219 protein-coding genes, 2 tRNA genes and 1 riboswitch (1 of these 222 only partly in view) are annotated in these 230,686 nt (G+C 40.0%); of the genes, 58 read left to right on the top strand and 163 right to left on the bottom strand.

Going from position 1 to position 230,686, the window contains the following annotated elements; all coding sequences use genetic code 11:
• From ACOB80_RS01765 to ACOB80_RS01455, 63 genes are all read right to left on the bottom strand, one after another.
• Positions 1-565 carry the start of an acyltransferase family protein gene (locus tag ACOB80_RS01765; RefSeq protein ID WP_473164080.1) on the bottom strand. It extends 1,367 nt beyond the left edge of the window, so 565 of the gene's 1,932 nt are visible here — the first part of the coding sequence; the start codon lies at positions 563-565; its stop codon lies beyond the left edge, outside the window.
• Between the two features lie 302 nt (positions 566-867).
• Positions 868-1,386 carry a hypothetical protein gene (locus tag ACOB80_RS01760; RefSeq protein WP_473164079.1) on the bottom strand — a complete coding sequence of 173 codons (519 nt, stop codon included), beginning with the start codon at positions 1,384-1,386 and terminating at the stop codon, positions 868-870.
• 187 nt (positions 1,387-1,573) lie between these two features.
• Positions 1,574-2,464, bottom strand: a complete 891-nt coding sequence (locus ACOB80_RS01755) for a GumC domain-containing protein (protein ID WP_473164078.1) — start codon at positions 2,462-2,464, stop codon at positions 1,574-1,576.
• Positions 2,439-3,782: an O-antigen ligase family protein gene (locus ACOB80_RS01750; protein WP_473164077.1), complete on the bottom strand. Its 1,344-nt coding sequence runs from the start codon at positions 3,780-3,782 to the stop codon at positions 2,439-2,441. The genes ACOB80_RS01755 and ACOB80_RS01750 overlap by 26 nt, the downstream gene beginning before the upstream one ends.
• 185 nt (positions 3,783-3,967) lie before the next feature.
• Positions 3,968-4,843 carry a glycosyltransferase gene (locus tag ACOB80_RS01745; protein ID WP_473164076.1) on the bottom strand — a complete coding sequence of 292 codons (876 nt, stop codon included), beginning with the start codon at positions 4,841-4,843 and terminating at the stop codon, positions 3,968-3,970.
• 11 nt (positions 4,844-4,854) lie between these two features.
• Entirely contained in the window at positions 4,855-5,892 is a 1,038-nt protein-coding gene (locus tag ACOB80_RS01740) for a glycosyltransferase family 4 protein (RefSeq protein ID WP_473164075.1), read from the bottom strand.
• Between the two features lie 9 nt (positions 5,893-5,901).
• Positions 5,902-6,489: a sugar transferase gene (locus ACOB80_RS01735; RefSeq protein WP_473164074.1), complete on the bottom strand. Its 588-nt coding sequence runs from the start codon at positions 6,487-6,489 to the stop codon at positions 5,902-5,904.
• Entirely contained in the window at positions 6,474-7,448 is a 975-nt protein-coding gene (locus tag ACOB80_RS01730; protein WP_473164073.1) for a Gfo/Idh/MocA family protein, read from the bottom strand. Before ACOB80_RS01730 ends, ACOB80_RS01735 begins: the two co-directional genes overlap by 16 nt.
• Before the next feature lie 3 nt (positions 7,449-7,451).
• On the bottom strand, positions 7,452-8,549 hold the full coding sequence (locus tag ACOB80_RS01725; protein ID WP_473164072.1) for a DegT/DnrJ/EryC1/StrS family aminotransferase: 1,098 nt from the start codon (positions 8,547-8,549) through the stop codon (positions 7,452-7,454).
• A gap of 62 nt (positions 8,550-8,611) precedes the next feature.
• Positions 8,612-9,220: an acyltransferase gene (locus ACOB80_RS01720; RefSeq protein ID WP_473164071.1), complete on the bottom strand. Its 609-nt coding sequence runs from the start codon at positions 9,218-9,220 to the stop codon at positions 8,612-8,614.
• A gap of 9 nt (positions 9,221-9,229) precedes the next feature.
• Positions 9,230-10,252, bottom strand: coding sequence for a DUF354 domain-containing protein (locus ACOB80_RS01715; protein ID WP_473164070.1), 1,023 nt, complete (start codon positions 10,250-10,252; stop codon positions 9,230-9,232).
• 138 nt (positions 10,253-10,390) lie between these two features.
• Positions 10,391-11,539, bottom strand: coding sequence for a polysaccharide pyruvyl transferase family protein (locus ACOB80_RS01710; protein ID WP_473164069.1), 1,149 nt, complete (start codon positions 11,537-11,539; stop codon positions 10,391-10,393).
• Positions 11,539-12,516, bottom strand: a complete 978-nt coding sequence (locus ACOB80_RS01705) for a nitroreductase family protein (protein ID WP_473164068.1) — start codon at positions 12,514-12,516, stop codon at positions 11,539-11,541. Before ACOB80_RS01705 ends, ACOB80_RS01710 begins: the two co-directional genes overlap by 1 nt.
• Before the next feature lie 197 nt (positions 12,517-12,713).
• Complete coding sequence (locus ACOB80_RS01700) at positions 12,714-14,309, bottom strand: asparagine synthase-related protein (RefSeq protein ID WP_473164067.1); 1,596 nt, start codon at positions 14,307-14,309, stop codon at positions 12,714-12,716.
• Between the two features lie 7 nt (positions 14,310-14,316).
• Positions 14,317-15,573, bottom strand: a complete 1,257-nt coding sequence (locus ACOB80_RS01695; RefSeq protein WP_473164066.1) for an oligosaccharide flippase family protein — start codon at positions 15,571-15,573, stop codon at positions 14,317-14,319.
• A 172-nt stretch (positions 15,574-15,745) separates the two neighbouring features.
• Positions 15,746-17,461, bottom strand: coding sequence for a Slr4 family S-layer protein (locus ACOB80_RS01690; protein WP_473164065.1), 1,716 nt, complete (start codon positions 17,459-17,461; stop codon positions 15,746-15,748).
• A gap of 472 nt (positions 17,462-17,933) precedes the next feature.
• Positions 17,934-19,988, bottom strand: a complete 2,055-nt coding sequence (locus tag ACOB80_RS01685; RefSeq protein ID WP_473164064.1) for a secretin GspD/PilQ domain-containing protein — start codon at positions 19,986-19,988, stop codon at positions 17,934-17,936.
• Positions 19,989-19,994: 6 nt separating this feature from the next.
• Positions 19,995-20,543, bottom strand: a complete 549-nt coding sequence (locus ACOB80_RS01680) for a hypothetical protein (protein WP_473164063.1) — start codon at positions 20,541-20,543, stop codon at positions 19,995-19,997.
• Between the two features lie 22 nt (positions 20,544-20,565).
• Complete coding sequence (locus ACOB80_RS01675) at positions 20,566-21,129, bottom strand: hypothetical protein (protein ID WP_473164062.1); 564 nt, start codon at positions 21,127-21,129, stop codon at positions 20,566-20,568.
• Positions 21,126-22,340, bottom strand: a complete 1,215-nt coding sequence (locus ACOB80_RS01670; protein WP_473164061.1) for a hypothetical protein — start codon at positions 22,338-22,340, stop codon at positions 21,126-21,128. Before ACOB80_RS01670 ends, ACOB80_RS01675 begins: the two co-directional genes overlap by 4 nt.
• Before the next feature lie 230 nt (positions 22,341-22,570).
• On the bottom strand, positions 22,571-23,479 hold the full coding sequence (locus ACOB80_RS01665) for a hypothetical protein (RefSeq protein WP_473164060.1): 909 nt from the start codon (positions 23,477-23,479) through the stop codon (positions 22,571-22,573).
• A gap of 52 nt (positions 23,480-23,531) precedes the next feature.
• The gene (locus ACOB80_RS01660; protein WP_473164059.1) at positions 23,532-24,218 is read right to left on the bottom strand and encodes a PulJ/GspJ family protein; all 687 of its coding nucleotides are present in this window, start codon (positions 24,216-24,218) and stop codon (positions 23,532-23,534) included.
• Complete coding sequence (locus tag ACOB80_RS01655) at positions 24,215-24,667, bottom strand: type IV pilus modification PilV family protein (protein WP_473164058.1); 453 nt, start codon at positions 24,665-24,667, stop codon at positions 24,215-24,217. Before ACOB80_RS01655 ends, ACOB80_RS01660 begins: the two co-directional genes overlap by 4 nt.
• Complete coding sequence (locus ACOB80_RS01650) at positions 24,668-25,135, bottom strand: pilus assembly FimT family protein (RefSeq protein WP_473164057.1); 468 nt, start codon at positions 25,133-25,135, stop codon at positions 24,668-24,670.
• Complete coding sequence (locus ACOB80_RS01645; protein WP_473164056.1) at positions 25,135-26,337, bottom strand: type II secretion system F family protein; 1,203 nt, start codon at positions 26,335-26,337, stop codon at positions 25,135-25,137. Before ACOB80_RS01645 ends, ACOB80_RS01650 begins: the two co-directional genes overlap by 1 nt.
• A complete protein-coding gene (locus ACOB80_RS01640) occupies positions 26,337-28,001 on the bottom strand; it encodes a GspE/PulE family protein (protein WP_473164055.1) in 1,665 nt (554 codons plus the stop codon). The genes ACOB80_RS01645 and ACOB80_RS01640 overlap by 1 nt, the downstream gene beginning before the upstream one ends.
• Positions 28,001-28,396 carry a type II secretion system major pseudopilin GspG gene (gene gspG / locus ACOB80_RS01635; protein ID WP_473164054.1) on the bottom strand — a complete coding sequence of 132 codons (396 nt, stop codon included), beginning with the start codon at positions 28,394-28,396 and terminating at the stop codon, positions 28,001-28,003. Before gspG ends, ACOB80_RS01640 begins: the two co-directional genes overlap by 1 nt.
• A gap of 136 nt (positions 28,397-28,532) precedes the next feature.
• Positions 28,533-31,280, bottom strand: a complete 2,748-nt coding sequence (locus ACOB80_RS01630) for an SLBB domain-containing protein (protein WP_473164053.1) — start codon at positions 31,278-31,280, stop codon at positions 28,533-28,535.
• Positions 31,281-31,294: 14 nt separating this feature from the next.
• Positions 31,295-32,080 (bottom strand): MlaA family lipoprotein, encoded by a 786-nt coding sequence (locus ACOB80_RS01625; protein WP_473164052.1) that lies wholly within the window; start codon positions 32,078-32,080, stop codon positions 31,295-31,297.
• A 154-nt stretch (positions 32,081-32,234) separates the two neighbouring features.
• Complete coding sequence (locus ACOB80_RS01620; RefSeq protein WP_473164051.1) at positions 32,235-32,621, bottom strand: DUF2802 domain-containing protein; 387 nt, start codon at positions 32,619-32,621, stop codon at positions 32,235-32,237.
• A gap of 131 nt (positions 32,622-32,752) precedes the next feature.
• The gene (locus ACOB80_RS01615; protein ID WP_473164050.1) at positions 32,753-33,247 is read right to left on the bottom strand and encodes a chemotaxis protein CheW; all 495 of its coding nucleotides are present in this window, start codon (positions 33,245-33,247) and stop codon (positions 32,753-32,755) included.
• 82 nt (positions 33,248-33,329) lie between these two features.
• On the bottom strand, positions 33,330-34,133 hold the full coding sequence (locus ACOB80_RS01610) for a chemotaxis protein CheW (protein ID WP_473164049.1): 804 nt from the start codon (positions 34,131-34,133) through the stop codon (positions 33,330-33,332).
• Between the two features lie 3 nt (positions 34,134-34,136).
• A complete protein-coding gene (locus ACOB80_RS01605; RefSeq protein WP_473164048.1) occupies positions 34,137-34,919 on the bottom strand; it encodes a ParA family protein in 783 nt (260 codons plus the stop codon).
• Positions 34,920-34,941: 22 nt separating this feature from the next.
• On the bottom strand, positions 34,942-36,069 hold the full coding sequence (locus ACOB80_RS01600; protein WP_473164047.1) for a protein-glutamate methylesterase/protein-glutamine glutaminase: 1,128 nt from the start codon (positions 36,067-36,069) through the stop codon (positions 34,942-34,944).
• Positions 36,070-36,100: 31 nt separating this feature from the next.
• Positions 36,101-38,224, bottom strand: coding sequence for a chemotaxis protein CheA (locus tag ACOB80_RS01595; protein ID WP_473164046.1), 2,124 nt, complete (start codon positions 38,222-38,224; stop codon positions 36,101-36,103).
• 13 nt (positions 38,225-38,237) lie between these two features.
• Positions 38,238-38,981 carry a protein phosphatase CheZ gene (locus tag ACOB80_RS01590; RefSeq protein WP_473164045.1) on the bottom strand — a complete coding sequence of 248 codons (744 nt, stop codon included), beginning with the start codon at positions 38,979-38,981 and terminating at the stop codon, positions 38,238-38,240.
• 27 nt (positions 38,982-39,008) lie between these two features.
• A complete protein-coding gene (gene cheY, locus ACOB80_RS01585) occupies positions 39,009-39,392 on the bottom strand; it encodes a chemotaxis response regulator CheY (protein ID WP_473164044.1) in 384 nt (127 codons plus the stop codon).
• 46 nt (positions 39,393-39,438) lie between these two features.
• Positions 39,439-40,161 (bottom strand): RNA polymerase sigma factor FliA, encoded by a 723-nt coding sequence (locus ACOB80_RS01580; protein ID WP_473164776.1) that lies wholly within the window; start codon positions 40,159-40,161, stop codon positions 39,439-39,441.
• 16 nt (positions 40,162-40,177) lie between these two features.
• The gene (locus ACOB80_RS01575) at positions 40,178-41,020 is read right to left on the bottom strand and encodes a MinD/ParA family protein (protein WP_473164043.1); all 843 of its coding nucleotides are present in this window, start codon (positions 41,018-41,020) and stop codon (positions 40,178-40,180) included.
• Between the two features lie 27 nt (positions 41,021-41,047).
• The gene (gene flhF, locus ACOB80_RS01570; protein ID WP_473164042.1) at positions 41,048-42,652 is read right to left on the bottom strand and encodes a flagellar biosynthesis GTPase FlhF; all 1,605 of its coding nucleotides are present in this window, start codon (positions 42,650-42,652) and stop codon (positions 41,048-41,050) included.
• Positions 42,653-42,701: 49 nt separating this feature from the next.
• The gene (flhA, locus tag ACOB80_RS01565; protein ID WP_473164041.1) at positions 42,702-44,804 is read right to left on the bottom strand and encodes a flagellar biosynthesis protein FlhA; all 2,103 of its coding nucleotides are present in this window, start codon (positions 44,802-44,804) and stop codon (positions 42,702-42,704) included.
• A gap of 130 nt (positions 44,805-44,934) precedes the next feature.
• Entirely contained in the window at positions 44,935-46,065 is a 1,131-nt protein-coding gene (flhB, locus tag ACOB80_RS01560; RefSeq protein ID WP_473164040.1) for a flagellar biosynthesis protein FlhB, read from the bottom strand.
• Complete coding sequence (gene fliR, locus ACOB80_RS01555; protein ID WP_473164039.1) at positions 46,066-46,848, bottom strand: flagellar biosynthetic protein FliR; 783 nt, start codon at positions 46,846-46,848, stop codon at positions 46,066-46,068. It lies immediately after the preceding gene.
• A gap of 8 nt (positions 46,849-46,856) precedes the next feature.
• The gene (gene fliQ / locus ACOB80_RS01550; RefSeq protein WP_473164038.1) at positions 46,857-47,126 is read right to left on the bottom strand and encodes a flagellar biosynthesis protein FliQ; all 270 of its coding nucleotides are present in this window, start codon (positions 47,124-47,126) and stop codon (positions 46,857-46,859) included.
• Positions 47,126-47,806, bottom strand: coding sequence for a flagellar type III secretion system pore protein FliP (gene fliP / locus ACOB80_RS01545; RefSeq protein WP_473164775.1), 681 nt, complete (start codon positions 47,804-47,806; stop codon positions 47,126-47,128). Before fliP ends, fliQ begins: the two co-directional genes overlap by 1 nt.
• A 119-nt stretch (positions 47,807-47,925) precedes the next feature.
• Positions 47,926-48,363: a flagellar biosynthetic protein FliO gene (gene fliO / locus ACOB80_RS01540; RefSeq protein WP_473164037.1), complete on the bottom strand. Its 438-nt coding sequence runs from the start codon at positions 48,361-48,363 to the stop codon at positions 47,926-47,928.
• A 1-nt stretch (position 48,364) separates the two neighbouring features.
• A complete protein-coding gene (gene fliN, locus ACOB80_RS01535) occupies positions 48,365-48,760 on the bottom strand; it encodes a flagellar motor switch protein FliN (protein WP_473164036.1) in 396 nt (131 codons plus the stop codon).
• A 12-nt stretch (positions 48,761-48,772) separates the two neighbouring features.
• The gene (gene fliM, locus ACOB80_RS01530) at positions 48,773-49,840 is read right to left on the bottom strand and encodes a flagellar motor switch protein FliM (RefSeq protein ID WP_473164035.1); all 1,068 of its coding nucleotides are present in this window, start codon (positions 49,838-49,840) and stop codon (positions 48,773-48,775) included.
• A 25-nt stretch (positions 49,841-49,865) separates the two neighbouring features.
• Entirely contained in the window at positions 49,866-50,414 is a 549-nt protein-coding gene (fliL, locus tag ACOB80_RS01525) for a flagellar basal body-associated protein FliL (protein ID WP_473164034.1), read from the bottom strand.
• A 74-nt stretch (positions 50,415-50,488) separates the two neighbouring features.
• A complete protein-coding gene (locus ACOB80_RS01520; RefSeq protein ID WP_473164033.1) occupies positions 50,489-52,534 on the bottom strand; it encodes a flagellar hook-length control protein FliK in 2,046 nt (681 codons plus the stop codon).
• Between the two features lie 119 nt (positions 52,535-52,653).
• Positions 52,654-53,100 carry a flagellar export protein FliJ gene (gene fliJ, locus ACOB80_RS01515; RefSeq protein WP_473164032.1) on the bottom strand — a complete coding sequence of 149 codons (447 nt, stop codon included), beginning with the start codon at positions 53,098-53,100 and terminating at the stop codon, positions 52,654-52,656.
• A 15-nt stretch (positions 53,101-53,115) separates the two neighbouring features.
• Positions 53,116-54,489, bottom strand: a complete 1,374-nt coding sequence (gene fliI / locus ACOB80_RS01510) for a flagellar protein export ATPase FliI (protein ID WP_473164031.1) — start codon at positions 54,487-54,489, stop codon at positions 53,116-53,118.
• A 27-nt stretch (positions 54,490-54,516) separates the two neighbouring features.
• Positions 54,517-55,314 carry a flagellar assembly protein FliH gene (gene fliH, locus ACOB80_RS01505; protein WP_473164030.1) on the bottom strand — a complete coding sequence of 266 codons (798 nt, stop codon included), beginning with the start codon at positions 55,312-55,314 and terminating at the stop codon, positions 54,517-54,519.
• Between the two features lie 64 nt (positions 55,315-55,378).
• Complete coding sequence (fliG, locus tag ACOB80_RS01500) at positions 55,379-56,428, bottom strand: flagellar motor switch protein FliG (protein WP_473164029.1); 1,050 nt, start codon at positions 56,426-56,428, stop codon at positions 55,379-55,381.
• Positions 56,421-58,145, bottom strand: coding sequence for a flagellar basal-body MS-ring/collar protein FliF (gene fliF, locus ACOB80_RS01495; RefSeq protein ID WP_473164028.1), 1,725 nt, complete (start codon positions 58,143-58,145; stop codon positions 56,421-56,423). Before fliF ends, fliG begins: the two co-directional genes overlap by 8 nt.
• Positions 58,146-58,199: 54 nt before the next feature.
• A complete protein-coding gene (gene fliE, locus ACOB80_RS01490) occupies positions 58,200-58,559 on the bottom strand; it encodes a flagellar hook-basal body complex protein FliE (protein WP_473164027.1) in 360 nt (119 codons plus the stop codon).
• A gap of 247 nt (positions 58,560-58,806) precedes the next feature.
• Positions 58,807-60,147 carry a sigma-54-dependent transcriptional regulator gene (locus ACOB80_RS01485; RefSeq protein ID WP_473164026.1) on the bottom strand — a complete coding sequence of 447 codons (1,341 nt, stop codon included), beginning with the start codon at positions 60,145-60,147 and terminating at the stop codon, positions 58,807-58,809.
• Complete coding sequence (locus tag ACOB80_RS01480) at positions 60,134-61,297, bottom strand: sensor histidine kinase (protein ID WP_473164774.1); 1,164 nt, start codon at positions 61,295-61,297, stop codon at positions 60,134-60,136. The genes ACOB80_RS01485 and ACOB80_RS01480 overlap by 14 nt, the downstream gene beginning before the upstream one ends.
• A 172-nt stretch (positions 61,298-61,469) precedes the next feature.
• Positions 61,470-62,942: a sigma-54 dependent transcriptional regulator gene (locus ACOB80_RS01475; RefSeq protein WP_473164025.1), complete on the bottom strand. Its 1,473-nt coding sequence runs from the start codon at positions 62,940-62,942 to the stop codon at positions 61,470-61,472.
• Positions 62,943-63,071: 129 nt separating this feature from the next.
• Complete coding sequence (locus tag ACOB80_RS01470; protein WP_473164024.1) at positions 63,072-64,067, bottom strand: GHMP family kinase ATP-binding protein; 996 nt, start codon at positions 64,065-64,067, stop codon at positions 63,072-63,074.
• On the bottom strand, positions 64,064-64,798 hold the full coding sequence (locus ACOB80_RS01465; RefSeq protein ID WP_473164023.1) for a sugar phosphate nucleotidyltransferase: 735 nt from the start codon (positions 64,796-64,798) through the stop codon (positions 64,064-64,066). Before ACOB80_RS01465 ends, ACOB80_RS01470 begins: the two co-directional genes overlap by 4 nt.
• Entirely contained in the window at positions 64,795-66,282 is a 1,488-nt protein-coding gene (locus ACOB80_RS01460) for a B12-binding domain-containing radical SAM protein (RefSeq protein WP_473164022.1), read from the bottom strand. Before ACOB80_RS01460 ends, ACOB80_RS01465 begins: the two co-directional genes overlap by 4 nt.
• Positions 66,282-68,324 (bottom strand): alpha-ketoacid dehydrogenase subunit alpha/beta, encoded by a 2,043-nt coding sequence (locus ACOB80_RS01455; RefSeq protein ID WP_473164021.1) that lies wholly within the window; start codon positions 68,322-68,324, stop codon positions 66,282-66,284. The genes ACOB80_RS01460 and ACOB80_RS01455 overlap by 1 nt, the downstream gene beginning before the upstream one ends.
• Positions 68,325-68,544: 220 nt before the next feature.
• Here ACOB80_RS01455 and ACOB80_RS01450 point away from each other — a divergent pair, with 220 nt between their 5' ends.
• Genes ACOB80_RS01450 through ACOB80_RS01425 form a run of 6 tightly spaced genes read left to right on the top strand, consistent with a single transcriptional unit; the run spans position 68,545 to position 73,215 of the window.
• Positions 68,545-69,108 (top strand): SIS domain-containing protein, encoded by a 564-nt coding sequence (locus ACOB80_RS01450; protein ID WP_473164020.1) that lies wholly within the window; start codon positions 68,545-68,547, stop codon positions 69,106-69,108.
• Entirely contained in the window at positions 69,105-70,295 is a 1,191-nt protein-coding gene (locus ACOB80_RS01445) for a sulfotransferase (protein WP_473164019.1), read from the top strand. The genes ACOB80_RS01450 and ACOB80_RS01445 overlap by 4 nt, the downstream gene beginning before the upstream one ends.
• A complete protein-coding gene (locus tag ACOB80_RS01440) occupies positions 70,292-70,582 on the top strand; it encodes a hypothetical protein (protein WP_473164018.1) in 291 nt (96 codons plus the stop codon). The genes ACOB80_RS01445 and ACOB80_RS01440 overlap by 4 nt, the downstream gene beginning before the upstream one ends.
• A gap of 10 nt (positions 70,583-70,592) precedes the next feature.
• Complete coding sequence (locus ACOB80_RS01435) at positions 70,593-71,342, top strand: class I SAM-dependent methyltransferase (RefSeq protein ID WP_473164017.1); 750 nt, start codon at positions 70,593-70,595, stop codon at positions 71,340-71,342.
• 16 nt (positions 71,343-71,358) lie between these two features.
• Positions 71,359-72,141, top strand: coding sequence for a class I SAM-dependent methyltransferase (locus tag ACOB80_RS01430; RefSeq protein WP_473164016.1), 783 nt, complete (start codon positions 71,359-71,361; stop codon positions 72,139-72,141).
• 51 nt (positions 72,142-72,192) lie between these two features.
• Positions 72,193-73,215 (top strand): hypothetical protein, encoded by a 1,023-nt coding sequence (locus ACOB80_RS01425; protein ID WP_473164015.1) that lies wholly within the window; start codon positions 72,193-72,195, stop codon positions 73,213-73,215.
• A gap of 53 nt (positions 73,216-73,268) precedes the next feature.
• Here ACOB80_RS01425 and ACOB80_RS01420 read toward each other — a convergent pair whose 3' ends face one another.
• The 13 genes from ACOB80_RS01420 to ACOB80_RS01360 are packed head-to-tail and all read right to left on the bottom strand — an operon-like array spanning position 73,269 to position 87,790.
• Entirely contained in the window at positions 73,269-74,483 is a 1,215-nt protein-coding gene (locus ACOB80_RS01420; protein ID WP_473164014.1) for a hypothetical protein, read from the bottom strand.
• The gene (locus tag ACOB80_RS01415; protein ID WP_473164013.1) at positions 74,476-76,434 is read right to left on the bottom strand and encodes a carbamoyltransferase C-terminal domain-containing protein; all 1,959 of its coding nucleotides are present in this window, start codon (positions 76,432-76,434) and stop codon (positions 74,476-74,478) included. The genes ACOB80_RS01420 and ACOB80_RS01415 overlap by 8 nt, the downstream gene beginning before the upstream one ends.
• Positions 76,435-76,437: 3 nt before the next feature.
• The gene (locus ACOB80_RS01410; protein WP_473164012.1) at positions 76,438-77,247 is read right to left on the bottom strand and encodes a formyl transferase; all 810 of its coding nucleotides are present in this window, start codon (positions 77,245-77,247) and stop codon (positions 76,438-76,440) included.
• Positions 77,240-77,752 (bottom strand): hypothetical protein, encoded by a 513-nt coding sequence (locus ACOB80_RS01405; protein ID WP_473164011.1) that lies wholly within the window; start codon positions 77,750-77,752, stop codon positions 77,240-77,242. Before ACOB80_RS01405 ends, ACOB80_RS01410 begins: the two co-directional genes overlap by 8 nt.
• A gap of 13 nt (positions 77,753-77,765) precedes the next feature.
• A complete protein-coding gene (locus ACOB80_RS01400) occupies positions 77,766-79,364 on the bottom strand; it encodes a CDP-glycerol glycerophosphotransferase family protein (protein ID WP_473164010.1) in 1,599 nt (532 codons plus the stop codon).
• Between the two features lie 30 nt (positions 79,365-79,394).
• Entirely contained in the window at positions 79,395-80,054 is a 660-nt protein-coding gene (locus ACOB80_RS01395) for a class I SAM-dependent methyltransferase (RefSeq protein ID WP_473164009.1), read from the bottom strand.
• Positions 80,055-80,104: 50 nt separating this feature from the next.
• Positions 80,105-81,094, bottom strand: a complete 990-nt coding sequence (locus ACOB80_RS01390; RefSeq protein ID WP_473164008.1) for a GDP-mannose 4,6-dehydratase — start codon at positions 81,092-81,094, stop codon at positions 80,105-80,107.
• Between the two features lie 20 nt (positions 81,095-81,114).
• Entirely contained in the window at positions 81,115-82,083 is a 969-nt protein-coding gene (locus ACOB80_RS01385) for an NAD-dependent epimerase/dehydratase family protein (RefSeq protein ID WP_473164007.1), read from the bottom strand.
• Positions 82,084-82,099: 16 nt separating this feature from the next.
• Positions 82,100-82,885 (bottom strand): phosphocholine cytidylyltransferase family protein, encoded by a 786-nt coding sequence (locus ACOB80_RS01380; RefSeq protein ID WP_473164006.1) that lies wholly within the window; start codon positions 82,883-82,885, stop codon positions 82,100-82,102.
• Positions 82,882-83,478 (bottom strand): gamma-glutamyl-gamma-aminobutyrate hydrolase family protein, encoded by a 597-nt coding sequence (locus tag ACOB80_RS01375; RefSeq protein WP_473164005.1) that lies wholly within the window; start codon positions 83,476-83,478, stop codon positions 82,882-82,884. The genes ACOB80_RS01380 and ACOB80_RS01375 overlap by 4 nt, the downstream gene beginning before the upstream one ends.
• Positions 83,475-85,808 carry a PEP/pyruvate-binding domain-containing protein gene (locus ACOB80_RS01370; RefSeq protein ID WP_473164004.1) on the bottom strand — a complete coding sequence of 778 codons (2,334 nt, stop codon included), beginning with the start codon at positions 85,806-85,808 and terminating at the stop codon, positions 83,475-83,477. Before ACOB80_RS01370 ends, ACOB80_RS01375 begins: the two co-directional genes overlap by 4 nt.
• Before the next feature lies 1 nt (position 85,809).
• Positions 85,810-86,328, bottom strand: coding sequence for an adenylyl-sulfate kinase (locus tag ACOB80_RS01365; protein WP_473164003.1), 519 nt, complete (start codon positions 86,326-86,328; stop codon positions 85,810-85,812).
• A complete protein-coding gene (locus tag ACOB80_RS01360; RefSeq protein WP_473164002.1) occupies positions 86,321-87,790 on the bottom strand; it encodes a nucleoside-diphosphate sugar epimerase/dehydratase in 1,470 nt (489 codons plus the stop codon). Before ACOB80_RS01360 ends, ACOB80_RS01365 begins: the two co-directional genes overlap by 8 nt.
• 113 nt (positions 87,791-87,903) lie before the next feature.
• On the opposite strand from ACOB80_RS01360, the gene ACOB80_RS01355 reads away from it, so the two are divergent.
• Positions 87,904-88,719, top strand: a complete 816-nt coding sequence (locus ACOB80_RS01355) for a phytanoyl-CoA dioxygenase family protein (protein ID WP_473164001.1) — start codon at positions 87,904-87,906, stop codon at positions 88,717-88,719.
• A complete protein-coding gene (locus ACOB80_RS01350) occupies positions 88,716-89,477 on the top strand; it encodes a TylF/MycF/NovP-related O-methyltransferase (protein WP_473164000.1) in 762 nt (253 codons plus the stop codon). Before ACOB80_RS01355 ends, ACOB80_RS01350 begins: the two co-directional genes overlap by 4 nt.
• A 141-nt stretch (positions 89,478-89,618) precedes the next feature.
• Here the strand turns inward: ACOB80_RS01350 and ACOB80_RS01345 are convergent, their stop codons facing one another.
• Genes ACOB80_RS01345 through ACOB80_RS01305 form a run of 9 tightly spaced genes read right to left on the bottom strand, consistent with a single transcriptional unit; the run spans position 89,619 to position 98,402 of the window.
• Positions 89,619-90,329 (bottom strand): nucleotidyltransferase family protein, encoded by a 711-nt coding sequence (locus ACOB80_RS01345; protein ID WP_473163999.1) that lies wholly within the window; start codon positions 90,327-90,329, stop codon positions 89,619-89,621.
• Positions 90,329-91,816 carry a PfkB family carbohydrate kinase gene (locus ACOB80_RS01340; RefSeq protein ID WP_473163998.1) on the bottom strand — a complete coding sequence of 496 codons (1,488 nt, stop codon included), beginning with the start codon at positions 91,814-91,816 and terminating at the stop codon, positions 90,329-90,331. Before ACOB80_RS01340 ends, ACOB80_RS01345 begins: the two co-directional genes overlap by 1 nt.
• Positions 91,809-92,678, bottom strand: a complete 870-nt coding sequence (locus tag ACOB80_RS01335) for a sugar nucleotide-binding protein (protein WP_473163997.1) — start codon at positions 92,676-92,678, stop codon at positions 91,809-91,811. Before ACOB80_RS01335 ends, ACOB80_RS01340 begins: the two co-directional genes overlap by 8 nt.
• Positions 92,679-92,697: 19 nt before the next feature.
• Positions 92,698-93,777 carry a zinc-binding dehydrogenase gene (locus ACOB80_RS01330; protein WP_473163996.1) on the bottom strand — a complete coding sequence of 360 codons (1,080 nt, stop codon included), beginning with the start codon at positions 93,775-93,777 and terminating at the stop codon, positions 92,698-92,700.
• 1 nt (position 93,778) lies between these two features.
• On the bottom strand, positions 93,779-94,903 hold the full coding sequence (locus tag ACOB80_RS01325; protein ID WP_473163995.1) for a class I SAM-dependent methyltransferase: 1,125 nt from the start codon (positions 94,901-94,903) through the stop codon (positions 93,779-93,781).
• A 1-nt stretch (position 94,904) separates the two neighbouring features.
• Positions 94,905-96,065, bottom strand: coding sequence for a hypothetical protein (locus ACOB80_RS01320; protein WP_473163994.1), 1,161 nt, complete (start codon positions 96,063-96,065; stop codon positions 94,905-94,907).
• Entirely contained in the window at positions 96,056-96,658 is a 603-nt protein-coding gene (locus ACOB80_RS01315; protein ID WP_473163993.1) for an HAD family hydrolase, read from the bottom strand. The genes ACOB80_RS01320 and ACOB80_RS01315 overlap by 10 nt, the downstream gene beginning before the upstream one ends.
• A complete protein-coding gene (locus tag ACOB80_RS01310; protein ID WP_473163992.1) occupies positions 96,643-97,584 on the bottom strand; it encodes a transketolase family protein in 942 nt (313 codons plus the stop codon). The genes ACOB80_RS01315 and ACOB80_RS01310 overlap by 16 nt, the downstream gene beginning before the upstream one ends.
• Entirely contained in the window at positions 97,581-98,402 is an 822-nt protein-coding gene (locus tag ACOB80_RS01305) for a transketolase (RefSeq protein ID WP_473163991.1), read from the bottom strand. The genes ACOB80_RS01310 and ACOB80_RS01305 overlap by 4 nt, the downstream gene beginning before the upstream one ends.
• Positions 98,403-98,623: 221 nt before the next feature.
• Here ACOB80_RS01305 and ACOB80_RS01300 point away from each other — a divergent pair, with 221 nt between their 5' ends.
• Complete coding sequence (locus ACOB80_RS01300; protein ID WP_473163990.1) at positions 98,624-99,940, top strand: putative sugar O-methyltransferase; 1,317 nt, start codon at positions 98,624-98,626, stop codon at positions 99,938-99,940.
• Here ACOB80_RS01300 and ACOB80_RS01295 read toward each other — a convergent pair.
• From ACOB80_RS01295 to ACOB80_RS01225, 15 genes are all read right to left on the bottom strand, one after another.
• Positions 99,926-101,305 carry a glycosyltransferase family protein gene (locus ACOB80_RS01295; protein ID WP_473163989.1) on the bottom strand — a complete coding sequence of 460 codons (1,380 nt, stop codon included), beginning with the start codon at positions 101,303-101,305 and terminating at the stop codon, positions 99,926-99,928. The genes ACOB80_RS01300 and ACOB80_RS01295 overlap by 15 nt on opposite strands.
• On the bottom strand, positions 101,302-102,249 hold the full coding sequence (locus ACOB80_RS01290) for a GDP-L-fucose synthase family protein (RefSeq protein WP_473163988.1): 948 nt from the start codon (positions 102,247-102,249) through the stop codon (positions 101,302-101,304). Before ACOB80_RS01290 ends, ACOB80_RS01295 begins: the two co-directional genes overlap by 4 nt.
• A complete protein-coding gene (locus ACOB80_RS01285; protein WP_473163987.1) occupies positions 102,242-103,180 on the bottom strand; it encodes an NAD-dependent epimerase/dehydratase family protein in 939 nt (312 codons plus the stop codon). The genes ACOB80_RS01290 and ACOB80_RS01285 overlap by 8 nt, the downstream gene beginning before the upstream one ends.
• A gap of 4 nt (positions 103,181-103,184) precedes the next feature.
• Positions 103,185-104,360, bottom strand: a complete 1,176-nt coding sequence (locus tag ACOB80_RS01280) for a DegT/DnrJ/EryC1/StrS family aminotransferase (protein ID WP_473163986.1) — start codon at positions 104,358-104,360, stop codon at positions 103,185-103,187.
• Between the two features lie 26 nt (positions 104,361-104,386).
• The gene (locus ACOB80_RS01275; protein WP_473163985.1) at positions 104,387-105,550 is read right to left on the bottom strand and encodes an acyl-CoA reductase; all 1,164 of its coding nucleotides are present in this window, start codon (positions 105,548-105,550) and stop codon (positions 104,387-104,389) included.
• Positions 105,543-106,619 carry a LuxE/PaaK family acyltransferase gene (locus tag ACOB80_RS01270; RefSeq protein WP_473163984.1) on the bottom strand — a complete coding sequence of 359 codons (1,077 nt, stop codon included), beginning with the start codon at positions 106,617-106,619 and terminating at the stop codon, positions 105,543-105,545. Before ACOB80_RS01270 ends, ACOB80_RS01275 begins: the two co-directional genes overlap by 8 nt.
• Positions 106,616-108,145 (bottom strand): AMP-binding protein, encoded by a 1,530-nt coding sequence (locus ACOB80_RS01265; protein ID WP_473163983.1) that lies wholly within the window; start codon positions 108,143-108,145, stop codon positions 106,616-106,618. Before ACOB80_RS01265 ends, ACOB80_RS01270 begins: the two co-directional genes overlap by 4 nt.
• Complete coding sequence (locus tag ACOB80_RS01260; RefSeq protein WP_473163982.1) at positions 108,142-108,882, bottom strand: SDR family NAD(P)-dependent oxidoreductase; 741 nt, start codon at positions 108,880-108,882, stop codon at positions 108,142-108,144. The genes ACOB80_RS01265 and ACOB80_RS01260 overlap by 4 nt, the downstream gene beginning before the upstream one ends.
• Before the next feature lie 13 nt (positions 108,883-108,895).
• Complete coding sequence (locus ACOB80_RS01255) at positions 108,896-109,153, bottom strand: acyl carrier protein (protein WP_473163981.1); 258 nt, start codon at positions 109,151-109,153, stop codon at positions 108,896-108,898.
• A 47-nt stretch (positions 109,154-109,200) separates the two neighbouring features.
• Positions 109,201-109,779, bottom strand: a complete 579-nt coding sequence (locus ACOB80_RS01250; protein ID WP_473163980.1) for a GNAT family N-acetyltransferase — start codon at positions 109,777-109,779, stop codon at positions 109,201-109,203.
• Positions 109,779-110,840 carry a UDP-2,4-diacetamido-2,4,6-trideoxy-beta-L-altropyranose hydrolase gene (gene pseG / locus ACOB80_RS01245; protein WP_473163979.1) on the bottom strand — a complete coding sequence of 354 codons (1,062 nt, stop codon included), beginning with the start codon at positions 110,838-110,840 and terminating at the stop codon, positions 109,779-109,781. The genes ACOB80_RS01250 and pseG overlap by 1 nt, the downstream gene beginning before the upstream one ends.
• Positions 110,840-111,901 (bottom strand): pseudaminic acid synthase, encoded by a 1,062-nt coding sequence (gene pseI, locus ACOB80_RS01240; RefSeq protein ID WP_473163978.1) that lies wholly within the window; start codon positions 111,899-111,901, stop codon positions 110,840-110,842. Before pseI ends, pseG begins: the two co-directional genes overlap by 1 nt.
• Positions 111,898-112,896 (bottom strand): UDP-N-acetylglucosamine 4,6-dehydratase (inverting), encoded by a 999-nt coding sequence (pseB, locus tag ACOB80_RS01235; protein WP_473163977.1) that lies wholly within the window; start codon positions 112,894-112,896, stop codon positions 111,898-111,900. Before pseB ends, pseI begins: the two co-directional genes overlap by 4 nt.
• Before the next feature lie 101 nt (positions 112,897-112,997).
• On the bottom strand, positions 112,998-113,786 hold the full coding sequence (locus tag ACOB80_RS01230; RefSeq protein WP_473163976.1) for an SDR family NAD(P)-dependent oxidoreductase: 789 nt from the start codon (positions 113,784-113,786) through the stop codon (positions 112,998-113,000).
• Between the two features lies 1 nt (position 113,787).
• Positions 113,788-115,386 (bottom strand): aldo/keto reductase, encoded by a 1,599-nt coding sequence (locus ACOB80_RS01225; protein ID WP_473163975.1) that lies wholly within the window; start codon positions 115,384-115,386, stop codon positions 113,788-113,790.
• Positions 115,387-115,575: 189 nt separating this feature from the next.
• Between ACOB80_RS01225 and pseC the strand changes: the two genes are divergently transcribed.
• The gene (gene pseC, locus ACOB80_RS01220) at positions 115,576-116,715 is read left to right on the top strand and encodes a UDP-4-amino-4,6-dideoxy-N-acetyl-beta-L-altrosamine transaminase (RefSeq protein ID WP_473163974.1); all 1,140 of its coding nucleotides are present in this window, start codon (positions 115,576-115,578) and stop codon (positions 116,713-116,715) included.
• Positions 116,716-116,718: 3 nt separating this feature from the next.
• Here pseC and ACOB80_RS01215 read toward each other — a convergent pair whose 3' ends face one another.
• The gene (locus ACOB80_RS01215) at positions 116,719-118,005 is read right to left on the bottom strand and encodes a motility associated factor glycosyltransferase family protein (RefSeq protein WP_473163973.1); all 1,287 of its coding nucleotides are present in this window, start codon (positions 118,003-118,005) and stop codon (positions 116,719-116,721) included.
• Between ACOB80_RS01215 and ACOB80_RS01210 the strand changes: the two genes are divergently transcribed.
• The 9 genes from ACOB80_RS01210 (at position 117,997) to ACOB80_RS01170 (ending at position 127,771) form a co-directional block, all read left to right on the top strand.
• Entirely contained in the window at positions 117,997-118,359 is a 363-nt protein-coding gene (locus ACOB80_RS01210; RefSeq protein WP_473163972.1) for a hypothetical protein, read from the top strand. The two genes, ACOB80_RS01215 and ACOB80_RS01210, sit on opposite strands and share 9 nt — an antisense overlap.
• A gap of 142 nt (positions 118,360-118,501) precedes the next feature.
• Positions 118,502-120,979, top strand: a complete 2,478-nt coding sequence (locus tag ACOB80_RS01205; RefSeq protein WP_473163971.1) for a 6-hydroxymethylpterin diphosphokinase MptE-like protein — start codon at positions 118,502-118,504, stop codon at positions 120,977-120,979.
• A gap of 60 nt (positions 120,980-121,039) precedes the next feature.
• Positions 121,040-122,359 (top strand): N-acetyl sugar amidotransferase, encoded by a 1,320-nt coding sequence (locus ACOB80_RS01200; protein ID WP_473163970.1) that lies wholly within the window; start codon positions 121,040-121,042, stop codon positions 122,357-122,359.
• Positions 122,360-122,362: 3 nt separating this feature from the next.
• Complete coding sequence (gene hisF / locus ACOB80_RS01195; RefSeq protein WP_473163969.1) at positions 122,363-123,124, top strand: imidazole glycerol phosphate synthase subunit HisF; 762 nt, start codon at positions 122,363-122,365, stop codon at positions 123,122-123,124.
• Between the two features lie 4 nt (positions 123,125-123,128).
• Positions 123,129-123,758, top strand: coding sequence for an imidazole glycerol phosphate synthase subunit HisH (gene hisH / locus ACOB80_RS01190; RefSeq protein ID WP_473163968.1), 630 nt, complete (start codon positions 123,129-123,131; stop codon positions 123,756-123,758).
• Positions 123,759-123,771: 13 nt separating this feature from the next.
• Complete coding sequence (locus ACOB80_RS01185; protein ID WP_473163967.1) at positions 123,772-124,809, top strand: N-acetylneuraminate synthase family protein; 1,038 nt, start codon at positions 123,772-123,774, stop codon at positions 124,807-124,809.
• 13 nt (positions 124,810-124,822) lie between these two features.
• A complete protein-coding gene (locus ACOB80_RS01180; RefSeq protein WP_473163966.1) occupies positions 124,823-125,884 on the top strand; it encodes a phosphotransferase in 1,062 nt (353 codons plus the stop codon).
• Between the two features lie 31 nt (positions 125,885-125,915).
• The gene (locus tag ACOB80_RS01175; RefSeq protein ID WP_473163965.1) at positions 125,916-127,022 is read left to right on the top strand and encodes a hypothetical protein; all 1,107 of its coding nucleotides are present in this window, start codon (positions 125,916-125,918) and stop codon (positions 127,020-127,022) included.
• A 26-nt stretch (positions 127,023-127,048) separates the two neighbouring features.
• Positions 127,049-127,771, top strand: a complete 723-nt coding sequence (locus ACOB80_RS01170; RefSeq protein WP_473163964.1) for a class I SAM-dependent methyltransferase — start codon at positions 127,049-127,051, stop codon at positions 127,769-127,771.
• 21 nt (positions 127,772-127,792) lie between these two features.
• Here ACOB80_RS01170 and ACOB80_RS01165 read toward each other — a convergent pair whose 3' ends face one another.
• The 27 genes from ACOB80_RS01165 to ACOB80_RS01035 all read right to left on the bottom strand — a co-directional run bounded on the left by ACOB80_RS01165 (position 127,793) and on the right by ACOB80_RS01035 (position 152,957).
• Positions 127,793-128,821: a sulfotransferase family protein gene (locus ACOB80_RS01165; protein WP_473163963.1), complete on the bottom strand. Its 1,029-nt coding sequence runs from the start codon at positions 128,819-128,821 to the stop codon at positions 127,793-127,795.
• 10 nt (positions 128,822-128,831) lie between these two features.
• Entirely contained in the window at positions 128,832-129,548 is a 717-nt protein-coding gene (locus ACOB80_RS01160; protein ID WP_473163962.1) for an acylneuraminate cytidylyltransferase family protein, read from the bottom strand.
• On the bottom strand, positions 129,538-130,599 hold the full coding sequence (locus ACOB80_RS01155) for a nucleotidyltransferase family protein (protein ID WP_473163961.1): 1,062 nt from the start codon (positions 130,597-130,599) through the stop codon (positions 129,538-129,540). The genes ACOB80_RS01160 and ACOB80_RS01155 overlap by 11 nt, the downstream gene beginning before the upstream one ends.
• A 63-nt stretch (positions 130,600-130,662) precedes the next feature.
• Positions 130,663-131,739, bottom strand: a complete 1,077-nt coding sequence (neuB, locus tag ACOB80_RS01150) for an N-acetylneuraminate synthase (RefSeq protein ID WP_473163960.1) — start codon at positions 131,737-131,739, stop codon at positions 130,663-130,665.
• On the bottom strand, positions 131,736-132,407 hold the full coding sequence (locus tag ACOB80_RS01145) for a PIG-L deacetylase family protein (protein WP_473163959.1): 672 nt from the start codon (positions 132,405-132,407) through the stop codon (positions 131,736-131,738). The genes neuB and ACOB80_RS01145 overlap by 4 nt, the downstream gene beginning before the upstream one ends.
• Positions 132,404-133,333 (bottom strand): formyltransferase family protein, encoded by a 930-nt coding sequence (locus tag ACOB80_RS01140; RefSeq protein ID WP_473163958.1) that lies wholly within the window; start codon positions 133,331-133,333, stop codon positions 132,404-132,406. The genes ACOB80_RS01145 and ACOB80_RS01140 overlap by 4 nt, the downstream gene beginning before the upstream one ends.
• On the bottom strand, positions 133,311-134,477 hold the full coding sequence (neuC, locus tag ACOB80_RS01135; protein ID WP_473163957.1) for a UDP-N-acetylglucosamine 2-epimerase: 1,167 nt from the start codon (positions 134,475-134,477) through the stop codon (positions 133,311-133,313). Before neuC ends, ACOB80_RS01140 begins: the two co-directional genes overlap by 23 nt.
• Positions 134,478-134,487: 10 nt before the next feature.
• Complete coding sequence (locus ACOB80_RS01130; protein ID WP_473163956.1) at positions 134,488-135,474, bottom strand: NAD-dependent 4,6-dehydratase LegB; 987 nt, start codon at positions 135,472-135,474, stop codon at positions 134,488-134,490.
• A 79-nt stretch (positions 135,475-135,553) separates the two neighbouring features.
• Positions 135,554-135,883, bottom strand: a complete 330-nt coding sequence (locus tag ACOB80_RS01125) for a hypothetical protein (RefSeq protein WP_473163955.1) — start codon at positions 135,881-135,883, stop codon at positions 135,554-135,556.
• A gap of 26 nt (positions 135,884-135,909) precedes the next feature.
• On the bottom strand, positions 135,910-136,353 hold the full coding sequence (gene fliS, locus ACOB80_RS01120; protein WP_473163954.1) for a flagellar export chaperone FliS: 444 nt from the start codon (positions 136,351-136,353) through the stop codon (positions 135,910-135,912).
• Positions 136,354-136,371: 18 nt separating this feature from the next.
• Positions 136,372-137,760 carry a flagellar filament capping protein FliD gene (gene fliD, locus ACOB80_RS01115; RefSeq protein WP_473163953.1) on the bottom strand — a complete coding sequence of 463 codons (1,389 nt, stop codon included), beginning with the start codon at positions 137,758-137,760 and terminating at the stop codon, positions 136,372-136,374.
• A 43-nt stretch (positions 137,761-137,803) separates the two neighbouring features.
• Positions 137,804-138,241: a flagellar protein FlaG gene (locus ACOB80_RS01110; protein ID WP_473163952.1), complete on the bottom strand. Its 438-nt coding sequence runs from the start codon at positions 138,239-138,241 to the stop codon at positions 137,804-137,806.
• Between the two features lie 88 nt (positions 138,242-138,329).
• A complete protein-coding gene (locus tag ACOB80_RS01105) occupies positions 138,330-139,148 on the bottom strand; it encodes a flagellin N-terminal helical domain-containing protein (RefSeq protein ID WP_473163951.1) in 819 nt (272 codons plus the stop codon).
• Between the two features lie 239 nt (positions 139,149-139,387).
• Positions 139,388-140,209, bottom strand: coding sequence for a flagellin N-terminal helical domain-containing protein (locus tag ACOB80_RS01100; protein WP_473163950.1), 822 nt, complete (start codon positions 140,207-140,209; stop codon positions 139,388-139,390).
• Positions 140,210-140,330: 121 nt separating this feature from the next.
• On the bottom strand, positions 140,331-141,536 hold the full coding sequence (gene flgL, locus ACOB80_RS01095; protein ID WP_473163949.1) for a flagellar hook-associated protein FlgL: 1,206 nt from the start codon (positions 141,534-141,536) through the stop codon (positions 140,331-140,333).
• A gap of 11 nt (positions 141,537-141,547) precedes the next feature.
• Positions 141,548-143,554 carry a flagellar hook-associated protein FlgK gene (gene flgK / locus ACOB80_RS01090; RefSeq protein ID WP_473163948.1) on the bottom strand — a complete coding sequence of 669 codons (2,007 nt, stop codon included), beginning with the start codon at positions 143,552-143,554 and terminating at the stop codon, positions 141,548-141,550.
• A 38-nt stretch (positions 143,555-143,592) separates the two neighbouring features.
• Positions 143,593-144,549, bottom strand: a complete 957-nt coding sequence (flgJ, locus tag ACOB80_RS01085; protein WP_473163947.1) for a flagellar assembly peptidoglycan hydrolase FlgJ — start codon at positions 144,547-144,549, stop codon at positions 143,593-143,595.
• A gap of 14 nt (positions 144,550-144,563) precedes the next feature.
• Entirely contained in the window at positions 144,564-145,679 is a 1,116-nt protein-coding gene (locus ACOB80_RS01080) for a flagellar basal body P-ring protein FlgI (RefSeq protein ID WP_473163946.1), read from the bottom strand.
• A gap of 29 nt (positions 145,680-145,708) precedes the next feature.
• Positions 145,709-146,392 (bottom strand): flagellar basal body L-ring protein FlgH, encoded by a 684-nt coding sequence (flgH, locus tag ACOB80_RS01075; protein ID WP_473163945.1) that lies wholly within the window; start codon positions 146,390-146,392, stop codon positions 145,709-145,711.
• A gap of 8 nt (positions 146,393-146,400) precedes the next feature.
• Positions 146,401-147,189, bottom strand: a complete 789-nt coding sequence (gene flgG, locus ACOB80_RS01070) for a flagellar basal-body rod protein FlgG (RefSeq protein ID WP_473163944.1) — start codon at positions 147,187-147,189, stop codon at positions 146,401-146,403.
• A gap of 19 nt (positions 147,190-147,208) precedes the next feature.
• Complete coding sequence (flgF, locus tag ACOB80_RS01065) at positions 147,209-147,952, bottom strand: flagellar basal-body rod protein FlgF (RefSeq protein WP_473163943.1); 744 nt, start codon at positions 147,950-147,952, stop codon at positions 147,209-147,211.
• Between the two features lie 155 nt (positions 147,953-148,107).
• Positions 148,108-149,472, bottom strand: a complete 1,365-nt coding sequence (gene flgE / locus ACOB80_RS01060) for a flagellar hook protein FlgE (protein ID WP_473163942.1) — start codon at positions 149,470-149,472, stop codon at positions 148,108-148,110.
• 84 nt (positions 149,473-149,556) lie between these two features.
• Complete coding sequence (locus ACOB80_RS01055) at positions 149,557-150,246, bottom strand: flagellar hook assembly protein FlgD (protein ID WP_473163941.1); 690 nt, start codon at positions 150,244-150,246, stop codon at positions 149,557-149,559.
• A 19-nt stretch (positions 150,247-150,265) separates the two neighbouring features.
• Positions 150,266-150,685, bottom strand: coding sequence for a flagellar basal body rod protein FlgC (gene flgC, locus ACOB80_RS01050; protein WP_473163940.1), 420 nt, complete (start codon positions 150,683-150,685; stop codon positions 150,266-150,268).
• Positions 150,685-151,083: a flagellar basal body rod protein FlgB gene (gene flgB / locus ACOB80_RS01045; RefSeq protein ID WP_473163939.1), complete on the bottom strand. Its 399-nt coding sequence runs from the start codon at positions 151,081-151,083 to the stop codon at positions 150,685-150,687. The genes flgC and flgB overlap by 1 nt, the downstream gene beginning before the upstream one ends.
• A gap of 68 nt (positions 151,084-151,151) precedes the next feature.
• A complete protein-coding gene (locus ACOB80_RS01040; protein WP_473163938.1) occupies positions 151,152-151,985 on the bottom strand; it encodes a CheR family methyltransferase in 834 nt (277 codons plus the stop codon).
• Positions 151,986-152,021: 36 nt separating this feature from the next.
• The gene (locus tag ACOB80_RS01035; RefSeq protein WP_473163937.1) at positions 152,022-152,957 is read right to left on the bottom strand and encodes a chemotaxis protein; all 936 of its coding nucleotides are present in this window, start codon (positions 152,955-152,957) and stop codon (positions 152,022-152,024) included.
• Between the two features lie 172 nt (positions 152,958-153,129).
• Here ACOB80_RS01035 and flgA point away from each other — a divergent pair, with 172 nt between their 5' ends.
• The 3 genes from flgA to flgN all read left to right on the top strand — a co-directional run bounded on the left by flgA (position 153,130) and on the right by flgN (position 154,671).
• The gene (gene flgA, locus ACOB80_RS01030; protein WP_473163936.1) at positions 153,130-153,822 is read left to right on the top strand and encodes a flagellar basal body P-ring formation chaperone FlgA; all 693 of its coding nucleotides are present in this window, start codon (positions 153,130-153,132) and stop codon (positions 153,820-153,822) included.
• Between the two features lie 76 nt (positions 153,823-153,898).
• Positions 153,899-154,222, top strand: coding sequence for a flagellar biosynthesis anti-sigma factor FlgM (gene flgM / locus ACOB80_RS01025; RefSeq protein WP_473163935.1), 324 nt, complete (start codon positions 153,899-153,901; stop codon positions 154,220-154,222).
• Positions 154,223-154,239: 17 nt separating this feature from the next.
• Positions 154,240-154,671 (top strand): flagellar export chaperone FlgN, encoded by a 432-nt coding sequence (flgN, locus tag ACOB80_RS01020; RefSeq protein WP_473163934.1) that lies wholly within the window; start codon positions 154,240-154,242, stop codon positions 154,669-154,671.
• Between the two features lie 109 nt (positions 154,672-154,780).
• Here the strand turns inward: flgN and ACOB80_RS01015 are convergent, their stop codons facing one another.
• Together ACOB80_RS01015 and ACOB80_RS01010 are read right to left on the bottom strand one after the other, a co-directional pair.
• Positions 154,781-155,242: an LPP20 family lipoprotein gene (locus tag ACOB80_RS01015; protein WP_473163933.1), complete on the bottom strand. Its 462-nt coding sequence runs from the start codon at positions 155,240-155,242 to the stop codon at positions 154,781-154,783.
• Positions 155,243-155,253: 11 nt separating this feature from the next.
• A complete protein-coding gene (locus ACOB80_RS01010; protein ID WP_473163932.1) occupies positions 155,254-155,901 on the bottom strand; it encodes a FlgO family outer membrane protein in 648 nt (215 codons plus the stop codon).
• Positions 155,902-156,129: 228 nt separating this feature from the next.
• On the opposite strand from ACOB80_RS01010, the gene ACOB80_RS01005 reads away from it, so the two are divergent.
• Together ACOB80_RS01005 and ACOB80_RS01000 are read left to right on the top strand one after the other, a co-directional pair.
• Positions 156,130-157,290 carry a flagella assembly protein FlgT gene (locus ACOB80_RS01005; protein WP_473163931.1) on the top strand — a complete coding sequence of 387 codons (1,161 nt, stop codon included), beginning with the start codon at positions 156,130-156,132 and terminating at the stop codon, positions 157,288-157,290.
• A gap of 50 nt (positions 157,291-157,340) precedes the next feature.
• Positions 157,341-157,416, top strand: a tRNA-Arg gene (locus ACOB80_RS01000).
• Positions 157,417-157,489: 73 nt separating this feature from the next.
• On the opposite strand, the gene ACOB80_RS00995 is transcribed toward ACOB80_RS01000, so the two are convergent.
• Positions 157,490-157,627, bottom strand: a complete 138-nt coding sequence (locus ACOB80_RS00995) for a hypothetical protein (RefSeq protein WP_473163930.1) — start codon at positions 157,625-157,627, stop codon at positions 157,490-157,492.
• 316 nt (positions 157,628-157,943) lie between these two features.
• Here ACOB80_RS00995 and tkt point away from each other — a divergent pair, with 316 nt between their 5' ends.
• The 6 genes from tkt to ACOB80_RS00965 all read left to right on the top strand — a co-directional run bounded on the left by tkt (position 157,944) and on the right by ACOB80_RS00965 (position 165,492).
• Positions 157,944-159,926 carry a transketolase gene (gene tkt / locus ACOB80_RS00990; RefSeq protein ID WP_473163929.1) on the top strand — a complete coding sequence of 661 codons (1,983 nt, stop codon included), beginning with the start codon at positions 157,944-157,946 and terminating at the stop codon, positions 159,924-159,926.
• A 59-nt stretch (positions 159,927-159,985) separates the two neighbouring features.
• Positions 159,986-160,999 carry an erythrose-4-phosphate dehydrogenase gene (gene epd / locus ACOB80_RS00985; RefSeq protein WP_473163928.1) on the top strand — a complete coding sequence of 338 codons (1,014 nt, stop codon included), beginning with the start codon at positions 159,986-159,988 and terminating at the stop codon, positions 160,997-160,999.
• A 65-nt stretch (positions 161,000-161,064) separates the two neighbouring features.
• On the top strand, positions 161,065-162,243 hold the full coding sequence (locus ACOB80_RS00980) for a phosphoglycerate kinase (RefSeq protein WP_473163927.1): 1,179 nt from the start codon (positions 161,065-161,067) through the stop codon (positions 162,241-162,243).
• A gap of 357 nt (positions 162,244-162,600) precedes the next feature.
• The gene (fba, locus tag ACOB80_RS00975) at positions 162,601-163,665 is read left to right on the top strand and encodes a class II fructose-bisphosphate aldolase (RefSeq protein ID WP_473163926.1); all 1,065 of its coding nucleotides are present in this window, start codon (positions 162,601-162,603) and stop codon (positions 163,663-163,665) included.
• 239 nt (positions 163,666-163,904) lie between these two features.
• A complete protein-coding gene (locus ACOB80_RS00970) occupies positions 163,905-164,735 on the top strand; it encodes a mechanosensitive ion channel family protein (RefSeq protein ID WP_473163925.1) in 831 nt (276 codons plus the stop codon).
• Positions 164,725-165,492 (top strand): DUF481 domain-containing protein, encoded by a 768-nt coding sequence (locus ACOB80_RS00965; RefSeq protein WP_473163924.1) that lies wholly within the window; start codon positions 164,725-164,727, stop codon positions 165,490-165,492. The genes ACOB80_RS00970 and ACOB80_RS00965 overlap by 11 nt, the downstream gene beginning before the upstream one ends.
• Before the next feature lie 58 nt (positions 165,493-165,550).
• Here the strand turns inward: ACOB80_RS00965 and ACOB80_RS00960 are convergent, their stop codons facing one another.
• Both ACOB80_RS00960 and moeA read right to left on the bottom strand, forming a co-directional pair.
• The gene (locus tag ACOB80_RS00960) at positions 165,551-166,252 is read right to left on the bottom strand and encodes an alpha/beta fold hydrolase (protein ID WP_473163923.1); all 702 of its coding nucleotides are present in this window, start codon (positions 166,250-166,252) and stop codon (positions 165,551-165,553) included.
• A 48-nt stretch (positions 166,253-166,300) separates the two neighbouring features.
• Positions 166,301-167,539: a molybdopterin molybdotransferase MoeA gene (gene moeA, locus ACOB80_RS00955; RefSeq protein ID WP_473163922.1), complete on the bottom strand. Its 1,239-nt coding sequence runs from the start codon at positions 167,537-167,539 to the stop codon at positions 166,301-166,303.
• Positions 167,540-167,766: 227 nt separating this feature from the next.
• A riboswitch (molybdenum cofactor riboswitch) is annotated at positions 167,767-167,909 on the top strand.
• Between moeA and moaA the strand changes: the two genes are divergently transcribed.
• The 7 genes from moaA (at position 167,896) to ACOB80_RS00920 (ending at position 172,200) form a co-directional block, all read left to right on the top strand.
• Entirely contained in the window at positions 167,896-168,867 is a 972-nt protein-coding gene (gene moaA, locus ACOB80_RS00950; protein ID WP_473163921.1) for a GTP 3',8-cyclase MoaA, read from the top strand. (Overlaps the previous riboswitch by 14 nt.)
• Before the next feature lie 25 nt (positions 168,868-168,892).
• On the top strand, positions 168,893-169,576 hold the full coding sequence (gene mobA, locus ACOB80_RS00945) for a molybdenum cofactor guanylyltransferase (RefSeq protein ID WP_473164773.1): 684 nt from the start codon (positions 168,893-168,895) through the stop codon (positions 169,574-169,576).
• Complete coding sequence (gene moaB / locus ACOB80_RS00940) at positions 169,569-170,114, top strand: molybdenum cofactor biosynthesis protein B (protein ID WP_473163920.1); 546 nt, start codon at positions 169,569-169,571, stop codon at positions 170,112-170,114. The genes mobA and moaB overlap by 8 nt, the downstream gene beginning before the upstream one ends.
• Before the next feature lie 48 nt (positions 170,115-170,162).
• Positions 170,163-170,654, top strand: a complete 492-nt coding sequence (gene moaC / locus ACOB80_RS00935; RefSeq protein ID WP_473163919.1) for a cyclic pyranopterin monophosphate synthase MoaC — start codon at positions 170,163-170,165, stop codon at positions 170,652-170,654.
• Positions 170,655-170,669: 15 nt separating this feature from the next.
• Positions 170,670-170,912, top strand: a complete 243-nt coding sequence (gene moaD / locus ACOB80_RS00930; protein ID WP_473163918.1) for a molybdopterin converting factor subunit 1 — start codon at positions 170,670-170,672, stop codon at positions 170,910-170,912.
• 8 nt (positions 170,913-170,920) lie between these two features.
• Entirely contained in the window at positions 170,921-171,379 is a 459-nt protein-coding gene (gene moaE / locus ACOB80_RS00925) for a molybdopterin synthase catalytic subunit MoaE (RefSeq protein WP_473163917.1), read from the top strand.
• Between the two features lie 71 nt (positions 171,380-171,450).
• On the top strand, positions 171,451-172,200 hold the full coding sequence (locus tag ACOB80_RS00920) for a HesA/MoeB/ThiF family protein (RefSeq protein WP_473163916.1): 750 nt from the start codon (positions 171,451-171,453) through the stop codon (positions 172,198-172,200).
• Positions 172,201-172,223: 23 nt separating this feature from the next.
• On the opposite strand, the gene ACOB80_RS00915 is transcribed toward ACOB80_RS00920, so the two are convergent.
• The 3 genes from ACOB80_RS00915 to ACOB80_RS00905 form a co-directional block, all read right to left on the bottom strand.
• Positions 172,224-172,592: a cupin domain-containing protein gene (locus tag ACOB80_RS00915; protein WP_473163915.1), complete on the bottom strand. Its 369-nt coding sequence runs from the start codon at positions 172,590-172,592 to the stop codon at positions 172,224-172,226.
• Positions 172,593-172,831: 239 nt separating this feature from the next.
• A complete protein-coding gene (gene rmf / locus ACOB80_RS00910; protein WP_473163914.1) occupies positions 172,832-173,005 on the bottom strand; it encodes a ribosome modulation factor in 174 nt (57 codons plus the stop codon).
• Between the two features lie 344 nt (positions 173,006-173,349).
• The gene (locus tag ACOB80_RS00905) at positions 173,350-173,583 is read right to left on the bottom strand and encodes a DUF3820 family protein (protein WP_473163913.1); all 234 of its coding nucleotides are present in this window, start codon (positions 173,581-173,583) and stop codon (positions 173,350-173,352) included.
• A 196-nt stretch (positions 173,584-173,779) separates the two neighbouring features.
• Between ACOB80_RS00905 and ACOB80_RS00900 the strand changes: the two genes are divergently transcribed.
• A complete protein-coding gene (locus ACOB80_RS00900; protein WP_473163912.1) occupies positions 173,780-174,892 on the top strand; it encodes a DUF3083 family protein in 1,113 nt (370 codons plus the stop codon).
• 94 nt (positions 174,893-174,986) lie between these two features.
• Positions 174,987-175,520, top strand: coding sequence for a peptide-methionine (S)-S-oxide reductase MsrA (gene msrA / locus ACOB80_RS00895; protein WP_473163911.1), 534 nt, complete (start codon positions 174,987-174,989; stop codon positions 175,518-175,520).
• Positions 175,521-175,603: 83 nt separating this feature from the next.
• Here msrA and ACOB80_RS00890 read toward each other — a convergent pair whose 3' ends face one another.
• A complete protein-coding gene (locus tag ACOB80_RS00890; protein ID WP_473163910.1) occupies positions 175,604-176,443 on the bottom strand; it encodes a tetratricopeptide repeat protein in 840 nt (279 codons plus the stop codon).
• Positions 176,444-176,660: 217 nt separating this feature from the next.
• Between ACOB80_RS00890 and ACOB80_RS00885 the strand changes: the two genes are divergently transcribed.
• Positions 176,661-178,079, top strand: coding sequence for a diguanylate cyclase (locus ACOB80_RS00885; RefSeq protein ID WP_473163909.1), 1,419 nt, complete (start codon positions 176,661-176,663; stop codon positions 178,077-178,079).
• The gene (locus ACOB80_RS00880) at positions 178,076-178,897 is read left to right on the top strand and encodes a DUF3667 domain-containing protein (RefSeq protein WP_473163908.1); all 822 of its coding nucleotides are present in this window, start codon (positions 178,076-178,078) and stop codon (positions 178,895-178,897) included. Before ACOB80_RS00885 ends, ACOB80_RS00880 begins: the two co-directional genes overlap by 4 nt.
• A gap of 42 nt (positions 178,898-178,939) precedes the next feature.
• On the opposite strand, the gene ACOB80_RS00875 is transcribed toward ACOB80_RS00880, so the two are convergent.
• The 4 genes from ACOB80_RS00875 to folB form a co-directional block, all read right to left on the bottom strand.
• The gene (locus ACOB80_RS00875) at positions 178,940-180,097 is read right to left on the bottom strand and encodes an acyl-CoA dehydrogenase family protein (RefSeq protein ID WP_473163907.1); all 1,158 of its coding nucleotides are present in this window, start codon (positions 180,095-180,097) and stop codon (positions 178,940-178,942) included.
• A gap of 166 nt (positions 180,098-180,263) precedes the next feature.
• A complete protein-coding gene (locus ACOB80_RS00870; RefSeq protein ID WP_473163906.1) occupies positions 180,264-181,091 on the bottom strand; it encodes an undecaprenyl-diphosphate phosphatase in 828 nt (275 codons plus the stop codon).
• 11 nt (positions 181,092-181,102) lie between these two features.
• Positions 181,103-181,597: a 2-amino-4-hydroxy-6-hydroxymethyldihydropteridine diphosphokinase gene (gene folK, locus ACOB80_RS00865; protein ID WP_473163905.1), complete on the bottom strand. Its 495-nt coding sequence runs from the start codon at positions 181,595-181,597 to the stop codon at positions 181,103-181,105.
• The gene (gene folB / locus ACOB80_RS00860) at positions 181,597-181,953 is read right to left on the bottom strand and encodes a dihydroneopterin aldolase (protein WP_473163904.1); all 357 of its coding nucleotides are present in this window, start codon (positions 181,951-181,953) and stop codon (positions 181,597-181,599) included. The genes folK and folB overlap by 1 nt, the downstream gene beginning before the upstream one ends.
• A gap of 182 nt (positions 181,954-182,135) precedes the next feature.
• On the opposite strand from folB, the gene plsY reads away from it, so the two are divergent.
• On the top strand, positions 182,136-182,732 hold the full coding sequence (gene plsY / locus ACOB80_RS00855) for a glycerol-3-phosphate 1-O-acyltransferase PlsY (protein WP_473164772.1): 597 nt from the start codon (positions 182,136-182,138) through the stop codon (positions 182,730-182,732).
• 30 nt (positions 182,733-182,762) lie between these two features.
• Here the strand turns inward: plsY and tsaD are convergent, their stop codons facing one another.
• Positions 182,763-183,788, bottom strand: a complete 1,026-nt coding sequence (gene tsaD, locus ACOB80_RS00850; protein ID WP_473163903.1) for a tRNA (adenosine(37)-N6)-threonylcarbamoyltransferase complex transferase subunit TsaD — start codon at positions 183,786-183,788, stop codon at positions 182,763-182,765.
• Between the two features lie 229 nt (positions 183,789-184,017).
• Here tsaD and rpsU point away from each other — a divergent pair, with 229 nt between their 5' ends.
• The 5 genes from rpsU to ACOB80_RS00825 all read left to right on the top strand — a co-directional run bounded on the left by rpsU (position 184,018) and on the right by ACOB80_RS00825 (position 189,352).
• On the top strand, positions 184,018-184,233 hold the full coding sequence (gene rpsU / locus ACOB80_RS00845; RefSeq protein ID WP_074500846.1) for a 30S ribosomal protein S21: 216 nt from the start codon (positions 184,018-184,020) through the stop codon (positions 184,231-184,233).
• Between the two features lie 31 nt (positions 184,234-184,264).
• On the top strand, positions 184,265-184,711 hold the full coding sequence (locus ACOB80_RS00840) for a GatB/YqeY domain-containing protein (RefSeq protein ID WP_473163902.1): 447 nt from the start codon (positions 184,265-184,267) through the stop codon (positions 184,709-184,711).
• A 149-nt stretch (positions 184,712-184,860) separates the two neighbouring features.
• Positions 184,861-186,615: a DNA primase gene (dnaG, locus tag ACOB80_RS00835; protein ID WP_473163901.1), complete on the top strand. Its 1,755-nt coding sequence runs from the start codon at positions 184,861-184,863 to the stop codon at positions 186,613-186,615.
• A 151-nt stretch (positions 186,616-186,766) separates the two neighbouring features.
• Complete coding sequence (gene rpoD / locus ACOB80_RS00830) at positions 186,767-188,626, top strand: RNA polymerase sigma factor RpoD (protein ID WP_473163900.1); 1,860 nt, start codon at positions 186,767-186,769, stop codon at positions 188,624-188,626.
• A gap of 102 nt (positions 188,627-188,728) precedes the next feature.
• A complete protein-coding gene (locus ACOB80_RS00825) occupies positions 188,729-189,352 on the top strand; it encodes an outer membrane beta-barrel protein (protein WP_473163899.1) in 624 nt (207 codons plus the stop codon).
• Positions 189,353-189,392: 40 nt separating this feature from the next.
• Here the strand turns inward: ACOB80_RS00825 and ACOB80_RS00820 are convergent, their stop codons facing one another.
• Both ACOB80_RS00820 and ACOB80_RS00815 read right to left on the bottom strand, forming a co-directional pair.
• A complete protein-coding gene (locus tag ACOB80_RS00820; RefSeq protein WP_473163898.1) occupies positions 189,393-190,526 on the bottom strand; it encodes an MbnH family di-heme enzyme in 1,134 nt (377 codons plus the stop codon).
• A complete protein-coding gene (locus ACOB80_RS00815) occupies positions 190,523-191,305 on the bottom strand; it encodes an MbnP family copper-binding protein (protein WP_473163897.1) in 783 nt (260 codons plus the stop codon). Before ACOB80_RS00815 ends, ACOB80_RS00820 begins: the two co-directional genes overlap by 4 nt.
• Positions 191,306-191,703: 398 nt before the next feature.
• Between ACOB80_RS00815 and ACOB80_RS00810 the strand changes: the two genes are divergently transcribed.
• The 4 genes from ACOB80_RS00810 to ACOB80_RS00795 all read left to right on the top strand — a co-directional run bounded on the left by ACOB80_RS00810 (position 191,704) and on the right by ACOB80_RS00795 (position 196,650).
• On the top strand, positions 191,704-194,460 hold the full coding sequence (locus ACOB80_RS00810; protein WP_473163896.1) for a choice-of-anchor B family protein: 2,757 nt from the start codon (positions 191,704-191,706) through the stop codon (positions 194,458-194,460).
• A gap of 192 nt (positions 194,461-194,652) precedes the next feature.
• Positions 194,653-194,729: transfer RNA gene (locus ACOB80_RS00805), tRNA-Ile, on the top strand.
• Between the two features lie 187 nt (positions 194,730-194,916).
• Complete coding sequence (locus tag ACOB80_RS00800) at positions 194,917-195,795, top strand: HAD family hydrolase (RefSeq protein ID WP_473163895.1); 879 nt, start codon at positions 194,917-194,919, stop codon at positions 195,793-195,795.
• Between the two features lie 24 nt (positions 195,796-195,819).
• Positions 195,820-196,650, top strand: a complete 831-nt coding sequence (locus tag ACOB80_RS00795) for an SH3 domain-containing protein (RefSeq protein WP_473163894.1) — start codon at positions 195,820-195,822, stop codon at positions 196,648-196,650.
• Positions 196,651-196,664: 14 nt separating this feature from the next.
• Here ACOB80_RS00795 and ACOB80_RS00790 read toward each other — a convergent pair whose 3' ends face one another.
• From ACOB80_RS00790 to ACOB80_RS00745, 10 genes are all read right to left on the bottom strand, one after another.
• Complete coding sequence (locus ACOB80_RS00790; protein WP_473163893.1) at positions 196,665-198,365, bottom strand: replication endonuclease; 1,701 nt, start codon at positions 198,363-198,365, stop codon at positions 196,665-196,667.
• Complete coding sequence (locus ACOB80_RS00785; RefSeq protein WP_473163892.1) at positions 198,349-198,627, bottom strand: hypothetical protein; 279 nt, start codon at positions 198,625-198,627, stop codon at positions 198,349-198,351. Before ACOB80_RS00785 ends, ACOB80_RS00790 begins: the two co-directional genes overlap by 17 nt.
• Before the next feature lies 1 nt (position 198,628).
• A complete protein-coding gene (locus ACOB80_RS00780; protein ID WP_473163891.1) occupies positions 198,629-198,853 on the bottom strand; it encodes a helix-turn-helix transcriptional regulator in 225 nt (74 codons plus the stop codon).
• An 807-nt stretch (positions 198,854-199,660) separates the two neighbouring features.
• On the bottom strand, positions 199,661-200,137 hold the full coding sequence (locus ACOB80_RS00775) for a hypothetical protein (RefSeq protein ID WP_473163890.1): 477 nt from the start codon (positions 200,135-200,137) through the stop codon (positions 199,661-199,663).
• A 122-nt stretch (positions 200,138-200,259) separates the two neighbouring features.
• On the bottom strand, positions 200,260-201,069 hold the full coding sequence (locus ACOB80_RS00770) for a hypothetical protein (RefSeq protein ID WP_473163889.1): 810 nt from the start codon (positions 201,067-201,069) through the stop codon (positions 200,260-200,262).
• Between the two features lie 127 nt (positions 201,070-201,196).
• The gene (locus ACOB80_RS00765; RefSeq protein ID WP_473163888.1) at positions 201,197-202,024 is read right to left on the bottom strand and encodes a hypothetical protein; all 828 of its coding nucleotides are present in this window, start codon (positions 202,022-202,024) and stop codon (positions 201,197-201,199) included.
• Positions 202,025-202,732: 708 nt separating this feature from the next.
• Positions 202,733-203,965, bottom strand: a complete 1,233-nt coding sequence (locus tag ACOB80_RS00760) for a site-specific integrase (RefSeq protein ID WP_473163887.1) — start codon at positions 203,963-203,965, stop codon at positions 202,733-202,735.
• A 328-nt stretch (positions 203,966-204,293) separates the two neighbouring features.
• The gene (locus ACOB80_RS00755) at positions 204,294-205,061 is read right to left on the bottom strand and encodes a hypothetical protein (protein WP_473163886.1); all 768 of its coding nucleotides are present in this window, start codon (positions 205,059-205,061) and stop codon (positions 204,294-204,296) included.
• 10 nt (positions 205,062-205,071) lie between these two features.
• Entirely contained in the window at positions 205,072-205,245 is a 174-nt protein-coding gene (locus tag ACOB80_RS00750; RefSeq protein ID WP_473163885.1) for a hypothetical protein, read from the bottom strand.
• A gap of 225 nt (positions 205,246-205,470) precedes the next feature.
• Positions 205,471-207,477, bottom strand: coding sequence for a tetratricopeptide repeat-containing sensor histidine kinase (locus ACOB80_RS00745; RefSeq protein WP_473163884.1), 2,007 nt, complete (start codon positions 207,475-207,477; stop codon positions 205,471-205,473).
• A 479-nt stretch (positions 207,478-207,956) separates the two neighbouring features.
• Here ACOB80_RS00745 and ACOB80_RS00740 point away from each other — a divergent pair, with 479 nt between their 5' ends.
• On the top strand, positions 207,957-210,134 hold the full coding sequence (locus ACOB80_RS00740) for a PQQ-dependent sugar dehydrogenase (protein ID WP_473163883.1): 2,178 nt from the start codon (positions 207,957-207,959) through the stop codon (positions 210,132-210,134).
• Between the two features lie 72 nt (positions 210,135-210,206).
• Here ACOB80_RS00740 and cydB read toward each other — a convergent pair whose 3' ends face one another.
• The 3 genes from cydB to ACOB80_RS00725 form a co-directional block, all read right to left on the bottom strand.
• Positions 210,207-211,205: a cytochrome d ubiquinol oxidase subunit II gene (gene cydB, locus ACOB80_RS00735; RefSeq protein ID WP_473163882.1), complete on the bottom strand. Its 999-nt coding sequence runs from the start codon at positions 211,203-211,205 to the stop codon at positions 210,207-210,209.
• Positions 211,198-212,574 carry a cytochrome ubiquinol oxidase subunit I gene (locus ACOB80_RS00730; RefSeq protein WP_473163881.1) on the bottom strand — a complete coding sequence of 459 codons (1,377 nt, stop codon included), beginning with the start codon at positions 212,572-212,574 and terminating at the stop codon, positions 211,198-211,200. The genes cydB and ACOB80_RS00730 overlap by 8 nt, the downstream gene beginning before the upstream one ends.
• Before the next feature lie 104 nt (positions 212,575-212,678).
• A complete protein-coding gene (locus ACOB80_RS00725; protein ID WP_473163880.1) occupies positions 212,679-213,224 on the bottom strand; it encodes a GbsR/MarR family transcriptional regulator in 546 nt (181 codons plus the stop codon).
• A 175-nt stretch (positions 213,225-213,399) separates the two neighbouring features.
• On the opposite strand from ACOB80_RS00725, the gene ACOB80_RS00720 reads away from it, so the two are divergent.
• Positions 213,400-214,281 (top strand): winged helix-turn-helix domain-containing protein, encoded by an 882-nt coding sequence (locus ACOB80_RS00720; protein ID WP_473163879.1) that lies wholly within the window; start codon positions 213,400-213,402, stop codon positions 214,279-214,281.
• A gap of 203 nt (positions 214,282-214,484) precedes the next feature.
• The gene (locus ACOB80_RS00715; RefSeq protein ID WP_473163878.1) at positions 214,485-215,486 is read left to right on the top strand and encodes an alpha/beta fold hydrolase; all 1,002 of its coding nucleotides are present in this window, start codon (positions 214,485-214,487) and stop codon (positions 215,484-215,486) included.
• A gap of 186 nt (positions 215,487-215,672) precedes the next feature.
• Here ACOB80_RS00715 and ACOB80_RS00710 read toward each other — a convergent pair whose 3' ends face one another.
• Together ACOB80_RS00710 and ACOB80_RS00705 are read right to left on the bottom strand one after the other, a co-directional pair.
• Entirely contained in the window at positions 215,673-216,887 is a 1,215-nt protein-coding gene (locus ACOB80_RS00710) for a sensor histidine kinase (RefSeq protein ID WP_473163877.1), read from the bottom strand.
• Entirely contained in the window at positions 216,874-217,554 is a 681-nt protein-coding gene (locus tag ACOB80_RS00705; RefSeq protein ID WP_473163876.1) for a response regulator transcription factor, read from the bottom strand. The genes ACOB80_RS00710 and ACOB80_RS00705 overlap by 14 nt, the downstream gene beginning before the upstream one ends.
• Before the next feature lie 194 nt (positions 217,555-217,748).
• Between ACOB80_RS00705 and ACOB80_RS00700 the strand changes: the two genes are divergently transcribed.
• From ACOB80_RS00700 to ACOB80_RS00690, 3 genes are read left to right on the top strand one after another with little or no spacing between them, the layout of a single operon-like run.
• Positions 217,749-218,627 (top strand): ABC transporter ATP-binding protein, encoded by an 879-nt coding sequence (locus tag ACOB80_RS00700; protein WP_473163875.1) that lies wholly within the window; start codon positions 217,749-217,751, stop codon positions 218,625-218,627.
• Between the two features lie 9 nt (positions 218,628-218,636).
• A complete protein-coding gene (locus ACOB80_RS00695) occupies positions 218,637-222,218 on the top strand; it encodes a M1 family aminopeptidase (protein ID WP_473163874.1) in 3,582 nt (1,193 codons plus the stop codon).
• Positions 222,219-222,235: 17 nt separating this feature from the next.
• Entirely contained in the window at positions 222,236-222,976 is a 741-nt protein-coding gene (locus ACOB80_RS00690) for a hypothetical protein (protein ID WP_473163873.1), read from the top strand.
• Between the two features lie 123 nt (positions 222,977-223,099).
• On the opposite strand, the gene ACOB80_RS00685 is transcribed toward ACOB80_RS00690, so the two are convergent.
• On the bottom strand, positions 223,100-224,413 hold the full coding sequence (locus ACOB80_RS00685) for an alpha/beta hydrolase (RefSeq protein WP_473163872.1): 1,314 nt from the start codon (positions 224,411-224,413) through the stop codon (positions 223,100-223,102).
• Positions 224,414-224,604: 191 nt separating this feature from the next.
• On the opposite strand from ACOB80_RS00685, the gene ACOB80_RS00680 reads away from it, so the two are divergent.
• On the top strand, positions 224,605-224,898 hold the full coding sequence (locus ACOB80_RS00680) for a PAAR domain-containing protein (protein ID WP_473163871.1): 294 nt from the start codon (positions 224,605-224,607) through the stop codon (positions 224,896-224,898).
• Positions 224,899-224,987: 89 nt separating this feature from the next.
• Here ACOB80_RS00680 and ACOB80_RS00675 read toward each other — a convergent pair whose 3' ends face one another.
• The 3 genes from ACOB80_RS00675 to ACOB80_RS00665 form a co-directional block, all read right to left on the bottom strand.
• The gene (locus ACOB80_RS00675) at positions 224,988-226,508 is read right to left on the bottom strand and encodes an EAL domain-containing protein (RefSeq protein WP_473163870.1); all 1,521 of its coding nucleotides are present in this window, start codon (positions 226,506-226,508) and stop codon (positions 224,988-224,990) included.
• 82 nt (positions 226,509-226,590) lie between these two features.
• A complete protein-coding gene (locus ACOB80_RS00670) occupies positions 226,591-228,717 on the bottom strand; it encodes a PDC sensor domain-containing protein (RefSeq protein WP_473163869.1) in 2,127 nt (708 codons plus the stop codon).
• Between the two features lie 118 nt (positions 228,718-228,835).
• A complete protein-coding gene (locus ACOB80_RS00665) occupies positions 228,836-230,608 on the bottom strand; it encodes a hypothetical protein (RefSeq protein ID WP_473163868.1) in 1,773 nt (590 codons plus the stop codon).
• Between the last annotated feature and the right edge of the window lie 78 nt (positions 230,609-230,686).

Raw genomic sequence — 230,686 nt, 5'->3', positions numbered from 1 at the left:
GGTTCAGTTTAGTTACGTAAACGCTAACGATAAGGCCAATTAAACACAAACCACATAGCGTTAAAAATTTAAATTTTTGAGGAATAAATTTATGCCATAAAACAAGCGCCACGGGCGTGATCAAATAAAATTGTTCTTCAACTGAAAGTGACCATGTGTGCAACAAAATTTGTTCATGAATTGCGCCAGAAAAGTACCCCCCATGAACAACTAAAAAATAAACATTGGACAAAAAAACGCTCGAAGCAAGCGCACCTTCTAACATATCGCTCAATGCTAAAGGCGGTAACAAGATGAAGCTGACAAGAATAGATATACTAACGACTAAGATATAAACAGGTAATATTCTTAGTGCACGCCTAATGTAAAACTCTTTAAATGAAAAGTTTTCACTGTGTAACGAACGTATTAATATCCCAGATATTAGAAATCCAGACAACGTGAAGAATACATCAACACCTGTGTATCCTCCAGATAGGAGTGTAATTTCAACATGAAATAACACAACAAGAAGAACAGCTATAGCACGTATACCATCAATATCTTTTCTATAGTTTTTAGTCATTTTATTTTAGCTATTTAGTGATTCATTTAAATAAGTGCAAAAATCGCTGCTTAATCCAAGCAAAACTTGATTAACTCTTTGACTAACCATCTGCATAAGCGATATTTTCTTAAAAAATAACACATTGATATTAAATAAGTTTCATCAAAAAAGGAGCTACTTAAAATTTAGAGCACCGTATTCTATGTCAGTCACTAACAATATTCCAGAAAGATGATAAACAATAATGGATCGCTAAACTTCAAGATCAAAGGATGTTTGATACAAAAGACCAAATAGAATCTATTGATAACGTTTTTGAGCTAAAGCGACATTTTGGATAACATTATTTTTCTTATAGTCACAATGACTAAACCGAGTACTAATGTAACAATAAAAGAGAAAATTAAACTCCGTTTTAAAGTACCAGCTACTTGATCTCGCTCACCAATAAATAAAAATTCATAAAACTGATAGTCAGGAGAATAGATAGAGATAAAGGTCTGGAGCATGTCTAATTGATTGTGAACAGCAGCTTTGGACTCTAGATCGATATTTTTATTCAATAAGTTTTCAGTCCGTTCGTACTCATTTAACAGCTTATGTCGAGACGAATCCACCAAATACAAATTAAACTTTTTCAATATACAATTACTGTACTCACCGAGCTCCCCATAAAACTTAATGTCGGCAAAGTCATATAACATAAACCGTTTAATCAATACCTTTTTGGATAACTCCTCTCCAGAATAGCCGCAAGAAGAAGCAAGGCTTTTTAGGAAATTTTCATCATTAAGTAAAAAATAATTAGGGTACTCTAAATCCGCTTTCAGCTTCTTCATCAGCATGCTGCTATTGTACCCATATCTGGTTTCAATAAATTGAGCTATCTCTGAGTTAATACCTTTTTTGGGCTGGTAAAATAAGTATTGGGTATAATAAGGCGACGTAAACGCGTTATTTCGTTCTACCAAAAATAACGTGGTAGAAAAAACCACCAAAGATAAAAAAAATAAAAAAAAGCGCTTCTTAATCACTGGTGTGAACTTTTATACGGAATAACAAAAATATTACGCTAAACACACCGTAAAGGAAGGTAAATACTATCAATACCAGTCCCCTTTTTGGCTCACTTTTATTTTCTTCAACTATAGGGCTATCTATCGGCTCAAGTACATAGTGTTCACGCGTTTGCGTCAGTAAAAGCCGTTTAGTCTGTTCTTGAACCAGTTGATATAGAACTTGCTGAAGTTCTGCATTCTCGGTATTTTCAATGGCTTCTTTTAACAAGCTAATACTAGTAGATGCTTCATAAAGCTCTTTTGCTTGTATCCTTTCGTTGATTCGTTCAACTAAAATATCAACAACCTTCTTCGCAAATACCGGAGAAACATGTGTATAACTAATAGTGACGAGTCGCGTTTTTTTATCTAACGCAATTGCCAGATTCTTTTTAAATACCTGATATAGTTCGTAATCTGAAGGCTTTGCTTGCTTAGGAGCCTTAACTTCCCGAACCCACTCTTTAGTCCTAGCATCATACAATGTTGACTTAAAGGTCGTTTCTCTGGTGAGTACATTCCAAGACTCAGCTGCGTAAACTTCAGCAGCAAGCCCGTTATTTTCAATCACTTGATAAATAAATACCTTGGACTTCATTAGCTCCAATGCAATTTGTAGGCTGTCTCGTTGGTTAGAGCCTATATCTATGCCAGCTAAACTAGCAAGACCACCTATTGATCCTGCTGCGCCTCCCATTGAACCGCCTAAAATTTCTTTTGACGGGGCATAAAGGCCTCTACTCTGGTATTTATTTGGTAACGATAACAAATAAAAAACTAATGCGCCTAAGAACACTACGTAGAACAAAATTAGGTATTTTGTTTCTTTTCTTTTAATTAGATCTATGACGATTTTCAAAATTAACTAAACCCTTTTTAGTCGATAATCCCACAAATAGTAGTGCTCCAACCATAATGGAGACTTGGGAGCTCATTAATACGTGTCCAGCTAACGTTGCATGAATCATAAGAAACGAAACCATAGCAAATGTCACTAACTGGGTTTTAAACCTATATTTTATAAAGCTTTTGAGTACTATAAATAAAAACCAAAACCACAAAAATACTATCAAACTAGTAAAAAATATCCCTGTAATACCAAACAAATCATGAAAATCTCTTTCGATTGCTTTAAAGAATGGTACGTTGTAGCCAAGCTTTAATCGCAGATAAAATTCTTCTGCGATATTGGTATAATAAGTGTACCCCTGCCCGAACAATACGTCAGCTAAAGAAAAGTTTTCATTTACTGACTTTGCTGCAATTTCAAGATGTTCGCGAGGACTAACACCTTCAAGTAACTCGGTCAATCGCGTTAAATGATACTGGATCTCGTCAGCAAATTTAAACCCTAACCATGCAACAATCGTAGTTACAGCGATAAAAACACTTAACGTAATAAATTTAAGTGTAGAAATCAGTCGACCTTTGGATTGACTGAAGAAAATAAAGCTTAAAACTCCACAAACAAGTATAAGAGTTCCTACTACCAAGCTTGATCTACTAGCAATAAGTACTAGGCCGATAAATGATACGAATCCAGAAACAAGATCTACCATATTAAACTTAACGACAACACGCAGCCACGCTATCGCTGAAGACACTAATATACACAACCCAATATCATTGCCGGCAATAAATACACCTTTAAAACCAAATGTTCCTTCACCATAGCTGTCGTAGCCAATCCCGAGGACATAACAAATAACTATCGTGCCTGCGGCGATCAGACCATACAAAGAAATACACTGAGTGATGGTATCAACACACTCTAGCTCGTGCCGTTTGCTTGCTAACAAAACATAAACAAGCATGGGGAGAATTAATACGGTTAATGGCTTTATATTCGTCGATATAACTAAATCTGGCTGAGAGTACATCCAATAAGCCAACAAGCTTAAATATAGGCTCATCATCAAAATAGTAATTAGCCCTATTAATGAATTCTTTACAAAGACTAGATACAGACCTATAAATAGCAGCATAGATCGAGCTGCAGCGCTAAAAGGAAGGTAGATTCCGAGGACCAAATCCACAAAGCCAGTGAATATATCCATCAACAATGGGAATAACAGTACCCAAAATGCGGGATATTTAGCCACGTAGCTTTGGAACAGGCTCATAAACAAAGAAACATGCTTAACACTATCTTGTTTTTCTGAAGAAACTAAAGTCAATGTAATGATTTTCTCTATTTTATTTACTCAATAAGCAATCTTTCAAAAATACTAATTATGCTTATAAACCAGTGTTATTATCTTCTATTGTAACGACATTATTTGTTTATTGCTTTAAAAGAGTTACCTGGAAGGCGAATAGTACTCCCGTAAATTTGTCAGGCCAAATATTGGTTAAAAGTTCTCTACTTTTTAGCTTTACCTGACGCTAAGTAATCAAGCCTTTTCTTTGACAGCCCTTTAAATACAGTAGCAATTAAGTGTTTAGTTTTTAATTCCCATAAACCATAACGCAACGAAGAAAAGTAGCCAAAAACAGAAAATTTTTCACCAGAAACTTTCTGTTTGTAAAAAGCTAAGTTTTTCTTATTTCTTTTGCTCATTAACTTTCCGTGCTTTTCTTCGAACATTTTGATTGCGTTCAGTTTGTTATTGAGGGAAGAAATACGCTCCAATACACGATCATCATTCACTACATATGTTGGTTCATTAATACGATATGCATCTCCATATTCCGCTATCAAGCGCACCCACATATCATGGTCTTGCATTGCAGGAATTTTCTCGTCGAACCCACCTAGCGCCAAAACGCGTTCTCTATTCACTAATACCTGATTTGAACATTGATTTCGATCTAACTCTTCTGACAACGAAATAGCACCGCGTTTGTTAAACAAGTGCTTTTTGTAGGAGCCATAATCCCAGTAAAAACTACTACAAACAAACGACCACTTTTCGTCATAAACACTAAGTAAGCTCTCTAATCTATTTGGTAAAATTGCGTCATCATCGTCTAAACCAGTGACGAGTTCTGTATCTAACGCACGAATAGCTTCATTTCGCGAAATACACGCGCCTCTTCCCTTCTCGTGATGAATCGCTTTTATTCTTTCATCATTAAGTGACTCTAGATACTCTCTCGTACCGTCGCTTGAACCATCATTAACTACCACAACAGAAAAGTTTTGATAAGTTTGTGCCAATATTGAATCGATTGCCTTCTTTAACAACTCTACTCTGTTATGTGTTGGCATATAAATGCCTATGGTTTTTGTATACATAGCTATTCTCGTTACGTATTAATCAATAATGCCTTGTAAGTATCGATTAACTTACAAGTTACATTAGATAATTTGTTGACTTCAACTGATTGCTGAACTTCATTTTGAAGTTGGTTATATTCTTCAGTAGGCAAAGATAATAAATTGCTCAATTTATCTTTGATACGGGCTATTAATCTGTCTTCTGTCTCGCCATCTATAATAAAATCAGATTGTAACTGACTAATTGAACCGTCAGTTTTTGTTGCGACACAAGGAACTCCGCAGGCCATTGCTTCAGACATAACTAAACCAAAGGACTCGTTACGGGATAAAGATACTAGAACCTTAGTTTTCCGCAAAGTAATGGCGAGTTTTTCAGGCTGTAAAACACCTTTATATTCCACATTACCAGGCAAGTGCTTAGCGGCAACGCCTGCTTCGTCAGAGCCAACAAGCACAAATGACTTATTTGGAAGTAAATCAGCCAATTTTAAAAAACGATCAATTCCCTTGTTTTGATTTAGTTGTCCGACAAATATAACATCACTGCCTTTCTCAGAGATTTCGTCTTTAGGTAAACTAACAGAGTAAATCTCATCATCAATTCCTGCTGATAAGATCTCAGAGGACGAAACAGCGCAGAAAAATTTTTCTTTCAGCTTCTTAGACGTGAATATCCAATGGTCAACTATCGAAGTAAGCTTTCGATAAACAAAACCAGGTGTCGTAAATTGATAAATATCACCGCCATGACAGGTAACAATGACTTTGACTTTTTTGTTTCTCAAAAGCTTATAAATCAACGCACATATTATTGTTGGGAAATAATAATGAACGTGTATTACGTCAAAAGTTTTTCTATTGAAAACAAAACTAAAGATAAATTTAAGAAAAAATAGGGGATACTTAAACACTTTATGCAATAGAGTATCACCATTCCATTTCATATAGTGATATCCAAGAGCAATGCCTTTCGATTGCAAAGAATTTACTTGGTTGTTGACAAAGCACCCTTGAAGAGGGGCACTAGGTTTTGGCCCCATATTGGATACTACTAGAACGTTCACGCACTTTCCCTAATATACATTCTTCATTTTTAGTGCATACATGCCAGTCTTAAACAAAACTTTAAAATAGTGCTTAATAGACTGTTGTTGAACCCACTCCATATCTTTTTCAACAATTTTGTCCATCGCTAGATCACTTCGCCCACTAATTTGAGCAAACCCTGTAATACCTGGAAGCGCTTCAAGCCTAGAGTGCCACTCTTTAGGGATAACATCGTATTCTTGAGGGACCCAAGGGCGAGGACCAACAAAAGACATGTCACCTTTAAGCACATTTACCAACTGAGGTAGCTCATCAAGACTAGTTTGTCTCAAAAAGCTACCCACAGGCGTTATCCGCGGATCATTTTTTAGTTTTACTGCAAATTCATTCACTTTTTCAAAATTCTCTTCAAGAATCTCTTTTGTTTCCATCGTGCGAAATTTATAAACAGTAAATGTTTTTCCGTTCAGCCCTAATCGCCTTTGAGCAAAGACAACAGGACCTCCCATCGTTACATAGATAGCAATAGCGATTGCTAAAGTAACAGGTACCAATAAAACAAATGCGACTGAAGCAAAAATAAAGTCTAATAAACGGATTAAGACTCTTTGCATTTGTTTTGTACCTCAATTGCTAATTTTAGAGCCTCGATACCATCTTGAGCGGTAACTTTTGGCTCTTTTCCACCTAGAATAGCTTCAGCAAAATCTGTGTGTTCCGCCATAAGTGGCTCAATGTTCGGTACTAGTACTCTTTCTACTAGGTATTCTTGCTTGTACTTAACATCATTATTTTCTGCGATATAAGTACCCTGAGCGTGGCGGTTAACTTCAATATCTTTGTGCAAGAAATCTACCGTCACAAAACAATCTGAACAACTAACTTGAAGTGTTCTTTGTTTAATTTGAGAAGCCTTACTTGCAGTAATGTCACAAACAATACCACTATCAGTTTTGATAATTGACGTAACATAATCAAGATTACGGTTATTAAAGTTTCCACCAATTGCACCAACTACCGTTAACTTTTCTGGTACTAGCTTATTGATGTTGTCTAAATCATGAATCATCAAGTCTAAAACAACATCAACATCGTTTGCGCGATTGGTGTTGTAACCAAGCCTATTAACCTTAATTCCAAGTACTTCTTTATTTTCAAGAATATTTGATAATTCTTGAAATACCGGGTTATATCTCTCGACATGGCCTACACTGATGACAAGTCCTTTCTCATCGGCAATTGCTTTTAAAGACTCAGCTTCTTCTATTTCAACAGTAATTGGCTTTTCGATAAGACAATGCTTTCCGTAATTTAAGGCTTTTTTAGCAATGTCATAGTGAGTAACCGTTGGTGAAGCAATAACAATTGCATCAACAGCGTCTAGAAAACCATCGAAGTCATCAAAATATCGACAGCCATATTCAGCGGCTACGGCCAACCCCATCTTTTCGTTTGGATCAAAAACACCTATACATTCAACAAGAGGGTTACCTATAGCGACACGAGTATGGTTTTTACCCATGGAGCCTACACCAACAACACCTACACGTAGTGACTTAACTGGCTGATTCATTTTTTATTTTCCTATGGTGTTTAAAACACGACAAACTTTTAGCACTTGATCATCTGTTAAGCCAGGATGAACAGGAAGAGAAAGTACTTTTCTAGAAAGTTCTCTTGAAATGCTATCGTCTTTACACTCGCTTTTGTCTTGATAAAACTCTTGCTCCGTCATGCTAAACGGGTACACAACTGCACTACCAATTTCATGTTCTTTTAACAAGGCTTGCACTTGCTCTCTTGGAACTCCATCAATCACAACCGTATATTGATGATAAACGTGCTTATGGCCTTCAGTTTCTAGCGGTGTTTTAATAAACTTGTTACCTGCAAGCTCGCGATTATAAATGCTCGCGAAATGACGTCGCTTATCATTCATGTTAGGTAACTTCTTCAATTGCTCTATACCTATCGCAGCACAAATATTAGTCATTCGGTAGTTAAAACCTAGTACATCATGCTTGTATTGATCAACTCTACCGTGATTTACATATTTTCTTGCTAAATCAGCAACAGATTGCTCTTTAAAAAGTGCGACTCCGCCTTCACTTGTCGTCATGTTCTTCGTCGGGTAAAAGCTAAAACATGCTGCATCACCAAAGCTACCGGCTTTAATTCCACCAACTTCAGCACCATGACTTTGAGCACAATCTTCAATAACTTTTAGGTTATATTTATTGGCTATGTTCATTAGTCTTGGCATATCACAAGCGAGTCCAAACAAATGAACGACTAATATAGCTTTGATAGACGGATCTTCATTTTCCGCTAGGTAAGCTTCTAATTTATCAAGGTCTAATAAAAAGTTGTCTCGATCTATATCAATAAAAACAGGGATTGCTTTATTAAACAAAATAGAATTACTAGAAGCGATAAAAGTAAATGGTGTCGTTAATACGCGATCACCTTCACCTATCTCTAATCCAAGTAAAGCAGCATGAAGGGCGGTAGTTCCATTACTTGTAGCAACACCATAACTCGCGCCAATATAACAACTAAAAGCCTCTTCAAACTCTGTAACTACTTGACCAGAAGCAATCATTCCTGACTTCATCACCTTAGTGACTGCATCGATTTCTTCTTGACCTACTTGAGGCTGCGCCATTGAAATCATTTACAAAACCTTATTTTCAATTTAAAAACTATTCATCATGCGGGTAAAAACCGCAATTCGCCTTATTTGGTAACTGGAATAACATTGATTCCTGTTAAAGGAATTTCCAGCTCCTCAAGGCTGTCCGGCTCGATAAACACAGCCTTACCATCATTCTTTAACACGTCAGACAAATGAGCCATTTGAACCCTTTTGCCATTTTTATATACGAAACCAATAACTTTAGCAGGATTGCCAACGACTAGTGTATGAGGAAGAACAGACTTATTCACTACAGCTCCCGCACCAATCATTGCATGCTCTCCAACGGTAATGCCGCAAACTAATGTTGCACCAGCACCAATTGAAGCACCTTTTTTGACTAGAGTAGGAGTAACTTGCCAGTCAACATTATTAGCGCGAGGCTGAAAATCATTAGTGAATATTGCAGACGGACCAACAAAGACTTCATCTTCGATTGTAACGCCGTTATAAACAGACACATTATTTTGAATCTTTACATTTTTACCTATCGATACGTCAAAATCGACGTACACATTCTTAGATAAAATAGTATTTTCACCAATCGATGCATTTTCTCTTATTTGAACTAGGTTCCAAACTTTAACATTATCACCTAACAATGCTTTATCATTTACATCGGCACTAGGGTGAATAAAAGGCTGACTCATATAATTCCTTTAAATCGTTTCAAAAACATGTTGCATGTAATTATCCAATGCAACAGAGCTCACGTTCTCTTTAGCTATTTTCTTTTTCGTAAAATTTAAACCATTAAGTTTCGAAACTTCGTTTATAACAGTTAACTTTTTCTCTTCTTGTAACAAAGTGTCAACAGCAGGCAATTTTCCTGAATAAAGAGAAATAGCGGGTGTATTTAACACTGCTGCTTCTCTATTCATACTGCCACCGGCACTGGCAACATAATCTGCAAATTTAATTAATGAAAACCCATTTAACGTTTTATCGGAAAAATGAAAACTAGGGAACTTACCCAAAATATCTATCTGTTGTGATTTAACCCTAGGGAGAACCAACACACAAACATCACTGTCTTCTAATTTCTTCAAAAAGCTTTCAAACACGCCTTCTTCATCGTTGTGATAAAGCGCAAGACTCGGTGGCGTTCTAACTAAAACCACGGGTTTAGTAAGCTCGTCCTCACTAATGTTGAAAGCAGTCATTATTTCAGCTTCGTTTACCGCTATTTCCTTATTGTCTCCCAAACAAATATCTTCTTTTAATCCCTGATATCGGTAAATTTTTTTAGCTCCAAACCTAACAGCATCTTCAGCAGGAAACGCCGTAGGTAAAGAGACCGCAGTAGCAAATCGAAAAGCAATATGGTTTGCAGGTTGCCCTTCAAAATCCATACTGGTCAAACAAGGAATGTTCAATAACTTAGCCGCTACAATTTGAAAGTAAGAATTATGACAAAGTGCTAAATCAAACTTTTTATCCTTCGCAAATTGCCTTAATTTCCAAGTTCGCTCTAATAAATTAAAGACTTTTCCAAGCTTCGACTTTCCGCCATGACCGTCAATTAAGGTTGCTGCCAAGCCACTCTGTTTTATCAAATCTTTTGTTTGCGCAAAATCCCTATACGTCAGTTCAACCTCGTAACCCTTCTGTTTAAGCCTATCTATTATAGGGAGGAAGAATGCAACATGGGGCGAATTAACTAAATCTATCCAAACGCGCATATTATCGCTATTAACCTTTAATTTAGCGCAAAATTAGCGCGCTATATTACCAAAAACCCTACTTTTTTGGCAAGTATTGCCTTGCCCATTTTCAAAGCCCTCAGCTGTCGAAAAGCGAGCAACACCCAATATATAGCCTTAGCTAGACGCAATCTTTGCTTCTACTTTTAGCCACATTGCATCTGATTGCTTTTTGTATTCTTTTGTACAATTAGATAATACTTCAGTTATATTCTCGCGCTCAATCAACACGTTATCGATCATGTTTTCGATTTCAGATTCTGAAAAGTCAGCACCCAACAAGGTTTCTTGTTCATATTCTTTAAATAACATTTCATATTTATGACTCCAACTGGTCGCGATACAAGGAACAGCTTGAGATAAAGCACTTACACAACCATGAAATCGAGAACAAACAATCATCTTACATTGACCGATAATTCCTTTTATTTCTTGAGAACAATCAGGTGACACAATTTCAATTGGCTTTGACAAATTTTCATTAAGCTTTTCACAAATAGCTTGATCTTCAACACCCTCGTGATTCAAGAAAAATACTTGCTCTCCCTTGTCTTGCAGCTTGGTAATAACCTTGGTCAAAATAGACAAATAGTTTTTCTGCCAAGAAAGATTTTTATTTTTCTTACTATGCATTTTACTATTAGGAATAATGGCAATATGCCCTTTTAATCGCTCTGACACATCTGAAAAGCGAGGAGTTAACAAGTTTGTGAAATCAGGTGACTGTATTAATCCACTATTTGCTGCAACCTCTTGTACATAACCCAAAGATTGTGAATCTCTAGCAAACACAAGTGAAGCATTACTTAAAGCCTCTTTAGCCCAAGGTTTATTATCTTCTCGTGTAAAAGGACCAAGTGCTTGAGGAAGAAAAACGTAATGTTTTGCTTTCGACTTAAAACGATTAACATCTTGTGAAACTTGTCTTAGTATTAATGAGCTCCATTGATCACCGTAACTAAAACCTGAGGCGTCAAGGATAACGTCTACGTCAGCCTCAGTTACTATCCCATAATTGTTCTTTAACCACCTTCTGAATTTGGCTGGCAAACTATAAGTTAAGCCATTTAAATCAAACTTATTCTTTTTCAAATTTATTCGTTGATAAGCACCAATTTTTGCTCTCTCAACAAACGGAGAATTAGGACCTGCTGACATACAAATTTCAGCATCTGGCCATCTGCGTTCAAGTTGCTCTAACACAGAGCGCAACATTAATTCGGCGCCTTTATTGATAAATTGAACACCGCGAATTTCGATTAGCATTACTTTACTTCCTGAATAAGTTGTGACGAAGTTTTCTTCTGTGAAAACGGAATACCACCTGATGGCTTAGCATAGCCAATTGACATCATCATTATTGGTCTTTGGTACATATTTAGCTTTAATTTAGAGGATAAGTTTCGTTCATAGGCTTCGATATCTGGCCAATTGATTGGGCAGCTGCTTAGCCCAAGAGTCTCTAACGCTAGCATAAACTGCATAGCAACTAGGCCACCATCAACATAGATCACATGACGATCCTGTTCTTTAGGGTAAGACGCTAGATCACCCACTAATACAACTAGAGCAGGTATATTTTCTGCAAAACCCGCAGTACCCATGGCACAAGACGCAACCTCAGTTGCTTTATCAGGATCAGTTACTAAATAGAATTCATAAGGTTGTCTATTGCAAGCGCTAGGTGCTTGAGTGGCCATATCTACGGCTTGTGCGATTAAGTCTTTTGATACAGACGTGTTCTCATACCAGCGAGTTGAACGACGCTTTTTAAATAAAGAATAAAGTTGTTCGCTGTCAATGTTAGAAAGATGTCTTTCTTCACTTGCATACGGAATTGACTTTTCGTCACTTACTGGGTGCGTACAGCGACTAAATAGTTCAAACGACGACTTGATCGTTGGCGTATGCTTAACGCAATTAAAGTATTCATTGAGTACTTGATAGGCCCAAGTTAATTCCGATTGACAAAACTCTTTATTGTTCGAACAGCTAACATACATATCAACTGTCTCACCAATATAGCCTTCTGCGAAAACATCTCTGCGAGGCTCCATAATTAAGCCTTTTTCTAATCTATGAGTATTTCTGCGCAGTAAAATGCTCGACAATTGGTATTCTTCTAGTGATTTTTGGTAGGCTAATTTACCAAGAAGAACGGATTGATGCTCTCGACTAAACTTTCCACTAAATAAAAAGTAATATAATGAACTTGTTATTCGGCTTTTAGAGCAAACTTTCACTAGAAAACCATCTATTTTATTTCGTAACGTGAAAACCTGACGGGGAACAATTTTTTTAATTATTGCCTTTAGCATAAAATAAAATTAACCTGAAAATGAAAGAGATGTACCAGTAGTACCCAAAATTGTGCGCTATCTTAACTTAAATCACGTTTTAAATACACGATCTCGCAAAAAGTAACTTAGATAGAAATGTTTCATCGTTTATTCAAGAAGCGTTTTTCCTGTAATTTGATCATATAAAAGCCCAAATAAGAAAAAACAGACCCATGTGCGTAAGAAAACCTGGCTTTTTTCATGACCCACCGGTGAAAAGGAACGATTGAGTAAAGCGCATTTTCATCAAAGAAATAGTCAAAGAGTTGGCGTACCCTTCTACTTGTATAAGACTGACCAGAGCTAATATTCCCGAGCAGCTCTTTATTGCCAGAAACTTCCTGATACTTAAATTCAACAAATTCCTGCCAAAAGCCAGAGCCTTTTCTAAACTCAATAGAGACGCCCTGCCAAAAATCAATTAGCGAGTTATGCCAGAGAGGCATCCCCCAGTCTAGATTGAAAAAATCGTAATAACGATTCGAATTAACAATAAATTTTGCTTGGCGCTCAAAATATTCCCAACTTTCGAATACAGTCGCCGCTTGAACACTTTCGCCAAGTTCGCTTACTTTTCTATTAACCTCTTGCTCGACTAACTTTATAACTTCAGATTTTTCTGCAAAGTTTGATTTTGCCTTAAAATGATTAATTAAAATCATATCAGTAATTAAAGACTCATTACCTTTGGCTTTAAGGCCCACTAATTTTGCAGGAATATGTCCTCCGGAAATGAAGTCTCCTGTGTGTCCAGGAACAACAATAGCATCTTTGTCTACGACACCATTATCGACTAATTGCTGTATTGCTGGGAAAACTTGTATATTCGGTACGGAAACAAGACTATTAATGAACGTTAAATACCGTTGAAAACTTTCAGATTTAAATAGCGATTTCCACATAGCCTTTGTGTAAGTGACTAAATGCCACTGAAAGCCAAGCGAGTCAGCAACTTTCTTACTGATTTTTACTTCTCGACTGCTCGCTTTACCAAAAGTAAAAGTCACCACATTTTTATAGCCAAGTTCTTTTAAATAGACCGCTATTATCCGAGAGTCATAGCCACCACTTAGAGGAACAACAATTTGTTTACCGTCAGCAATAGCGATAAGCTCCTGCATCGCTTCTTTCATTTTGTCATCGAGCTGCTGAACAAGCACATCTCTTTGTTGTTGCTTAACAGTATTCTCAGGTAAAAAGTCTGCGTACTTAGTCTCAGAAATAGCACCTTCTTTCACTATCAATACTCTAGCAGCTTGTACTTGCTTTATTTCCTGCGCTAAGGTGTTTTCTCCTAACACATAGCCTGTACTATTTAGTTGATATTTAGCCACATCATCGAAACCACTAATAGCCACTTTAGACACAAGCCTATCAATGCAATCAGAAACGTATAAAGTACCCGTTTCGCAACCGACAAAAATCGGTCGGCTACGTAGGCGATCAGTCGCAACAATTAACTCGTTATTTGTTTGAAAAACGATCGAGAAATGGCCCGATAAAGTACTTAAAAAACTCGAAATCGACTTTAGTTTCAACGCGGTCAATAGTTCAGTTTTTAACTGCTCATTTGATAAGCGCTTACCGTCTAACATTACATAGCCAATAAGCGTTAGCTCTGTGTCTTGACAAGTTATTGGACCAAACAAACCAGAAAAGGCAACATTTATATTTAAAATCTGTTTACTACTATCCATAAACAACTTAGTTTCCTACAAGGCGATTTCGACACGAGATAAATGCCAAAGAAATGATAACAATATTGTGTAGTACACTAACGCAAACAAACGCAATTAAGGTTACTTCTACACTTTGAACGATTGCCGCTCCCCAATATAAAGAAAATATTCTTAAAGGTAACGAAATCAAATTAACAAATAGCGCAACGCGTTGCTTCTCTAGTGCCATTATCGCTTTTAAGCTAGGGGCATTAATAAAAATGAAAAATGTCCATAAGCAAAGGTAGCGCGCATACTCACCAGCCGTTTGCCAGTCTTCACCAAATACCAATGAAAACAGCCAAGGGCCAAAGAGAAGAATAACTAAAACAGGGAAAATACCTAAGCCTGCCATGACTAAAGTTGACTTTTTAAGCTGCTGATAGAGGTCTGTAAACTTTTCTTCATTCACGAGATCAGCAAAGGCTTTAAAAGAAACTTCGCCAACAGCTTTACCAAGCAATAAAGTAGGCAGCGATAGTATTGAGCGACTTAGGGTATAAAAGCCCGCTGCCGATGCGCCAAACGCTGCTGCTAAGGTTAGAACGGGAACACTTTGAGAAGCAGCATTTAAAAAGGCTTGAGGCATTTGATATTTAGGAAACTGAACGTTGTCTTGTATCACTTGTTTAATGGAAACATTAGCATTTTTGGCAAGGAACCGTTGTTTTTTATTAAGTGACCAATAAAGGTACGCCGATTGTATTGCCGGAGTTGATACCGTACAAGCCACCAAAGCGCCGCCAGTGGGTGCTACTACCCCCATAATCAACTTGGCAAAGTTAAGAGAAAGTGACTGAATAACAGTAGCGACAGACTTAACTTTAAATTCAGCTAACCTTATAGACCACTGTTCACCAATTTGAACAAATACCGCCAAAATTATCGCTAGCGGTAAAAAGTAAAAAGTACTTTCGACAGAAAGCAACGTAAAAATACTACTCGTGCTATCAAGTGCAAACATCAAAAGAGTAAACATCAGGGTAAAAATAATGCCAATCTTAATGCAAGCGCTTGTAATTGCTTGCGCATCTTGATGCTCCTTTGCTAACACAATCGCTTGTGGCAAGGTTAAAGCACCTATAGGCATAAACACGCTAGCTAGTGCTACAAAGCTACCTAATTGCCCGATAGACGAAGGGTCGTAAAGCCTAGTTATAATGGGTAAAGAAAGGAAAATAGCAACCTGTGCGCCAAGGTTCCCTTTTAAAAGCGTCACAATAGCACTGACATGCTTACTCACGATAATAATCCAAACAATAATTTAACAATACATAAAACAGATAAGTTAACCCAACAAAACCGTTAACTTAACATGAGCAAACCAATAACGCGGCAAATAATACAAGGATTAAAAAATTAACTCAAAAAAAAAGCGACCCTAAGGTCGCTTTTTCTAAACTAAATCGCTTGGATTAGTCACAAGTAACAGTTACGTCAGTAGTCTCTGTAATTGTACCGTCGTTGTTAACAACAGAAGTAGCAGTACAATCAGCAGTCTCGTAAGCGTCGCTTAGAAGTGCCATACGACCGCCAGACTCTAAGTTAGAGTAACCAGTGATCTTGATGTCGTCTTCTGGAGCAGTTGTAGTGAACGTGATGCTTAAAGAAGCAGCTTCAGTTAAACCAAGAGCTGTGTAAACATCTTCTTGACTGATTTTAACTAAAGACTCAGCAGTAGCTGCTTGAGCGATAGTACCAGAGAAAGAAGAACCGTCACGGCCAATAGCAGTTACTAAGATATCACCTTCTTGGTCGCCAGAGTTAGCAAGTTCGAAGTTAGTTGTGATGTGAGTGTAACCAATTGGTGCGTATGGGAACGTGATTTCAGAACCGTTTAAGCCCCAAGTGAATGCGTCAGAGAACATAGATGCACCACCTAATAGGTAGAAATCATCAGTATCTGCTTCTGCAGGAGTTACCATTACAGATAAACCAACAGTACGCGTTTCAAGGTTTGTAGTACCGTCAACAGTTACAGTGATTGTGCTGCTATCGATACCAGTACCTGCTAACATACCGTCATCATCGAATGCACCTGAATCAACGTTACCGCCACCAGAGCTATCTAAGTCGATTAGGTCTACTGAATCAACACCAGCAGTGTTGCCATTAATAGCAAACTCAACTGTAGCTGTTTGAGCGTCGATACCTAAGTCGATAGTCGCATCGTCAGCTACTGTGAAAGAGAAAGTACCAGTAGTTGCTTGTGAAGCTACAGTATCAACGAAGAATAAACGGTCTTGCTCTACGTCAATCGTGTCATTAACTACGTTAGCAGTTACAGTGAACTGGTTAGCAGTAGTTACAAGTGTTTCAGCGCCAGCGCGTGGAGCAAGTAGTTCAACACCTGTGTCATCTTTTGCTTCAGGCATAGAAACTGTTAAGTCACCAGCACCGATAGTTGCTTTAGTGAAGTTAGTTACGATTTCAGCAGTACCGTTACCGTCAGAATCTTCAAATACTAGTACGTCGTCTGCTGTAAGGTCATTTACAGTGATCTTGAATAATGCCCAAGTGTAGTCGCCATTCTCGTCAGCTTCGAAGTCAACTAAGTCAGCAGCAGTAGATACAGCAGCTGGAACAACATTTGACATGATGTTAGTGTTTAAGCCTTTGATGCTTGCAACAGTTGTAGCAAAATCAGTGTCGTAAGTTTCTGCATTGATTGCAGCAATTGCAGCAGTACCGTCAACAGTACCATCTGCAGCTACAGCAGCGTTAATAGCACCAATAGCAGCAGCTTTTAAGTTAGCTAAATCAGCAGCAGTATCAGCTGGCGCTTCTTCAGTTACACCATCAACAGCGTCATCAATCGCAGTTTGAATAGTTGCGTTATCTGCGTGAACAGCAAATGTATCGATAGTGTATAGTTCAAGACCAGTGTTTGCAGAGATTGCGCCACCCGCGAATTGGAACTTTAACGTGTTGTTAATACCTAAAGCGATACCTGGCTTGTAAGCAATACCGATACCAGCAGCATCTAAGTCACCTTGTAACGCAGAACCAGTGTATGCGTTTAAGTATTCGTTACCTACTTTGTAAGCAACACCTGATACTACGATTTCACCGGCTAACGCTGAACCCGTTGCAGCTGCTAGTGCTGCTGCCATCAATGTTTTTTTGAACATTTCAAATCCTTAATTTTTCATGAAAATGAATTTTATTATAAATTTTAGTTATTATTTAGCTAAGTAATAACTAAATAAAAGTCATTATTTAACGTTAAAAGACTTTAACACCATAGTGGATATACCGCTAAAATGCCAAATCTTGGAACAATTTAATCAACTCCGTCAAAGGTGTCAACATCTATTTCAGTAATTAATTCAGTATGTTTAGTTAAAAATTAAGCAGTTAGTCAATTTAGATTAAAGTCGCCTAATCAATTTACGTATCTAAATTACTTCCACCCAGCTCTAAATGCAAACAAAAAACCAACAATTAACTAACAAAAACAAATACTTAAAAAAGCACAAATTAAAAAACAAAAATTATTTTATTACCTGTCTTCACATTAAACATGAACGGCGGTCAACTTGACTGAATTTATTTTTTCACCTTTTTAAGTATCAATTATTATTTCAAATCAACGTTACGATTTTATAACGAGAGATATTTTAAATTTTCTTTAAACGACTCCGTTAAGTCCTGCCATTGCTCAGTGTTATCTATCACTCGAGGCGTCACTAACATGATAAGTTCAGTTCTATTGCTACTATCACCTGTAGATTTGAACAAATTCCCTAAAACAGGGATGTCCGCTGCCCAAGGAGTTTTCTTATCACTGGTATTGACGTTTTCGCTAATTAGACCACCAAGAATAATCGTTTGCCCTGATTGAGCAACAACTTCGGTTTTCAAAGAGCGCTCAAATATATTTGGGTTACCGCCTGCTCCGCTGGTATCTGGCACTTCATTAGATATTTTTTGGTCAATCTCCATAATAACGATACCACGTGCATTTATTGTCGGAGTCACAGAGACATCAACACCTGTTTTTCTATATTCGGCTTTGGTGGTTTGCCTGTCACCATTAATAGGGTCTTCGGTCGTTTGTCCAATAACTGAAATATCAGAACCGACATTAATGTTCGCTGCTACACCATCACGCACCAATAAAGAAGGATTAGACAGCACCTTTATCAGCGAATTGGTTTGGATAAAGTTAGCAGCTAATTCTCCGTCTGCGCCGTCGAGTTTCAAACCGAAGCCGCCAATCCCTGGTACGCCAAAAGCATCCTTAGTACCAAAGGTTACCTCGCCTTGAGTTAACGCCCATTCAACACCGTGTTTAAACTCATCTGTTAGATTAACCTCTGCAATAGTAACCTCAAGCATCACCTGGCGAGGCAGTACATCTAGTTTCTTTATCAACGGTAGAATTGCTTGATACTCATTGCCTGACGTGTAGAAAATGATGGCGTTTGCTCTTTCATCTACAACTAGTTTCATTTGTTCATTCTGAACACCTGCTCTTCTCTTAGCAGAAGGAGCTGCACCAGTCGAATTAGAACCTGCGGCAGAACTACCAGTAAAAGATCCTCCTAAGAGTTCAGATAAGCTCTGGCCTAGATCATTAGCTCTTGCATACTGGGGGTGGTACATAAAATACTGCTTGGTCACGCTTTGCAAAGGCTGGTCTATAACTTTTGCCCAATACCTAACGCGATCTAGTAGCGACTTATCAGCAGCAAATACAGCAACAGCGCCGATTTGCTCTATAGGCACCATAACAATATTTTTAGAACCTGCGGTATTAGTCGCAATTGGTATACCTTCGTTTTCCATTAATTGCGTTATTTGCTCAGTAAATGATTCGCTGTCCATATAAGTGAGATCAATAAGCCCAATATTTTTACCTCTATTTGCAGGAGCATCTAGTAGATGGATGAACTCCAAAGCACGTAAAATATCATCTCTTTTCCCCTGCAAGAATAACGCACTCAATGACGCATCATTAGAAATTTGAACTCCCACAAGCTGTCTTAACGCTTTTTCAATGCTAACTTTTACACCATATTTTAACGGAACTATTTGCAATATATCTTGGCTGGTGGTTGGTACATCCTCTAACTCACGTCCTACAGCGGTAACGACATTTTTTGCGCGCTTATTGTTCTTTTTCGGCTTGTGAATAAAATACAAGCCATCGTTATAATTAATCGTAACCTCTTGTTCTACAAGTAGGTCATTAACCAAAGTCATTAAACGCTTAGGGCTAATTTTTTCTTGGATATTTAATGTAATATTTTCTTTTTCAGGTTCAACACTCTTATCGATAATGTAATTAACCTTTAGTAATTCCCCCATAGCATAGTGGAGAAAATTATTTAATGGCATTTCATTAACAGAAATTTGCAAACTTGGTTCAGAAGAAAACGGTGCCGATAGTAACTCTGATTTCCTTATGTTTACAGATGAATGAGGTAAAGGTACTAAATCGCTCGGATTAGAAATTGCGATATTAGTTAAAGCGCCTTGATCCACATTAATGCTCTCACCCTGAGGGGTCAATTGGCCACCTTTCAAATAAGATGTTTGTATTTTATATGATGGATCAGAGACATCTGTTTTTTTGCTTTCCCCTGTCGAAGCACAGCCACTGACAATGAGTAGTAGACCAATGGCAGGAAAAAATTTAACTGTGTTTTTCATATTTAATTACTTTTCGCTTAAGGCCGATGTGGCATACAAATAGAGGTTTATTACATTACGACCTTTAATAATGACTTTATTATTTAGGACTTGTTCAATGGTATAACCATTTAGCGTTTCGTTTTCTTTCACCTTTACCAACTTCTGCTCGTTGGTATTCAATTCTTTTTCTAACAAAATCGCAAATTTTTCGCTGTGGTCAAACACACCAACTAACTTATAGTGTTTATCTTCGACGAAAAGCTCGACTAAGTCGCCCTTTTGGTTCAGTTGTTCTTCTTTCGACATCCCAATATTTGCCTGCTGCTTATCAGCTTTATCTGTTGAAAAATTAGCTAATCTAGCCAAAATTTTTTCAGCAACCTCTGGCTCCAGGTCCTGTTGTTCCATTTCAGCAACCAGATTTAATTGCCAGTTAGCTTTTCCAGAATCTGCAGGTGGCGTAAGCCTTTGGTTTACGTCAAAAGCAATTAACAATATAGCCAACAACCAAAAAGGCACAAAACGCCTAGAAAAAAACTCTGAAACGTTAACGCTGTCGAAAACTGAACTCATATATTTTTTATCAATCCTATACTTACGAATTATCGGTACTTGATTTACTGTCGCGATTAAAAAATACCAGTGTCAAATTACCAGAGCTAGTTCCTAATGAATCTTCTTTCATTTTGCGAATAACAATAGATAGCTCTGGCAAAGTATAAAATGCTTCTAACTGGCCAAGAGCCACATTAAGCTTTGCAAAATCTACCGTATCTGCACTGTAAGACACTTTTGCTTGATACTGGCTTACGTCTCCAGGGACCTTATTACCCCATCTAAAGTTTTTAATACGTACATCGTGGGCTTCAAAGATAGCCTCTACTTGTTTTTGGATATTTAATTTCAGCTTGTTTTCTGAGGGCTCATTAGTAAACGCGGCAATATTTTGATTTTTCAATTGCTTCAGTTTACTGACCTGCTCTGTCAATACTGGTACACGAGCAACCACAGCTTCGGTTTTTACAATTTGTTTTTTCTTATCGGCAATATCACTGACTAGCTCGTTTTGCCAATCAAAAATAGGCACCACAATAAAGCGTGCCACAAGCAATGTAGCTAGAATACCAATTAGCAACTTTTGATTGTTATCTTTTTTCATTCAGTTTCTCTAATATTTTGAGTACTTGCTACACTTGATGATTTTTCAGCACTTTCTCTAATAGTATGCTCCATAGGCTTATCAGCTAATGAAAATGAGATAGTAAATTGCTCTTTACCTCTACTTTGTCGTACAGGTTTTGAAAAGCTGGGTGATATAACGATTGGATGGTCAGATAATTTCTCGAGGATAAAGGTCGACTTTACGCCATTATTAGCACTTCCTTGAATAGTAACTAACTTATTTTTGAAAGTCACAGATCTTATTGTTGCGCCATAACCAATTACATCAAGTACAACGGGCCAAATATTCCAAACAGGTTTTTTCTCAGTAAAAAAGCGGCTAACATTTTCATAGTCTGTAACTAAGCTTTGGTACTCTTTTTGTAATGAAAGTGCTTGATTCACGTCACCACTTTGACTGGCTAACTGAGCCTCCAATCGATAATCAGTTACCACCAAATATAAACTTGTTAACGACAGATACAAGGTAAAAACACCCGCAGACAGAATAGCAAAAGGCTTCCAAGATATTGCTTTGGTTTTTGATACGTTAGGTTTAACAAAGAATTGCCAATACAAAGGCAATGTGAGTTTTTGAAAGCCAGTAAGGAGTAACTGACAAAACTTGTCTAGTTCATTTACTTGAATAGCGTGTTCAGATAAAGAAGCGGGAGACGCTGTAGAGAGCAGAAAAACATCCAAATTACTTATCTGTGGGCTTCTAATTCCGGAAAACAAACCTTTCGGCGATTTAGCTAAAAACCACTGCTTAATTCCGGTATTTATTTCTGCGCTAAATTCAGCGTTTTCTATGCTAGCCGAAATAAGAATCGACTCAGGTAAAACAAAAAGCGGCTTCTTAGAAAGCTTTTCCAACGCCAACGGAGTTATATACCAAAAAGTAACACGATGCGTTTGCTCGTCTACCCTCTCTATGCGATTAAAACTCAATCCTTGATATGGTGAATTTGCCTGTTCAAATTTAACGGCCTTCTTTACTTCTTGCAAATTCGCAATTGGATAGTCTTTGCTGGTTTCAAAGTAATGCTCTCGCCCTAATATAACAACTTTAATACGTTCACGTTGTTCATCGCTACTTTGTTCAATGGTGATAGAGCCGGCTTCTTCTTTGAAACTATATAAATGGTCAGATAAATAACCACCTAACTTAAGTAGCGAAGATTTAACTAATGAGGAAGAACTAGACATATAATTAATTTAATTCTCTAAAGCCTTTGTATTTTCATACGAGCTTTAATTTCTAATAACTCTCGTTTTATAAGAGATTAATGTTAAGGAGGAAAATTATACACGACCAACAGTCTATTGGAAGCTTAAGCTATTGCATATTCCTTTTATTGGAAATTTGTGCACTAATTTGTAAAAGAAGTTGTCCAAATCGATAAACAAAAGCCAAGGATAATCGGTGGCGTATATAACTAGTAGTGAGCATATATAATTAGCGCGTCAGATTTATATGGTTCAACAATAAACTCCAACGTTTCTTGCATCAAAATGTCTCCACTAGATATCGCTATATCTAGCTTTATTAACCTAGGCGCATAAAATATTAGTAACTCTTCTGGAAACTCACCAGATAACAACTCTAGAACAACTTGTTGATTTAAATTGCCTAATGCACGCATATCTCGAAGTTGGCTATATTTTTCAGGCGTCAGAAGTAACTTCAATAATGAATCTGGCGCATTAGTTATATTAAAGCCAGTGACAGGATACAAGGATGCCATTGATTTTAGTTGCTGCAACCCTTCAAGCTCCTGTGGCCAAAAGTAGTCAACTTCGTGCGTTAGTTGAATAGGCAGATTTCGGTAGACCTGTCCATTATCAAGTTCGCTAGGCTCTAGCTGACCAATTTGCCAAGAATCTTTGTCTTTATCCTGCCAGTCTTTTAACTCGCCTATAAATTGACTCGATTGAAAAGGAGACATACCTAAGTTTTCAAGTACAGGTTTCCAAAAAGGCCAATCAACATATCGCCAGTTCAACAGCCCTGATATATCTTGAATAGCAATACTGACCTTTGTTTCCCCCTCGGACTCCAGAATTATGGGTTCTCCATAATAATTCCATGGTTGCGAATTTGGGAAGAAGGTCTCTTTAATATTTTCATTATTGGTGGTTAATAAAACAAAAAGAACTTTTTGCTGAACGGAATTCAACAGCAATTTGGCTTTTGCCCTGTCTTCAAGCGCTCTAGCAGTTTCAACTTGATAGCGAGCAGTATAGGTAAAAGACAGTGCCAGTAAAGTGATAATGGCACTGATAAGCAACACTTGAATAAGCGCAACACCACTTTGCTTTTTGATCTGTGCGAGTTTCATGCTCATTTTTATACTACTGTTCACTTATATACTGTGGCTGGGCTTGATTCGAATTAATCTACTCTGAACGATTAGACGTTAACATATTAGGATAAGGTTGCAGAAGCTGTATCAACAAAGAATGGTTCTTCTCCTCAATTTGATAACTAAAAGAGACTCTAAGCGGCTGTAAGTTTTTTTCTATACTATTGTAATTGTCATACCATTCAGGCGTCGGTAAAACTAAAGACATACCATCCTTAGCTTCATGATAGTCACTTTTTGAATCCCAACCAAAATAATTAAATTCAGCAGAGGGGAGTTGATTAAATAACTCTAAAGAATATTCAAAGTCTATTGGCTCGCCTAATTTAATGAGTAGCTCTTTAGACAATGATGCTTCTTCATAGATCAAGCGAAACGATAAATCAGGGTTCTGTATAAGTTGAATGCGCATTACCGCTGCATTACCTGGTTCAAATAGAGATTTGGCTGTTACCGCAACAAATCCATTTTGGTTACCTTCAAAGAAATACTTGGGTTCGTTTGATTCATTGATAACAACGTAGGGCTTAATTGTCCTTAGAGATTCCTGTACAAGGATCATTTGTTTAGTGGCTTCTACCGTTTGATTAAAGTGCCCTAAGCGACCATTCCATCGCTGACTAAAGAAAGAATAAGCGGTTGAAGAGATAACTAACACCATAGTCAGTAATGTCATGGACACTAATACTTCAATTAAAGTAAAGCCTTGATTGTTTTTCACCAACTTAACTCGCTATATTCAAACGTTCTTGAAGAAGTGCCTTTTTGCACATCAAGCGTCACTTGCCACAATTTATAAGTATTAGGCCCCGTTTCGATAGTTTTTAATTCGGGATCTAACCTAGGAGTCGCTTGTTGACTATATTGAACAACAGCCGTCCATGTATATTGAACTTCGCCCAACTGACCATTTCCTGTTAATTGACCTTGAGCAACATCTTGTTTGCCGGCATCTTGAATGCCAAGTTTTATGTATTCGCGAATATTGTCGACGTAAGTCGAAAAAATAAGTGCTCGTTCTGCTTTATGGCTTGATACCATTGCACTACGGTAGACCATAGTTACGGTAGTTATAACAAAAAACAAAATAAAGGCTGCGACCAGAACTTCAATTAAGGTAAAGCCTTTTACACTATGAATTGGACGTGTTGGTAAAATTAATCTGTTCATTTAACTTTTTACTAACTCCGCCAACGCTAGTACCTTTTCTTTACCGTTCTGCACTAGCTTGATTTCACTCGCACTAGCAAAGCCACTGGCATTGAACGTTAGCTCTTGTGGCTCGAATTGCAAATATTGGTAGTCGAAAGAGAAGACATTCAAGTTAACATCAGCCCCCATCGCTTTAAAAAGTGCGCCATCATTAGGCAACAAAACTGTCGCAATAGCTTTGTTTTCTTGAAGTTCTACTTTAATACTTGTGCCTGAAGTGAACGACTTTATGCCGGCCTTTCTTAATGCATTACAAAATGCGAGATACTCGGATTGGGCTTGAGCTTTATCAACAGTATTAATAGCGATCGGTGATACTAAAGCAATCATAGTCATCATAATGGTAATGACGACGAGCAACTCTATAAGTGTCACGCCTTTTTGACTAGATATTACCTTAGCTTTTGAGTCGACCGCTTTTTTCATTAGAAGCCAACATCGTTAACCGCTAATATACTTAAAAGCATGGTGACAACAACACTACCAACGATACCGCCCATGGTTAATATCAGCAAAGGTTCTAAAACTGAAGTCATCGCATTAGTCCAGTTCTCAAACTCTTTGCGAGAACGTTTAGTAATCTCTTCAAAAACAGGGGTTAATTTACCACTTTCTTCCCCTACTTCTAAAAGTGAAAGAAAAAAATCAGGGTAAATTGGACTTCTAGACAAGGAGCTAGTTAAGGCTTCCCCTTTTTTTATCCGCTCTTTAGAAGCAACTAGAGAATGTTGAATAGATTTATTTTTCACACTGCCTATTGCCAGTTCAAGTGCCTTATCGATAGAAATCCCGCCTTCTAGCATCATTGATAGAGCCGAATTAAATCTAATTCGTTCAACAATGAGTACCGCATTCTTAGCTGGGGATTTTAAGATAAGCTCGTCAATAGCTCTTCTTAAGTTTGGTTTTTTAAATGCTTGCACAAGCCCAAAGATTAGCGCAGCTATGGCTAACACTAAAAACCATTGATACGATTGCATCCAGTTACTTACACCAAGTAAGATTTCTGTGTATACCGGCAGTTCAGGTAAACCTTCAAATAGGCCGCTCATTTGCGGCACGATGTAATTAAAGATAAACGCAACACAAAGAATACATACAGTAAGAATAACCAGCGGGTAAGTTAATGCTTGTACAACTTTACTTTTCAATTCACTGCGAAATTTCAAATCTTCCGAGAGCTTTTCAAAAACTTCGGGCAAGTTACCACTAGCTTCACCTAGCCTCACTAAATTTATATATAAAGGGTCAAATGTTTCTTCGTGCTCTTGCATAGCATTAGACAAGGTTTCACCACCTTTAACCGCGGAATATAACTTAGCGAGCACTTCAGCAATCACGCCTTGGTTTTTGTTCTTATGCAAGATTTGCAGGCTTTTATCTATCTTGACACCGTTGTTAAGCAAAATAGCGAGCTCAGAAGTAATGAACTCCAACTCTTCTAGCGATACTGTTTTACGTTGAAACAGGGAAATACTTTTTGAAGCATCATTTTGTTGTTTAAGTGATGTAACGATGAGCTTTTGTTGCTGAAGCTCTAGTTTCGCACTCTCTATCGAACTCGCTTCAATCAACCCACTGACTTTACCACCGTGGTTATCGTAAGCTTGATAGATAAAACTAGCCATTAGCCACAAACCCTAATGACTTCGTCAATCGTTGTCAGGCCATTCATCGCTTTTAATAGCCCATCTTCAAGTAATGTTCGTCCACCTTGTTCTAAATTGTGAGCTTTCGCTTTCTGAATGAAGTTTTCATCTTTAGGTAAAGCGCGTATCTGATCATCACTACGCAAATACTCCACCACAGCCATACGCCCTTTATAACCTGTATGACCACATTCGTCACAGCCATTGGCTTTTAGTAGAGAAATTTCTTCGATGCCAAATCTAGTCGCGAGATTATCTAACCCATATTTATCAATTTGTTCAGCTATTGAGTCGTCGGCTATTGCACAGTGACTGCATACTTTCCGAGCGAGGCGCTGTGCGACAATAGAAACTAGGGCGGCATTTAATAAAAACTCTTCAACACCTAAATCTAATAGTCGTGTGTAGGCACTTGGGGCATCATTAGTATGAACGGTGCTAAAAACGAGGTGACCTGTCAGTGCAGATTGCATGGCGATACGAGCAGTTTCCGCATCTCGAATCTCACCGATCATGATCACGTCAGGATCTTGTCGAACGATGCTTCGCAGACCTGCGGCAAAATCAAAGCCAATCTCTGAGTTTACTTGCACTTGATTAACACCATCGAGTTGATATTCAACAGGGTCTTCCAACGTAATTATTTTTACATCATCGCCATTTAATTCATTTAAATAGGTATAAAGCGTAGTTGTTTTACCACTACCCGTTGGCCCCGTAAGTAAGATAACACCTGCTGTGTGTTGCAAATCTTCTTTAACTTTAGATTCTAAGTCGTTTGAAAGACCCAAAACACTCATATCATACTTAACAGAATCTTTACGAAGGAATCGCATTACAACACTTTCACCTTCGTTTAGAGGGAGAGATGATACACGGATATCAAGCTCGATATTTGAAATTTTCATTTCAATCTTGCCGTCTTGAGGACGCCTCTTCTCCGCAATATCCATATTTGAGAGGATTTTTAAGCGAGAGATGATTGCCAATTGCAGACGTGCTGGTACTTTTTCAATTTCTTGTAGGACACCATCTATTCTAAATCTAACTCGATATCGCCCCAATTGCGGCTCGATATGCATATCTGATGCACCAAGCCTAAGTGCTCTACTGATAAGTGAGTTAAGCAGGTTTACAGTAGGCGCCTCACTAGCTAGTTCTCTTAATTTGTCTTCTTCAATATCAGAAAGAAGCGACAAATCTGAAACGTCACTTCCCCCTCGCCTGTGATCAACCTTATTCATTAGCTGATCAAAGTCACTGTCTGTCGCAACAAAGTAACGATAGTTAGGAGTGACTGTTTGAATATATTGAATGACGTCCCAACTAAGCGGAGCACAAGTTACATATGAAAAGCAATCGCCTTCAACCTTGTACGGTAGCCAGCCATGTGATTTAAGAAATTCTGTATTGATTTGCTCGTTAATTGGCAATTCAAATGTATCTTGCTCTTCCGTAATATCAAATTGCTCGACGCCCAAAACGCGACAATATAAAGACGTTAAAGACTCTTCAGGCAAGCTGCCCATATTAACAAGAAGTCGCTCTAATGAGCCACCGTATTTATTTTGGTAGGCTTTAGCTTTAGCGATATCCTCGTTAGGAACCTCTAAATCTAACAGCACCTGCTCTAACTTCTGCATTACTGGTGAACCAAATCTTCGCTATCATCCGAGCCACCAGCTTTGCCATCTTTACCGTAGCTCATTAATACGAAAGGTTCACCGTTCGGACCAGGTGATTGATATATATAGGCGTTGCCCCAAGGATCTTCAGGAATAGCTTTAGGAATATAAGGGCCATCCCAATTCTTTTTCGTTGATTGCAACAACTCTGAAAGGTTTACCGGATAATCGCCAACATCTAATCTGTAGGTATCAAGAGACGTTTGTAGCATTTGCATTTGTGCAGCAGCTGCTTTTCTTTTTGATGAATCGACTTTAGAGAACATTTGAGGTGCCACTAACGACATCAATAACCCTAAAATTACAATTACAATTAATAGCTCTATTAACGTAAAACCTTGCTTTTTCTTCATACTTATATCCACTAAATAAAAACAAACGAAAGTCTAACAACACCAAAATTTCTTGTCGACTATGTTAAATGAGAAAGAATACGCCTTCTTTTAGGAGATTTCGATGTTGGAGTTCTCCTCCAACATCGTTTGTTTACTAAATCCCTGCAATCGCGGCAATAGCCACTGCTGCTTGATAAATAATTTGAGTACCTGTCGCCCAAAGCGTTAAGTTGTTCATGTAATCAGCATCTAATGGAACAACGACTGTGTCGCCTGGCTTTAACTCCATTTGCGTAGATGAGTCAAACCAGCTGCCATTAGAGGGTACGAACACCGCACCATTTGCTCTGATAACATAGATACGGTCTGAATCAGCTTGTTGCTTGACGCCCCCGCTTAAGTTTATGTAGTCGAATGAATCTAAACCACTTTGAAATACATGAGACGTTGCTACCTGAACTTGGCCAATAACGTTAATTGAGTTTTGTTTAGTAGGCACGTGAATAACATCACCGTCTTCAAGCAAAACATCTTCACCACCGTTATTTTCGATATTTGCTATATCAACGACCAGCCGCCCTACAGGCTTCACTTTTGTCAGGTCACTCAACAACATTTTTGCTTGAGAGTAGTCAACTACATTAGCACTATTATTTTGAGCCAACGTTTTCGAAGCAATTTCCATTCGAAGACTATCGGCTACCTTTACTAAGTTTTGCTGTTCTAGTCTCTTCAACTTTTCGCGAGTAAAAATAGAGCCATCTACATAAGCAAACTCAGTAAAGCCGCCAACACGCTCAATAAGTTCCCCTAAAGTTTCTCCGCGTCGAATAATGTACTCACCAGGGAATTTGAACTCTCCTCGCAATGTAACAACATGATTTTCCTGCCATGACGGCAAAGTCAAAATATTCAATCTGTCTTTGCTTTTTAAGGAAAAATTAGCAAACTCAGCACCGGCAAGCGCTTTAGATAAATTAATATCAATTGATTCTTTAAACGCTTGTTCATTACTTTTTTTATTACGAGTAACTTCTGCTTTTTCTAAATAAGCAGACTCTAATAACCCACCTGAAGCGCTCACAAGCTTTTTAATCGACATACTATCGGCTAGAGGGTAAATTCCTGGGTACTTCACTGCGCCAACCACTTCAACGAGATCTATCGGTAAACCCGCTGCTGCTTGTAACTTCAACTTTTCGATAACAGGCATTAGCATGCGCTTTCTTGAATACGGGTGTAAATCTACAAAAGCATTATTTTGCTGCGTCACTTCAGCGGTAATGTCTTGAAGTGATTCATCAGTTAATTCCCCAGAAGATAAGTTATCTGTAGAATTTAGTGGTTTATTCACATTGTAGTATTGCCAAAACTTTTGCTCATGAAAGGCATCTCGCGCACTCTGGCGTTGCTGCTCGTATAACTCTTCCTGTGTATACGCAAGATTTTCAATTCTATCTAAGTCTTGTTCTTTCGTCGTATAAACAGAGAAAAACAGAACTTTATCTTTTGGTTGCAACAAGTAATTATCAGAAGCGCTAGCATCGGTGATGATATCGATAAAATTAAATTGTAATACCTTAATATTTCGAGCTTTGTCTTTCTCTCTAATAATAATTCCGTACGCTAAATCGGCATCAGGCAATAAGTGGCTGTGCACAGAAGGGACAATATCAGATATTCTTATACCTTCATACCATTGGTACATACCTGGTCGAGAAACAGCACCAACCAAAGTAATTGCCTCTGTTACATACTTAGAGGCCTCTCTAATTGTGATCTTGTCGCCTGACTTAATTTTTCGTTTTAAGGTGTCTTTATTATTTAAATTTAAATTTTCAACTGTTTTTAGGTTTTCATCATTGAAGCGTTCAATACTACTTGCTTCAAGGAAAGCTCCTGGTAAAAGACCACCAGCTAGCTTAATAACATCTCCAATTGTCTCTTGATTACTTAACTCATAAATTGCAGGACGCTTAATTAGGCCTTTAATTTCAACTTGATCTCCTACTGGCCCCACTAAAATAACATCGCCAGAGCGCAAAGAGGCATCAGAGGTGGTATCGCCATTAACGAGTAAATCATATAAATCTACTTGTTGAACCAGCTTTCCGCCGCGCTTTAGCTGTATATTCCGTAGCGAGCCTATATCACTAATTCCACCAGCAGCAATAAGTGCATGCGTGACAGTTGATAATGAGTTTAATAAATATTGTCCCGGTCGGTAAGCATCACCTAATACAAATACGCGTATAGAGCGCAAACTTTCCAGTGTAATATAAACCTCAACACCAATGACCTTTTTATTTATTTCATTAGCGATGACTTTTTTGGCTTCCAAAAAAGTCATGCCAGTTAAACTAATAACCCCTAATTTAGGTAAAACTATGTTCCCTTGTCGATTAACTTCGATTGAATGAGTTAAGTTCTCTTTCCCGTACAACCTAACGTTTATTACATCACCTGCACCTAACATATAATCGTCAGGAACTTGGGTATCCATTGAAGGGGCAAATGTATTTGGCTGATTTGCGAAAATATCATAGCCAAATGGTTTGATTGAGTTATCCGTCACCTCTTGATCTAACTCAAGCACAGTGCCTTCAATCACATTGTTATTTTCATCAAACTGAGACCCACGAGGATATAGTTGTTGTAATTCTTGATTTGAAAGTTGTTGCCTTGCTGAAGAACTATTGTTTAGCTGACTAGAAATCAGGTTATAATCAACCCCCATTGAACGCGCGAGCGCTTTTTGTTGACTAGGAGATAAACGCTTAAATTGCTCAAGTTGTTGCGGTGTTATATTGCTAGGAATATTAGCAGCGTTTAGCGTCAACGAAACTGCAGCAATCGCAAGCAATGCCGAAATTCGGCGTATACATTTCACTTTATTAAACATAGTCACTTACTTTATTATTCTTCAATATCTTCTAATTCGTCCATAAACGCTTCCAACTCTTCTTCATCTTCGTCAGAAGTTTCAATTGGCGGGTTTCCGTCATAGACTTTAAAACGCATATTTTGAAAGTACGCATTTTTTACAAATTCATAGCTATCGGTTGAATCGTTAATCAATTGTTCTTGATCGGCTATCTGTGAGCGCGTTTCTAGAGCCATTACACCCACTCGAAACACATTCGGCCAAAAATCAATGACAGCTAACGGCCAATAATACTTGTCTACGTAGTCACCAACCTCTTCTCTAACCGAGGTAGGCCCCATAGCAGGTATAACGAGGTAAGGGCCGTCACCAACACCGTAGCTACCTAATACTTCGCCAAACTCTTCTTGATCGCGTGTCCAGCCAAAGTCGCTTGCAGGGTCGAAAATCCCTAACAAGCCAATCGTAGAGTTAAGAACAAAACGGCCGGTAGATTTTGCTGCATTTGCAAACTTGCCTTGTAAGAGGTGGTTTATAATTGTCGATGGCTCATTTAAGTTCATTGCTGCGTTGTATAGGCCTAAACGAACATCTTCATGGACATAATCTACATACGCTTCTGATGTCGGCTTCAGTACGTATTGGTCGGCATATTCCCATGTAAATGTCCAAAATGGTCGGTTAATTGACTCAAGCGGGTCTTTTGGATCAGACACACTACCTTCGCTACTAGGTGTTGAAGAGCAACCGATGCTCGACACTACGATGAGAGCACAACCAAGTTGTTTAAAAAAAATAGATACTCTTTTTGAGAACAAAGCTATCTTTCCTTGACCAATAAATCAGATAAAATTTTGCCGACAAGTCTAACATGCAAGTATCGACAGGTGTAGCTTAGAAGACCGCAAAGGCCGAGAAAAGTTTATAAAAATTGTAAGATTTAGAAAATTACTTGCGGATTAGAGACAGATATTAGTTTGCTCTCGACTTTTTAGCATGCATCGACAACAAAATTTCAACTTCTGCTAATGGCAATTGGCATTCTCGAACTATTTCGTCTTTATCGGCGCCTAACTGCACCATTTTCTGAGCCCTAGAATACAGCTTATCTTCTGGTTGCATGTTGGCAAGCTTTTCAGCGGACTCAGATAGCGACTTTATCTGTTGCTGCATCTGTTTTGTTCTGTGGATAAGTTGCTCTGTAACCTGCTCTTGTTCGCGCTGCCAATCCTTTAATTGCTGGCTGTCTTCACCACGTAATTGCTCTAAGTGAGCAACTTGGTGTTGAAACTCTTCACTGACAAGATTGGTCGCTTCTGTTTGTGCTGACAGCTGTTTGAGCTTGGAGGACAGCTTCATTACCAACCATAATAGGAACATCACTAGAATAACTAGCAACATCAAAATCACTGATATAATGATGGGATTAATAGCCTGCATAAATAGACGCGAATTTACACCGCTTTATAAATCAAGCGGTGTAATCAACATTAGAACTGTTTTAGTTCATCCCACTCATCGTCGCTGAGTAGCTTGTTCAAATCAACTAAAATAAGTAACTCACCTTCGCGATTAGAAACACCTTGAATAAACTTAGCGCTTTCCTCGTTTCCTACGTTTGGTGCAATGTCAATTTCAGAAGCTCGTAGATAAACAACTTCGGCAACACTGTCTACAAGAATACCAATCACTTGCTTTTCTGCTTCAATAATTACGATACGCGTATTTTCAGTAACCTCAGATGGCACTAAACCAAATCTAGAGCGAGTATCAATTACCGTGACAACATTACCACGCAAGTTGATAATACCTAATACATAAGAAGGAGCGCCAGGTACCGGTGCAATTTCTGTGTAGCGCAATACTTCTTGCACTTGCATTACATTGATACCGTAAGTTTCGCTATCAAGCTTAAACGTTACCCACTGGAGGACTTCATCGTTTGCATCGACATTTTCATTTGCATTGCGTCTTTCGTCAGACATACAGCTAGCCTCTTAGTTAATTTTTCCAAACCCTTTAATAATGATAGGGTTGCATTGTAAAATCATCAATGTTGTAACAACATTAACTTAAATGATTGATGTCAGCACCTTCGTTTAGCATAGCGATTAACGCGTCTACGTCCATCAAGGCACACATTCTATCTTTAACTAAACCCGCCAGCCACGGACGTGATTTAGATTGCGATACCCATTTCACATCATCTTGAGATAAGGTAACAGTATCAATTAAGTTTTCAGCCATCAATCCCCATGAACTGTTATTTAACATAATAACATATTGATATTCTAAAGAAGATAGTAGCTTTTCATTGCACTTGTCAGGCATTACCCACAGAGCAGTATCGACCGTATTAATCTTTTCTTCCCGGTGCAGCATTACCCCTTTGAACCAAGGCGGTTTACCCATCAGTGGCGTTATAGTTTCCACATTATGTATACCACCAAGTTCAATCAATGGCACAGCAATTTGTAGTCCGGCTACGTCAAAAAACATTGCCTGAAAACTGCTGTCGCGATAAGCCTTAGTTTGTTTTGGCTTAGCAGCGTGAAGGCTTTTTGCCGTAGATATTTTTTCGCTAACTTGTTTAACTTGCTGATTTTCTACAGCGACTTTCTTTTCAGGTGGCGCATAAAACGTTTGTTCTTTTTGCGCTTCTGAGCGAGCAGACGTTATGGATTCTTTGACTTCTGTCTGCTGAGTAACGCTGGCTTGTTGTAGAAGCTTATTAAGCTTCTCTTGTTTTTCATCAAGAGCAGGCGGTTGTTCCTGGACGCCAGAATTATCTTCCACGCTTTCTTCAGTGAGAAGCTCAGAGAGATAATTTTGCATTAATTTTTTGCTAGCAGGCAATGAAGTTTTTCCCATCCGTTACAACTCCTTATTCTCAGCTTCTAATTCAAGCAAACGATCAAGTAAGTTGCGATATGCAAATACGCCTCGACTAGAGGTAGCAAAGTCTGAAGGGACTTTCTGAGCTAAACTAGCATTTCTAAAATTAGTATCGATTGGTACAACACCTTGCCACACCTTGTCTCCATATAGCTCTAACAATTTACGATAAGCCAATAAAGACGCTTTGGTCCGTTTATCAAACATGGTGGGAATTATCGTGTAAGTAAAAGGTTTATTTTGCTCGCCTTGCATTATTTCGAGTGTTTTCATCATGCGATCTAAACCTTTTAATGCTAAAAACTCAGTTTGAACTGGAATAACGATTCGGCTAGACGCTGCAAGTGCATTCACCATCAACACACCGAGTACCGGAGGGCAATCCATCAAAACAAAATCATACTCGCCTTCTAATTGGGCAATAGCCTTTTTAAGTACAAGCCCCATTCCCCCTTTAGCGCCTAAAGATCTATCTAAAGTAGCAAGCCCCATAGTCGCAGGTAGAATATCGATATTTGGATATTGTGTAGGGCACAAGCTTTGCATTATCTGTTCTTTGGTCGACACCTGAACAAAAAGATCATAAACACTTAAGTCTAAGTCTTCAGATTCAATACCAAAATAATAGCTTAAAGATGCGTGAGGATCCGTATCTACCAATAAGACGCGATTACCTCGCTCAGCAAGCAAACCTCCAAGCGCAATGGTCGATGTTGTTTTACCTACGCCACCTTTTTGATTTGCAATTGTCCAAACGATCACATGAGCACCTTATTAGTAAGCATTAAGAAGCAATTTCTTTAAGTATGTTTTTTGGAAACTCTAGTAAAGGTACGTCCAAAGTAGATATTCCCGCGTTAGCCACGGCTTGAGGCATACCATAAACAACACATGTCTCTTCATCCTGCGCCCAGATGGTAGCGCCTTTAGCTTTTAGCATTCTGCAGCCTTCACGGCCATCTGAGCCCATCCCCGTCAATATTATACCGAGGACATTTCCAGCATAAACTTTAGCTGCAGTGCCAAACGTCACATCAACACTTGGCTTAAACGCCATTCGCGCAGAGTCATCTTCGATGATCTTAATCTTAGCGTTAGTTTCTTTTCCTTCGATGAGCATTTGCAAGCCACCAGGCGCTAAATAAGCGTGTCCTGGTTTAAGAATATCTCCGTTAGCTGCTTCTTTAACTGAAATTCTGCATAAAGAATCTAGCCTACTGGCAAATGCTGAAGTAAATGCAGCAGGCATATGCTGTACCATAACGATAGGTAATGGAAAGTCTGCTGGTAATTGGGTTAAAATTTTCTGCAATGCAACAGGACCTCCGGTAGAGGTTCCTATAGCAAGCAATTTGTAACCTTTGCCTGACGCCTTAAATGCAGAACTTTTCCTGCTTTTAATTGGTGCTAAACTCGGTGTAATGTTCGAAGTTGGAGCTTCGGTCCTAGGTTTAACAAGTGGCTGAGCCGATGAACGGGTAGTTCGAATTGTAGGACTTGTGCCTTTAGTTCCTTTTTTACGAGCAATTTCTAATACTCGCTCGCGCAGAACACTGCCAGCATCGCCCGTTGTTTTAGCAATTTCATTAAACTTCTTAGGAAGAAAATCTAAAGCTCCTGCTTCTAAAGCATCTAACGTCGCTTTAGCGCCTTGGTGCGTTAGCGAAGAAAACATAAGAATGGCCGTTGGAGAATGAGCCATAATCTGCTTTACAGCATCGATGCCATTAAGTAATGGCATCTCTATATCCATTGTAATAACGTCAGGCTTTAACGACTTAGCTTTTTCTACTGCTTCAACGCCATTAACGGCAACGTCAATAACCGTTAGGTTCTTGTCGCTATTAATAATGTCGCTAACTCTTCTTCTGAAAAAACTTGAGTCATCAACTACCAGAACCTTATAGGTCATGTAAATTCTCTTTCTATTACGCTACTTTATATTATGAACGCAATTTCTTATTCACGATGGATTTTTTGGCATAAAACTTCAACATACTTGGTACGTCAATAATTAATGCCATGCCACCATCACTGGTAATAGTCGCTCCAGCCATGCCAGGCGTACCATGAAGTAATCGATCTAATGGTTTAATAACCACTTCTTCTTGACCAATCAAGCTATCAACAACAAACCCTATTTGCTGTGCTCCTAATTGAACAATGACCACATGGCCTTTATCACGGTCTTTGTCTTCAACGTTTTTAACCAACCATTGATCCAAGTAAAACAATGGAATTGCTTTGTCTCGAACAATAATCGTTAGTTGACCGTCAACCACGTTAGTATTAGTCAAGTCTAAGTGGAATATCTCGTTCACGCCCGCAAGCGGAAGCGCAAATGTTTGTTGTCCAACTTCCACCATCAGAGTCGGTAAAATAGCTAGCGTTAACGGTACCTTAATTTCCAGTACCGTACCGATACCTAATTCAGAATCAATGTTTACTGTACCGTTAAGTTGAGTGATTTTCGTTTTAACAACGTCCATCCCTACGCCACGACCAGATACTTCTGAAATCTCTGTTTTGGTTGAAAAACCTGGCGCAAAAATTAAGTTATAAGCGTCAGCGTCTGACATTCTAGCAGCAGCATCGGCATCTAAAACGCCTCGTTCAATCGCAATAGATTTTAACTTTTCCGCATTCATACCCGCGCCATCGTCGCGGATAGTTAATAGAATATGATCGCCTTCTTGCGAGGCAGACAAAATTACAGTGCCCTCTCGAGGCTTGCCGTTAGCTTCACGCACTGATGGCTCTTCAATGCCGTGATCAACAGAGTTCCTTACTAAGTGAACAAGTGGATCAGCAAGTGCTTCTACTAAGTTTTTATCTAAATCTGTTTCTTCGCCTTCTAAAACAAGCTTAATTTCTTTATTTAGGCTTCGTGCTAGGTCACGAACAACACGAGGGAAACGACCAAATACTTTCTTGATTGGCTGCATGCGGGTTTTCATTACCGCGCCTTGCAAATCAGTGGTAACAGCATCAAGGTTTGAAACTGCTTTTGTTAGTTCTTCGTCTTCCTTGGTCATGCCAAGGCTCGTAAGTCGGTTACGAACTAGTACTAATTCGCCCACCATATTCATTATTTGGTCTAATCGCTGAGTATCTACACGAACTGTTGTTTCACCTTGCGGCGTACTTTGTTGACCTGCTTTCTTCTCTGCCGCTTTCTTAGGGGCAGGCTTTGCTGCTGGTTTTGCTGCTACTGGTTTTGCCGCTGGAGCAGGTGTAGGTTGGCTTGGCTGGCTTGGTGCAACATTAGCCGGCGCAACAGAGTCATCAGATTTTGCTGTTGGCGCTTTGCCTTTGCCGTGCAATTCATCTAAGAGATTCTCAAACTCATCGTCATTAATTTCATCGCTATTGCTCGTACCTGACGCGCCAGATACATTAGGCGAGAACGCACCTTGACCATGAAGCTCATCTAATAAGTTTTCAAATTCATCGTCGGTAATATCGTTGCTATTAGCGCTCGTGCTCGGTGCAGGAGTTGATGCTTCCGGCGCTACTGGTGCAGGTGCACCACCGCCATGTAGTTCATCGAGAAGTCGTTCAAATTCGTCTTCAGTCATTTCGTCGCTATCGCCTTGACTTGGCGTTGCGGCAGGTTCAGGCACTTGTGGAACAGCTACAGCTTCAACTTCAACCGGCGCTGCTGGTGCTTCAGCACCTTCAGGAACAGACAAGCGATGAAGCTCTTCTAACAAAGCAGGATCTGCTGGCGTTAATTGTTCTCTCGCTTGTACCAAGGCGAACATATCATTAATGGTGTCCAATCCTTGTAAAATTACATCCATTAATTCAGGAGTTACAGAGCGCTGACCATTACGCAAGATGTCAAATATGTTCTCTGCGCCATGACACACATCCACAAGTTCAGTTAATGATAGAAAGCCTGCGCCACCTTTAACCGTATGAAATCCACGGAAAATAGCATTGAGCAGATCAGCATTGTCTGGATCATTCTCTAGCTCAACAAGTTGCTCTGATAAGCTCTCGAGTATTTCACCAGCTTCAATTAAAAAGTCCTGAAGAATTTCTTCATCTGCTTCATAAGACATCAAGCAACTCCTATTAAAAACCTAAACTCGACAATAAATCATCGACATCGTCCTGATCGGCGACAACATCATCTCTTTCTTCTGTATTTACAATTGGCCCTTCAACTAGATTTTCTCCTAGTGTCGGAGTACCTTTTTGTCTGACATCATCTTGGTTTACACCAAACGCTGTCAGCATATTAATTAAACTATCTTCAACTTCACGTACAAGATCTATAACTTTGCGAATAACTTGACCGGTTAAATCTTGGAAATCTTGAGCCATGAGCACATCGGTCATTAGACCGTGCATTCGCGTAGTTTCTTCATCAGTTGTTTTGAGCAAGATATCAATGTCTTTACATAACGCTTTAAACTCTCCCACATTGAGATCGTTATGCATTAACTTGGACCAAAGCGGTTTTACGGTACTTATCTGCTCTTGAATTTTATCGACCACGGGAAAGATAGATTCGACCGCATCCATCGTTTTATTAGCCGCATCTTCAGTACGGCTAATAACATAATTCAGGCGCTCCTTTGCATCCGGAATGTCTGCAGTAGCAAGATCATTAAGGCGAGAATCTAACTGAAAGTTCATTAACGAGTCATGTAATTGACGAGTTAACTTACCTATTTCAGCAAACAATTCAGAGTTAATTGGGTTCTGAATCTCAGCAATTAGCTCATCAGCTTTATCTTGCTGGCCAGTCTCCAAATACTCCACCAACATTTTGGCTTGTTCCAACGATACATGGACACCGTTACTTATACTCATCCAAGGTCCTTATACAGACAAAATGGCTTATGCTAAACGTTCGAAAATTTTATCTAACTTAGTTTTCAACGTCGCTGCAGTAAATGGCTTAACGATATAACCGTTAACACCCGCTTGAGCTGCCATAACAATCTGCTCTTTTTTCGCTTCCGCTGTAACCATTAATACTGGTATATGAGAAAGGCTTGCATCTGCACGAATTGCTTTTAACAAATCGATGCCTTGCATACCTGGCATGTTCCAGTCTGTCACAACAAAATCAAAATCGCCTTCCTTAAGCATAGGTAACGCCGTACTACCATCATCGGCTTCTTGAATATTAGTGAAACCTAAATCACGTAATAAGTTTTTTACGATACGTCTCATCGTTGAAAAGTCATCAACAACAAGTACTTTCATATTTTTATCCAAGGCACCCTCCAGGGACTTATTTAAAATGCTTCTATTAATATTGTACTTAACTTTGCCAAGATTGCATACGCGCTTTTAATCGATGTAACGCTTGGCTATGTATTTGACTGACTCTAGACTCGCTAACATCGAGTACTTGGCCAATCTCTCTTAAGTTTAATTCTTCATCGTAATATAGTGACAGTACTAAAGCTTCTCGCTCTGGTAAAGTAGTAATGCACTCTGTTAACGATTTTTTAAAGATTACTTGTTCTATATCTTGATACGGATCATCATTATTTTTATCTTCAAACCCTGCAATAGCATCTTCGCTAATACCTAGGTCATCAATGCCAATAATTTTCCCACAATTTACTTCATTAAGAATATGATGGTATTCACCTAAGGAAATATCAAGTTTTTCAGCCACTTCAGCATCAGAAACATCGCGACCTAACTCTGCTTCAAGGGTACTTATGGCTTCAGTTACCATGCGGCTATTTTTGTGAACTGAGCGTGGAGTCCAGTCTCCACGGCGAATTTCATCTAGCATTGCCCCGCGAATGCGGATGCCGGCAAAGGTTTCAAAACTAGCACCTTTGGTTTGGTCAAAATTATTAGCAGCCTCTAATAAGCCGATCATGCCCGACTGGATCAAATCGTCAACGATAACACTCGCAGGAAGTCGAGCAAGCAGGTGATAAGCGATCCTTTTCACCAAAGCACTATGCTGTTCAAGCAAAGCACCTTTGTCGATATGTGAACTGTACGTAGTTGCTTTAACCAAAATAGGGAATTCTCGTTAACTAACTTTCAATTAGCTGTTCAATGAAAAACTCTAAATGTCCAGACGCTTGGCTAGGGATCGGCCATTTTGCTACTTTACTTGCCAATGCTTTGAATGCACGAGAGGCAGGAGAGTCTGGAAACGCTTCAACAATGGCTTGCTGTTTTCTCACTGATTTTCGAATATTTTCATCAAAGGGAATCACGCCAACTAATTCCAGCGCCACATCGAGGAATCGATCAGACACTTTCGCAAGCTTACCAAATAGCTGTTGCCCTTCTTTTGGGCTTCGCACCATATTGGCGACTACTTTAAATTTAAAAACTTCATGATCGCGACTCAACAACTTCATTAATGCATAACAGTCAGTTATGGATGTTGGTTCGTCACAAACGACTAAAAGTACATCTTGTGCAGCTCTTGCAAAACTCAACACCATATCTGAAATACCCGCCGCTGTATCGACGATAAGCACATCAAATTTTGTTTGCATGTCACTGAATGCTCGAATTAACCCAGCATGCTCAGATGGCGTTAAATCTACCATAGACTGAGTTCCAGAGGTTGCTGGAATAATTTTTATACCTGCCGGCCCTTCGATAATGATGTCGTCTAATTCACATTCACCAGACATAACGTGAGACAAATTCTTTTTAACACGTAGACCTAACATCACATCAACATTTGCCAAACCTAAATCGGCATCTAGCACTAGCACACGTTTACCCATTTGTGCCAAGGCTATTGAGGTGTTTAACGATACATTGGTCTTACCGACACCACCTTTTCCACCTGAAACTGCTATGACTTTAATTTGATTCTGTTGCTGCATTTTTCTTAAGCCACTCGCTTGATCTATCATTCATTCTACTCTAACAAGGGGGAACTGCTACATACCTACTGCATAAGAAGTCGGTGCTTGACGCCAATTGTTTTGGCGGTTGATTCGCGCTGCTAATTTATCTGCAAGGGTAACCAACTTTTCAGCATTTGCAACCTTAATATCTTCAGGAACTCGTTGACCGTCAGTAAGATAACCGATTGGTAACCCATTTTGAACAGCCGTTGCGATTATTTCACCGACACTTAAACTTTCGTCAAGCTTAGTAAATATGCAGCCTGCAAGAGGTATTTTCTTAAAACGTTCTACGTTTTCTTGCATAACAACTTGCTGCGTATTTGCTGCTAGCACTAAATAATTACGAATTCTAACACGGGAGTTACCTACTAGGGTAGTCAACTGCTGTGTTAATCGCATATCTCTTTGTCCCATACCCGCGGTATCAATAAGTACTAGCTTCTTATCAGAAAATTGTTGCAACAATGTATCAAGCTCTGCAGCATCTTTTGCTTGCTTAACTGTACAACCGATAATACGAGCAAAAGTGGTTAATTGTTCGAAGCCAGCGATGCGGTAGTTATCTGTAGAAATTAATACTACTTGGTCTGCACCATGAATTTGAGCGAACCGTGCGGCTAACTTTGCTATTGTCGTTGTTTTACCTACGCCAGTAGGGCCAACTAACGACACCACACCACCGCGATGTATAATTTCATTATTAGTGGTATTTACTTGACTCGCAAGTAATTGTTTTGCTTGCTCCCAAGCTAACTCTTCATTTGAAGTATCTGGGATGCAGCTTGCAATTTGATCGGCAACGTAGTCATTCAAGCCCATTGCTGTTAAGCGATTAACCATCATAGCTTTATGCGGGTCCTTTTGTGCCATATCCTGCCACATAAGACCTGAAACCTGATGTTCTAACAATTGGCGAATAGATGCCATTTCTGCGCGCATACGTTCAATTTCAGCCTGTTGGCCTCCTGTTGGCATATGCATTTCGTTTTGCGTAGCTCTTGCTTGGTCAGTCATTTCACTCACTTGAGAAGCACGAGGTGGCTCAAGTTCAGAGACTGTTGCTGTTGTTGGGTGTGTAGAAGTAGGTTGAGCAACTTCATTTGACTGAGTAGGTTGTTCGTATCCTTGAGCGCCACGCTCTAATCTGTCGGTGAAGTTTTTAAGCTGTTGTTCAAGATCTAAACTGGTTTCGTTTGTGTCTGCTTGCGCCGCAGGTTGTTGGTTTTGGCGCTGTAATAATGCCGCTAAGCTATCTGCAGGTTCAGGTTGTTCACTTTGGTTTTGTAAAGAGTGGTTTTGCACAGAGCGCTTTGACACAGGTGCTGTCAAATTTACGTCACTTGTTGCAGGAGCTTTTGTACCAATGGAAACAACATCACTTGCCATTGCGCGCTCACTGCCTGCATTGTTGTTTCTTTGCATTGGCTCTTGAGCCATTGACTCCTTAGACAAAGGAGCGTTTGTTTGTGGTTGAGAAGCTGGTGCAACTTGCTGACCGTAATCAACCGCGGCCATTAGCTCCACCCCTTCAGGAATTTTCTTGTTAGACATGATAACGGCATCCGCGCCTAGCTCCATCTTGATTTGTTCAAGTGCAGTTCTCATATCTTTTGCTACAAAACGTCTTATCTTCACAACAACCCCTTAATCTTTACAACCTAATTTTGGATGGCGATGTGACGCATTATTGGCCGATAGAGCTTACTATTTTTATTTGCTTATCGTCCGGGACTTCTTGGTAAGAAATCACTCGTAAACCTGGAATCGTGTACTTAACAAACTTAGCTAGTACTGTTCTTAGCATACCTGACGTTAATAAAATTGGTGTTTCACCAGCCATTTCTTGCTGTTGAGCCCCTTCGTTTAACGAGGTTTGCAGTCTTTCTGCTAATCCTGGTTCAATGCCAGCGCCATCGTCACCTGCCATTTGCATAGACTGATGCAACATCTGTTCCAACTCTGGCGCCAATGTTATGACAGGGATTTCTTGTGCTGGTCCTACAAGGTCTTGGATTATAAATTTACGGATTGCAATTCTTACAGCCGCAGTGAGAACTTCTGCATCCTGGCTCTTAGGTCCATACTCTACTAGGGTTTGTACTATGCTACGCATATCGCGTACTGCAACGCCTTCATGCATTAAGTTCTGTAATACTTTTACTACTGTGCCTAATGTAAGTACTTCAGGAATTAAGCCTTCAACAAGTTTAGGGTAACTCTTCGCAAGAATATCCAATAAGTTTTGCACTTCTTCATGGCCTAGTAGTTGTGCGGCATTATTGGTAAGCACTTGACTTAAATGAGTCGCTAAAACGGTAGCAGCATCAACAACGGTATACCCAAGCGCTTGCGCTTGTTCACGTTGCGCTTGAGTAATCCATACCGCATCTAAGCCAAAAGCAGGATCTTTAGTAGCAACACCTTCTATCTGTCCATATACCTGACCTGGGTTTATCGCTAAGTCGTGATCGTGGCGGATTTCAGCTTCACCTATAGTGACGCCCATTAAAGAAATTTGATAGCTGTTAGGGTCAAGATCTAAGTTGTCTCGAATATGAACAGGTGGTACTAAGAAACCAAACTCCTGAGAAAGCTTTTTACGTACACCTTTTATACGATTAAGTAACTCTCCACCTTGCGCTTTATCTACTAATGGAATTAAGCGATAGCCAATTTCTAAGCCGACAATATCAACGTGGTTTACATCATCCCAATCAAGTTCTTTTACTTCTTCTTGTTTTTGTTGGTTTTCTACTTGCTCTACTTGTTGTTTTTCTGCAAGTTCGGCAGCTTTAAGTTTCTTCATTCGAGCGCTAAAAAACGCGCCAGCAGCAATTAGGAAAGCAAACGTTAAAAAAGCAAGGTGTGGCATGCCTGGCACAACACCCATGATAAACATCACAGCAGCGGCAATATAAAGTGATTTTTCTTGGCCTAACTGGTTACTTACCTGTGCGCCCATGTCTTGGCTAGTATTTTGACGAGTAACCACAATCGCCGTAGCAACCGACAGTAATAGTCCAGGAATTTGTGCTACTAAGCCATCACCAATGGTTAGTAACGTATATATTTCAACGGCACGATCAAAGGTTAAGTCGTGCTGAACCATACCTATGACTAACCCGCCAACAATATTGATAAATAGAATCAATATCCCAGCAATAGCGTCACCTTTTACAAACTTACTTGCACCGTCCATAGAACCGTAGAAGTCAGCTTCACTGGTAACTTCAGTACGACGCTCTCGCGCTTCTTCGGCATTAATAAAACCAGCGTTCAAATCAGCGTCAATCGCCATTTGTTTACCTGGCATAGCATCTAGCGTAAATCTTGCGGTTACTTCTGAGATACGGCCTGCACCTTTAGTAACAACCACGAAGTTGATGATAATTAAGATTAAGAAAACAACTAAACCAACGGCGTAATTTCCGCCAATCACAACAGAGCCAAATGCTTCGATGACTTTACCAGCAGCATCAGGCCCTTCATGACCTTCAAGTAATACGACTCGGGTACTGGCGACATTCAAGGCTAACCTTAAAATAGTGGCGATTAACAAAACAGACGGAAATGAGCCAAACTCTAGCGGCTTAAGGGTATAAACAGTAATAAGTAGAACAACGAGTGCTAATGCAATATTAAAGGAAAACAGAATATCCAATAGCATCGCAGGCATAGGTAAAATAACCATACCTAGTGCTGCCATAATCAGTAATGGCGTACCTGCTCCGGCTAATATTTTTACATTTTTTTCTTTTAATTGATTGAAATGTGCTGCTAGTTGCATTTAATCATCACGCTAGTTATTTGACGCTGTGACATGACTCTGCAATAAACAGACCAAAGGTTAAAAATGAAGATTCGAGTGGTCATTTAAGCGCCACTTCATCTTGAACAATTAGGTATTACTTTATCGTTTAATAGCGGAAGTCGTCGGGGATTGGTAATGATTTAGCAAGTGGTACCGGTCTTTTCGCCTTGCCTTTTCTAAACTCGTTCAATTGATAGATAAATGCTAATACCTGTGCAACCGCTGCGAAAAGCTCTTCAGGTATTTCTTCGTTAACTTCTGCGGTGTAATAAAGCGAGCGCGCTAAAGCAGGTGATGCAAGAATTTCAACGCCATGCTCTTTGGCGATAGTACGAATATGTATCGCCATTTCATCAATACCTTTTGCGACTAGCCTTGGTGCGCCACCTAATTCAGCGTCGTATTTTATTGCAACAGAGTAATGCGTTGGGTTGGTAATAACGACATCAGATTCAGGTACATCTTGCATCATTCGTCGTTGCGACATCTCATATTGAGCACGGCGAATACGGCCTTTATTTTCAGGGCTACCTTCTGAGTTCTTTAATTCGTCCTTCACTTCTTGTTTGGTCATTTTCAACTGGCGTGTGTGATCCCACTTTTGATAGGGAGCATCAACTACCACAATAATGATTAACGATAGACTTAACGCTAAGAACATCCATAAAAGCAGATCGGTAGCGTGAGAAAAGTTCCTAGGGATAGATTCAATGCTCAAGAAAAGCACTTCTTCAAACAAAGCAGTCAATAAAAGATAAGCGCAAATGAAAATAACAAAAAACTTAAGTAGCGATTTAAGTAACTCAACCCACGCCTTTGTACCAAACATTCGTTTAAAACCAGCAATCGGTGACATTTTACTTGGCTTTGGCATCATGGCTTCAAAGGAGAAATTCATTCCTCCTAGCAAAGTGTTACCGATAAAAGCCATTACTACCACTATGGCAAACAACCACCCTAATGGCGCAACCAAAGAAGCAAGCGCTTCACCGACAATAGAGAATAGACGGTTAACATCCATAATCTCTTCGCGTTTTAAGCTAAAAAGTCGTGTCATAATACTAGCAACACTATTTGCTAATGTGCTGCCTGTTAACATTAAGCCTACCGTTGTGCCAACAAGTACAAATACAGTACCCAGCTCTTTAGAACGTGCTATTTGCCCTTTCTTTCGAGCCTCCGACAATTTTTTTGCCGTCGGCTCTTCAGTTTTTTCACCACTATCATTTTCAGCCATTTACAGCACCTCACAGTTAATGAGTTGACAGCTAAGATCGAGCGCTCGCTGCCATTGCGCTTCAAAGTGAACCAAGAAATTCCCCATGGTTAGCCACATTATAATTAGGCCAGAACACATGGTAATAGGAAAACCGATAGCAAAAATATTTAGCTGTGGCGCAGCTCTAGTCATGATCCCAAATGAGAAGTTTATCAGTAGCATCGCTGTTAAAGGTGCCATTGCCAGAGATAAAGCGGTAGCAAACATCCAACTACCCCACTCCACTAATTCACGGTATTTAATCGCAGATAAATTTTCAGTCGGTATAGGTAGAGTATCAAAACTTGCAACCACAAATTGAAGGTAAGCTAAGTGGCCATCCATCGTCCAAAACAACAAGGTTGATAAAATAAGAAAGAACTGGCCCACCGCAGGTACGTTCATGCCACTGGCAGGGTCAACCAAAGACGCAAAACCCAAACCCGATTGCATCGCAATAATTTGACCAGCCATGGTAAATGTATTAACCACCATAATGGTCACTGTGCCTAGCATCACGCCGATAATAATTTGCTGGGCTACAACAATAACCATTTCCAATCCAAATAAGGTTCCAACATTTGCAGGAGGGATTGCTGGCATTATGGCTACTGTAATTGCAACTGAAAAAAACAGTTTAATTCGAGTAGGAATCGTCTTTGAACCTAGTGCTATCATGGTCATGATCAGCGCCGAGACACGAGCAAGTGGTAACAATAAATCAGCGATAAATTGATTAACGATTGCCGAGGTATATTCCATCGTAAGACCTAACTGACTACGGACGGAATCGAGCCAACTAACCTAATGGTGTAATCCATTAGCTTTTGAACAAGCCAATGACCGCCAAAAATAAGCGCTAACAAAGTAACAATTAGACGAGGTAAAAAACTTAACGTTTGCTCGTTAATAGAGGTCGCTGCTTGGAAAACCGCAACCATTAAGCCCACTATCAAACTAGGGACTATAATGGCACTCACCAGCACGATAACGAGAAACAAAGCATCTCGAAGAATATCGACAAAGACCTCAGGACTCATCAGCCACTCCCCATACCATAACTGGCTGCAATAGTACCGATAACCAAATTCCAACCATCGACAAGTACAAATAACATCAGTTTAAAAGGCAGTGAAACTATCATGGGTGACAGCATCATCATACCCATGGCCATTAATATACTGGCCACAACGAGGTCAATAATTAAGAAAGGAATAAACAGCATAAAGCCAATCTGGAACGCTGTTTTTAGTTCGCTAATTACAAAAGCAGGAATAATCACCGTCATGGGTAAGTCAGTTGGTTTATCTACTTCAGTTATACCAGCCATTTGCGCAAGCGTGTCTAAGTCTTTTAATCTGGTTTGTTCGAGCATAAAAGCTCTTAACGGCACTTTCGCTGAATCGAGCGCTTGAATCGAGGTTTTTTGATCTGCCAAATAAGGCTGTATAGCCACTTCATCAATCTGATTGTATACAGGCGTCATGATAAACATGGTCATAAACAAGGTAAGTCCTATAACCACTTGATTTGACGGTGTCTGCTGAAGACCAAAAGCTTGACGTAAAATCGCCATAATCACGATAATACGTGTAAACGACGTCATCATAATAACGGCTGCAGGAATAAAGCTCAGTGCCGTCATAAAAATTAAAATTTGTAAAGTTACAGAATATTCTTGGCTGCCGTCAGGGTTCGTGGTCATAGTAACGGCAGGCATTGACAGGTCTTGAGCAAAAGCTAAAGGAGCAGCGATAAAGGCTACACAGGCGATCAACCAAGGAAAATATTTTGATAAGTGACCTGATTTAGCTGCTGGAGTATTCATTGAATCCCTATTTACGATTTCTGTCGAAAGTATTTTTGTAGTGACTTAGCAAAAGGTTGCTCTAAACTCGAAGAAGCTGGTTGACTAGCAGGTAATTTTTCATCTAATACCTTAATCAAATTTACTTGTTGACTGGTCACACCCAGCATTATTTGCTCATTACCCACTTCAACGATGACGAGCTTTTCTTTAGCGCCTAAATTGATACTAGATATAACACGGATTCCTTGCGTTGTTCCATGTTGAACTAGGTTAAAACGCTTAAGCACCCATGCTGCCATTAAAATGATGGCCAGTACAAACATCAACGACAGCAACATAGACAAAGAATCTGTTGGCGTTGTTACATGCTTACCAACCTCAACAGTTTCCTCTGCCCAAGCGATATTAGACGCACTTACTAGCGTTAAAAAAGCAAAGAACCGTTGAGTATTTTGCTTAACAGACATTTTATTTAAGCTTTTTAATGCGTTCAACTTGGCTAATAACATCGGTTAAACGAATACCAAATTTATCGTTTACTACAACTACCTCGCCATGGGCGATTAAAGTGCCATTAACCAAAACATCAAGGGCTTCACCCGCGACACGGTCTAACTCAACAACAGAGCCTTGGTTAAGTTGTAGTAGGTTACGGATACTGATATGACTTCGACCTACTTCCATCGAGATAGTTACAGGAATATCTAAAATCGTATCTAACTTACGTGCTTCTTCTCCCGAAATAGGGGCATCCCCTTCTGTAAGCTCGTCGAGTTCCACCGCTTCAGCTTCTGCAGACTCAGCTTCGGCTTGTTCGTCCATCGCTTCATCCCACATGCTTAGATCTTCATTTTCATCACTCATGGTACGCCTCGGTTAATACTCTAAATCATCTTCTAGTAAATGCAGCTCTGCATCACTGTCTAATCGTTTTCCGCCTTTGGTCAGAATAGTTAATTCATTCTTCACTGACTCAGGGCGTTTAATCTTCTCTTGAATTTGTAGTGCGACATGATCACGACTCTTACCAAGTTTGGCTCGATAAGTCGGTAAATCTTCTACTAATACGGTAATGTGCGGTGGCATTTCGATCGGAATGATATCGCCAGCTTCCAGCTCCATAATTTTCGATAATGGCAAGTCGACTTCTAGGAATTTAGTCGACAACTCAACAGGCACGTCGAGTATTTCATCGCGCAGGGCTTTCGACCAACGCATATCAGTGTCTTCTTTGTCACTTTGCACACCCGCATCCAATAATTCACGAATCGGCTCTAACATTGAGTAAGGCAAAGCTACGTGGAAGTCACCACCACCACCATCAAGTTCAATATGGAATGAACTGATAACCACAACTTCCGTCGGGCTCACAATGTTCGCCATAGAAGGGTTTACTTCTGAATCTAAATATTCAAAAGACACATCCATTACTGGCGACCATGCTTCTTTGTAATCTTCAAATATCAATTTAAGTAACATTTGAATAATTCGACGCTCTGTCGGAGTAAATTCGCGACCTTCAATTTTTGCGTGGTAACGACCATCACCGCCAAAAAAGTTGTCCACTAAAATAAAGACAAGTCGTGCTTCCATGGTAATCAAGCCAGTACCCTTAAGCGGTCTAAAGCGCACCATGTTTAAACTGGTAGGTACGAACAAGGTATGAACGTACTCACCAAACTTGATCATTTGAATACCATTAATCGACACTTCAGCGGTACGACGCATCATATTGAATAAACTGATACGCATATGACGAGCGAAGCGTTCGTTTACCATCTCCAAGGTCGGCATGCGACCACGGACGATACGGTCTTGAGAAGAGAAGTCGTAGTCACTTAAGCCTTCTTGCTCAGTAAACTCCTCGACAACCTCATCTTCTTCGACTTCATCTACGCCATGGAGTAGCGCATCAATTTCGTCTTGGGATAGTAAGTCACTCACAATATTTACTCTACGTCATTTGTGGCTATTGCATTACAAAGCCAGTAAATAATACTTGTTCAACCACTGAAGTACCTTCTAGGTCTTTCATAATTTTTTGAACTTCAGTTAGCGATTGTTGTTTAAGCGAAGTTTTTCCTGCGCTTGTCGCTAAATCATCTGCATTAGACTGTGAAAATACAGCCAACAAGGTACTCTCAATTAAAGGTACATGTTTTTTAGCAAATTCTTCGTTGTCTGAGCCTCGAACCAACAATTGAACGCGGATCTCGACAAAACGATCTCGGTTAGCACCAGGAACATTAAATCTAAATGGGCGTGGCATAGGCACATATAAAGCACTACCAACACTTGCGCCAGTATCAACAACGGCGGCTTCGCCGTCAGCCATCTCTTCGCCACTATCTAATGCCGCATCGATTTCTTCAGCACTAGGCTCACTGCTACTTCCTGACATAAAAAAGTATGCAGCACCACCACCAATCGCCAACACTAGAACGGCAGCTATGATGATAATCATTTTTTTCTTTTTACCAGAGTTATCTAATTCCAACTCTTTATCTTCATCAGCCATGACTCACCTATAGATATATTTTTGCTGTAGCAACTATATCGTTGATTTCATTAAGCTCAAAAGCTTTTCTTTCATTATGCATAGTAATCAATTCCAGTTGATGAAGCTTTATACAATTTCGACTGCGATTCAGCAACGACTTCATCTAAAAATTCTTCTTCGGTTCCGCTGTTAGCATTTTGATTTGACGACTCACCAAACTCATCTTGCGCTTGTGCCTGTTTATCACGCTGCTCGATATTGGCTTCACCAACATCAACGCCAGACTCTGCCAACATATCTCTTAATTTCTGCATGTGTTGTTCAAGGGCGTCTTTTGCTTGAGGATTTTGAACAACAAAGCTTACTGCAGCTTGTTCACCCTGTAAGTTAACCCTTACTTGCATACTTCCTAATTCAGGTGGATCTAATCGAATATCGAGCTGCTTTAATTGTTGATTAATCATCACCATGACTTTGTCTTTTACCGCAACACTAAAGTCTTTTCGATAAATTGACACAGTTTCTTGAGTAATAGCTTCTACCGTTTTAGCACTCTGTACAGAAATAGAGTCACTAGCTTGAGCCAGAATTTGACTCACTTTCGCACTATCTTCTGCAGATGTTGTCGCATTAATCGCTACCCCTGCTGAAGAAGATTGTACACTGGTTGAGCTCATCGGATCGGCAGTGTCGGTTTTATTTACCCCTGAAAGGTTTAATTGATTTGCGCTTTGCTGCTGTTGTCGAGCAAATTGCTCACCAGCTTCTTGCTCGCCGTCTTGTCCCGCCTGCTGTTGATTCTCGCTCTTAGTTAGTTGCTCACTTTGCGCATCTACCACAGCTGAAGTTGCTTGGTTGACGACACGGGACTCTAGCGGAGTTGAATTTACCCGAGCATTAGCTACCGGTACAGGATTTTGCAGAACTTCTGATTGGGTTTGTTCTTTGTTATTTACTGAACTCACCTGAACAACGTCATTATTTGCTTTTGTAGGAGTGACCAAAGCTTTATCGTTTGTATTGCCATTCTGGTGTAATTGGTCTGTGGCACCCTTGTCTTTAGTTTTATTCGCTACAACTATCTCGGGAGGCGTGTCTAAATGTTCAATTTCGACAGTTGAATCTTCAGTCGGTGAACTCTCTACCGCAGGGTTGTTAACGATAATTTGAGGGTTTTTAATAGTTGTTTGCTCAACAACTTTTCCGTCACTATTCGTTACAACAGTTGCCTCTGCCTTCGTTTGTGCTTGAATTTGGGCAACTTCACTGTTTACTTTTACCGCTTTATCGCCTTCTAGTGGCAATGACGATTTACTAAGTTCAGAGGATTCGACCACTTTACCTTGCTGCCCAACTTGATGCTTATTTAGTTGTTCTTCATTTGTAGAGGCATCTGTCTTAGCAAGCGCTTCACCCTTTTCTCCTTGCAGCGCCTTACTATTTTGCACGAAACTTATCGCAGATTTTTCTTGTGTCACTTCACCTTTCAGTCCAAGTTTATCTTGTTCGATAGTCGCCTTTTCACCAGTTGCTTTATTCAACTCACCAGCAACTTGGTCTTTTTGCGATAATTCAGTTAGCACAGCGTCTGCTGATTGAGTTTTCGATTGCTGTATTAATTCTTGCTCACTAATTTTACCATCAAATGATTTCTTGCCTTCAAATAGGATAGATTCTACCGGCTGAGTAAACTTGTCATTCTTTGAAGTTTCTTGATGCTCAACCGAAGTTTCACTTGAAGCAGCGATAAAGGCGAGAAGTTGTTCTGCGTCACTATCAACTCGTTGTGTCTTAGTTTTATCAGTATCGGTTGTAACTGGTTCTTGCGTTTGAATTTGCTCAGTATCGCGTTGTTGACTTGTTTTGGTATCGGCTTCAACAACTTGCTGGGTTTCTGATTTACGCGGATTTTCTTGTGCGTTAACATTGTCTGACGGCAGTGGTTTACCGTGCTGGTCGGTTTCCTGTTTGCCGCCTTTAGCATTTCTACTTTCACTGTTTTCAGCCATCAAAGAAGAAAACTTGTCGCCTTTTTCTTGAAAGGTATTGTCTTGGTAAGTAGATTCTGAATTCGATGTAGCCCCTAAAGTATCAGGGTTTTTAGCGATATCAATTGCAAGCACGCTTATCTTATTCATAGTTCACCTATTCACAGTTTTGGGTAGAAATACTAAAATTAAATGTGAAAATACTACCGAACTCTCACCATTTAACCGCTATCGTTTGTTAACGAAGCAAAAATTGTTCCATTTATGTTCTAGTAATTCATTTGACGACGGACAAATTGCTGAGTCGCAATTTCATCAAACATTTTTTGTTCCATTCGGTCGGCTTTCTTTTTAGCAAGCAATTCTTGCTTTTCAATTAATTTTTCTACCGCCTGAACTTTTTGTCGCTGAACCATCCACATTCCCCGTTTTTGCTCAGCAAGCGCTTTAGCCTGTTTAATCGCTACCTCAACTTGCTCGGCAGCATTATCAAGCTTGCTAACAAAGGCGTGAAAATGTCTGTACGTAGCACTATCAACGCCCTCTAATGCTCTGCCATTGAGCCTTTTCATGTATTCCAATCTAAATTGGCCAACACTCTCTAAGCGCAACAAGTTATCCTGATAATCTTTTTCGGCAAGTTGCAGTTGCTCCACCGCATAGCGTTCTTTATCAGTTTCTACTTTTAACAATGTTTGAAGTTGTTTCGATGCCATTATTAACTAACCCTGCTACTGCTGAGGAGCTTGTGTCGCTGCTTGTTGAGCATGGGCTTGTGCAGCGCCCGTAATTTCCTGAAGTTGTGCCAAGCTTTGATCATAAGGAACAACATCATGCATTTTTTGCTGCAAAAAGAAATTTATTACCGGTAGCAATTGAATCGCTTGGTCTATGCGCGGGTCAGTTCCTTTACTATAAGCACCAATTGAAATCAGGTCTTTATTCTGTTGATAAAGTGAATAAAACTGCTTGAGATTTCTCGCCAAATCTTGATGCTCTTCGCTGGTAACCATTGGCATGACACGAGAAATTGACGATTCGATATCTATGGCCGGAAAATGTCCCGAATCAGCGAGCTCACGCGCCAATACAATGTGGCCATCTAGAATCGCTCTAGCCGCATCAGCGATAGGATCTTGCAAATCGTCACCTTCAGTTAAAACGGTGAAGAACGCAGTAATAGAACCTTGCCCATCACCACCATTACCTGCTCTTTCCACCAATTGAGGAAGCTTAGAAAATACTGAAGGTGGGTAGCCTTTAGTTGCAGGTGGTTCACCAACGGCTAGGGCAATTTCACGTTGTGCCTGGGCGTAACGAGTAATAGAGTCGATAAGTAATAAAACATTTAGCCCTTGGTCACGAAAATATTCGGCAATTTGCACCGCAGTTTCACAACCTTTTAAGCGCATTAGCGGCGAACAGTCGGCAGGTGCTGCGACGACAACAGATCTCGCTCGCCCTTGTTCACCTAAAATCTCGTCAATAAACTCTTTAACTTCTCGACCACGTTCACCTACTAAGCCTACAACAATAACGTCAGCCGTAGTTCCGCGTGTCATCATACCCAATAGCACACTTTTACCGACACCAGAACCAGCAAATAGTCCCATTCGCTGGCCTTGGCCAACGGTAATAAAGCTATTTATTGCACGCACGCCCACATCAAGAGGCTGACTGATTGCGCGCCTAGCAAGAGGGTTTATTGGCTTGGCGTCTCTCACATAACCTTCTGCTGGTTTAATAGGACCTAAACCGTCTAGTGGTTTACCCACGCCATCAACAACTCGACCGAGTAAATCCATCGACAGAGGTAGTCGTGATTTAGTCGATAACGGTAATACGCGGGCACCAGGTAACACACCTTGCAGGCTTTGCTCTGGCATTAAAAAGGTAATGTCTTTAGAGAAGCCAACCACTTCAGCGATAAGATCACCTTGTGCTGTTTCAACTAAACACTGGCTTCCTACTGGGGCTTTGACACCAACCGCTTCTAGCGTTAAACCGACAACGCGAACTAAACGGCCAGCAACCGACAATGAATGAGGGTGCACAAATTGTTGGCTGTTATTAAGTCGTTGAGTTATACGTTGAACGTCTATCATCAAAAAATTGACACTTTGGCTTACTGCTTATTGATGTAAAGCCTGTTGCAAGAAAGATTCCAACACATCGTTAATACGGGATTTTATTGATAGATCTATATTTGAAGTACTGTTTTCTATTTGGCAACTACCACGTGCTAGTTGAGGTGCGGGTAGTAAACGCCAGCCCTGCTCTTGGATATGCTCTTCGCCAAATTGCTGAGAAACCAGTTGAATGTCTTCAGGATGAAGTAAGATTTGTGTTTGCGGCTCTTTACTCGGTAAAGCTTTCATTCCCTCGCTAATGGCAGACAATAATATATCAGGGTTTGTTTTTGCTTCGTGGTGGGTAATTGCCTGTGTAAGTTGCGCTACTAATGTGATTAACTCTTGCTCTACTTGGTTTTCAACCACGTTTAACGGCTGAAACAACTGCTCATTGAGCTGTTGCCACTGACTAGCAAGTTCGGCTATTTGTGTTTGGCCTTCTTCTAGCCCTTGCGCTAGTCCTTGCTCGTGTCCTTTAGTCGTTCCGTCCTCAAATCCGGCTTTTTGACCTTCATCAAAACCTGCGCTAAATCCTTCTTCTTTGCCTTGGTTAAAGCCTTCTTGATATGCCGCTTGACGAATTTCTTCAATCTCTTCTGCCGTAAGCGGTTGAACCTCTTCTTCCACTTCTTCCGGCGCTTCATAGCGCCATGTCGGCTTTTTTCCTAAGGCGTTAGTCTTTTGCTGGTCTTCCGGGATCACTTGTTCAACAGACGGCAGCGACCAAACATCTGTCGATTCAGCTTGTTCGGGCTTGATTACTTTTTTCTGCAAATTTGCATTGGTAAAATTTTTCATCGTCTACTAACTGCTATTAAGTGTGCTGTTGAACTATATTTTGAAAAAGCTCTTAAACTCTAGATTATAAGAACTCATCACCACCGCCTGCGCCACCAAGCATAATTTCACCTGCGTCAGATAAGCGTCGAGCAATTGATAAAATTTCTTTCTGTGCAGCTTCCACTTCACTAATACGGACAGGTCCCATAGCTTCTAGGTCGTCAGCCATCATTTCAGCAGCACGTTTAGACATATTAGACATGATCTTATCTTTGAGCGCATCATCAGCACCTTTAATGGCTTTCATTAATGCGTCTTGTTGCACTTCACGCAAGATTGCCTGTATGCCTCGGTCGTCTACATCAGCTAAGTTTTCAAATACAAACATCAGATCTTGGATTTGTTGGCTCATTTCTTCATCGTGCTCACGAATCGAATCCATCAACATGCCTTCAATGTTGGTATCTAAGTAGTTCATGATGTCAGCTGCCGCTTTCAAGCCGCCCATTTTCGCTGCTTGCGCACCGGCTTGACCCGCGAATTGTTTCTCCATAATTTCATTCAACTCTTGTAATGCCGCCGGTTGAACTTCCTCAAGGTTAGCGATACGCATCATTAAGTCTAGGCGTGTTTTCTCTGCAAACTGACCTAAGATTTCTGCTGATTGTTCAGGCTCTAAGTAAGACAATACAATTGTTTGAATTTGAGGATGCTCGTTTCGAATAATGTTGGCAACTTGCTTTGAGTCCATCCATTTCAACGAATCTAAACCTTTAGCACCGCCACCCATAACGATTTGATCAATCAGGTTGCCCGCTTTATCTTCACCTAAGGCTGCTGTTAACGCTTTACGAACAAACTCTTCACTTTGGAAACCTATGGTACTGAAGTTTTGAATTTCATTGATAAACAGCTTGTGAACGGCGGTGATTTTCTCTTGAGTAAAATCTTCCATTGCCGCCATTACCATGCCCACTTGCTGCACTTGTTTTGGCTCTAAGTGTTTTAGGATTTGCGCTGCATCTTCTTCCGATAAGCTCAGTAACAAAATAGCGGCTTTTTCGGCACCATCTAACTTGTCTACGTCAAACCCTGCTGGGACTGGCGCTAGTTCTTGTGTTTCATCACTCATCTTCGTTCAACCAACTTTTAACTACTTGAGAAGACAGTTCTGGTTCATTAGCAACTAATGCGCGAACTGCCTTAAGAATGTCTTCATCACGGTGTAAATCAGGTAATTGTAAGCTACCGTCAGCAGCAAACCCTACCGCTCCCGCATCAAAGTCTGATGTTAGCATATCCATGGTCTCATCACCTAGATCAACGTGTGAATCTAGAGACTTTTCACCATAATCTTGCGGCTCTTGCTCAGGGTAAATTAAGCGTTTCAGCATTGGACGAACTACAGCTAGTATCAAGATGATAATAACTAAAGCACCCATAGAAAGTTTCAAAATTTTGAAGAACCATGCTTCTTGATAAAAAGGCAATAATTCAGCTTCTTCCATTTCCATGCGTGAAAACGGTAAGGTCACAACTTCTAATGTGTCACCACGTTGAATATTAAAGCCGATACTGCCTTGTAATAATCGGCGGATATTTGCTAATTCTTGCTCAGAGCGAGGATTCGTTGTTGTTTCACCTTCTGCATTAGCAGACGATAAATAGTCTAACGCCACCGAAACACTGATTCTGCGAATAACGCCCGTTTGTTGTTTGGTGTAGCTGATTGACTCATCAAGTTCAAAGTTTTTCGTTGACTCTGAATGCTTGCGACTCGGCATAGATTGCTTTTGGCCTGTGCCAACCGCGTTTTCAGGAATATTAGAATCTAGTGGCGGTTGATTGGTCAATGCACCAGGAATACCGCCGATGCTACCACCAATCGACGTATCTTCAACTTTCATTTCACTACGAAGAGCAGGTAAATCTGGGTTGAAACGACGTTGTGTTTCTTCGGTATTAGTAAAGTCCATCGTAACATCAACCTGGGCAGTATAGTTGCCTAAACCAACCACAGGGATCATGATGCTATCAATTTTTTCCATGTATTCTTGTTCGCGCTTTTGCTCGATTTCAAATTCTTTACGAGAGCGAGAAGAGATAGAGTCTTGAGAGCCCGAATTTAGAAGACGACCATTTTGATCCGTCACTGTAACGCGATTTGGGTCTAAGCTTTGTACGGCAGAAGCAACAATATCAACAATTGAATCAACTTCTTCTTCCGAAAGTAAGCGACCTTTTCTTAGCGTAAGTACCACAGTAGCAGACGGTGACTTTTCACGTTTAGCAAACACGTTGTCGCGAGGAATCGCTAATAATACACGTGCGCGACTTACCGTTTGTAATTCTTCAATCGTGCGAGCAAGCTGCTGTTCACGAGAATGCTTTAAACGCTCTCGCTCTAAACGCTGACTTACACCAAAGCCCATGTCTTGCATGATAATTTCTTCACCAGCTGAAGGCTCGTCAGTTAACCCTTCTCTTGCTAACAATAACTTAATGTCTTGGTATTGATCTGCTGGTACAGAAATAGTGTTATTTTCTTGTTTGTAGTCCTTGATACCATTGGCATCAAGAAAATCCATGGTTTTAATTAACTGATCAGTTGGAAGCTTAGCAAGGTAGCGGTACTCAGGCTGGTTAGCCCACATAATAACGAACACAGCAATTGCCAAACAAATCGCTAACGCCATTATCAAAGTAAGTTGACGAAGTACGTCGACATTGCCCATCGCTGCAGCAAAGCCAGACTTCTGCTCCATAATATCATCTGATTTATTGTCAGATGCGACTAGATCTGAACCACCGTCTGCTGTTGCTAGTGCTGTGTTTGTTGTATCTGCCACTGACGTTTCTCCGCTTTACTACTTGTTATTGCGCTATTCTGGTAACTGTGCCGATTAAACTGGCATGCTCATGATTTCTTTGTACGCTTCGACAAACTTGTTTCTAACTTCTACCGTCGCTTCAAAAGCGATACTGGCTTTAGAAGCCGTAATCATGGTGTCGGCCAACGAAACGCTGCGGTCACCCATTTCAAATCGGGTACGCATTTCGCCAGCTTCAGATTGCACATCATTCACTTTATCAACAGCTTGTTTTAGTAAACTCGCAAAATCTCCAGAAGTAGAGTTAGTTTGAGAAGGCGCAGTAACTTGCTCAAGGCCCTCTAAGTTTGCGATTTTGTTGGTACGATTACCCATAGCCTCAAGTTGCATACTTTGCATTTGGCTATACAGAGAATTGCCTTTGATATCCATGGTTGTCTCACTTGTGTCAATAATTTGAAATCAATTGTTATTAAGTGTTAATGCAACCTTAGTGCCAAAAAGAAAATCCAACTTAAGACACTGATTTAAATTAAAAATAATAGGAATATGGAAGTGATTTCACGTTGTCAATTTATCGACTAGACGTAAAGCAGTATAAAAAGTAGCCGCCAGCTCTGTGTGGAACAAAACAGAGCTGGCAGCACTTAGTGGTAACTATTAAAGCAAATAGTAAAGACTACGCGGGAATTTCGATACCTGAGTCACGCATTTTGGCGATTTTGTAACGTAGGGTTCTTGGGCTTATCCCTAATCGTTCAGCAACATCTTTGCGGCTGCCGTGACAAGCAATTAAGGTATCTAGAATAATTTGATGTTCTTGTAGCTTTAATTCGCTTCCTAATTTGTCTTCGCTGCGCTCTTCTGTAGCGGGTTGCGTAACAATAGCTGTATCAAAGTTTTCAATGAGAAGATCACCCGCGTCAATTTTACCGTCACCATGTAAAATAAGCGCTCGCTGCATAATATTGTCTAACTCACGAACATTACCTGGCCAATCATAAGCGAGCATTTTACTGCGCGCACTCGCGGTAAACTCTGGTACTAACTGCTGTTGCTTAGTGCATACTCTTTCGATTAAATGCTGTGCCAATGGCACAATATCGTCACGTCGTTGTGCTAGTGGTAACCAAGTTAATGGGAATACATTAAGTCGATAATATAAATCTTCACGAAATACGCCGTCAGCTACAGCGTCTTTTAAATCTCTATTACTTGTGGCGATAACACGAACGTCTAACTTAATGGTTTTACGACCAGCAAGGCGTTCAACTTCGCGCTCTTGCAGAACCCGTAAAATTTTAGCCTGCAAGCCTAAATCCATTTCAGTAATTTCATCGAGTAATATGGTGCCGCCTTGGGCTTGCTCAAACTTACCAGGGCATGCTTGGATCGCCCCCGTAAAAGCGCCTTTTTCATAACCAAATAAAGTCGCTTCCAGCATATTTTCAGGAATAGCCGCACAGTTAATCGCAACAAAAGGCTTGTCTGCACGCGCAGATTGGCTATGAATATACTGCGCCAATACTTCTTTACCCGACCCGCTAGGCCCTAAAACCATGACCGACGCTTCTGTTGTGGCGACTTTTTGTGCCAAACGCAATAAGTCTAAACTCTGTGCATCTGCCACCACAGGCTCAAATACATCTTGTTTTTGTACCGGCATGTATTGATTAACCATATTTAATAATACTTCTGGCGCAAAGGGTTTTGCCATATAGTTACTAGCGCCATCTTTCATCGCTTGTACTGCGTCATCAATCGTTCCGTATGCTGTCATCATCAGCACTGGCATTTTCGGGTAACTTGTCTTGATTGATTTAAGTAAATTTAAACCTGACATACCGCCCATTTGCACGTCACTAACAACTAAGTCAACTTTGTGTTCTTTTAGCTGAATTAAAGCCGTTTCTCCAGAATCAGCTTCTATACATTGATGCCCTGCCAGTTGCAAAGTATCAACTAAGGCTTCACGCAATCCGGTATCATCCTCTACCACTAAAATGCTATTTTGTGTCATAGGTATTCTCCTGTGCGTTTAACTGAGTCGCTTGTTCATTTCCATTGCTATTGTTATAGCCATTGAGCAAGGGAAGTGAAAAACAAAAATGAGCGCCTTTAGCTTCAGAGTTATCCGATGCATTTAACAAATGGATTTCCCCTTGATGTGCATTAGCCACTGATTTAACTACCGCTAAACCTAGCCCAGTTCCTTTTGCACGAGAAGTAAAGAAAGGTTCGAATATTTTCTTCGCTGTATCTGTGTCGATACCTGGACCATTATCTTTGACGCTAATAATGGCTTTGTCATTTTGGCAATAACATGAAATATCAATGACTGCTTGCTCAGGTATTACTTCTAAGGCGTTATGAATTAAATTTTGAATAGCACCTGTTAGTGCTGTTTTATTGCCAAGGATCTGACAATCGTCTTGGCATAAATTAAGATTAACCTCGGCACCAGCTTGCTCGATAAGCGCTTCTAAGCCTTGGGTAGAGTCTTCAACAATTTCATTAACCGATAAAGGCGTAACAACTTGCTGCTGACCACTTTTGGCAAACAACAACATATCGTTAACGGTTTGTTCCAAGTCGTGAAGACGAGACATCAACTTGTCTTGGAATGCGTCTCTGGCCTGATTATCTAATTTGTCATTTTTTAAATTGGCGCCGTATAAAATTGCCGCAGATAATGGCGTCCTCACTTGGTGAGCAAGTTTAGAGACCATTTGTCCTAACGAAGATAAACGTTGTAGCTGGCTAAGTTTGTCTTGCAGTAAACGCGTTTCGGTAAGATCGGTGATCATAATGAGCTGACCCGGTTGGTCAACTAGTGCGGTAATTTCTAGCTTAACTCTTCGACCATCTTTTAGTGAGACTTCGTGCCAGTCGTCTGCTCTTGGCTTAAACGAACGGCGAATAACATCAAACCAAGGGTGGCCTAAAATTGGTTCTTCAAGTAGCTTACTGGCAATTTGGTTTATCTTTACCACAATGCCATCGCCATCAAGCATGATCATACCTGTTGGCATCACATCGATGAGCATTTCTAATTGGCTAGATTGTTGGCGAAGTAACTGCAGCTCTCCTTGATAGGATTCTTGAGCTAACTCAGCTTTACCTTGCCCCCCCATCTGTTCAATAAAGGGAAAGACTCCCTGATGAAACATGGATTGAGAGCTTGATTGTTCTGATAACGCAACAGCCATAATGCACCACTTGAATTAAATATTACATTCGAGTTTTGCATTAATTGTGCCAAGTATATTTTTCTTTTATTTTCAGCAACCTAGAAAGGTAAGTCAATTAATTGGCTGCTAGGATCCGATCCTTTTAAAACGATCAGTCAGTTTTTTGAAGTTGGTATTTACGCATCTTTTCTACTAACGTAGTGCGTCGCATACCCAATAGTTCAGCAGCTCTAGCAACGACCCAGTCATGGCGCTCTAATGCTTGAGTGATCAGCGATACTTCAAGATCAGCTAAGAATTCTTTTAAGTTAACACCTTCATCAGGAAGAACATTTGGATCGTCGGTGCTTTCTTCTTCAAAACCCGCAGAGAAGCTGTCATCGTCGTCTTCTTCGTAATCAAAGCCTGCGAAAAGCTCATTAATCGCCTCTCGCTCTTGCAGCTCTTCTGGATATTCAGGGCTGTACGCTTCTACGTCAATATGTTGATACTTCTTAGGTAACTCAGCAACGTCTACAACTTGCTCGCCAAACATAATGATCATACGTTCGATCAAGTTAGACAATTCACGCACATTGCCTGACCACGGGTGTTCTTGTAATGAAGCAATAGCCTGTTCAGTAAAGCGCACCGACTGACCTTGGTCCGCTTCAAAGCGCGAGATCAGCTCTTGAAGTAATAGTGGAATATCTTCCTGGCGCTCTCTTAATGACGGCGTTTCAATAGGAAATACATTTAAGCGATAATACAAATCTTCACGAAAATCGTTAGTTTTGATCATCTCTTCAAGGTTTTGATGAGTCGCGGCAATAACCCGAACATCTGCTTTGATGCTTTTCGCACCACCAACACGCTCAAACGTTCGTTCTTGTAAAACGCGAAGCAACTTTACCTGCATCGGATGAGGCATATCACCGATTTCATCTAGAAATAGCGTACCGCCCTCCGCTAGCTCAAAGCGCCCTTTACGAGTTGAAATCGCGCCAGTAAACGCGCCTTTTTCGTGACCAAAAAGCTCACTTTCTAAAAGATCAGGTGGGATCGCACCACAGTTAACAGGCACAAAAGGCGCTTTAGCGCGAGCACTTAAATCATGAATATTGCGCGCTACTACTTCTTTACCTGTACCGGATTCACCAAGAATAAGGACATTGGCTTGAGTTGAGGCCACTTGTTCAATCAAAAAGCGCACTTGCTGCATAGGTTCACTAATACCTACCAATGAACGAAACAGGGCTTTGTTACCTTGACCACGTGCTTTACCGTGCGGCAGCTTGTTCTGATACTGGTGGCAGTGATGCACCATTTCAGTTAACTGTGCATAATTTAGTGGTGTAGTTAGCTCACCAATAACATTGGCGCAATGGTCTAATGCACTGGCATCAACAACGTCGTGTAATAAGAAGGGACAAGCAGGGTTCTTTTTAACAAAGTCGATAAGCTTTTCTTCAAGCTCACCACATAGCACGATCGTTAATAATGGCGACTCAACTGCCGCTTGATCACCTAGCTCATTTGAGCTGCACAACTGATAGTGCTCGCCAATAAATGACAATACAGTGGCTATCTGTTGCTGGCGTTCATTATTATTATCAACTACAAGAATATGTTTATGATCATGCATAATTCTTTGATAAACCCATGGCTTATATTTATCTGATTACGATTCTAACGAGAGTAAAATTTAATTCAACAAAATTTTGACGGATACCCGTCATTTCTTTGGCAGTCCACAATAATTAATTGAAACTCATTAAAAACCGTTAGGTTCATACATCACAATTTTCGAGCCACAGGCATCAATTTTTACATCAACATGAATTAAGTGACTCAACTTATCTTTGATGGCTTTGTGCTTTTCAGGGGGTGCTAAAAACATTAAAAAGCCACCACCGCCAGCACCTAACAACTTTCCACCATAAGCGCCAGCTTGCATCGCTTGTTGGTAAATATCGTCTACTTCAGGCGTAGTCACATTATCGGCCAATTGCTTTTTCAACAGCCATGCTTCCTGCAACATATCGCCAAGATCTTTCATATCAACATGCTGGCTTTGCAAAATATCTTTGGCTTGGTAAGCCATGCGCTGCATCACCTCTAATTGATGATGTTTTTCCGCAAGGTTCGCTATTTTCTTACCAGCAATATTGCTAGCAATACGGCTTAATCCGGTGAAGAAAAGCATCATATGGCTATCGAGATATTCTCTGGTGTCTTTAGACAACATTAACGGTGTGACATGTATTTTTCCCTGAGGCGTAAACTCAATGAAGTTAGTGCCACCATGAGCTGCCCAACATTGATCTTGCGAGCCTACGTTTTCACGAATTACCTGTTGTTCAATGCGAATAGCCTCGTGGGTGAGCCAATCGGGTGAGCATGTTTGACCGCGGAGCGCTTTAACAGCATTCAGTAAGCCAACGGTAAATGATGAGCTAGAACCCAACCCTGAACGCGCAGGTAAGTCAGCTTGATGTTGAACTTCTACGCCTGTCTCTTGTGCCATTTCGCTTAAAACAGCCCGAACTGAAGGGTGTTCAATCTCACTAAGCTCGTTAGGCAGCTCTACCTTTGAATAGACAATGCGATGTTTGTGCTCAAAAAAAGGCGGTAGATTTCGCACCGTTATATAGCAGTATTTATTAATGGCGGTTCCAATTACCGCACCACCATGCTCTTGATACCAACCGGGGTAGTCAGTACCACCGCCGAACAACGACACGCGAAATGGCGTGCGAGAAATAATCATAATAAATACTCTTTCAAAACTTCGGGTGCTAGTGCGTAACTGTCAGCTGTACCTATATCAATAAAGCCTCTGCCAGAAGAAGGAAAAGACTTTATTTTAAGCAAACCACTAGCGAGAACCCTTTCCTCCAAACTACCGTGTTCAAGAGACTTAACAGTAGCAACTGCGTCTTGGCTAAAGTAATAAACACCAGCGTTAATAATACCCGTGCTATTTTCTTTGAAACTCTCTTGAAAGCTGTCAACACTCGGCTTTTCGCAAAAGCGTTGCACGTAGCCATGTTGGTTTAACTCCAATGCCCCATATCGAGAAACATCTGCCACCTGATGAGACACTAAGCCAATGTCTTCTTGTTTGCTGGCCTGTTCAAAATTTACCAGGTCAACGTCAACCCACGTATCGCCATTTACAACGATTGCCTCGGTTAGGTTAAACCTTGTTAAGGCTAAACTGACGCCACCTAGTGTTCCTATCGGCTTAGGCTCAACGACAAAATCAATCTTCAGCGCATAGTTGTTAGAAATCTCACTTAAATGCTTAATCACTAACTCTGCTTGGTAGCCCAAGGAAAAAACAACCTGCTCAACACCTTGTTTTTCCAACCAAACAAGCAAAACTTCTATAAAAGGTTTGTCGGCAATAGGCGCTAAGACTTTAGGTAAGTCAGGTACGCTAGCACGTAATCTAGTGCCTAATCCGCCAGCTAAAACTATCACAGGCGTTTTGATCATGAGCCTTCTCCATCAGCTAGCTCGACAATATGACGTTTTAATCTGGCCTTACTCATATCCTCTACATGCAAACGAGTTTCTTTATCAAAACGCTTCTCTAGGTACGAAAGGTAATGTTCATTTTCGAAGTAAAGATGAAAAGCTTCATCTCTAAAAGCGAGAACCTGTGCAGAGGTTAAGTGTTCTGTCGATAGTGGTAAGCAATGGTAACTATGCTGAGAGTAGCCATCCCAATCTTCTGGTAATTGCTGCTCGGCAGTTAACGCGTGTTGATAAAGCGGAGAACCAGGGTAAGCCATAGCAGAATAGAAGTTGGCAAATTCACAGTTAAGCTCTAATGCTAGGTCTAAAGTCGCCTGCATACTCGATTGTGAATCTTTCGGTAGGCCAAAGATAAAGTTACCAATAACGTTTATATCTGCCGATTGGATATCACGTACAATATCTATAATGGCTTGTTGTTTAAGTGACTTTTTCGCGCCGTCTCGCACGCTATCGTCTGCAGATTCAATGCCTAGCGCGAGCCATTTAATACCTGCACTTCGCATTAATTCAAGCTGTTTTTTTCTAACGGTATCAACTCTGGCATAAGCCCAAATGTTAAGCTCACTAGCATAAGGTTTATCGGCAAGTAACTGACAAATTTTTAAGTAATGATTTTTCTTCAATACAAACATTTCATCAACAATTTTAAATGTTTTGACATTATATTGATGAAATAAGTGATCAATCTCAGCCACCACTGCCTCTGGGCTGCGGCACCGATAATTTTGCTCATGAAAAGGCGCGTTGATACAACAAAACACACATTTGTAGGGACACCCTAGCGTAGTGTAAATAGAAGCATAAGGCATACGTGATTGCATATCACCAAAACAATGCCAATTGTGTGCACGGTAGTTTTCCATTGGCAGTAAGTGCCAAACGTTGCCATGTAACTCTTTATCTATATCTAAAATTAACGGCGGATTGTCATTTAGGTGCACTTTACCTAAATCGTCTTGCCAGCCCAGCCCCGCCACAGTATGTAATGGTTTATTATCAATTAAAGCGGTAAGTAATTGATGGCAAGTTTCAGGGCCTTCACCTTGGCAAATATAATCAACAGGCTCTTCTAACAAGGTTCTTTCGGGAAGCGCAGCGACATGCCCGCCCACAATTAACACTTTAGACTGGCAATCACTGTTTTTTAATGCTTGTGCTAGCTCTCGTGCCGCCATCATGGTTTGCGTAGACGCAGAAGGTTGATGACCAAAAGCCACGATAATAACTAAGGTAGGAGCTTGTTCTCTAATATGTGCAACTGCATTAACAGCTGTCATATTCAATGCTTCTGTATCTAAGATGTCTATTTGCCATTTTCTATCAAGCAGATACCCAGTAATTAAACGAGCCCACATAGGCGGTTCGATGGCGGTTAGCTCTTTACCTAAATCTTGGTAAATTCGTTCTCGCCCTCCGGGATTAACGACAATCGCATCCATTAAAATGGCCCTTTAAAGGTCATTTGGTACACCAACTGTGCTTCTTTGGCATTCGGTTGCCAATTTAGCGATTTATCTTTATCCACAAGTGACATAGCGGCTTTGGCAATATCAATGGGGTTAGTATAAAAACCATCTTCCAAACTCGGCGTTGTTGGACAAGTAGTTTGCGCAAAACCAACGCGTTTTACTTTTAATGCTTTATCGCTATTTTCCTGAATTTCTTCGCACGCACGCGTAATAATTTCAGCCGATGCGCCGCAGTTAAGCCACGCATTATCAGCAACAAGCAACCTACCCGTTTGCTGGGCGCTTTCAATAATAGGTTTCATATCCAAAGGCGATAAAGTAACAGGGTCTATAACACAAGCTGAAATACCTTCTCGCTCCAATAGCTCTGCTGCGCGCAGAGCTTCATGCACCATGTTAGAGATAGCCACTATGGTGACATCATCGCCTTTACGCACGACTTTGCTTTTGCCGAGCTCTACTAAATAATTGCCTTCTGGCACTTCTGCCTCGGTATTAAATAACAAGCGATGCTCCATAAAAATAACGGGGTTGTTATCTTGCATCGCCGCTAGCATTAAACCTTTTGCGTCATAAGCATTAGACGGAGCCACCACTTTTAGACCAGGGATGTGCATAAACAAACTGTGAAGAGCTTGCGAGTGCTGTGCCCCCTGCCCCCAAGACTTACCAATAATGCAGCGTACAATTAGTGGTACTTGTGCTTCACCGCCATACATGTAGTGAGCTTTTGCCGCGATATTGACTAGCTGATTCATACACAACAACAGAAAATCCATGCGAATATGAATGTGGATAGGCTTTAATCCAGACATTGCCGCACCGATGGCGACACCTGTCATTGCATCTTCAGAAAGTGGCGTTGTAAATACGCGATGAGCCCCAAACTCTTCCACCAGCCCTTTGGTTGTCCCTTGAATACCTAAATGATCATCTATGTCTAAACCCATCATGAAAGCCAATGGGTCATTAATTAGTGCTTGGCGTTGCCCTTGCCATAGTGCTTGTGCGTAGGTCAGTGTTGTCGCAGAGTTCGAGGTATCCGCTTGCACTGGCTCAATGCTTTCGACATTCTCACATAGAACATAGCCATGTAGTTCGTCGACACTCGGAAAATCGCTGTTTTCAGCAAAGGTAAATGCCGCGACAACTTGCTGCTCAACTTCGCTATCAATGTGTTGCTTGGTCTCAGGTGAAATTTTTGCCGCTAAAACATTTAACGGATCTGAATCAAACCATTTTTGAGCTTGTGTTTCTTCGCGATAACCTTGTTCAAAATCTGTATTTGGACCAACATGTTGATACCAGCGATAGCAATCAACTTCAATTAATGTAGGGCCTTCGCCATTGCGCACACTTGCAATTGTTTGCTCAGCTAATTGATGCAATGACTCGATATCACCATCACCATGGCGCTGCACATTCAAGCCAAAGCCCGCAACTCGATTAAGTAGATTAGGATCAGCCCAACGTTTGTGAATGGGTTCATGTATGGCAAGACCATTATTTTCTACAACAAAAACAATGGGAAGTTTATGCAGCCCGGCAAAGTTTAAACTTTCATAAAAGCAACCTTCTTCTGTTGCTCCATCGCCAAGAAAGCAAAGAACGACTTGATTAGTCTTTTGATATTTTTGGCTTAAGGCATAACCCGTGGCAACAGGAACGCCTGTACCAACCACAGCAGAGGTACCAATAACATTTACTTCATTACCAATAAGATGCATAGAGCCACCGCGACCTTTCGCGCAGCCAGTTTCTTTACCATACATTTCAGCAATGAGCTTCTCCGGACTACCACCTTTAGCTAGGTAAGCAGCATGACCTCGATAAGTTGCAGCAACATAGTCTTTTTCTTGAAGTGCCTGACAAAAAGCAACGCTGACAAACTCTTGCCCTAGCGATAAATGAATCGGGCTCTTGATTTTGTCACTAGGATATATTTCCGCCGTTTTAAGCTCTAACTGGCGAATTAATTTTAATTGACGGTATAAATTTTCGATATGCGTCATAAACTTCACATTAATTCTTGAGATTGTTCAAAGCATTCAAGTAATATGCCGAACAGTGCATTTTCTTATTATAAAAACATTAAATCATATTTTTAGCGAGATAACTGGCTTGTCAGCAATTTTATTTTTGGCAAGCATTTCGCTTAGTAGTTACTTTTAGACTCAAAAATACATCGTTCGTCAAAAATATGACTTATTGCAAAAACCTACAGGTAAACACATGACATCAAGTTGTGCTAACACATATAAAACGCAATTGATCGCCACGATTAATGATTTAGATACTGATGCCATTGATAGGTTGTTTAAGTCGTTGCTAACTGTTTGGCAAAATAAACGACAAGTCTTTATCTGTGGTAACGGGGGCAGTGCTGCCAATGCCGCTCATATCGCAAATGATTTGTCTTACGGTGTTAACCCTAACGGCAGAGCTTTTAACGTTGAGTCTCTCGCGGCAAATGAAGCTGTTACTACCTGTTTAGCTAACGATACGGGTTATCAAAATATATTTTCTAAACAACTGGTAAACAAAGCCAAAGAAGGTGACTTGTTAATAGTACTATCCGGTAGCGGTAATTCAGGAAATATCGTTGAGGCCGTAAACACAGCTAAATCACTTAATATGACCACGTGCGGTATTTTAGGGTACGACGGTGGAAAACTAAAAAGTATGGTGGATATTGCCATTCATTGTAACCTTGACGATATGCAAATATCTGAGGATATGCAACTTATCATTGGCCATATTTTGATGAAAGATTTGCATACGGAGCTGTCTGCTTGAACATCTCTGCATTAAACAATATCAACTTAATTTCGATTTATCAGTACAACAGAAGTGGTTCGTTTTTCCTTTCAAGCTTACTTGATGGCCATCCTGATTTACTTACAATCCCGCCTTTTCTGATCGCTTTTTTTCGTTATTGGCAAGAATCGCTAGGTAACGAAAATACAGACCAAAAGCTAGTCGACACATTTATTCACGACTACAGTGGTATTGCAGACCCCTCTTGTTCAGGAACCACCCCTTTCGCCAATGAGAATTTTGTTGGTTCGACCGGTTTAGCCAACATGGGAGCAGATAAAAAACAGGTATTAAAAGTAAATTTGGACAGCCTCAAAAAAAATTTACTATTCTATTTAAGCGAATTAGACCAAAACCAACCATCTTTAAAACGATTTTTTATCGCGCTACATGCCGCTTGGTATAAAACATTAAAGCTCGTTGTTAGTGACAAACCACTATATATCGCTTACCAACATCATAGTTGTTCACTGTCTGCCCAACTTAAATTTAAATCACTGTTTCCTGAAGTAAAATTTTTACAAATTATTAGAAATCCGATTCAAGCTTTTGCTTCAATTATTGCCTCTCATTTCGACGAACACTCTTTCAATAGTAATATTTTGGGTAAAGGATTTGGTGGCATGCTAACGTTTGCTAAGCCACATATTCGCTTTTACCCTGAAGGCTATAGGCTAGTAAAGTTGGAGGACATTCACAGCAAGCCCCAGGAAACACTTACCCGAGTATGCTCTTGGCTAGGCATTAAATATAACCAAGCACTTGGCTCAAGCTCATTTTCAGGACTACAATGGCATAACGTCGCAAACAGACAGAATATTTCAGGTTTCAACAACATAGTAACGAGTAAAAAGCATACGGACATTCTATCTGACTATGATAAAAGCCGGTTGGAGTACCTAGTAAAAAACTTAATTACAGAGTGGGACTACGACTTCAATAGTGAATCTAATGCCCAGCGTCACTTTACAAAAGAGCAAATATTAGAACCCTATAAATTTGAAGAAATTGCCGCTGAAATATTACTAAAAAACAAAGACATAGGGACAAACTCCACTAATTTGGCAAAACAAATAAATGAGTTAAGAAATAATCTATTTAATCAGCAGCTTAATTATGCTTTTGCAACGAGCGGCACATTACACTCAGGGGTTAAAGTGATATGACCTCCCTCTATATTTACGGCACAGGCGTTGCAGGGAAAAGTGTACTAAAGGCACTAACAGAAAAGGAGCTATCTTCTTTCATGGGGTTCATTGAAAGTGATAAGCCAAAAATCAAAAAAATCGAAGATAAACCGGTTTACGCCATTGCGGAGTTAAGCTCCGTGTACAATTCGCCCGAGCTAAAAATAATAATTGCCTCTAGTTACTATGCTGAAATTATTAACTTAATGATTAACTTAAACATTCCTCTAGATCGCATTGAAATTGATGCCATTAGTTACCAATAAAGGAACAATTATGAATTTACCTTACGTTACCTGGGACTACTCAGAACTTGCTGCGAGTTACGACAAAAGAGCTGATTACGCGAGTGAGACAATAACAAAGCTATTAAAAGACCTTAATTTACAAAAGGGAGATGTCGTTGCTGATATTGGTGCTGGAACAGGCAAACTTACCAAAGAATTGTTGAATCATGGCTTACAAGTAATTTCAGTTGAGCCTTGTGACAATATGAGAGTAATAGGAATCGAAAACACTAAGGATAAAAACGTAAAATGGTTAAAAGGAACAGCAGAAGATACGGGAATAGCTCAAGGCTCCGTTAGTGCTGTTTTTTTTGGCTCTTCATTTAATGTAGTTGATAAAGCATTAGCATTAACTGAAGCCGATAGAATTTCTAAATCTGGTGGGCACTTTGTTTGTATGTGGAATCATAGAGATCTTGATGACCCTACTCAAAGTAAAGTCGAGCAACTAATTTCTTCTTACATCCCAGAATACAACTACGGCGATAGACGCGCAGATCAAACAGCAATTTTGAACGACTCTAATATGTTTGAATTCGTTGAAAAAATGGACGGAAATACACAGCATAAAACATCGATTGAAAGCTATGTTGACGCCTGGCGTTCTCATGGTACTCTGCAACGTCAAGCAGGCGATAAATTTGCTTCAATTATAGAGAAAATCGATACGCTTTTATCTTCATACGAAGAAATAGAAGTACCTTATATTACCAACATATGGTTTGCGAAATTCAAATAGAATAGGTGTTATTTTTATGACTTTGGCGATTAAACAAGGTGAATTTACAGGCTTGGCCGACAATTATAGTAAATACCGCCCGAATTACAGCGAAGAGGTATTAGAACAAATTCTTGCCAGTTTCAACAAACCTAAAGAAACACTTCGAATCGCTGATATCGGAGCAGGAACAGGTATCTGGTCACGGATGTTAGCTTCCAGCTCTAACGCATTAGTGACAGCCGTTGAACCAAATACAGATATGCGTGAACGAGGTATACAAGACTCAATTAACACTAATGTTCGATGGCTAGCCGGAAGTGCTGAGCAAACAGGGTTAGCTGATGGCTCATTAGATTGGGTAACTATGGCGTCTTCTTTTCATTGGGCTGATTTTGAAACAGCAACCAAGGAGTTTCACCGCATCTTAGACACAGGTGGGAAATTTACTGCACTTTGGAATCCTAGGCTAATAAAAGAGTCTCCTAAATTAGTTACCGTAGAAGATAAGCTTAATGAGCTAAAACCAGACGTAAAACGAGTGTCTTCTGGCCGTTCAGGAATCACTGACAACCTAACAGTGATGTTAAAGCAATGCCCTTATTTTAGTGACGTCAACTTTATAGAAAAACAACACACAATTGTTATGTCAAAACAACGCTATATTGGTGCATGGCTGTCTGTTAACGATCTACAAGCTCAACTAGGCCCTGAGAAGTTTTCTGCTTTCATCGCGTTTTTAGAAAATTTCTTTGCTGAAGACGAAGAGATAATCGCACATTATCTAACTCGAGCGTGGACAGCGACCAAAAAGAGTTAGCACCAAATAATTACTCAATTATTCATAGTAAATTATGGAGACAGTAAAGCTATGTTCGCTTTATTTGGCAACAACGATATAAGTCAACAGTACCTGAAGTCTCAGCGTCCGAAACCTAGATACATACTCGATAACTTTTATTTTAATACAGGTAAAAATGTCGCTGATGATGTTTCCATTCAGTTACCAACCGATGACATTCTTCAGCAACTTGACCATGTTATTATTTGCTCATTTTCAAGTTATAAGGCAATGTTTCAACAGCTTTGTGACAAAGGCTTTCCTGCGGAAAAAATATTCATATATTTCCCTCTTAAAGACCAAGTATTTTTAGTTGAAGACCTAATGCCTTCTTCACAATTGTTAATTTGTAATTCAATGCACCGATCGGCTTCACGTTGGCTATTAACCGTGTTTCAAGAAGGTCTAATTCACTCACAGACTAACACTCGTTCGGTTTTAAATTTTAACCCTTATGAGTTTAATATTTCACCTCATGAGCTTATAAAAATTCAAGAAACTGGAGGGTTTACTTGCGACCACTTTTTACCGAGTAAGACTAACATTGATATTATTAATCACTTTGCAGATCGGTTTATTTTCTCGGTGCGCCGACCCAAAGATTCGATAATCGCAATGTGGTACGAACATTATGAAAAATTGAACCAGCCATGTAACGCTAACACGGAACTAATTATCGAGTTGGCAGGAATACCTAAAAACTTTTATCAACTGCCTCCATTTGAAGCCCTTCGAGTATTTTTGGAAGTTACCTATGTTCAGTTAATTGATTGGCTAGATAATTGGCAGCAATGTATAGAAAAATATATGACTGTTCCAGTCTACATATTAAAATTTGAAGAATGGAAGGAAAACCCTGAAGTCGTCAATCGAGAAGTAGAGAGCTTTTTAAATTTACCGGAAGATAGAATTAGCTTTCATTTAGACCCTTTGGCGAAATCAAATATCAGAGCGATGAAGCAAAGAAAGTTGTGGCAAGAGCAGTTTGCCTCTAAATTTGATCCATTAATCGACGAATTGACGCCAAAACATTTGGTAGACCCCTATAGTTAGTATAGCTGTCGGTCTAGGTTCTTAATCTAGACCTATCTGAACGGGTCATTTAGTTACTTATTTTTTGAAAGTAAAAAAGTTTCCAAATCTTCTAGTAATTCGTTGACGCTTGGCAGTGACCATTTGAATACTTGATCCGCTTTGGCGAATTTTAACCCTTTATCTCCTACTTCGACCCCACCTAAATTAGCAGTAACAGAAGCACTTTTTTCATCCTGATAAACGAAGTAAGGCGTATTACTAAAAAATGCGATAGTTGCTGGGCCACTGTTACTTCCCATAAATAAATCGGCATCAATAATCGCATTTAACTCTTCAGCAATTCCTAAACCGTAGGACTTTAAAATCAGAGTATTTCTTAGTTGAAAGAGTTTTTTGGGAAATTCGTAAAATCGACCAATAATGACAAAGACCACTTGAGGGTATTTATGCTGAGCCTCTTCGATAAAGGAAAGCCAAATATCTTGGTCGGCATCTCTATGGATGGCCTCATTACAGCTACCTTGGTTATCTGCTTGGCGCTGACGCATGTGCACGGTGACAAAAACGCTATCTTCTTTAAATCCAAACTCAACGTAACTCTTTAATACACTAGCCCCTTTAGTTGCACTAAAATGTGGTAGATAATCGTTTTCAGCAAAAAATTCATTAAAGATTCTGAAATAGCTGGCATAGGGTTTAACATTGTCTAACTCTTCAAAGTATTCACTTAAACTAGGATACGTTTCAATACCTTGGGCTGTCAGTGCCATCAACTGCTGTTCGAAGCCTTTTCGGTTTCTTACAATGGTGATATCTCTGATCAGTGGGCACATATTAAAAGCTGGCAGCATTTCAAGCAGGTGCTTTTCATAATTGACACTATTAATGTGACCCTGATTTCGAGGAGCAGGGTAATTAGGATCAACAATAATGTAGAGGTCGACAGCACTCTTACCTTGCTTAATCGCTTCAATGGCAAGTTCCATACAAAAGTTTAAGCTATCACCTAGCGAATATGGCCTAGATGCGTAATTCCAAATACCAATCAAGGCATCATTGTTTACGACTTGACTGCCTAGACCTTGTCCTTGAAGTGCTTTATCTTGTGGACCGTGGCTTGTGTTGTCTTCGTTTATGTGAGCTTCTATCACAGTAGCCAGCTGTTCCCTTCTTCCTCCGCCCGGTAAACCTTTGAAATAAAAGTGAACCAACTGCCAAAACCCAGCATGGTCACCTTTTTTGTCGGCTAGTAATTTACTTATCGTTAAAGCAAGTTTTTTAAGCATTTTTCGTTACTCGCCAGCCATCGATATACAGAACATCTAAATCTGCATTAAGGAAAAAATTAAGCGCATCTTTTGGGGATTCGACAATAGGTTCACCAGGGCCATTTAACGACGTGTTCATCAACACACTAACCCCAGTTAAAGATTTGAATGCCTTTAATACCTGATAATAGCCGCCACATGCTTGGCCAGCCGTTTGAATTCTCGCAGAGCCGTCAACATGAGTTACTGCTGGAATAACGTCACTGTCGACTTGAGCATTAAACAGCATATAAGGAGATGGCGTTGGCACGTCAGTAAAATAATGCGCTGACTCTTCTTCTAAAACAACAGGCGCAAATGGTCGCCAAAGCTCTCGCTTTTTAATACCGTTAACATGTTGCCAGTTGCTAGCTATTTTAGGATTAGCCAATATCGACCTGTGACCTAGTGCTCTTGGGCCAGCTTCACTTTGCCCTTCATACCAGCCGACGACTTTGTTCTCACTAAGTTCTTTTGCCGCAAATGGAGCCGCTTCTTCTGCGCTATTACCTAGTTTTTCTGCCGTTAGTCCATCAAGTGCTTGTAACTCTTGTTTTAAATCTAGATGATCGTAATTTTGGCCTAAATAAGGATTTAGCCCATCACCATTGGTTGCTAACGTTCGTGGATTATCTAATACATTGTGATAAAGCGCTAACGCTGCCCCAATGGCAACACCGCTATCATCACAGCAAGGCTCAATAGAAAGATTGGTGAATGCACTTTCCTGCCACACAACACTATTGGATGGGCAGTTCAACGCCGTTCCGCCCGACAAACACAAGTTACTTTCTGAAATACCGCTATTTTCAAGCCCTAGATATATGCTGTTAACTGCTTTTAAATAAATTTGCTCGAATAGCTTTTGGGTTGAATAAGCAATATCTACATTAATTGGTGCGGTCATCTGTGTTTTATCACCTAGCGGCGATAAGTCATAGCCTTGAGCTTTAGCTTGTTCGATACAATGCTTAAACCATAATTCTCGGTATTCTTCGGTGTTATGCTGACGCATAAAGTCATACCAATTTCCAACAAAACCATCGAGAGAAAAACAGTTATTACCCCAAGAGGATAAGCCCATTAGTTTACCTGCTGGACCTATATGACCAAGGTTAAGTTGAATACCTACATGGTCATACAATGCGCCCAAAAATAAATGATGAGGCATTAACGGATATATCTTGTGACCTTGTCCATAGTAAAACATGCCAACGTTATAGGTGGCAGGGCGAGAATGACCATCGTGAGTGAGTATCGCCGCAGAATCGAATGATGAAGTATAGTAACTACAAGCCGCATGACACATATGGTGGTGTATAAAATACCCAGCGATAGTATGTCCCATCAATTCAACGGTAACAGGGTAATGAAAACCGTGTCGGTATTCATCTGTTTTGATAAAAGCACTCAAGTCAGCCCCTGCAATATCCTCTAGGCCTTTTTCTTCGCTCCATAATGGCGAATCAATGTATCTGTCCATCCAACCGCTAGCGTTGGCGACGGCATCAGGTGTTTGCTCAACTTCAGGGTAAAACAAACTATATATTTCATAGGCTTGGCTTTTTCTGTATTCAGGTTTTAATAAATAGTCGTTTAAATCGCGATTCAGTTCCGGTTTAAAGCTTTCGCTTAAGCTACTTTCGCCTCGATGATTTTCATGTTTCTCTAGCGAGACTTTGAACAACTCGTGCTCTGTAAAGATAAGTTCTTTACGCTGAGTCGATGAAATGGCAATAAAACTAATATCAGACAATGAAACATTGGCTTGCTGTAATACCGCATCAATGGTTTGTTTATCTAGGCCTAAAGCATGCTTAATTCTGGCAATACGCTCTCGCATGACATAAGCAATAACTTCACCGTTTTTAATGATAGATGCTGCAGCATCATGACCAAAATGTAGACCTAAAATTAGAGAATCCGTCATAGTTTACTTTCTTAAAGCCTTAATATTCTGTTGCACCAAGTGACGTAATACAGGGTGAATTTTATAATACGTTTTCGCACATTGCTCTGATTGCGCAATAGCGTTCAATGGCAATGCTTGTCGCTCTGTTTCAGTTTCATTTTCTGTAAGTGAATAACTATTGTTTGAGCTATCACTGAAGTCTTGCAAAAACCTAGCCATTGTCACAGCCCTTAACCCTGGGTCGATAACGAAGTCAAAGTCTAAAGTGCCTAAATTAGGTAAAGGAAATGTGTTAGATATCAATATATCACCGGTATCAATTCCCTTAGCCATTTTAAAACCAGTAACCGTCAACGGTTGTTTCGCTAGCATGGTGTAATACAAAGTCGTACTTCCTCGATATTCAGGAAGCTTTCCCGGATGAAAATGAATAAATGTCATTTTCTCGACAGATTGTTCACTCAAAATTCCCTTTGCAGAGAAGATAACCCAATCACTTGTTGTAAGTGATAGTTGAGAAACCGCAGCATTGATATTTTTTGCACTGATAAACTTAACGTTGAAGTGCTCACACAAGGTATGAAAACTCGAAAAACCATCAGTTTCATACTCAAACCCTTCAATGTTAACGTTACCTTGCCAATACTTTTCTATTTGCGATTCTGTTTGCTGCATCAACTGTGAAGCAAGTGTTTCATCTTCGAGTAGGTGAATATAAATGTTACTTAACGATACGTTTAAATGTTTAAGGGTCAGTAAATAAACATAGGTTCTCAAATTGACCGAGCCGAGAAAGTTGATATTCAATGACTTAGCTTGTGGTTCAGACATACTCTAACCCCGCGGCAATACTTTTAAGTAGCTGACATTCGTCAGCTAAATGAGATGCTATTTGCGACTTTTCGGCTGCTGAAAGCAGGTGACCTTTTGATAACGAGCAAAACACATCACCTAACTTTAATAAGGTACTTACCCATTGAAAATTTACGCCCTGCTCTTTCATATAACAATAAATTGAACGCGCTAACAACATGAACTGTAAAACATTATCAACATAATCTTGGTCGGTAACTATGTTTGAAAACTGTTTGTTTATTTCGAACACTCTAACGTAATGAGTGATTTCGGCTTCTGAATAGAGGCTGCTACTCGCCATATTTTCAGCATGGGCAGGGCTAATTGTGCTAATACCTGAAGTAAAGTCACGTTCACTATATGCAGTAATGGCTTGTTCGCGGCATGCGAGGTATTGTTCAAAATAGTCTGGCTGTGATACATCGGGAAAGGAATACCTTTCAGGCTCTAACAATAAATCTCTCGTTAACTTAGGGTACAAACTGCTCTCCACGCTAGGCTTTATTCTCAATCGAACGGCGACTTGAAGCAACAGTGCCTTGAAACACAGTGTCTGCTCCCAATACTACGCTATCCCCTATTGGGTTAATCATAAAGTCTTTATCATTTTTCATATAAGCAAGCAAAACATCACACATGGTCTCTGTCACTTTTCCCACGTTAAAAAACTCTTGTTGTCTAAACGCTAAAAGTTGGCTCGCATACATATTCTTATTATCCAAAAGGTTTGTCACTTCATTTACCAACGCTTTTACATCCGAAACAGTTTTGCCTATGTGCTTCCTAAGCGGCAAAAACTCCTGCCCGTTGATGGCTGTCAATTCACTTATTTCTTTCGATTCCTCATGCTGCTCAGGTAAAAAATACACAACAGGTTTTAATTGAGAAAAAGCAAAGGTATAAGCCGAAGTTGAAGTGTCTGAAACCAAACATGCACTCTGTGCAAAGCTTTCTTTATGGCTGGGCTTGTCATCGTAAGAGTAGTTATCAAAGCCCTCAAACTTAGCGTTTATCGAGGCAATTTCTGCTGCTAATTCAGGGCTTGATATAGCAGCAGGATGTGGTCTAAAAATTACGTCTCTATCGGGAAAGTAAGTGAGCAAACTTTCAATAATGTCAGCGCTAAAATGAGGAAAACTAACGGGAATACCTTGATGCGTGTTCCCCTGAGGCAAAGCACCGGGCGAATACAAGATAGCGCCTGCTGTAGCAGGACTTTCTGCCATTTGGTTAGCGGTCGAGTTTTCAATCGCTAAATCTAAGCTTTTATATCCAGCCGCAACGGCAATACTCGTGTTTTCTAGCGCTTCGTTTTCAAATAGGCACGCCAGAAAGTTAAATGTTTGCCTTGTAGGTAATAACAACAAATCAAACGGTTGAACAATAGAACTTTCTAACAGTGCTTTGGTTTGTGCTAACGAAAAATCGGCATCTAACATGCGCTCACATAAACCGACATAGCCGTGGGGCATATAGACAAACTTAGTATTTTCTAGTTTTTGCGTAAATGCCGACGCGATACAATTATCTGAGACAACGAGATCAAAAAAGTCCCAATCTCCATAAGCACTGATAACATCACATACTTGGATACAGACAAAAGCACTGGTTAGTGATTCAGGTAAGCTCGATTTATCTAGCGTATAAATAACGACATTAACGTCAGCACTGGCCAGCGCTTGCGGTAAGTCTTGATAGTGCTTTTGATACACCTTATGTGTGGGAATAAGCACGGCAACATTTTTTTGTTTTTCAGATAAGTATTGTTTAATACCTTGCCCTGCGTCACTTATCTGGCGTAACGCGATAATACTTTCAGCGTAATGGCAAAAGTTAATACTGGAGTTTGCCTTAGTGAGCTTATCCGTGATTTCTTGAAAATGGTAATCGCTCGGCACGATGACTAAGTGATTTGAATGCAATGCTTGCGCGTTAGTCAGCAATTCGTAATCGACTGGCAACACAGCGTCACTGTTATCAAGCGACAAAAATCCCGTGATTTTTTCGCCAGTAATAGCTTCCACTACCTTGCCAATAGCCACGCTAAATTGGCCGAGGTAGTAAATATATATGTGCTGTCTTTTTTCAATCATAGTGCTTAGTGAATGAATCTCACAGGCTCATTAAGGAATAAACCAATAAAAATCGCCGTTATACCCTATGTCTTTGAAAAAAGTTTGCCAATCATCAACATGCATAATCGTTTTTGCCGTTAATGCCCATTCAAGCATCCGCTCTTTTTCTTCATCATCACGATAGGCATCTACGGTAATAAAAGATTTTCCTCGGCTCACGCGCTCAATTTCTTGTAAGGCTTTTGCGCACTCTTTCTCATCCAAGTTATGCACCGTGTTGATTGACATGACAACGTCAAAACTATTGTCTTCAAAAGGTAGCTCTTTAGCATTGGCAACAGACATTTTGTCTTTCATAGACTTAATGCCATGTGCTATTGCATATTCGGAAATATCGACACCTTGAACCTGAATGCCAGGAATCAACTCAGCTAAGTCGTGAAGCATAAAGCCTTTAGCGCAGCCAACATCTAACAAGCGAGTTTCGCTAGTTAAGTCAAAATATTGTTGAAGATCAGGCACAACCGGTTGCCAGAATCTAGGGTTATAAGAAAAGCCACCATAACCATAAGTTCGATCGCCGTCGAAAAACTCTTTTCCATACTGACGGGCAATGGCTTTATCTTCTTCAGTAATAACTCTCGCGCGCCCTTTAGTATCGCGCTTAGATTTAGGGTAATTTTTTAATAGATCTATTTCGATGCCCACAGGCTTCTCCACATACTTTTCAACCGTTTATATAGCATAAGTGACACTAATTAAGGCTTGTGAATATATTCACTCGGCTGTTGTTTTAATACGTTAATGTTCTGAGTTAACCACTCAATCGTTGACGATAATCCTTGCTCTAAGCTAATTTTATCTTGCCAATCTAATTCGCTTCTCAGCTTACTCGAATCAAGTAAATAAGCGGCATCTTTACCTAACCTGTCTTCACTGTCTTGGCAAAGTTCAGAAAATTCATACTGCATTTGCGAACAAATGATACTCACTAACTGGCGAATGCTAATCGTGCTTTCAGTAGCAATATGGTAAATATCACCATTATTGCCTTGCTCACCGATTTTTAACGTTGCCTCAGAAACATCATCTATGTGAATAAAAGAGCGCTCAGAATAACCACCGCCATGCAGCTGCATTTGCTTGCCTGTTAATATCGATAAAATTGCACGAGGTATAATGCGATAGAGTTGCTGGCCAGCCCCATAAACATTGGCTGCACGAGTGAACACTACTGGAAATTGGTAACTGTCATAAAAGGTATGCAAACTCATATCTGCTGCCGCCCTTGAAACCGCATAAGGCGTACTCGGCGCATAGTGTTTGTTTTCTTGAACATAGCCACTACAGCTACCGTAAACTTCAGGCGTTGAAATATGAATATATCGTTCTAACCAGTCTTTACTGCGTAAAATATTATGAAACTTAATGGTGGCAACGGCATTGGTTTGAAACCAGTGCTCTGGATATTGCCAACTTTGCCCTACCATACTTTGTGCAGCAAAGTTATAAACATATTTGGGCTTTTCTTTATCAAGTAAATTTTCTATTTCAGGCAAATGGTTATTTAAATCCATCTGATAAAATGTGAGCTGCTTGCTATCTAGCCAAGCGTACGGCAAAAGTGCTTCAACTGGCTCTTGCGAGCGGCTAATAGCGACCACTTGATAGCCACTTTCAAGTAAATACTTACAAAAACTAGCACCTGAAAATGAATTGCTGCCAATGACGAATACTTTGTTAGTCATGCTGTCTACTTTATCCTTAGCTACGCCTGTTGCTTAGCAAAAACCGTTTGTTGCATCCACTTCAAATTATGAAATTCGTCTTTTGCTTCTAAGTTGCCAGCTTGGTATGCATCGATAATTTCGTTGATAGCATCTGCTACCGTATATTTGGGCGTAAAGCCTGTTGCCAATAATTTGTCTGAATTAACGCGATATGACCTAGGGTCATTCGACGGAGTGACTTCGATATCACAGGCTAATCCCATGCTGTCCATTTTGGCTTTTACTCGTTCAGCAATGTCCATAATGGTAATGTTTTCAAAGCCCGCATTAAAAATACCTTGTGTTTTTTCCGGATTATCAAGCATATACACGTATAAATCCGTAATATCCTGCATATGGATATTTGGGCGCGCTTGTTTACCACCAAACACGGTAATTTTCTGATTTTTAAGCGCCGCCATGGTCAGTAAATTTACCGAAACATCTAAGCGCATACGGTCAGATAAACCACATACTGTTGCTGGCCTAACAATTTGCACAGCCATTTTGTCGGCGTAGCTTAGCAAAACACGTTCGGCGACCATTTTAGTTTTGTTGTATTCTGAAATCGGGGTTAATGGCAAATCTTCCGTCACTTCCGGCTCTTCTTTTACGCCATAAACACTGCCAGAAGAGGCATATATAAACTGTTTTACATCAGATTTAGCTGCTTTATCAGCAAGTTGCATGGTAGCTAAACAACTAATTTCCCAAGTAAGTTTTGGATCTAAGTCACCACACGGGTCATTTGCAACTGAAGCCAAATGAATTATTGCTTCTATTGCCGTTAAATCAATACCGTCTACATCCCTAACATCATGCTCAATGACGGTTAAATTAGGGTGCTCAGGTAAGTGATTACCAAACCACATGATGTCTAATGCGGTAACTTGATGACCCGCTGCTAGCAGTTTTGGCACCAATACCGTGCCTTTATAGCCACAAGCGCCTGTTACTAAAATATTCATGAAAAAGCCTGTTTGGTTACGTCAAAAACTCAGGATTAAACCCAAGTGTTTGATATTGTTCTTGTTTCAATAATGTTTGATAAATTTCTAAATCGTCTACCGAGTCTGTTTCTAGCCAACCTCGTTGAATTAAATAGCTTTTTACCTCTTTACCATCTTTTATCATGGCTTGGATAAAGTCAGTAAAATAAAGGTTCTTGGCTCGATGTTCCGAAAGGCACTTCGTATATTCTTGATATAAGCCTTTTAACGATTTAACGATAGTTTTGTCAAATTTTACCAAGCCAATATATTGTGCTTGGATTTGTGCTAATTTTTCCGGTTTTTGCCCAAGAGACAACACGTTATGTTGTTCGTCAAATTCAAACGTCTCTGCGTCACTGAGCGGGTCTGGCATACGTAGACTCCATAAGTCATGCCAATCAAGATCTGCTGCTACGACAACCTCGCCTTGGGCCTGAATTAACCCATGTAATACCTCAGGCTGATATACTATATCACCATATGAGACCACTAAATCTTGATTCTCATCAACACTATCCATAGCACACATGAGGCTATACACCATGTTGCTTGATGCGAACTCGTCATTAACAACCTGTTTTACTGCATACTGATCAAAGCATTGGCCTTGATAACCTTTTACGACAGTAATATCAGTAATATTTAATTGTTTGAACACCGCCAACTGCAGGTCAAACATGGGCGTACCATTTAAAGGTACCAAGGTTTTTGGCAAATTCTCAGAATACGGTCGTAATCGAGTGCCTTGTCCCGCAGCGAGTACTACTATCTGCGTCATAAAAACCACCTTTGAAATAATTGTTTATCTTGTTCTGAAAAAGGCGTTAATCGTTCAGGGTGCCACATAATACCAGCAACATTGTCTTCTTTATGCTTTATCCCTTTAATAATGGTTTGGGTAGTATCCGTGCCATTTATTTGGAAACATTCAGGTAAGTCTATTAAGGTAAAGTTGTGGTAGCTGTTGACTTCTCTGTGTTGCCCTTCATACAAGACCGTTTGCTTTTTAGATACCTGACCAGTACACGGAGTCAAGGTTGCACCAAAAAACTGTGCTAAATGCTGCATACCTCTACATACACCTCTAATTGGAATGCTGTGCGCTAGCGCATATTCAATTAAGCGCCTTTCTACTTTATCTCGGTGACCAAAATCTTGAATTGCTTTTGGCACTTCGCCACTACCCGTCAGCAAAATTCCATCAATATCAACTTCGTCTAACAATTGTTCTAGGCAAGCGAGATTGTTCGGCACATATATCGGCAACAATTGGCATTCTGTTAAAAACTGCGCCCAGCACATATCGATGGCATCCCATCTTTCTTGATGAGTACCTGTTGATTCACGCATAGACACCAGTATTTTTTTCATCGAATTTTAGTTACCTTCTGCGCAGCACAATCCATGGAAACTACATTATATTCTTGCCACTGTTGATAAAATGCTTCACCTGCACCAATAACGGCTGGAATCCCCAATTCATTGGCTCGAATAGCCATATGAGAATTAGCGCCACCATACATAGTGACTAAACCCGCAATATTTTTAGAGAAAATCCAGTCATATCCGGGGTCGGCTGACTCGATAAAAACCACCTTACCAGCAAGCTCTTGATGATCTTGCTCAGCAACTTCCCCGACAACTTTGCGTTTAGTCACAAAGTTAGGCAAGCAATCAGGTAATCGGAACGCAGCTAGGTTTGTATCGGGAAGAATAACGGGCGGTAAAGGTATCAATGCACACAATTCATAAAAAGACTTATTACGCTCTATGCTAGCAAGCATGACATGCTTTGCTGGTAATGTTGACGCATATAGCGACATAACTTCTTTGATATCTGCAAACGCCAGAAGTTGATTTGATAGTTCAAATCGTTTTCCTAAGCCTTGGATCAATTTAATAACGTCACTCACACTTTTACTAAATACGAATTTCGACCATTCTCTAGCTTCTATAGCCGTTTTAAAGAAATTTAGTAATGCTTGCGCGTCTATAGAAAAACCATGATTTGCCAAAGCCGCTGAAATTACATCATGTTCAGCATTAGATAACGTGAAACTAGATTGTTCAACAACGGGGCCATTTTCAACGGCGTGCCCGTCTTCGAATAAGGCTTCTTTTGGCATTTCGTCATAGCGTAAAGATTCAATATCGTATGTACCCGGTCTTAAATGCCCGTACTTACCTAAGAAACTTTCTTGTGACATGCGAGTTCTATCACTGACAAAGTCAGAGCTAACAGTCGTCAACGAATGTAAAAACTGATCTTTTCTTTCACTGGAAAGCAGATGACAACTAACAAGAGATTCCAGCATTTGCGTGGCAACAAAAGCTGCACGGGCTATTCCTGCAAATGGCAAGGTGCCATAGCGTTTACAATCCTCAATCAACCAATATATTTTTTCTACATCGTTCAACGAGGTACCTGATAACGCCGCTTGTTTTTGTTCAAGTACTTTAATTTTACCGATGTCTTTGGCGAGTAATGACGGCTCGCCATTAATGATCTTGTCAGTAATAGTAAATAAAGCCTCTTTTACGCTCGCTTTTTCATCAGCGGTAAATGTTTTCGGTAACGATGAAAGCTTGGTATCAATATCAAGGCTATAACATGACAAAACAATATCGAATTCTACTTTGTCGTGTAACGAAGGGTTAGCGCGCAGCTTTTCCAAGTAATAATTCACTAACTTTTCAGCTAATGCATCATCGACAGCTTTAGGCACGAAAGAGTTAAAGCTAACTCTGGTGTCAATGTAGGGTGAGTGCGCAAGTGAAACTAAAAGCGGGAAACTGCGTAAATTTCTATAACCATAATTGTGACGCTGATAGGCCCAAACGCCATCAGTGACTAACTCTTTATACAAAGATAAAGCGAGAGGCTTAGGTTTTACACCAATAATTTCTGCCGGATTCCAATCAGGCATATTGGCAAATACAGTAAAGTCACCCACAAGCCCAGGGTGCGGTTGACACAGACGAGCAACTTTTTGCGTTGCTTGTCGTATTTGCTCAGAGAGCTGCGGTTCTACCGTTTCTGGGTGTTTAATCTGGCTTTCTTTTAACACTAAAGGTCTGACTTGAAACAAATAAAGGCTTTCTTGTTGATCAAAAGCAAACTCTATATCTAACGGCGTATCAGGAAAATGTTGAGCTAGTTCATCTATCAGAGCGGCAAGTTTTGCTTTCCAGCCAGATAATTCAGTCGTATTCGACTTCAACCAATATTCCACATGTGAAATGGCACCTTCGCCAGAGGTTATCGATTCGGTACTTCCCGTTTCATCGTCGAAATTTACTACGATATATGGACTACCAGTTTTCATATCGACAGAAAAGGCGACACCACTTAACATGACATCGGTAAGCTGTCGCTGTACTAACAAATGACAATCATCATAGCTCACGGTTGGGTAGGAAGAAAAAACGTCGTTTATTGCTGTGACTAATTGCGACTCACTTTTCACATCAAGGGCTGAGTAAAATGCCCCTGCATTTGAGCAGTGTTCGCTATCTTCAGCATTACTGCTAGAGCGCACCACCATTGAAACGCCTTCAAACTGTTGGCACAGCCCCTTCACTACCTGTTCTGTGTTTTGTTGCCAAGCATCATAATGTACCTTTTCACAAGGCAAGATTTCAGCGCTTTGAATTAAAGGCGTTAAAGTGAGTAAAGTATCTGCTTTTGAAAGAAAATCCATCTTACCAACCACTTATACTTTGTAGAATTTTCTCGACATTATCATCAAGCTCCGCAAGCTTGGCATTACTCAATGTGATATCAGGTTGCTTAGGGAGTTCTAAGGCCAAATTAACGCCTGGTACGTTATCCGCTTGCTTGGCCTGAGCTTTTGAATATAAACCTTTTTGATCTCGTCTCAGTAGCTCTTGTTCAGATACTTCTAGATACACTTCACAATAAAGTGAGATTTGTTCGCGATTAAACTCTCTTACGCTATCAAACATAGATACCGTTGAAACAACAACAATATGACCTTGCTCGGCAAACTCTTTAGCTAATTTGCTATAGGATAACGCTAGGGCTTGTCTACTTTCGCGCTGGTATTCATAGTTATTTAAAATACTGCGCAACGTATCGCCGTCTAGCAATATCGGCGTAATATCGAGCTTTCGCAACTTTGCCACTAACGCTGTCGCCAGCGTCGACTTGCCAGCACCAGGCATACCAGTGATCCAAACAACACCCGCTATTTTATTCATATGGGTTAAAAACCTCTATTGTTTGACCTAGTGCATTTTGCTTCATCACTTTATCATCCAAAATATTATTGATTTGCTGGCCCATTGCCTGAGCATGACGCTCAGAAGTCAAAATTATGACATCAATGTCAGTAGCTAAATCTAGCCTTGTTAAACTTTCTGGCGGTAGCACCTTTACGCTATTAAACTCACGTTGATGCCATTTTGGGTCATTATCTAGCACATAAGCTAGGTTCTCTGCATGTTCGCTCGCTAGAATCAGTATCTCGGCTTCTGTGCTCGCTCCCATCAATACCACGTTTTTACTTTGTTTAATTTTAGCTAAACATTTTTCCAAGCAGTTCTCACGCCAACTCTTAGACTTTGTTCTCAGCAACACGTTTAATTGCTCGTTTAAATAGCACTGCTTATTATTTTGCAGTAAATCTAGGCGAGCATTAATCTTGTTAAAATCTTCGTTGGCTTTTGCCAGTAGGGTGTTATCTATTTCCCCATTTTTCCTAGCATATATCACTTGGTGTTGGCTAAAAAACCTGTGATGACTTTGCGCATGCTTCAACATAAAAAAGGCAATATCTGCTGGGTTAAACTGCCCTTTGTCACCAAGTTCATAATCCGCGTCATCAATCGACGCTACGCAACACTTGTTAGTATTGGTGACGACACAGATATCTTTATCATCAAATTCAAACGGCATAGTATCTATGGTGTAACCAGGCAAAAAGGCTAATGGCTCTTTCATACTAATTACAAGTGGGAAGCAATACACACCTTGTTGAATTAAGACACTTCCTTGTTTAAACCAATAGAGATAATCAGGCCAAAGTGGATTAAAAAACTCGCTATCAACCGCTTGTTTTAAGCTGAAGGGATGTATGTGATTGACGATAATGTCTTGAAGATTTTCTCCCGAAATTGGCAAACTATTCTCGACAGCTAACCCATTAACTTCCTGAAGAAATGCGTTAGTTTTTATGCGAGGTCCACCCACTAAGACTAAATGTGAACCATTGACAAACTGATCTATCGCATAAGTTAGCGCTGTATCTGAAAAAATGATATCAGACATCAAAGGAACAAAAGCGCCTTTTTCCCTCGCCGCCGCTCTGGCTCCAATCGCCAACGCTTCCATTTTTGTCGCATACTTTAACCAGTTTTCCTCTGGATAACGTAGCCATTCATTTCGCTTGTTAGCAACTTGGCTCGTTACATCTTCTAGCGCATGAAAAAATACGGTGACGAAACGCGTTAGCGCCTGATAAGTGGCGTGTTTTTCAATCTGCTTTTTGCCCTCGGCATCAGTAACGATATGATAATTAAGCGTTAAGCCTTTTTCTGCCAAGGTTGGAATATTTCCATTAGCCAGCTGACACGGCAAGCTATAAGCAAGAAAGTCGCGCACATACACTTCGCCCCAAACAGGGACAGTAAAGTGGACAGGCTCTGCTGACAAATTACTCAAATCGACTAAAGACCTCAAAAAGCACTAGAGTGCGTTGCAGTTTACACTATATTTATCGCCAATGATCAATTAAGCTTTAGCGATAATAAATAGAAATTTACTTCGGTTATTAAGTGGTTGCACTACACAATCAAAATTTAGACGATATCAAAAGATTAGGGTTTGCCCATATCCAATCAATCATCCCTAAATCAACCATTGCCAAGATTAAGACTTATCTCGAACAAGAATTAGCTAAATTAGAACAATATTGTCAGCGCAACTATTCATGTTCTTTAAAAGAAATGGAAAGCGTTGCTCAGTCTTATCAAGGAAAACTTAGCAATGTTTCTCAAGAAGACAGGTTTCTATTTTCAGGTGTCTATCCCACATCCGTTCGGCTTAATGAAACCGTAGAATCTATTTTTAAAAGTACCGATTTAATCACACTACTGAAAACTTACTTGAATAGCGAGGAGGTATTTGCCCACTTGCCCGCTATGGCACGCTATATTCTGTCTCATTCTACGACTTCTGCCGTTCCCCCTCACCGGGATAATCAATACAATCAACACATGAGTAATTTTCTTACCATATGGATCCCGTTAGTGAATATTGATGACCAATGTGGTGGGGTCAAGTTTTATCAAGAAACAGATAATGCTCAAATAGGCAGCCAAACTAGCCACCAAATAAACCCAGATAATGCAGAAAGCCAGTATTGGCACGATGCGATTTTAGTAGAGGGAATGCGTGTTCACACGCCACATTTGTCGGTGGGAGATATCTTAGTATTTCCACCAGACACAATTCACGGTTCAGCGCCGAACTTAGCTAACCATACAAGATTTAGTTTAGATATTAGAGTATTCTCAAACCGAGACAGCTCGACCAAACACCACATTAATATGATGACGGGTGAGCGATTTAGCCCACAGGAGAAAGCATGACAACATTCGACGGATTTAAAAAAACAGGGTTAGACAGCGATATTGAAGGCATGTATGCAGATCACATGGAGAAATTCGACGTTTCGCCATTAGATGCGGTAAAACACTTTACCGTGCTTTCTCGCAGACAGATGCTAAAGAGGTTTTTAGCCCATAACGAGCTCTTTATGAAAACCCTTGAAGTGCCAGGAGATATTGCTGAATTAGGTGTGTTTCGAGGAATGGGTTTATTTACATGGGCAAACTTTCTAGAGTCCTATTGTATTGGCGACAGAACCAAAATGGTTTTTGGATTCGATAATTGGAAAGGTTTTACTGAATTTGATAATGAAGATGGTGCAGAAAAAGAGTCAGCAGGTAAGGTTGTCGGCGGCTTTAACCCAGAAAAATATTACGATGAATTGAAATCTGCCATTGAGATATTTGATGCAGACCGTTTTATTCCTTGGAAAGATAGAATCAAGCTTATCGATGGGCAAATTGAAGACACTGTACCGGCATTTTTGCAAGAAAACCCTGGCGTTCGTTTTTCACTTGTACATTTTGACTGTGATTTATATCGCCCAACCAAAGCAGCGCTAGAAGCTATTTGGCCAAAAGTAACTCGAGGAGGCTTGATTATTTTTGATGAATATTCAATGCATGATTGGCCAGGTGAAACACAAGCTGTAGACGAGTTCTTAGCAGACAAACCAGATGCTAAACTGCAAACCCTTTCTTGGACAAATACCCCTGGCGCTTTTCTAATTAAGCCTTAAGGTAATTTATCGTAAGATAGTAAGCCTTAAGATATTCGGCCTCGTTGTTTACGATAGTTATGTGTTAAATAACGAGGCTTTGTCCCCTAGAATATTCACAATAATCTGTTTGTTATTTTCCTATTCTCTCTTTTACACCGCTTATAACTTAATTGAGTGAACATCAGCTTCAGCAGCAGCTAATGCAGCTGGCGACCCAATATCTCTTAAATACACGTCATTATGCCAACAATGCATTTTTCCTAAGAGCTTAGGTAAAAGATCAAGGCTGATCTCTGACTCACTCGCCTGTCGATGCTTTAAGTAGCTCAGTAATTCTTTATTGAACAAAAAAATGGCACCACTGGCTCGATTTGACGGTGGGTTTGCCACCTTTTCGTGAAAACCTATTAATCGCTGTTCGCTATCCATTTCAACAATACCGCAGCTTGAAGGCACATCGGTGTCGAATGTCATCATAGTGCCAACACTATTAACACTTTGCTGATGGAAGTCGATAAAGGCCTGCCAATCACAACAAACCAGGTTGTCTGCATGGGCTACCAACACAGGAGAGTCAGTAAAGTCCTGCGCATTCACCATATTATCCAATGAGCCTAAAGTGCCTAAAAGCTCAGACTCTGGGTAAGTTACGATATGATACTTGTCTGCCATGTCAGCAACAAATGCTTCGACTTTTTCAGCGAGATAATGGGTATTGATATGAAATTCAGTCACGCCAACAGAAGATAAGGATTCTAGCCAGTATTGCAATAACGGCTTACCCTTTATTGGCACTAAACATTTAGGTATGGTGTTGGTAATTGGCCTTAAACGAGTACCTAAACCTGCCGCTAGTAAAACCGCCTTCATTATTGATTAACCTGAGTCAGTACGCCAAGTAAGTCCTCTTGTTGTAAAGGAATATTACCCACTCTGCCGACTTGGCAACCAGCAGCGACACTGCCGATAAACGCAGCTTGCCAAATATTAGCGCCACTAACCAATGCCATAGAGGTGGAAATCAACATAGCATCACCTGCACCAGCAACATCGACTGGGTTTGAATTGAATGCGGGAAGTTCATCGGTATCCCACCACCCCGCTTGCTCGTTCTTACTTCGCAATAAAATGCCGTCTTCTGCCAGTGTTACCATGACGTTTTGGCTATTCAGTGAATTACCCAACTTTTCAGACAATTGAATTAAACCGTCTTTAGAGTTGTGTAGCGTTAAACGCGCCTCATGCTCTGTTGGCGTCACTAACAACATGTCGTGAAACTTAGCTAAGTCACCTAATTGCGAAGAAGACTGGCTGTCTGCAACCATTGGAATATTAAGCGCTTTAGCCTTGCAAATAAGGGCTTCTAAAAAGCCATTGCACAGCAGGCCATAGTTAAAATCAGAAAAAACAATGAGCTGATACTGCTCAAGGTTGGGTATCAGTTCAGACAATATTTCCGCTCTTAGTGATGGATTAATATCGTGCTGCCTAAAGTCATTCACGCGTAATAAGCTTTTGTTGTTCGCGCGATAGCGCTTTTTCGTTGTTGTTGGACGAGATTCATCTCGATACAACTTAGGTGATACTTGGTATTGGTCAAGTTGGTGAGCAACATAATCGGCTTGTGCATCATCACCAACGACACTATAAAAATCTACTTTTGCTCCTAAACCTCTTGCATGAGCAGAAACAATACCCGCGCCACCGACATACTTTTTGGTATTTTGTGGCGATACCACAATGGTAGGGTCTTCTTGTGACATGCCTAATGGCTGGCAATCAACATATTCATCGACTATCACATCGCCAATAACCGCTACTTTGAGTCCATTAAATGAGGAAATGGTTTTATCTAAAAGGTCTTGAGTTAACTGGTGTCTATTGCAGTACGCCAGTGCTTTGTATGACAAGGTTAAATGAGACGTTGGCATAGATGGCGCGTTATCTAGGGTTTTCGCGCTGACGTGTTCACCAGAGCCAAACACCAATTTGCCACCACAAGCTGTTACTGTTGCTTCTTCTTCGTTTTCTAGCTTTTCAAACTCTTTACCTTTTACAACAAACGCAGGCTTTATGGCTTCAATAGAAGCTAATAAGTTATCTGTCACCATAAAGACATCATCAACGAAGGCGACACTGGTTAGCGCTTCAAAGCGTTCTTCATCTGGTAAAAAAGCGCCGGCAGAGTAGTCTCTGGCAAATAAACCAACATAAAGTTTATTACCCAGGTCAGCGGCGAATTTTAAAAACCTAAGGTGGCCTGGGTGCAAAACATTAAAGTTACCAAAAACGCAGACGATCTTGTCGCCGTTTTGCTGACTAATTTGAATAGATTGTTGAAAACTCGAACTAAACAAATGTACCTCTAATGTATTCTGTTAAAACGCCATCTATTGTATCGGCGGAAAAAGGAAAAACCTGACTTTGGCAATTCAACGTTGCAGCGGCATCAGGTGTGACATGACATTCAAGCGCATTATTTTCATCGATAACATAGTTAAAAGATGACTTTTCAGCGCTTTTAATGTTGCTAATCTTATCGCTTAACAAGCCAGCTAACTGCAGATAAGTATAAGCTTTTTCACCACTACAATGAAAAGTACCTTTCGCTTTATTCTCTGCAATTTTTAATAAAAACAGGACCAAATGACTCAGTAAAACCGGAGCAAGATAATGATCATTAAAGGCTGATATCGACTTATTTGCTTGCCAGTTAGCTAGCCAGCCATCGAATAACGGAAAGTTAGCCCCGATAACTTTTGTGGGTCTTACGATTGCAGTGTTCAATTTTTTATCAGCGATGAACGATTCAACCCATGCTTTTTGCTGCCCATAAACTGAACGAGGTGCTAGAGGATGATCAATTTCATAATGGCCAGTTTGATTAGCAAACACATGATTACTCGATAGAAACACTGAAAACGTGCCTTTCTTATCAAAGTAATCGAGCAACTCACAGCTAATCTTTACGTTGGCATATTCACTCTCTTCAACATGACTTTCGCAATACTTAATATTGGTTATTCCAGCAAGTAGAAACACACAATCAAAATGCTGTTCAGCGAAAGCCTTTGGTGAAAAAGGTTTGGCTAAATCCAAATACAAAGGCTTATTTTCATCTACTCGCTGCGACTCTGCCACATAGTGGCCTGCATCACGTAACGCTTTAGTGAGCGCTTTACCGATATAACCTGTACTACCAATAATAAGAATCTTCATCTTAGCGTTAATCGCTTATTTATTTGCCATCTAGCTTTTTGTTATCTAGCTTTTTGTCATCTAGATCTGGCGCTATTTCAATAAGCGCTCGAACAATTTTTCTATCAGCTAAATCATCAAGGGCCTGATTAATTCTTTCCAACGAGTAGCTATCAGATAATAAACGATCAAATGGTAAGTTTTTGTCTAAATACAAAGAGGCAAGTAATGGAATGTCTCTATCGGGTTGACTGCCACCGCCCCAGCTACCACGAATAGACTTTCCGCGATGAAAAGCATGCGGCTCCAAGCTGATGTTTTCGCCTTCTTTTGGGTGAGAAGCAAAGATACACTGACCGCCACCATCACGAACTGCTTCGAACGCTTGCTCTATTGTTTTTGCTCTGCCACCCGCTTCAATACTGTAATCAACACCGCCTTGGGTTAATCGTTGAATCTCAGCTACTGGATCAACGTCATTGGCATTAATAGTGTGAGTCGCGCCAAGTGATTTTGCCAGAGCAAGCTTTTCTTCTTCCACATCAACCGCAATTAACATGGTTGGGCTTGTTAATTGGGCTGCAATTAGGGCACTTAAGCCAATGCCTCCAAGGCCAAACACTGCGATTGTTTTATTATGCTCTGGCTTTAACTCATTCACGACAAGCCCTACGCCAGTAGGTAATGCACAGCCAAAGAGTACAGCAACTTTACTTGGAATGTTATCTGGAAGTTTTACTAGTCGATTTTCTGCCGCTATGGTGCTCGTTGAAAAGGTGGTCACGCCACCTGAATTAATGTGCATATCTCCGTGTTGATAAATACCACCTGGCGCTTCGAGCCCTTCGCCACGGATCCAGCCTAATACGACTTTATCACCAACCTTTACTTTGCTAACACCGTCACCTAATTCGCGTACAATCCCCACGCCTTCGTGACCAAGTAAGTGAGGCACATATTTGTCTTCGCCTCTACCACCAGAAACTTCCATTAGCTGTGAGTGACACAATCCACTATAAATAATATCAACCTTTACCTGCCCTTTTGTTAACGCTGGCATTTGAATGTTATCCATTATTTCAAGAGGTTTGCCTGTTTCAACTAATACGGCCGCTTTCATGTTAAATTTCCTTTGATAGACAATGTAAAGAAAGGTGCGATAGCCTTTTCTTAATTGCCTGTTGCTGTTTATTTGGATACGGTAAGATCACTGGTTGCACTAGTGTTTCATCAACGCTCGCTATCGGCAAGCCCATCAGTGTTTTACCTATTTTATTTTCGTCTTCATCAACAAAGCCTAAACAATGCTTGCCTAGATAATTGGCTGTAAAGACCGCAGCAGGGCCAGTGCCAAGCACATAACAGTGTTGCTCTGCTTTTCTTAAATCATTTAATGCTATTAATTCTTGGGAAAAGAGCTCACTTATCGATTTGTGTGAGCTGCTGGTATAACTATTTTCCTCAACGGAGCTGTCAATTGAGGCACAGTTTTCACCATGAGAATTTGAAGCCACTAAGGTAATTTCTTTGCCTATTTGAGTTGGCATAAAATAGCCTTCAAAGCTTTTTGAAACCACATTTTGCAAAGTATTCGGACTAAAGTGCCAGATGTGGTCATAGATGGCAAAATCCCAAACATTTTCGTTAATGTTCGGTACTTGAATAATTAACTTACCAGTTGGCGTTAATAGCTGCTTAATGCTCTCCAAGAAACTGGCAAGTTCTTCAACATGCTCTAGCACATGAATTAAGGTAATAAGCTCAAACTTTTCACTAATATCGGTTAAACTGCCGGTATAAAAGCCAGACAATGGTACTTTTGCTTCAATTGCTCGTTGCTGATGATTACTCACATCGTGACCATAAAGCTCAACTTCCGGCATGACTTTGGACAGAGCAGAGAGCATGACACCACTGCCAGTGCCTATATCTAGGGCTCTTCCCTCTGAGGGGAGAAACTTTTGGCAATGATTTAAAATACTTTCACAACGAGACATGGGCACATCAGCACTATAGTTAAGCTGCTCTTCACCTTGTGTCAGCGAAAATGCTGCATAGTCGGCATATAATTGTTGTGTACGCAGCTGATATTGCTCGTTTACGTGTTTTTGAATAAGACCACATTGACCACAGCCATAGACCTGAAAGCCATAGTCTAGAGGCTTACAATCTGAGCCTACTGACTTACTGTCATTTGTTGCGATAAGCTCAGTTAATAATGACGACTGACACCAAAGGCAAGGCATTTTACGACTCCTCCCCTACAGACTCAGTAAGCAAAGCGTTAAGCTCTTTAAGCCTTAATCTAGCATTGCTTAAATAGCCTTGGCACTTGTATAACTGATGCTGCTTCTTATGAGTTAAATCTTCAACTTCCGCAGCTGAAAACGCTCGTCGTTGCGCGACTTTCGGCACAAACTCATTAAGGATAATAAAGCACCACTTAAGTTGAGTGCCTTGCAAAAATAGCGAAAATGCCTCTTTATCAATAAAGGCAGCATTTAACAAAGGTTCGTTTATAAAAGCTTTGATATGTAAAGTATCGATAGGATATCTAGGCTGACAGAAGTAGTCACATACCAACTTTATCGCTGAATCCTTTCCCGCATATTCAAAATCAAAGAAAACGACATTTTCACTGCTTCCTTCAACTAGTGCATTGTGCATACCAAAATCAGATGGTGAGGCGATATTTAGCGGAAAGCTTGTCTCTTGATATGCCGTCATCTTAGCGGACAATCCCGCTAACCAAGGCGACACTTCTTGTTCAACAAAAGCTAAACAATCTCGTGAAAGTTGATCTTGTTGTTCTATAAGCCCTTGAACTAATCGTTGTTGTCTATGCTGTAATTGTTTGAGTAATTCTTCAAACGAGTCGGTAGCATCGGATGCTAGCGGCAGCTCATTAACTAGCTCTGTATCTTGATTTAACCAATGAATAAACCTAAGGCTTTGCTCAACAAAATAACGCTGTAATATAGCACTTTCTTCCTGGCCAGCTTCCGCTTGGTTTGGCTGCTGTTTCGTATAAATGCCAACTTCTGACTGACATTTACCCCCGTTAACAAAAGACAATAAAAGTAAGCCTTTACTCTCATCAAGCGCCAACAGTTTAGGGCAGTTATTATTGTTTCCGTATTTATTTTCGAGTTTTTGATTTAACTGATAGAACGCCACTTCAGCATCAAATTTAGCTTTGCCGTAGTCAGCAATTTGCCAAAAAACTTTTACGACAAACTCAACCTGTTGGCATCGCGCTAATAACACTAAATTGTTTGCACCACCACCAAGCGTTGATAAAGACTCAAGTGTAAGACCACAACTTTGTGCAATAAACTGAGCAACTTGGTTAAAAAGCTCTGGTTCATTGAACTTGCTATGGTGACTTTCCTTTAACTTTATAGACAAGCGGCAAACTCCTGCCAGTTTTTAACCCGTGTTCCAGCAAAATCGGCATGTTGATTATTCGGATCAAACAAGACCCCTTGGCAATCTTGTGGGTATAATTCGTGAGTGAGTATTTCGACTAAATCATCGATAAAAACATCACATTGTAACTCAGCAGCTTTAACTAATTTTTGTTCTTTTTTCTGATTAAAAAACACAGATGATTCAGGTAGTAACCCGCGTTCATCGCCATGAGCAATAACACCGTACTCTTTTAACCAACTTTTCGCTGCTTGATGTAGGTCCACTTGCTCACCGATAAATGGATATTGAGTTTTGTGCGACACAATAAAAAGCTCATGGCCAGCCTGTTGTAGTTGTTCAATTACGGCAATGGCCTCGTTGTATGGCTTAGCTTTCAAAATGTGTTTGCCATAGACAAGCCCTTGTAGCTCAGTCCACTTAGCTTCAGTGTCTTGCTCGATAAAGTAAGCTTTCACTTCAGCTTTACTTTTTCCAATAGACTCAGGAATCCAATTAAGTTCAAGTGCAACTTGATGAAAAACCCCGGTGTAATCAACCAGGGTATTGTCAAAATCTATTCCGATGCGCATAACACACCTTGCTCAAGTTCAGCTAGCATTTGCTCTGCTGTTAAACCCGCAGCTTTTCTGGCATCGTCAACACTGCCTACTTGGTCGATAAAACGATCAGGAATCGCAAAGCGCTTCACTTTCTTGTTATTGGTATGAATTGAGTCGCTGTCGTTTTGCCACTCCAAGACAGCAGCACCGAAACCACCGTGAAGGCTATGCTCTTCAATAGTAATAATACTGTCGAACTTCTCAAAAGCGCGTTCCAGATAACCATCGTCCAAAGGTTTAATGGTATGAAAACTCACTAACTCCGCATGAATGCCTTTGTCAGCAAGTAACTGATGAAGTTTTTGGGCCTCTGGCATAATGGTGCCCGCAGCTAAAATCGCGATTGTATCGCCCTGAGCTAATACACTTGCTTTACCGATAGTGACTTCAGGAACATCATGGTAAACCGCCGGCTCATTTTTCTTGCCGATTCGCAAATAACAAGGGCTACTTTCTTGCACTGCTTGCGGCATCAACGCAGCAAATTCATTGGCATCACATGGGGCAATAACCATCATGTTCGGCAACACGCGCATTAAAGCAATATCTTCAAACGAATGATGAGTAGGACCTAGGTTCGCATAGCCTAATCCTGAGCCTGTACCAACAATATTGACCGGAAGGTTTTGATAGGCAATATCCACTTTAATTTGCTCAAAGTTACGTGCAGTTGTAAATGGCGTAATAGTATAAATAAAGGCCGGCATGCCCATTTTAGCAGCACCCGCCGCCATTGAAGCCATATTGGCTTCGGCAATGCCTGCATTAATGACTCTCTCGCCAGCAATCTCTTTTAAGTTATTAAAAAGGCGATTTCCTATATCCGCGTAAAACATGAGCAGATCTTTATTTTCTGCCATCAAGGTTTCTAAGGAACGTGCAAATTGATTTCTCATGTTAACCCAAGCTCCTGTTTTACTAACTCAACTTCTTCCACCGTCGGCATGCGATAGTGCCAGTTGTTGTCATCTTCCATAAAAGAGATGCCTTTACCTTTGACTGTGTGGGCAATAATGGCCGATGGTTTATCTTTGTTATCGATTGCACACTGATAGGCATCTGTCACTTGAGCGATATCGTGACCATCTATTGATTGCACATGCCAACCGAAGGCACGCCATTTTTCTTCAAGATTGTCTAAATGCATGATCTGTTCACTACGCCCCGTACCTTGCCACTTGTTAAAATCAACTATCGCAGTAACATTTGACAGTGTGTGATTAGCAGCAAACATTGCTGCTTCCCACACGGTACCTTCATTGAGTTCTCCATCTCCCATCAGCGTATAAAATCGTTGTGAGCTATTTTTAATCTTGGCCGCTAACGCCATGCCTGAAATAAGTGATAAGCCATGGCCCAATGAACCAGAGACCATCTCTACACCAGCAGGTGCGTTAACGCCGGAATGCTCTTCAAAGGCTGAGCCTGTTTTGCCATGGGTAAATAATTGTTTTTTCGAGAAAAAGCCGCGACAGGCTAAAACTGTATAGAGTAATGAAGCAGCATGCCCTTTACTTAATTGAAAGATATCACGATTGCTATCTTCGACAGTTTCAGGAGAAATATTTAAAAAATTCCAGTACAAGGAAGTTAAAAGCTCAACACCAGATAAACAACTCCCTAAATGTGGGGTTTTTGTTTGCTGAGACACTTGCGTTAAGGTTAAGCGGATCTGTTTACAAATATCCGTTAACTCTTCAGAAGAATTCTGCATGTAAATACTCGAAGTTTAAATGTGATAAATAACAAAAAACAAACCTTTAGCTTCTAGTGACTTCCGCCTAAAACTGTCTATGCCAATTAACCAACTTTTGTTGTCTGGTTAGTTATAAGCAACAACCTCGCCATAATTTCAACGGTTTTTAAGTTTATTTTTATAGACATTCTACAATTAAATCAGATAGATTCATCTTTTAAATTGCAATATTGAATTAAATGACTACAGATTCAACGATTAATCAAATTTTAAATCAACTACAAGAATTTGACTCAAAATTGGCAGTTTCCGCGCGACTTCAACAGCAATTGGATACTGAATCATCGTGGCGATCTTTAGAACCGAGCAATCAGCCTGTTTACTCGACCAACAGTTTTACCAAATTTGATAAGCAGTTTGTTCTTTCTCTGCGAGAGCATACTCAACACTTTACGGGCAATCTTCCGCCTAGTCGTTATACTCAGCAGTCTGCCGCTAAAGACTTTTATTCTGCATTAACAAAAAACCTTTCAACTAACTCTCTGTTTAATCTAAAAGCAGTATGTGGTGAGCAAGGTTGGCCAAACGATTTATTCATAGGGGATTCGGGGCCAGAGATTAATGACGACATATGTAATTACCAAGAAAGGCTAAATCATATTTATCAGACAGGCCTATTAAATAGATTAAACGATAGCGCAAAAATCATAGAAATAGGTGGCGGCTTTGGAGCGCTAGCTCACTCCATCAAATCTCGTCAAAGAAACAGCCACTACTATATTGTTGACTTAGTTACCTCATTAAAGTTTTCTTATGCTTGGTTATCAATGCAAGGCTATCGATGCAAGTTGATATTGTCAGAATGCGACATAGACCAGTTAGAGGATGAGAGTGTAGATTTTTACTTGATTAATTGCGAAGCAAAAAGTGTATTGAATCAAATTAATTTCGATTTAGCGATTAACACTCTGTCATTTACAGAAATGCCCTATGATGTCGTAAATGACTACGGGCAATTTTTAAAAGAGCGCCTCGCGGTTAAAAAAGGTATTCTTTTTGAACAAAATAATGAATACCCACAACATGAAGGAACAGGAAGGCTTGCATCAACTACTGATGTATTTAGGAATTACTTTCAACAAGAACATTTAATTACCGTTTGCTCTATGCTCGGAAAAGTAAGACTTTGGAGTAATGGTACTACGACAATTTATAGCCCGAATGTGCAAAAACGTTTTTCAAAAAATGAGTACACGATTGCCTTATTTGGAGCGTCTTATTTGGGCGCAGTATTAAGTAATGAATTTTATACTAACGATGAAATAAGCTATGTCTACGACAATAATCGAGACAAATGGGGCCAATCATTTAATGGCGTTACCATTAGTTCTCCTGAAAGTATATCAACCCACTTACAAGAAAGTGAATCAACAGGTAAACCATTAATTATTGTTATAGCGAGTCGATACATTCACGAAATTTACGAACAGCTAAGCCCTTTTAAGTCTAATGTTGTGTTTATTAATGAGTTAGAAAAAACACTAGATAAGACATAACATTTTTAACAATTTCTCAGTCCAAGCTTTGGCGTTCATTCGATTTTGCCAGTGCGCTTGTCCCTCACCAATGACTTGATGAATTCGCTCAGGATCTGCTAGCAAGCCCTCGATAAGGGCTGTCAACGAAGCTTTATCGGTAAAATACAATATTCCTTGTCCGTCTTTTAATAACAATCGGGTTTCTGGGTTATCTTGTTCAAGCAATAACACGCCACACGCTAGCGCTTCTCGAACCTTGCCTTTACATTGCTGACGAAACGGGTACGTTTGCGTATTAACAGTAATAAGTGATGATCTTAATTTTTCAGCATAATTCTCAATGGATAAGGTTTGTTCGCCGTGAAGAACGCCGCCAACATGCTTAAATTGCAACGGAAACTTCTCTCTTAACAGTTCAATCCACTGCTTTCTTTCACCAGCTGCGCTGCCAAACAAAGTGACTTCAAGATTATTTAGCCTAGCCTCGTCTTCATCAACAAAAAACAAGTTAGGCGAAAATACCGTAGGGTGAAAGAAGACTTTTTCTGCGCCAAGGTGATCCTGATAAATACCTTGTTGCGCTTTCATTTTTGCTAATCTGGTGCCATTGCTATTTTCAATAATACAGTCAGCCCAAGTTAAACAATCGCGCTCAAACGCTAAGTATGGGCTAGCATCAAGTTCGTCATAATCCCACCAAAGCGTGACAAATTTAACCTTGGGATATTTTGCTTTTAGCGTTTGCCAATAACGAGCAGGTAAAGAATCTTGTGGGTGACAAGGACTGAAAAAGACAATATCAATGGCTTCGTCATTACGGTAAGCTTTTTCTAGATTAGTTTCTATCGAAGCCGCCATATTATCGAAGAACGCAGATTGTTCGTTTTGCGGATATAAGCCATACCATTGAGTATTTGGCGTTTTAGCAGGCATTTCCTGCAGAATACTTTCTTCGAATGCTTTACTTGAAATGACAACATGCTCACCATAGTTTGCAATTTCATCAGGGGAAATTATTGGATAGTCTGACAGAGAAGATCCCCAAAGTGATTGGTTTCTATCAGCAATGGCGACTATATTTAACGCGCTAAATTGCGCTAAATGTTGTTCGGTATGAAGCCCGGCACCGTAGATAACAACAGGTGTATCCTGTAACTCACGTGTAAGCTGGTCAATTCGTTGTTGAACAAGCGCAGCGTAATCTTGTTGATAACTTCGATCAAAGCACAATACTTGATGATTGTTGACTAAGCCAGATGCTAAAACAGGTTCTACAATTTCAACCCTAGCGGCACTATCTTGGTAAGACTTTATTTCAAAGTTTTGTACTACAAACAACCAGTTAAACTGTTTTTCGTGTTTTTTATTTTGTTCACTGGTCATGAAGGTTCGCTCAATGCTTGTTGATAATCAGCAATGGTTGATGCAAGACCACTGGCAAAATCTACTGAAGGTTTCCAACCAAGCTCTGCTAATTGCCCATGACTTAGTTGCTTTTTCATCATGCCATCAGGCTTTGAAATATCCCAATGGATCTCGCCAGTGTAGCCGATCATTTGGGCTATCATTTCAGCTAAGGCTTTGATAGTAATCGTTTGGCCACCTGCGATATTGATTGGGGAACTCTCTTGATAAGATGCCGTCAGAAAGCAAATCGCATCAGCGGCATCATCCACAAACATAAACTCTCGCTCAGGCTTACCTGTTCCCCACAGCGTAACACTCGGCAATTGCTTATCTTTAGCTTCACTAAAACGAACTATTAACGAAGGAATAACGTGGCCACGAGCTAAATCAAAATGATCACCTATACCGTATAAGTTCGTTGGGATCAGATTAATAAAATCATGATGATATTGTTGTCGGTATGACTCCACCATTTTTAAGGTAGCAATTTTAGCGATAGCATAACCTTCGTTTGTCGGTTCAAGCTCTCCGGTTAGCAATGCAGTTTCGACAATTGGCTGACTTGCCAATTTAGGGTAAATACAAGATGACCCTAAATTGACTAGTTTACTAATTTTCAGCTCTGCACATGAGGTGACGACGTTTGTCCCCATCATTAAATTTTCACGTAAAAAGTCAGCGGGATCACGTCTGTTTGCTTCAATATTGCCCACTTTAGCCGCGGTGTGTATCACAACATCTGGCTGATGCTCATTTAGAAAATCTAACACCTGTTGTTTGTCACAGATATCCACTTGGCTACGGTGAGTAGCCAAAACCTGACAATCTTCACGAGCCAAACGTCTCGACAGGGCTTTTCCAACAAAGCCATTGCCTCCCGTCACCCAAACGGTCTTGTCGTTAAAGTATTCGCTAGACATTACTGTATTTGCTATTTGAGATCATGGTGTAGCCTTTTATTAGCTCGCTAATCCCCATGGCTAAACTGTGATCTGGCTTGTAACCTGTACGCTCGATTTTCTCATTAGAAACAATATAGTCGCGCTTATCTGGGTCTTCACCTATTTCAGCTTCCATAAAGACAAAGCCAGGGATTTGTTTTTGAATTTCCTGACAAAGTTCAAACTTGGATAAGTTAGCATCTGACAAACCAACGTTATAAGCTTCATTTTTCATCACGTCAAAATTATCAAGGCCGTGAACAAACGCCTTGGCAACGTCTCTGATATGGATGTAGTTGCGTTTAAAGTGCGATTCAAACAGCACAATCGCTTTATCTTTTACTGCGCGATAAACAAAGTCATTGACCAATAAATCTAAGCGCATTCGAGGCGCCATACCAAACACAGTCGCTAATCGAAAGCTAATCGTATTACCGTGATCTAATACCGCTTTTTCAGCATCAACTTTCGTTTTACCGTAAAGGCTAATAGGATTTAAAGGTGACGTTTCGTCGCAGAACTTTCCTTGCTCACCAATGCCATAACCACTGTTAGTTATTGGCATTAGAATTTGTTGTTCTGAGCTCAATAATTTAGTTAAGGAAACAACAGCGTCAGTATTTGTCGTTATGGTGCCAATCTCGTCTCTACTACATAAAGGCGCACCAACTAAGGCAGCAAGAGGAATAACCACATCAGCTTTTGCTACAAGCGGCTTAAGCAGCTTAACATCGCGGCAATCGCCTCTTACCACATCAAAATGTGGGCTGACACAATGGGCATTAAGGGAATCTTGATTAAACATAAAGTTATCAAGAACGGTGACTTTATGGCCTTGTGCCAATAGTGTCGGAACGATAATAGAGCCTAAATAACCTGCTCCACCTGTGATTAGAATATGTTTACTCATAAGATTATTCTTCTATTTTTAAATCACTCAGCACATCATGCAAGGTGTGCAACTGCTCAGTTAAGTCAAAAGGGTGGTTACCAACAAAAAAGCCAAAATCATGCGCTAAGTCAGCGTTATCACAAGGAGAATGCACGCGATAGTCATAGTGTTTTATCACATCATGACGAAGAAAATTTCCACCTGTGATCATGCGAAAACCTATGTTTGCTGTCTTCAGCGCTTTAAATACTTGCTCACGGGATATGCCACTCTCAGGTTTTACTATCATAGGAAAACAAAAAGCCGAGTTTTTACCGTTGTCTTGCTGGATTATAAATCGATTATCTTGTGCGAAAAGCTTTTGAAATGTTTTTAAATTCTGACGACGCTGTTCTGTAAAGGCGGGTAACTTTTTCAACTGCTCGCTACCTAACGCACCGTGAAGCTCTCCTGGGCGAACATTGTAGCCAGGCAAAATAAAACGATAAGCTTCTTCAAAATCATTGTCAGTTTTTTCAAATAGGCCACTGTCTTGCGGCTGCCCTCTCGTCCAACCATGATTTCTTAACGACAAGGCGAGCTGATATAACTCATCATCGTCAGTCAATAACATGCCGCCTTCCATGGTCGATACATGATGTGAAAAAAAGAAACTGAAAGTGCCAATATCACCGAAAGTGCCCGCTTTTTTGCCCTGCAATTCTGCGTCTAACGATTCACAATTATCTTCGAGAAAATACAGTTGATGCTTATCGGCTAAGGCGCGCATTTTATCAAGCTGAGCAGGGTTGCCTAGAATACTAACACCAACAATCATTCGCGTTTGAGGTGTTATCGCTGCTTCAAGCTGCTCGATATCAACATTTAAAGTCTCTTTCTCGACATCAACAAAGACAAGTTTGAGCCCGTATTGTTGAAGCGGGTGATACGTAGTTGCCCAAGAAATCGCAGGCACGATAACTTCATCGCCTCTCTGTAATGGTTTTTGTTTTTTGTAAAACAAAGCTGCGGTAGCAATAAGATTTGCTGAAGAGCCTGAATTAACCATGACAGCATGCTTTTTATCGTGATAGTCAGCAAATTGGCGTTCAAATAAAGCAACTTTTTCGCCCATGGAAAAAAAGCCACTGTCGATAACCGACTGCATGGCTTTGTGCTCGTTATCATCAAAGGTTGGCATCGCCAACTCGTAATACATACTTTTACTCCAAAATCACGGCTTTTCTAGGCGTTAGAAAATGCTGTAATAAGATCTTTGCCATCCCAGTGATGACTAAATACCAATGATTGTCCCAGCGCCACACACCGCTTGAAATTCAGCTGTGTTTTGACGTTTTTTCTTATTTGCATGATTGCAGCAACATCTATTCCAAAACTTGCCATTGTTTGGCAGTGGTTGAATGTTTCGATATCTTCAAGCTTTAGAACATTCTGCTCGATAAACTGGTAAAGTCCAAGATGCTTGTCGATACTTGTTCTAAGCATTGAATCACATTGATACCTAACAAGCACATTATCTTTTTCAATTGCCGTAAGGCCTGTCTCGCCTAACGCCATGGACTGCTGAAACGCCACCCGCTCAATTTGTTCGGCGGCACTCAATGGTGTATCAGCTAAAAATTCGGTGACCCCTTTATCAACTAACTGCCAAAATTTAGTTTTCACTGATTCTGTTGTATCTACCCAAAAGACAACTTTAGGTGAAGAACAGGCTTGTTGATAAAAAGGCTTAATATCGGATAAGAAAGCGCTAGCGGCTTGTTTAACGTCATCATTGTTGAGTGATAGGGTCGCACAAGAATAACGATCTGGGAATGAAACAGTTACCCCGTCTTCTTTTTGCGTTAGTTTAGAAATGCTATCGACAGTTGCATCACTGCCCCAAACAACTCTGACATCAGCTTTAAGGGACAATTGCTCAGTCAAATTTTCGTTGTTTTCTGTACTATAGCGAACAATGGCAATATTGTTTGCTAGGGCTTGTAAATCTAGAGTTTCTAGCGCTTTTTGGTAAAGGGACAACACTTGAGTACTTGTCTCAGATTGTTTAGAACTTAAGCGCAACAACGTTGGATTGCCTGCTAAAACAGAAACAATTATCGAGTAAAAAAATAGCGTATCGACATTGCCAGGAGCAATATGAAAAGCAAGCCCACGCCCTGTTCTACGTTCACCATTTTCATACTCAGACGAAATTGCCGTTAAGTTTGCACGCCTTAGCCAAAAGCCTAATGCGGTCAAATGACTATCGCCCTTTCCTTGTGAAAGAAAGTACTCACCTAACAAAGCTAATTCTGACATTATTTTCGACGAAAAAGCATTAAATGCAGGTTGTTCAAATATAGCGTTATTACCCACTAAAAAAGAAAGCTGAGGGGTGTTAGACATTACTACACCCTCTTATCTCGGCATCTTTAAGTCGACCTTGGATAGTGAAATATTTACCTTTCAGGCCACAAGGGCAGTCATCGATACCATGAACAGTGCCTAAATCTTCCGTTAAAATAACGTGACCGGGGTAGCTACTTGGCAATAAAGACGATATTTTAACAACACCTTGCTCGCCTAGTTCTGCAGCTTGCTCTATATTGCTGAGTGACATTATGTCGATATCGCCCCATGACGGGGTGTGTAACATGCCATGCGAACATTCAACATAAACAGTGCCTGTTTGCTCAGCCATACCATAAAAATTGTGAATAGCTAAATCACCTAATACCTTGCTCGCATGCGCTTTAAAAGTGTCGTTGCTGACCGCTTGCTCTTGTAGCTTTTTCCAGCCTCCGCTATGAAGAAGAATGCCCTGTTCGAATGGTAATTTATTGCCAATGACGCCATAGTTTTTATGTTGTGATAACGCTTGAATAAAGTGCTGCCACACCATAAAAGTAAAACCAAAGAGCAATACTTTTTGTCCTTGATACTTGTCAGCAAACGCCATTATTTTTTCTAGATTAAGCGACATATCTTCATTCAGGGCATAGGTGAAGTCGCGACCAAATAACATAAGCCCCTGAATACCGGCACCGCGCGCTGAATATTGCAATTTGTCTTTTATCACATTGGGGTGGTCTATGATAAGCATTGGTAAACGTTGTTGACCAAGCCAATGCTTCATAATGCTCACTAGTACTTTTTGCTGCCTAACTATGGTGCCTTTATCGAGAAAAATCTTAGACACCTGCTGACTACTCGTACCCGACGAGGTAATGGTTTTAAACACTTGCTCGGGTTCAACACTGTGCAGAGTAAATTGTTTAAATAACTTTGCTGCAAGTGGCGGTGGATTAGCGTAATCAATTTGATCACCTGCTGTGAATGACAGAATATTTTGATATGCCTGACAATAGTTTAAATGATGCTGTGTCAGCGCACGCATTTGCTCGCGAAACATTTGCTGTTTCTTATCTTCCAGCCACTGGTATGCTTGCCAGTTTTCAACGTCCTGCCAGTTCAATCGACTTTACCTTGTTGATAAGAAGACGCTTTTAATCTGCCGCTCGACAGGTCATGCTTAGGTGCTAACTCAGATGCCAATGCTGCGTAATCCAGCTTTCCTGTCGCCATACGTGGTAAAATTTCAATTGAATTAACCTTAATAAAATGCGCCGTAAAACCCAAGTTGTAGGCAAGCTTTCGGGTGATCATTTCAGTAGCCTCTGCATCTGCTTTTTCAACAATACAAACGAGCCTATCATCTTCTCCCAATGCCGCAGCTTCATATCCCCATGTTCGTATTGTCGACTCAACTTCATCCAAACTAATTCTTAGACCCGCTATTTTTAACATCCGCTTTAAACGACCTGTAATAAAAAAATCGCTGGCTTCGTCTTTATAAGCTAGGTCGCCAGTAAATAGCTGAGAAATGGCTTTCCCTTGTGATAAGTCTGCCATTGACTCAGCATAGCCTAACATAACGTTTTCACCTTGATACACCAACTCACCTACTTGGTTGCTGTTAGTAATTTGAGCACCATTTTCATCTATTAGTCGTAATTGACCATGAGGAATAACTTTGCCGATAGAACCGGGTTTCTCTAACGCCTTTTCTGGCGACAAATAGCTTATACGCGCAGTGGCTTCTGTTTGCCCATACATCACAAACAGCTGTTTATTTTGTTGCTGACAAAATGTCGCTAATTCCAACACTTTTTCTGGCGCCAATTTACCACCGGCAACTCCAAAAAATCTCAAAGTTTGGACAGGGACTCGCGCAAGATTAAGCTTCATCAGCATTTGGTAGTGATAAGGAACGCCGTAAAAACAGCTAATGCTGTGTTGCTTAATAAGTTGCCAAAAATTAGGCGAGAGAACACTGTCTTGTGTTAATACGATGGTACTTCCTGACGCCAAGTGAGTATGTAATACCGATAAACCAAAGCTGTAATGAAAAGGCAAGGTAGTAATGGTTTTGTCTTCATCTGATATAGGCAAGTACTGACAGATACTTGCACAGTTAGCCGCTAAGTTATCATAACTAAGCTTAACTAATTTGCCGCTGCCAGTGGTACCTGATGTGGATAACAATAAGGCGAGATCTGGAAATATAGAATGTTCTGCAGAAGCATCAGGGGTATCTAAACGCTTCACCTGATCATTTTCATCGATAACAAAGTTAATCGCGTAACGCTTTTGCCATTCAGTTAACTTATTTAAGGAAGTTAGGTCAGAGGCAGTTGTTTCAGAGGTTTCAGTTTCGCCGCCTGTTCTTTCCTGTTTATCACTTTCCGTTAGCCAAACAAGATGACCTAAAGATAGTAGAGCTAAATAGTTAACAACGAACGCTATACTGGGGTTTGCCGTAACTAGCCATAGGCTTTTTCGATGAAGTAAGTCTTTAGGAGTCTTTGCAATTAATTCTTGCTGTCTTTGCTCAACCAGTTGATGAAGCGCTAGATAGCTGATTTCACGCTCACCTTCTATCAGTGCGACATTGGTTGAATATTGTTGAGCTAAAAAAGCAGTCTGCCAAAATGGCGTCATAATACTAAACCACCATCGACACCTATATTCTGACCATGAATGAAACTGGCCTTATCGGAGTGCAAATAAGCGATAAGCGCTGCAACATCTTCTACCTTGCCTAAGCGCTTTAAGGGCGTTGCATCTAGAATGTTTTGTCTTTTAGTTTCGTCGTAATGCTGCACTAATTCAGTGTCAATAAAACCTGGGCTCACCCCATTAACACGAATGCCCATTGGGCCTAACTCTTTGGCTGTTGATTGAACAAAACCAAGTACGCCAGCTTTCGCCGCGCCGTAAATAGCCTGCCCTGCCGCACCTTGCTCTGCAACCACAGAAGACAGCAATGTAATAACGCCGTGTTTATTACGCATCATTAGACGGCTTGCTTGCTGGGTAAAATAAATAGCAGAGTGTAAATTGGTATGGATACTCGATTCAATTTGCTGCTCTTTGGTCATCATCAATAACGACTCAGTTAGTTCGCCAGCGCAGTGAACAAGGCCAGCCAACTGATTTTGATCGGCACGTAAGCTCTCGTTAAGAGTATTAAACAAGTCTTTAATATCGTCTTGTTTATTAACATCACACTGGCATAATCCAACGGAAACGTCATAACTCTCGGTAATGTCTAACTGAAGCGCTTGTAAGCGCTCATGACTACGACCTGTGATAAACAAAGAGTGACCTTCTGCGGCTAAAGCCATGCAAGTTGCTTTGCCGATGCCGCCTGTTGCTCCTGTCACCAAAGTAGTCATGTGTTGTTTGCCCTTAATCAAAAGTCAGTTCAGGTTTACACTTAATTAGAATAGATTGTGCTTTGGTAAATGAACTCATATCTAAAATGTCATCCATTTCAAACATCACATCAAAATCTGTTTCAAGTTGCGCAATTAACATCATGTGTGCAGTAGAGTCCCACTTAGGGTTTTCTTGATAGGCCAGCTTGTCGTTAACACTTTCTAGCTCAATATCAAGAGCGGTAGCAAAGGATTGCTTTAATAATTCTAATGATGAAGGGGTTGTCATTGGTAAACCTTTCTTAAATCTTTCTAGCGCTTTAATTAAAGCCTTAATTAAAATCTTATTATTTTAGTAAGCTTGTCTTTAGCTTTTGCAAAACCTTGTTGTTCGAGTCGCATAGTGATTATATCGGCGCCTTTTTCACTTGCCTTAACATTCGACGTACTTTTTTCGGCTATCACTTTATAGCCAAGCGTTTCGTTATATCTTAAAGCTGCGCTATTAGTAGATTTTACTTTAGCTTCCATCACTTGAGTACCTAACCTAAAAAAGTAATCGATTAAGGCCAATGATGGACAAAACGCTAAGATACTATTTTTATAACGAGACTCTGGCACCATGTACAAACCAGGCTCTAAAGTTGATGCCTTTTCAACGCTGCTGCCATTTACTGATGTAACATTGATAACACCAATCACCTCATTTTTGTAATGCGCTAACCAAAAGCCTACGTTGTCTTTTTTCTTGAGAGACTCAAACCAAGCTTGTTGCTGCTCTTGACTGATTTCACTCTGTTCAAACATGTATTGACTAATCTCTGGATTATTTCGCCATAGCCTTACTCGTTCGATTTGTTCATGCTCTAATGGTTTTAATTGAACACCAAAGCCATTTATTTCTTTATCGTACATTAAAGTACCCTACTAACAGACAGCGACAGTAATTTTTCAGCTAAACGGCTAGCGCCTTTGCCATCAATTAAATCAAGACTTGCGCAATGCATTGCTTGCAACTTTTCCGGCGTTTCTATTAACACCAATAACTTTTCTAAGGTCAGTTCAAGAGCGTCATCACGATGACCGTCAACCGCCTCTGCCCATCCTTTATTTTGATGATAATTCGCGGAAACTTGCTGATTATCTGCCACCGTTATCAAGATGCTCGGCACGTTAAAATAGGCAAGCTCGTACACCAGGTTACCTGGAGCCGCGATAGCTAGTGCACTTTGGCTTAATAACTCAGAAAAGTTATCAGGCTGAATGTAATGATGAAATCCCAACGAATGACAACGCTCAGCAATAACATCAAGCTCTTGCACTAGTTTACCTGTCACTACTTGCACCTGAAAGTCTCTTAGTAACCTAGCATGTGTGCTTAAACTATCGAGCAATTTCTTTGTTAAGCCTTTAACATCGCTGCCACCAAAACAAATCGTTATCGCTTTTCGCTCGATAAATTTAGGTTGATAAATTTGCTTTAAGCTGGGGTTAATCATGGCATAATCTAAGCCCAACAAATGATGAGCACGAACCGCGGTTCTTTCATACCCTAAGTCATTAGCATCGGGACAAGCATTAATAATAACGTTAGCTGTTATTTGCTCTCTGGTATTAATGTCATCGAAATAAACGGTTTTAACACCTGCTTGCTGCAGCTCGCTTAGTAAACCTTCATCAAAGTGATAGCCATCAATAACGATAAAATCGGCGCGATAAGCATCATATAAATCGGCAATCTGAAGCGCTTGATTCGCGCCTGTTAAATGATGAAGTTTAACGCCGATATTAACCGCCGTTGTTAGCAAGTAATCGGGTAATTCAGCATAAGCTAAAATAACCTCCACCTCGCGTTTAATAAATGCTTCTATTAATGCCAAACATCGCATTGCATGACCAACGCCTATTTTCGAATTGGCATCGAAACGAAAAATAACGCATTGTGTAAGGTTTTGATTATGCTCAGAACTAGTCATTAACCGTCAATTACCAACTCAGTATGGTCTACACAGAGCGGAGTACCGGTTTTTATATCTACAGCCGCTTTTGAACCAATAAGCTGTTCAAAATATTTAGGCGCTAAGCCTAACCCTGGCCTAATCACGCGAATGTTTTCGGTAGTGAATGTATCTCCAGCTTTAATATCTTTAGCGACATAAACAGAACGGCGATATTTCTTCGATGCTTGTTCGCTGGCAGAGCCGCCATAAAGCACTTGTCCTTTTGCAAGACTGACTTCATTCGCAACGTCAATCAATTGGGCAAATTCTTGAGGCTCTAGTGAGAAATCGGCATCTACACCTCCCTGCTCTCTAGAAAGGACCAAGTGTTTTTCAATAACACTCGCGCCTAAAGCAACCGCGGTCAGTGGCACGGTTAGCCCTAAGGTGTGGTCTGACACACCAACCAGACATTGAAACTTTTCAGCTAAATCGGGAATAGTAGCTAAATTTGCTTCTGATATTTTTGCCGGGTAAGCACTTGTACATTTAAGTAAGATAAGTTCAGTACAGCCATTATCACGTAAGTAAGCAACCGCTTCTTCAATTTCTTTTTCTGATGCCATGCCCGTAGACATAATGACAGGCTTTTTCGTCTGAGCGACTTTCTTTAACAGAGGAAAGTCATTGTTCTCAAAAGAAGCAATCTTATAACAAGGGACATCTAAGCTTTCGAGAAAATCTACTGCAGATTCATCAAAAGGCGAACTAAAAGCAACCAGTCCTAATTGCTTAGCGTAATCAAAAAGTTGCTGATGCCACTCCCATGGCGTATAGGCTTTTTGATATAACTGATGCAATGTTTGGCCTTGCCATAAGTTATCACCTTCTAAAATTTGAAAATCTTCACCGTCGCAATCTAACGTCATGGTATCTGCAGTGTAAGTTTGCAGCTTAATTGCCTGTACGCCAGCCTTAGCAGCAGCGGCAATCATCTCCATAGCAGAGTCTAACGATTGATTGTGATTACCCGAGAGTTCGGCGATGACAAACGGCGTGCCGCCTTTGCCGACAGAAAAATTACCTAAAGAGATCATGACAAAATCAGCTTGTTAAGCTCGGCGATTTCACTCACCGATAAGAAGTGTTCATTGTTGCCTGAGTGATACTCAAAGGTCTCTTTCACTTCTTTGCCTTTTTCGCCGAGTTTATTGGTTGTGTAGTTAACATCTTCAAAGAATACGATGGCGGGTGTGATCACGTAGTGATCGTCAAATTCTAACGTTTGACGACTGTTTTCTTCGGTGATCATCACCTCGTGCAGTTTTTCACCGGGACGAATACCTACCAGATCATAATCGATACCTTCTCCCATCGACTTAACTAAATCGGTTATTTTTATCGATGGAATTTTGGGAACGTAGATTTCACCGCCTTTCATGCGATCAAAAGATTTTAAGGTGATATCTACGCCTTGAGATAAAGGCAGCCAAAATCGGGTCATACGATCATCCGTCACCGGCAGTGTAGTCTTACCTTCCTTCACTAACTTATCAAACAGCTGAAGTACAGAGCCTCTTGAGCCCGCCACATTGCCATAACGAACCACTGAAAAACGCGTGCCTTGGCGACCAGCGATATTATTTGCAGCAACAAACAGTTTGTCTGAAGCTAACTTACTCGCACCATATAAATTAATCGGGTTAGCCGCTTTATCAGTAGACAGCGCCACGACTTTCTTCACTTTTTGCTCTATGGCTGCCTCGATGACGTTTTGTCCACCAAGCACATTGGTTTTAATACATTCCATAGGATTGTATTCAGCCGCAGAAACATGCTTAAGTGCTGCAGCATGTACAACAAAATCAACGTCAACAAACGCAGTTCTCAAACGACTTTTATCGCGTACATCGCCGATAAAAAAACGCATTGCTTTGTCGGTAAACTCTTGCGCCATTTCATATTGCTTTAACTCGTCTCTTGAAAAAACAATGACGCGCGCAGGCTTATAGTGCTTTAGTACTTCACGGATAAAATGTCGGCCAAAAGAGCCGGTACCGCCTGTTACTAAAATACTTTTTCCGTCAAACATATAAAACTCTCATTTGTGCACTTCATTAAGATAATAAAAGCAACAACTTAATAAAGCTAGCTTGCCTTTAATTTACGTTGATTTAATCGACAAAAAACGCCTTATCTCACTGTCCAACCGCCATCAACGATAAGATTGTGGCCAGTAACATAACTCGATGCCTGACTGGCGAGAAACAAAACAGGCCCTTGAAGTTCGTCTGGTTGGCCGAAACGTTCTAGTGGAACTTTGCTTTTCAACTTCGCCATCAACTCAATATTAGTTTGTGCTTGCTCACTTGGAAAAGCACCAGGTGAGATACAGTTCACTCGAATACCTTTAGCTGCTAACTCACTTGCCGTATATTTTGTCCATTGAATAAGCGCTGCTTTTGCTGCGCCATAAAATGGCGGGTTTACCTGTTCAGGTGAACCATAAACAGACTGTTCTGGCGATACAACACCGTACATAGAGCTAATATTAATACAACCGGCATTGTTATCTTCGAACACCGCAGTTTCCATTAATGGCAGGCAATGTTTTAACAATCGCTGCGCAGCGATTAAGGAAACATCAAAACTAGTGAGGTAGTCTTCATCTTGCGCTGTACTAACGGTTCCGCCTTTGCCTGCATAGGCATTGTTGACCAGAACATTCATTTTTTTAAGATCTGCTTGTTCAAAAAAACTGGCCACCTGCTCTTTATCAGTAATATCGAAAACAGCTGGAACTACGTCAAGTTCTTGCTGCTTTAGCGTGAATGCCAGTTGTTCAACTTTATCGGCGTTTCGGCCATTGAGATAAACCTTGGCGCCGGCTTTTGCTAACGTAATAGCCATGGCCTGACCAAGATGTCCTGTGCTACCGGTAACTAACGCGACTTGATTAGATAATGAAAATAACGGTGACATATTAACTTTCCTTCCAAGTAGCGGGATTAAGGCTTTTTTCGTTGATATTAGGCCTACTTTGCTCTATTTCTAACCACTGACATTCAGTTAATGGCGGCAACTTTATATAATTAGCAGCTTCTTGTAACTCCGCCTCGTTTTGCATTCCTATCACTAACTTATCACACCATGGCTGGCTTTTGACATAACGTATTAGTAGCGACTTTAATGAGGTGCATTGGCACTTATCGACCATTTGCTTCATCCAATTGACTATTGCTGTAACTTGATTAGATTCAACGCCTGCCCTTTTCCATAATTGTGCATCCTCACTCAAGAGTAAACCTTGCAAAAAGACACTTCTGACATGTACTTCAATATCACACTTTTGCTTGTACTGAGTTAGCAATAACAAACTATCTCGCCAGCGATTATCCAGCATATTAAAAGGCAATTGAATAACATCTAAGTCAGGCGTATCTAACGCCTTTTTCAGCTCTTCCGGTGTTTGCACAGAGGCGCCTATTTTTTCTATTTTATGCTGTATTTTTAACGCTTGTAGTACCGACCACACTTTGCCATCTTCCAACCACAACAGCTCTGCTCTATGAACCAAATAACTGACACTGAGATCCGGAAATTTTGCTAAAGACTGCTGTATTTTTTCGTTGATTTGTAATGTTGAAAGTACAGAAACCTCTTCTGCGCTCAGTGGCATTAACTTAGAGATAACCTTATCTTTGCTGTCAAGGTTGGTAGACAAAACATCTTCGCTATCACCATATGCTTGCGCTGTATCATATGTGTTAACACCTAATGTTCTCGCCGTAGAAATAAGCTGAGCAACTTTTTCTTGCGAAGGCTTACCATCAAAGTGAGTAACCCCATAATCCAAACCAAATTGAGCGCTGCCAACAACTAGCTTGCTCAATTGCCTGTGATTGTTTTGTATCTTCAACTTTTTACATAATTCGATATATGAAATAGAGGTAGGCTTCTCAACAACGTCAAACAAGGCTTTCATCCATTGGTAATCATCTAGCGTATCAACGGTTGCCCTAAGATAGCTTAAGCCCAGTTCGCTTTTCTCTTGATAAAGCGTAGCGTCATATTTTTTAATGATATCTGGCGTGACATGCTCTTTGCTAAAAGCTGTGTTCGCATTTTGATGTGCTATTCGAAGCGCTTTTACTCGAAACACTTCAGCAGATAAACCATAAGGTAGTCCCGTTGCTTCTCCCGTTGTGCCAAGATAATCCAAATTATGTTCAATAAAGTGGTTAACAACTTCTTCGATAAACTTGCCATCAGGGAACAGATTGTCTCCTGTTAGTCGAACGACAATACTTGTTTCTTCTTCACCTTTTAACGCGTCGCTAAACCTTGCTAAGGTGTTGTGCAGGCTACCACGAAAGTATTTGATACTGTGCTCAAACAAAGCTGTTTCGAGAACATCATCGCTAGCATCAGTCGAGGTAACCACTCTAACATCTAGGCCAGTATTTGCCGCTCGCTTTGCCGCTAGCACCACCAAAGGAATGCCAGCAATGGGTTTTAACACTTTATTAGGTAAACGAGATGAAGACATACGTGCTTGAAGTAAGCAAATAATTTTCGGCATATTCTTGCTTGCTGACGATTTTTGAACGCTCAAAAAAATTTTCTCGTGATGTAACCAGTAAGGTTTATATTCAAGTTTTACGCCATTTTAAATAAATATTCTTTATTAGCAACGGCTTAAATTATTACTTTGAAATACCCTACTTGCTTCCGTTAATATGGTCACAGACAAACAAGCGATAGAAAATTCATGATCCCATACGGTAAACACTCCATCTCTCAATCGGATATCGAAGCAGTTATCGATACATTAGAAAACTCCTTCCTAACGCAAGGCGACAAGGTTCCAGCTTTCGAGCAAGCGATCTGTCAATACGTTGGGGCTAACTATGCTGTTGCCACCAACAGTGCAACATCGGCGCTTCATATTGCTTGTTTAGGATTAGGGTTAACAACACAAGACATAGGCTGGACTGTACCATTAACCTTTGCCGCATCGGCAAATGCGATGCGATACTGCGGCGCTCAAGTAGATTTCGTTGATATTGACTTAGCAACAGGCTGTATATCTGTTGACGCATTAGCGGAGAAAATAGAGCAAGCGGCAATTGCAAACCGTCTACCTAAAGTGTTGATTGTCGTCCATTACAGCGGTATTAGTTGTGATATGGAAGCCATCGCTAAGTTATGCCAACCATACAATATCAAAATTATTGAAGATGCATCACATGCCATTGGCGGTAAATATCAGAACAAAGTTATCGGTAATTGCCACTATAGCGACTGCACTATTTTTAGTTTCCACCCTGTTAAAATAATCACCAGCGGTGAAGGTGGTATGGTGGTGACAAATAACGAGCAACTTGCGCAACAAATGAAGTTGTATTCATCCCATGGTATTACCAAAACCTCTACTCAAAGTGCTGAGCCATGGCTTTACCAACAACAAACATTGGGATTTAATTATCGCTTAAGTGATATCCATGCAGCCCTTGGTTTAAGCCAGCTATCTAAACTCGATAATTTTGTTGAGCAGAGAAACCAGCTCGCCCAAATTTACGATAAAGGGCTATCGTCACTCCCAGTTAAGTTACTCTCTGCGCCAGAAGATTGCATGTCTGCGTGGCATATTTATGTCATTCAATTAACGGAGAAAAGCCCATTAAATCGCGCTGAGTTATACGCGAAATTGCAAGAGCGTAAAATTGGTTGTCAGGTTCACTACCTCCCTGTGCACTGGCACCCTTACTATCAAGAATTAGGCTTTAAACAAGGACAATTTACCAACAGCGAAACCTTTTATAATCACTGTTTGACCTTGCCGCTCTATCCTGAAATGGAGCGACAAGATGAGATTATAAGCTGCTTATCCGAGTTACTAATGAAATAATAACTACTCTGTTGCTTCTATCAAGCGGGTGCCACGAATTCTGGCACCTTCTTCGCTGCCGTTAACGAATTCTATATTAGACTGTTTTTCGATATAAGACTCTAAGTCTCGTAAAAAGCCACGGTAATTAAGCAATGTCGGTATTTTCTCGCCTTTGCCGTTAAATACCCAGTGAGGTGATTTGTTAGCCAGGGTATTAGATTTGAGGGTTTGTCCTTCCGAGTAATATACTTCTCCTGGAAAGCCAAAATCTGCACCTAATAAAATAATCTTATCAGCGCCCATCTTAATCGTTAAATCGATAGCGGTATGAATAACACTGCCAGCAGCAAACAACCTAGTTCTTGGATATTCTTTACTTACATCGTCGAACAAGCCACCTTGAGAAAACGCACAATAGCGCTTTCCTGGCCAGTTATTAACAAACTCTCTTATCCCCCTTGGAAAGTGCAATAACTTAGTTTCCGTAAACGGGCTTAATTCGATTCCATCCATGAGTAGATCTGCTTGATGATCTACTGTGACAACCACATCTGGCACAATACGATTCTTTATCAACGTTTTAACGGCTGCGTCACAAGCAACGATTAACTTATCACCAACATTGTTTTTTAGCCTATCAATGTGCTCATTTAACGTCGGCCCTGCGCCGATAACGTACGCACCACCTTTATAGCTATTAAATATCTCTTTAACATCAGCATCGACTTTAAGAAGCTCTATACCTTCTTGTATTTGCTTTTGGACAGTTTCATTATTTATATCGTGCCTCAAATGTATAAACTCGTTGTCTAATTCAAGTACGATACGATCCCTAAGCTCAGCGAGCGCTGAGTCAACTATCTCCAATTCAGAAGGAGAAACTGCAAATGGCTGGTACGGAGTTGTTTCTTCATCTGGGTAATGTAAAACAACTCTCTCATCAGACAACCAGTCACTGTGTTCAGTAACGTTGAGTACATGAACAAATAACTCTAGGTTTAGTATAAAAACATTTATCTTAGCGAGACTTGGCCTAGATAATAATTCTCGAGGCAAATCACCTAAGCCTACACCGTATACATTAGCAACAATTGTTCCAGCAGGTATTCGCTCTGCTTGAATAATAGCTTCTTTCTGTCTGTCATAGCTGCTTGTTAGTTGACGGTTGTTAATAAGAAGCGTAATGCCTTCAACCTCGACCTTAAGCCTTTGAGCTGTAACTGATTGAATTTTAGTTGCGATATCGGGCCAACGGCCTTCTACAACTTTGATGTTTTCTAAAAATAAATCAGCTTGTGAATGACTCATACTCATAAAATTACTTGTCGTTTTCGTGGCGTTCAATTTACCATAGGTTTTATTAGACTCACAGAGGTAAAGTCATTGATGACAAGCGTTAATATTGAAGAGCTTTTTCAAAACTTAGAAAAAATATGTGCTTATTTGCGTCGGGGAGAAAGTAATTTAGCTATTTGGTACTTTCATAGCGAAACCATTCACTTAGAAAAATTCATTGAAAAATATCAACTACAACAAGACGATCACACAAACAATTTGCTGAGTGTTATGTTAGATGCTCAAGAGCGCAGAGATTATCTATTTTTAGCCGATATTATACAGTACGAACTAATTTCGCACTTTAATAAAGTAATGACAAAATAAGTACGCCAATTAATTGACTACACTTATCATCGTTTTTGGCGCAAATCCTGCTTAAATTCAAGTGTAAGATAAGAAAAGTAAATAATATTTTAGGAACGCTGTTAGAATCTCAAGAAATGGCGAACAAGAATCAGTGAGTGTTATGACTATAGAAGCCTACCGCATCAGCCAACATGGTGAACCATATCTATACTCTATTAGTAGAGATACTTTCGAAAAGAAAAAAGCCGCAGATAACTTTCATGCTATTTATGGCGAAAAATTAGATACAAAAGACACTTTATATATTGTTCTTGGCACTGATGGCGGATTGTTAGTCGACCATATTTTAGAAAAGGGCCTGCCATATGGCTCTAGGTACCTCTTCATCGAGCATCAAAACATTATCGATAGTATCGAGGCACAGCTGACGTTTACTGAATGGGATGATAAAGTCGAAATATGTACCTTAGAAAATTGGCAAGAAGTTGCCGAAAAACACAAAATACATTCCTATCTATTTACAGAAAAAATTGAGTACATAAAATCTATTTCTGCCATTGATGGCTATGACGCTCGTTATTACGAATACAATGATGCTATTAATTTAACCATCGCGTCTATAAAACATAAAACAATAATGAGCTTAAGTAGGCGTCCGTTTATCGAGCGCAACTTTGAGAACCTTGCCGAAAACGCGATACCATTTATTCAACTTGAAAATAAGTTTGAAGGTAAAACTTGCGTTGTTTTAGGTGGCGGCCCTTCGTTAGATCGACATACAGAATGGCTTAAAGAAAATCGAGAAAGCTTTATTGTACTTGCAGTGTCCCGTATTGCCCGCAAGTTAATAAATGACGGTATTACTCCAGATTTAATATTCTCTGTTGACCCTTATGACGTAAGTTTTGACGTTTCTAAAGAAATGTTAAATTTACCTGAATCAGTGATTTTCGTTCATTCGAATTATGTTGTGCCTACATTATCTGGGCAGTGGGCTGGTAAACAGCTTTACTGTGGTTCAAGAACTCCATGGGAAAGTGATTACTCACCTACCAATTTGGATTTGCAAGGTCCTACAGTTACCAATTATGCTTTATCTGGTGCTATTCATTTAGGTTTTGAACGTATTCTGCTTTCTGGCTTCGACCTATGTTACGCTAAAAATGGTATGACTTATGCCTCAAACAGTAATGAAGCCAAAGTAGGCCCAATGCTCAACTTAATTGGACAGTGGGTAGATACTTACAATGGAGATCGCGCAGAAACCTCCACTTCTTTTCTGCATGCAAGCTACGTTTTGAATGATCAAGCAAAGTTAGCAGAAGCAAAAGGCTCAACTGTCATTAACTTATCATCAACGGCGATAAAATTAGATAATATTGAGCAATTATCGCCAACCGAAATTTCACTAACGCCAGATCGTCATTTACGAGATATTTTTGATAGTATTGAAATTCATTCAAGTAAAGAACAAGGTTCGCTCAAAGGACTTATAAAAGAAGTCGACAAACTATCAAAAGATATTGTTGCTATTGACGGCATCGCTAAACAAGCTTTGAAAGACAATACGGCGCTGTATAAAACGTATAAAAGCGAAGAAAAAAACCACAAAATTAAGCTTAAATTAGACAAAGCAGAAAATCAGCTGACAACGCGCTACGAAAAAACCAACCTGTTTTTGAAAAAATTCGGTATTAAGAACTTTATCAAAGTCGTACGTACAGATGGTGATCAAGATTGGTCTGACGAAGAGATGGAAGAAACCGGACGTATATATTACCAAGCGTATGTAGATACTATAGAAGACATTCGACCATTATTAGCTTCAGCAAAACAGCGTTTGAAGTCTCGAATTGATGAGTTTAATCCCAAAGCAAACGTTAAAAAACTGATTGAGCAGTGGCAAGAAGACAAGCAGTACAATAGAGGAAAAATCTGGAAGCGCACCTACGCGACTCAATTTGATGCTTTACCTGAAGAGCAAAAGTTGGCTTTTCAAGAGTTAGTTGAAAAGCATCAATATGTAATTGAAAATCAAGATACTGCCCATTTAAAAAGAACGCAAACAGAAGCAAGTTTGACTGGTGTAAACAGAAAAATTGTTTATTTGTTTCAGCGTAAGAATAGAGATGGCTTGGCTCAGTTGTTAGTTAACTTGATAAAAGCAGCAGAAGACAATCCATCAGCTCAATGGTTAGTAGATTTATGTGAAGCTTATATCGCAATCATGAATGACGATACCAGAGCAGCATTTAATTCACTTACTAAAATTGATGACCATTTCTATACTGAAGATGAAGCTATTCAACTATCTTCAATTGCGCTTAAACTAGAAGAAATAGAAACAGCAACTAAGTATTTAGAAAAGCTCGCTCAATTATCTGATATTCACAAACCTAGATACGCTACTATTTTAAAAATTCAGCAGAAATTTGATGAAGCTGAAGCTGTCTATATCGAATACTTAGAGCAAAACCCAAATGATACCCGTATTGTATTAGCCTTAATAAACCTTTATCAAACTATCAATAAAAATGAGAAGGCTATTCCTTACGTCGAACAAATTTTGGCTACAGATCCAAATAACGTTGAAGCAAAAGCTTTGTTTGAAATACTATCTAATCCACAAAACTTATAACGGAAAGTGACACAAGACCAAGAGCTATCCTTGGTCCACAAGAAATTAACGAGAGTAGTTATGTCAATAATTATAAAAAAACCGCAGCCTGTCGATTTTAAAGAATTCTCTCCGTCAGCGGAAAGCCCTCGAACACTCTATGGCCTCCCTGCTGAAGTCGCATTCTGTAAAAAATGTACGATTTCAAATCAGCGCCCTAACTCAGCAGTTGAATATACACATACTGAAAAAACCAAAAAAGCGACCATTAACTTTGATGAACATGGTGTATGTGACGCATGCCGAATGGCTGAAAAAAAGCATCAAGAAATTGATTGGGATGCAAGAGAAAAAGAACTTAAAGCTTTATGTGATAAGTTTCGCTCTAAAGATGGTAGTTATGATTGTTTATTACCCGGCTCAGGCGGAAAAGATAGCTTTTATGCTGCTCACATTCTAAAAGAAAAGTATGGCATGCACCCGTATACCGTAACTTGGGCGCCGCATATCTATACTGAGTGGGGTTGGAGAAACTTTCAACGCTGGATTCACGCTGGGTTTGATAACATGTTAATGACGCCGAATGGCAGAGTACACCGATTATTGACCAGGCTAGCTGTCGAAAACCTCTTCCACCCTTTCCAGCCATTTATGATTGGGCAAAAAGCACTCGCACCTAGAATGGCTGCGATGCTAAATATTCCTTTGGTATTCTTTGGTGAGAATGAAGCTGAATACGGTAACCCATTAGCAGACAACGAGTCTGCAACTCGTGATTGGGAATACTTTACCGCGACAGATGAAAAAGACATAAATATAAGCGGCGTATCTTTAAAGTCCCTTAAAGAAGATTTCGGTCTATCAAAAGCCGACCTAGACCCGTATATGCCAGCCGATCCTGCAAAATTAAAAGCAACCGGCGTTCAAGTAAATTATCTTGGCTATTATTTAAAGTGGCACCCACAAAGCTGTTATTACTATTCCCACGAACACGGTGGCTTTGAAGCGTCTCCTGAGCGAACAGCAGGAACTTACAGCAAATACAATTCAATAGACGACAAAATTGACGATTTACACTATTTCACCACAGGTATTAAATTTGGTATAGGTAGAGCGACCTATGACAGTGCCCAAGAAATTCGTTCTGGCGACATAGAACGTGAAGAAGGTGTGGCATTAGTCAAGCGGTTTGATATGGAATTTCCTGAACGTTTTATGGATGAAATATTGGCATACTTATCTCTTCCAGAAAAAGAATTTCCACTAGCGCACAAATTATTTGAGCAACCTATCATAGATAGAGAATACTTTGAGCTGCTAACCAATCGTTTCCGTTCGCCACATTTATGGAAGTATGAAAATGGCCAGTGGCAACAACGATACACTTCATGGCAGAAATAATTTATGTTTAGACTAGTCGCGAGACTCGATATTAAAGGTAAGCACCTTATTAAAGGGGTACATTTGGAAGGGCTACGAAAAGTCGGTTCTCCAAAAGAATTTGCTGAGCGTTATTACCAGCAAGGTGCCGATGAGCTTGTTTACATGGATGCAGTTGCGTCCTTGTATGGTCGAAACTCTCTGACAGAACTTATTAAAGAAACTGTCAAATCGGTTTTTATTCCGATAACTGTTGGCGGAGGAATCCGCTCTGTTGAAGATGCGACTGAAATTTTACGCTCTGGCGCAGATAAAATAGCAATCAATACCGCTGCAACACAAAACCCAGAATTGTTAACTCAGATGGCTGAGAAATTTGGAAAACAAAGTGTTGTTTTATCTATTGAAGCTAAAAAAATGGCCGATAACAAATGGGAGGTTTATACCGACAATGGTCGTGAAAAAACCGGACTTGATGTTATAGAGTGGGCCAAGCAGGCGTGTGAGCTGGGAGCAGGAGAAATTCTTCTAACATCCGTTGATCAGGAAGGTACGCGAAAAGGCTTCGATGAAGAGTTGCTTAGCGCCGTTTGTCGAGCTGTAGCCGTTCCTGTTATTGCTTCTGGTGGTTACAACTGTGTCGATGACGCTAAAAAAGCATACCAACTGGGGTGCAGTGCTACTGCGGTAGCAGACGCGATCCATTTCGATAGAACCACTATTGGCACCATACGTTCTGATTTAGCGCAAGAGCAGTTACCAGTAAGAAAGTTGCAAGGCGAATAGATAAATGAGCAGTAAAAAAATTACCTTAATAGATTACGGCGCAAGTAACTTGCTCAATGTGCAAAATGCCTTTGAACACATCGGAGCGCAGGTTGATATTGCCACGAAGCCAGAACAAATAGCTGCTGCTCAACGAATTGTGTTTCCCGGTGTTGGATCATTTCCAAGCGCAATCGAACAGCTTCAAGAAAGTGAGCTATTTGAAGCAATTATTGACGGTGCGCAACAAAAGCCCTTTTTAGGCATATGTTTAGGTATGCAATTATTGCTTAGCCATAGCAATGAGTTTACTCTCACCCAAGGATTAAACTTAATACCAGGCGCTGTTACTGACTTGCCAAAATCAGATGATTTAGGTAACCCTTTAAGAGTACCGCATACTGGATGGGCAACATTGTCGTTAGAACAAGAACATCCCTTGTTTTCTGGTGTAGAGAAAAACACAGCATTTTATTTTGTTCACTCTTTTCACGGTGTTTTGGATGACACGTCAAATTTAGTGGCAACTACAAAAATTGCCAACATGCCAATTACCGCATCAATTGCAAAAGACAATGTCATTGGCTGCCAATTTCACCCAGAAAAGTCAGGTAAAGCAGGCCTAACCTTGTTAAACAACTTTTTGCACATATAGGCAAGTAACTCATATGACTCACACAAACTATTGGCACTCCCTTGAACAACCTTTATTTCTTCCTGATATAGGTACATTTTTTAATCAAGATGTCAGCTTAGCTATTGCTCTTATTGACCAATTAGCAGATGCAGGTATTAGCTGTGTTAAAGGAGAAATACTCCACAACGCCAATATTTGTTTAAATCAAGGTGCTGTAGAGAGTTACTTGGGCAGAGACTCAAATGAAAAAGTTCAGGAAGATTATTATCAGCTAATTGAACGTAAGGTAGTGAGCCTGGACAACTACCGCACTATATTTAATCACGCAAAGTCAAAAGGTATGCAACTCGCCTTGTCTATTTATGACTTTGAAGGGGTAGACTTTGCGATAGACATTGGTGTTGATTATTTAAAAGTAGCTTCGTCTAATATTACTCACCAGCCCTTAATTGAGTATATGGCAAAAACAGGTAAGCCCTTAATTTTCGATACGGGACATACGAGTGTTGAAGAAGCTTGTCGAGCAGTGAGCTGGGCGCTTGACCAGGGCAACCCACATTTATTGGTTGAGCATAGTCCACTGCCCCCACCTAACTCCACATCACTTCATAACCTCAAGTTTATGGAAACGTTAGGGACAGCGACAGGCCTCCCTGTCGGTCTGTCTGATCATCATGCACAAGATGAAATGCTTTATGCGGCTGTTGCACTTGGCGCAGTTGTTATTGAGAAAGGCGTTTGCCCAGATGATTTGCCAGATGAGCACGATGGTGGCCACGCTTTAGCTATTAGTGAAGTAAAAACAGTTTCTAATAAGTTGGCGAATGTTGCCTCTGCATTGGGCAATGGTCAAAGACCACTCGCTAGGCAACGTGACAAGTACCAATCGAGGATGGGTTTAGTGGCGAAAAAAGACCTGACAACGGGTGACAAAATCCATCTAACAAATGTTACTTTTGCTTTTCCTTGTTATGGCATCGGTACAGAATACTGGAGCGAAGTAGAAGGTTTAACAATAAACAAACAAATCAAAGCTGGTGATGTTATTCACTGGCAAGATATTGGATAAATGGCTCAAATAAGTGTCTAGTGAAACTCTTATTCAGCCTGCTTTCAGCCAGTTCGCCCCTAAAGTAAACTGGCAAGCATGTCCTACTGATATCGCCCAATGGCTATCTGAGCACACAAGACTCTCTGGTCGTTGGCAAAGAATGGTTACCGACCACTCTCTTCCAATAGGCTATTATCGTTGTGACCTCGAGGAACAGGCATTTTTCGTTAAAGTGTTAAATGAAGCACATGCTCACCTAACTCAAGCAACTTACTCGTTAGTTAGTTTTCTCAATGACAATATCGGGCGGACTCAGTTAGAACAAGAAACTATTCAACTTTCTTTTGCTGTACACGTTAACAGTATGCCGATTTGGGTAGATTTAATCGAATCTCCTTTTGATTGCAATAACAAAGAGTTCCCGAAAGTAGGCATTTTTATTCTTCCTCTCGTAACTTCAGAGCAACAGCGCTTTTCCACAGATACTATGTTTGCTCTAGGTAAATGTGTCGCTCGACTTCATCAAGGTTTATTGAAAGTCCCTTTTGCTGACGTCATTCAAAGTAACTTTAAAAGCAAACAACAAGTCTACTTAAATCTATGGCAGCGCATCAAAGCTGATAACTTCACATTAGAGATACCAAGCAAAGCCAAAGAAATTTTGATCTCGAGTTCGCCTGCAATTTTCGATATTGCTTGTGATAAACAGCAAGTTATTCACGGTGACTTAAACCTAGGTAATCTGCTCTTTACCAAAGCCGATGAAAAGACCTATATTTATGCTTTAGATTTTGAGGATACTATACATAGTTATGGCTCTCCCTTACTTGATATAGGGCTACTGCTCGAACGAATACTGCTTTCAAAGAGTGCTAACAATGAACAACTTTTTGATACTTTTTGCCGAGCTTATCAGAGTGAGTTTCCAGGCATTATCCCAGACGATATCGGATGGTTTAAGCAAATAAGGCAATTGCTTGCTATTCGTGCCTTGCTAATTCTGGCTAATATTAGTGAGCAACAGGGTAAGCTGGTATTGGCAAGTGAGTGGCAAAAATTTGTCAAATTATACGAATTATCAACGATAGAATAAGAGACGAACAAGACTTATAGAGGTAGAAGGAATGGAAACTCCCGAGAATAAATGCCATTTGCTGATAACAGCGAGAGATCCGGCAACTGCATTATCATTTTTACCTTTAATTGCGACATTAGAAAACCATCCTAAAATCGATGTTACCCTTATCGCTCAGTCTCCAGGCGCAGAAATTTTATTTGAACATTTTTCAGGTGCCTATCATGTTTTTAACGACCAACAAAGCGAACAACTACTTGCAACTTTACACAGTGAGAAACCATTCGACGCTGTATTAGTTGGCATATCAGGTCCTGATATAGGTATAGACGAAGTTGCCTTGTCTTTTTCTGCCGTTAAAAGGATTAAATGTTTTGCTTTACAGGGATTTTGGGGAGACTTTAACCCCACTGCAAAAGCGTTACCAACACATGTGTTCACTTTAGACAGCCTAGCAACAAGTTTAAATCAACAGCGTTTCCCACATCTTGTTAATATTGAAATAGGCTCACTTAAGCATGCGGAATTTGAACAGATTGATGGGGCTAAGTTAAAGTACCAATATCGTCATCAAATTGGCATCGAGGACGATGAAACAATTGTTGGCTTTTATGGCCAGCCATTGCAGGACCTCCAAGGTTATCGGGATACTATCGAAAATTTTGTCAAAGCGCTTAACAACTGGCATCACCCTTTTAAGCTTCAGTATCGACCTCATCCAAAAGAGCCAGAAGAATTGCAGCAATTTACGCAACAACTTTTAGAGCAATATTTAAAAGGCCAATATTTTCTCGACCCTCATGCTGATATAAAAGCGAGCATCAGCGTATGCGACTTGGTCACGAGTGCTTTTTCTACCTGTTGTATCGACAATGTGTATTTAAACAAATTTTCCTCAGAGCCACTAAGTAGTAGTGTATTCCTCTGGTATGAAGAAGACTTAATATCTTGGTGGCAAGAATATTCTCAGATGACCACCATGCCAATGTCAGGAGAGAAAGGCTTAATCTTTTCTGTAGATCGGAAGCAAGATATTATTCCGATGTTAACTAAAGCACTAAACGCCAAAGAAATAATGAAAAACAAAGCTAAAGAGTCATTACCAGACGCAAGTCTCTCAGTGATGAAAATAATCGATAGCATTCTAGCTAAATAAACTCATAAAATTGATAAGAGAGTACAATGACAGATAGTCAGAGCATTTATAAAAGAACCGAAGTTTACGAAAAAAAAGCTGCCGAGCCTAAGTTCCTTTTTGTAAAGTTGGCAAGTCAACTAAAACACATGTTTGCTGAACAAAAGTTAAGTGAATTAAGCGGCTTAGATATTGGTGGTGCATCTGGAGACCTTGCTGGCTACCTGCAACATACTTTGGCCCCTAAAAAGCAAGTACTGCTCGAATATGACAAAGAGCTAGTTGCTTTAGCTCAGCAAAACTACCCGGAATTATCTGCAGTTCAAGGCGATGCCGAGCAACTCCCTTCTCAATGGAAAGACAGTTTTGACTACACCACTATGGTAGGTGTGTTATCAATATTTGATGATTTTACTATTGCGGTTAACCAAGCCATTGAAGTGACAAAAGAACAGGGAACGCTAATCATTGTCGGTCAATTTAACCCTTTCCCAGTCGATGCATTAATTCAATGGCGATATAGTGATAAAACTCAAGAGCCATGGAATAAAGGATATAACTTGTTTTCTGAACAATCTGTAGCAAACTTTCTGGACGAACATGAAAAAGTGGCTAGTTTTGCGTTTGAGAAGTTTATGGTGCCATTTGATATTTCGCCACAAGCTGACCCTATCCGAACATGGACTGAGCTTGATGGTCAAGGAGAGAAAATATTTAGAAATGGGATCATGCCGATTCCATTATCCTTTTTAACAATATCTCTTAAATAACCGCAAATAAAAGGCAACAGTTTATTCTGTTGCCAAAGTAAATTCTGGATAAAAGTTTTCAAATATAAATGAAAAGGCTTCCATCACATGCTTCTGTTGCTCTAGAGATAAAATACTGTAGGCACTTTTCTCCCTTTCTGGATCAATTTTAGTTCCCACATAGTCTTGCTTAATTGTTGGCGACAACTCGTGATCTACACCTTTAAATTCTTTACCAAGAATAAGCGAAAGCCTTTCAATTACTGGCTCAGGTGTTGCAACAAGATCTTCGTATCGCATAATTTCAAAACGATAAGGACGCTTTTGATAAAACTTGATAAAAGGGTTGATATAGTTTGCGTAAGTATTAATCGCCTGGGTTAAATCATTTTTACCGCCTATACCAAACCCAGAATTATCTCTTTTGTAATAAGAAGCAATATTAGCGATAGGGTTACGTATCACAAACAAAAATGGACTAGTGGGGTAGGCTTTATCAATTAATTCAGCAAATCGAATATGACCAGGCGTTTTCTCACCGTAAAGTGCCAGCTCTTCATCGAGTGGTTGCTCAAAAGGTGCATCTGCGATTTGTCTAATCACTTCATTAAACAAGTCGCGCCAAGTACCATTTTCTTTCGAAATCATAAAAAGAGGAACGGGATCAACAGATTGACCATGAGTATATGGAATCAACTCTTCAGAGCGAAGAAACTGGATACGTTCCGGATCTTCGTTCATTTGCAATAACTTTTGCAAACGCTGAGTGCTAACAGCAAAGTAGCGGTTGTACATAGTTGATATAAACCACTTCACGTCATCATAAGTAGGTACAGTAGTTAACACATCAGGATTAACTCCGTTGCCTAGCACGTAATCATCTACGCTTTTATGGTAGGTAACCGATAAATCCACAAGCTTCTCGTTCAACCAGCCAGAAAACATGTTAAGAAAAACAGAGTCTGTCGCAATTCTAATTTCAGGATTCTGTGTAAGAATGGTTGTTAACAGCGTGGTACCACTTTTCTGCGGTCCAAAAATAAAAAAAGGTTGGTTTTTCAATGTATTCACCTATTCCTTGTTACTCGGTATCTACCAAATTTTCAGTCATCATAATTTCTGCTAACTTAAAATCTATCAAGTTATCAATATCTACCGAGCGATCTGTATTCATTACATAAGCGTAAATATTAGAAGTTAAGAAGAAATTACTCTCTTGCCAAAACCTTTTCGTGTCTACGATATAAATGGCCCCATTAAGCCGATAATGGGGCTGAAGATCTTGGCTGCGGGTATTTTCCTTTAAAAAAGTCGATAAAAAGTTATCCATACCTAAGTTGTCATCGAGTGTATTAGCCCATTGTGGAGGGTGTTCACACGGGCACACGCTAATCACGGCATCTGCATTTTTCTCAAACAATAAGGATAACGACGCATCTATATCTTTTACATCTCTGAGCGGGGATGTAGGCTGTAAAACAATCACATAGTCATAATGCTTACCTTGCTCATTTACAAATGCCAAGCAATGTTTAACAACGTCTACCGTTGTTGCCGTATCGTCAGCGTATTTCGCAGGTCGAATAAAAGGCACCCATGCCCCCAGTGACTTCGACAGCTCGGCAATCTCTACACTGTCTGTGGTTACAAGTAAGTCATCAATAAACCTGCTTTGTTGAGAGGCTTCTATGGTCCACTGGATCAACGGCTTGCCATGCAATGGCTTACTATTTTTATTTGGTAACCTTTTACTCCCAGCTCTTGCAGGAATTATCGCTAATACTTTCTTATTGTCCAAAGTTACCGCCTTGCATGACATCTTTTTGTGCTTGATAAAAGTCCACCATTTTTCCGATATCTAACCAGTACTCGTGGACAGGAAACATCGCGACAAAATTGTTTTGATTTATCGCTTGTTCAATTAAGTCGGTCATATCAACTCGTTGCTGGCTCTGAACACGGCCAATAAGCTCTCTACTGACCACATAGACACCAGCATTTATGAAATATTTCTGGGTTGGCTTTTCAACTAAATCAGTGATTTTATTCCCATCAGCTTTAATTACACCATATGGAATTTGATACTCATCTTCTCTGACGCACATGGTACAAATAGGGTTTTCTTCATTGTGGTATGCAAGAAGTTGTGCAAAATCAATTTTTGTTAATACATCGCCATTCATCATAATTATCGGTAAGTCCGGTAAGTCATCAGGTAATAACCCTAAACTCCCCCCAGTTCCAAGTGGCGTTTCTTCATGGACGTAATAAATATCGACACCCCACTTACTACCATCGCCAAAATGATTTCGAATGGCTTCAGGTAAGTAGTGCGTAGAAATGTAAAATTGATGAAAACCACTGGCGATAAAACTTTCCAGGATGGTTTCCAAAATAGGCTTTTCGCCAAGCTTTAATAAAGGCTTGGGACAATTGTCAGTCAACGGGCGTAAACGCGTACCAAAACCACCAGCCATCAAAAATACGGGATTATCAAATGAAGGCTTTTGAGTAATTTTCTGCAGAGTTTCCAATCCAACCAGCACGCCATCATCGACAATAGGAACAGACAAAAGCCCTTTAGAGTGCATTAAATCTAATAATTTCCGCTTATTAGTGGAAGGTTTAGCAGTAAGGGGGGCGTCATTCATAACCTCTGATATAGGAGTATCCATCGTCTTATGAGCAATCAAAGCTCTGCGAATATCTCCATCAGACACTACACCTAAAAGTTTTTCTTGTTGATCAACTACAAGTGCCATTTTTAAGGCACCTTTATCAATAACGCTAATTGTTTCCTCTAAACTAGTTTGAGGGGGGATTAATATATCTCGCCAGTTATGCTTCATAAACTTACCCGCTAACTTTTTGACAGATAAAGAATAGCAGCAAGTAACATTCCAAACTGCACGTTATTCTTCAATGCAATCACCTTTTTTGTAGCTCCGTGGACTTTTTTGACCAAGTGTTTGCCAGTACCGCATAGGCGATCTGCCTAAAGCAGGCCGTTTAATCGCGATATTATCAAGACTAAAGTCCTCTCCTTCACTAATATCTTTAGCGGCTACTATACTTTTTCTAACCACTTGTTTGTTGTTCTTTTCGCTCTGACATGCCTGTTTAGTTGGATTACCGAGAGCCAGTTCAGTTTCTCGAATTTGCTCTATCATGGCTTTTAATTCAGCAGGCTCCAACGATGCTTTGTGATCTGGGCCTGGCATCTCTTTTGATAAAGTAAAGTGTTTTTCAACAACACTTGCACCATTTGCCACCGCCAAACTCGGTACTAATATGCCTGCAGTATGGTCTGAATAGCCCACAGGTAATGAGAAATGATCAGCCATTGTTTTCATCGCTAACAAATTAACATCAGATAGAGGCGTAGGGTATTCAGTTGTACAATGAAGTAAAGTAACGTTTCGTTGTAGAGCTATCTGCCCTTCTTCAGTACCGTATACCTGATAACAATCTTCTAGACTAGTTGGCATATTTGCACTAAGTAATCCAAAAGCAATAACAGCTAAAGCATCTTCAATCTCATTAATATTAGCCATACCAGTCGACAAAATTAACGGTTTTTTAGTTTGAGCATGCGCGAGTAAATACGGCGCATTGGTAATTTCACCAGATGGTATTTTTAAGGTGGAAAGTTTAAGTTCGTCAACTAAGAAAGCCAGGCTTTTCAAATCGAATGCGGTCGATAAGTAAGTAATGCTGTTTTCTTGACAATAACGCTGTAAAAGCTTGTGTTCTTCAAAACTCAGTTCTAATTTTTTCAACATCTCATACTGAGTCGATGTTGCGCCTATATTCTTGGCTTGATACTGAGCCTGCTCGGCATCTTTTGTCACCAGCTCTTCAGTGACAAAAGTTTGAAACTTAACAATATCTGCGCCTGCTAATTTTGCCTGGTCAACAAGTTCATAGGCCAATTTTAAAGAGCCATTATGATTAACACCGGCTTCGGCTATCACCAAGGTTTTGCTCATCGCTGTACGTCCTTAAGCAACATAAAAGCTTCCGCAGATTCAGCCCCTATTTGGCTTCCCCTTAACTGAGATTGTGCTTTTAGTGCTTGAATACTGCGCGGAAATGGGAAGTCACCTAATTCTGAGGAAAAGATCTCCATAATTCGCAGCTTTTCTTCAATAAAGTCTGAGATATCTATCCATAAATTTGGCGAAAAAGTATGGATAGGATTTAAGTTGAAATCTGTTTCAGACAAAGTTTCGTAAACTCGGATACTCTCAATAAAAGGCGCTCTAAATTGCTTTGTAGCCGATATTGTCGCATCAAAACACGATTTATGATCACTGTGAACATCATAACGGTATGGGATGTAGACGATTGCGGGTTTTACTTCTTGTATTACCTTACTTAATGCAGCGACCAAGTCACCAGTTGGAACCTTGTCTAATCCAGCTGGCATATACTTTAAAGTATGTGTCGATGCCATACCATACGCGTTTTCCACCTGCACAATTTCTTGTTTACGCTTTTCCACTTGTGATTCACTATAGCCACATTCTTCAGTCATACTGGTAACAATCAACCAATGAATATCATCCCCAAGATGTTTGTGACGTAATAAGCTCCCTCCGCACCCAAGTGTTTCGTCATCGGGGTGTGGCGCAACTACCAACACTTGTTTCTTCATAGTGTATCTCCTATTTGAAATTCAGGAAGCGTATTCTCAATGTCTAAGGTAATCGACACAGCAGACTCACCTGCACACTTTACTGTCACTAATAATTGAAGGCCTTGTACTTCAACTGCCAAAACGGTGCCGGGGATTGTCGCTTTGTTATAAGTACCTTCGGCAACCTGGCTTTGCCAAACCTTTACCACTATATTTTTATGTATAAACTCTGCGCCAACATAAGGTTTTGCCAGTCCCCGCACTAAGTTAACAATATCTTGGCTCAACATTCGCCAATCAATTAGGCCGTCTTTAGCTGTTCTTTTCCGCCAGTAAGTCGCTTTACTGTGATCTTGTGGTAAAAACTGAGCAGTATTGTGCGCCAATGCTTGTGTAAAAATTTTCACTTGCTCTTGTGCAACATCAAGAACTTTATCATAAAGGCTTTGCGCATCGTCATTTTGAGAAATGTTGATAGACACTTGACTTAAAAGCGGCCCTGAATCCGCTCCTTCATCCATTTGAAAAAAGCTCGAAGCGGTTTCATTCATACCAAGTACTAAAGGCCAAATTATTGGATGACGGCCTCTATTTTCTGGCAATTTACTAGGATGGAAACCGATAACACCGTACTTGGTTACGTTTAATATTTTCTCTGGTAAAAGTTGGCTCCAACCAAAGCAATAGCAAACATCAGCTTTACTGTCCTTTATAAAATCTAAAAGCTCTGACTGATTACCCGTATAATCTAAATAAGAAACATGATGGCGCTGTGCCATCGGTATTAAATTAACATGATCTGTATTAAAGGCTGATGATGATTTAGATACTATACCCACAACATTCGCGAAAGCTTGGCATTCTGAGAGTATAGTATTTAGTAATGTGGCGCTAGATTCTACACAGCCAATGAAGATGATTTTAAGTGGATGATTCAAGGTCATAAAACCGCTTCTGCAAAATATTATCCAACGGCGCAGTTTTTAATATTTCTGCTATTTTACGACTGGATTGACCATCACCGTATGGGTTAATTATTGTTTTAGTCAATTTAATATGCTCGTCCGATAACGCTAGAGTAATCGCATTTGCAATACTTTCTTGAGATTCTTCACAATCAATCACACTGTCCGCAGATATTCTACCTCTTTGTCTATTGCCAATATTTACCGTAGGAACTTTCATCGAAGGCGCTTCAATAATGCCGCTAGAAGAGTTCCCTATGACAGCTTTGCAGTGTTTCATTGCAGATAAATATCGAAGTTGGCCTAACGACTGCGTTAACAAAAACTTGGTAGGAAATCGCGTTTGATAGTCTTTTAATAACTCTATTAAACTGGTGCCAAATGTGTCTGCATTAGGGTAAGTAATCAGTACTTGGTGCTCTAATTTTTCCAGCGCAACTAGCATGTTTTTCAGTGCGATTAGCGCACCACCTTTAGCCAAAGTAACAGGATGATAGGTCGCTAAAATAAAATCGTCTGATAAAGGAAGGTCAACACTCGCTTGTAACTCACTTAGCGTTAGAAGCTCCATTTCTCTTATATTATCTAAGCCAGGAGCACCAACATTAAATACCGTGCAAGGTTGCTCTCCTAGTTGAATCACACGATGGCGATATTGCTCACAAGCAGTGAAATGAAAATGTGACATTTTGGAAATAGAATGACGAACAGCATCATCAATTAGCCCTTCAGTAAGTTCTCCTCCATGAATATGTGCTATCGGGATCTGCGCTATCATTGCTGCTTGGGCAATTGCTAATGATTCAAAACGATCACCTAGTAATACGATTATATCGGGTTGATGAATTGCAATCGCTTCTGCCGCAGCCATCTGTGCCAATGCCATCGACTTACTAACACCCAGTGGCGAGCCAGAAGACAACAAAAACTCTAACCTGGCCGTTATATCAAAACCGTCCTCTTCTATTTGCGAAATGGTATAACCGTACTCAGGCGATAAGTGCATTCCACCGACATATAACTGTAAATTTACTTCTTGAGAAGCACTTAACATGTTTATTAATGGAAATAACAAGCCATATTCAGCTCTAGTTCCTGTAAATACCGCTATTTTCCGGGCCATGCTGATTCTCTTAAACGTTATAGATGTGGTGTTTGTACTTAGCTAGGTTACTTTGCTTAGTAAACCAGTTAACTGTTTCAGCTAATCCGTCGCGTAACGAAAATTGAGGCTCAAACCCAGTTAAATCTCTCACTTTCCCGTTATCACACCACAACCTAAAAACTTCCGACTTCTCTGGGCGAATCCGCTGCTCTTCTGTTTCAAATTTAACATCACTTTGCATGATATCTTTGATCAGATTTAAGGTATCACCTACGCTAATTTCGAAGTTGGACCCTAAATTTATTGTTTGACCTACAGTATTATCACTCGCTGCTAAAGCTAAAAATCCTCGACAAGTATCTGTCACAAAATTAAAGTCTCTTGTTGGCGACACATCGCCCAATCGGATAACTTTCTCGCCATTGGCTATTTGAGTAATAATAGTTGGTATAACCGCTCTTGCAGATTGTCTTGGACCGTAAGTATTAAAAGGCCTGGCAATAGTTAAAGGCAATTCAAACGCATTAAAGTAGCTCATCGCCATTGCGTCTGCGCCAATTTTTGAAGCGCTGTAAGGCGACTGAGCCTGTAAAGGGTGTTTTTCATCGATTGGAACGTATTGAGCAGTTCCATATACTTCACTAGTAGATGTATGAATAAACCTTTTTACACCATTGTCTAACGCGGCTTGGCACATATTTAGCGTACCCGAAACGTTAGTTTCTACATAACTTTGTGGTGCGATATAGGAATAAGGAATAGCGATTAATGCGGCCAGATGATAAACAATATCAATATCTTTAGTTATTTCTCTACAGAAAAAAGGATCTCGAACGTCACCACTGACAACTTCTATTTTATCCAAACAATTGACGTCTTCTAACCAACCCCAATTGTTAAAAGAGTTGTATTGTACCAAGGCTCTAACACGAAAACCCTGTTTGACGAGTAACTCAACTAAATGCGAACCGATAAAGCCATCAGCTCCGGTAACTAAAGCGTAACAGTTATTCATAGACTACTTACTTGATTGATAAACCATTTTCTATATAACGCAGTTATAGTATGGATGCGAAAACAAGTAAACAGTTTGTCTAGCTCTTTGAGATATTATTATACAAATTTACAGCTGTTCGCCCTTTATCTATATTGACCCTAGAAGCGACGACATCCTTACGGGCTTGGCTGATAATAGGCAACTGAATAGCATTGTCTTGTTCAATACGCGTTAGCAACGCATTAAATGCATTAGCTTCTTCATCGGTATAGTCAAGCTGCCTTACTTTTTCATCCAAAGCCTTTAGCATGGTTAATCGTTTAGGAACCATAGTAGAGAGTGCTTCATAGTCGCCCTCTTTTACAAAGGATGCAATTTGGCTATTGAGCTTTTCAATAGCCGCGATATCGGAGGACAAACGATGCATGTGAATTTAAACGCGACTAAAAAACGCTATATTCCAACAGCAGTATCTTGTTCATGGTTTTTTTGACGCAGCAGCTCCAAGCCTTCTTCTTTATCTGCTTGCGGGATAGACTTCCATGCGTCACGTAAAGGCGCAATAAACCCGTGGACATCATCAATGCCTTTTACATTAAGCGATAGGTTTACGTCATTTAAAATTGTAATGCAGTGACCGTATAAAACGTCGAAATTGTTTGAAATTTCAGGTTGTGAATCTTTATCAAGTGCATTTTGTAACGCCGTCAAAATGTTGACTGCTTTGGTCATTAATTTTGATTTTGCATCGAGATCATTACGCTCTATTGCACCTTTTGCTTGAGCGATACTTTCTAATAAGCCATCGTACATCATTACGATGACTTGATGAGGATCAGCAGACAATATCGAGCTTTCTATATTAACTTTTTTGTAAGCTTTTAAATTCTGTCTCATGAGTTGTACTCCTATCTGTTAGTTATTACTACTCGTAGGAAGCTTCAGGGCTGATGTTAACCATTCACTCGTAGCATTATAGAAAGAAACAGTCGAATCCAAGAATGAAAACTTAGACCGTAAAGTATCTTCGTAATCTCTTAACCTTGTCTCTAATGCTTCGTATTCGTCTGCAATGCCTTTAATTTCAGCACTTAGCAGACTCTTTCGCTCAGTTAACGTTCCATCGCTTCCATTATAACTCTCAATCAAAGTATTCAATTGAGCAGTTATACCGTCATCCGATGCAAAAAGCTCGCCAACATCATTCAAATTATTTGCAAGTTGGTCAGCTAGCTTTTCAGAACCACTAGGTAAGCTACCTATACCAATAGAAGAAATCTCTAGTTTTCCGTTTCGATCTAAAGTAACACCAATGTCATCTAGAGAGTCAATGTCACCTGTTCCCGTTGTAATCGCAGAGGTAACGACATCAGTTAATTGCGATTTCAGTGTTCGCACGTTCGCATCAAATGCAAGCGGACCACTCTCAGGATTGCTTAACGTATCCAGTGTATTAACTAATGAATTATAAGCACTGACAAAATTGCGCACTAACTTATCACCATTTTCTTCGTCTTGAGAAATCGTCAGTGTTGTAGGATTACCGATGTTTTCTGCTTTAGCTGTTATCGTAACGTCTTCAATTTTATTTTTGAACTCATTGGTGTCATTTGACACTAAGTTGCCATCGATAAGAATCTCAGCATCATCCGCATTTTGCTTAATGTTGGTATTAGCAAATGTTGATATATCATCGAGTAACGCATTATCGTTTGTCACAGTCAGTTCGTTAGCAGCACCTGTGACTGAGGACGTATACGACAAAAAGGTACCAGCATCAGTGGTGATAACGTTTGCAACTACACCAAAATTTTCTGACTGTTCATTAATTTTGTCACGTATTTGAGAAAGTGTGTCTGTTTCAGCAATAGCAACGTCAAAAGTTTGCTCATCAGCACCTGAATTAACAGAAAAAGTTAAGTTGCCACCACTACCAGCACCTAGAGTATCTGATGAAGAACTAAAAAGATTAGATTCGGAGCGTGTCCCAGTGGCGAGTTGCTGAACTTCTATCGTAAAACTACCGTTACTTGCATAACCATTAGTAGTAACAGATATATCATCTTCACTAGATAAACTGATTTCTTGTTTATTAAAGTCTTCTAAATCTTCAAGTTTATTTAGAGCGGTTTCAAAGTTAGACAATGCTGACTTGAAAGAACCAACACCAGATAACTCTGTTGTTAAACGATCTTCCTTTTTTTGTAAGCGAATTTCTTGAGGAATCGCTTCTGCGTTTATATAGGCTTCAATAATACCTTCAAGATCTAATCCAGATCCAATACCTGCAGATGTTACATTCATGCGAACCTCTTTTTAAAAATCAAACGTGCAAAATTCGTTCTTCCTAAACTTTCTCATCAAGAAGTATACCAGTTTTTCTACCAACATCTTCACGAAGAGAAACAATTCGCTTAGCAATCTCCAACACTTCCTCAGACGGAAATTGTTTAATTAACTCTTTTGTATCGTTGTCATAAACTTTAATGACGGTTTTTTCACTTTCATCATGTAGTTGAAAGTTAACACTGCGTGAAGTGATATTCAAAAAGTCTGAAACAACCTCAATAGCTTCGTCTAGCTCAGCTTCTTCTGTTTGTTCAGATTTTTCTTCAATTGCTTTTTCTTCAAGCTTTTTCGCTTGTTCTTCGGCAGTTACATCAGCTACTTTTTTAGTAGTGGAGTTTTCAATTTGATTTGGGTCAGTCGATTGACCGGCTAAGGGGGAATTGAACTCAGAGAAAGCACCACTTGCAAATTTATCTGCAATACTGTTAGTCGCCATTTTGCCTCCTAATTCCAATATCTTTAAATCAAAATGACACTCTAAGGCGAGTGTCATTTAATCTTATCACAAGTTTAGCCTAATTTTACTATAGTAGTGATAAAGCTATCTGTGGTTGCTGGTTAGCTTGAGCTAGCATCGAACTTGATGCCTGCTGAAGTACACTACTACGTGCTAACATTGCTGTTTCAGCAGCGAAGTCAGTATCTTCGATACGTGAACGTGATGCCGATAAGTTTTCAGCTGTATTATCGTTTGAACGAATTACTGAGCTGAAGCGGTTTTGCTTAGCACCAAGGTCAGCACGAACATCGTTAACTGCAGATAATGCACTATCGATTAGCGTAATTGCTGATTGAGCACCAGAGAATGTACTGATAGCAACACTTACACCTGAAGCAATTGAGTTAGCTGCAAAGTTTTGAGAAATAACAATTGAAATTGTTTGACCTGCATCCGCACCAATTTGGAAACCTTCTTGGTAAGAACCATTAAGAAGCTCTACACCACCGAATTCAGTTTGAGTAGAAATACGGTTAAGCTCTTTCGCTAATTCATTGTACTCTGAGTTCAATGCAGAACGGTCAATCGTTGTGTTTGAACCATTAGAAGATTGTACAGCTAGCGTACGCATACGTTGTAGCGTATTAGTATACTCATCTAACGCACCTTCAGCTGTTTGTGCTAATGAAATAGCGTCGTTAGCGTTACGAGATGCTTGGTTAAGACCGTTGATTTGCGCTGTTAAACGCGAAGAAATTTGTAGACCTGCCGCATCATCTTTCGCACTATTGATTCGCTTACCAGATGACAAACGTTGATAGTTTGTTTGTAAGTCTTCAGTAGAACGCGCTAATTGGCGTTGTGAATTTAATGATGCTACGTTACTGTTTACTACTAATGCCATGATTTAAGCCTCCGGGGCACACCCCTTATCTGTTACTTAATTTTCGAGGCATTTAAGAAAGTGTATTAGCGCCTCTTGGTTAACTTATCGGCACTTATTTTTTTTACTTTAAACTTTTTTTCCTTTTTTTTATTAATATTTGCAATTTCCTATTTAAAGCTTTGTTTTACAAGAAATAAAAAAGATCAAAAAAAGCCTCTAATGAGGCTTTTTTTTGATCTTGCTGCAAATAATTTACGTTACTGCAGTAACGATAACGCTATTTGAGGTTGCTGGTTGGCTTGCGCTAACATTGAGCTTGACGCTTGTTGCAATACAGATGTTCTAGCTAATGCCGCAGACTCAGATGCAAAATCGGTGTCTTCAATCCGAGAGCGTGAAGCCGATACATTCTCTGCAGTATTCGTATTTGAACGAATTACTGAACTAAAGCGGTTTTGCTTCGCACCGAGGTCAGCACGAACACCTGTAACTTCCGCCAATGCACTGTCTATTAAAGTAATCGCAGACTGCGCACCAGAGAACGTACTAATATTTACATTAACACCTGAAGCTACACCTGCAGCTGAGAAGTTAACAGGAATTGATAAAGTAATGATTTGCCCAGCATCAGCACCGATTTGGAAGCCTTCTTGATAAGAACCATTCAACAATGGAACGCCACCAAATTCTGTTTGTTGTGAAATACGTGTAAGCTCTACCGCTAATTGCTGATATTCGGCATCTAGAGCCAAACGGTCAGACGTGGTGTTTGAACCGTTAGAAGACTGAACCGAAAGCGTACGCATACGTTGTAGCGCATTAGTATACTCATCTAACGCACCTTCAGCCGTTTGTGCTAAAGAAATACCATCATTTGCGTTACGTGCTGCTTGGTTCAAGCCATTTATTTGCGCAGTCAAACGACTTGAAATCTGTAAACCCGCCGCATCGTCTTTAGCGCTATTGATACGCTTACCAGACGATAAACGTTGGTAGTTGGTTTGAAGATCATCAGTCGAACGTGTCAACTGACGTTGTGCATTCAAAGATGCGATATTACTATTTACGACTAATGCCATTGCTATCATCTCCTAGTTATAGGTTGTGGTTCTATTGCTGATAACAACACTTTCTAGGAACCACTTTCAAAATTTTGTCACTTGAATAAAAAGCAACAATGATGCCAAAGTTAATTTTGGCCTAAATATAGTTAAATAAAGTTAACCCTTTAATTTGTACAAAGGTCTGCTGAGCCGCCTGCAGCGCTACTTGCGACTGCTCAAAGGTGGCAATTGCTTTAGCAAAATCTAAATCTTCAATATTCGATCGGCCTTTTTCTATATTTATCAAGGCGTCCTGATGATTATTATCTTGATTATCAATAAGTTGAAGTCTTACACCTGCTTCTGTTCGCTGTGTAGTAATGTGATTTAACGCTGCGTCTAACTGATCTAATATTTCGCCGTAGTCAATGTCATGCTGGCGAGGATCTGCCACACTTTGCCCTTGACCGATCCAATCTATTGCCGCTTTTATTGTGTCAAAAATCCCTATTTCTTCTTCAGGGGTAATGTCAATGTTGTCACCCGGCAAAGGGTTGCCGTTTATTTGTACTTCTATGCCGTTAAAGGAAATCACTTGCCCCGGCGTATAAGTATTTGTATTGAAAACGGTAACGCCATTAGCATCGCGCACGGTTAAATCGGTTGCCGAGGTAAAATCAAAATTGTAGTCAGGTGGATTAGTTGCAGGATCGTAAGCGCCAGGATTTTGAATAATGGCATTAGTAATATTGAGTCCGCCACCGTTGACATTATAGGTTGGGGAAAAGTCGCCTAAATGATTTGCTACTTGTTCAAAGGCTCTATCACCGGGAATATTAGTTTCCACAAGAATATTTTTCGCCACTTGAACACTGCGTTCACCACTGTCACCAGCGTAAGTAACGGTATCATCAGGTTGAAGGTTAAACGGTTGTTTATCAATCTGATACCCGGAAAAAATGTATCCACCGGTTTCATCTTTAGTATTGGCAATATCAAGTAATTGATCTTGCCCGTCTTTTAAAATCTCTCCCAACGCATTTAGGTCAGCATCTGATAAAGTACCGTTGTTTGCTTGAATAAATGTCGTTTTTATTTCTTGAAGAATGCGTTCAGCGTTACCAAACGACGTATCGAGTAAACTATTTCTATTTTCTGCTTGTGTGATATTGCGCTGATACTTTTCAATATTGGCAATTTCATCTTTATAACCCGCCAAAGTACCATAATTGACCGCATCATCTTTTGCCGTCAGTACTCTTTTTCCAGATGAGATGTATTTCATCTGATCATTTACGCTAGATTGCTTCTCACTTAACTGATTACTATTTTGAAAATAAAACTGTGCGGTTGAAACTCTCATTTATAGCTCTCCTATACCGCGGCCAATAAGGTGTCAAAAATTTCGTTAGCAACTGAGATTATTCTTGAAGAAGCTTGATACGCTTGTTGAAACTTCAGCATATTTGCCGCTTCTTCATCTAAGTTCACTCCAGAGATCTCTTGATTTCGGTTATAAGCTTGGGTGTATAAAGCGTCTGCTGTGTCAGCAACTAACTCTGCTGACTTAGCTTTTGAACCGACAGTGGCGGTAGTAATACCCAGATTTTGAGAGAAGGTTTCTTGACTTCCATTTAAGATACCTTGCTCTTGCGTTAACGACATCAGAGTGGCATTGGCGCCGTTACCAATACCAAAGGCATCTTCTAAGTAAAATTCTTCGCGAGCTAAGGAGCCTTGACCAACTGGGTCACCACTAATTTCTATCTGAAAAGCCATGGCTGCAGGCGCAGGTGGTAAATCTACAACTGCCGTAGATCCAGCAGCGAAAGTACCTGTATCAAGAATTGGTGGCGCTGGTGGTGCAGCGGCCGCTAGAGCAGTATCAAACAACCTATAGGTATATGTGCCTGGTGCACTTTCGTAAACATCAACAGTAATACCATTATTAGTCGTTGAAACATAAGTACGTGCGGCTTCAGGATCTTCAACATTAACAATATTGAGTGCGCCAGAACTGACGTTATTATCTGATGTTATCACACCAACAGGAGTACTGGCAGCGATCCCTGAAGGATCCTTTAGCGTGACACTCATTAATGAAGCACCATTTTCATTAGGGCGAATTAAAAACGTATCTCCCGTCGCTGGTGTTCCAGAATCTATGTTAAATGAAAATCCCAACCCTGTATCGTAACTCGGTGGTGTAGCAGGTAGCGTGGTTGTTTGACCTGTCGTTAGGTTGGTCATTTGATAGTCAGTACCATCCCACTCCACTTGAAATTCATCAGAAGGTAAAAGCGAAACATCGGTAATTTCGACACTTGCTTGCACTGTACCGGCGTTTGACTGTGGTGCTAATACACGAGATTGCATCAAGGCCGTTGAATTAATATCGGTAAAAAGATCTAAGCCTTGCTGCTGATTCAAATCTAAGCCATCTGCTTGTCCCGAGTTCATTGTTTCGGAAATAGCCATGGCTAAGCGATTTACCTCACTGCGTACTTTTGCTAGATGCTCATCTCGAAACTCAAATTTCGCACCTAGCGAACCACCAATAGATTTTGTGCTTAAAGCAACGTCTCCATTAGGACCTACAAGTCTAAGCTCAGTTTGTTTCGGATCTGGATCGCCAGCATTAACACTAACAGTAAGTGGAGTGATTCCCGCGACCAAAGTTGAGCCGCCACCAATCATGACGGTCATCACACCGTTTTGATCGACAACCGTATTAACTGAAGTAAACTCGCCAAGTTCGCTAACAAGTTGATCTCGACGATCTAAAAGATCATTGGGTTGACCGCTAACAGTAAGCTCTTTTCCCTGCAAGATTTGATCATTTATTTTCGCTATCTCAACACTTATCTCGCTTATTTGACTGGCGATCTGAACAATTTCACCATTTGCAGAAGACTCTAATTGATCAATAGTGGTATTGAGAGCGTTAAAGTCAGCAGCAAGAATTTCGGCTTGGCTTAATGCAATGCTGCGCAAACCCAAATCACTCGGGTTATCGGCAATACCGTTCATGGTGCTATATAGTTTTTCAATAGAACCTGAAATAGAAGAACCGCTAAAGGTCATAATTTCATTTAATTGGTCTAGGTCTCGGTGAAGGGTATTTGAAAAGCCTAAGTTACTTTGATTATAAAGCTGCTCTTTATATGAAAACTCACTGTAGATTCGAGTCACGTCTTCTACATAAGTACCAGAGCCAATAAAGTTACCGCCAAAAAATAGTCCCGTAGAAGTATTTTGTTCAGCGCGCTGGCGGTTATATCCCTCGGTATTAACGTTTGCAATGTTATGGCCAGTCGTCGCCAGCTGCTGCTGCGCGGCTAAAAGCCCGCTAACTCCAGTATTATATAAATTGACCGACATAACCGTAACTCCTGCATAGCCTTACCAAAGGCACATTGTTATTTATTAACGATGCTGGTGACGGTTTTTAAGGTGCCTAAGATCTTATTGGCATAGTTAGGATCCGTCGCATATCCAGCACTTTGTAGGTTATGCAGGAACTGTTCCACATTGCCAACCTGCTCTAAAGCTTGTTGATATCTTGGATTTGATGTTAGGAAATTTACGTAATCGTTTGCACTGTCTGTGATAGATCCATATACACGAAATGGTTCGCGTTTCTTGATCATCGATCCTTGTTCAAACTCTAACGTATCTTTATGGGCACTTTCACCCTGCCAACGCTTGTCAGCCTTGATATTAAATAGATTGTTAGAGCTTTTTCCTTGTGAGTCTTTGATGATCTTTTGACCCCAGCCCGTTTCTAAAGCCGCTTGAGCGATAACCACTTCAAATGGCAATTTCAATTTTTGTTGAACCATTTTAGCCGGCTCAGTCATCGCATGAACAAAGTCAGCAGGTGTTTTAAATTCATCTGGCTGTTGAACATCTGACGATGTTTTATTATCAGTATTACTATTGATGGCAGAATTTTGACGCCACTTAGGCATCACCAAAGGCTCAGCACTTTTTTGCTCTGCTAACGGATTAATCGCGCCGGCTTTAAAGAGTGATTGAGGCGTGAAATCTTCAGTGCCTCCGCCTAGTTGGCGCTCAATCAATTCGGCCAACCCAAGAGAGCCATTACTTGAAAGTTCTACAGCCAATTGCTGATCATGCATGTCACGGTAGAACTTTGTTGACTGTGAATTAAACGGACTATCTGACTCCAAAACTTCTTGAGCGCTACGCATACTTTTTAACAGCATCTGCATAAAGATCGCTTCAAACTGTTGAGCAGCTTGTTTTAAAGCGGCCTTTTTCTCACCCGCATCATTTTTATTCGACTGAACACGAATGTTATTAAGGCCGTTTAAGTCTAAAAAGTTTTGAGCGTCTGAAATCTTGCTGTTCATGGTTTATCTAGTCATTAAATAATGACTAACTCCCCTCTTAATGCACCAGCTTGCTTTAACGCTTCCAATATCGCCATCACATCGCCAGGGCCAGCGCCAACATTGTTAATTGCTCTCACTAGCGTGTCCAAAGTAATGCCAGGATCAAACACAAACATACGGTTATCACTCTGGTTTACATCAATAATTGACTGGTTAGTAATCGCAGTCTCTCCTTCGGCGAATGCATCAGGCTGTGTGACTTCCGCGTTTTCATTAATCGTTACTGTAATGCCACCATGAGTAACAGCAGCCGGCAGTAATCTTACATCTGATCCAATGACTATCGTGCCTGTTCGAGAGTTCACAATCACTCTTGCTGAAGGCGAGTCTGGTTCAAACTCTAAATTTTCTAGCATGGAAAGAAAAGTCACTCGTTGACTCGCATTACGTGGCGCCGATACCTGAACTGATGTAGCATCCAACGCATGCGCAATGTAAGTAGACGGGTCATCTGGATTGGCAAATTCGCTGTTAATCGCTTTTTCCAAATTTTTTGCCGTGGTAAAGTCCGAGTTTCGCAAGTTAAAGGTAATGTAGTCGCCCATCATAAATGGAGACTTTACCTCTCGCTCAACAATAGCGCCGTTAGCGATACGGCCAACAGTCGGAGTATTTACAACGACCTTTGAGCCATCTAACCCTTCTGCGCCTAGACCACTAACCACTAAGCTACCTTGGGCAACAGCATACGCATTGCCATCTATCCCCATCAAAATGGTTTGCAATAAGGTTCCGCCACGTAAACTTTGCGAACTCCCCATTGAAGATACGGTGATATCGATAGTTTGGCCAGGTTTTGCAAATGCCGGTAGCTCTGCGTGAACGGCAACTGCCGCGACATTTTTAATTTTCGGTTTTAGGTTAGCCGGCATGGTTATGCCAAAATTACTCAGCATCGTTTTAAAACTTTGCTCGGTAAATGGACTTTGCTCACCCGTTCCCGGTAAACCTACAACCAAACCGTATCCCACTAATTGGTTACTACGAACACCCGCCACATCTGTTAAATCTTTTACTCGCTGTGTTTTAGCGTGCGCGAAAGATGTACTCAATAAAAGTAAAATTAATAGCTTGCTCAGTGTTTTCATCTTCAACTACTCCGTACGTGAGGTGGCTATTAAAGCGGCCACCAGCTGCTATTAAAGAATTTACTTAAAAACCCTTGTTCATTGACTTCAGCAAATGTACCAGTGCCTGAATATTGGATTCGAGCATTTGCGACTTTGTGAGAAGTAATAGTATTGCTTGAAGTAATATCTTGAGGACGAATAATGCCGGTTAAACGAATATATTCATCGCCTTTGTTTAACGTTAACCACTTTTCACCACGGATCATTAAGTTGCCGTTGGGTAAAACACGTAAAACATGCACAGAAATATTGCCAGATAAACTATTGCTTTGGTTCGACTTAGAATCGCCTTTGAAGTCTGAATCTTGATTCAAACCAAATTGTACTGAGTCACCTTTATAGGTAACTGGGTTGCCACCTAAGCCAACAATAGGGTCTAATGTCGCACTGTTTTCTTTCTTAAGCTCAGTTTTAGCGTTTTTAACTGCTTGCGTACTTTCGCTTAAAATAACAGAAATAATATCGCCAACACGGTGAGCTTTTGAGTCAGAATAAATATTATTGACGTAGTTAGTCTTAAACAATGAGCCAGTAGGAACAACAGGCTCTTCTTCCATTTCAGGTAGAATAGGCGCAAAGTCTGGATCATTTGGTAAAACTTTCGCTTGCTCTATCGTTGTACAACCAGAAGCTAGTACTAAAAGGCTCGCTAACAAAATGACTTTTTTCATGCTACCCCCTAAATTTGCTGGTTAATGTAGCTCAGCATTTGGTCTACAGCTGAAATCACTTTCGAGTTCATTTCGTAGACTCGCTGACTTTCAATTAGATTAACCAACTCTTCCGTGGTATTTACATTCGACGTTTCCAAAGAGCCTTGAATAATCATACCGAAGCCTTCTAAACCAGGAACACCTTCTTGTGGCGCACCACTAACGGCAGTTTCTACAAATAGGTTTTGGCCAATCGGCTCTAAACCGGTAGGGTTAACAAAGTTAACGGTATTTAACTGACCAACTACTGCTGGTTCTGCCTGGCCTTGTAAGGTCACTGACACCTCACCATCTTGCGAAACAATGATACTTAATGCGTCTTGAGGAATAGTCACCTGCGGCTGCACTAAATAACCAGCGCCCGGCGTTACCATGTTACCTTCTTCATCCATGGTAAATTGACCGTTTCGTGTGTAAGACAAGCTACCATCTGGCATTTGTACTTGGAAAAAGCCTTCACCTTGGATCATTAAATCAAGGGCATTATCTGTAGTTATCATGTCACCTTGGGTATGAATTTTTTGCGTCGCGACTACTTTTGTACCGGCACCTAACATAAGACCAGAAGGCATTTCAGTGTCTTGTGTTGAACGACCACCTGGCTGATTCACTGTTTGATAAAGTAAGTCTTCAAAAACCGCCCTACTTTTCTTAAAACCAACAGTACTCGCATTTGCCAAGTTATTCGAAATTACGGCAATTTCTTTGGTTTGCGCGTCCAATCCTGTTTTACTAATCCACAATGCTGGGTTCATATATCACCTCAATAATTAGTTAGAAGGCACGCAATAGCGATGCACTTGCTGAATCGATTTCTTCAGCGGTTTTCATTAGTTTTAATTGCATTTCAAACTGACGTTGCAATGCGATCATTTCTGTCATTTCACCAACAGGGTTAACGTTACTTGACTCAAGCATGCCGCTTTGAACGGTCACTTGAACGTCGGCAAACTCAGGGTTATTAACCGGACCTCGATATAAACCGTCATTACCACGAGCTAACGTGCGAGTGTCTGGATTAACCAATTTAATACGACCTACTTCCTCTTGAACTGAAGCTGGGGCACCTGCTGGCTGAACCATAATGGTTCCATCGTTGGCAATTTTGATGTTATTTACCGGTAAAGGTAAAAATACCGGCCCAGCTTCACCAAGCACTAAATCACCATTTGGTGTTTGTAAATTACCTTCTTCTGTAATGGTTAAATGGCCGTCACGCGTATAAGCTTCTTGGCCATCAGGCGCTTGAACAGCGATCATGCCCTGCCCTTGGATAGCAATATCTAGATCTCTCGCCGTATTGATTAAGGCACCACTGTCAAAGTTTTGTCGTGCTTTTTCAGTCATGGCAAATACTCGCGTAGGCAAGCCTTCACCAAAGGCTTGCATACTGCGTGCTTGTGCTAAATCTGCCTTAAAGCCTGTAGTCTTAGCGTTAGCTAAGTTATTGGCTGTTATAGATAAAGCATGCATATTTTGTTTAGCGCCACTCATGGCGATATAAAGCATTCTGTCCATGATCATTCCTCTTTAAGAGTTTCTGATATTAGAAATGCAATATGAGTGCCAAGAGGATATAGGAAAAGAGTTAATTTAAGCGTTTTAACGGGAGAGGAATAAAAAAGCCCTTATAAATAAGGGCTTTTAGAAGAATAAATATTAGACTGAATTTACTATCGAATCTGTAAGATTGTTTGGTTTAACTGATTATCAACTTCTAGTGAACGGGAATTCGCTTGGAAGTTACGCTGAGCAGAAATCAAATCAATTAGTTCTGTCGTCAAGTTAACATTCGACTGTTCTAGTGCTGACGAGTTGATAGAACCGAAGGTACCGGTTCCTGCTTCACCTGCTAAGGCTTCACCTGAACTAATACTTTCTTTCCACGAGCTATTACCAATTTGCGTTAGGCCTTGCTCATTAGCAAAGTTAACTAGGGCGATTCTTGCCAAAGGCTCAGAAGTACCATTTGAATAGGTTGCACGAACCAAACCGTCAGTATCAATATCGATACCAGTTAAACGACCAACCGCTAAACCATCTTGCTCTAGTGCAGTTACTTCAAAGTTAGAAGCAAATTGCGTTGGCTCATTCGGGTTAGGGCCACCAGTATCTAAGTTAAAATCTATCGCAATAGTTTGTGTATCATCTGCACCGTTAGCCAAAATAACATTACCTAATGCTTCAGTAATAATACCACCTGCTGCTGGGGTTGGAACTTGTCCAATAAAATCACCTGAAGTATCAAATTGAAGTTGGGCACCTGAAATACCACCTGGCGCTAATGGGCCTGAAGCTGTACCACCTACAGGGTTACCACCGGTACCACCAAAATCATCAATTGGTACTAAAGTACCATCAACAGAAGTAAACAAATCCCAAGTATTTGCTGCCGATTTTACAAAGTAATACGTCATGATATGACTATCACCTAATGAGTCGAAAACCGTCACAGACGTAGAGTGGTTATAGGTTAATGGATCAGTATGATCAAAGTTACCAGGTGCACCCGTAATAATGGCATCACCAGCTGGTAAGTTCATTCGAACATCTACTTCACGTGTTTGCGTTGGTGCGCCTGAAGAAGTAGGAATCAGAATAGGACTTGCGGTACTTAAACTCACTGAAGCAGAAGAGCCATCAGCGTTAACTGGGAAGCCTAACAAATGCTCACCTGCTGAGTTAACAACAAAGTTAGCGTCATTAAGCTTAAATTGACCTGCACGTGTATATGACGTTTCTAAACTACCGAGCTCAGGAACTGTAGCGAAAAAACCGTTGCCCGTAATCGCTAAATCCAACGAGTTGTTAGTAAATTGAATACTACCTTGAGAAAATTGCTGAGCTACATCAGCAGTTAACACACCATCACCAACCTTAGTTTTACCAGCAGATAGTAAAGATGCAGCATAAACATCAACAAATTCAGCACGAGATTCTTTAAAACCAACCGTATTTACGTTTGCAATGTTGTTAGATGTAACATCTAAGTCTTTTTGTGCGGCATTCAAACCACTTAGTGCAATATTAAATGACATATAATCACCTCATTAATCATTCTTTACATACAGAACTACAAATAAACAGAGCCGACTTTTAATGGCTCTAGTTCCGTAATTCGGTTAGCTTTCAGACACTTCTACAACGTCATGTAACGCCATCGAACTGCCACCATTTAAATTCAAAACAATGTTGCCGCCAGCTCCCGCTAGCGTCACGCTATCTACTTTGCGATATGTCATCGCTTGTAATTCACTTGCTTCGCCATCCACTAAACCAGCGATACGAAAACGATATGCGCCTTCAGGTGCAGGATCTCCATTTGACATTTGACCGTCCCACGTAAAGGTAAAGTCACCTGCCTGCACATTTCCTACAGGAACTGTTTGAATAATTTCACCGGCGGTGTTTTCTACATAGATGTTTACGTTATTGGCTGGCGAATCTGTTACTAATTTACCCTTAACAGCTTCTCCTTCAGCCATACCAAAAACATTGTCGTCAACCAAAACACTTCGTCCAACTAAAGAAGATGCTTGCAAGGCTTGGCTTGAAGACATAGAAGCGGCAAACTCCGTAAAGCTATTATTTAGCTGCTGAACACCATCAGTTGTCGAAAACGCCGTCATTTGCGAAATCATTTCGTTATTCTCCACAGGCTTAGTTGGGTCCTGATGAGATAATTCTTTTGTTAACAGGGCGAAAAAATCTTCCTGCGTAAGCATGCCGTTGTTGTTAGACTCTTCTGTTTTATAGTCTTCTTGCTGCCAACGCATGTTTTCTAATGGGCTACCGCCCGTCACTGAATCCATAATATTTCCTACCTATTTACTAGCGCTGACCAAGCATTAAGGTTTTATTAAGCATATTCTTTGCCGATTCTGCTAATTGGATGTTCGTTTGATAAGATCGAGACGCAGAAATCATGTTCGTCATCTCCTCAACGACGTTAACATTCGGCTTATAAATGTAGCCATCAGCATCTGCCATAGGGTGTCCAGGTGAGTACTCAATATTTAACGGCTTGTCACTTTCAACAATGCCCATCACTTGTACGCCTATCGCTTCTTCTTGCCCTGCGGCAGCTTTTTGCATCTCTGCGGCAAAGACCGGATGTCTTGCACGGTAAGTTTGGTCGATGCTGCTACTTACGCTATCTGCATTAGCAATATTACTTGCCGTAGTATTTAAGCGAACAGATTGAGCTCTCATGCCAGTCGCAGATACATCAAATACGTTAAATAAACTCATTACCCTTTACCTCCAATCGCTTTTTTGATCCCTTTTATCTTGGAATTCATGAACTGAATACTCGCTTGATAGTGCATTGAGTTTTCTAGATACAAGTTTCGTTCCATTTGCATATCAACTGTGTTTCCGTCACCGGTATCAGGTTGATTTGGGATCCTATAGGCAGTTCCACTATTGATTTCACTGCGAATATCAAAGTGCTTTTCGTGAGTTTTCGCCATGCTTGATTGCTGGCGACTTTGGGCTTGAGATAAGGCTGCTTTGAAGTCCATTCCTTTAGCTTTGTAGCCAGGAGTGTCTGCGTTTGCAATGTTGCCCGCAATTACTTCCGCGTTTTTGGCGCGTACTTTTAAACTTTCGGGATGGATCCCAAATGCTTTTTCAAAACTAATAGCCATATCACTACCTCCAATTCTCTGGAAATAGTGATACAAATTTTATGCCATTAGTTTAATGAGAATATAAATTAAGATTTTTTTCGGTAGACGATGCCAGGATTACAACGCACCATTTCAAAATCTTGAGATAGACCAGAAAGAGACTCTGAAGCCCCTAGAAATAAGTAACCGCCCTTATTTAGTACGCCATGAATTTGGGACAATATTTGCGTTTTTATTTCAGGAGAAAAATAAATTAACACGTTACGGCAAAAGACGATATCAAACCGTCCCATCAAGCTATAACTGCCTAATAAATTCAAATGACGAAAAGACACCAATTTTTTGACATGATCTTTTACCTTCATCATGCCATTGTCACCATTTTCAAAAAACAAACGCTTTCGCTCAGGTGATAACCCTCTAGAAAGCGCCAACGAATCATAGTGAGCATACTTACAGTGTTCTAACATTGTATGAGAAATATCAGTGCCAACAATCTGAACGCCACTAGGTAAACTACCCGGGTTTGATTGTTGAAACTCTAATCCTGTCATCGCAATGGAATAAGGCTCTTGACCGGAAGAACTTGCCGCCGACCAAATTTTTACAGGGCCACGTTGCCCCTTTAATTCAGGAAGGATCCTTTTCTTTAAAAGCTCGAACGGGTATTCATCTCGAAACCACAAAGTTTCGTTAGTGGTCATCGCATCAATAACAGCCGCTCTCAATTGGCGCTCCATAGGACTAAGCGTACGACTGACTAGATCACCCAATGTTGCAACATCAAACTTCGCCATCAAAGGTGCTAGGCGGCTTTTAACCAAGTACTGCTTGTTATTTCCCAAGACAATACCGCATTGTTGCTCTAAAAATTCTCTAAATTGGTGATAGCTTTTATCGTCAAGTTGTCTTGCTGACACTAGTTTTTACCTACCTTCATGCTTAATCCGCTTTTATTATTCAGACAACTCATCAACACGTAACCACTTTTTAACAGCAATAGCTAATTCGTCAGGGTGAAATTTAGGAATAAAATCTTCAGCGCCGACTTTCTCAACCATGGCATTGTTAAAAACACCGCTCAAGGACGTATGTAAAATAACAGGCATTCTTTTTAATACCTCTGTACTTTTAATTTCAGCTGTTAGTGTATAACCATCCATTTCAGGCATTTCGATATCAGAAATAAGCAGTGCAACCTTCTCGTCGATTGAATTTACGCCTTCCGCCAATGCCGTTAGTTGATCTAATGCATCTTGGCCATTTTTTGCCAGTACCATTTTTAAACCAAGCGGCTCTAAAGCACGCTTTACCTGGTTACGAGCTACGGTTGAGTCATCAGCGATCATAATGACGCGATCACCAATACTTTCACCTACAGTATCATCGGCCACTTCTTCACTTAAATCAGTTGAAACAGGGTTTATTTCATTAAGAATTTTTTCAACATCTAAAATGGAGACCATTTCTTGATCAATTTCAGTAACCGCCGTTAGATAACTTGATTTACCCGCACCTTCGGGTGGAGGCATAATGTCTTGCCAGCGAATGTTGATAATACGCTCTACACCAGCCACTAAAAAACCTTGAACACTGCGGTTATATTCAGCAATTATGACAAAAGCATTTTCATCTGGTTGTATTTCGGGGCCCCCTGTTGCCTTACTTAGGTCGATCACTGAAATTGTTTGTCCCCGAATATGGGCGACACCTTTAATAAACTGATCTTGTTTAGGCAAAGACGTAAGTGCAGGACATGGCATGACCTCCCTCACTTTAAATACGTTAATACCAAAGCGCTGTCGGCCCACTAATTTAAATAAAAGAAGCTCCAGTCGGTTTTGACCAACCAACTGCGTTCGTTGGTTAACTGAATCTAATATACCTGCCATAAAAACCTCATTTTGAATGTCCTGTCATTAATAACGGCCAACAGGCACAATTCTTGATAGTACTATAACGTGATGTGTTTAACTGTCTAAAATTTGACGCTATGCGAACCAATACTCATAAACTAATGATAGACGAGTATTTGAAATTCCCTAGTAATAGATTACAAAAAATATGAGTAATATAAAGATATTAATTGCAATAAGTCTGTTTTTCTCTTTAACCGCATGGTCGGCTGAAGAAACGACCTATACTCGAGATCAACTCAAACAATTCGCAAAATCTTATGTTGAACAAGATTTACCTAAACTAAACCACGGGAAATATGTGGTAACTCCGGCGAATATTGATCCGAGAATACCACTTAAACCTTGCGCTTCACCTTTGGTTGCCAATATACCTAAAAAAAGCGCGAGTAGAAACGTCCATGTTAAAATTTCTTGCGCTAGTTCAATGCCATGGCAAATATTTTTGCCTGTAAAAGTAGAAACACATGTTCAAGTTTTAACCACAACACAAAAAATATCTAAGGGTACTTTGCTCGACTCAGACAATATTACATTGAGCTGGCTTCCTATTCATAAAACAAGAGGGCAAACTTTTACCGAAATTAACTCGGTAATTGGCGCAAAAGCAAAGCGCAGCCTAAATGCGAATACAGTTTTATCAAAATCGTCTTTTTGTTTGGTATGTAAAGGGGACGCTGTCACTATATCAGCGAAAAGCGCTGACTTTATGATTAAAACCGACGGTGTTGCTATGTCTAACGGTAGCGTTGGCCAGCAAATAAAAGTTAAAAATAAACGTTCAGGCAGAACAATATCAGCACAAGTTCAAGGTGTTAACCAAGTTGTCATTGCACTATAAATTTTTTACTAAAGATGTTAGTATTTTGGCCGATAACCTGTTTGCACAGTAGTAAATCTAATACTAGGATTTAAAAATGGCTATTAACATCAACAACTTGTCAAATACCAATCAAGTTAAGCAAAAACTTGATCAACAAGCACAGGTCAAACAGCAAGCAAATCAAACAAATGCGGCTGCCGACCAAGCGAAAATGGCGCCTAAAGACTCAGTGTCATTAACGCCGCAAGCACAACAGTTAACTAAATTGCAGAATAAAGCAGAAGAAGCGCCTGTAGTTAACCAAAAGAAAGTGGAGCAATTGAAGAAAGCTATCAGCTCTGGTGAGTATAAAATCAATCCAGAAAAATTAGCTGCAAGTATTGCCAACTTTGAGTTTGAGTTAACTCGAGCAAACTAAGCTTTTAAGGATTCATATTGAACCAAGTACGTGATCATAAAGCAGAGCTAGAAAAACAGTTGCAACAATTATTGCAGTTGGAGCAGGTTCTTGATAATGAAAAACAGGTATTGGTACAAAATGAACCAGAGAAGCTAGCCGCTTTATCTGAGCAAAAAAATGCTTTGTTAATAGCCATACAAGAACAAGACAAGCTTTTTGCTCAAAGCCCAAGTTTTAAAACAGAAAAAGCAGCGGGTAACTTTAAAGAACAACTCGACCTTATTGAAAACTCATTATTGCGTTGTAAAGATAAGAATTTGATCAATGGTCAAATTATTCAACAGTCTCAGATAGCTGTAGAAAGAATGAAAACTGGCTTATTGCAACAACACAACAAAGCTTCCATGACATACGATGCTAAAGGTAAAACTAGTGGTGGCTTGAGTAGCTTAGGAATCAAAGCATAAGATCAGTAACCTGCTTAATAAACGACACATAAAAAAAAAGTGGCTTTTAGCCACTTTTTTTTATGTGTCGTTTTCGCTGTCCATTCGCCGTTTATTAAACAATCAAACACTAATAGTATTTCACGTCTTTAATCTCTTGCTTTCTCATGTTGGTTTGGTAAATCTGCCAAACATCAGCAAAGTCTAAGCTTAACTCAGTAGTGTAAGTGTCACCAACAGGGTAACTTTTAACCACTTTAGCACCTCGAATAACACCATGAACAGAAGCCGTTAGTTGCTGATTATTAATAATCAAATTTTGCATCGTCACTTCTTGTCCAATTTGCTGCCCATACACCTGCTCCGCCAATTCAGCGTAAGCCGCAAGCTTTGACGCTTTTATTGCCATCAGCATTTTTTGCGTATCATCTGTTGCCCGTTGACTGCTGATAGGAGCTTGCCCTATCGCCTTTAATGTTGGAAATGCCTCAGGCTCAACCGTTTGCCATTGAACATGCTTATCATAAACGGAACTACAAGCGGTAACAGTTAATGCGAGCGACAAAAGAAGGGTTTGTTTTATTCGGCGCATATTAATATCCTCTACTGCTGAATTTCCACGGCACGAGCATCTTCCATTAACTCTTTGTCTTCTCGTAAAATCATCCCGTCTTTCATACGAACATTTTCTTGTCTAGCTAGTTCGTCGCCAAGAACCCAGTTTGGGATAAACGACTGCGATGTTGCGACCACAACGCGAGATTGCATACCTATCATTCTTGCATTAACCATAACACCGCCTTCTTGCCTTACCATAGTCCCAGCAACCACGTAGTCAATAATTTGTCGTTCAGGTAGCTCTTTCCAATCGCGGCTAAACACATAGTCACCTTCTTTAGTAACACGAATATGACCGGTCGTTTTAAAGTCAACCACAATTAAACCATGGCGTTGCAATTCATGAACGAAGTTCTCAGACAATTGATTACCCAACCAATTCGTAGATTCGAGATCTTCTAAATTGACAAATGAAGCAACAGCGACAGGTGTTTTAGGTGTCACAAAAGAACTGCTGTCTAACATCTGATACGCTAAGCCTTTTACTACGTCATTAATTGCATGTTTCGGCAATTCATAGGCGTCAATTGGCCCTTTATCTTGATGGCTGACTCGATAAAAATCACTACCATCAGGGTGCATTGTGCAAGACATAACGCTAGACGCCACCGCCAAGGTTAACCACTTTTTCATTGAGTCGTCCTCAAAATCACATCGAAGTTTGAAATATTTACTGCATAAATTACGCCAACTTTTAACGCCAACAATATGTCAATTGTTTGTAGGCACAAAAAATGCATTATTTAAATCTGTTACATAAATCACGGCTTTTACACTGATTTACATTGCTCAGGTATAGTTTGTTATCGGCACTATGCAGTAAAAGTATTAGGCAATTTTTAAACCAGTATTGGGTACATTATGCGGTTTCTACTCTTAATTTGTTGTTTGTTCACTTGGATAAGCGCTGAAGCACAGTGGTATCAAGCCAAGGGCAAGGCTGTGGTTATGCAAGGAAACACTTCTGCAGCAAAGGCTAAAGCCACTGAAAACGCACTAAAAAAAGCACTATTGGTAGCAGGGGCTTCAGTTTCAAGTATTCAACAGGTTGTCAATGGACTACTGACCCAAGATGCGATAGATATCCGAGCTACTGGAACAGTTAACTCCTTTGAGATTATCGACGAAATACATAGCAATGACATCATCACGGTAACTATTCGTGCCGATATCATTGGCAAAATGCGGCAATGTTTTTCCGCAGATTACCGAAAATCACTGTTACTTGCTCGCAGCCATATAAAAGAAAGAGAGCACGCCAATGTTGGTGGAATTTATGCGCTTGACGACAGCTTCGTTAAACAGTTATCTAAAAAGATAAAAGACAGCGGCCTTTACTTGTCTCCTAAATTATCGGTCAAATCTAGCACCGCTTTCTCACGTTATAACCAAAGCCTTAATTCAGAAAAAATCAAACATATCGCCATGTCACTTAGTCAAATGACAGATAGCCAATACATTCTCTTTTCTGAAATAGAAGATCTCTCATTTAGTAATGAAGCGAATAACAGCTGGAAAATCTGGCAAGCTGATAAGTTCGATCGCTACTTCGCCGTGTCAGTTTACTTATACAACGGCAATGATGGTGAACAAATGTTTCATAAACGCTATCAATCTTTAGCGCCTTGGACATTTGATAAGCGCCAACAAGTCGATGTTCGTTCAACCAGCTTTTGGCAAAGTGAGTATGGGATGTCTATAGATTCTACGCTAGATATTATTCTGGCAGATATTGACGACTACATGATGTGCCAGCCAACTCGCGCTCGCATCGTACAAGTAAGTGGCAACTCTATGCTATTTAACTTAGGCAGCAATCACGGCGTAAAAGTAGGAGACAAATTCTCACTGCTTCATCAAAGCCACTTTACCAGTGATCAAGGCACCCTTTACCCTGGATACAATGTGAGTGACACCCAAGTTACCGTGACACGCGTTTCCGGCAACAGTGCTTTTGCATCAAGCTCAGACGGTCAATTAATAGATAGCATTCAAATAGACGATTTGGTTGTTCGTTATTAAGTGTGTTTACCACTTGATTCGTCGAGATAATCCTTTTTTAATAACCTTAAGTCCCTATAGTTTAACTGGATAAAACTGCGGCCTCCTAAGCCGCTGCTCCAGGTTCGAGTCCTGGTGGGGACGCCAGCTACTCTAAATATATCAGGCAAAAAAAAACCTCGCATAAGCGAGGTTTTTAACTATTTATTCTATTTGCACTTTATTCTTCTACTTGTGCACTAGCTACTTCCGTGTCGTCTGCGATAGAGGTATTACTCAGTACCGCTGACAAGGCTAAAATAAATACTGCAAAAATAACCGTTGTCAATTTTATCCCTTTAGAAGACGACTTATTCATCTTGTTGTCCTTGCAGGATTTTTAATTGTTTGTTTACTGCGCAAAATAACTTATCTGATAATTGACCAATATTCAATCATTTATAAGAAAAAAATGAATATTTATAAATTTTCACTAAATAGAACAATTTTTGGGTTCGTTTCCTAGTGAAAAAGGAAGAAAAATCAATCGCCAATAAATGTTAATTAACATTTGTTTCTAACGCACAAAAAATATAACAAATAGCGTAATAACATTTGCAGTTGGACGGTTAATCAACGAAAATAGCGGCTGTTTTTTACACCCTTGAATTTCAGATATAACTAGTGGAGCAATTATGCCGTCACGCAAAGAACTCGCCAACGCTATTCGCGTCTTAAGTATGGACGCAGTACAGAAAGCCAAATCAGGTCATCCAGGAGCCCCTATGGGTATGGCTGACATCGCCGAAGTACTATGGCGTGACTTTTTAAAGCACAACCCAACTGATCCTAACTGGGCAGATCGCGACCGTTTTATTCTTTCTAATGGTCACGGTTCAATGCTTATCTACTCTTTGCTTCACTTAACTGGCTACGATGTATCAATGGAAGATTTACGAAACTTCCGTCAATTACACTCAAAAACACCAGGTCATCCTGAATACGGTTACACACCTGGCGTTGAAACAACGACCGGCCCATTAGGTGCAGGTATCTCAAACGCTGTAGGTATGGCAATTGCCGAGAAGACACTAGCGGCACAATTTAACCGTGAAGGCCACGATATCGTCGACCACTTCACCTACTGTTTCCTTGGCGACGGCTGTTTAATGGAAGGTATTTCTCACGAAGCTTGTTCATTAGCGGGTACATTAGGCCTAGGTAAATTAATCGCATTTTGGGATGACAACGGTATTTCTATCGATGGCCATGTTGAAGGCTGGTTCTCAGACGATACACCTAAGCGTTTTGAATCTTACGGCTGGCATGTAATTTCAGGCGTTGACGGCCACGATTCAGAAGCCGTTGCTGCTGCTATTGCAGAAGCAAAATCAGTTACAGACAAGCCAACCATGATTTGTTGTAAAACGATTATTGGTTTTGGTTCTCCAAACAAGTCTGGTTCTCATGATTGTCACGGTGCACCTTTAGGCGATGAAGAAATCGCAGCAGCACGTGAATTCTTAAACTGGCCTCATGCCCCATTCGAAGTCCCTGAAGATGTATACCAAGACTGGGATCAAAAAGACAAAGGTCAATCATCTCAAGCTTCTTGGAATGACAAATTTGCTGCATATCAATCAGCTCACCCTGAATTAGCAGCAGAATACGAGCGTCGTGTGCTTAAAGGTGAATTACCAGCGGAATTTGAAGCTAAAGCAAACGCATTCATTAAAGAATGCCAAGAAAAATCTGAGAATATTGCTTCTCGTAAAGCATCTCAAAATGCAATCGAAGCATTCGGTGCAATCTTACCAGAATTAATGGGTGGCTCTGCTGACTTAGCAGGTTCAAACCTGACACTATGGTCTGGTTCTAAAGGTATTCAAGATGATGCTGCTGGCAACTACATTTTCTACGGTGTACGTGAATTCGGTATGTCAGGCATTATGAATGGTATTTCTTTACACGGCGGCTTCATTAATTACGGCGCAACTTTCATGATGTTCATGGAATACGCTCGTAACGCAGTTCGTATGTCTGCTCTAATGGGCATTCAAAATATCTTCGTTTACACCCATGACTCAATTGGTCAAGGTGAAGATGGCCCTACTCATCAGCCTATCGAGCAATTGACTAACTTACGTACTACGCCAAACATGGAAACATGGCGCCCTGCTGATGCAACTGAATCAGCTGTTGCCTGGAAGCATGCGGTTATGCGTCAAAAAGCACCTACATCGTTAGTATTCTCTCGCCAAGGCTTACCAGCTTTAGCGCGAAACGAGCAACAAGTAGAAGACATCAACAAAGGTGGCTACATCTTAAAAGACTCTGCTGGTACGCCAGAAGTTATCTTAATTGCTACTGGCTCTGAAGTTTCACTAGCGTTAGCCGCTGCTGAAACGCTTGGTGACAAGGTACGTGTTGTATCTATGCCTTCTACCAGCGTATTCGATGCACAAACTGCTGACTACAAAGAATCTGTACTACCAAGCTCTGTAACTAAGCGTGTTGCTATTGAAGCTGCTCACACAGACTTCTGGTACAAGTACGTAGGTTTTGCCGGTAAAGTTGTTGGTATGACGACTTTTGGTGAATCTGCACCAGGTGGTGAATTAATGAAGCACTTCGGTTTCACTGCGGAGAACGTAGTTGAAACAGTAAACAGCTTATAATCAGCTAATGCGTATCACTCAAGTTAAACTTGAGTGATACGCCAACTCTATAAAGTTCTATGTCTACAACTATTGCCATTAATGGATTTGGCCGAATCGGTCGTAATGTTGCTCGAGCGCTTTACGAAAACAATCAACAAGACCAATTAAAGCTTGTTGCTATTAATGAAATTGCCGAGCCAGAAGGCATTGCCCACCTACTTAAGTACGACAGTACCCATGGAAGGTTTCCATTTGCAGTGACCTCAAGCGATCGCGGCTTAAACATTGCCGGTGACGACATCACCTTGCTCCACCAAGAAAATATCTCTGCCATTGATTGGCGACAACTAGGGGCCGATATAATATTAGATTGCACTGGTATCACTTCTTCTAGAGCTCAGGGTCAACTGCATATCGACCAAGGTGCTAAAAAAGTATTGCTTTCTCATCCAGGCGGCAAAGATTTAGACGCTACTATTATATTCGGTATTAATCAAAAAATTTTAACAGCAACCGATACAGTTGTGAGCAATGGCTCTTGTACAACTAATTGTATTGTGCCGGTGATCAAAGTCTTAGATGATGCCTTCGGTGTAGAAAGTGGCACTATTACCACTATTCACTCTTCAATGCATGATCAACAAGTAATTGACGCGTATCACCCTGATTTGCGCAGAACACGTGCAGCGAGCCAATCAATCATTCCTGTAGATACTAAATTAGCAGCGGGAATTGAGCGTATTTTACCGAAATTTGCAGGCCGATTTGAAGCCATTGCCGTGCGAGTACCCACTATCAATGTAACGGCAATGGATCTTAGCGTTACTTTAGAAAATGATGTAAGTATTGCCGATATCAATGAGGCGATTCAAGCGGCACAAAACAATGGGTTGCAGGGCATTCTTGGGTATACAGAAGAGCCTTTAGTATCGATAGATTTTAATCACGATCCTCATTCAGCCATAGTTGATGGCAATCAAACACGTGTTAGCCATAAACGCTTAGTAAAGTTGCTCGTGTGGTGTGACAATGAGTGGGGTTTCGCGAACAGAATGCTTGATACCGCCAAAGTAATGGCGCAACTAGATTAAACAGCGATTAGCGACTTTATTTGAGTCAGTAAACTTATTTTTATTTTATTCAAAGGATAAACACAATGTCTGTAATTAAAATGACGGATGTATCGTTATCAGGTAAGCGCGTATTAATCCGTGAAGATTTAAACGTTCCTGTTAATGAAGGAAAAGTAACATCAGATGCACGCTTACGTGCTGCTATGCCTACTATTAAGTTAGCACTAGAAGCTGGTGCAAAGGTTATGGTGATGTCTCACCTAGGCCGTCCAACAGAAGGCGAATACAACGAAGAATTTTCGATGCAGCCAGTAGTTAACTACTTAAAAGACGCTTTAGATGCGCCTGTTCGCTTAGTAAAAGATTACTTAGACGGTGTTGAAGTTGCTGAAGGTGAGCTTGTTGTCTTTGAAAATGTTCGTTTCAATGTTGGCGAAAAGAAAAATGACGATGCGTTAGCACAAAAGTTAGCAGCACTTTGCGATGTATATGTTATGGATGCATTTGGTACAGCTCACCGCGCTCAAGCATCAACACACGGCGTTGCTAAATACGCACCAGTTGCTTGTGCAGGCCCACTTTTAGCCGGTGAGTTAGAAGCATTAGGTAAGGCGCTTGATAATCCAGCACGCCCTCTAGTTGCAATTGTCGGTGGCTCAAAAGTATCAACTAAACTCACGGTATTAGATTCTCTAGCTAAAATTGTTGATCAATTAGTTGTTGGTGGTGGCATTGCCAACACCTTTATCGCCGCAAATGGCAACAATGTTGGTAAATCTTTATATGAGGCAGATTTAATCGACGAAGCAAACCGTTTAACAGCAGATGCTAAAGCGAACAATGGCGACATTCCAGTACCAACAGACGTGGTAGTGGGTAAAGAATTTTCCCCAACAGCTGAAGCTACATTAAAGCCAGTAGCTGACGTTGCCGACGACGACATGATTTTTGACATTGGCCCAGACTCAGCACAAGCACTAGCCAACATTTTAGAAAATGCCGGCACAATCGTTTGGAACGGCCCTGTTGGTGTATTCGAATTCGATCAATTCGGAAAAGGCACTGAAATTATTGCCAAAGCGATTGCCGAATCAAAAGCATTCTCAATTGCTGGCGGTGGCGACACATTAGCCGCTGTTGATAAATATGACATCGCTGACAAAGTTTCCTACATTTCTACAGGTGGCGGCGCTTTCTTAGAGTTTTTAGAAGGTAAGAAGCTTCCAGCGGTTGCAATTTTAGAAGAACGCGCGAACGGCTAAGCAGCTATTTAGCCCGCTATTCCGCTCTTATAAAAAACCAGTTATGAATATTAACTGGTTTTTTTATACCTTTTTGTAAAAAGTGAAAAAAATTTATACTTTTTTTGTTGTAAACTTTCAAAAATTTCAGCCTTTCACTTCTCCTTTCCTGCTGATTTATTACATTTATTTGTTAAACATCGAACAAAATCCAAAACAAAGCTCCTACCACTGATTTTTGTACCAATTTCCATGGTTTTACTAGATGCATAAAATGAAAACTTTCTGATACAATTACGGTATGAAACATTGTAAGTTTCGATTTGAAAGCTTACATAACTGAAATCAAAAGTAATTAACCATTTTTAGGAGTTTTTCATGGCTTTAGTTTCCATGCGCCAAATGTTAGATCATGCAGCGGAAAACGATTACGGTATTCCTGCATTTAACGTGAACAACTTAGAACAAGTTCGTGCGATTATGATTGCGGCTGATAAAACAGACAGCCCAGTAATTTTGCAAGGTTCTGCTGGCGCTAGAAAGTATGCTGGAGCTCCTTTTTTACGTCACTTAATTTTAGCGGCGATTGAAGAATTCCCTCATATTCCAATTGTAATGCACCAAGATCACGGTACTTCACCTGCAGTATGTCAACGTTCTATTCAGTTAGGCTTTTCATCTGTAATGATGGACGGCTCATTGATGGAAGACGGTAAGACGCCATCTAGCTACGAATACAATGTTGACGTTACTCGCCGCACGGTCGAGATGGCGCATGCTTGTGGTGTTTCAGTTGAAGGTGAATTAGGTTGCTTGGGTTCATTAGAAACAGGTGAAGCTGGCGAAGAAGATGGTATTGGCGCTGAAGGCAAGCTAACTATGGATCAAATGCTAACAGATCCTGAAGAAGCGGCTGATTTCGTCGCAAAAACTCAAGTAGACGCACTTGCTATTGCTTGTGGTACTTCTCACGGCGCGTATAAATTCACTCGTCCACCAACAGGCGACATTTTAGCGATTGACCGAATCAAAGCGATTCACGACCGTATTCCTAACACACACTTAGTTATGCACGGTTCTTCGTCAGTTCCTCAAGATTGGTTAGCTGTAATTAACGAATACGGTGGTGCAATCCCAGAAACTTACGGTGTACCAGTTGAACAGATTTGTGAAGGTATCAAGCATGGCGTTCGTAAGGTGAACATTGATACGGACTTACGTTTAGCTTCTACTGGTGCTACCCGTAGATTCTTAGCGCATAACCCTAGCGAGTTTGATCCTCGTAAGTTTTTAGGCGAAACAACAAAGGCAATGACAGATATTTGTATTGCACGTTACGAAGCGTTTAATGCTGCAGGTAACGCGTCTAAAATCAAGCCGATTTCACTAGACAACATGTTCGAAAAATACTTAAAAGGCGAGCTAGACGCCTTAGTTAAATAATTTATCGAATCAAGCTATATTGATAAATTTAATAACGAAACGCTAGCACACACGTTTCATGAAAGTGTAGAGCCAGAAATAACGCACCCTCAATTTCTGGCCAAACATACAGGGAAGTATGTTTGCATTTTTCAGTTTCTATTCAAAATTTTACCTTTAACCATATTTTCATTGGGCTTATTGCTCACATCTCATATATAATCTTACCTTCACAACAATAATAACCTAGGGAAGTTGTTATGGATGCTATTTTAAATTGGTTCACAAATAATCAAGACATGCTAATCAACTTTGGAATTCAGTTCCTAGTTGCACTAGTTATTTTATTTGTTGGTAAATGGGTGGCTGGCCTCATTACCGGTGGAGTTCGACGTGTACTTAAACACAAGAAAGTGGATGATGCTGTAAGTTCATTTATTTGTAGTTTAACGTATGGTTTGTTAGTGATGATTGCCTTTATCGCGGCAATTTCGCATCTTGGTTTTAATACCTCTTCATTAGTTGCCATTGTTGGTGCTGCAGGCCTTGCAATCGGCTTAGCGCTTCAAGGTTCACTTTCTAATTTTGCTTCAGGTATCTTACTTATTACTTTCAAGCCGTTTAGAGCGGGTGACTTTGTTGAAGTGGCTGGCACATCAGGTGTTGTTGAAGAAGTACAAATATTCTCAACACAGCTAAAAACCCCAGATAATAAAACAGTGATAGTGCCGAATGGCTCCATCACTAGCGGTACAATAACCAACTACTCAACGAAGAAAAAACGTCGTATTGACTTAGTGATTGGCGTTGGTTACTCCGCAGATTTAAAACAAACTAAGGAAATATTGACGAATGTCGTCAAAGCACATGAATTAGTGCTAAAAGATGAAGATGTGACAATCGGCGTTAGCGAACTTGCCGATAGCTCAGTTAATTTTGTTGTGCGCCCTTGGGTTAAAACAGAAAATTACTGGCCTGTATACTTCGACCTTTTGGAGTCGATTAAAATAGCGTTAGATGACGCTGATATCGAAATTCCATTCCCACAACTATCTGTTCATGTAAACCAAGAGAATACCGATGACACGTAAAACCTTGCTTGCAGTACTTTGCTGCACACCATTTTTAAGCTTTGCTGAACAAGCAAAAGAAGAAGAGAAAAGCCCATTCAAAACTTCTGCGGGCTTAGGCGCTCTATTTAAAACCGGCGATACTAAAAGTGCCGATTTAAAAGCAAGCTTTGACGTAGAATATGAACAAGATCAATGGCGTAGCGTTTTAGACTTTGATCTGTTAATCAAAAAGACAGAAGAAGAAGATGAGACGGGCGATACTAGCTTAGAAACATCTGATCATAAGTGGACTATTGATTCTCGTACTAACTACACAATAGAGCCAAATGGTAAGAACTATGTCTTCGGTAACATATCATACGAAGACAATCGATTTGGCTCATTTGAGACACAAAGCTCGATTTCAGCTGGTTGGGGTCGTCGTTGGTATGAAACCAAAGTAGCTAAATTAGATGCTGAAATTGGTCCTGGTTATAAAAGAGATGTGCCACACAGTGAAGAAGAAGAAACGCAATCTTCTTTAATCATTCAAGCATCAGCGTATTACTCAAGACAAATTAACGAGCATGTTGAATTCAAACAATCGTTAATTGCGAAATATGCACCAAGCTCTGACGAAAACAGCACATACAAAGCTGAAACATCGGTAACCACTAAACTGATTGAGACTATGCAGCTTAAATTTAGCTTCTTAGTTGATTACAATACTGATGTGGAAGAAGGTAAAGAAAATACCAACACTGAAACTGCTATTACTGTCGTTTACAGTTTCTAAAGACTCAGTGATAAAGACTCGGCGTTATATAGACGCCTTCGTTCAAATAAAGCAGCCTTTACGGCTGCTTTATTTTTTCTATTAACCATGTGCTAAACGCTTCGGGCTGCTCAAGTGGTAACATGTGCCCTGAGTCTTTTAACAGAGTAAAAGACATAGTATCACTCATACTTAGTTGTGATTGCAGTTTATCGATATTGACTAACGTATCTTGATCCCCGATGAGATAGTCCACTGGCACCTTCAGCTGCAGCAATTGTTCAAACAAGTTTTCACGTAAAGTCGTCGCTAATAGCTGCTGCGTTAAAACATCACCTCCAAACCTAGCATCCATGTCGCGGATAAGCTCAATAATTTCTTGATTGTCCTGTGCAGAAACTCCCAATAAATTTAAAATTCGCTTGGTAGGCACGCCAGTATAACCATGGCTTTTTAACCACTGAATCGTACGTTGTCTTTCTTTTACTTCTCTAGCAGGTAAAGCGTTTGGAGAATTAGCGACAACTAGCAACTGAGAAACTCTCTCAGGGTACTTAATACTCAAAGCCGTAGCCAAATAACCACCGAGAGAAAAGCCAAGTATGCAACTAGCTGAGTCAGGTAATTGCTCAGCAATATCATCAACCAATTTATCAATGGAAGGCTGTGAGCCAATTGTTAAGTAATGAAATGCAATATGACTCGGCAAAAATGGCAACACCATCCGCCACATGCGTTCATCGCACATGGTGCCAGGTAAAAGATAGATATTTTTTATCATGAGTTATTCACAATCTAAGTGCATTTTGACTTAAACCTTTCTAATTAGCTACTTTTTCAAATAGCGATCAAAAAGCTGAATCGTCACATATTCTCCAGCCTCAACACTGCCCTGCTCTTGTGAAAGAGTGATATAGCAGTTAGCCTTCGAAACACTTGTCAAAATGCCCGAGCCTTGACTACCTGTAGTCACGACTTCTAATTCACCTAACTCGTTAATGCTTGCAATTCCTCGCTGAAAGTCTGCTCTACCTGGTGCTTTTCTAATGTTATGTGTAATTTTAGCCTTTAACGCTAAAGTGTCCTGAACCACTTCTCCTTGTATGCTAGCTAAGACTGGCATCACCAATTGATGCGCGGTAACAATCGCAGATACAGGATTACCTGGTAAGCCAAAGAAAATACTGTTTGATAACTTACCGAATGCAAAAGGTTTACCTGGCTTAATAGCAACTTTCCAAAAATTAACTTGCCCAAGCTTATCTAATGTATCTTTGACAAAATCAGCATCACCCACAGAAACACCACCAGAAGATATCACTACATCAGCCCAAGTATTGGCGTCTGCAAACGCCTGCTCAATATCTTGTGGAATATCTTTAATAATACCGAATGACTTCACTTCAGCGCCGAAATCGCTAAGTAAAGCACACAGCATCGCGGAGTTACTCTCGTAAATTTGCCCTTCTGAAAGCGGCTTCCCTGCTTCGACAAGTTCATCACCTGTCGCTAATACTGCAACTTTAACAGGCTTAAATACACAAACTTGTGCAACACCTAGTGCAGCCAATACACCGATATCTACAGCCGATAGACGTTTACCTTGAGCGAAAACTTGCTCACCAGCCGCTACGTCTTCGCCGGCTTTACGAATATGTTGAAAAGGTTTGATAACATCAGGCACAGTAACTGATTGCGTATCTGCATCTAGCTCACAGTTTTCTTGCATTGCCACCTGATCGCAGCCTTGAGGAATAACCGCTCCTGTCATAATACGTATGCATTGACCTTGTTCACAACGGCCATTGTAAGGTGCGCCAGCCATCGCTCGGCCCGCCAACAACAGCGTTTTACCAGCATCTTGAGAATGAAATGCATACCCATCCATTGCTGAATTATCTGCAGGCGGTACATTAACCGGACTTAAAGCTGGCTCAGCAAGGACTCTGCCATTAGCTTGATACAAAGGCACGTATTCAGTTGAAGACAAAGATTCCACTTGCGACAGCATTGCTGTAATCGCTTGTTCAACAGGTAATAGGCCAGGAGCCGAGCAACAATCTTGCATTTTAATTCCTCAAGGTCGAATGAGATTTTCTATAACTTTATGCGGTCATAATAAGCAGTTACAACTGCCCAGTTTGCTATTATTTTGGAAAACATGACCTAGCGCAATGTTGTAACAACTATTTACTTAAATTTTTAGGATAGTTTAGACACTTAGCAAAATAGGTGGTAAAACAAATGAATAAAAGTTTTATGGTTTTTAAGTAATTTTGACTAAACTGTAAAACAGACTGTTTTGTTCGCCGAGCTTCTTAAGCTAACTTGGTTTAGCCAACATGCTTATTTAGCCGTGATTATGATTTAATCGCCAGGGTTAAGCTGGAAACACCTTAGCCTCCCGATACTTGGAAAGGTGACATGTTTACTGATAATTTTGGCCGCAGATTTACCTATCTGCGCCTTTCTATTACTGATGTTTGCAACTTTAGATGCAATTACTGCCTGCCTGATGGCTATCAGTGCGATCACGATCGTGACTTTCTCTCTTTGGAAGAAATTACCCGTATCGTCAAAGCTTTCGCTTTAATGGGAACTGAAAAAATCCGCATCACAGGTGGTGAGCCTTCTCTTCGCAAAGACTTGCCGCAAATCATTGAAATTTGTAAAAACACGCCAGGCATTAAACACGTAGCTTTAACAACCAACGGCTTCAAATTATCACAGCACATTGAGTCTTGGCACAACGCTGGGCTTGATGCATTAAATGTTAGTATTGATAGCTTCGATCCTAGACAATTTCATGCCATTACTGGCCACGACAAATTAGCAGAAATCTTAAAAGGCCTTGCTATCGCAAAAGATTTAGGCATGAAGAAGATTAAAGTAAACACGGTACTTATGCGCCAATACAGCGCAAAGGAAATGGCCAGCTTTCTCGATTTTGTTCGCCAAATGCCTGTAACACTGCGCTTTATAGAATTGATGCAAACAGGTGACAACAGTGAATTTTTTAGCAAACAACATGTCAGCGGCTTAGAGATTAAAGAGAACTTACTAGAGCAAGGTTGGCTACCTATTATCAAAGACAAATCTGCCGGTCCTGCGCAGGAGTTTTATCACCCGCAATACCAAGGACGTCTTGGTTTAATCATGCCCTATAGCAAAGATTTTTGTAATAGTTGTAATCGACTGAGAATTAGTGCGCTTGGTAAGCTACATTTGTGTTTGTTTGCTGATGCAGGGCTTTCAATCAGGGACTTACTGACCACAGATGATCCCGAGCCAGTTATTAGTGAGATACACAACTTACTACACGATAAAAAAGCCACACACTTTCTGCATGAAAAGTTAACGGGTGCAACGAAAAACTTAGCTATGCTAGGTGGATAGTAGTTAGGAAGCATCAGTGAACAAAATGTCTTATACAAACTGTTTAGGCGTAGTATTAGCAGGAGGTAAGTCGTCAAGAATGGCAACTGATAAAGCCCTGCTACATCGTGGTGATACCACGATGCTTTCATTTACTGCGGCTCTTTTAACACAAGCAGGTGTTAGCGATACAGTTATTAGCGGAGCCCCTCACGGTATATCTGATACTAAAAGTGATCTTGGGCCAGTTGGCGGCATTGCCACTGTGGTAAATCATTGTTTGATGCAAAAAAAATCCAACGACAATGATAAACCGACTTATAAAGCATTACTAATTCTGCCAGTTGATTTACCTTTACTCGATGTTAATTGCCTAAAAACACTCATGGAAAGTGGCGAAAAGCACAATAAACCCTGCCATTTTGAGCACCATGTATTGCCCCTATATTTGCCATTAACAACAGAATTAACCGAGCATATTGCTGCGCTTTGTAACGATGCACAATTTATAAGTAATGAACCGAACAAAAAATTAAAACATCACACTAGCCCTCAAGTAGGTAAAAAAGGAAAAACAGGACCGAGTATTAGGACTATGCTCTCCCCTTTTGAACCAGTAATTTTAACGCTAAGTGAGTCTAAAAAAGACTTGCTAATGAACACTAATACGCCAGAGCAGTGGCAAGCTGTTCAATCCTTAATTAATCAAGGTTGTCATTCACATGTCTAAATCTCATCTAGCAACGTCGTTTGCACAATTAAATATTGCCGTTTTAACCGTTTCAGATACCCGAGATGAATCAACAGATACATCTGGCAAAGCTTTAGTAGATAGAGTAGTAGAAGCTGGCCACGAAGTTATTGAAAAAGCGATAGTCAAAGATGACGTTTACCAATTACGTGCTATCGTTTCTCGCTGGATAGCGGATGAAAATATCCACGCCATAGTTTCAACGGGCGGTACAGGGTTTACCGCTAGAGACAATACGCCTGAAGCGATCACGCCATTATTTGATAAATCAGTGGAGGGGTTTGGCGAGCTATTTAGAGCGATTTCTTATCAAGAAATTGGCACGTCAACAGTTCAATCAAGAGCATTTGCAGGCATGGCAAATAGCACAGTTATTTTCTGCGTACCTGGCTCCACTAATGCTTGTAAAACAGCATGGGACAAAATTATTAAAGAGCAACTAGACGCTAGCCATCGCCCATGTAACTTTGTGCCTCATTTAGCACTCGATAAAGAGGCCTGTGAAAGCCGCGGCTAATAGCTTTTTAGCTTAATGAAAACGGTTTACAGATAAAGAGAATCACAAATGAGTAATGAAAATACAGTAGCACTTAGCCACGTCAACCAGCGCGGCGAAGCTAATATGGTAGACGTTAGCGATAAACAAGTGACAGAGCGTATCGCAACTGCACAAGGCTTTATCCGCATGAGTAAAGCGGCCTTTGATCTAGTGGTTGAAGGTGATAACAAAAAAGGCGACGTACTTTCAGTTGCTCGCATTGCGGGTATTCAAGCAGGCAAAAAGTGCAGTGATTTAATTCCCCTTTGCCACCCGTTAATGCTGACTAAAGTGCAGGTTGATTTTGAGCTAAACAGCGATGACAACACCATCAAAGTAACCAGTTTATGTAAACTGTCTGGTAAAACAGGAGTAGAAATGGAAGCGTTAACAGCGGTATCAGTTGCATGTTTAACGCTATTTGATATGTGTAAAGCAGCAGACCCAGCCATGGAGATTTTCGGCATAAAAGTTACCGAAAAACACGGTGGTAAGTCGGGAGTCTGGCAAGCAGAATAATGGAAGGAATTTAGCATGATCGAAGTAAAATTTTTCGCCTCTTTTAGAGAGCTTGCCAATAAAGATTCACTGCAAGTGGAACCAACGGCTGACACAGTAAAGGCACTTATTACATCGTTAACAGAAAGCTACCCTGCTCTTGAAGAGCTTTTTAATAAACCTCACTTATGTGCCGTTAATCAACAAATGGCAACGTTAAATACGGTGCTAAGTGACCAAGATGAAGTTGCCTTTTTCCCACCAGTGACGGGAGGCTAGTATCCAAAATGTCTAACGATAAAATTGCTATCCAGCACCAGGACTTTTCTCTTGCCGATGAAGTTAGGCTACTGGAAGAAGAAAATCATCAAGATGGTGCCGTCGTGACATTTTGTGGTCGTGTCAGAAACAATAACTTAGGTAAGGAAATATCTGCATTGTACCTAGAACATTACCCAGGAATGACAGAAAAGCAATTATCAGAGATATTGGCAGAAGCGCGCCAGCGCTGGAGTGTTGGCAATTGCAGTGTTATCCACCGTATTGGTGAACTCAAGGTGGGCGAACAAATTGTCTTTGTTGGCGTCACTAGCAAGCACCGTCAAGACGCATTTGCTGCTTGTGAATTTATCATGGACTTTCTGAAAATTAAGGCGACTTTCTGGAAAAAAGAAGTGACTGTTACGGGGCAATCAGAATGGCTAGAAGCAAGAGAGTCAGATCAAGCAAAAGCACAACACTGGTAAAACTGCTAAACTAGTGTGCTAATCGTTTCGTATAACACGCAATGCAGATTTCAAATTAGAATTAATTCATCATGTTAACTCAGCAAGAACAAGTAAAATTCAGCCGCCAGACTATTCTTAAGCACATAGGCGAACAAGGCCAATTAAAACTAAGAAATGCGACAATACTCATTATTGGTGTTGGTGGCTTAGGTACGCCAGCCAGCCTATATTTAGCAGCTGCAGGCGTTGGCAATTTGATTTTATGCGACGGTGATAAAATAGAAAGTTCTAATCTGCCCCGACAAATTTTATTTGGCGAGCAAGACGTCAATAGTGGCAAAGCGGAAACGGCTGCCGACAAACTAGTGACCATGCACCCCGAATGTAATATCGAGGTTTTAGATGAAATGCTTGATTCGGAACTTGCTGACTACTACGTTCCACAGGCCGATATTGTTTTAGACTGTACCGACAATATTGCCACTCGCTACCTGATTAACAAAGCCTGTGTGCAACACCAAATCCCATTAGTTATTGGTGCGGCAACAGGGCTAGATGGGCAGCACCTATTTGTTAACCCAAAAGATACAAAGAGCGCTTGTTACCAATGCGTATTCCCCGAAAGTAATAAGGCCCCAGAAAATAATTGTCAAACGTTTGGGATTTTAGGGCCAGTGCTTGCCATGATAGGTGGTGCTCAAGCTTTAGAGGCGATTAAGTATCTTGCAGGATTAACGGTAGCCACTAACCAGCTTTCTATGTTTGATGGCTTAAGCCTGCAATGGCAGAAATTTAGTGTTAATAGACAAAACGCGTGTCCAGAGTGCGGTGAGCAATAAAACCTAACAAATCTTATACGTCGTTAAAATCTGTGCTCGTTGTTTAAACCCGGCGTGATATACACTAATTGTGCTTTTTCAATAACGTCTATTTTGTGCCATTCGCCTTGGCGAATAATACATGATTCTCCAGCCTTCAATGCTAACTTTTCTTTACCATTGGAATCTGACGTTACTGCTACTTCTCCCTTTACAACGATGATAATTTCATCACCACCATTATGACGTTCTCCGTTATGTGGAGGACTCCTATCCATTGTTACCATGCCAACAACCATTCCCTCCAAAGCTTGTGGAGCACCCGGCTCTATCTCATATGAACGTACTGATTGGTTAGGTTGAATCGTTAGTAGTGTCTTAGCTAAATCGATTAATTCAAGGTTTTTCATCATATTCTGATTTTCCCTATTCATATATCTTCTTCTTTCCGTTTTCTTATCTTTTTTACTATGCAATTTGATTAGCAATTTAGTTAACACCTTAGCCTATTTAAATTTATTCGCTTTCGTTGTTTGCCTCAACAATGTTTTAACCATTTTACAACACCAGAAAAACTAAAAGCCCTCTATTGAGGGCTTTTAGTTATAGAATTCTGTTGGTTGGAAACGGAACTCAGAAAATTGTAATCATGTCACCTGAAGAGTCCAGCATTTCGGTCTGATATGGCTTCTCGCCACCCTCCTAGCCATTCTGATTTGGCCGGAGTATTTTGGTATGGGCAGTTCTCCTTTGCCTTCCCTGCAACGCCTGCTTGATATCCATTAGAATACGCTCTATCCAAACGATCTCTTTTTTGTCTTCTCATAGATGACTCTCCATAAACAAATGAATTATATGGTTTTTCTGGAATATATTTGACCGACACTGAACAACAATCGATAATTCATTTAAGAATAATTAAGTTTTTTATGCAAGCTATTTTTTGTCATCAAAACGTCAAACTCTTATGTTAAAGCAAATAAAAATCATGCCACTTTTTTACGATAAGACTAACTGACTGAAATCACGTTTATTCTCAAGATCTTTATAGATCCAAAAATAATTAGAAAAAATTTTATTATAAAAACTTCATTTAAAAAGGGTCTAAGGTAGCGCAGAGTATGATTGGTGACACACTTTATAACCAAGTCACTTGCAACCGCTAATGTGTTATCTATCGTCAGCTCTTAACAAAGGCTTCAACATTTTTTCCAAGCCGTTTAGCTTAACTTCATACATAAGCGCTAGTTGCTGACCAAGCTTACCTTCAGGAAATCCTTTACCGTGCATCCACACGAGATAAGGCTCTGGAAGCTGAAGTAGTTTTCTACCGGCATATTTTCCGTAAGGCATAATTTGGTTAATCGCTTGTACTAGCTGTTCATGTTGAGATGTATCTTGCATTATTTGTTTTATTACCTGTTAATTCACAAAAGTGTCATAGATAGCCCAGTATCTTAAATTAAAATCAGCTTAAAATTCATAAAAATACTCAACAAAACGCTAATCACAACTGGTGGACATGACATAATTTTGTCATATCCGCTATTTATAATTCGAGCAAAATTTATTTTGATTCACTTTAAGACAGGGTTACTAAATGTCTATTGTTCGCAAACGCAGTGCCAATCACAAAGCGTTTATTCCATCAAACGCTAGGGACAACCAATACATCTTAGCAGAGTTTCCAATCACGGATGATCTTATTGCGCATGTTTGCCCTGAGCTATCTCAAGATAGTCCTCAGCCTTACTTCACGTTTTACCAGTCATTATCTAAAAAGCTATTCGCACTAGCTAACGAGTTCGAAATCGGTGGCTGCGTTTTTGTCGCAAACGACAAATTAGTTCGTGTCAGATATAGTCACGAAATGCACCAATGGCAAACGAGTCAGCAAATTTTATTTTATTACGATCCGAAAACTCATGAGTTACAAAACTCATTTTATGATGCAACGGTCCGCGCTGAAAAAGTCACTATGCTATTCCTAGCAACTGGCGACGAATTACGTGTTAATGCAGCAGGTTTTCACGAACGCGTAAGCACGCTTTTAAAAAGCTACCAGCAGCATTTTGAAATACCAACTAACGCTATTCGTTTGCGCGATCATCAACACTTAACCTATGATGTTTTTGCCAAGCAAAAAGGTTGCCTAGGTGTGTCAGCGCACAAAATGCGTAGTATTCCTGAAAGGTACAATAGCCAAGGCGTTAACTTGCCTGAGCAACACTCAGCTGTGACGTATGCTATTATCAATTTATCTATTAACAACCGTTTATTGGAGATGGTGGATATAGATCCAAACTCAGCTGACCCGTACAACCCGCTCTACACCTACTTAACTGACACATTTTCGCTGGTAGCAAAGCGCTTTAATCTTAACAATGGCGCTCTCATTGCTAACGGCTTAGTACCGATCGTTCGCAGCAGTGAACATGAGCTTGTCTCGCGTGTCGGTGAGCTACAAATGCTTGGCTATAATCCAGACCAAAGTCCATGTGGCATTGTAAGTCGCTGGCAAGCAGATCAATTAGTAGACACAGTGCAATTAATATTCGTCGCTACTAAAGCCAATCATGATGATCACGGTTACGGTCGCTTCTTGAATCAAATAGAGCAAGCAATAAAGTTAATGGCAACAGAGCTAGAAATTCCTGCCGAAAAAGAAGAACTAACTGTTCGCTTCCATCAACACTTTGCTTATAACCTATAAGTAAAAGCACGGTTAAATATCAAGGTGCGCATATTGTTTGCGCACGCTTCCCTTTATATACTATCGCCACCTATTTCAATTCTCTGAAATTATCATGAGTAAACAACAAACAACATTAGCCGGTGGCTGCTTTTGGTGCATAGAGGCGGCATTTAATAGCTTACAAGGTATTCTAAGTGCTGAATCTGGTTACATGGGTGGAAAAACGCTCGACCCTAGTTATAAAGAGGTTTGCGCTGGTGATACTGGCCATGCTGAAGTCGTGCAGTTAACCTTTGATGACGAGGTGATTTCCTACCGCGAAATTTTAGAGATATTCTTTGCATTGCATGACCCTACGCAATTAAACCGTCAAGGTAATGATATTGGCACGCAATATCGCTCTGAGATTTTTTACCATAGTGAAGCACAACGTGACGCTGCCATCGCCATTATTGAAGAGATGACTCAAGAGCAAATGTGGCCAGAGCCTATTGTCACTCAAGTGTCAGAGCAAGAAACTTTTTATCGTGGTGAAGATTATCACCAAGAGTACTTTAACAATAATCCTGAAAACCAATATTGTCAGGCGGTAGTTTCACCAAAACTGCTTAAGTTTAAAAAAACCTTTGCTAGCAAGCTTAAATAAATTTTGCACATAAAAAAGATGCACAAAAAAAGTAGCGAATAGTACGCTACTTTTTTGTTTCTCTTATATGCCAGATATTTAAACTAGTACATGAATGCGTAAAGTTTTCTTCTGTATTTGCCTGCAAGAGGGTCTCCGTCGGGTAACGCTTTGAGAATATCAACGAAAACTTGTTTAGTTTCACCATTGGCAGGATCATTTCGAAGTAATCCTAATAACAGCTCTAGCGCTTCTTCATGTCTGTTGGCTTGATGATATTGAGTAGCCAACTGAAGTGCCGTTTCTACATTGTCAGGCGCTTTAGCTAAGCTCTCCTCTAGTGCTTTGATCTCCGGCGAGTCTGCCGCTTGGCTAGCCAACTCTAATTTAGAGACAAGCGCCGCATAATCACCGTCTTGATCGACCATTTTAATCGTACCAAGCAAAGCTTCAGCTTCTGATAGCTTTCCTAACTGTATATATGTATCGATGAGCACAAATTTAATGTCGCTTCGTTCACTATCTATTTGATGTGCTTTTAACGCGAAACTAAACGCGTCATTAACATTGTTAGTTACTAATGCTTCTTTGGCTTGCAGTAATAGTTCATCTTGCTCTTGCGGCAAATGTTTAGCCAAAAAGGCATCTATAGTTTCATCTGTTTGCGGGCCGGATAAAGCATCTACCGGCTGAGCATCTTTCACCAATACTGCAGTAGGTAACCCTTGAATGCCAAATTGCATAGCGATTTGTTGGTGGGCTTGGCAATCAACACCAGCCATAAGTACGTGCTGTTCAGCGTTTTGTGTTTTTAACGTTAATTTATCGCGAAGCTCAACACTTTCCGGAACTTGTTCTGCCCAAAAGGCTACAAGGACAAATTTTTCCTTTGAATCTTCCAAAATCGTTTGCTGAAAGTTTTCTAAATTAATATCTCTAATCAAGGGGACTACCTTTATGTTCCGTCAATGCTATTTCTGTTATCTATGGTGGGGGCAAATCAGCGAATTGCAAGTACTCGATAAATTCCCCCTTACGAAAAGCTCAAGAAAACCTGTAGATTAAATAAGCAGTTTATCTTTGCCTCAATAAATCATATAGTGAATAGGCGATGTTGCGAAGTCTTCGTAAGTTTACTCACTCTCACTGAGAACATGGATAATGCTTGATATTCGACGCAGTGGATATTTAATTCTTCTAGTTACGACATTACTTTTGTTTAGTGACTCTGCTACTGCTGAAAGCTCTCAAGTTATTCGCTATTGTGCTGACCCTAACTGGGCTCCTTACGAATCAATTGAAGACGGACAACATATTGGTATTGCCAAGGAATATTTAAATCTAATCGAACAAAACTCCAACTTTATTTTTCAACTAGTAGAAACAACCAGTTGGCGACAAGCTATTGAAAATGTAAAAAGTAATAAATGTCAGTTATTGCCAATGCTGAACGCTTCCCCGCAACGAGAACAATTTTTATTTTTTTCAGATGTTTATTTCCGAGCGCCCAATGCACTTTACGCCCATTACGACCGTCCCCTTGTAGGTAACTTAACCAGCATAAAAACTGAAAAAGTAGCGGTTGTCGAAAGCTACCGAATGCACAACTTCTTGACGGATAATTATCACGGTATGACAGTCGTGGCGGTAGATAACGAAGAACAAGGCTTGGCGAAAGTACAAAACGGCGAAATAGACTTCTTTGTCGGCTCATTTCACTCCACTAATAAAATCATCCAAAATAACGAATTTCGACATATTCGTATTGTTGGTATTGCTGAATTAGAAGATAACTTACGCATCGGTGTTAATGATCAAAACAAGCACCTTCTGCCGGCACTTAATAGCGCAATATCGAAAATTACCCCAGAACAACACGCCAGAATTTTCAATTACTTAAAACAGAAAAGTTTAATAACCAAAACCGATTACTCTTTAGTTTTCCAAGCAATTGCTATATCCGTCATTATTGTTTTACTCCTTGCCATTGCTTATTTTCGCTCAGTTAAGACCGCTACAACCTTAGCTGAAAAAAACGCCGCGCTAGAGCTTTTACATCAACAACTCGATGAAAAAAATAAACTGCTGGCAGAAGCTGCGATCAAAGATCCCCTTACAGGCTTGTATAACCGTAACCATTTTAACGAAATTATTGAGCAGCAAATAAAGCTTAAAGATCGCTACGGCAATGCCGCCTGTTTACTGATGATTGATATCGACGATTTTAAAAAAATTAACGATTCATTAGGTCATAGCGTTGGCGATGACGTGCTTAAACAATTTGCCTTTATTTTGTCATCCTGTGCACGAGAAGCCGATATGGTCGCGCGGTGGGGAGGGGAAGAGTTTGTAATGTTATGTCCTGAAACGAAATTAAGTGACGCCAAAACTATTGCGTCTCGTTTCCAAAAACAATTAAAAGAACTAAAAACCGATGCCATTCCCAAGGTTACCTGTAGTATAGGCATCGCGCTGTTACAAAAAGAAGAATCTGCCGATGCTTGGTTTGTCGCGGCAGACAGTGCCATGTATCATGCTAAACAACAAGGGAAAAATACCGTTTACACATTAGAAGCATGACCGAATTAAAAAACTGCGCAAGTTGCAACACACCATTACAAGGGAAATTTTGCCACCTTTGCGGAGAGAAGAAGCTCGATCAAGAATCCCGTTCTCTTGGGCACTTACTTTCAGCATTAACGCAAGAGTTAACCTCTTTAGATGGGAAAATACTATTTACGCTAAAGCAGTTTTTCTTCGCACCGGGTCAACAGTGCTTAGATTTTCATTTAGGCACGCGCCAACGCTATTTTTCACTTATCTCATTATTTTTTATATTTAACGTATTGTACTTTTTCTTTACGCCGTTAACGGACTTTAGTTTATCGTTGCGCGAACAATTTAGTCAGCTTCACTCTGATTTAATTGTGCCAATTATTGAAAGCCACCTCACCGAACATAATATTAGTCTACAAGAGATGAACGCCAAGTACGCATTGGTATCTTCATCAACGGCTAAGTCAACTATTATTCTGAGCGTACCGTTTTTTGCTATCTTCGTTTGGTTAATAAATCCATATAAACGCTACTACCTACAAGATCATGTCATGTATGCTCTCAATGCTTATGCGTTTATTTTAATTGTGCCGACACTATTAGTGCTAGTGTCAAAGTGCGTTAACTTTATTGCAGGAGAAGCGATTGCCAGTGTAAAAACGTTAGGGCCTGTTTTCCTAATTTGGCTATTTTACTTTCTTTGGTCGAGTCAGAAGAGAGTGTATCAAGAAAATGCGTGGCTAAGTCTTGCTAAAATGCCGCTACTATTCGTGGCTTTATTTGCCTCACATTTTATTTTTCGTTTTATTCAGTTCTGGCTGACTTGGTGGCAAGTCACTTAACCGATACCAGAACTGAAATGAGTGTTTTACAAGAAGCTAAGGTTATTGCACTTCTGCTAATAGTTCGCGGGCAATAATAACTTTTTGGATTTCACTTGTACCTTCATAAATAGAAGTAACACGCACATCTCGTGCAAAACGCTCTAATGGGTACTCTTTAATGTAACCTGCCCCACCCATCAACTGTAGCGCATCATAACAAGCTGTATTGGCTTTTTCAGTTGCAAAAAGTTTTGCCATAGACGCTTGTTTACTGAATGGCTGACCTTGTTCTTTTGTGTATGCTGCTTGCATTAACAATAAGCGAGCAGCTTCAAGTTCAGTATAGCGCTCAGCTAGCTTCCACTGTAACCCTTGAAAGTTAGCCAGTGGCTGACCAAATTGCTTGCGCTCTAACAAATAGTCACGAGCATAGTCCATCGCTGCAATACCAATACCTAATGCTAAGGAGCCAATACCAATTCGACCGCCAGCAAGTTCACCTACAGCAACGCCAAAGCCCTTATTTTCTGCCCCTAACATTGCGCTCGCTGGTACACGACAGTTTTCAAAGTGAATTTCATTGGTCGGCGAGGCTTTTTGCCCCATTTTATCTTCTGTTTTACCAATGGTAATACCAGGAGTATTTGCTTCTACGATAAAACATGAAATGCCTTTACCCTTTTTAGCTTCAGGATCTGTAACCGCCCAAACCACAAAAACGTCGGCAAAAGTACCGCTTGTAATATACAGCTTGCTGCCCGAAATTAGGTAATCTTCACCGTCTTTAACTGCTTGGGTTTTCATGCCCGCAGGATCAGAGCCAGCCGTATTCTCAGTTAAGCAAAATGCACCTGCTCGATATTCTCCACCACAGAGTTTAGGAAGATAATTTTGTTTTTGTTCTTCATTACCAACGGCTTGAATAACCTCAGCCACCATATTGGTTACCGACGTTGTAACAGCCGTTGAAGCACAGCCTTTTGCTAATTCAGTTATCGCTAAGCTAAAAGCCACAGAACCTGCTTCTACACCGCCATATTGAGCGTCGATATTTAGACCCATAAAACCAAGTTCAGCAAGCTTAGCTAAGTTTTCTAAAAACAGGTCTTGATCTTGCGTTTCATCTAGCTTGCCAGCTACAGGCGCTAATTCAGTTTCAGCAAACTTGCTTGCCATGTCCTGAATCATCATTTGCTCTTCGGTCAGGGATAGGTTCATCTCGGTACCTTCAAATTCAATACAATTAATATAACTATATTCTATACAAAGTTAGCTGGTTGAACAGCACTTATTTAACGTTTACGTTAAGTGAAACCCTTTAAGATCAAAAAACGCGCTGACTATTTATAGTGAGCGCGTTGTAAATTTACGTTTTCAGTAACCGTTAGCTCATTAAAAACCACAGTAAAACTGCACCCAATACAAGGCGGTAAATAACGAAAGGCATCATGCCAACTTTCTTAACTAAAATAAGGAAATAGTGAATACAGGCATATGCACTAATAAATGACAGTACAACACCAATGCCCATTGCAATCCAATCAACGACTTCATCACCAGTAATAAACTTTAATGTTAGGTAGCCTCCTGCCATACCAATAGCAGGAATAGACATTAAAAAAGAAAATCTAGCAGCATTTTCTCGATCTAGGCCCAACATTAAACCTGCGGTCATGGTAATACCTGAACGAGACGTACCAGGAATAAGCGCTAATACCTGCGCAAAACCAATTATCATCGCGCCTTTAAAGCCGATACCTTCCATTGACACATTTTGCTTAGCTCGAATGTCAACAAAGCCAAGTAAGATACCAAAGACAATAGTTGATATCGCGATAACCATCGCCGAGCGTAAGTTAGCTTCAATAAAATCAGCACCTAAAAAGCCAATCGCACCTAATGGAATAGTGGCAAAAACTATCCACCAAGCTAACTTACCATTTAGTTTTTGCTCGTAAGTCAGTGCGGCATCGTCTTCTTTATTTGGTGTTAATGTGGCATACCATGCCACTAGCATGTCACCAATTTCTTTGCGAAAATATAAACAAACCGCTAACAACGAACCGATATGTACTGCAACATCAAACCCTATTCCTTGATCTTGCCAACCTAAAAGGGCTGATGGCAAAATCAAATGAGCAGAGCTAGATATCGGTAGAAACTCAGTAAGCCCTTGAATGAGCGCCAGAAAAAATATTTCTGTAAAAGTCATAATATTCCTTGTTATTGTTGTTGCCAGTTAAGTGGCTTCATTTCCAGTTTTTGCGAATGATGGTCAAATTCATGCCAGAGCTGGGCATAACTTTTATTTGTTAGTGGATGAATATCATCGGGTATTAATTCAGACAATGGCCAAAGCACAAAAGCGTTCTCGGTAATTTCAGCTCTTGGCAGCTCAATAGGCTCAATAGTTACTTGGTTGTCATAAAGCAGAATATCCAAATCCAAGCTTCTCGGGCTAAATTTGGCGGCATCTAGTGTGCGACCATGCCGATACTCGATATCGCGCAATGTATGATGCAAGTCACTCAAACTTAAATCCGTGCTAAAACCGATGACCATGTTGTAAAAAGCAGAGCCAGCAAAGCCCACCGCCTCACTTTCAAATAAAGAAGATAAAGACAAACGTCCGAATATATCAGCTAAGGCATCTAAGCCGCTTGCTAGGTTTTTATCTCTATCGACATTTGTACCAAGTGACACATACACTTGCGCCATTACTTCATAGCTCCACGCTCAATTTCTACACCGACAGATTGTGCATTGTGTACCGCATTTGGCTTACCAATTTTCAGTCGAAGCCAAGGAATTTTGTACTCGCTCATTAAAAATTGAGCTAAACGCTCAGCTAAAGTTTCAAGAAGGTCTACAGGGTTAGCATTGGCAAACTTTTCAATGTCTTGAGAGATTTGCGCGTAGTCTAATGTTTTGTCTAACGCATCATCAGCTGCGGCAGGCTTAATATCCCATGCCATATCCAAATCAATAACCAGCGGCTGTTTCATTTGCTTTTCCCACTCGAAAAAACCAATGGTCGTCTGAATAGTCAACTGACGTATAAAAACCTTGTCCATGAGGGTGCAACTTTGTTAATACTAAAACTTGAGGCGAGTTTACCTGTGCAGGACTAGAAAAACTACCTTTAACAAGCAAAAATCCTCTACAACAATAACATATATGCTTATTTAAATTGTCCGCTATAAGCGCTACAATGACGGCAAGTGTTTCAATTCAAACAAGGAATTTGGGTTAAATGTTGTTGGCGACAGTTGCTATGGTTGTTATTGCCTATTTGCTTGGGTCAATTTCAAGCGCAGTATTGATCTGCCAGTTACTCAAATTACCTGACCCTCGCACAACTGGATCAAATAATCCCGGCGCTACTAACGTACTTAGAATTGGTGGCAAAGGGCCAGCAATCGCGGTACTCTGCTTTGACGTATTAAAAGGCACTATTCCCGTATGGAGCGCCTACTTCCTTGGCATAGAACCTGTATTTTTAGGTGTTATAGCGATTGCAGCGTGTCTAGGGCATATGTTCCCATTATTTTTTCACTTTAAAGGTGGTAAGGCAGTAGCGACTGCTTTCGGTGCATTGTTACCTATAGGATTAGATCTAGGTGGCTTGTTAGTGCTGACATGGTTAACGGTTGCGAAAATCAGTAAATATTCTAGCTTAGCAGCTATCTGTGCAGTGCTCGTTGCGCCTTTTTATACATGGCTATTAAAGCCTATTTACACCATCCCAGTCTCTATGCTTTGCGTGCTTATTTTGTTTAGACATAAAGCTAACATTCGCAGGTTAATTCAAGGTACAGAACCTAAAATTGGCGAGAAAAAACTCGCCAAGTAGAATGAAAAAAAGTAAAGCTCTACCAAAAAACTAAATGGCAGGAAGCGTGTCCAATGGCCAGCGAGGGGTTGCTTTAAAGGTAAGATCTGCGTTAACGCCCGACTTTAATCGCTGCATTCCTGCATAGGCGATCATCGCACCATTATCTGTACAATACTCAGGTCGAGGGTAATAAACCTTACCCCCTAATTTTGCCGTTATTTGTTCAAGCTTCGCCCTTAACTCGGTATTTGCACTCACACCGCCGGCGATGACTAATCTTTTAAGTTCACATTGCTCTAACGCGCGTCGACATTTAATCGCTAAGGTATCAACAACCGCTTCTTGGAACGCATAAGCAATATCGGCATGAACTTGTTCACCAAAATCACCATCAGCTTTGGCTTTGTTTATGGTATTAGCTGCGAAAGTTTTTAGGCCACTAAAACTAAAGTCCAACCCTGGTCTGTCTGTCATAGGGCGCGGAAATCTATACTGGCCTTTACGGCCGTTTTCTGCCATTTTTGCCAAGACTGGGCCACCTGGGTAATCTAACCCAAGTAATTTAGCTGTTTTATCGAACGCCTCGCCAGCTGCATCATCAACAGACTCGCCTAATAAAGTGTATTGGCCTATACCGTCAACACGAACAAGTTGCGTGTGCCCACCTGAAACTAATAAAGCGACAAATGGAAATTCAGGTACATCTTCCTCCAGCATAGGTGCTAACAGGTGCCCTTCCATGTGATGAACTGGCACTGCAGGAATATCCCACCCGTAAGCTAAGCTCCTACCGATTGAACAACCAACAAGTAATGCCCCCACTAAACCAGGACCTGAGGTATAAGCGACGCCGTCTAAGTCTTCTGGCGTAATATTCGCTTCTTTCATTACTTCGTTTATCAAAGGAATGGTTTTGCGAACGTGATCACGGGAAGCTAATTCAGGCACAACACCACCGTAGTCTGCGTGAACTTTAATTTGGCTATAGATACGATGAGACAAAATACCTTTATCTTCATCATATATAGCTATACCTGTTTCATCACATGAGGTTTCGATACCTAAAATTCGCATAACACTTCTTAAAATAAACGACGAGGAAAAATGATTGACGGCGATTTTACCTGCCAATTCACTATTTAACCAGTGAAAAGCAAAATTAACCTTTACTTTGCACGACCCTTAGCAGTAGAATACCGCACCATTTTTTGACAGAGTGGGCGAAAGTAAGGCGCAAACTAGTAAAATGCGCGTAAAGCTATTCGTCAAATTCTATAGATACACAACTAAGGTAAGAGGCAAAATGCCAGTAATTAAAGTAAGAGAAAACGAACCATTTGACGTAGCACTACGTCGCTTCAAACGTTCTTGTGAAAAAGCAGGAATCTTATCAGAAGTTCGCCGTCGCGAATCATACGAGAAACCAACTTGGGAGCGTAAGCGCAAGAAAGCTGCTGCTGTTAAGCGCGCTGCTAAGAAATTATCTCGTGAGAACGCACGTCGCGTTCGTATGTACTAAGAATACCTTAGTTGCATATTGAGTTAGTAGCATGAGCCTACTTGAACAACTCAAAAACGAAATGAAAAACGCCATGCGTGCCAAAGACAAAATTCGTCTTGGCGTTATTCGCATGGCGTTGTCAGCTGTAAAGCAAGCTGAAATTGATAACGGCACTGAAGCTACCGACGAAAATATCATTGCGATTTTGACCAAAATGGTTAAGCAACGCAAAGAGTCGATTAAAATGTACGCTGAAGGTGGCCGTGATGAATTAGCAGCTAACGAGCAAGCTGAAGTTTCGACGTTAGAAGAATTTTTACCACAAGCATTAAGCGATGACGAAATTGCGTCTTTAATTGCTAAAGCAATCGAAGAGTCAGGAGCGGCATCAATGGCTGACATGGGTAAAGTCATGGCGATATTAAAGCCAAGCATGCAAGGTCGTGCAGATCTTGGTGCAGTTAGCGGCAAGGTAAGAGCTGCCCTAAATAACTAACGTAAAATAGCATTCAAAGAAAACCGTAAATGGCAGCATTTGCGGTTTTTTTATCGCCAAAATTAAGTAATCAATGGTGCAATTGAGACGAATATAAGTTACTTTTATGAGTCCAATAAATCACTCCATTTTAGTCTGAGGAAAGCCAAATGGCGGGAATGATCCCGAGACAATTTATCGATGACCTACTCGCTCGTGCAGACATTGTAGAAATTATCGATGCTCGTGTTCCGTTGAAGAAAGCAGGTAAAAATTATCAAGCTTGTTGTCCTTTCCACACAGAAAAATCGCCTTCATTTACGGTAAGCCCAGATAAACAGTTTTATCATTGCTTTGGTTGCGGTGAACACGGCAACGCTATTTCATTTTTAATGGAATTTGACCGTTTAGAGTTTCCAGATGCTATTGAAGAGTTAGCGTCTTTTTATAATTTAGATGTACCTCGAGAACAATCTCACCAAACGCCTGCACAACTTAAACAGCAACAACAAGCCTATCAGCAAAAGCAAAACGATTACGAGTTGATGGATAACATCTCACGTTACTTTCAACAGCAATTAAAAGTTGCTCAAGACAAAGATGTTGCCATAAATTACCTAAAAGGCCGTGGCTTAAGTGGTCAAATCGCTAAAACGTTTGGTATAGGGTATATCAGTGATAATTGGGATGGTGTTACTGGCTATTTTGGGAAAAGCCAACAAATTAACCAACAGTTAATCGACCTAGGTATGGCGATTCAAGGTGACAAGTCGCGCCCTTACGACAGATTCCGTGGTCGTATTATGTTTCCTATTCGCGACAAACGTGGCCGAGTTATCGGCTTTGGCGGTCGCGTCTTGGGTGACGGCACCCCAAAATATTTAAACTCTCCTGAAACCCGTATATACCACAAAGGTCAAGAGTTATATGGGCTATACGAAGCTAAGCTTGCCAATAAACAGCTGACTAAGTTAATTGTTGTTGAAGGTTATATGGATGTTGTCGCCCTTGCTCAACATGGTGTTGACTATGCCGTAGCTTCTCTAGGTACTTCGACCACTCCAGAACAATTGCAAACACTATTTAGAACGGTAAAAGAAGTTATCTGTTGCTACGATGGTGACCGAGCGGGTCGTGATGCCGCTTGGCGTGCTATGGAAAACGCATTACCTCTTATTCAAGACGGTATCAGTTTGAAATTTATCTTCTTACCCGACGGTGAAGATCCAGACTCTATGGTACGCCAACAAGGTAAAGACGCTTTTGAGCAGGTTATTCAACAAGCTATGCCTTTATCACAGTTTATCTTTGATAAATTTCTTGAAGATAACCCTGCACAAACCCATGAAGAAAAAGCAGCGTTGGTTGAAAAACTACAGCCAATACTTGATAAAATGCCAGACAGCCTAATTCGCAGCTCTTTGATGGAAGACCTTGCTTCTCGTTTTAGCCTTTCTAGCGAAAAGCGCTTAATGGAACTGCAAAAACGCGGGGCTGCACCTAGCGCAAAACAAGCACCTAAACCACAAAAAACAACTCCTGTACGATTAGCAGTTGCTTTATTAATCGAGCATCCCCATATAGTAAAAGCGTTACCACAACCTGCGATGTTACAAGGCGTTGACATGCCAGGTGTTGCTTTACTTAACCAGTTGATTCAATTGTGTTTAGCAAACCCTGAAGCGAATAGCGCGCAATTATTAGAGCATTTTCGTGGTAGCAAAGAAGGTGAACAATTAACTAAATTACTGTGTTGGGAACATCACGTTGTTGCAGAAACCGCCGAAGCGGTATTTATCGACAGTGTAGAGAAAATATTAAGCCTGTATGTTGAACAACGTACTGAGTTTCTGCTAGATAAAGCGAGAACAGGCAATATGAACCCACAAGAAAAACAAGAATTACAAATATTATTAAACGCATAATTTAATAATACCCTGTAATAAGCTTGCTATAATTTAGACTAATAAACCATTAAGGTGCGATTTTTATCGCTGGCAATTTAACATTCATTTTGCTACAATTTTCGGCTTTACTGTTCGTAATTTGATAGCCAAATAAGGTGGACCCTAGTCAATGGATCAAGCCCCACAATCTAGACTTAAAGAGTTAATAACCAAAGGTAAAGAACAAGGTTACTTAACTTTTGCCGAAGTAAACGACCATCTCCCGCAGGACATCATCGATTCTGATCAAGTTGAAGACATTATTCGCATGATCAACGACATGGGTATTCAAGTATTTGAAAATGCCCCTGATAGCGATGAGCTTATGATGAGCGAGGCGAATACGGATGAAGACGCCGCTGAAGCCGCTGCCCAAGCACTTGCTACTGTAGAGAGCGAGATTGGCCGTACAACTGATCCAGTTCGTATGTACATGCGTGAAATGGGTACTGTAGAACTTCTTACACGTAAAGGCGAAATTGTTATCGCTAAGCGTATTGAAGAAGGTATTAAAGAAGTTCAGCGCTCTGTAGCTGAATACCCACCAGCCATTAACTATTTATTAGAGCAATGGGACAATTTTGAAGCCGAGGAAGGTCGATTAAGCGATATTATCCTTGGCTTTTTAGATCCTGATGCTGAAGAAGATGAAGTACCAGCAGCTGCAACTCACATTGGTTCTGAACTTTCTGACGAAGATTTAGCTGACGAAGATGAAGATCTAGAAGATTCTGAAGGTAGCGACTCTGATGATGAAGAAGAAGAAGAAGATACTGGCCCAGATCCTGAGTTAGCCCGTGAAAAATTCGGCGAGTTACGCACTCGTTATGAAGCGGCTAACAAGGTAATCGACGCTAAAGGTCGAGGTCATGAAGACGCAGTCAAAGCGATTGATGATCTAGCTGAAATCTTCAAAGAGTTCCGTTTAGTGCCAAAAGTGTTTGATCGCTTAGTGAAAAATATGCGCGAAGTAATGGACCGCCTACGTGTTCAAGAGCGCTTAATTATGAAGCACTGTGTTGTTGGCGCCGGGATGCCAAAGGCGACTTTCATCAAAATCTTCCCAGGCAACGAAACATCTAAAGAGTGGTTTGAAGCACAAAAAGCTGCTGGCGAACCTTGGTCTGCAAGACTTAGCGATGTTGAATTAGACGTTGAACGTTGTATTCAAAAGCTAGCACAATTAGAACAAGAAACTTTCTTAAACGTACATGGCATTAAAGACATCAACCGTCGCATGTCAATTGGTGAGGCAAAAGCTCGCCGTGCGAAGAAAGAAATGGTTGAAGCGAACTTACGTCTAGTAATTTCAATCGCGAAAAAATACACCAACCGTGGTTTACAATTCCTTGATTTGATTCAAGAAGGTAACATTGGTTTGATGAAAGCGGTTGATAAGTTCGAATACCGTCGTGGTTATAAATTCTCAACTTACGCAACGTGGTGGATCCGTCAAGCGATCACTCGTTCAATTGCTGACCAAGCAAGAACGATTCGTATCCCAGTACACATGATTGAAACCATCAATAAGTTGAACCGTATTTCTCGCCAAATGCTTCAAGAAATGGGTCGCGAGCCGACTCCTGAAGAATTAGCAGAACGTATGGTGATGCCAGAAGATAAGATCCGTAAAGTACTGAAAATTGCTAAAGAGCCAATTTCAATGGAAACGCCTATCGGTGACGATGAAGATTCGCACTTAGGTGACTTTATTGAAGACGGTAGCGGTGAACTTCCTGTTGACTCTGCAACGTCTGAAAACTTAAAACATGCGACTCACGAGGTATTGGCTGGCTTAACAGCAAGAGAAGCAAAAGTTTTACGTATGCGCTTCGGTATTGATATGAATACTGACCACACGTTAGAAGAAGTTGGTAAGCAGTTTGACGTTACTCGTGAGCGTATTCGTCAAATCGAAGCAAAAGCGCTTCGTAAACTACGTCACCCTTCTCGTTCTGAGCAACTGAAAAGCTTCTTAGACGGCGAGTAACCTATTACCCTAAAGGGTTACGAAAAATTACATTAAAAATCCAGCCTTTTGGCTGGATTTTTTTATACTTAGAGAAAATTAAGCCATCAAATTCTGAGTAAAATGAGAATATTAACTTTCGTCCTGCTAGCATTACCTCTCTCCTTTCCTTCATTCGCGTTTGCAACAAATGAAACATCGAATAACAGCCTAACCATTTTAGGTGGGTATCGTATGGGAGGTGATTTCACCTATCAAAAGGATGCAGCTGAGCAATCTATCGACCTAGCAAATAGCAACGCATTCGGTGCTATATATGCTTGGGATTTTGATGGAAAAAGACAAGGAGAGATCCTGTATAGTTACGCTAACAGCGCACTTGAAGCTAAAGACCCTTTTGCCTTTAACAATACCGATTTAGGTATAAGCTATTTACATTTAGGCGGTAATGTCCCGATTAGCTCCGGTACAATTCCAGTTAGAGTTTCTGGCGGCTTAGGTATTAGCTATTTCGACCCTAAAAACACCTTTCTTGATAGCGAAACCCACTTTTCTTTTAGCATTGGACTTCAAAGTGACATTCCTTTGACTAACAATCTTGCGCTCACATTTGGCGCACGCGTTTATGCGACCTTGTTTAACACAGACAGCGAAATCCTATGTGCCGAGGACCAATGTGCAATATATGTAGAAAGCGACCTGTGGCTTCAGTCAGAGTTTACCACAGGCCTTGTCTTTAAATTTTAGGTTTAGGATTTAGGCACCGACATAAGCTATTTCGCCAGCGCTATTTATTGGGATCTGAAAACTCAGGATTTGTTAAAAATGACTTGTCGGTTAGCGTTGATAAAAACGCCAACAGATCGGCTTTGTCCTGTTCAGTCATGACAAAGCCCCTTACAAACTGACTCTTTATTGGGTGTGTACTGCCATCACCAGCAAACTCTCCAGTGGTAATGTTACGACCACCAGCAGCGTAAATATCAAGCACTTCGCTTAATGTAGCGATACTACCGTCATGCATATACGGAGCTGAAAACTCAATATTACGTAAAGTCGGCGCCCTAAATCGGCCATCATCTCTAATCAATGTTGATATTTCTGCCAAGCCTTTGTCTTTCTTTGGGTAACCACCATCGGCTTCTACATTGTATAGCCCGGTGTTGTGAAATGGACGGCGGTCAATAATTTGCGCTTCATGAAAAGTTGACTGTGTAAAGTTAAATCCACCATGGCAATGGTGGCACTCTAATTTTTCTGAGAAAAATAAGTTCATTCCCCTTATAGCCGATTCTGAGATAGCGTTATCGTCGGCATAATAAGCATATTGATCAAAAGGAGAGTTTAAAGAAACTAAACTTCGAACAAAGCTCGCCAGCGCCTTTACAATTTGCGGGTAGTCTATCTCTTCTCCAGGAAAAGCTTTTGCAAACAACTCCGGGTATTTCCCCTCTTTAAAACGAGACAGCACTTCTTGTTCATTACCTGTAATACCTAATTCAACAGGCTCTTGCCCGAACATAGGTAAAAGAATTTGTTGTTCAAGTGACGTAATTCCGTCGTGCGACCACGTTAACGTTTTATTGTAAGCCACATTTACTAAGGCTTGTGCATTTCGGCGGTGTACCTGCCCTGTAGAGCCAACAGAAGTAACTTTGCTTTCACCAAATGCTAAGCCTTGTTCGTGACAGCTAGCACAAGATTGCTGACGGTTGAAAGATAAGTTTTTGTCGTAAAAAATATGACGACCTAACACCACCTTTTCTACCGTCATCGGATTATTTTCCGGTATTAAAGGCTTTGGAAAGCCTTGTGGTAATTGCCATTGAAACGGCGTCCCTGTTTGCTTGGGCTTTTCTTCACAGCCATTGACAAAAATAATCGTAAAAATGGTTAGGAAAATTGCAGCAAATGTTCTCACGGCAATAGCTCCTGACGGTTACTGATAATATTTAAATTATCAAATAACTGCCTGCAACTAGCATCGTCATGCCCTGACTGACAACTTGAAGCTTTAGTAACCTTGATACCGTCTAACCAGGGCGTAATATCTAACAGCCAAGAGCCATCTTTATTCGCCACCAATTCCATCTGTACCGTATTAGGATATCGACAAGGGTTTTGTGGAGATCTTAAGGCACTAACCGACTGACAACCTGTTGAGCCTAGGTGGAATAACCAACTGTCGTTTTTCTCCGCTATTTCCAAACGGATAAACTTGTGACCCGTTTGCCACACCCAAAACATATTCGGGACATTTAGCGGGCTTGACTGTGTTAATGGGTTTTGATGATTAAGCTGAAAAGGCACACCAATAGTAAACCTAAGTTTATTGAATGCGGCGATAGTTTCGGGCTTTTCAGTTTCTATCTGCCAATAGCCTTGCTCCTCACTTGCACAGTCCATCCCCAGCAATACCACTTGTTGATGCTGGTATGTATTTTCCGATAACTCTAATGCGCGCCATCTTTCATTAGCTTCAGAGAATTCAACTCCATGTACATATAAATGAAATTGTTCAATTGACCACGGTTTACCTTCTATCGTTAACCCTTTATCACAGGAAATAGGTTGCCCTTGATATACAGGTAAAATGCTAACGGTTTTATTTTGGGAAGATTCATTGCAGCCCAGTAACGCTAATCCAAGCGTGAGTGAGAACACAAAAAAGCGAGATAAATTTTTCTTAATTTTTTTCATATCAGGCGGTTAATAAAAATTTCAGCTAAAAAATTTTAATATATTGTTATTAATTGGTGAATAAGCATCATTTTATAAAATGCGATTGCTACTGTAACACGCCAGGCAAGTTTCAGGTCAACTTTTGTCAAAGGCTATGTTTCAAATAGTTACTCAAAAAGAAGTACTTACTACTTTTTACAAGGGATACAACTAAATTCTAAAGCGTAGAAATAGGTTACATAGCGATAGTTTAAATTGTTATTAATGCACCTATTAACTAAACCTGTTTTTACTCTTTTACAATGACAAGTAAATATATTGTTACTTTTTATTGAACACAATTGCACCAACATGTGGCAGAATGTAACAATGACAGAATTATAAACAATCAAGAACGTCAGCTATTAGGGATTTTTATGACTAAGCTATTTACCCTTACTGCAGCAATGTCGCTGCTTTTGGTATCAGCCAATACTGTTGCTCATTCCGAACACGACAAAGCTCGCTTTGTCGCACCAACAGGGCAAGACAAAGGCTTGTGTGACAACGTTTTAAGACCGTGTAAAACCATCAGCTACGCGGTTAGCCAAGCAAATAAAGGTGACAAAGTACTACTTTCTGCTGGTCACTACCGCTTGCAGTCTATTGAAGAAGTTTTTTACTTGAAAAGCTCCATTGTCCCTGTCATGGGGGGCTACAATAGATTTGATCATTATCAATCCCAAAGCCCACAGGTCAACCAAACCACGCTGACAAATGTGCCAACAGATATGGCTGAATCTTTAAGAAAACAAGGATTTAACGTTGTTATTGATGGTAAAAGTTTCTCAGACTCAGATGAGTTGAGTAAAATTCTAACTGATTATCAAGAACTTTCTCGCGCTCAAAGTAATGTTCAATGTGAAAACAACAAAGCGGGTGTATTCGACTGTAATAATGTTGACCTATTAGCTCATTTGCCTTTAACGGAAATGTCTTCCAGTCCAAGTGAAGGTACCGATATTTGGGGTCACGTCGATTTAAACAATGGTCGAGAGTACGCCATTATGGGTATTCGAAATGGTGTTATCGTTGTTGACGTCACGAACCCGACAGAGCCAAAAGAGGTTGGTACCATCAATGGTGTTGATTCAGGTTGGCGTGACGTAAAAGTTTACCAATATTACGACTCAGACAAAAATGTCTGGCAAGCCTATGCATATGCAACCTCTGAAGGTGAGAGATTTGGCAATGGAGTAGATAACGTTACTGTCATCGACCTAAATTCATTGCCAAATTCAGTATCAACAGCTTCTAAGAGCACAGTTGTTAGAACAGCGCACAATGTTTATATTTCTAACGTAGACCACTCGTTAAACATTGCTTTACCTGGAGAAGCTCCAATACTTCAGCTTGTTGGAGCAGATAGAGTTGGTGGCGCCTTTACCAATTACACACTTGCTAACCCTAAAGAGCTGTTTCAGATCAATAGTAACTCAGTTGGTGATGGTTATACTCACGACGGCTCTTCTATGCTAATTGACGATAACCGTGCAGCTTCAGATTGCGGTGTTTCTCAAGGGCCCTGTAATGTTTTTATCGACTTCAACGAAAACGAATTAAAACTATGGGATATTACTAACCCAGCCCAAACAACCCAATTAAGTTCAATTACCTATAACGATGTATCTGCATCACAGCAATATATTCACTCAGGTTGGGGAACCGAAGACAAACGCTTTATTATTGTTCACGATGAATTTGACGAATTCAGAGGCGGCTTAAATACAACCGTTCGAATTTTTTCGATTGATGATCTTAAGTCACCAGTTCAAGTTGGGCAGTGGACAGGTCCAACACCTGCGATAGATCACAACGGTTTTGTTAGAGGTAACCGTTACTACATGTCTAACTATACTCGTGGTTTAACGATCCTTGATATATCAGACCCCGCAAACCCTGTCCAAACTGGGTTCTTCGACACGTATACGCCAAGTAACTCTTCATCTTTCTCTGGTGCATGGGGGGTTTACCCATACTTGCCTTCCGGTAACATCTTAATTAGTGATATTAACAGTGGCCTCTATATCTTAAGTGACCAAGGCAAAGCTTCTTCAACAGGTAATTTTAGCTTTAGCCAAAAAGAGTACTCGACAGACCAAGGCACTACTTTATCGTTAACGGTTAGCCGCAACGCAACTGATGCTTCTGCAGCCAGCCAAGTGAGTTACCAAGTGCTTAGCGGAAGTGCCAAAATTGGGGATGATTTGACACTAAGCGACGGCACGCTTTCATGGGGTGCAAATGACAATGGTGACAAAACTATTAACATCACTATCGCACCAGAAGAGTCGGCGATGGAATATGCAGAGAAGTTCTTCATTCGCTTGTATAACCCTACAAATGGTGCGGTACTTGGTGACAATGGTTACGCCAATGTCAATATTGACGGCTTTGTTGACACTGGAACGGGCTCTTTTGAATTAGAGTCTCAAACCGTGGCAGAAAACAGTGGTAGCTTCCAAGTTAACGTTAGTCGCGTTGGTTCAAGTTCAGGTGAGCTAAGCTTTACTTACGACCTTGCCAATGGCACCGCAACCGTAGGCCAAGACGTTGTTGAAGCAACAGGCACGTTAACTTGGACTGATGGTGATACAGAGCCCAAATCTATCAACATCGAGATAATTGACGACTCTGATGAAGAACAAGATGAAACCTTTACGGTAACGTTGACACCAGTAGGTGAATCTCGACTAGGCGCAAACCCAACAATGGAAGTTACCATTGCAGATGACGATGCCAACACTGCGCCTACTATTGCTATGCCTGAAGATTTTGAAGGTAACACAGAACAAACCGTTACCCTTTCAGCGACGAGCGAAGATGCAGAAGGTGATGACGTTACTTACCTTTGGCAGCAAACGGAAGGCACAGACGTTACCTTAACCAATGCCGATTCGGCAACAGCTACCTTTGTCGCGCCTAGCAGTGCTGGCTCACTAACCTTTAGCTTAACGGTAACAGATATCAAAGGTGCCGCAACTACTGGGACAGTGACAGTAACCATTGTTGCGCCAACGGTAACTACACCACCTCCACCAACCAATACTTCTAGCGGTGGCGGCGGTGGTAGTTCGAGCTACCTTATTTTACTAGCATTGCCATTGCTCTTACGATTGAGAAAACGTAAGTAAGGCAAATTAGTAAACCTTCATTATCGTATGTTGAGCAGAGCGTTAAGTTTCTGCTCAACATTTAAGCTAACAAGCAGAAAGGCAATAATTTTTTAGTGTCTAGGTGGTGACAAGAAATTAAAAAATGCTTATACTGCTCGCCGTTTTGATACTGCTAACCCTTTAGCAAAGTCTAAACTCACTTCTTTAAATGGCCCTTTAGCTCAGTTGGTTAGAGCACCCGACTCATAATCGGTAGGTCCCCAGTTCAAGTCTGGGAGGGGCCACCATTTAATTCAGTACCTTTGACGTAATTACCTACTAACTTTTATTTAATCACATTAAAAAAAGTAGCAAATATGTAGCATAGCTGTTTTTATTTTAAAGCTTTTAATATATCGTATCGATAATATTCTTAAGCTTGATTAATCCATAGAAATATAGATTAGGAAGGTTTAAATCATAAGGAAAGATATAATGTCAACACGCCCTCAAAAATCAGTACTTATTACAGATTTAGATAACACGCTTTATGACTGGTTTGATATTTGGTGCGCAACATTTAAGCCGCTACTAGAAGAAACTTCTAAAATAAGTGGTATATCAAAAAACCAACTAATTGCTGAAATTAAGCCAGTTCATCAAAAACACGGCACTGCCGAATATTCATTTGTTCTTGAAGAACTGCCTAGCCTGATCAAAAAATACGGCTCACGGGAAAACATTCTTAAAGAGCTTAATAGCGCAATTCACCGTGCAAGAAGCAATAGAATAAAGCACTTAAAGCTTTACAAAGGCGTTTACGACACACTATCTGAATTGAGAACTAAAAGAATAAGAGTAATAGCGTATACGGAGTCAATTAAATGGTATACACAATATAGATTGAAAAGGCTGGGTCTTGACTATTTTATTGAGGCTGTTTATTCCCCTGAAGATCATTCTAAATTGCCTATAGAGGACACTGAAAGAACAAAAATTTCATTCGAAAATACAAAGTTTTTAACTACGCCCAAGGGCGAATTAAAGCCCAACCCGAAAATTTTATTGAAGATAATAGAAGATGCAGGGGTTAATAGTGAAGACTGTGTTTATATCGGTGATTCAGAAATAAAAGATATAGATATGGCTCATGAGGCTGGCATATCTTCAGTATTTGCAAAATATGGTACATCACATTTTCAAGATAGACCTGACGATTATGAATTACTTAGACAAGTTACACATTGGACAGACGAAGATGTTATACGTGAAAAACATTTAAAAGAAGGTGCTTTGAATCACAAAGCTGACTATGAAATAGACAGCTTTAATGAGTTGTTAAACATCTTCGATTTTCAGCGAAAACCGATGTAACTCAATTTATTTGTAGGAATAATTATGTTGAGAAATGGAAATCGTTTACAAAGCAATGAAAGAACCAAATTATTGCTAGAGTATTGGAAGCAATCTACACAAGTTCAACAGCACTTCAACGATATATCAATGAAAGTTAGAAACTTTGCGGTAGTTGTCTTTTCAGGTTTTCTAACTGGTGTTGGCTTATCTATCCACAAGGGTATTTTTGTAGATTTATTCGGCCTAAAAATTAATGCTGCAGTCATATTTTCTACTGTGGGTTTAGTGGTTACACAGTTAATACATTTCATGGACACATATTGGTATCACGTATTCTTAAAATCAGCAGTAGAAGAAACGAAAAAGTTAGAATCTGAAATAAAAAAAGTACTAAAAATTGAATTATCTAGCGCCATAAGTAGTGGGAGTCAAAATGTAAAAATAGCTTCTCTCTTTGGAGCAATTCATCTGCCTGTAGGCTACAAAGGTATCTTCAAGAATAAAAGTATTTCTTGGTTAGTTCACGAAGTAAATGTAGACAGTACTATACGACACAAAGTATTTTATCGTTGGCTTCTAGCTATAATATTTTTCACAGGTATGCTAAGTTTTTTTGTTCCTAACTCCCAATATAGTTCTCAGAAGAAACCTCACGAAATATCCTCAGGTTTAGTATATATAGTCTCTGGGGACAATGTTAGGCTTCGATCCTCTCCAAATGCAGATGCTCCTATTTCGGCTCATTTAGCGATAGGAAAAAAAGTACAAATACTTTTCGACGATAATAGCTCTTGGCTTAAAATTCATATTATAATTAACAATGAGTCATTTGTAGGGTTTGTACACAGAGACTTTATAACTACTATAAAATAGTAGAATTAGTACAGTTATTTACAGAACTCCAAGTTAGAGCAAACGGTGTTTGCTCTTTCGATTCTCCAACTGAATAAGCGCGTTACTATTTGTTGCCCTTGATACACCAACCCTTTAACAGTTTTTATTAGACCATCACCATATTTATTCGATTTGCATTCCCCTGTTTCCATATTCACTGAAACATCATAAGTAATTTTGATTGGCTGTTGATTGCGTTTAGCAAATACACCGCCCATTGCATCAACATAATCTTGCCAACGACTGTTATCAGCGGCTTCCCTAGCTTTTTCAATTAAAGTATCAGCCTTAAACGCTTCTTTAAGCCGTCTCAATTCACGCCATACAGTAACGCTAGCACCACCAATTTGTTGAAACTGACGAATACACCAACACGATGCCCACGCATCAACCCGCTGTGCAGCAACGATAGGGTTTTCTCCATATACACCTTTATCAAGATGTTCACCGTCAATGTTTTTTGAAACATACTTAGCAATGTAACCTGCTGCACTACCCTTTTTAGGATCTATTAATTTAAAGTCGCAGCGGTTTTCCAAAGCGCCTTTTTCGTTGCCATCTTCCATCAATGAGTAATGACTAATAGTTTGCTTAACAGTTTCTACTTGGTTAGATTCGACAAATAACAGCATGTGCCAATGCGGTGTACCGTCATGTTGAGGTTCTGCAATACGAAAGCCATAAGGCTTTATATCTTGTCGGTTCCATTCAGCGCGAATACGCGACCAAACACCACAGAGGTATTGATTGCCTTGATACGGTGTTAACCCTTCATATTTAGGGTTACGCTGGCCAGATTTAGCAAAAGTTGAATGATACTTAGACGGGCATGTAATAGTAATAAACAGCCCGGCATGATTTAGCGATCTAGAGGTTTCTTCAAAGCCACGAATACGCACCATTAACTCGGCTTTTCTCACTTTAGGATTTGATACGTTTAAGTCTGAGAGCTCTTTCAAGGAATAACGTTGGCCAACATCATTAATCACCATCAATGAACTCATTAACTGCTCATTAGCAAAGAGTTGTTGTTGCCTTCTTTGAACAGCTAAGTCGCTAGAATACATTTGCTTGTATTTGTTAACCATACCCAATTCAATTGCCGCTCGCTCGTATGCTTGGTTAAATATTTTTCGAAGCTTCCTCGTCCACCAGTGCTTATCACACATCCTTCTAACAGCACCTAACGCTGTATTGCTCTCTTCATTCAAGGTGAGCTTATCAATACCGTAAAAACATAATTCACTATTAAGCACTGAAAAAATTTGCTCTGCATTGGAAATGGAAATTTCTAAAGACGAAGGTAATTGTTCATTAACATTCAGTAAGCGATCAGCCATATTATGCTGGATTGCAATTCGCCTGCACCAATCTGCACACTCCTTTGCTTTTTCTCTTATTTCTGCATCTTCAATAGTTAGTACACTTTGCAATCTTTCAGGTAACAAGCCCAAAATGAACGTTGAGGTTCTTAAAATATATAAATTACGTTCTTTCCTTATCTTAATTTTCATCGCGTTTTTTAGCAAAACACGTGCAAGCGGCTCAGGTATTACTGAAAGCTTACTTAGCATGAAGTTAACATCGGCTCTATCAACCGCGCACGCATGCCACTCTTTAGTAAGAAATGGGAACTCATTAAAAACAGGAGATAATTTATAAAGTAATTGCTGAACGTTATTCTGAGCAGTCATTGGTATACTCCTCAAAACAAGCTATTCCTGAATCACTGATAGAAAAACGCCAGTAACTAATACCAAATTGCTCAACTAATTGCTTTTTCAAATAGCCTTTAGCCGATAAATCTCTTAGCTGCCCTTGTTTAATGATCTGCCCGTAAGAGTCAGATGGAAACAAGCGACCGATTTGATTGCAGATATCGATACATACATCCATATGATGACCCAATGAAAACCATCGAAGTGCTGATGCTTGTGTTGAAGGTAATGTAGCCATGTTAAACACCCTCATCGAGTAAATGAGAGTGCTTGTAAAAGCTATCTAACCAATTATCTAAATCTTCTCTGAGGTATCTAACGGCACGACCAATTTTAATGAATTTCGGTGCTGGGGTTCTATTGTCTCGGTTTCCCTCCATACGCGACTGGCGGAGGAATGAGCGGCTCATACCGATGTACTCGGCAGTTTCTTGTTCGGTTAACGCACGTTTCACAACGTTCATAATTACGATCCTAATTGTGTTTTAAAGTATATTTTTGTTGATGACGCTTCACAGCGGCACCAACGCCTTTGCACTTATAGAAATAGCAAACAATTTGAAATTGAGTCAACAAAAATTTGAACTTAACTTCAAACAAAACGCTTTTTAACTTCAAGTTAAAACTGCTTCAAACGCTTATATTTACTGGGTAGAAGCGAAATTTCTATACTTAAAAATAAACAAGACTCAAAACTTCAAGTTTAAGCAACTGCCCACAAACCCACGTTTTTACTGGAAAACTTCAAAATAAAAGCGTTTTCAATTTAAAGTTAGAACTCGCTTCAAACGCTTATTTTTACTGGGCAAAAGCGAAATTTCTAATCATAGAAATAAACAAACATTGAAACTTCAAGTTTAGGCAACTGCCCACAATCCCGTATTTTTACTGGAAAAATTCAAAATAAAAGCGTTTTCAACTTCAAATAAAAATTCGCTTCAAACGCTTATTTTTACTGGGGAAAAGCGAAATTTCTTATATTTTAAAATAGACGAAGGTTTTAACCTGTAAATTTAGGCACCAAACCGCACTAACGGCATATTAATGGAAAAATAAACATAATTTGCAGAAGTTCATATCTGATCTTACTGTTTCGATGAATAAGTTTTGAATTCATCTGAGAGACTATAATGAGCGAACTACGCATAAGTGCCAGAAGCAGACAGTGGTGACGCTCTCGTTATGGGAAAAAAAATTGTTGGCTAAAATTGTTGGCTAAAATTGTTAACGGAGTGAAACAACCAACTGTATTTTTCCGTTTGAAGCACTTGTTACGCATTTATACGCTTACACTCGAAACTCAATACTTCTGACTTTTCATCCAAATCTTGATCAAAATATTGAATATGTATTTTGCATGTTTCGTCAATATTAGAAGCAATTTTACAAGCCTTGGTCGTTTCAGGTATTCCTCCTTCAGGATCTAACACCTTAAATGATTTTACACCGCTTGGCTTAATAATAGTTCCACGAGGTATTTCTACTTCTCGTGTTGCGGCCTCTCCATTTCCTTCTGGCCATTCTATGCAATATGAGAATCTTGCTCTTGTTATTAAGGCGTCAGAATTACCAGTGTTAGACACTGCAATGTAATACGCCCCCTTTTCTCTTAATACAAGGGCCGAATCTAGGCTTGCGTGAGTAAAGAAATGCTTATAACCTGCAAACAGTGCGAACAACAATGTAATTATTGTCAATGTTCTCTGAATTAACTCAGATTGCTCTTCATAGATACGCCAATACTTCATCGATTCTCCGTGATGCCTAGCTCCCTGTTAGGGGGCTGATTAATGTTTGGCTAAAATATGAAGCGAAGCGCAACTGAGCCAAACTTTAGCAGTCCCACCTTAAAAAACTTGTTATACATCTATTATACCTTCTTAAATAAACCATCTACATTTTCTACAGATAGTACTTTAATTTGAGAATCACCAAACCCTAGTGGAAACACAGGGTTGAATGGATCGGTTTTTATAAAAAAATGTAAGAGGTCTAAACTGGAAACTACATAGTCTCTAATTTTCGGTAAGAACAGTTCCTTCAAAATCTCTGTGGTACTGCTAGATTTGCTGTGAATAATTTCATTTCTAAGACGCTCTAGGTTCTTAAATTCAGACCAAAACTTTTCCTGAGAAGGTGATGAAACGTTCAGTATTTCTGGTAATATTTTTGATACTTTTTCAGAGGTGCTTAACCACCTTTCTATTTGCTCTTTTCTATAGTGCTCTTCAATTCCTCGATTCGTTGTCTTTATATAAACATAATCATCAGGAATGACCGCATTACAAAATGACTCCACTGCCTTGTATGAAAACACAACGGCCTTTTGTATTTCTTCAAGATAATCATATGCAGTGGTTACGTCTTTTTCATAAATAGCAGAGTCTGTCTCTTTACCTTTCTTCTTAATAAGAAGTCGCAACTTATCTGAATGCTCTACTGATTTCTTTGAAATGTGAAGAGAAATTGAAATCTCATTAGGTGCCGCGATAGAGAGCTCGGTATCATCAACTTTGGTGTTGATTAATCTTTGAAAAAATGTAGTTTCATCGTCTTTTTGATCATGACACCCTATAGGCTTATTAGCTCTAAGGTCTGGAACAGGGACTTCTGGCTTTTCACCTTTTCCATCGTATATGTGAACAACGACCATCTCTTCATTGAGATCAACATGAAACATACGCAAGACTCTCCATAGACGTATAACGCACTGTTAACAGGCAAAAAATAGTTGGTCAAAATTGGCGACGAAGGAACAAAGCCAACTGTTTTTGTCTTCGTTTAACAGCTTGTTAGCCATAATAGGCTTAAAACTTAAATTTTTTGGCAGTCGCTATTTCACTATCTGAAACCCCATCACCATCATTACGATCTTTATACCTTAAAACTAATTCATTTAAAGGATCTCTATTTTTCTCTACCCAAGTTTGAATTGGTTTTTGTAAATTATCTGGGATTTTAAAACCATTCTTTGTTTCTTCCAAAACCCCGACTGAAATTAAATTAAAAACGCCCCTATCCCAGCCTTCAGGTAAAGCAAATTCTGTCTCTACTTCATTTAAGTCCTCGATACATTGTGCATTGCTTTTAACTATTGCAGCAAGAACAACAAAGTGTGCAGGGTGGTCTTGATATTTTATTAAAGCGTCTCTAGCAGATTCCGGTAACTTGATAGCAGATGATATTGCTGGAACAGCATCATTTATAATGCTTATGTCATTTTTGATAGCATTAACTACACGTTGTAATTCTTTATTATCTTTATTTGAGTTTTCCGCGAAACCTCTTAACTCTTTCTCTACTGAATGGTTAATCTTTGTTTCAATTTCTTTAAGTGTTTTTGTAATTACTTCATTTACAGTATCTGAGCCATTGGAAAGAGCTTCCTTAGGCGTACCGAACTTATTTTGCTCTAAGATTGAGTCAAGCATCTTTCCAGAAAAGCTTTTTTGTTGATCTAAGTTTAATTCGACTAAAGTTCTTGTTTCTTTAGCTAAGTCTCTAACAGCATCTAATGCCTTAGTTGAACTTTCCGAAAATTTATAACTTAGCCAAATGGCAAATATACCTAAACCAATTGAAAGTATCCCTAAAGCTATGCTTATTCCCAGAGATATAGCATCAAAGTTCTCCATTTTTATCCTTACATTTGATTTATGGCTAACAGCGTATTAGTGAGAATTCCCGATTATCCCAATTGTGATGTATTCCTAAATAATAAACACTAATACGTTTTATTTAAATATATTAGTAGGTTATCAACTTTAATTTAAACACTCAACGGTTCTTTGACTTGGAGAAAACGAGAATTGGCATAATCGATAATTTCTTTGACTCGCTATGTAAAAAATGAGCATAATTAAAAGGCCTAAATTCAAACAGTTATAACTTGATAATTGAGATAACCGAGACTATTGATAATTTACTTAGCGAGCCAATTGACAAATTTATTGGAAAGTTCACTTCTAACTGTATCACTCCACATAAAATTTAAAGTGGCTACTGTGAATGGTATTAAAAAATTCTAACGTCCGTTGTTCGCTCATAACAGACCTAATCAACTTTACGATTTGATCAAATCAATAATTTACAAATGTCAGATTAAATATGAGCTACTACATCTAAGACAAATTAGTAACGCGTTGCATTTTCATTTTAGTGTGCGGAAATAATGTATTGCGTTGCTCAACATTTAAACGACGTTACTTTCGGCCGCTCATATCAATCGCGCGACTGCCAGATTGAATTGAACCTCCATGCTCAACCCTAACTGTTCGAGTTAAAACTCATTCATTTTATTAAATGATTAGACTCGCCTTTAACCGTACTTTGATTAAAATTATTCATATTAAATTAACCGCTGCAGCCTTATGCTCTGGCGCTAAATGGGCATACCTTAGCGTCATTTTTAAATCACTATGCCCCATCAATTCACGTACCGTATTTAAATCGACGCCAACCATAACAAGCTTACTGGCAAAATGATGGCGTAAATCGTGAAACCTAAAGTCATCAATTTGAGCCTCTTTGAGTAAGTTACCCCATGCTTTTTTAATATCTTTTAATGGCTCACCTTCCGTATTCTTAAACACATAACCTTGACCATTGGTATCATCAAGTAAATTAACAAGAGTTTGTTTCGCGTTTACATTAAGTGGAATATGGCGGCCTTTGCCTGACTTAGAATTTCCTGAAGTTACGGTTAAAAATTCTTTTTCTAAATTGACGTTAACCCAATCAAGAGTGAATAGTTCACCTCTTCTCATACCTGTATTTACCGCTAAAATGATTAACGGCTCTAAATAGTCGCAATAATTGAAATGTCTTAATTCAGGTAATAAAGGGTAGTTGCGTTGTTGGCGAAATAGGTTGCCATTTTCACGTTCAAGCTTTGCTTTATCATCTCTACCTCTTAACGTATCAAACAACCTTTTTTCTTCATCGTCTGACAGATAACGAACAACGGTATTATCCACTTTTAATGATTTCACTTTATGTAAGTCGTGGCTTTCAATACAGCCCCACTCAACTGCCCTACTCATTGCGCCTTTTAGCGTGTTTACATAACCATTAATGGTTGAAGGGCTCATGTCGGTTTTAGCTTTTGCATTGCGCCACTTTTCAATATCCCACGCATGAATAGTAGAAAGTTGCTTTTCGAGTAATTCAGGAAATCCTGTTTCAATGGTTTTAATAATTCGAGAGGCAGTTTTAGCATTTCTAGTGATCAGCCAAGGTAAGTATTGATTTTCAAGGTATTTACAAAGAATAGTGTTTTTCGCTAATTCATTTTGGCGTTTGGCTTCCTTTTTCTCAGCCTGAACGTCAACACCGTTTGCTACTTCGCCAAGTTTAGCTTTGGCCAAATCACGCGCTTGTTGTGGCGTTAATTCAGGGTGTGAACCTAACTTGTAATTTACCTGTTTGCCGTTAAGCCTGTAAAAGATGTAGTAGGTAATTTTACCTTTGGGTGTGATGCGAGCGTGAAAGCCCGAAATTTCTGAATCATTGACCCTCCCATCGCAAACGCGTAGGTCCTTGATACAAGAATTCGTTATTTTTTGGCGCTTTGTCATTTTTCGTCCGTGTAGCAAATATGTAGCACAATTATTGTGCTACAAAAAACTTCAATGAACAACAAAGAACAAACAGTAACTTTTATTTTATATATTTTACAATAAGTTATGATGCAACATTTTTATACGGTTGTTCATATATGTTCATAGAAAAACAATAAAAAATCACACTCATAATCGGTAGGTCCCCAGTTCAAGTCTGGGAGGGGCCACCATTTAAATCAAAGCTTTCAGTGTAATAGCTTTATAATAATTCTGATTAAGTTTTAAGAAGTATAGCTAATTGTCAGAAGAGCTGGCCTAAATTGGGCTGTCAGTTTTTAATAAGTTACTCTTCCGGCTCATGAGGGCCAGTAAGTTCAGAGCCATTATCTTTTCTGAATTGGATAAAAGCATCAATACTAAAACGGCTCGAGACAACGACTTGCTCAATAGGTATGACAATAGAAAAGTCTGTTACGCTAGAATGCGAGCCACGTTCTTCAAGCTCATCGCCATGTATATATTCTTGGTAATGACGGTAGTAATTGTTATTAAAAATGATTTTCTTCTCATCATTTATGTACCCACTTAACAGTGGCAGCAAGGTAAGAAAGCTCACTTCTCCGCGATCGAGATTAGGTGTTTCGGGTATTCCTACATAGACCTTGCCACAGTCTAGCTCTACACGAATTGGAGACACATTCTCAGTTGCTTCAATCAGCAGCAACTCAAGTTCATGAGCAATTTTTTTAACTCGCTCTAATGACTTTTCCTTCGTATTGAAAAACTTTCTAAGTCCAATATAAATTAAGGTAGAAATAAACATCAGAGCAAAAATGGCTACCAGCTTTATGTCAGCCCAATGTTTACCGTTTTTGATATAAACGAAAGAGTCTTTTAACTCAAAATAATCTACGAAGGCAGATGGAAGATCAAAGTAATCGATAACAGACCAAATTAACAATGATATCGATAGTAATACAAAACCAGAAAGGCCTGCTTTGAAGTAGATATGATAGCCAGTACTACGCACTAGCTCTAAACGTCTGTATGGATGGTGACTTTGATAAAAATAGCCAATAATCAATACAATACCAAGCGCTAAAGCGCCCATATAAATCCTTTTATTTTGCTATTTTAAGTTCTCTCTCGTAAAACTTAAGCTTGTTGATCTGTTCTACAAGTTTTGATTGTACAGATTTATTGTCCAAATTAAGACTAACAATGCCGTCTTTATTGATGTTCACGTTGTCACTTGTAGAGTTAGTATCTTCAGTACTTTTCATAATAAAGCCCATGATAAATCACCTTTCTCTTACTCGTTCAGCGGGAAGTAATAATTCTACAGACTTACTAGAGGATTATCTAGAGACCGTAGATTAAAATCCAATTCATAACTTCACAATACGATATTTATGCCGCATTTTCAAACAGGTTTAACGTATCAGATTGTAAATACTGCTTAAGTAACTAACTTTTTTATTTAGCAAAACTACAGGTAACTATAAAGGAGCTCAATCAACTTACTCTTGTTCTTTAACACAAATTGGAATGGCAATTAAGAATCTAGCGCCTTGTTCCGAAGCGTGACAAGAAAGGTTACCCTGCATTAAATGTTTAACTGAGTTATAGGCGATATTCAGTCCAAGCCCTAGGCTTTTTTGCATCCCCTTAGTGGTGAAAAACGGGTCGAATATTTTGTCGATAATATCCTCAGGAACGCCACTACCATTGTCGCAATACGCAATCGTTACCCCCTCTTCATTCGTTTTGATCTCTATCGTAATTGCTAAGCTATTTTCATCTCGCTTTTTGTTCTCTGCGGTATTTTTTATCAGCTGCTCTAATACCCTTAGAAGTACATTAGCATAGTGATTTACCTGAATGTTATCGCCATGTACTTGGTAGTGCTTAATGTTTGGATATTGGCGGCAAATGAGTGAAAGCTTACTTTTGATAAAAGAATGTAGCTCAAATTTGACTAGTTCGGAGCCCTCTAACTCAGCGGAAATTTGTTTAAATTGCTGGATCAAACCAGCGGTTTTATTGCAATTGCTTTCAGACAACTGCAACGAATAGGAAAATTCATCCAAGAGTTTTTCTAGTTGGGCTTGGCTCAGTATTTTTTGTTCTATTTTGTTCCTAATAATGCCTAGCTTATCTCGCATCAATGAGTTCGCAGTAACAAGAATACCAATTGGGGTATTTAGCTGGTGTGCCATGCCAGACACTAATGTTGTCATCGCCGACATTTTTTCAGCTTCGATTAACTCAACACGAGCTTGCGCCAGCTTTCTATTTTTACGCGATAACGATGTAGCAAAAACGAGAATAATCAATAAAATGAGTCCACTGGAAACAAGAATTATATTAGTCTGACGTTGTTTTAATGCAACTTCTTGTTGAGCCAACTCGTTCTGTTTTTTCAAGTTCAGGTTATCCATTTCCTTTACATCAAGTTCAACAGTGGCAATGTGATGGACAAGGGCTAAATCGGCTTTTTTCTGCATTAATTCGGTGTTAAGTTTCACCCTTTTATTGGCAATTTCTAGCGCTAATTCGAATTCTTTTCTGTGATGGTGATACTCCTGTTGTAGCTCATAAGCATGAACCAATAAATGTAAGCTTTTTTTGCTGTTAAGCTCATCGATACTGTTGATTAAAAGCGAGTAAGCCTTATCAAACTCTTCCATCGCCAAGAGCACTTTTACTAACGCTAATTGTGAGGTTATCACTTGCAGTTCGCGTTTATACTTTTCGCGAATCTCAATAGATTGCTCAATGAAACTCTTAGCCTGAGCATAGTCTTTCTTGAGATAACTTACCTTTCCAAGGTTTAACATAGACCACGAAGCACGAAGCGGTAATTTATTGTCTATTCTAAGCTGTAGCGACTCTTTGAAATATCGCTCTGCTTCTTCAATATTACCTTTACCTAGAGCTAATTCACCTAGGTTATTCAATGCAGTAGCTTGATAAGTGACGACCTTATTTTCAACACCAAATCGGTGAAATTTTTCAATGTAGGGTAAGGCGCGCTCGTATTGCTCAAGTAAAATCAACAGATGGCCAACATTGTTGTGCGCTCTAGCCACTAAATGCTGATCTGTCGTTTGTTTAGCGACCCCAAGGGCAGATATATAAGAACTTGCCGATAATTCGTAGTTTTCCAGCGTACTAAACATGCCGGCTATATAGCTGTGATAATAATAGATTAACGCGGGGTCACCGAGTTGATCGGCAAGTTGTTTACAAAGCACTAAAGTGGAGAATGCATCTTCAAACTGCTCGGCTGCAATTTGATAAAAGGCTTTGGTGTATTGCATGCGAACGCGCTGACGCAAAGTAAACGTCGCATCGTGTTTAGCTAGGTAATAATCTGCCCTGCCGACAGCATCCAATGGGCGACTGGCGTAATTTTCAAGTATATCTTTTCGTAAAACACTGTACTCATCATCCGTTAATCGTACATCCTCTTGCGCATTTACCGAAAACACGCTTAAAAGCATGATGAATATAAAGATTTTCAAAGCCACCTCAATTAAATAATGATGTGCCTTCCTTCTGCGAAAAATCCGTCATTAAAATAAATATACGTTGATTCAGTACAAAAATCCAAGACGCTAGAAAAGAACATTCAAAATCAAAGGCAATGATAAAGACAAATCAAATGATGAGACAGGGTGTCGCATGTAATAACTTTATTTATAAACGCAATAATTTAGCCAATAAAAACAAAAACTAACAAAGTCTTCTACAAAATTGTATGAGTTGAGGGTTTCTGAAAAACTCTGCGATTAATCTTATATTGCTTATTAACTTGCCACCATCAAATGTTGTAGTATACCGCTCAGCGTTAAAACTATGACCTTAGATTGGATAGATAACATCTAAACACTTAATAATGTTTAAAGTAAGTAGTTACTAAATCTAATAATTTCTAAGTCTCATTAGATGGCTATAAAAACATCAAAAAACTTGGTCAGTTATATTAATTAAAAGGAAAATTATGAACAAGCTTTTATCGATTAGTGGCTTATGCACTCTAATCCTAACAGGTTGTTTTTCTTCGGGAAGCAGCGATAAAATAGAAACACCTCCAGTAGTTACTCCACCTCCAGTAATTGTAGATCCTGAGCGACCAGAAAACTTAACATGCCTTGCACATGAAGCTCCGCAACAAACTTCAGCAGTTAAATTTGAACGTCAATTTTCGGACTTAGATCTGGGCCAACTAATCCAAATTTATCGCATGCCTGGCGATAGTGAACACTGGTACTTACTAGACAGAAGAGGTCAAGTTTACAAATTTGACGATGCTTCCGATGTTTCAAACAAGGAGCTAGTTCTTGATATTTCGGAAAAAGTTGACTCTTCTTATGGAGAATTAGGACTTTTATCACTTGCATTCCACCCTAATTTTACGGAAAACAATAAAGTCTACCTTTACTATTCGCATAATAATGAACAAGCCGAAAGGTATACTACGATTAATGAGTTTACCTTCGACCAGGATAGCCAAACCCTAGTTGATGAGACAACAATTCTGAGCTTAAGACAATATTCTAAGAACCACCAAGGCGGTCATTTAGAGTTCGGCAGTGACGGCCATTTGTATTTCGCGTTTGGTGATGACGGCAAAGGAATGGTTGCACAAAATATGGATGACTTATACGGAAAAATGATTCGTATAAATGTGCCTGGTGATGGAACCTACTCAATTCCAAGTGATAACCCTTTCGTTGACGTTGAAGGTGTTAGAGATGAAATATGGGCAGTAGGATTTAGAAACCCTTGGCGATGGGGTTTTGATACAGAAACTGGCGAAATTTTTGTTGGTGATGTAGGTGCTTCAAACCTAGAAGAAGTAAATAAAGTGGTAAAAGGCGGTAATTATGGCTGGCCAATAAAAGAAGGTACTAACTGTCTATTAGGCGAAGGCTGTGGAGACTATGAAGATTTAATAGACCCTGAATTAGAATACAGCCATGATGCTGGCTGGGGAGCTATTATAGGTGGCTTAGTTTACCGTGGTTCAGCTATTGAAACATTAATTGGTAAGTTTATCTTTGCCGATTTCTCAGCTTTTTCTCAGATTCTTTCTTTAGAGTACGATGAAAATAATCAGCCATACGGGCACAAGCTATTTAGTGGAAAGCTATCTCCAAATGGTGGTATTCGAGCATTTACAGCAGACTTTGACGGCGAGATATTTGTCAGCCATTACACAGGTATTTTCAAAATGGTACCTGAAGATTCAAATGGCGCTGAAATTAGCGATTTCCCACAGACACTCTCTGAAACAGGTTGTTTCGAAACCAATGGCTCTGAACTGGTTACTGTAGAATCTGCAATTCCTTTTGACGTTGCCTCTCCTTTGTATACTGACGGTGCAGATAAACGTCGCTGGATGGCTATACCAGACAATACTCAAATTGAAGTTACTGATAATGGTGACTTTATTTTCCCAGTTGGCTCAGTATTAATTAAAGAATTTGCCTTTGAAGGTAAGAAATTAGAAACTCGTTTACTGATGAAAAATGACATAAATGAGTGGAACGGATATACCTACGAATGGAATGACGAACAAACTGAAGCAAATTTACTTCCTGCTGGTAAAGTTGTTGATGTCAATGGTATCGCTTATCAAATCCCAAGTAGAATTCAATGTCAGCAATGTCATAACGATTCGATAAATGGTGCTATTGGCCCTGAATTTAGACAATTGAATATTGAGCGTAAATACTCAGACGATCATACTGCTAATCAGATTGAATATTTAGCCGATATCGCATTTTTGCAAGAAAACGTTGTTGATCGCATCACTGAATTAGACGCCCTTCCAGATTATCTGAATGACGTAGTAACAAGAGAAAGCAGAGTGAAAAGCTTTGCCCATTCAAACTGCGCCTATTGTCATAATCCGAATGGTCCTGCCCGTGGCAGCCTAGATTTTACTTGGAATGTAAAAGATCAATGGGGAGCTTGTAATTCTGAGCCTGAAATTTCTAGCCTTGGTATTGAAGACGCAAAACTAATTGCGCCAGGAGATCCAGAAAAGTCAATTATCTATCAGAGGCTTAATACTACAGAGTACTACAAAATGCCGCCTATGGGCCGCAGTACTATTCAAACTGAGGTTGTGGAATTATTCCATGGCTACATAAATGAAGTTACATGTAGATAAAATTAGACAAGATGATTAAAACAAAAGGCGCCAGATAAACAGTTATTTGGCGCCTTTTTTATCTTGTAAGATTTAATAGTACCTAAGCTCTTCCACTTTCCCCCAAAACACACGGTACGAATAAATGGTATAAAGCAGTATGGTGGGCACCACGATTATTGCACCAACAAGAATAAAGTTTAGTGCTTCTGGCGCAGCAACAGACTCCCATATTGTTAACTTATTCGGCACAATATATGGAAAGAAACTAAAGGCCAAACCAAAGAAACTTAGCGCAAAAATAAATACCACAGTGACAAACGGCAAGCCCGAACCGATCTCAGGTTTTTCGGCAAGATGTTTCAGCACAAAATGGCAAACGAGAAACAAACCAAAACAAGCGATTGGAATTGGCAATAAGAAGGTCGCATAAGAAATTGATAGCCATTTATCGTAAATTTCAGGGTTAACCCAAAGGTTAGTCGCCGACACAAGTAAAATACCAAAGAATGTCACTATAACGCTTTGTTGCGCAGTAGATATCGCTTTTTGTTGTAACTCGCCTTCAGTTTTCATCACCAACCATGTAGCGCCAATTAAGCGATACGCGGCAGCAACACCAATAGCACTTAAAAGCGAGAATAACGTAGCAGCAATAGAGTTATCAAAACCAGTAACATAGGCCCCTAACATATACCCTTGCGAAAGAGATGCGACGTATGAACCTACTTTGAACAAGGTATTCCAAGTTTTGCGATGAGAAACCGCAGCCTTCGCCCTAAAATCAAAAGCAACACCACGTAAAATCAATCCAATAAGCATCACTGCCGATGGTAAATAAAGGGCTTTTAAAACCATGCTGTGAGCAACTGGAAATGCGATAAGTAACAAGCCAACTGCGAGCACTAGCCAGGTTTCATTAGCATCCCAAAAAGGACCGATTGACGCTATCATAGTGTCGTTGTCTTTTTCAGAGTCACTCGATATCAACATACCAACACCTAGGTCATACCCATCTAGTATCACGTACATAATTGTAGCCAGCCCCATCAGGCCAACGAAAATAACCGCCAAAGTGTCTTGATCAAACATGACTGCTCTCCAATGAATCTTTTTTATAAACACTACTTAAAATACTAGGCTCTTCAGTTTCAAATTCTTCTACTTCAACACTACGACGAGCCATTAAAAATACCGTGTGTAAATATGCCCACAACAAGCCCGCATACACTAAGCTGTACATGGTTAAACTCAGCACGACGTTGCTAGGAGCAATGTCAGTTACAGCATCGCTAACTCGCAGCACACCGCTAACAAGATAAGGCTGACGACCGATTTCTGTGACATACCAGCCGGCTAATGTTGCAACCCAGCCAGAGAAAGACATAGCCACTAATAGGTATAAAAATGCTGGAGGTAAAGTATCGCGCCTAAATAGCTTTATACGTGCCCACCAAGAAACCAAAATCATCAGCAGACCTAGACCAACCATCAATCGAAAACCATAAAAAACAGGTTTTACCGGAGGGTGCTCTCCTTTGAACTCATCTAGGCCTTTTATTTCACCCTCCATCTCATGGGTTAGTATCAAGCTCGCTAAATTAGGAATGCCAATTTCAAAATGATTAGTTCTCGTTTCCTCATCAGGTATCGCAAACAATAATAGCGGCGCCCCTTTCTCCGTTTGCCACACACCTTCCATCGCGGCAACTTTTTGTGGTTGATGTTCTAATGTATTAAGACCATGTAAATCGCCAACGAATGCTTGTAGCGGCGCAAGCACTGCTGCAACGGTTAAAGCAACTTTTAAGGTGAGTTTAGGCGCTTGTTTAGTATCGCCTTTTAGTAATCGATAAGCGCTAATGCCTGCTATTAAAAAAGCTGCGGTTAGCCCTGATGCAACTAACACATGAGATAAACGATAGGGAAATGATGGATTAAATATAATAGCGAACCAATCTAGTGGATAAGCAACCCCATCGCGCATTTCAAAGCCTGTTGGCGTTTGCATCCAAGAATTTAAACTCAAGATCCAAAACGCGGAAAGCGTAGTCCCTATTGCCACTATCACAGTAGCTAAGGTATGTACTTTAGGTGGTACTTTCTTAATGCCAAACAGCATGATGCCCAAAAAAGTGGCTTCTAAAAAGAAGGCCGTTAATACCTCGTAACCTAAAAGCGGCCCAGCGATATTACCCACTTTTTCCATAAAGCCTGGCCAATTCGTGCCAAACTGGAACGACATGGTGATACCACTAACCACCCCCAAGGCAAAAGTTAACGCAAATATTTTTACCCAAAACCGATAGGCTCGCATCCACACTGGGTGGCCGGTCTGGTCAAAACGAACTTTAAAAAACACTAAAAACCAACACATCGCGATGGTGATTGTTGGGAAAAGAATGTGAAAACTAATATTCACTGCAAATTGGATCCGCGAGAGCATTTCTGTATCTAACATGCGTTACCTCTGAAGAAAATTGACACGAGTCTGCCTAGAACACTCGCTAAAGCCAGTGCTCGAAAAATAATGAATACGTTACTAACGCCTAAGCGTTAAATCGGTTAGCCGCTTTTTATAAGCTTGTCTTTAATATCTAACATGCGCACGACACCCGAACCTAACTTCATTAGGGTCGTTAGTTTTTCAGGGCTAATGCTTTGAAGTTCAGCAGCCCATTGCGTGAGTGTTTCAAGTAATTCATGAATCTCATTCATGCGCTTTTGCGCATAAGCTTCTTGTTCATTACTTGGCTCATCTAGCAAGGCGTCACGCAGAAGCGATAAGGTTGGATCTACTTCTCGCTTACTGCGTTCTTCGAATACGCGATTGGCTAATTCCCAAATAGAACCTATGGGAAGGTAATAGTCTTTGCGATCGCCAGCAATGTGCTGCACGGTAACAAGTCGCCAAGACTGAAGTTCTTTAATGCCCATGCTAACATTGCCGCGAGAAATACTGAGGGTTTCGCCAATTTCATTAGCAGATAGAGGTTGCTCGCTCATCACAAGTAACCCCATAATCTGACCAATAGTACGGTTAAATCCCCACCGACTGCCCATTTCACCGCAATGCATCACAAAGCTTTCAATTTTTGGTGATAAATTCATCTTTTTAAACTTTCAATAATTTCTGAAACTTTAAAAAGAATAGAATATTCTTTGATTCAGATCAACAAATTTTGACGTCTTGTTACAGAATTGTACGACTTGTTTTTGCAGAACTATGTGAACAGCGAAAAATTACTGATAAAGTAAAAGAGTTGTTAATATTGGAATCAATAGCGTGTTGCAGTTTGATAATAAAAATCACACCGTTAGCCACCTTGGTAAATCAGTCATCCTTCCGCCACTGAGCTTCAGATTATTAGAAGTATTGGCGACTAAACCTGAGCATACTTTCTCCGTTGCAGAGTTAACCGAAAAAGTGTGGACGACCAGTCAAGTAAGTGCTGAAACCTTAAAACAACGCGTATTTGTGTTGCGTAAAGCTATTGACGAATCGGCACTTGAAGGAATATCTATTCAGGCGATTAGAGGCGAAGGTTATCGTCTGATCATCGCTGTCGAGCCTAAAGAAGCGTTGCTTACAGAGTCAATTACTCAAGAACTTCCTATTATCAATAAACGAAACTTTCTTTTAGTTCTAGCAGCATCTTTCCTTTTATTGGTTATTACTGTGTATTGGTTTTTTATCCGAGGTACAAACCTGGCACCTAACAACCGTGTTTTATTGTGGACAAATATTCCCACAGAAGAAATGTCAGTAGAAGGAAACAGTGCTTATCAAGAATGGCGAACCATGCTCGCTAAAGAGAATAAGCTAGGCAATATTCAATTGATATTATCCGACCGAGTTAAGTCTATGCTTGTCCCTATTCAAGCGCGCAAAGACAGAGCAGGTTTAATTAGTCACTTTGAACTCGTCAGCACGAACAACAACCAATCTATTCGTTTGAGTATTGTTGAACCTACCACTGCGACAATACTAAGAAGCGACATAGTTGAATTGGCTAACAGTAGTGAATTAAACAAAGTGATGCAGGCTCAATTTTTAGCAGTAAAAAACCTCATCGTCTCAAACCAACTTTGCCTTCTAAATGATCAAAGAGACAACTCTCAAGACCCAATATGGCAAGAATTAAGAGAAATCGCCAACAAGCCATAACCCACTGAAATATAATAACTATAACCAATCATAACTCTTCTTAACCAATCCTAACTGGCATTAAATTCTTAAAAATAGTCCTCTACATGCCAAGTGATAAGCACTAAGGCCTTAGTTCAACCAACGCACTTCGAGCCCTAAAATGTCATCACTTTACATGAACAATTGACTCAATAACCTTTCCTCTTTTAGAAGGATTAAACATGACTAATTACCTTAAGATGATGGCACTAATATTTGCCTTAGTATCTTCTTTCAATCTTTTTGCTAATGACAATAAAAAAACGTTACCCGCTCCCTATGGGCAAGGTACATATATCCCTTCCAAGCATGGCAAAATATATTATGAAACTGACGGTACCGGTACACCGGTAGTACTTGTGAATGGCGGTCCAGGCGGCAGCAGAACCGTATTTTGGGGAGCGTTCGATTTCTTAAAAGAAAATGGCTATCAAATTGTTTACTTTGATGAGACTGGCGTTGGCCGCTCGACTAGAAAGATAAAAGGTAAACATTCTCCTTTGAATACCGTTCACGACATAGAAACACTGCGCAAGCATTTAGGGGCGGAAAAAATAGTAGTTGCCGGGCATTCATATGGTGGCATTCCAGCGGTGCAATACGCATTAAAGCACCCTGAACGCGTTGAAAAACTCATCATGTTAAGTGCCTCCGCTGACGCTATTAGCCAACAAATGAATGTAAACGCAGCGGCGTATTTAAGAAAAACATTCTTCCCACAAGAATGGGAGAAGATGGAAGCATTACGCAAAACAGGTATGTTAACCAGCGATATGGCTTATATCGATGTATTTTACCAGAGAAAAATCGACGACAAATCTGATTGGTATGCGCCGGATAGAGCAGCTCCTCTAAGAAAATACCGTTCAAACGACAGACGCGATAGGTTCAATATGGATGTTTATTTTGATATTGCGGGAACAGATGCCGAAGTTGCCATAGGTGGCACGCTAAAAGGCATAGATGTTAACGCGAGCATGTTTGAAAAGTTCGACATACCAACGTTAATCCTTAATGGCCGAAACGACTGGAAAACAACACCAGAAATGGCTTATCGATTCTACAAAATGCTACCTGAAGGAGTCGCACAATTGTCGTTCTTAGAAAAAACAGGCCATTGGACATGGGCGGAAGAGCCTGAGCAGTTTGCCGAAATAATGACTGAGTTTATAACAAAAGAGTAATCTATTTCTTATTTGCACTTATCTTAAGAGCTAATTGCCCAGTTAGCTCTTTTATTTCGACGAAATTGATTTAATAATTCGCAAAGTAGTGGAACAGCTATATGTCTATTACGTCATACGGATACTACTAGTTTCTTTGCATCACTTGAGTAGTAGAGCTTATACTTAAGCTCAAGATAACATAATCTAAACAACGATTTTTACTATGAACTCGCATCTTGTGTTGTTAACAACCATTTTTAAATCAAAGCGCTGACAGAACTTTTCGACTAGTAATAGCCCTAAACCGAAGCTACTGTCTGAAGACTCCCTTTCTGTCAAATTAGGTGCATCAACATCTATACTATTTTTAACCAAGATAGCGTTTTGTGTGACTTCAACTTCCATTGCCTTAACACCGTTTTCTTCTCTCCCATGATGAATAACGTTATTCACTAGATTAAAAACAATAAATTCAAAAACTTCTTTAGGTATAAAAGCACTTATTCTGTCGCTTTCTTTTATCGAAAAACTTAAACCATGGGCTTGATACATAGCGATAGCTTCTTCCTTAACTATTGCTAGTGACGTATTTAGCTGTAATGGTGCTGCAACTTTTTTGTTAGTTGTTAACCACAGCATGGCCTCACTGGTTCGCTGCACTCTTCTCAATGCACTGTTTAGTCTCTGGTAAACGTTCTTCTCAGTAAGCTCCGGATGCTTGATCGCTAGTAATTCAACTGCATGTGTCATGACCTGAACCGGCGTCCTCAGTTCATGACTAATACCTTGATTAAACGAAATTTGTTGTTGTAAGACCTGCTCTTTTTCAGTGAGAGCTTGCGCTAGTTCATCTGCGATTTGTTTGACATCAGTCTCACGAATCTTTTCATTTAGCTGTTGAATATTTCTCGCTGATTTATCGGTAAGTAGAAACTGAGTTTTTAGCTGCGTAAATGGCCTTAAAGCTCGTCGTGCGATATGACGTGAAACAAATAGCGTCAATATCATGCTTGGTATTAAAACTAGCAGGAGAAGTTTAAGAATCCCTTGGGCTCTAGCTGTCACCGCAATAATATCGGTCGTATTCAAAAGGAGTATGTGATCTTCCAATACCATAAAATGATATTTCTCACCTTTGGCTTCAAATTCACCAAAAGCGTTAATACGCTCACTCAAACTATTAACTTCTTTTACTTTATATCCCATACTGATTAGGTCTTGCTCTGTTACGCGAGACACGCCTGCTGAAGCTGGTATCTCTGTCGAGCTCATTTGACGTAAAACGTTATGAATAACAGTGTCTTCAATGATAAAAGTGACCATAAATGCCAAAAGCGACAGGACAAAAAACAAGCTCATAGCCAAAAGCGAAATGGAAGCTGTTACCCGGTTGGTTAACGTTGACTTAAATTTCCACATCAAACTTGTACCCCACGCCTTTAACTGTATGAATAAGTTCTACCCCAAATTTTTGTTTAAACTGTTTTCTCAATGCGTAAACATTGGCTCGTAATGGATTACTTTGCGGTACATCTTCGGGCCAAAGGGTGTCAATTATCGTTGATGTTGATACGACTTTTGGCGACTGTTCCATAAGTAATTTTACAAGTGAAAAGCCTAAGCTACGCAACTGAACAACTTGGCTGTCAGAGCAGGTCAGAGATTTTGATTCTTTATCTAGTTGAAACTTGTCAACTTCAATAACAGAAGGCTCACTCAATTGGACACGACTTAAAGCAACATTGATACGAGCATTAAGCTCTGCATAAGAAAAGGGCTTTTTCAGATAATCCCAAGCGCCGGAAGCAAAGCCTTTCAGTACATCTTGCTCTTCCTGATTAGCTGACATCATAATAACCGGTAGCCTTGCTAATTGTTCTCCAAGCAAGTTTTGGCAAATTTCATAGCCACTTATGTGCGGCAAATTGATATCCAGTAATACAAGATCGTAGTTATTTTCATTAAGTAACGATTTTGCTTGCCTACCTGTATAAGCAAAATCCAATTCATGCCCAATCGCTTCAGCATACTCCCCTATCCCTGTTGCAATATCTATATCGTCTTCCACTACCAATATTTTTGCCACGTCAACTAACCTCTGTGCTTACTTACCTGACTGGTATGAACGTAAAAAGCATACAGCTGCAATGTAAAATCAACGTAAAAAGTTCTTTCTACCCCTTAAATAGCAGGAAGCCCCGCTAACGCTCAGCTTTTTTACTTTAATTTTACACCTCACCTCTAAAGTAACACAAAAGTCAGAAATTAAAGGTGGGTTTTATGTTAACAGTAGAGAATATTACTAAACGCTACAGCAACGGTGTACATGCGCTAAAAGGAATAAACTTATCTATAGGGAAAGGAATGTTCGGTTTGTTAGGGCCAAATGGCGCAGGTAAATCAAGCCTAATGCGCACCTTGGCAACCATTCAACGTCCAGATGATGGTCGAATAACATTCGATGATATCGACGCTATAAATGATCCTGAAAACTTGCGTTTGAGACTAGGGTATTTACCACAAGAATTTGGCGTATACCCTAGGGTATCGGCATTTAAGTTACTCGACTACTTGGCCGTATTAAAAGGAATAGAAAACAAAGACACTCGGCATCAAAAAGTACACACCTTACTAGAACAAACTAACTTAATCGAACACAAAGATCGAGCCGTTGCAACGTTTTCAGGAGGGATGACTCGCAGATTTGGTATCGCTCAAGCACTTATAGCCTCTCCTGAACTCATTATTGTCGATGAACCAACGGCAGGATTAGACCCACAAGAGAGAAATCGTTTTTACAGTCTACTAAGCGAAGTTGGTGAGCAGGCAACCCTTATTCTTTCCACACATATTATTGAAGATATTCAAGGCCTGTGCAGCGATATGGCCATCATCAATAAAGGAAGTGTTCTTAAACAAGGAAGCACCAAAGAGATGTCGAAAGCGTTATCTCAAAAGGTTTGGCAAACCATAACAACTGATCAGAAAGCATGGCAATTCCAAAATAGTTTTAACGTTCTTTCCGTTAAGAGTATCGGCGCTGAGCGCCATGTTCGAGTCCTGTCAGACGTGCTTCCATCATCTGAATTCACATTGGCTGAACCTAATTTAGAAGATGTTTACTTCGACGCTCTATCGAGCAACAGCACGCAAAAATAGGGAATGAACATGAAAGACTTGCTACGCTTTGAACTTTATTATTTTGCCCGTCAGCCGGCCTGTATAATAGCTTTATTACTTGCTATCACTATTGGCTATTTACTATCGGGAAAAGTTGTCATTAGCGGTGGAGTTCAACTGTACTCACCACAAAACCTAACCTATTTTCTCACTATGATGTCTTTGCCTTTGATTGCTATAGCAACCCTTCTAGCATCATGTTCATTATTGAGAGATAAAACCAGTCACCTCTTAGAGTTAATTCAGGCGACACCAGTAAATAGACAGCAACTAAAGTTAAGTCGCTTTGTTAGCTTATTTCTAACAACTTTAGGTTTAGCAACTTTTACTTATCTTTGTTACTTGCTACCTAGTATGGTAAGTACAAATAGCGCAGAAATTAACGGCGCTTGGTCATTTTCTCACATAATTTGGCCCTTTATCTTCATTTTACTGCCCAATCTACTGCTGATTTGTTCTACGCTATTTTTAATTGGTGAGCACATAAACAAAACACTTTGGGTTTACCTATCGGGTTTAGCTATTTATATTTTTTATATGTCGGTAAATGCCTATTTAGACTCTCCAATGTTTACCGCATCTAGCGAAATTTCTGGTTATCAAATTACCTTGTCTAGCTTACTTGACCCCTTTGCTGTCTCTGCTTTTTTAGAGCAAACATCCTTTTGGACATTACAGGAAAAAAATACACAACTTGTAGCATTGGAAGGCAACTTACTTGCTAACCGTGTTCTTTGGTTAACGTTAAGCTTAATTGCACTTTTTGTCGCAATTTCAAGCAAACAGTCCTCACACAAGCGCTTTTCTAGCGTTACAAATAAAGCACAAGATAAAAAATTAGAAATTGCAAAACATGTAGGTAAAACTAGCACTTCAACTGAAAAACTACAAAAAAGTTCATCGAGTTGGCTTACTTTCAAACACAGCTTCAATGTTGAGTTTTCTAGTATTTTTAGAAGCTTACCTTTTGGGCTATTGGTACTACTTACTATTGTTTTGCTTGTTGGTCAGTTTATTAGTGCAATTGAAATGGGATCACTTGTTGGTGCTCAGCACCCTTATACAAGTTTACTTGTCCCAAGAATAGTGCTTACTTTGAAAATCGTCAGTATATTAACCGTCGCATTTTACTCAGCAGAAATTATCCATAGAGCAAAAGAGTGTTACTTTTTTGAGGTTATCAATGCAACACCTGCATCTCGCTGGGCGCTTTATTTATCCCAATTAGCGACTTTGAGTATATTGGTATTAAGCCTGTTGTTTGTCGCCACCTTTTCAGCAGTAGCTTACCAAGTCGTCAATGGCTTTTACCAAATAGAGTGGGAATTATATTTAAGCTTAGTTCCAATCTATGCATTACCTATGATTTACCTTGCGATACTGAGTACTACCGTGCATTTGATTATCAATAATAAATACCTAGGGATTCTAATAGCATCCACACTCATGCTAGTTAGCGCCACATCGGTTGGCAACCAAGTAGGGTTAGAACATGTATTGTTAAAGTTCTCATCATTGGGAACGATTAGATACTCCGACTTTAACGGCTTTGATTATACCCTACAAAATATCCAAGCGATGTTAATACACTGGGGCTTAGTTTCGGCATTTTTAGCATTCATCGGTTACAGCTACTTCAATGCAGGTCTGGAGCAGGGTAAATTATCTCCCTTAGTTAAGCTTAGGCACACACTTTCCAGATCAGAAAGAAAATTACTTGCAACCACTGTGGCCCTAATTGGTTTTTCCACTTGTTACGTATTTTGGAATACCAATATTCTTAATCAATATCAGACCATTACCGACAGTGACAGCTGGCAAATCAATTATGAAAAAAACTACGCGTCATACCGTAATGCCCAAGCGCCCTTGATCACTGACATTAAAACGAAAGTTGACTTCTACCCAGAAGATAGAGCAATTGGTTTAAGTGGAAAGTTTACCTTAACAAATCCTCACCAAGCGGATATTCATAGGTTTATTGTCACTATGCCAAGTCAGGAGTTACAAACTGACATATCGGTTAATAGCGATGCTTCAATCAAGCACGATTCCAGATTTAATACTTTTTCAGTCTCTCTGAAAAAGCCTCTTAAAAAGAATGCGAAACTAACGTTGTCTTTTAATAGTTATATTGAAAAAACAGGCTTTAAGAATAAAGATTTCGATATTACTTTAGTCTCCAATGGTAGTTACTTTCATTCTGAAGCCATGTTTCCATATATTGGCTTTAACCATGACTTATCGTTATCGGACCCTGTTAGAAGAAAGGAAATGGGCCTTTCTCCTCTCCCTACTCGAGAGCCTCTAACAGCAAACAAAGTTTACCATCAACACTTGATGGCCAAAGATGCAAATTTAGTTAATTTTGAAGCTGTTGTTTCTACATCAAGCAACCAGATTGCGGTTGCTCCAGGTGAACTAAAAAAAGAGTGGTTAGACAATAACAGACGATACTTTCACTATAAGGTAACTAAACCAACAACTAATTTCTTTGGCTTTTCTTCAGCCAATTACCAAAAGAAAAGTGTTACCGAAAATGGCACGCTAATTACTCTTTATTATCATGAAGATCACGACATTAATGTTGAGCAAATGATGAAGACAGCTCAATTATCGCTAAATACGTTTTCTGAACAGTTCTCCCCGTATCCATTTAAGCAACTCACTATAGCTGAAATACCATATAGAGGTTTTGCAAGAGCCTACCCTGCCACTATATTTTTCTCTGAAAATGCAGGAATCAAAGAAAACTTGGAGAACAAAGGTCATCTAGACGACCTCTCTTCAATTGTCGCTCATGAAGTTGCACATCAATGGTGGGGGCATCAATTGAAAACCGCGAACGCTCAAGGTGCAACTTTTCTTATAGAGTCTCTCGCTGAATACGCTTCACTGTTAGTCATGAAGAAACTTTATGGTGAAAACTATGTAAAAGCAGAATTAAACAGGGCAACAACTCGATATTTAAAGGCCAGAGGTCAATTTGCTAGTCAAGAACAGCCTTTATTGAAAATGGGCGACCAACGGTATCTTCGCTATGAAAAAGCACTAGTTGCTTTATATGCTATCGCTCAAAAAGTCGGAGAGGAAGAGTTTAATCAGTACCTTGGAAGCTTACTAAAAGAGAAAGCATTCGTTGACGATAATTACGCGACAAATCACCACTTTTTAGCGTTATTTAAAGATCATGCAGAAGAAGAATATATCAATAAATGGTTAACTAAAGTCAACCTATATGATTTAGCTGTTTCAGATATCGCATTAAAAAAAGATGCTAGCCAAGCCTATAAACTTTCATTTTCTGTATCTCTTTCAGAAGTTGATTATTCAACATCCATTGAAGGCATTATTTCTGGTTCAAACCAATTAGTTGATTTTGACATTTATGGCAAAAATGATCATGGCGATTCTAATCTTATTTTTAGCGGTAAAGCGCAACTTAGTGATGGGCTTGTTAGAGTTTCAGTCGACCTCGATAGTGCCCCGACATCCATTCAGCTAGACCCTTATTTCTTGTTTATCGATCGACAGAAACACGACAACAGTGCGCTAATCCCATCAATTTAACCTTATGAGGCTTTAACATGACATACCTAAATATAACCAAAACAATAACATTCATTGCTGCATTGGCACTGAGTCACTCAAGCCAAAGTAAGGTGAATGAAGAAGTAATAACAAGTGTATTAAATTCAGTAGAACAACAGATTGCTGGCATTGCATGGCACTCTATCGCCGATGATATGCGCTGGGGATATACAGTAGAAACAACATTAGATAAAGGGAATGGACAGCTACAACAAAGAATTCAACAATTCAGGCCATCTGAGCATATGAACAAACAATGGCAACTTATAGAGCAGCAATATCAGCCACCCAGCCCTCAAATTTTGGATGAATACAATAAAACAATGGCAGCTCTCTCTAGTGACGAGCCTCCAGTGGATACGGCTCACGTTGAAATCATAGATCTAAACAGTCTAAGGTTGAAAAACTCTAGTGATAAATTTTTTGAGTTTAGCTTTTCCCCAACCCTGCCAATGTTTGAAAAAAAACAATCAGATAAATTTGCAGGTATTCTTTACGTGAACAGACAAACAGGTAAATTAGCATCTCTCGACATTGAGTTAGCTCAAACGTTTTCGCCCAGCTTAACGGTAAAATTAACCCAGTATGATTTGCATATTAGTTTTTTGCCCGGCGAGGAGGTTACTCACGTAAAATCAATTGAATCGCATAAAAAAGGAAAGCTAATGTTTGTCAGTAGTTTTGATGAAAAGTCTACTCGTGCGTTCTCTGACTTCACCCAAAACAAGAGCCTTTAGCTCACTAACTCATAAAAATAGTCTACTGACGCTTTTGAGATATTTGATTAATGAATCATTGGACTGCCCTATTTAACGACTAACAATCAAACAGGGCGGTCCCTTCAATTCATTTTAATCGCTTTACTCACCTGCTCCAGTCGCCTTCGCTCTTAATTCATCCAAGCTTTTCTGGTAATAAGCTAACGACGTTGATTTATTTCGTGTAGCTAGCTTCACCGATTTTTCCGCAGCGACTAAGGCTTTATCCATCTCGCCTTTTGCCGCATAGGTTTGCGCAAGGCCAGCAAAAGGTTTTGCCACGTTAGGTGTGTCTTTTATCCACTGTTGATACACATCGATAGATTCATCATAAAATTTGTTGTTGCGTAGTCGATAGCCCATAACGCGATAGCAAGCGGCATTTCTTCTAAGGTCAGCATTTGGATACACTTTAAAGCCAACACTTTGGCTTAGTTTATCGTAATATGAAAGTACACTTTCTAGGGCATTTTCATTTTCGTTAACAAAGTGCTTAAAACGACCACTCATGCCCCACTCTTTTCGTGGAAAAACTAAATCAATCGCTGACAACAAACCTGGAATCGCCATAGGGTAATGACCAAAGTTGTCGATATGCTCAGCCCTTAAACGAAAATTCTTGGCTGTATAAGGCGCTAGTGCTTTTTCTAAAGCCGCTATATTTTCTAATCGAACCGGTTTATTTTCAACTTCTCGCTGTGCAGATGCTATGTACAGAAAACCTTTTCTGTCTGGATTTTTCGCCAAGCTCTCCGTAATTTTATCAACAAAGGTTGTGGTTGGAGAGTAGCCCATACCGAGTACATCCGTTGCGGCAAAGACAAAGTGTGCATCAAAAAGCTCAGGTGTTTTCCAAAATGTATGAAGAGCAAATGTTGCCGAAGGCGACATGCCAATTAATGCTCTAAACTCATTGGTTTTGTAGTTGCTGTCGATATAAGGGAGCAATTCCTTTTGCATAAATTTTAAGTATTGATCGGCTTTTCCGCCGGAAAAACCGCTTAATCGCTGAGCGGGATCGTTACCCCAACCACTGTTACTTGCGTAAAGCTCAGGTCCATACGCGTAATCATTATCAGCAGTAATTGCAACGACGATAGCTTTTGGCATGGATGCTGTTTTCCCTAAATGGCCAATAACACCACTTACCGATTCAGATAACACCCATCCATCTAATGTATAAATAACGGGATAACGGATATGTTCTGCGGTGTGCTCATAGCCTTCAGGCAGGTATATTTCTACAGACTGTGTCGCATTTAAAACGTGTGATGTAAACGCTAATGCTTTGGCAGAATCATGTTGTTTCGCCGTTACCTTAGCTTGAATCTCATTACTTGCATAAACAGTGCTGCTTATTGCAGTTAAACCTGTTGCACACAAACAAATAGCAACGAGAATATTAGAAACTTTCATGGCCTCTTATCCCTTAATTTTGAAAATTGAGAAAACAATTACGTTAGATATTAATCCTGCTAAAAAATAGCCAGTTGCGGTTAAAACGACCGCTTTTGAGATTAACGGAATGGAATGTAAGCAAATATGTGAATTTTCTGTTGGTGAGTGATACTATCTAACCCAATGAATTTAATAATACTGGAGAAATTATGCCAGGTTTACCCGTCTCTCGATTAACAGACATGCACGTATGTGCTCAGGTGACAGGTGTTGTCCCTCATGTTGGCGGCCCTATTTCTGGTCCCGGTGTTCCAAATGTCCTTATCGGCAGTATGCCTGCTTCTGTTGTTGGTGATATAGCAGTATGTGTTGGACCACCAGATTCAGTGGTAAAAGGCAGTACCAGTGTGCTAATAAGTGGCAGGCCAGCCGTTAGAATGGGCGATACCACGGCGCATGGCGGAAATATAATTTTAGGCATGCCAACAGTTTTAGTTGGCTAATTAGTTTTTAATCAAAACATTGTGACTAGCTTGAATTACTAGTCACAATCCCGTCGCAAAGTTAACAAATGAACGCCAAGTGGCTAGCTTTAATCGCTAGCCATTTTTATTAGGTTTTTCGCAATCTTCTTCCAATCAATGAGTTCTTTAATTGGCATAGGTTTAGCGTAAACATAACCTTGGATTTTATAAACACCATGTTGTTTTAAATATTCAACTTGCTCTTGTGTTTCCACACCTTCGGCAATGGTTTTCATTGAAGACGTTTCAGCAAAAGCAATTATCGACGCTAGTACTGAGTTTTTCATGTCATCAGTGCCGATAACATCAACAAACATCTTATCGATTTTGATGGTAGAAATACCTAACTCCTGCACATAAGAAAAGCCACCGTAACCAGTACCAGCATCATCTAACTTCAAATCGATACCTAATTCATAGAACTTCTTCAGCGTTTGTTTCGCCGTTTTCATATCTTCAATCTTGCGACGCTCGGTTACCTCTAACGACAAGTTTTTAAAGTCCCAGTCGTCATTTTTAAGGCGATGTAATTCTTCATACAAATCGTCGCTATAAAGATGTTCAGGCACGATATTGACACTCATGAACTTATCAGTACCTTTCCACCCTAACAAGCCTATATCTCGAACGACGCGGTACAATAGCTGTTCTGTAATAGGAATAATTAATCCTGAATCTTCCGCAAACGGAATAAATTGATACGGTGGAATTACCGTGCCGTCGTCTTTAACCCAACGAACCAAAACTTCACAACCTACAATAGTGCCTGATTTAGAATGTACAATCGGCTGGTAATAAGGCTTAAACTCATGCTTCTCTAGCCCACGTTTAATTAACGCTTCTAATGTTTGGTTTTGGCTTAATAAGAATTGCATGCCAATCACTAGTAGAACGCCTAAGAAAAAGCCGATACCTAAACTCACGTAACCACTCCAGTGAACAACCGGAGATAAGTAGTTTTTAGATACCGCTAGAGACAGTGAAAAAGGGTATTTGTCTGAATAAATGAAAGCAGAAACCGCCAAGTCTTCTGTCTGGCTGTCGACGTCACTCACTAATATATCAAAGTTACCCAGCTGCACTTTTAGTACCGCACACTCATCACAAAATGCTTTGGGAATATGAATCGGCTCGATGTCTGCAATAAGCTTATAACCTGTGCCCTTATTAATAACGGTTAAATCGTGTGTGTGAGTAATTCGATTTAATTCCGAGCCGATATAGACGTTATCATGTAAATTTTTCCACGATTCTTCTTCGTCTTGTTCAACCGCTTCACCATGACTTGAACACTCGAGGCCATCATCTATATGAACTTCAAATAGCCTAACGTGTGGGCTAGTAAAGGCCGCTCGTTGCATTTTTTCTATATCTGAAGGTGAGCAATCAAAGGCAAGTTCTTTTTCAAACTCGTCATTCATCGCCATTGCTTCAGCCACATGGGTTTCAAGCTTCTCTAATAAAAATTCTAGCTCCGCATCGATAGCATGTTTAACATAATAACCGGCAATATGATGATGAAAACCAAGTGTTACACCGATACAGCCAAGCATAATGATCAGCGACGTTATTGGGCGATGGAGCTTCATAAATTAATACCTTTTTTACTTTTTATTCTTTTTTTAAAGCGCAACTTGGTTGCGCTAACAGTCATAAGTGTAGTCTGTAAAACTAGTAGTATGTCCAAATAGTAATAATATAAATTGACGAGGTAAGCAGTGGCCAGTACCACACTATTGCCACTCGTTTATAGTATTTAGCGTTATAGTCTAATGCTTTAGCACGGTAGTAATGATGTGCCACTAACATAAACAAAGAAGCGATGACATATAGCAAGAAATAAAACACTTCGAAATAGACCACTTCGTTTATTTGTAAGTGCTCCCTGATACTGTAGTGTGCTAATAAAATAGTGAAGACAACAGCAGTAATATTGTTTCTCAGCTCACCATAAGGGGTATACGGCATACTAACAATACAGGCGTAGAGCAAGCACACCATTACCATGACAGGCAGTAAAGTAGTAACAAACGGGCCTAAAAATGAACGCTCTATATTAATACTGTAATCAAGCTCTGGACTGATATCTTGGTTACCGAAGCTATCGATACCGAAATTGGTATTAAAATGCTGATAGGTATATTTGAAGTAGCTTTGTTTTAGTTTCCACTCTTCTAATACGATGTCTGAGGCAACAGCTGGGTTATCTGTTTTACCTAACTTTTCATAAGACTCTAGATCGGGAATTAAAACAACATTGCTACCAATATTACTGGCAGTTAATCGAACAACGATATTTTTGTGATCAAACGGGTACTTAGAGTAATCAAATTCTTGCCTCAATACGACGGAAAAGTGCCAGCCAACGACTTCTTCACCTGATTTAAGTACTTGGCGATAAGCAAGTTTTAGATCGGCTTCTATTGCTTCATTAAAAGCGATTTCTGGAAGAACATCTTTTGGCCTAGGGGTTTCAAATCGCTCCCACACGGTGCCAGTTAAATGGACATTATTGGCATTAACAAACTCAAGTGAATCTACCATTAAGCCGGTTTTAATATATTCAGGGTGATCAAGGCGCATTTGAGTAAGCAGAGCATCATAATTACTGATAAAAGCTTCCCGCTGCGCGGTATTGGTTATGATTACGGTACTATCTTCTTCCAAGGTATTTAAACTGCGGGCAAACTCCAGCGAAGCAATAGTGCTTATCATCAGAACCACTGAAATCCATACATTGTTCTGTGACCAGTTGATTTTATGGTATCGCGTCAACAACAAGATAATCATGATAATTGACGCAGCTATCCAGCTGATTGCGCCAATATTACTTTTACGACGGTAGTCTTTGTCCATCTCAAACATGTCAGCCGACATGCGAGTAATTAATATCCAGTCAGTTTGCGGGATAGTGACACAAGCAGCATAATCTTCGTCGTTATCCATTACTTCGCCATTATAAAAAGCGAACTCTAAATCTTCTGCAAAGCAGCTTTCAATTTTACTTAAGTATTGAAACCCGTCTTTCTGCATTAATGAGTTAACGTTTTCACCTTCTCTAACATGGGTAAAAACTGGATGAGAAATAAGGTTTTGCTTGCTAGAAAAAATAATGCCATAGCCACCAGAGCCAAATTGAATCTGTTTTAAATCAGCAGTTAAATGATCTAAGGAAACATCTGAAGGGATAACACCTAAGGGTTTCTCACCGTTTTCTTTGGCTTGTTCAGATTGGTAAAACGGCACTGAATAAGTCGCCATCAAAACATTGTTTAACGGCTCATAATAGGGCTCAGTCCATATTGCTCCTTCGGTGAGCGGACGGTGATACCAACTAAACTCGACACTTTGTTCGTCATAACCTGTTAACTCAAACTCTTTGTCTTCACCAGACAAACGTTCATAGTAAGGACTTACATACTTTTTGGTTTTATCGTAACCGTAAGGGTTAAAGGTGATCGCTAAAGAGAAAAGATTACTGTTTTGATAATACTCATGACGCAAAAAGCCAAGTGCATCGTCTTTGTTTTCAAGACGGGTTATACGGTCGGCAAAATTATTCACATCGCTCATGATAACCGCCAGCTTTTCACTAATTTGCGATGCTGCGTCTACGGTTTGATTTTTTACTTCGGTGCGCACCGATTGCTGAAAAACACTCGATTCTTTATAGAGTAAAAAACACGCTATAAAGGAATTGATAAGACAAACTAAAATACCGGTGATCAAGAAAGGCGTTATAAATCGACCACCCATTTTTTTGGCTAATGCTACGCCTTTACTATCTTTAAATTGCATCTATTTCTACTTACCGCTTAACTAACAGAAATCAAGTTCAACAAAGCGTAATACTTTACCATTTTTGTCAGGTATTTACACTTTGTTACACTTGCCCAGTTAGTGTCCAGCGCCCTTTTTAATTGGTACTTAGTTGCATCGCGCTGTTTTTCAAGCGTTTATCTATATCCAGAATTTCTTGTACTAACTTCATTCTCAAATATTCTAAGCCCTGCTGAATATCGCCTTTGGCTTTCGCCATAAAGTTTTTCATTGAAGAGCCAACCAGCTGACAGAATCGACGGAAAAGTAACACTATGCCGGTAATTAGCACGCCGACAATACCAACAAAGGCAATAAGCACACCAAGCACAAACTTAATTAACTGGGTAAGAATTTTCACTAAATAGCTAAACGCTTTTTTAGCCAATTTCACCATAGAGTCCATAAACTTTCTCAGACCAGATTTTGCGTTTTCTACTCTTCGCTCTAACTCTTCATGGTTTTTCAGTGGATCTTTAAAAGTAAAATTGATTTCTTCAACATTCTTTAAACGCTTAGCTAAGTTAGATTTTGCTTTCAGTAACTCCTTTTTACTTGCGCCATCTGATGTGTCGTGCATGTCGTCTTTAAAATTCTTAACATTCTTGACCGCTGATTTACCACTCCATACAGAGGCTCCTGCTTTGTAGCCAGCTTTACCCATAGCTAACACATTCGCGCCTGTTTCTATCATACCGTCGACATGCAAACCAGCACTCAATCCACTTGAACCTGTACTGATAACACTCATCGCAATTGCACCAGTTTTAGAACGTTGGCTTAAGCGGCGAAAATCCAATTTAGTTAAGTCAACGTTAGGGTCTTTCTTTTTCGCCTTGATAAAACTGTGAATCAGCGTGGCAAAAGAAGATAAAACATCAAAAACCTTAATCCACTGAAGAATACACAGTATTAAGGTTGCCCCCATAGCAGCAATGGTTGCCACCGTAGTGGTAACCGCAGCGATTACCCCTGTAACCATCTCTTGCGTATACTTAAGCAATTTTGCACGGTTAGCTGAGCCACTAAAGCCCTCATCAAATGCACCGCGATACCGAGTTTCTTTATCAATTAACCCGATAACTTTGTATGCGTTGTAAATATCTTTTAAAGGAGCAAGCCACCCTGAGCGCTTAACAACGATTTGTCGTTTACGCGCACGCTCAGCAATTGGCAGTAGAGCTTCAACATTATCTATATTATTGAAAGATTCTAAATTAGCACCGCCTTTGATGGCTTCTAAATGCGTTTTAGCAAAAATCAGCATTTGCTTTTTCATGATCAAACCAACTTCACGAAAGTCTTCTTTAAGCGCCTGCAAAATCGCCCAAATATCTTTCTCGTTAGCATTTTTAGTTTGCTGTTGTGGTAAAGGAGGCTGAGCTGTGTAGCTAATATTTGCGCCTTTAAAGCATTCATCTAACTTGCCATAATCATCAACCACTTTTTGGTCTTTATACAGCTCTAAAAAGCACTTAACTTTGCTGTTTAGCGGACCTTGAAGCTCGTTGAAAGTAGTGGTTAGTTTCTCTTCAGAAAATGGATTTTTTCTATTTTCTTGCAGAAGCTTTTTGGTTTGTTCCCACTGATAACAAAGGCTATCCCACTGCAAATCTGTTAAGTAAAACACCCACTCAAAGTTATCTAACTTTGACAATTCCTGCTTCTTGAATTCTTTGATGCCACCTGCTTTTTCGGTGATTTTTTCAATTGCCTTTAAAAAAGAACGGTTATTGTTATTGCGCACCCCGTTAATGCGGGTAATTAATGCATCTAAACGGCGTAATTTGTCGTAGTTAGCACCATCAACCAAGTGCAGTACTTTACCCACTTTACGGCTAGCTAAATTTAGTTTGCGAAGAATAGACATCAAAACTCCAAGGATTAGCTAACAAACTTAATGTAAGTTAGCAAATTGTTAACAAAGTTATACTCAGTATAGCGACAA

The sequence above is a fragment of the Thalassotalea coralli genome (assembly GCF_055786205.1).
The sequence above is the reverse complement of the archived record's forward strand: the minus strand, read 5'-3'. Positions and strand labels throughout refer to the sequence as shown.

Bases quoted from the DNA above. Each gene is read 5' to 3' on its own strand.
- ACOB80_RS01455 (WP_473164021.1), bottom strand. From the start codon at position 68,324: ATGACGCATATCGAAAATTTATACCGTCAATTAAAATTAATTCGCCAG.
- ACOB80_RS01700 (WP_473164067.1), bottom strand. From the start codon at position 14,309: ATGGATAGTAGTAAACAGATTTTAAATATAAATGTTGCCTTTTCTGGT.
- ACOB80_RS00740 (WP_473163883.1), top strand. From the start codon at position 207,957: ATGAACAAGCTTTTATCGATTAGTGGCTTATGCACTCTAATCCTAACA.
- folK (WP_473163905.1), bottom strand. From the start codon at position 181,597: ATGGCGCAAGTGTATGTGTCACTTGGTACAAATGTCGATAGAGATAAA.
- ACOB80_RS01015 (WP_473163933.1), bottom strand. From the start codon at position 155,242: ATGCGCCGAATAAAACAAACCCTTCTTTTGTCGCTCGCATTAACTGTT.
- ACOB80_RS01275 (WP_473163985.1), bottom strand. From the start codon at position 105,550: ATGTCTAACACCCCTCAGCTTTCTTTTTTAGTGGGTAATAACGCTATA.
- ACOB80_RS01110 (WP_473163952.1), bottom strand. From the start codon at position 138,241: ATGGCGACTAACAGTATTGCAGATAAATTTGCAAGTGGTGCTTTCTCT.
- ACOB80_RS00765 (WP_473163888.1), bottom strand. From the start codon at position 202,024: ATGGAGAACTTTGATGCTATATCTCTGGGAATAAGCATAGCTTTAGGG.
- flgL (WP_473163949.1), bottom strand. From the start codon at position 141,536: ATGAGAGTTTCAACCGCACAGTTTTATTTTCAAAATAGTAATCAGTTA.
- ACOB80_RS01425 (WP_473164015.1), top strand. From the start codon at position 72,193: ATGTTCGCTTTATTTGGCAACAACGATATAAGTCAACAGTACCTGAAG.
- ACOB80_RS00900 (WP_473163912.1), top strand. From the start codon at position 173,780: ATGTCTATTGTTCGCAAACGCAGTGCCAATCACAAAGCGTTTATTCCA.
- pseC (WP_473163974.1), top strand. From the start codon at position 115,576: ATGATCCCATACGGTAAACACTCCATCTCTCAATCGGATATCGAAGCA.
- folB (WP_473163904.1), bottom strand. From the start codon at position 181,953: ATGGACAAGGTTTTTATACGTCAGTTGACTATTCAGACGACCATTGGT.
- fliG (WP_473164029.1), bottom strand. From the start codon at position 56,428: ATGAGTGATGAAACACAAGAACTAGCGCCAGTCCCAGCAGGGTTTGAC.
- ACOB80_RS01140 (WP_473163958.1), bottom strand. From the start codon at position 133,333: ATGACCTTGAATCATCCACTTAAAATCATCTTCATTGGCTGTGTAGAA.
- ACOB80_RS00995 (WP_473163930.1), bottom strand. From the start codon at position 157,627: ATGAATAAGTCGTCTTCTAAAGGGATAAAATTGACAACGGTTATTTTT.
- ACOB80_RS00840 (WP_473163902.1), top strand. From the start codon at position 184,265: ATGAGCCTACTTGAACAACTCAAAAACGAAATGAAAAACGCCATGCGT.
- ACOB80_RS00885 (WP_473163909.1), top strand. From the start codon at position 176,661: ATGCTTGATATTCGACGCAGTGGATATTTAATTCTTCTAGTTACGACA.
- ACOB80_RS01480 (WP_473164774.1), bottom strand. From the start codon at position 61,297: ATGTTTCATCAGGGAGTCTTTCCCTTTATTGAACAGATGGGGGGGCAA.
- ACOB80_RS01210 (WP_473163972.1), top strand. From the start codon at position 117,997: ATGACTCATACTCATAAAATTACTTGTCGTTTTCGTGGCGTTCAATTT.
- ACOB80_RS00780 (WP_473163891.1), bottom strand. From the start codon at position 198,853: ATGAACGTTGTGAAACGTGCGTTAACCGAACAAGAAACTGCCGAGTAC.
- ACOB80_RS00825 (WP_473163899.1), top strand. From the start codon at position 188,729: ATGAGAATATTAACTTTCGTCCTGCTAGCATTACCTCTCTCCTTTCCT.
- ACOB80_RS01080 (WP_473163946.1), bottom strand. From the start codon at position 145,679: ATGAAAACACTGAGCAAGCTATTAATTTTACTTTTATTGAGTACATCT.
- msrA (WP_473163911.1), top strand. From the start codon at position 174,987: ATGAGTAAACAACAAACAACATTAGCCGGTGGCTGCTTTTGGTGCATA.
- ACOB80_RS01145 (WP_473163959.1), bottom strand. From the start codon at position 132,407: ATGAAGAAACAAGTGTTGGTAGTTGCGCCACACCCCGATGACGAAACA.
- ACOB80_RS01670 (WP_473164061.1), bottom strand. From the start codon at position 22,340: ATGTCTAGTTCTTCCTCATTAGTTAAATCTTCGCTACTTAAGTTAGGT.
- ACOB80_RS01010 (WP_473163932.1), bottom strand. From the start codon at position 155,901: ATGAAAAAGTGGTTAACCTTGGCGGTGGCGTCTAGCGTTATGTCTTGC.
- ACOB80_RS01335 (WP_473163997.1), bottom strand. From the start codon at position 92,678: ATGAAGATTCTTATTATTGGTAGTACAGGTTATATCGGTAAAGCGCTC.
- ACOB80_RS01730 (WP_473164073.1), bottom strand. From the start codon at position 7,448: ATGAATCAGCCAGTTAAGTCACTACGTGTAGGTGTTGTTGGTGTAGGC.
- flgA (WP_473163936.1), top strand. From the start codon at position 153,130: ATGAGTAATATAAAGATATTAATTGCAATAAGTCTGTTTTTCTCTTTA.
- neuC (WP_473163957.1), bottom strand. From the start codon at position 134,477: ATGGCCCGGAAAATAGCGGTATTTACAGGAACTAGAGCTGAATATGGC.
- ACOB80_RS00920 (WP_473163916.1), top strand. From the start codon at position 171,451: ATGTTAACTCAGCAAGAACAAGTAAAATTCAGCCGCCAGACTATTCTT.
- ACOB80_RS00760 (WP_473163887.1), bottom strand. From the start codon at position 203,965: ATGACAAAGCGCCAAAAAATAACGAATTCTTGTATCAAGGACCTACGC.
- ACOB80_RS01485 (WP_473164026.1), bottom strand. From the start codon at position 60,147: ATGACACAAAATAGCATTTTAGTGGTAGAGGATGATACCGGATTGCGT.
- ACOB80_RS00665 (WP_473163868.1), bottom strand. From the start codon at position 230,608: ATGTCTATTCTTCGCAAACTAAATTTAGCTAGCCGTAAAGTGGGTAAA.
- cydB (WP_473163882.1), bottom strand. From the start codon at position 211,205: ATGTTTGATCAAGACACTTTGGCGGTTATTTTCGTTGGCCTGATGGGG.
- ACOB80_RS00815 (WP_473163897.1), bottom strand. From the start codon at position 191,305: ATGAAAAAAATTAAGAAAAATTTATCTCGCTTTTTTGTGTTCTCACTC.
- ACOB80_RS00685 (WP_473163872.1), bottom strand. From the start codon at position 224,413: ATGAAAGTTTCTAATATTCTCGTTGCTATTTGTTTGTGTGCAACAGGT.
- hisF (WP_473163969.1), top strand. From the start codon at position 122,363: ATGTTTAGACTAGTCGCGAGACTCGATATTAAAGGTAAGCACCTTATT.
- flgJ (WP_473163947.1), bottom strand. From the start codon at position 144,549: ATGAACAGCAAGATTTCAGACGCTCAAAACTTTTTAGACTTAAACGGC.
- ACOB80_RS01365 (WP_473164003.1), bottom strand. From the start codon at position 86,328: ATGAATAAAATAGCGGGTGTTGTTTGGATCACTGGTATGCCTGGTGCT.
- fliI (WP_473164031.1), bottom strand. From the start codon at position 54,489: ATGATAGACGTTCAACGTATAACTCAACGACTTAATAACAGCCAACAA.
- fliJ (WP_473164032.1), bottom strand. From the start codon at position 53,100: ATGGCATCGAAACAACTTCAAACATTGTTAAAAGTAGAAACTGATAAA.
- ACOB80_RS01410 (WP_473164012.1), bottom strand. From the start codon at position 77,247: ATGTCTGAACCACAAGCTAAGTCATTGAATATCAACTTTCTCGGCTCG.
- ACOB80_RS01250 (WP_473163980.1), bottom strand. From the start codon at position 109,779: ATGTACGATAAAGAAATAAATGGCTTTGGTGTTCAATTAAAACCATTA.
- fliP (WP_473164775.1), bottom strand. From the start codon at position 47,806: ATGCCTGCCGTTACTATGACCACGAACCCTGACGGCAGCCAAGAATAT.
- ACOB80_RS01665 (WP_473164060.1), bottom strand. From the start codon at position 23,479: ATGAGCATGAAACTCGCACAGATCAAAAAGCAAAGTGGTGTTGCGCTT.
- ACOB80_RS01170 (WP_473163964.1), top strand. From the start codon at position 127,049: ATGACAGATAGTCAGAGCATTTATAAAAGAACCGAAGTTTACGAAAAA.
- ACOB80_RS01650 (WP_473164057.1), bottom strand. From the start codon at position 25,135: ATGAAAAAAGCGGTCGACTCAAAAGCTAAGGTAATATCTAGTCAAAAA.
- ACOB80_RS01055 (WP_473163941.1), bottom strand. From the start codon at position 150,246: ATGGATTCAGTGACGGGCGGTAGCCCATTAGAAAACATGCGTTGGCAG.
- ACOB80_RS01460 (WP_473164022.1), bottom strand. From the start codon at position 66,282: ATGGATGCGATTGTCGTTAATCCCGGAGGGCGAGAACGAATTTACCAA.
- ACOB80_RS00775 (WP_473163890.1), bottom strand. From the start codon at position 200,137: ATGAAGTATTGGCGTATCTATGAAGAGCAATCTGAGTTAATTCAGAGA.
- ACOB80_RS01640 (WP_473164055.1), bottom strand. From the start codon at position 28,001: ATGCAGAAGTTAGAGCAGGTGCTGTTAGATTTAGAGGTTCCTAACGAG.
- flgM (WP_473163935.1), top strand. From the start codon at position 153,899: ATGGCTATTAACATCAACAACTTGTCAAATACCAATCAAGTTAAGCAA.
- ACOB80_RS01595 (WP_473164046.1), bottom strand. From the start codon at position 38,224: ATGTCTTATGAAGCAGATGAAGAAATTCTTCAGGACTTTTTAATTGAA.
- ACOB80_RS01130 (WP_473163956.1), bottom strand. From the start codon at position 135,474: ATGAATAACTGTTACGCTTTAGTTACCGGAGCTGATGGCTTTATCGGT.
- ACOB80_RS01035 (WP_473163937.1), bottom strand. From the start codon at position 152,957: ATGGCAGGTATATTAGATTCAGTTAACCAACGAACGCAGTTGGTTGGT.
- flgE (WP_473163942.1), bottom strand. From the start codon at position 149,472: ATGTCATTTAATATTGCACTAAGTGGTTTGAATGCCGCACAAAAAGAC.
- ACOB80_RS01155 (WP_473163961.1), bottom strand. From the start codon at position 130,599: ATGAAGCATAACTGGCGAGATATATTAATCCCCCCTCAAACTAGTTTA.
- fliL (WP_473164034.1), bottom strand. From the start codon at position 50,414: ATGGCTGATGAAGATAAAGAGTTGGAATTAGATAACTCTGGTAAAAAG.
- ACOB80_RS01200 (WP_473163970.1), top strand. From the start codon at position 121,040: ATGTCAATAATTATAAAAAAACCGCAGCCTGTCGATTTTAAAGAATTC.
- fliO (WP_473164037.1), bottom strand. From the start codon at position 48,363: ATGTCTGTTAAGCAAAATACTCAACGGTTCTTTGCTTTTTTAACGCTA.
- ACOB80_RS00750 (WP_473163885.1), bottom strand. From the start codon at position 205,245: ATGGGCTTTATTATGAAAAGTACTGAAGATACTAACTCTACAAGTGAC.
- pseI (WP_473163978.1), bottom strand. From the start codon at position 111,901: ATGATCTCTTTAGGTAATTTTTCTGTCGGCAAAGGCGGCACGCCGTTT.
- ACOB80_RS00670 (WP_473163869.1), bottom strand. From the start codon at position 228,717: ATGCAATTTAAAGATAGTAAAGGCGTAGCATTAGCCAAAAAAATGGGT.
- ACOB80_RS01315 (WP_473163993.1), bottom strand. From the start codon at position 96,658: ATGCGCATCGGAATAGATTTTGACAATACCCTGGTTGATTACACCGGG.
- ACOB80_RS01350 (WP_473164000.1), top strand. From the start codon at position 88,716: ATGACAACATTCGACGGATTTAAAAAAACAGGGTTAGACAGCGATATT.
- flgC (WP_473163940.1), bottom strand. From the start codon at position 150,685: ATGAGTTTATTTAACGTATTTGATGTATCTGCGACTGGCATGAGAGCT.
- moaE (WP_473163917.1), top strand. From the start codon at position 170,921: ATGTCTAACGATAAAATTGCTATCCAGCACCAGGACTTTTCTCTTGCC.
- flgG (WP_473163944.1), bottom strand. From the start codon at position 147,189: ATGAACCCAGCATTGTGGATTAGTAAAACAGGATTGGACGCGCAAACC.
- ACOB80_RS01310 (WP_473163992.1), bottom strand. From the start codon at position 97,584: ATGAGAAATCAATTTGCACGTTCCTTAGAAACCTTGATGGCAGAAAAT.
- ACOB80_RS00690 (WP_473163873.1), top strand. From the start codon at position 222,236: ATGACATACCTAAATATAACCAAAACAATAACATTCATTGCTGCATTG.
- ACOB80_RS00730 (WP_473163881.1), bottom strand. From the start codon at position 212,574: ATGTTAGATACAGAAATGCTCTCGCGGATCCAATTTGCAGTGAATATT.
- ACOB80_RS01630 (WP_473164053.1), bottom strand. From the start codon at position 31,280: ATGTTTAATAAAGTGAAATGTATACGCCGAATTTCGGCATTGCTTGCG.
- fliH (WP_473164030.1), bottom strand. From the start codon at position 55,314: ATGAAAAATTTTACCAATGCAAATTTGCAGAAAAAAGTAATCAAGCCC.
- dnaG (WP_473163901.1), top strand. From the start codon at position 184,861: ATGGCGGGAATGATCCCGAGACAATTTATCGATGACCTACTCGCTCGT.
- ACOB80_RS01205 (WP_473163971.1), top strand. From the start codon at position 118,502: ATGACTATAGAAGCCTACCGCATCAGCCAACATGGTGAACCATATCTA.
- ACOB80_RS00800 (WP_473163895.1), top strand. From the start codon at position 194,917: ATGTCAACACGCCCTCAAAAATCAGTACTTATTACAGATTTAGATAAC.
- pseG (WP_473163979.1), bottom strand. From the start codon at position 110,840: ATGACTAGTTCTGAGCATAATCAAAACCTTACACAATGCGTTATTTTT.
- ACOB80_RS00790 (WP_473163893.1), bottom strand. From the start codon at position 198,365: ATGACTGCTCAGAATAACGTTCAGCAATTACTTTATAAATTATCTCCT.
- ACOB80_RS01295 (WP_473163989.1), bottom strand. From the start codon at position 101,305: ATGACCAGTGAACAAAATAAAAAACACGAAAAACAGTTTAACTGGTTG.
- ACOB80_RS01745 (WP_473164076.1), bottom strand. From the start codon at position 4,843: ATGTATACAAAAACCATAGGCATTTATATGCCAACACATAACAGAGTA.
- fliN (WP_473164036.1), bottom strand. From the start codon at position 48,760: ATGAGTGATGAAAATGAAGATCTAAGCATGTGGGATGAAGCGATGGAC.
- ACOB80_RS01435 (WP_473164017.1), top strand. From the start codon at position 70,593: ATGAATTTACCTTACGTTACCTGGGACTACTCAGAACTTGCTGCGAGT.
- rmf (WP_473163914.1), bottom strand. From the start codon at position 173,005: ATGAGAAGACAAAAAAGAGATCGTTTGGATAGAGCGTATTCTAATGGA.
- gspG (WP_473164054.1), bottom strand. From the start codon at position 28,396: ATGAAGAAAAAGCAAGGTTTTACGTTAATAGAGCTATTAATTGTAATT.
- ACOB80_RS01680 (WP_473164063.1), bottom strand. From the start codon at position 20,543: ATGAGTTCAGTTTTCGACAGCGTTAACGTTTCAGAGTTTTTTTCTAGG.
- ACOB80_RS00970 (WP_473163925.1), top strand. From the start codon at position 163,905: ATGGATGCTATTTTAAATTGGTTCACAAATAATCAAGACATGCTAATC.
- ACOB80_RS00880 (WP_473163908.1), top strand. From the start codon at position 178,076: ATGACCGAATTAAAAAACTGCGCAAGTTGCAACACACCATTACAAGGG.
- ACOB80_RS01685 (WP_473164064.1), bottom strand. From the start codon at position 19,988: ATGAAAAACACAGTTAAATTTTTTCCTGCCATTGGTCTACTACTCATT.
- ACOB80_RS00695 (WP_473163874.1), top strand. From the start codon at position 218,637: ATGAAAGACTTGCTACGCTTTGAACTTTATTATTTTGCCCGTCAGCCG.
- rpoD (WP_473163900.1), top strand. From the start codon at position 186,767: ATGGATCAAGCCCCACAATCTAGACTTAAAGAGTTAATAACCAAAGGT.
- ACOB80_RS00870 (WP_473163906.1), bottom strand. From the start codon at position 181,091: ATGACTTTTACAGAAATATTTTTTCTGGCGCTCATTCAAGGGCTTACT.
- flgF (WP_473163943.1), bottom strand. From the start codon at position 147,952: ATGGACAGAATGCTTTATATCGCCATGAGTGGCGCTAAACAAAATATG.
- ACOB80_RS00980 (WP_473163927.1), top strand. From the start codon at position 161,065: ATGTCTGTAATTAAAATGACGGATGTATCGTTATCAGGTAAGCGCGTA.
- fba (WP_473163926.1), top strand. From the start codon at position 162,601: ATGGCTTTAGTTTCCATGCGCCAAATGTTAGATCATGCAGCGGAAAAC.
- ACOB80_RS01400 (WP_473164010.1), bottom strand. From the start codon at position 79,364: ATGATTGAAAAAAGACAGCACATATATATTTACTACCTCGGCCAATTT.
- ACOB80_RS01475 (WP_473164025.1), bottom strand. From the start codon at position 62,942: ATGCATGATCATAAACATATTCTTGTAGTTGATAATAATAATGAACGC.
- ACOB80_RS01655 (WP_473164058.1), bottom strand. From the start codon at position 24,667: ATGAACAGATTAATTTTACCAACACGTCCAATTCATAGTGTAAAAGGC.
- ACOB80_RS01215 (WP_473163973.1), bottom strand. From the start codon at position 118,005: ATGAGTCATTCACAAGCTGATTTATTTTTAGAAAACATCAAAGTTGTA.
- ACOB80_RS01420 (WP_473164014.1), bottom strand. From the start codon at position 74,483: ATGCTTAAAAAACTTGCTTTAACGATAAGTAAATTACTAGCCGACAAA.
- ACOB80_RS01615 (WP_473164050.1), bottom strand. From the start codon at position 33,247: ATGTCTGACGAAAGACGCAATGCAAATGAAAATGTCGATGCAAACGAT.
- epd (WP_473163928.1), top strand. From the start codon at position 159,986: ATGTCTACAACTATTGCCATTAATGGATTTGGCCGAATCGGTCGTAAT.
- ACOB80_RS00675 (WP_473163870.1), bottom strand. From the start codon at position 226,508: ATGAAGCTCCATCGCCCAATAACGTCGCTGATCATTATGCTTGGCTGT.
- flhA (WP_473164041.1), bottom strand. From the start codon at position 44,804: ATGCAACTAGCAGCACATTTCAATCAATTAAAAGAAAAAAATGTAAAA.
- ACOB80_RS01620 (WP_473164051.1), bottom strand. From the start codon at position 32,621: ATGAAGCTGTCCTCCAAGCTCAAACAGCTGTCAGCACAAACAGAAGCG.
- ACOB80_RS00785 (WP_473163892.1), bottom strand. From the start codon at position 198,627: ATGGCTACATTACCTTCAACACAAGCATCAGCACTTCGATGGTTTTCA.
- ACOB80_RS01690 (WP_473164065.1), bottom strand. From the start codon at position 17,461: ATGTTCAAAAAAACATTGATGGCAGCAGCACTAGCAGCTGCAACGGGT.
- ACOB80_RS01285 (WP_473163987.1), bottom strand. From the start codon at position 103,180: ATGAGTAAACATATTCTAATCACAGGTGGAGCAGGTTATTTAGGCTCT.
- ACOB80_RS01005 (WP_473163931.1), top strand. From the start codon at position 156,130: ATGCGGTTTCTACTCTTAATTTGTTGTTTGTTCACTTGGATAAGCGCT.
- ACOB80_RS01225 (WP_473163975.1), bottom strand. From the start codon at position 115,386: ATGCCGAAAATTATTTGCTTACTTCAAGCACGTATGTCTTCATCTCGT.
- ACOB80_RS01280 (WP_473163986.1), bottom strand. From the start codon at position 104,360: ATGTATTACGAGTTGGCGATGCCAACCTTTGATGATAACGAGCACAAA.
- fliD (WP_473163953.1), bottom strand. From the start codon at position 137,760: ATGAATGTAACATCTGCAGGTATTGGATCTGGATTAGATCTTGAAGGT.
- ACOB80_RS01470 (WP_473164024.1), bottom strand. From the start codon at position 64,067: ATGATTATTTCTCGCACGCCATTTCGCGTGTCGTTGTTCGGCGGTGGT.
- ACOB80_RS01385 (WP_473164007.1), bottom strand. From the start codon at position 82,083: ATGAATATTTTAGTAACAGGCGCTTGTGGCTATAAAGGCACGGTATTG.
- ACOB80_RS01300 (WP_473163990.1), top strand. From the start codon at position 98,624: ATGACTACAGATTCAACGATTAATCAAATTTTAAATCAACTACAAGAA.
- moaA (WP_473163921.1), top strand. From the start codon at position 167,896: ATGTTTACTGATAATTTTGGCCGCAGATTTACCTATCTGCGCCTTTCT.
- ACOB80_RS01715 (WP_473164070.1), bottom strand. From the start codon at position 10,252: ATGCGCGTTTGGATAGATTTAGTTAATTCGCCCCATGTTGCATTCTTC.
- ACOB80_RS01675 (WP_473164062.1), bottom strand. From the start codon at position 21,129: ATGAAAAAAGATAACAATCAAAAGTTGCTAATTGGTATTCTAGCTACA.
- ACOB80_RS01735 (WP_473164074.1), bottom strand. From the start codon at position 6,489: ATGCAAAGAGTCTTAATCCGTTTATTAGACTTTATTTTTGCTTCAGTC.
- ACOB80_RS01440 (WP_473164018.1), top strand. From the start codon at position 70,292: ATGACCTCCCTCTATATTTACGGCACAGGCGTTGCAGGGAAAAGTGTA.
- ACOB80_RS01430 (WP_473164016.1), top strand. From the start codon at position 71,359: ATGACTTTGGCGATTAAACAAGGTGAATTTACAGGCTTGGCCGACAAT.
- flhB (WP_473164040.1), bottom strand. From the start codon at position 46,065: ATGGCTGAAAATGATAGTGGTGAAAAAACTGAAGAGCCGACGGCAAAA.
- ACOB80_RS01720 (WP_473164071.1), bottom strand. From the start codon at position 9,220: ATGAGTCAGCCTTTTATTCACCCTAGTGCCGATGTAAATGATAAAGCA.
- ACOB80_RS01465 (WP_473164023.1), bottom strand. From the start codon at position 64,798: ATGATCAAAACGCCTGTGATAGTTTTAGCTGGCGGATTAGGCACTAGA.
- ACOB80_RS01255 (WP_473163981.1), bottom strand. From the start codon at position 109,153: ATGACAACCCCTTCATCATTAGAATTATTAAAGCAATCCTTTGCTACC.
- ACOB80_RS01760 (WP_473164079.1), bottom strand. From the start codon at position 1,386: ATGAAGAAGCTGAAAGCGGATTTAGAGTACCCTAATTATTTTTTACTT.
- ACOB80_RS01375 (WP_473164005.1), bottom strand. From the start codon at position 83,478: ATGAAAAAAATACTGGTGTCTATGCGTGAATCAACAGGTACTCATCAA.
- tsaD (WP_473163903.1), bottom strand. From the start codon at position 183,788: ATGCGAATTTTAGGTATCGAAACCTCATGTGATGAAACAGGTATAGCT.
- ACOB80_RS01125 (WP_473163955.1), bottom strand. From the start codon at position 135,883: ATGCATCGTTTGTCCTCCGATATCGCGGCTATTGAAAAGCTCAATAGC.
- ACOB80_RS00965 (WP_473163924.1), top strand. From the start codon at position 164,725: ATGACACGTAAAACCTTGCTTGCAGTACTTTGCTGCACACCATTTTTA.
- ACOB80_RS01415 (WP_473164013.1), bottom strand. From the start codon at position 76,434: ATGACGGATTCTCTAATTTTAGGTCTACATTTTGGTCATGATGCTGCA.
- ACOB80_RS00915 (WP_473163915.1), bottom strand. From the start codon at position 172,592: ATGATGAAAAACCTTGAATTAATCGATTTAGCTAAGACACTACTAACG.
- ACOB80_RS01100 (WP_473163950.1), bottom strand. From the start codon at position 140,209: ATGGCATTAGTCGTAAATAGTAATATCGCATCTTTGAATGCACAACGT.
- ACOB80_RS01390 (WP_473164008.1), bottom strand. From the start codon at position 81,094: ATGACTAACAAAGTATTCGTCATTGGCAGCAATTCATTTTCAGGTGCT.
- ACOB80_RS00680 (WP_473163871.1), top strand. From the start codon at position 224,605: ATGCCAGGTTTACCCGTCTCTCGATTAACAGACATGCACGTATGTGCT.
- flgK (WP_473163948.1), bottom strand. From the start codon at position 143,554: ATGTCGGTCAATTTATATAATACTGGAGTTAGCGGGCTTTTAGCCGCG.
- moaC (WP_473163919.1), top strand. From the start codon at position 170,163: ATGAGTAATGAAAATACAGTAGCACTTAGCCACGTCAACCAGCGCGGC.
- ACOB80_RS00770 (WP_473163889.1), bottom strand. From the start codon at position 201,069: ATGTTTCATGTTGATCTCAATGAAGAGATGGTCGTTGTTCACATATAC.
- ACOB80_RS01725 (WP_473164072.1), bottom strand. From the start codon at position 8,549: ATGATTTCAATGGCGCAGCCTCAAGTAGGTCAAGAAGAAATCGATGCA.
- ACOB80_RS01370 (WP_473164004.1), bottom strand. From the start codon at position 85,808: ATGGATTTTCTTTCAAAAGCAGATACTTTACTCACTTTAACGCCTTTA.
- ACOB80_RS00875 (WP_473163907.1), bottom strand. From the start codon at position 180,097: ATGAACCTATCCCTGACCGAAGAGCAAATGATGATTCAGGACATGGCA.
- ACOB80_RS01380 (WP_473164006.1), bottom strand. From the start codon at position 82,885: ATGACGCAGATAGTAGTACTCGCTGCGGGACAAGGCACTCGATTACGA.
- ACOB80_RS01600 (WP_473164047.1), bottom strand. From the start codon at position 36,069: ATGACCTATAAGGTTCTGGTAGTTGATGACTCAAGTTTTTTCAGAAGA.
- ACOB80_RS01590 (WP_473164045.1), bottom strand. From the start codon at position 38,981: ATGAGTATAAGTAACGGTGTCCATGTATCGTTGGAACAAGCCAAAATG.
- ACOB80_RS01345 (WP_473163999.1), bottom strand. From the start codon at position 90,329: ATGAAGGCGGTTTTACTAGCGGCAGGTTTAGGTACTCGTTTAAGGCCA.
- ACOB80_RS01185 (WP_473163967.1), top strand. From the start codon at position 123,772: ATGACTCACACAAACTATTGGCACTCCCTTGAACAACCTTTATTTCTT.
- hisH (WP_473163968.1), top strand. From the start codon at position 123,129: ATGAGCAGTAAAAAAATTACCTTAATAGATTACGGCGCAAGTAACTTG.
- ACOB80_RS01710 (WP_473164069.1), bottom strand. From the start codon at position 11,539: ATGCTAATCGAAATTCGCGGTGTTCAATTTATCAATAAAGGCGCCGAA.
- ACOB80_RS00795 (WP_473163894.1), top strand. From the start codon at position 195,820: ATGTTGAGAAATGGAAATCGTTTACAAAGCAATGAAAGAACCAAATTA.
- fliE (WP_473164027.1), bottom strand. From the start codon at position 58,559: ATGGATATCAAAGGCAATTCTCTGTATAGCCAAATGCAAAGTATGCAA.
- moaB (WP_473163920.1), top strand. From the start codon at position 169,569: ATGTCTAAATCTCATCTAGCAACGTCGTTTGCACAATTAAATATTGCC.
- mobA (WP_473164773.1), top strand. From the start codon at position 168,893: ATGTCTTATACAAACTGTTTAGGCGTAGTATTAGCAGGAGGTAAGTCG.
- ACOB80_RS00715 (WP_473163878.1), top strand. From the start codon at position 214,485: ATGACTAATTACCTTAAGATGATGGCACTAATATTTGCCTTAGTATCT.
- fliR (WP_473164039.1), bottom strand. From the start codon at position 46,848: ATGGAATATACCTCGGCAATCGTTAATCAATTTATCGCTGATTTATTG.
- ACOB80_RS00725 (WP_473163880.1), bottom strand. From the start codon at position 213,224: ATGAATTTATCACCAAAAATTGAAAGCTTTGTGATGCATTGCGGTGAA.
- ACOB80_RS01175 (WP_473163965.1), top strand. From the start codon at position 125,916: ATGGAAACTCCCGAGAATAAATGCCATTTGCTGATAACAGCGAGAGAT.
- ACOB80_RS01290 (WP_473163988.1), bottom strand. From the start codon at position 102,249: ATGTCTAGCGAATACTTTAACGACAAGACCGTTTGGGTGACGGGAGGC.
- ACOB80_RS00960 (WP_473163923.1), bottom strand. From the start codon at position 166,252: ATGATAAAAAATATCTATCTTTTACCTGGCACCATGTGCGATGAACGC.
- ACOB80_RS00700 (WP_473163875.1), top strand. From the start codon at position 217,749: ATGTTAACAGTAGAGAATATTACTAAACGCTACAGCAACGGTGTACAT.
- fliQ (WP_473164038.1), bottom strand. From the start codon at position 47,126: ATGAGTCCTGAGGTCTTTGTCGATATTCTTCGAGATGCTTTGTTTCTC.
- ACOB80_RS01450 (WP_473164020.1), top strand. From the start codon at position 68,545: ATGACATCAAGTTGTGCTAACACATATAAAACGCAATTGATCGCCACG.
- flgH (WP_473163945.1), bottom strand. From the start codon at position 146,392: ATGAAAAAAGTCATTTTGTTAGCGAGCCTTTTAGTACTAGCTTCTGGT.
- ACOB80_RS00905 (WP_473163913.1), bottom strand. From the start codon at position 173,583: ATGCAAGATACATCTCAACATGAACAGCTAGTACAAGCGATTAACCAA.
- ACOB80_RS01260 (WP_473163982.1), bottom strand. From the start codon at position 108,882: ATGACTACTTTGGTGACAGGAGCAACAGGCGGCATCGGCAAAGCAACT.
- ACOB80_RS00755 (WP_473163886.1), bottom strand. From the start codon at position 205,061: ATGGGCGCTTTAGCGCTTGGTATTGTATTGATTATTGGCTATTTTTAT.
- moeA (WP_473163922.1), bottom strand. From the start codon at position 167,539: ATGCAAGATTGTTGCTCGGCTCCTGGCCTATTACCTGTTGAACAAGCG.
- ACOB80_RS01325 (WP_473163995.1), bottom strand. From the start codon at position 94,903: ATGCCTTGCCTTTGGTGTCAGTCGTCATTATTAACTGAGCTTATCGCA.
- tkt (WP_473163929.1), top strand. From the start codon at position 157,944: ATGCCGTCACGCAAAGAACTCGCCAACGCTATTCGCGTCTTAAGTATG.
- ACOB80_RS01230 (WP_473163976.1), bottom strand. From the start codon at position 113,786: ATGTCACCGTTATTTTCATTATCTAATCAAGTCGCGTTAGTTACCGGT.
- ACOB80_RS00810 (WP_473163896.1), top strand. From the start codon at position 191,704: ATGACTAAGCTATTTACCCTTACTGCAGCAATGTCGCTGCTTTTGGTA.
- flgB (WP_473163939.1), bottom strand. From the start codon at position 151,083: ATGGCTATTAGTTTTGAAAAAGCATTTGGGATCCATCCCGAAAGTTTA.
- ACOB80_RS01610 (WP_473164049.1), bottom strand. From the start codon at position 34,133: ATGGGAAAAACTTCATTGCCTGCTAGCAAAAAATTAATGCAAAATTAT.
- moaD (WP_473163918.1), top strand. From the start codon at position 170,670: ATGATCGAAGTAAAATTTTTCGCCTCTTTTAGAGAGCTTGCCAATAAA.
- ACOB80_RS00710 (WP_473163877.1), bottom strand. From the start codon at position 216,887: ATGTGGAAATTTAAGTCAACGTTAACCAACCGGGTAACAGCTTCCATT.
- ACOB80_RS01105 (WP_473163951.1), bottom strand. From the start codon at position 139,148: ATGGCATTAGTAGTAAACAGTAACGTAGCATCATTAAATTCACAACGC.
- pseB (WP_473163977.1), bottom strand. From the start codon at position 112,896: ATGTTTGACGGAAAAAGTATTTTAGTAACAGGCGGTACCGGCTCTTTT.
- ACOB80_RS01305 (WP_473163991.1), bottom strand. From the start codon at position 98,402: ATGCAGAATTCTTCTGAAGAGTTAACGGATATTTGTAAACAGATCCGC.
- ACOB80_RS01645 (WP_473164056.1), bottom strand. From the start codon at position 26,337: ATGGCTAGTTTTATCTATCAAGCTTACGATAACCACGGTGGTAAAGTC.
- ACOB80_RS01330 (WP_473163996.1), bottom strand. From the start codon at position 93,777: ATGAAAGCGGCCGTATTAGTTGAAACAGGCAAACCTCTTGAAATAATG.
- ACOB80_RS01520 (WP_473164033.1), bottom strand. From the start codon at position 52,534: ATGAATAAGATAAGCGTGCTTGCAATTGATATCGCTAAAAACCCTGAT.
- rpsU (WP_074500846.1), top strand. From the start codon at position 184,018: ATGCCAGTAATTAAAGTAAGAGAAAACGAACCATTTGACGTAGCACTA.
- ACOB80_RS01265 (WP_473163983.1), bottom strand. From the start codon at position 108,145: ATGACGCCATTTTGGCAGACTGCTTTTTTAGCTCAACAATATTCAACC.
- ACOB80_RS01575 (WP_473164043.1), bottom strand. From the start codon at position 41,020: ATGATAGATCAAGCGAGTGGCTTAAGAAAAATGCAGCAACAGAATCAA.
- neuB (WP_473163960.1), bottom strand. From the start codon at position 131,739: ATGAGCAAAACCTTGGTGATAGCCGAAGCCGGTGTTAATCATAATGGC.
- fliS (WP_473163954.1), bottom strand. From the start codon at position 136,353: ATGAGACAGAATTTAAAAGCTTACAAAAAAGTTAATATAGAAAGCTCG.